153 protein-coding genes, 1 tRNA gene, 3 rRNA genes, 4 pseudogenes and 1 riboswitch (2 of these 162 only partly in view) are annotated in these 230,686 nt (G+C 60.1%); of the genes and pseudogenes, 48 read left to right on the top strand and 113 right to left on the bottom strand.

All coding sequences use genetic code 11. From position 1 onward, the window contains the following. The 5 genes and pseudogenes from BMOU_RS02630 to BMOU_RS02650 form a co-directional block, all read right to left on the bottom strand. Positions 1 to 1,755: pseudogene (locus tag BMOU_RS02630) on the bottom strand (KUP/HAK/KT family potassium transporter) (its annotated part extends 487 nt beyond the left edge of the window); the annotation flags it as partial. A gap of 163 nt (positions 1,756 to 1,918) precedes the next feature. Then, positions 1,919 to 2,875 carry a TatD family hydrolase gene (locus BMOU_RS02635; RefSeq protein WP_034874633.1) on the bottom strand — a complete coding sequence of 319 codons (957 nt, stop codon included), beginning with the start codon at positions 2,873 to 2,875 and terminating at the stop codon, positions 1,919 to 1,921. 10 nt (positions 2,876 to 2,885) lie between these two features. Continuing rightward, positions 2,886 to 4,436 carry an MFS transporter gene (locus BMOU_RS02640; protein WP_034874985.1) on the bottom strand — a complete coding sequence of 517 codons (1,551 nt, stop codon included), beginning with the start codon at positions 4,434 to 4,436 and terminating at the stop codon, positions 2,886 to 2,888. Between the two features lie 62 nt (positions 4,437 to 4,498). Next, on the bottom strand, positions 4,499 to 6,829 hold the full coding sequence (locus tag BMOU_RS02645; protein WP_034874635.1) for an alpha-L-arabinofuranosidase C-terminal domain-containing protein: 2,331 nt from the start codon (positions 6,827 to 6,829) through the stop codon (positions 4,499 to 4,501). 11 nt (positions 6,830 to 6,840) lie between these two features. Then, on the bottom strand, positions 6,841 to 8,205 hold the full coding sequence (locus tag BMOU_RS02650; protein WP_034874987.1) for a glycoside hydrolase family 27 protein: 1,365 nt from the start codon (positions 8,203 to 8,205) through the stop codon (positions 6,841 to 6,843). A 310-nt stretch (positions 8,206 to 8,515) separates the two neighbouring features. On the opposite strand from BMOU_RS02650, the gene BMOU_RS02655 reads away from it, so the two are divergent. Beyond that, positions 8,516 to 9,640: a LacI family DNA-binding transcriptional regulator gene (locus tag BMOU_RS02655; RefSeq protein WP_051428866.1), complete on the top strand. Its 1,125-nt coding sequence runs from the start codon at positions 8,516 to 8,518 to the stop codon at positions 9,638 to 9,640. Between the two features lie 32 nt (positions 9,641 to 9,672). Continuing rightward, on the top strand, positions 9,673 to 10,707 hold the full coding sequence (locus tag BMOU_RS02660) for an alpha-arabinofuranosidase (protein WP_034874637.1): 1,035 nt from the start codon (positions 9,673 to 9,675) through the stop codon (positions 10,705 to 10,707). Positions 10,708 to 10,961: 254 nt separating this feature from the next. Here the strand turns inward: BMOU_RS02660 and BMOU_RS02665 are convergent, their stop codons facing one another. The 8 genes from BMOU_RS02665 to BMOU_RS02700 form a co-directional block, all read right to left on the bottom strand. Continuing rightward, on the bottom strand, positions 10,962 to 13,415 hold the full coding sequence (locus BMOU_RS02665; RefSeq protein WP_034874638.1) for a glycoside hydrolase family 36 protein: 2,454 nt from the start codon (positions 13,413 to 13,415) through the stop codon (positions 10,962 to 10,964). Positions 13,416 to 13,665: 250 nt separating this feature from the next. Beyond that, positions 13,666 to 14,406 carry a hypothetical protein gene (locus BMOU_RS02670; protein ID WP_171002016.1) on the bottom strand — a complete coding sequence of 247 codons (741 nt, stop codon included), beginning with the start codon at positions 14,404 to 14,406 and terminating at the stop codon, positions 13,666 to 13,668. Positions 14,407 to 14,542: 136 nt separating this feature from the next. Next, the gene (locus tag BMOU_RS02675) at positions 14,543 to 16,699 is read right to left on the bottom strand and encodes a glycoside hydrolase family 127 protein (protein WP_034874642.1); all 2,157 of its coding nucleotides are present in this window, start codon (positions 16,697 to 16,699) and stop codon (positions 14,543 to 14,545) included. Further along, positions 16,696 to 17,388 carry a YesL family protein gene (locus BMOU_RS02680; protein WP_034874644.1) on the bottom strand — a complete coding sequence of 231 codons (693 nt, stop codon included), beginning with the start codon at positions 17,386 to 17,388 and terminating at the stop codon, positions 16,696 to 16,698. The genes BMOU_RS02675 and BMOU_RS02680 overlap by 4 nt, the downstream gene beginning before the upstream one ends. Before the next feature lie 166 nt (positions 17,389 to 17,554). Then, positions 17,555 to 18,469: a family 43 glycosylhydrolase gene (locus BMOU_RS02685; RefSeq protein ID WP_034874646.1), complete on the bottom strand. Its 915-nt coding sequence runs from the start codon at positions 18,467 to 18,469 to the stop codon at positions 17,555 to 17,557. A 42-nt stretch (positions 18,470 to 18,511) separates the two neighbouring features. Further along, positions 18,512 to 19,474 (bottom strand): carbohydrate ABC transporter permease, encoded by a 963-nt coding sequence (locus BMOU_RS02690; RefSeq protein ID WP_034874648.1) that lies wholly within the window; start codon positions 19,472 to 19,474, stop codon positions 18,512 to 18,514. 17 nt (positions 19,475 to 19,491) lie between these two features. Next, a complete protein-coding gene (locus tag BMOU_RS02695) occupies positions 19,492 to 20,448 on the bottom strand; it encodes an ABC transporter permease (RefSeq protein WP_081738463.1) in 957 nt (318 codons plus the stop codon). A 102-nt stretch (positions 20,449 to 20,550) separates the two neighbouring features. After that, positions 20,551 to 22,140, bottom strand: a complete 1,590-nt coding sequence (locus BMOU_RS02700; protein ID WP_034874991.1) for a type 2 periplasmic-binding domain-containing protein — start codon at positions 22,138 to 22,140, stop codon at positions 20,551 to 20,553. A 385-nt stretch (positions 22,141 to 22,525) separates the two neighbouring features. On the opposite strand from BMOU_RS02700, the gene BMOU_RS02705 reads away from it, so the two are divergent. Further along, complete coding sequence (locus BMOU_RS02705; protein WP_034874652.1) at positions 22,526 to 23,587, top strand: LacI family DNA-binding transcriptional regulator; 1,062 nt, start codon at positions 22,526 to 22,528, stop codon at positions 23,585 to 23,587. A 115-nt stretch (positions 23,588 to 23,702) separates the two neighbouring features. Beyond that, positions 23,703 to 25,682 (top strand): glycoside hydrolase family 2 TIM barrel-domain containing protein, encoded by a 1,980-nt coding sequence (locus tag BMOU_RS02710; protein WP_034874654.1) that lies wholly within the window; start codon positions 23,703 to 23,705, stop codon positions 25,680 to 25,682. A gap of 95 nt (positions 25,683 to 25,777) precedes the next feature. Here BMOU_RS02710 and BMOU_RS02715 read toward each other — a convergent pair whose 3' ends face one another. Both BMOU_RS02715 and BMOU_RS02720 read right to left on the bottom strand, forming a co-directional pair. Then, positions 25,778 to 27,565 carry an ABC transporter ATP-binding protein gene (locus tag BMOU_RS02715; RefSeq protein ID WP_034874656.1) on the bottom strand — a complete coding sequence of 596 codons (1,788 nt, stop codon included), beginning with the start codon at positions 27,563 to 27,565 and terminating at the stop codon, positions 25,778 to 25,780. A 17-nt stretch (positions 27,566 to 27,582) separates the two neighbouring features. Beyond that, positions 27,583 to 29,463: an ABC transporter ATP-binding protein gene (locus BMOU_RS02720; RefSeq protein ID WP_034874658.1), complete on the bottom strand. Its 1,881-nt coding sequence runs from the start codon at positions 29,461 to 29,463 to the stop codon at positions 27,583 to 27,585. A 380-nt stretch (positions 29,464 to 29,843) separates the two neighbouring features. Here BMOU_RS02720 and BMOU_RS02725 point away from each other — a divergent pair, with 380 nt between their 5' ends. Then, on the top strand, positions 29,844 to 30,926 hold the full coding sequence (locus tag BMOU_RS02725) for an alpha/beta hydrolase (RefSeq protein ID WP_034874659.1): 1,083 nt from the start codon (positions 29,844 to 29,846) through the stop codon (positions 30,924 to 30,926). 176 nt (positions 30,927 to 31,102) lie between these two features. Here BMOU_RS02725 and BMOU_RS02730 read toward each other — a convergent pair. Next, a pseudogene (locus BMOU_RS02730) lies at positions 31,103 to 32,592 on the bottom strand (sugar porter family MFS transporter). Positions 32,593 to 33,229: 637 nt separating this feature from the next. Between BMOU_RS02730 and BMOU_RS02735 the strand changes: the two are divergent. Beyond that, complete coding sequence (locus BMOU_RS02735) at positions 33,230 to 35,368, top strand: glycoside hydrolase family 2 protein (protein ID WP_034874661.1); 2,139 nt, start codon at positions 33,230 to 33,232, stop codon at positions 35,366 to 35,368. Between the two features lie 919 nt (positions 35,369 to 36,287). Here the strand turns inward: BMOU_RS02735 and metG are convergent. After that, complete coding sequence (gene metG / locus BMOU_RS02740; protein ID WP_034874663.1) at positions 36,288 to 38,150, bottom strand: methionine--tRNA ligase; 1,863 nt, start codon at positions 38,148 to 38,150, stop codon at positions 36,288 to 36,290. Positions 38,151 to 38,353: 203 nt separating this feature from the next. On the opposite strand from metG, the gene BMOU_RS02745 reads away from it, so the two are divergent. Together BMOU_RS02745 and BMOU_RS02750 are read left to right on the top strand one after the other, a co-directional pair. Further along, the gene (locus BMOU_RS02745; protein ID WP_235143671.1) at positions 38,354 to 38,923 is read left to right on the top strand and encodes a hypothetical protein; all 570 of its coding nucleotides are present in this window, start codon (positions 38,354 to 38,356) and stop codon (positions 38,921 to 38,923) included. Further along, positions 38,920 to 39,219 carry a variant leucine-rich repeat-containing protein gene (locus BMOU_RS02750; protein ID WP_235143672.1) on the top strand — a complete coding sequence of 100 codons (300 nt, stop codon included), beginning with the start codon at positions 38,920 to 38,922 and terminating at the stop codon, positions 39,217 to 39,219. Before BMOU_RS02745 ends, BMOU_RS02750 begins: the two co-directional genes overlap by 4 nt. A gap of 20 nt (positions 39,220 to 39,239) precedes the next feature. On the opposite strand, the gene rsmI is transcribed toward BMOU_RS02750, so the two are convergent. Beyond that, the gene (rsmI, locus tag BMOU_RS02755) at positions 39,240 to 40,238 is read right to left on the bottom strand and encodes a 16S rRNA (cytidine(1402)-2'-O)-methyltransferase (protein WP_034874665.1); all 999 of its coding nucleotides are present in this window, start codon (positions 40,236 to 40,238) and stop codon (positions 39,240 to 39,242) included. Positions 40,239 to 40,433: 195 nt separating this feature from the next. Between rsmI and BMOU_RS02760 the strand changes: the two are divergent. Further along, positions 40,434 to 42,010 (top strand): annotated as a pseudogene (locus BMOU_RS02760) (dolichyl-phosphate-mannose--protein mannosyltransferase). Between the two features lie 136 nt (positions 42,011 to 42,146). Here BMOU_RS02760 and BMOU_RS02765 read toward each other — a convergent pair. From BMOU_RS02765 to BMOU_RS02785, 5 genes are all read right to left on the bottom strand, one after another. Continuing rightward, a complete protein-coding gene (locus tag BMOU_RS02765; RefSeq protein ID WP_034874667.1) occupies positions 42,147 to 43,370 on the bottom strand; it encodes a glycoside hydrolase family 26 protein in 1,224 nt (407 codons plus the stop codon). A 374-nt stretch (positions 43,371 to 43,744) separates the two neighbouring features. After that, positions 43,745 to 46,693 carry a glycoside hydrolase family 3 C-terminal domain-containing protein gene (locus tag BMOU_RS02770; RefSeq protein WP_034874669.1) on the bottom strand — a complete coding sequence of 983 codons (2,949 nt, stop codon included), beginning with the start codon at positions 46,691 to 46,693 and terminating at the stop codon, positions 43,745 to 43,747. A gap of 204 nt (positions 46,694 to 46,897) precedes the next feature. Beyond that, positions 46,898 to 47,251 carry an ATP-binding protein gene (locus BMOU_RS02775; protein WP_034874671.1) on the bottom strand — a complete coding sequence of 118 codons (354 nt, stop codon included), beginning with the start codon at positions 47,249 to 47,251 and terminating at the stop codon, positions 46,898 to 46,900. Then, a complete protein-coding gene (locus BMOU_RS02780) occupies positions 47,244 to 48,245 on the bottom strand; it encodes a hypothetical protein (protein ID WP_034874673.1) in 1,002 nt (333 codons plus the stop codon). Before BMOU_RS02780 ends, BMOU_RS02775 begins: the two co-directional genes overlap by 8 nt. After that, the gene (locus BMOU_RS02785) at positions 48,242 to 48,949 is read right to left on the bottom strand and encodes a LytR/AlgR family response regulator transcription factor (RefSeq protein WP_034874675.1); all 708 of its coding nucleotides are present in this window, start codon (positions 48,947 to 48,949) and stop codon (positions 48,242 to 48,244) included. The genes BMOU_RS02780 and BMOU_RS02785 overlap by 4 nt, the downstream gene beginning before the upstream one ends. Positions 48,950 to 49,209: 260 nt before the next feature. Between BMOU_RS02785 and BMOU_RS02790 the strand changes: the two genes are divergently transcribed. From BMOU_RS02790 to BMOU_RS02800, 3 genes are all read left to right on the top strand, one after another. Continuing rightward, on the top strand, positions 49,210 to 51,714 hold the full coding sequence (locus BMOU_RS02790; RefSeq protein WP_034874678.1) for a GH36-type glycosyl hydrolase domain-containing protein: 2,505 nt from the start codon (positions 49,210 to 49,212) through the stop codon (positions 51,712 to 51,714). 151 nt (positions 51,715 to 51,865) lie between these two features. Continuing rightward, positions 51,866 to 52,687, top strand: coding sequence for an alpha/beta hydrolase (locus tag BMOU_RS02795; RefSeq protein WP_034874680.1), 822 nt, complete (start codon positions 51,866 to 51,868; stop codon positions 52,685 to 52,687). A gap of 212 nt (positions 52,688 to 52,899) precedes the next feature. Then, positions 52,900 to 53,706 carry a TetR/AcrR family transcriptional regulator gene (locus tag BMOU_RS02800; protein WP_034874682.1) on the top strand — a complete coding sequence of 269 codons (807 nt, stop codon included), beginning with the start codon at positions 52,900 to 52,902 and terminating at the stop codon, positions 53,704 to 53,706. 32 nt (positions 53,707 to 53,738) lie between these two features. Here the strand turns inward: BMOU_RS02800 and BMOU_RS02805 are convergent, their stop codons facing one another. From BMOU_RS02805 to BMOU_RS02825, 5 genes are all read right to left on the bottom strand, one after another. Further along, positions 53,739 to 55,091 (bottom strand): NAD-dependent succinate-semialdehyde dehydrogenase, encoded by a 1,353-nt coding sequence (locus BMOU_RS02805; protein WP_034874684.1) that lies wholly within the window; start codon positions 55,089 to 55,091, stop codon positions 53,739 to 53,741. Positions 55,092 to 55,109: 18 nt separating this feature from the next. Next, positions 55,110 to 55,901, bottom strand: a complete 792-nt coding sequence (locus tag BMOU_RS02810) for an ABC transporter permease (RefSeq protein ID WP_034874686.1) — start codon at positions 55,899 to 55,901, stop codon at positions 55,110 to 55,112. 15 nt (positions 55,902 to 55,916) lie between these two features. Then, a complete protein-coding gene (locus BMOU_RS02815) occupies positions 55,917 to 56,792 on the bottom strand; it encodes an ABC transporter permease (protein ID WP_034874688.1) in 876 nt (291 codons plus the stop codon). 5 nt (positions 56,793 to 56,797) lie between these two features. After that, positions 56,798 to 57,997 (bottom strand): ABC transporter substrate-binding protein, encoded by a 1,200-nt coding sequence (locus BMOU_RS02820; RefSeq protein ID WP_051428867.1) that lies wholly within the window; start codon positions 57,995 to 57,997, stop codon positions 56,798 to 56,800. A 67-nt stretch (positions 57,998 to 58,064) separates the two neighbouring features. Continuing rightward, positions 58,065 to 59,039, bottom strand: coding sequence for an ABC transporter ATP-binding protein (locus BMOU_RS02825; RefSeq protein ID WP_235143673.1), 975 nt, complete (start codon positions 59,037 to 59,039; stop codon positions 58,065 to 58,067). 142 nt (positions 59,040 to 59,181) lie between these two features. Here BMOU_RS02825 and BMOU_RS02830 point away from each other — a divergent pair, with 142 nt between their 5' ends. Next, complete coding sequence (locus tag BMOU_RS02830; protein WP_034874690.1) at positions 59,182 to 60,672, top strand: GntR family transcriptional regulator; 1,491 nt, start codon at positions 59,182 to 59,184, stop codon at positions 60,670 to 60,672. 223 nt (positions 60,673 to 60,895) lie between these two features. Here the strand turns inward: BMOU_RS02830 and BMOU_RS02835 are convergent, their stop codons facing one another. From BMOU_RS02835 to BMOU_RS02855, 5 genes are all read right to left on the bottom strand, one after another. Beyond that, complete coding sequence (locus BMOU_RS02835) at positions 60,896 to 61,597, bottom strand: TenA family protein (RefSeq protein ID WP_034874691.1); 702 nt, start codon at positions 61,595 to 61,597, stop codon at positions 60,896 to 60,898. 61 nt (positions 61,598 to 61,658) lie between these two features. Continuing rightward, a riboswitch (TPP riboswitch) is annotated at positions 61,659 to 61,761 on the bottom strand. A 217-nt stretch (positions 61,762 to 61,978) separates the two neighbouring features. Further along, a complete protein-coding gene (locus tag BMOU_RS02840) occupies positions 61,979 to 63,118 on the bottom strand; it encodes a 4-hydroxybutyrate dehydrogenase (protein ID WP_034874693.1) in 1,140 nt (379 codons plus the stop codon). A 119-nt stretch (positions 63,119 to 63,237) separates the two neighbouring features. Beyond that, positions 63,238 to 64,572, bottom strand: coding sequence for a 4-aminobutyrate--2-oxoglutarate transaminase (gene gabT / locus BMOU_RS02845; RefSeq protein ID WP_034874695.1), 1,335 nt, complete (start codon positions 64,570 to 64,572; stop codon positions 63,238 to 63,240). Between the two features lie 69 nt (positions 64,573 to 64,641). After that, entirely contained in the window at positions 64,642 to 66,036 is a 1,395-nt protein-coding gene (locus BMOU_RS02850; protein ID WP_200864817.1) for an APC family permease, read from the bottom strand. 66 nt (positions 66,037 to 66,102) lie between these two features. After that, positions 66,103 to 66,993 (bottom strand): carbon-nitrogen hydrolase family protein, encoded by an 891-nt coding sequence (locus BMOU_RS02855; protein WP_034874697.1) that lies wholly within the window; start codon positions 66,991 to 66,993, stop codon positions 66,103 to 66,105. Positions 66,994 to 67,140: 147 nt separating this feature from the next. Here BMOU_RS02855 and BMOU_RS02860 point away from each other — a divergent pair, with 147 nt between their 5' ends. Next, on the top strand, positions 67,141 to 68,775 hold the full coding sequence (locus BMOU_RS02860) for a PucR family transcriptional regulator (RefSeq protein WP_034874699.1): 1,635 nt from the start codon (positions 67,141 to 67,143) through the stop codon (positions 68,773 to 68,775). Positions 68,776 to 68,817: 42 nt separating this feature from the next. Here BMOU_RS02860 and BMOU_RS02865 read toward each other — a convergent pair whose 3' ends face one another. The 12 genes from BMOU_RS02865 to BMOU_RS11680 all read right to left on the bottom strand — a co-directional run bounded on the left by BMOU_RS02865 (position 68,818) and on the right by BMOU_RS11680 (position 85,249). Continuing rightward, positions 68,818 to 69,729 carry an ROK family protein gene (locus BMOU_RS02865; protein ID WP_034874701.1) on the bottom strand — a complete coding sequence of 304 codons (912 nt, stop codon included), beginning with the start codon at positions 69,727 to 69,729 and terminating at the stop codon, positions 68,818 to 68,820. Between the two features lie 79 nt (positions 69,730 to 69,808). Further along, complete coding sequence (locus BMOU_RS02870) at positions 69,809 to 71,836, bottom strand: beta-galactosidase (RefSeq protein WP_034874703.1); 2,028 nt, start codon at positions 71,834 to 71,836, stop codon at positions 69,809 to 69,811. Positions 71,837 to 71,892: 56 nt separating this feature from the next. Beyond that, complete coding sequence (locus BMOU_RS02875; protein WP_034874705.1) at positions 71,893 to 73,404, bottom strand: glycoside hydrolase family 43 protein; 1,512 nt, start codon at positions 73,402 to 73,404, stop codon at positions 71,893 to 71,895. 30 nt (positions 73,405 to 73,434) lie between these two features. Beyond that, on the bottom strand, positions 73,435 to 74,526 hold the full coding sequence (locus BMOU_RS02880) for a glycoside hydrolase family 5 protein (protein ID WP_034874707.1): 1,092 nt from the start codon (positions 74,524 to 74,526) through the stop codon (positions 73,435 to 73,437). Positions 74,527 to 74,672: 146 nt separating this feature from the next. Next, the gene (gene yicI / locus BMOU_RS02885) at positions 74,673 to 76,703 is read right to left on the bottom strand and encodes an alpha-xylosidase (RefSeq protein ID WP_034874709.1); all 2,031 of its coding nucleotides are present in this window, start codon (positions 76,701 to 76,703) and stop codon (positions 74,673 to 74,675) included. A gap of 113 nt (positions 76,704 to 76,816) precedes the next feature. Further along, positions 76,817 to 78,946, bottom strand: coding sequence for a beta-glucosidase family protein (locus tag BMOU_RS02890; RefSeq protein WP_034874711.1), 2,130 nt, complete (start codon positions 78,944 to 78,946; stop codon positions 76,817 to 76,819). A gap of 69 nt (positions 78,947 to 79,015) precedes the next feature. After that, positions 79,016 to 80,509: an alpha-L-fucosidase gene (locus BMOU_RS02895; RefSeq protein WP_034874713.1), complete on the bottom strand. Its 1,494-nt coding sequence runs from the start codon at positions 80,507 to 80,509 to the stop codon at positions 79,016 to 79,018. Continuing rightward, the gene (locus BMOU_RS02900) at positions 80,502 to 81,176 is read right to left on the bottom strand and encodes an SGNH/GDSL hydrolase family protein (protein ID WP_034874715.1); all 675 of its coding nucleotides are present in this window, start codon (positions 81,174 to 81,176) and stop codon (positions 80,502 to 80,504) included. The genes BMOU_RS02895 and BMOU_RS02900 overlap by 8 nt, the downstream gene beginning before the upstream one ends. A gap of 169 nt (positions 81,177 to 81,345) precedes the next feature. Then, positions 81,346 to 83,130: a type 2 periplasmic-binding domain-containing protein gene (locus tag BMOU_RS02905; RefSeq protein WP_034874717.1), complete on the bottom strand. Its 1,785-nt coding sequence runs from the start codon at positions 83,128 to 83,130 to the stop codon at positions 81,346 to 81,348. A gap of 123 nt (positions 83,131 to 83,253) precedes the next feature. Continuing rightward, positions 83,254 to 84,186, bottom strand: a complete 933-nt coding sequence (locus tag BMOU_RS02910; protein WP_034874719.1) for a carbohydrate ABC transporter permease — start codon at positions 84,184 to 84,186, stop codon at positions 83,254 to 83,256. 24 nt (positions 84,187 to 84,210) lie between these two features. Beyond that, positions 84,211 to 85,080, bottom strand: coding sequence for an ABC transporter permease (locus BMOU_RS02915; RefSeq protein WP_235143674.1), 870 nt, complete (start codon positions 85,078 to 85,080; stop codon positions 84,211 to 84,213). A gap of 43 nt (positions 85,081 to 85,123) precedes the next feature. Next, on the bottom strand, positions 85,124 to 85,249 hold the full coding sequence (locus tag BMOU_RS11680; protein ID WP_268744937.1) for a hypothetical protein: 126 nt from the start codon (positions 85,247 to 85,249) through the stop codon (positions 85,124 to 85,126). Between the two features lie 202 nt (positions 85,250 to 85,451). Between BMOU_RS11680 and BMOU_RS02920 the strand changes: the two genes are divergently transcribed. After that, entirely contained in the window at positions 85,452 to 86,114 is a 663-nt protein-coding gene (locus BMOU_RS02920; RefSeq protein ID WP_034874721.1) for a YesL family protein, read from the top strand. A gap of 448 nt (positions 86,115 to 86,562) precedes the next feature. Here the strand turns inward: BMOU_RS02920 and BMOU_RS02925 are convergent, their stop codons facing one another. From BMOU_RS02925 to BMOU_RS02945, 5 genes are all read right to left on the bottom strand, one after another. Continuing rightward, positions 86,563 to 87,708 carry a glycoside hydrolase family 172 protein gene (locus BMOU_RS02925; protein ID WP_034874723.1) on the bottom strand — a complete coding sequence of 382 codons (1,146 nt, stop codon included), beginning with the start codon at positions 87,706 to 87,708 and terminating at the stop codon, positions 86,563 to 86,565. Positions 87,709 to 87,809: 101 nt separating this feature from the next. Further along, complete coding sequence (locus BMOU_RS02930; protein WP_034874725.1) at positions 87,810 to 88,688, bottom strand: carbohydrate ABC transporter permease; 879 nt, start codon at positions 88,686 to 88,688, stop codon at positions 87,810 to 87,812. Between the two features lie 16 nt (positions 88,689 to 88,704). Further along, positions 88,705 to 89,643 carry a carbohydrate ABC transporter permease gene (locus tag BMOU_RS02935; RefSeq protein WP_034874726.1) on the bottom strand — a complete coding sequence of 313 codons (939 nt, stop codon included), beginning with the start codon at positions 89,641 to 89,643 and terminating at the stop codon, positions 88,705 to 88,707. Positions 89,644 to 89,748: 105 nt separating this feature from the next. Further along, on the bottom strand, positions 89,749 to 91,056 hold the full coding sequence (locus BMOU_RS02940; RefSeq protein WP_034874728.1) for an ABC transporter substrate-binding protein: 1,308 nt from the start codon (positions 91,054 to 91,056) through the stop codon (positions 89,749 to 89,751). Positions 91,057 to 91,252: 196 nt separating this feature from the next. Next, entirely contained in the window at positions 91,253 to 92,323 is a 1,071-nt protein-coding gene (locus tag BMOU_RS02945) for a LacI family DNA-binding transcriptional regulator (RefSeq protein WP_051428871.1), read from the bottom strand. A 436-nt stretch (positions 92,324 to 92,759) separates the two neighbouring features. On the opposite strand from BMOU_RS02945, the gene BMOU_RS02950 reads away from it, so the two are divergent. Both BMOU_RS02950 and BMOU_RS02955 read left to right on the top strand, forming a co-directional pair. Next, complete coding sequence (locus tag BMOU_RS02950; RefSeq protein WP_034874730.1) at positions 92,760 to 93,437, top strand: DedA family protein; 678 nt, start codon at positions 92,760 to 92,762, stop codon at positions 93,435 to 93,437. A gap of 163 nt (positions 93,438 to 93,600) precedes the next feature. Next, positions 93,601 to 93,673: transfer RNA gene (locus tag BMOU_RS02955), tRNA-Ala, on the top strand. 128 nt (positions 93,674 to 93,801) lie between these two features. Here BMOU_RS02955 and BMOU_RS02960 read toward each other — a convergent pair. The 11 genes from BMOU_RS02960 to BMOU_RS03010 form a co-directional block, all read right to left on the bottom strand. After that, entirely contained in the window at positions 93,802 to 94,509 is a 708-nt protein-coding gene (locus BMOU_RS02960) for an HAD family hydrolase (protein ID WP_034874732.1), read from the bottom strand. A 176-nt stretch (positions 94,510 to 94,685) separates the two neighbouring features. Then, positions 94,686 to 94,979 (bottom strand): hypothetical protein, encoded by a 294-nt coding sequence (locus BMOU_RS02965; protein WP_034874734.1) that lies wholly within the window; start codon positions 94,977 to 94,979, stop codon positions 94,686 to 94,688. A gap of 264 nt (positions 94,980 to 95,243) precedes the next feature. Then, positions 95,244 to 95,807, bottom strand: coding sequence for a heat shock protein transcriptional repressor HspR (locus tag BMOU_RS02970; protein WP_034874736.1), 564 nt, complete (start codon positions 95,805 to 95,807; stop codon positions 95,244 to 95,246). A 5-nt stretch (positions 95,808 to 95,812) separates the two neighbouring features. Beyond that, positions 95,813 to 96,841 carry a DnaJ C-terminal domain-containing protein gene (locus BMOU_RS02975; protein ID WP_034874738.1) on the bottom strand — a complete coding sequence of 343 codons (1,029 nt, stop codon included), beginning with the start codon at positions 96,839 to 96,841 and terminating at the stop codon, positions 95,813 to 95,815. Between the two features lie 30 nt (positions 96,842 to 96,871). Continuing rightward, positions 96,872 to 97,519, bottom strand: a complete 648-nt coding sequence (grpE, locus tag BMOU_RS02980; protein WP_034874740.1) for a nucleotide exchange factor GrpE — start codon at positions 97,517 to 97,519, stop codon at positions 96,872 to 96,874. 2 nt (positions 97,520 to 97,521) lie between these two features. Further along, the gene (gene dnaK, locus BMOU_RS02985; RefSeq protein WP_034874742.1) at positions 97,522 to 99,396 is read right to left on the bottom strand and encodes a molecular chaperone DnaK; all 1,875 of its coding nucleotides are present in this window, start codon (positions 99,394 to 99,396) and stop codon (positions 97,522 to 97,524) included. A 355-nt stretch (positions 99,397 to 99,751) separates the two neighbouring features. After that, a complete protein-coding gene (phoA, locus tag BMOU_RS02990) occupies positions 99,752 to 101,845 on the bottom strand; it encodes an alkaline phosphatase (protein ID WP_034875003.1) in 2,094 nt (697 codons plus the stop codon). Positions 101,846 to 102,122: 277 nt separating this feature from the next. Continuing rightward, positions 102,123 to 104,672 carry a glycoside hydrolase family 31 protein gene (locus BMOU_RS02995; RefSeq protein ID WP_034875004.1) on the bottom strand — a complete coding sequence of 850 codons (2,550 nt, stop codon included), beginning with the start codon at positions 104,670 to 104,672 and terminating at the stop codon, positions 102,123 to 102,125. 13 nt (positions 104,673 to 104,685) lie between these two features. Continuing rightward, positions 104,686 to 105,507, bottom strand: coding sequence for a carbohydrate ABC transporter permease (locus BMOU_RS03000; protein WP_034874744.1), 822 nt, complete (start codon positions 105,505 to 105,507; stop codon positions 104,686 to 104,688). Beyond that, positions 105,504 to 106,391: a carbohydrate ABC transporter permease gene (locus BMOU_RS03005; protein WP_034874746.1), complete on the bottom strand. Its 888-nt coding sequence runs from the start codon at positions 106,389 to 106,391 to the stop codon at positions 105,504 to 105,506. The genes BMOU_RS03000 and BMOU_RS03005 overlap by 4 nt, the downstream gene beginning before the upstream one ends. Positions 106,392 to 106,549: 158 nt before the next feature. Further along, complete coding sequence (locus BMOU_RS03010; RefSeq protein WP_371851406.1) at positions 106,550 to 107,899, bottom strand: extracellular solute-binding protein; 1,350 nt, start codon at positions 107,897 to 107,899, stop codon at positions 106,550 to 106,552. A 309-nt stretch (positions 107,900 to 108,208) separates the two neighbouring features. On the opposite strand from BMOU_RS03010, the gene BMOU_RS03015 reads away from it, so the two are divergent. Then, on the top strand, positions 108,209 to 109,225 hold the full coding sequence (locus tag BMOU_RS03015; protein ID WP_034874751.1) for a LacI family DNA-binding transcriptional regulator: 1,017 nt from the start codon (positions 108,209 to 108,211) through the stop codon (positions 109,223 to 109,225). A gap of 242 nt (positions 109,226 to 109,467) precedes the next feature. Here the strand turns inward: BMOU_RS03015 and BMOU_RS03020 are convergent, their stop codons facing one another. The 8 genes and pseudogenes from BMOU_RS03020 to BMOU_RS03055 all read right to left on the bottom strand — a co-directional run bounded on the left by BMOU_RS03020 (position 109,468) and on the right by BMOU_RS03055 (position 119,319). Beyond that, a complete protein-coding gene (locus BMOU_RS03020; RefSeq protein WP_161631968.1) occupies positions 109,468 to 110,223 on the bottom strand; it encodes a sulfite exporter TauE/SafE family protein in 756 nt (251 codons plus the stop codon). Between the two features lie 360 nt (positions 110,224 to 110,583). Then, entirely contained in the window at positions 110,584 to 111,612 is a 1,029-nt protein-coding gene (locus BMOU_RS03025; protein ID WP_034874755.1) for a LacI family DNA-binding transcriptional regulator, read from the bottom strand. A 183-nt stretch (positions 111,613 to 111,795) separates the two neighbouring features. Beyond that, positions 111,796 to 112,596, bottom strand: coding sequence for a TraX family protein (locus tag BMOU_RS03030; protein WP_034874757.1), 801 nt, complete (start codon positions 112,594 to 112,596; stop codon positions 111,796 to 111,798). A gap of 5 nt (positions 112,597 to 112,601) precedes the next feature. Then, positions 112,602 to 113,399 carry an HAD family hydrolase gene (locus BMOU_RS03035; protein WP_235143675.1) on the bottom strand — a complete coding sequence of 266 codons (798 nt, stop codon included), beginning with the start codon at positions 113,397 to 113,399 and terminating at the stop codon, positions 112,602 to 112,604. Positions 113,400 to 113,427: 28 nt separating this feature from the next. Then, positions 113,428 to 115,476, bottom strand: coding sequence for an alpha-amylase family glycosyl hydrolase (locus BMOU_RS03040; RefSeq protein WP_034874761.1), 2,049 nt, complete (start codon positions 115,474 to 115,476; stop codon positions 113,428 to 113,430). Positions 115,477 to 115,480: 4 nt separating this feature from the next. Beyond that, positions 115,481 to 116,380: a sugar ABC transporter permease gene (locus BMOU_RS03045; protein ID WP_034874763.1), complete on the bottom strand. Its 900-nt coding sequence runs from the start codon at positions 116,378 to 116,380 to the stop codon at positions 115,481 to 115,483. Then, positions 116,377 to 117,751: pseudogene (locus tag BMOU_RS03050) on the bottom strand (carbohydrate ABC transporter permease). The gene BMOU_RS03045 and the pseudogene BMOU_RS03050 overlap by 4 nt, the downstream one beginning before the upstream one ends. Before the next feature lie 329 nt (positions 117,752 to 118,080). After that, a complete protein-coding gene (locus BMOU_RS03055) occupies positions 118,081 to 119,319 on the bottom strand; it encodes an extracellular solute-binding protein (protein WP_034874765.1) in 1,239 nt (412 codons plus the stop codon). A gap of 239 nt (positions 119,320 to 119,558) precedes the next feature. Here BMOU_RS03055 and BMOU_RS03060 point away from each other — a divergent pair, with 239 nt between their 5' ends. Beyond that, positions 119,559 to 121,169, top strand: a complete 1,611-nt coding sequence (locus BMOU_RS03060; RefSeq protein ID WP_034874767.1) for an alpha-amylase family glycosyl hydrolase — start codon at positions 119,559 to 119,561, stop codon at positions 121,167 to 121,169. A 250-nt stretch (positions 121,170 to 121,419) separates the two neighbouring features. Beyond that, on the top strand, positions 121,420 to 123,585 hold the full coding sequence (gene malQ / locus BMOU_RS03065) for a 4-alpha-glucanotransferase (protein ID WP_034874769.1): 2,166 nt from the start codon (positions 121,420 to 121,422) through the stop codon (positions 123,583 to 123,585). Between the two features lie 93 nt (positions 123,586 to 123,678). On the opposite strand, the gene BMOU_RS03070 is transcribed toward malQ, so the two are convergent. Then, positions 123,679 to 125,439, bottom strand: coding sequence for a glycoside hydrolase family 13 protein (locus BMOU_RS03070; protein ID WP_034874771.1), 1,761 nt, complete (start codon positions 125,437 to 125,439; stop codon positions 123,679 to 123,681). 128 nt (positions 125,440 to 125,567) lie between these two features. Here BMOU_RS03070 and BMOU_RS03075 point away from each other — a divergent pair, with 128 nt between their 5' ends. Next, on the top strand, positions 125,568 to 126,167 hold the full coding sequence (locus BMOU_RS03075; RefSeq protein ID WP_034874773.1) for a DUF624 domain-containing protein: 600 nt from the start codon (positions 125,568 to 125,570) through the stop codon (positions 126,165 to 126,167). 51 nt (positions 126,168 to 126,218) lie between these two features. Here BMOU_RS03075 and BMOU_RS03080 read toward each other — a convergent pair whose 3' ends face one another. After that, positions 126,219 to 127,061, bottom strand: a complete 843-nt coding sequence (locus BMOU_RS03080) for a carbohydrate ABC transporter permease (protein WP_034874775.1) — start codon at positions 127,059 to 127,061, stop codon at positions 126,219 to 126,221. Continuing rightward, positions 127,058 to 127,912 carry a carbohydrate ABC transporter permease gene (locus BMOU_RS03085; RefSeq protein WP_034874777.1) on the bottom strand — a complete coding sequence of 285 codons (855 nt, stop codon included), beginning with the start codon at positions 127,910 to 127,912 and terminating at the stop codon, positions 127,058 to 127,060. The genes BMOU_RS03080 and BMOU_RS03085 overlap by 4 nt, the downstream gene beginning before the upstream one ends. Positions 127,913 to 128,246: 334 nt before the next feature. Between BMOU_RS03085 and BMOU_RS03090 the strand changes: the two genes are divergently transcribed. Continuing rightward, positions 128,247 to 129,257 carry a LacI family DNA-binding transcriptional regulator gene (locus tag BMOU_RS03090; protein ID WP_034874779.1) on the top strand — a complete coding sequence of 337 codons (1,011 nt, stop codon included), beginning with the start codon at positions 128,247 to 128,249 and terminating at the stop codon, positions 129,255 to 129,257. 226 nt (positions 129,258 to 129,483) lie between these two features. On the opposite strand, the gene BMOU_RS03095 is transcribed toward BMOU_RS03090, so the two are convergent. From BMOU_RS03095 to BMOU_RS03105, 3 genes are all read right to left on the bottom strand, one after another. Next, entirely contained in the window at positions 129,484 to 130,830 is a 1,347-nt protein-coding gene (locus BMOU_RS03095; RefSeq protein ID WP_034874781.1) for an ABC transporter substrate-binding protein, read from the bottom strand. 52 nt (positions 130,831 to 130,882) lie between these two features. Next, positions 130,883 to 131,131, bottom strand: a complete 249-nt coding sequence (locus BMOU_RS11180) for a hypothetical protein (RefSeq protein ID WP_152535078.1) — start codon at positions 131,129 to 131,131, stop codon at positions 130,883 to 130,885. A 224-nt stretch (positions 131,132 to 131,355) separates the two neighbouring features. Next, positions 131,356 to 132,060: a histidine phosphatase family protein gene (locus BMOU_RS03105; protein WP_034874784.1), complete on the bottom strand. Its 705-nt coding sequence runs from the start codon at positions 132,058 to 132,060 to the stop codon at positions 131,356 to 131,358. Positions 132,061 to 132,198: 138 nt separating this feature from the next. Here BMOU_RS03105 and BMOU_RS03110 point away from each other — a divergent pair, with 138 nt between their 5' ends. Beyond that, positions 132,199 to 132,567, top strand: coding sequence for a DUF4235 domain-containing protein (locus BMOU_RS03110; RefSeq protein ID WP_034874786.1), 369 nt, complete (start codon positions 132,199 to 132,201; stop codon positions 132,565 to 132,567). Between the two features lie 47 nt (positions 132,568 to 132,614). Continuing rightward, positions 132,615 to 133,394, top strand: a complete 780-nt coding sequence (locus BMOU_RS03115) for a nitroreductase family protein (RefSeq protein WP_034874788.1) — start codon at positions 132,615 to 132,617, stop codon at positions 133,392 to 133,394. 170 nt (positions 133,395 to 133,564) lie between these two features. On the opposite strand, the gene BMOU_RS03120 is transcribed toward BMOU_RS03115, so the two are convergent. From BMOU_RS03120 to BMOU_RS03140, 5 genes are all read right to left on the bottom strand, one after another. Further along, on the bottom strand, positions 133,565 to 133,816 hold the full coding sequence (locus tag BMOU_RS03120; RefSeq protein WP_034874790.1) for a hypothetical protein: 252 nt from the start codon (positions 133,814 to 133,816) through the stop codon (positions 133,565 to 133,567). 259 nt (positions 133,817 to 134,075) lie between these two features. Further along, a 5S ribosomal RNA gene (gene rrf, locus BMOU_RS03125) occupies positions 134,076 to 134,192 on the bottom strand. Between the two features lie 222 nt (positions 134,193 to 134,414). Further along, positions 134,415 to 137,493 (bottom strand): 23S ribosomal RNA (locus BMOU_RS03130). Positions 137,494 to 137,950: 457 nt separating this feature from the next. Next, a 16S ribosomal RNA gene (locus tag BMOU_RS03135) occupies positions 137,951 to 139,484 on the bottom strand. Together the 16S, 23S and 5S rRNA genes form the textbook arrangement of a ribosomal RNA operon. Before the next feature lie 497 nt (positions 139,485 to 139,981). Further along, complete coding sequence (locus BMOU_RS03140; RefSeq protein WP_034874792.1) at positions 139,982 to 141,574, bottom strand: DNA polymerase III subunit epsilon; 1,593 nt, start codon at positions 141,572 to 141,574, stop codon at positions 139,982 to 139,984. Positions 141,575 to 141,894: 320 nt separating this feature from the next. On the opposite strand from BMOU_RS03140, the gene BMOU_RS03145 reads away from it, so the two are divergent. Then, positions 141,895 to 143,325 (top strand): glutamate decarboxylase, encoded by a 1,431-nt coding sequence (locus BMOU_RS03145; RefSeq protein ID WP_034874794.1) that lies wholly within the window; start codon positions 141,895 to 141,897, stop codon positions 143,323 to 143,325. Positions 143,326 to 143,581: 256 nt separating this feature from the next. Then, the gene (locus BMOU_RS03150) at positions 143,582 to 145,177 is read left to right on the top strand and encodes an amino acid permease (protein ID WP_235143676.1); all 1,596 of its coding nucleotides are present in this window, start codon (positions 143,582 to 143,584) and stop codon (positions 145,175 to 145,177) included. A 93-nt stretch (positions 145,178 to 145,270) separates the two neighbouring features. Here BMOU_RS03150 and BMOU_RS03155 read toward each other — a convergent pair whose 3' ends face one another. From BMOU_RS03155 to BMOU_RS03185, 7 genes are all read right to left on the bottom strand, one after another. Then, entirely contained in the window at positions 145,271 to 145,927 is a 657-nt protein-coding gene (locus BMOU_RS03155; RefSeq protein ID WP_034874796.1) for a peptide deformylase, read from the bottom strand. Positions 145,928 to 146,016: 89 nt separating this feature from the next. Next, positions 146,017 to 147,399 (bottom strand): phosphoglucosamine mutase, encoded by a 1,383-nt coding sequence (gene glmM / locus BMOU_RS03160; RefSeq protein WP_034874798.1) that lies wholly within the window; start codon positions 147,397 to 147,399, stop codon positions 146,017 to 146,019. Positions 147,400 to 147,567: 168 nt separating this feature from the next. Then, on the bottom strand, positions 147,568 to 150,177 hold the full coding sequence (gene pepN / locus BMOU_RS03165) for an aminopeptidase N (protein WP_034874800.1): 2,610 nt from the start codon (positions 150,175 to 150,177) through the stop codon (positions 147,568 to 147,570). A 128-nt stretch (positions 150,178 to 150,305) separates the two neighbouring features. Then, complete coding sequence (locus BMOU_RS03170; protein ID WP_034874802.1) at positions 150,306 to 152,246, bottom strand: ribonuclease J; 1,941 nt, start codon at positions 152,244 to 152,246, stop codon at positions 150,306 to 150,308. A gap of 120 nt (positions 152,247 to 152,366) precedes the next feature. Continuing rightward, positions 152,367 to 153,272, bottom strand: coding sequence for a 4-hydroxy-tetrahydrodipicolinate synthase (dapA, locus tag BMOU_RS03175; protein WP_034875008.1), 906 nt, complete (start codon positions 153,270 to 153,272; stop codon positions 152,367 to 152,369). 207 nt (positions 153,273 to 153,479) lie between these two features. After that, positions 153,480 to 154,718 carry an MFS transporter gene (locus BMOU_RS03180; protein ID WP_235143677.1) on the bottom strand — a complete coding sequence of 413 codons (1,239 nt, stop codon included), beginning with the start codon at positions 154,716 to 154,718 and terminating at the stop codon, positions 153,480 to 153,482. A gap of 114 nt (positions 154,719 to 154,832) precedes the next feature. Then, positions 154,833 to 155,777, bottom strand: coding sequence for a MurR/RpiR family transcriptional regulator (locus BMOU_RS03185; RefSeq protein ID WP_081738465.1), 945 nt, complete (start codon positions 155,775 to 155,777; stop codon positions 154,833 to 154,835). A gap of 226 nt (positions 155,778 to 156,003) precedes the next feature. Between BMOU_RS03185 and BMOU_RS03195 the strand changes: the two genes are divergently transcribed. From BMOU_RS03195 to BMOU_RS03220, 6 genes are all read left to right on the top strand, one after another. Then, the gene (locus BMOU_RS03195) at positions 156,004 to 157,281 is read left to right on the top strand and encodes a pyridoxal-phosphate-dependent aminotransferase family protein (RefSeq protein WP_034874808.1); all 1,278 of its coding nucleotides are present in this window, start codon (positions 156,004 to 156,006) and stop codon (positions 157,279 to 157,281) included. Between the two features lie 65 nt (positions 157,282 to 157,346). Continuing rightward, entirely contained in the window at positions 157,347 to 158,636 is a 1,290-nt protein-coding gene (locus tag BMOU_RS03200) for a Zn-dependent hydrolase (RefSeq protein WP_034874810.1), read from the top strand. 1 nt (position 158,637) lies between these two features. Continuing rightward, positions 158,638 to 159,978, top strand: a complete 1,341-nt coding sequence (gene allB / locus BMOU_RS03205) for an allantoinase AllB (protein ID WP_081738466.1) — start codon at positions 158,638 to 158,640, stop codon at positions 159,976 to 159,978. 23 nt (positions 159,979 to 160,001) lie between these two features. Continuing rightward, the gene (locus tag BMOU_RS03210) at positions 160,002 to 161,645 is read left to right on the top strand and encodes an AtzH-like domain-containing protein (RefSeq protein ID WP_051428872.1); all 1,644 of its coding nucleotides are present in this window, start codon (positions 160,002 to 160,004) and stop codon (positions 161,643 to 161,645) included. A 388-nt stretch (positions 161,646 to 162,033) separates the two neighbouring features. After that, entirely contained in the window at positions 162,034 to 163,629 is a 1,596-nt protein-coding gene (locus BMOU_RS03215; protein WP_081738467.1) for an NCS1 family nucleobase:cation symporter-1, read from the top strand. Between the two features lie 133 nt (positions 163,630 to 163,762). Next, positions 163,763 to 164,494 (top strand): aspartate/glutamate racemase family protein, encoded by a 732-nt coding sequence (locus BMOU_RS03220; protein WP_034874812.1) that lies wholly within the window; start codon positions 163,763 to 163,765, stop codon positions 164,492 to 164,494. A 95-nt stretch (positions 164,495 to 164,589) separates the two neighbouring features. Here BMOU_RS03220 and BMOU_RS03225 read toward each other — a convergent pair whose 3' ends face one another. Continuing rightward, positions 164,590 to 167,475 carry a heavy metal translocating P-type ATPase gene (locus BMOU_RS03225; RefSeq protein ID WP_034874814.1) on the bottom strand — a complete coding sequence of 962 codons (2,886 nt, stop codon included), beginning with the start codon at positions 167,473 to 167,475 and terminating at the stop codon, positions 164,590 to 164,592. A gap of 141 nt (positions 167,476 to 167,616) precedes the next feature. On the opposite strand from BMOU_RS03225, the gene BMOU_RS03230 reads away from it, so the two are divergent. Further along, positions 167,617 to 167,910: a metal-sensitive transcriptional regulator gene (locus BMOU_RS03230; RefSeq protein WP_034874816.1), complete on the top strand. Its 294-nt coding sequence runs from the start codon at positions 167,617 to 167,619 to the stop codon at positions 167,908 to 167,910. A 120-nt stretch (positions 167,911 to 168,030) separates the two neighbouring features. Here the strand turns inward: BMOU_RS03230 and dapB are convergent, their stop codons facing one another. The 5 genes from dapB to BMOU_RS03255 all read right to left on the bottom strand — a co-directional run bounded on the left by dapB (position 168,031) and on the right by BMOU_RS03255 (position 179,481). Beyond that, positions 168,031 to 168,783: a 4-hydroxy-tetrahydrodipicolinate reductase gene (gene dapB, locus BMOU_RS03235; RefSeq protein WP_034874817.1), complete on the bottom strand. Its 753-nt coding sequence runs from the start codon at positions 168,781 to 168,783 to the stop codon at positions 168,031 to 168,033. 225 nt (positions 168,784 to 169,008) lie between these two features. After that, a complete protein-coding gene (locus tag BMOU_RS03240; RefSeq protein ID WP_171002105.1) occupies positions 169,009 to 170,346 on the bottom strand; it encodes an MFS transporter in 1,338 nt (445 codons plus the stop codon). Between the two features lie 8 nt (positions 170,347 to 170,354). Beyond that, positions 170,355 to 171,062: a GNAT family N-acetyltransferase gene (locus tag BMOU_RS03245; protein WP_034874822.1), complete on the bottom strand. Its 708-nt coding sequence runs from the start codon at positions 171,060 to 171,062 to the stop codon at positions 170,355 to 170,357. Between the two features lie 152 nt (positions 171,063 to 171,214). Beyond that, entirely contained in the window at positions 171,215 to 175,252 is a 4,038-nt protein-coding gene (locus tag BMOU_RS03250; RefSeq protein WP_034874824.1) for an ATP-dependent DNA helicase, read from the bottom strand. After that, on the bottom strand, positions 175,249 to 179,481 hold the full coding sequence (locus BMOU_RS03255) for a PD-(D/E)XK nuclease family protein (protein WP_034874826.1): 4,233 nt from the start codon (positions 179,479 to 179,481) through the stop codon (positions 175,249 to 175,251). Before BMOU_RS03255 ends, BMOU_RS03250 begins: the two co-directional genes overlap by 4 nt. Positions 179,482 to 179,948: 467 nt before the next feature. Here BMOU_RS03255 and BMOU_RS10920 point away from each other — a divergent pair, with 467 nt between their 5' ends. Together BMOU_RS10920 and BMOU_RS03265 are read left to right on the top strand one after the other, a co-directional pair. Continuing rightward, positions 179,949 to 180,608: a PD-(D/E)XK nuclease family protein gene (locus BMOU_RS10920; RefSeq protein ID WP_161631965.1), complete on the top strand. Its 660-nt coding sequence runs from the start codon at positions 179,949 to 179,951 to the stop codon at positions 180,606 to 180,608. Continuing rightward, positions 180,559 to 181,017 carry a hypothetical protein gene (locus BMOU_RS03265; protein WP_034874830.1) on the top strand — a complete coding sequence of 153 codons (459 nt, stop codon included), beginning with the start codon at positions 180,559 to 180,561 and terminating at the stop codon, positions 181,015 to 181,017. The genes BMOU_RS10920 and BMOU_RS03265 overlap by 50 nt, the downstream gene beginning before the upstream one ends. A 262-nt stretch (positions 181,018 to 181,279) precedes the next feature. On the opposite strand, the gene BMOU_RS03270 is transcribed toward BMOU_RS03265, so the two are convergent. Then, on the bottom strand, positions 181,280 to 182,620 hold the full coding sequence (locus BMOU_RS03270) for an MATE family efflux transporter (RefSeq protein WP_034874832.1): 1,341 nt from the start codon (positions 182,618 to 182,620) through the stop codon (positions 181,280 to 181,282). Positions 182,621 to 183,389: 769 nt separating this feature from the next. On the opposite strand from BMOU_RS03270, the gene BMOU_RS03275 reads away from it, so the two are divergent. Genes BMOU_RS03275 through BMOU_RS03305 form a run of 7 tightly spaced genes read left to right on the top strand, consistent with a single transcriptional unit; the run spans position 183,390 to position 197,388 of the window. Beyond that, on the top strand, positions 183,390 to 184,790 hold the full coding sequence (locus BMOU_RS03275; RefSeq protein ID WP_034874834.1) for a serine/threonine-protein kinase: 1,401 nt from the start codon (positions 183,390 to 183,392) through the stop codon (positions 184,788 to 184,790). A gap of 34 nt (positions 184,791 to 184,824) precedes the next feature. Continuing rightward, a complete protein-coding gene (locus tag BMOU_RS03280; RefSeq protein WP_051428874.1) occupies positions 184,825 to 190,902 on the top strand; it encodes an Ig-like domain-containing protein in 6,078 nt (2,025 codons plus the stop codon). A gap of 22 nt (positions 190,903 to 190,924) precedes the next feature. Beyond that, complete coding sequence (locus BMOU_RS03285; protein ID WP_034874836.1) at positions 190,925 to 192,214, top strand: AAA family ATPase; 1,290 nt, start codon at positions 190,925 to 190,927, stop codon at positions 192,212 to 192,214. Positions 192,215 to 192,228: 14 nt separating this feature from the next. Then, a complete protein-coding gene (locus tag BMOU_RS03290) occupies positions 192,229 to 193,449 on the top strand; it encodes a DUF58 domain-containing protein (RefSeq protein WP_034874838.1) in 1,221 nt (406 codons plus the stop codon). Beyond that, complete coding sequence (locus BMOU_RS03295; RefSeq protein WP_034874840.1) at positions 193,446 to 195,848, top strand: DUF3488 and transglutaminase-like domain-containing protein; 2,403 nt, start codon at positions 193,446 to 193,448, stop codon at positions 195,846 to 195,848. Before BMOU_RS03290 ends, BMOU_RS03295 begins: the two co-directional genes overlap by 4 nt. Next, positions 195,845 to 196,735, top strand: coding sequence for a PP2C family protein-serine/threonine phosphatase (locus BMOU_RS03300; RefSeq protein WP_034874842.1), 891 nt, complete (start codon positions 195,845 to 195,847; stop codon positions 196,733 to 196,735). The genes BMOU_RS03295 and BMOU_RS03300 overlap by 4 nt, the downstream gene beginning before the upstream one ends. Continuing rightward, positions 196,732 to 197,388, top strand: coding sequence for a variant leucine-rich repeat-containing protein (locus BMOU_RS03305; RefSeq protein ID WP_034874844.1), 657 nt, complete (start codon positions 196,732 to 196,734; stop codon positions 197,386 to 197,388). The genes BMOU_RS03300 and BMOU_RS03305 overlap by 4 nt, the downstream gene beginning before the upstream one ends. A gap of 107 nt (positions 197,389 to 197,495) precedes the next feature. Here BMOU_RS03305 and BMOU_RS03310 read toward each other — a convergent pair whose 3' ends face one another. Beyond that, positions 197,496 to 198,098, bottom strand: coding sequence for an FHA domain-containing protein (locus BMOU_RS03310; protein WP_034875020.1), 603 nt, complete (start codon positions 198,096 to 198,098; stop codon positions 197,496 to 197,498). A gap of 215 nt (positions 198,099 to 198,313) precedes the next feature. Between BMOU_RS03310 and BMOU_RS03315 the strand changes: the two genes are divergently transcribed. Continuing rightward, positions 198,314 to 199,381, top strand: coding sequence for a hypothetical protein (locus BMOU_RS03315; RefSeq protein ID WP_034874846.1), 1,068 nt, complete (start codon positions 198,314 to 198,316; stop codon positions 199,379 to 199,381). Positions 199,382 to 199,503: 122 nt separating this feature from the next. Here BMOU_RS03315 and BMOU_RS03320 read toward each other — a convergent pair whose 3' ends face one another. The 4 genes from BMOU_RS03320 to BMOU_RS03335 all read right to left on the bottom strand — a co-directional run bounded on the left by BMOU_RS03320 (position 199,504) and on the right by BMOU_RS03335 (position 209,140). After that, on the bottom strand, positions 199,504 to 203,517 hold the full coding sequence (locus BMOU_RS03320) for a DNA-directed RNA polymerase subunit beta' (protein WP_034874848.1): 4,014 nt from the start codon (positions 203,515 to 203,517) through the stop codon (positions 199,504 to 199,506). A 98-nt stretch (positions 203,518 to 203,615) separates the two neighbouring features. Next, positions 203,616 to 207,176 carry a DNA-directed RNA polymerase subunit beta gene (rpoB, locus tag BMOU_RS03325; RefSeq protein WP_034874850.1) on the bottom strand — a complete coding sequence of 1,187 codons (3,561 nt, stop codon included), beginning with the start codon at positions 207,174 to 207,176 and terminating at the stop codon, positions 203,616 to 203,618. Positions 207,177 to 207,406: 230 nt separating this feature from the next. Then, positions 207,407 to 208,060, bottom strand: coding sequence for a hypothetical protein (locus tag BMOU_RS03330; RefSeq protein WP_034874852.1), 654 nt, complete (start codon positions 208,058 to 208,060; stop codon positions 207,407 to 207,409). 69 nt (positions 208,061 to 208,129) lie between these two features. Further along, positions 208,130 to 209,140 (bottom strand): HhH-GPD family protein, encoded by a 1,011-nt coding sequence (locus BMOU_RS03335; protein WP_371851403.1) that lies wholly within the window; start codon positions 209,138 to 209,140, stop codon positions 208,130 to 208,132. 59 nt (positions 209,141 to 209,199) lie between these two features. Between BMOU_RS03335 and BMOU_RS03340 the strand changes: the two genes are divergently transcribed. After that, positions 209,200 to 209,874 (top strand): tRNA (cytidine(34)-2'-O)-methyltransferase, encoded by a 675-nt coding sequence (locus BMOU_RS03340; RefSeq protein WP_081738471.1) that lies wholly within the window; start codon positions 209,200 to 209,202, stop codon positions 209,872 to 209,874. A gap of 56 nt (positions 209,875 to 209,930) precedes the next feature. Here the strand turns inward: BMOU_RS03340 and BMOU_RS03345 are convergent, their stop codons facing one another. The 4 genes from BMOU_RS03345 to BMOU_RS03360 form a co-directional block, all read right to left on the bottom strand. Continuing rightward, positions 209,931 to 211,295 (bottom strand): PFL family protein, encoded by a 1,365-nt coding sequence (locus BMOU_RS03345; RefSeq protein ID WP_034874856.1) that lies wholly within the window; start codon positions 211,293 to 211,295, stop codon positions 209,931 to 209,933. A gap of 22 nt (positions 211,296 to 211,317) precedes the next feature. After that, positions 211,318 to 211,590, bottom strand: coding sequence for an ACT domain-containing protein (locus tag BMOU_RS03350; protein WP_034874858.1), 273 nt, complete (start codon positions 211,588 to 211,590; stop codon positions 211,318 to 211,320). A gap of 147 nt (positions 211,591 to 211,737) precedes the next feature. Beyond that, positions 211,738 to 213,201: an MFS transporter gene (locus BMOU_RS03355; RefSeq protein ID WP_034874860.1), complete on the bottom strand. Its 1,464-nt coding sequence runs from the start codon at positions 213,199 to 213,201 to the stop codon at positions 211,738 to 211,740. Positions 213,202 to 213,406: 205 nt separating this feature from the next. Next, positions 213,407 to 214,648, bottom strand: coding sequence for an ROK family protein (locus tag BMOU_RS03360; protein ID WP_034874861.1), 1,242 nt, complete (start codon positions 214,646 to 214,648; stop codon positions 213,407 to 213,409). Between the two features lie 198 nt (positions 214,649 to 214,846). On the opposite strand from BMOU_RS03360, the gene alsE reads away from it, so the two are divergent. The 3 genes from alsE (at position 214,847) to BMOU_RS03375 (ending at position 218,004) form a co-directional block, all read left to right on the top strand. Beyond that, positions 214,847 to 215,545 carry a D-allulose 6-phosphate 3-epimerase gene (gene alsE / locus BMOU_RS03365; RefSeq protein WP_034874863.1) on the top strand — a complete coding sequence of 233 codons (699 nt, stop codon included), beginning with the start codon at positions 214,847 to 214,849 and terminating at the stop codon, positions 215,543 to 215,545. A 156-nt stretch (positions 215,546 to 215,701) separates the two neighbouring features. Next, positions 215,702 to 216,691, top strand: a complete 990-nt coding sequence (alsK, locus tag BMOU_RS03370) for an allose kinase (protein WP_034874865.1) — start codon at positions 215,702 to 215,704, stop codon at positions 216,689 to 216,691. Between the two features lie 131 nt (positions 216,692 to 216,822). Continuing rightward, positions 216,823 to 218,004, top strand: a complete 1,182-nt coding sequence (locus tag BMOU_RS03375) for an MFS transporter (RefSeq protein ID WP_034874866.1) — start codon at positions 216,823 to 216,825, stop codon at positions 218,002 to 218,004. A 289-nt stretch (positions 218,005 to 218,293) separates the two neighbouring features. On the opposite strand, the gene galK is transcribed toward BMOU_RS03375, so the two are convergent. From galK to BMOU_RS03395, 4 genes are all read right to left on the bottom strand, one after another. Further along, on the bottom strand, positions 218,294 to 219,544 hold the full coding sequence (gene galK, locus BMOU_RS03380) for a galactokinase (RefSeq protein ID WP_034874869.1): 1,251 nt from the start codon (positions 219,542 to 219,544) through the stop codon (positions 218,294 to 218,296). 32 nt (positions 219,545 to 219,576) lie between these two features. Next, positions 219,577 to 220,827 (bottom strand): galactose-1-phosphate uridylyltransferase, encoded by a 1,251-nt coding sequence (galT, locus tag BMOU_RS03385; RefSeq protein WP_034874872.1) that lies wholly within the window; start codon positions 220,825 to 220,827, stop codon positions 219,577 to 219,579. A gap of 5 nt (positions 220,828 to 220,832) precedes the next feature. Further along, a complete protein-coding gene (locus BMOU_RS03390) occupies positions 220,833 to 221,636 on the bottom strand; it encodes a DeoR/GlpR family DNA-binding transcription regulator (RefSeq protein ID WP_034874874.1) in 804 nt (267 codons plus the stop codon). Positions 221,637 to 221,853: 217 nt separating this feature from the next. Next, positions 221,854 to 222,588: a polyprenol monophosphomannose synthase gene (locus tag BMOU_RS03395; RefSeq protein WP_034874875.1), complete on the bottom strand. Its 735-nt coding sequence runs from the start codon at positions 222,586 to 222,588 to the stop codon at positions 221,854 to 221,856. 252 nt (positions 222,589 to 222,840) lie between these two features. On the opposite strand from BMOU_RS03395, the gene BMOU_RS03400 reads away from it, so the two are divergent. Beyond that, entirely contained in the window at positions 222,841 to 223,989 is a 1,149-nt protein-coding gene (locus BMOU_RS03400) for a quinone-dependent dihydroorotate dehydrogenase (RefSeq protein WP_034874877.1), read from the top strand. A gap of 111 nt (positions 223,990 to 224,100) precedes the next feature. Here BMOU_RS03400 and BMOU_RS03405 read toward each other — a convergent pair whose 3' ends face one another. The 6 genes from BMOU_RS03405 to BMOU_RS03430 form a co-directional block, all read right to left on the bottom strand. Further along, positions 224,101 to 225,231, bottom strand: coding sequence for an NADH:flavin oxidoreductase/NADH oxidase (locus tag BMOU_RS03405; RefSeq protein WP_034874879.1), 1,131 nt, complete (start codon positions 225,229 to 225,231; stop codon positions 224,101 to 224,103). A 161-nt stretch (positions 225,232 to 225,392) separates the two neighbouring features. Then, positions 225,393 to 227,651, bottom strand: a complete 2,259-nt coding sequence (locus BMOU_RS03410; RefSeq protein ID WP_034874881.1) for a transglycosylase domain-containing protein — start codon at positions 227,649 to 227,651, stop codon at positions 225,393 to 225,395. 105 nt (positions 227,652 to 227,756) lie between these two features. After that, entirely contained in the window at positions 227,757 to 228,476 is a 720-nt protein-coding gene (locus BMOU_RS03415; RefSeq protein ID WP_034874883.1) for a Crp/Fnr family transcriptional regulator, read from the bottom strand. A 41-nt stretch (positions 228,477 to 228,517) separates the two neighbouring features. Continuing rightward, on the bottom strand, positions 228,518 to 229,594 hold the full coding sequence (locus BMOU_RS03420) for a lipoate--protein ligase family protein (RefSeq protein WP_034874885.1): 1,077 nt from the start codon (positions 229,592 to 229,594) through the stop codon (positions 228,518 to 228,520). Next, positions 229,594 to 230,313 carry a TM2 domain-containing protein gene (locus BMOU_RS03425; protein WP_034874888.1) on the bottom strand — a complete coding sequence of 240 codons (720 nt, stop codon included), beginning with the start codon at positions 230,311 to 230,313 and terminating at the stop codon, positions 229,594 to 229,596. The genes BMOU_RS03420 and BMOU_RS03425 overlap by 1 nt, the downstream gene beginning before the upstream one ends. Positions 230,314 to 230,450: 137 nt before the next feature. Continuing rightward, positions 230,451 to 230,686 carry the final stretch of a 3-isopropylmalate dehydrogenase gene (locus BMOU_RS03430; RefSeq protein WP_034874889.1) on the bottom strand. The gene runs 805 nt beyond the window's last position, so the window shows 236 of its 1,041 coding nt (coding positions 806–1,041); the start codon falls outside the window, past its right edge — the gene reads right to left on this strand; its stop codon occupies positions 230,451 to 230,453.

Raw genomic sequence — 230,686 nt, forward strand, 5'->3', positions numbered from 1 at the left:
GGAAACGGCCCACCATGCGCGGGCGCGTTTCGGATGATTGGCGAAAATCGAGAAGAAGATGTCGGTGTCGACACGTTTCGTTTCCGAATCGGATGTCAGATAGACGATGTTGTCGGCGAAATACGGCACGGTGTCGTCGTCATGCAGCTGCCGCAGCACCGGCAGGCAGTCGGCTGGCTGCATATGCCGACGTTGCGCACGCTCCAGCTTCGTACCTTCATTCCACGTATACATGATTATCAGAATCGCCAATGTGAGCAGCATGGTGAACCAGCCGCCACGCAGGAACTTCGCCATGGAAGCGAGGAAGAACATGAACTGGATGGCCAGGAACAGCACGGTGAACACGATGGCGCCGAATCGTTTGCCGGAATACCAGATGTAGACGGCCAGCAGAATCGTGGTGGTGATCATCGTGATGGTCAGCGCCAGACCGTAGGCGGCTGAAATATGCTCGGAATCACGGAAGATCGCCAAAACAATCAGCGTTGCCACGCACAGCACGCCATTGACGACGGGAATGTACAGCTGACCACGCGTACGGGCCGGATAACGCACCTGCAGGTGGGGCATCCAGTTGAGGCGGGTGGCTTCCGACACCATGGTGTATGCGCCTGTGATCAAGGCTTGCGAGGCGATCACGCCGGCGGCGACGGACAGCACCACGGCGACATACCGCACAGACGGGGTCATCATCTCGAAGAACGGATTGAGGCCATGCATGCGCCGATAGGCGGAATCGTCCCAATGGTTGAGCATCCACGCGCCTTGGCCGAAGTAGCACAACACGAGCGCGATCTTGATGAACGGCCACGTGCAGTAGATGTTGCCTCGGCCGACATGGCCCATATCGGAGTAGAGCGCCTCGGCACCGGTGGTCGACAGGAACACGGTACCCATTACGGCGATGCCGGCCACATTGTGATGGCTGAACAGGAAGCGAACGCCATACACCGGGTTAAGGGCCGCGAAGACGCTCCAATCGTTGCTCAGATTCACAAGCCCCACAACGGCCAGGAACGAGAACCACACCATCACCACGGAGCCGAAGGTGCGCCCGATGCGCTCGGTGCCGTGCGATTGCACGGAAAACAGCACCACGATGATCACGATGGTGATCATCAGCGTGAGTTCCTTGTTCTCCGTCATCACATGCTCCAGCGCAGGCAGCGTCTCCAACCCCTCCACGGCGGAGCTGATCGAGACCGCGGGAGTCAGCACGGAATCGGCAAGGAACGCGGCACCGCCAAGCATGGCGGGAATCGCAAGCCACGCACCATATTTGCGAATCAACGAATACAACGCGAAGATGCCGCCTTCGCCGTTGTTGTCGATGCGCATGGCGATCAGCACGTATTTGATGGTGGTGATGAGCGTAATCGACCAGAACACCAGTGACAGCACGCCGAGCACGGCCTCGCGATCGGCGTTGGCCAGACCGCCCTGACCGTTGAGGAAGGTCTGCATGGTGTACAGCGGCGAGGTGCCGATATCGCCATACACCACGCCAAGCGCGACCACGGCCATGGAAAAGGTGACCTTGTCGGGACCGGACTGCAGTCGGCTCCACCAACGGCCCAAACGCCCCCTGTTGGCCACCTCATCGAGCTTGGCGGCTTCCTGCTGCCTTTCCTCGTGCTGTTTGATGAGCTCCTGGCGCTCCTCCTTGGTCAGTACCTTGTGCGAGACCTTAGGCGCCTGCGTATATGCCGCTGCATGGAGCAGCGGCTTTTCTTCGTCTGGCTCGTTCGCCATAACGCTTCCTCCAAGTGGCGGGCCTTGCAACCCGCTCCCAAAATAAAACGCAAATTGGCACACTAGGAGCGCCGCAAACCGTTGTCAAATCTTCACACGTGATTCAGTCCCGGCCAGCCACATCCGACGTCTGTTCCATGGAACGACGACTCTTCCGAAACCCTTATATTCCATACACTTTGCGCGTGGTCTCACGGGTGGCGCGCGCGATTTCAGCCAATGGCTTATCAAGATAGTTGGCGAGCGCCTGCAGGGTGTACGGAATCATGTACGGCGCGTTGGTGCGGCCTCGATACGGCATGGGGCTCAGGTAGGGCGCGTCCGTTTCGACCATGATGTGATCAAGGCCGACGAGTGTGGCCGACTCGCGGATGCCGTCGTTGCCTTTGTAGCTTGAGGTGCCGGAAAGGCTCAGATACCAGCCGTTCTCGCGTGCGATTTCACCCATTTCGGCGTCGCCGGAGTAGCTGTGGAACACGGTGCGTTCCGGAGCGCCGTCGGCGAGCAGGGTTTCGATGACCTCCTTGTGGGAATCGCGGTCGTGGATCTGCAGGGGCAGGCCCAGTTCCTTGGCGAGCGCGATATGCGCGCGGAAGGCTTCGCGTTGGAGTTCCTTGGCGGCTTCACCGGTGCGGAACAGATCCATGCCGGTCTCGCCGATGGCGACCACCTGGCTGGGGTAGGTGACCGCAAGGCGATGCACTTCGGCCATGGCATCGTCGAAGCTGGTGTCGTGCCATGGCTTGTATTTGAGCGGCAGGCCGTCAGGCCCGGGTACGCCGCGATGGCCGTGGAGTACGGATTCGTTGGGGTGTATGGCGATGGCCGTATGGACGACGCCGGGGTGTTCGCGGGCCATGTCGATGGCGGTCATGAGGTTGGGCAGTTCGCAGCCGCAGTCGATCACGCCTTCCACACCGACCGCCTGGGCTTGGGCGAGCAGTTCGCCGACACTGTAGACGGGTACCTCGGGTTGGCCTTTTTCCATGGCTTCATGGCTCATGGCGCGGGAAAAGGGCACCACGGCGGCCACATGTGTGTGGTTGTCGATGACGTGCGCGTCGTCGGGAAGGGGTTGCGGAGCCGGTGCCCAGCTGCGGTCGCGATGATGTTTGCTCATGTTGTTCAGATTAGTCCCGCCAGCAGTCGTTGTAGCTGATGCCGGTGAGGCGTTCCACGGTATTGCGGATTTCGGGGCTGATCTCGGTTTTCGACCCGCCATGCTGCAGCCGACTGATCTCGTTGAGCAGGATGCCGTCGGTCTCCTTGCTCAGACCCATGCGTTGCGAGGCGAACCAGCCGACGACCATGGCGAAGGCGAACCAGCCGAGCAGCATCGCTCCAATGCCGATGCGTGCCGCCGGTGGCTGTGTGTCGAGTTGGGAGTCGAAGCCGGTTGCGGCGAGCACCATGCCCGCGCCGATGGACAGCAGGCCGCTGCACAGCTGGCGTACGAAGGTCTGCGCGCCGAGGAACGTGGCCGAACGATAACGCTTGGTGACGATCTGGTCGACGTCCGCCATGTAGGGGAACACCTGCCACGGCAGGTATCCGCACAGCGACTTGAACGAGAAGAACCAAACCGCGCCGACGATGGTGAATACCGTCCACATGCCACGCGTCAGCACGCCCGACAGCATCCAACTGGCGAACATCCATGCCACGCCGATCAGGCAGCCCGCGAAATTGATGCCGTACAGCCGACGCGGACCGATTGCGATGACCGCCCAGCCGAACACCGGCATCAACGGCAGCGAGATCACGGCGCAGGTGAGCAGCATCGAGGCGAACGCGGCCGTGGTGCCCCAATCGTAGATCGCGAAAAACAGGAACAGCTGGCCGAACATATCCATCGACACCATCACCATGACGTACACGACCATGTGCCGACGGAATTCCGCGATACGCAATGTGGAGGCATACTCGCGTGCCATCGCGACGGCGCGACGCAGCCAGATCCGCGCCATGCCGCGAACATCGCCATGATGGCGGCCGCGGGCACGGTCGACGCCGTCGGCCTGCGCGTACGCGCCGAAACCGGCCTGCTGCGGCGTCATCTCCCATGTCGACCGCCAGCAGATCATGATCGCCGCCGAAAACAGTATGGTGACGGCGAATGCGAATCCCATGTAGCCGCCGGGATGGTTCTCCCCTACCGCCGCGAGCACGATGCCTCCCAGTAGTGGAATCAGCGTGCCCGAAGCGGTGGAAAGGAACAGCCGCACGGTGGACAGCATGGTGCGTTCGCTGAAATCCGTGGTCATTTCGCCAGGCAGCGTGCTGTATGCCGTGCCGAACAGCTGCGCGAGCATGACCCACATCACATATACCAGGCAGTACAGCGGCACCGGAAGGCCTGGAATCCATAGCAACAGGCCGACCAACACCAACGGCGCGACGACGGCGAGCACCAGACGGCGCCGCCCGAAACGCCGGCCGACGCGGAAGCGGTACAGGTTGTCGCACAGCACGCCGAAACCAAGCGCTGCGAACGCGCTTAGAATGGCGCTCATGCCGATCACGCTCTGCGTCAGGCCGATGTCCATGCCGCAAAAGCGGTTCCAGAACAATGCCAGATACGTGGCGACCAGCGCGCCCTGCCCTCCGCCGTACAGGTCGGCCATGCCGTAGCCGACGGCGGATGCGAAGGTGACCTTGCGTGGTTGCTGCGATTGCCGCATGATGCGGTGCCTGCCGATTGTCATTCTGCCTGCCTGCGATTATCTGCGATTGGCTTCGACCGTTATGCGATGGTGATGACGCTGAACGACCAGGCGGGTGCGGTATAGCGGCCGTCGGTCAGGTCGACGGTGGCTTCAACCGGTTTGGTGGGCGATTCCCTGCCGATTTCGCCGGCATATGGATCGTCGCCTTGCAGCACGGTGGCCGTGGCGTTGGATGCGGCTTCGCCGGTGACATCCAGTTCGCGGAGGATCTGCGCGATATCGATCTGCGCCGGCTCGGCCATGGCATTGACGATACGCAGATAGGTCCTGCCTTCCGCGTCGTCGCGTGCCACGGTGACGGTGCGTCTCGGCTCGTCCCTGACCTCTTCGCCGCCTGCGATGAGCTCTCCGTCAATGTACAGCCTCATGGCTTGGCCACGGTCGGAGATCTCGGCATGCACCTGCCATGTTGTGCCGGGCCGCACCTCGTTCATGGAGACTTCGGTGCCGGCAAGCGCGTAGCCGGTACCGTCGCGCACCACCTGCACACTGTGGCCGCGGCCGAGGGAGACGACGTTGTGATTCCTGCCGTCGACGTCGCCGCTGATCAGTTGCATGCCCCAACGGCCTTCGTAGTAGACGACGGTGGCATCGATGGTGTAGCCGTCCGCACTGATGTCGAGACCGGTGTCGATGCGACGGGCGTCGTACCGCACGTCGCCGAGTTGGATCCGCTTACCGGCGGTCGTGGTGACGGTCAGATCCTTCAGATCGGCTTTGGCGTTGCCGTCGATGAGCAGTCTCACCGTATTCGGCAGATCGCGGCGCAGTGCGGTGGGTCCTTCGAGCGTGACCGGCCATGCGGTGTCGGCCGTGGTGGTGGCGTACATCCGCTGCACCCAATAGCTGTATGGCAGGTAGGTGCGTTCGTTGTCGAAGTAGATGAGGTCCGGATTCCAGCTGTGGTGGCCGTTTTTGGCGAACAGCGGAGCGTAGGAGGCCATGGCCACCGCGTCGCCGTTCAGTTCCATGCGTCCCATGAACGCCGCTTCGGACAGCCCGTTGATCAGCTGCGTGTTCCACGAGCCGTATTCGCCGAGGTAGATTTTCGGGCCTTTGCGGTCCGCGTCGTCGTAATGGTCGAGATTGTGGAACCACCAGCTGGAGGATTGGTAGGAGTGCTCGTCGACGATCGGCACGTTGGCCTCGCGCGCATACTTCCAGCCTTCCTCATAGTCCTGGCCGCTTGGGGCCGGGCCGACGGTGCCGACGACGACGATGTCAGGATATGCGGCTTTGACCGCATCGAAGATCTGCTGGAAGCGATTCCTGAACACCGGGTCGATGAGGTCTTCGTTGCCGATGCCGAGATATTCGAGGCCGAATGGTTCCGGATGGCCCATGGCGGCACGTTTCGCGCCCCATTCGGTGGCGGTGGCGTCTCCATTGCAGAATTCGATGAGATGCAGCACTTCATCGATGTAGGCCGGCATGTCCTTCTGTGCGATCGGTACCGGCCCCTGGCTGGTGTTCTGGCAGCTTACGCCGGCCGGCAGTACCGGCAGCGGCTTCGCGCCGATGGTCTCGCACAGGCGCAGATATTCGTAGTAGCCGATGCGGAACGATTGGTGGTAGCCCCATAGGTTGAAGTTGTGCGGACGATGCTCCACTTCGCCGATGGTGCGGTCCCAGTGGTACATGTTGTCCATGCCGAGACCGTGGGTGATGCAGCCGCCCGGGAAACGCATGAATCGTGGGTGCAGCTCGGCGAGTGCCTCGACCAGGTCCGGGCGGAAGTGCTTGAGGCCCTTGTAGGTGGTGTGCGGCTCGAGTGTGACGAAGTCGAGGTCGACGGTGCCCGGCTGGGCGAAGGTCAGCCGTAGCGCGCCCTGCGTCGCGGCTCCGGCGGCAACGTTCAGGGACGCTTCGATGCTGTTCCAAACGGTATTGCCGATGGTGACGGTGGTTTCGGCGAGAACGTCGCCATCGTCGCCAAGCAGGGCGATGGCGACGGGCATGGGGGAGCCGGACGTGATACGCATCCATGCGGAGAAATCATAGGTTTCGCCGGTACGGAAGACCATGCCGTCCCAGCCGACGTTTTCCAATGCGACAGGGGCCTGCCCGACTTCGATTGCGGCATAGTGCGGGTTTTCGCATGCCACCGGGTCGTCGGTCAGCACGTCGAAGGCGGCGAACGAGCCTTCCGGCACGATTTTGCGCCAGAAACTGTAGTTGCTCCAGTCGGCGGAATCGGCACGATTGTATTCGAACGCGCCGTTCTGCACGAGGTCGGCGTTCAGGCCGCCGTCGCCGGAGTAGCTGATGTCTTCGAAGAAAATGCCCCACAGGTCGGTGCTGATGTTACGTACGCCGGCCTTGTTCAGGGTTGCGGTGAGCTTGTCCATATTCTTCCTTTTCAGAAGGGGCGGATTACGAACCAGAGGGCGCCGTGGGCGGGGATGGTGCCGCGGATCACGCGATCCTCGCCCTCCCCTTCGAGGCGCATGTCGGATGCGGTGCCGGGGGCATCGGACCATAGGTCGATGAGCGTCCAGTCACGATTGCGGCCGTCGATGCCCACGAAACTTTGCAGTTGGATGTTGCCTTTGAGATCGTAGGGGTCGCCGCCCGTCCAGAAGATTGCGCCATAATGGCCGCCAGGATGTGCGGAAGGTGTGCCGTCGGCCCATTCGGCCGCATCGGCGGTCCATATGATGAGGTCGCCGATGTAGCTTTCCTCGACGTTCCATTCGGCGAACAGCCGTTCGCGCACGATCTCACGATTGTTGGCGGAGCCGGCCGTCACCTCGCGCAATGCGGGATTGGAGAGCAGCGCAATCGCATCATCATCGCTGGTCGGCAGGTCGCCGCCGACCATCAGCGGCGAACGGCCCATGCACCACAGCGTCAGCAGCGTCTTCTGCTCATCGATCGTCAGTCGCGACTGCCGATCGTCGCCTCGTTCGGCACGCAATCCGATATGGCCGAGCGGTAGCATATCGGCATCGGCCCAGTGGCCGGTCCGCTGCAGCGGCGCCCAACGCGCAAGGCGAGGGAATTGCTGGAAAACGTCTTCCCACCGATCCCACAGATCGTCGGAGATGCGCCACATCTGCGCTACGTTTCGCAGAAAATCGACATGCGTGCTGGCCACCCAGCCACCCGGCGACAACGAGAGCGTGATCCGGCGACCATACCTCCTCTCCGCTTTCGCGATGGCATTGTGGTAGGCCTCGATCTCTTCCGGAAAGAACGGCGTCTGCATGTCGTCGACCTTCAGGAAGTCCAAACCCCACGAGGCGAACAGGTCGACCTGCGCGTCATACCAGGCCTGGGCGCCGGCATCGCCACGCTTCAGACCGTAGTTGTCGTGGTTCCATACGCAGGTATGCGCGGTGTCGGCAACATCCTGCGCGGTGAGGCCGGTGCCCTTCACCGGCAGGTTCTCATGCACGGCCTGGCGTGGAATGCCGCGCATCACATGCACGCCGAGTTCCAGACCGAGCTCATGCACCGCATTGGCGAGCGGGCCGAATCCTTTGCCTCCGGCGGAGCTTGGGAAACGATGCTCGTCGGGTATTTGCCGGCCGTATTCGTCGATGCACAACGGCGTGCCGTCGGAATACCCGTGGGCGTGGGCGTGGGGATCGAACCAACCGGCGTCGATCACCAGTGTGCTCCAGCCGGCGACTTTCAGATGTTTCGCCATGAACCGTGCATTGGCGAGTACTTCGTCTTCGGTGATGGTGGTGCCGTAGGAGTCCCAGCTGTTCCAGCCCATGGGCGGCCGCCAGGCCTTCGGCAACGTATCGGGCAGTGTCGTCATCGAGCCGCTCCTTGTTCGTTCGATTCGCCTGATCGCTTGGTGTATGTGTTGCGTTTCGTGGTCGTGACTGCCGGACCATTCCGGCAATCATGATATGTACCGTTACACATTCTATTGGAGTTTTCTCATTGCACAACTTACACGGCGATTCGGTGAGTCTGCTGATTTTCCAATGTTTTCAACAGGAAAGACTTCGACTTTACAGAAACGTAAAACTATAATATCGTTACATATAATCAGCGATCCATTACCGAGGAGGCCATGCATGACAACCAGTAGGCCGACACTGCGCGATGTAGCGGCTGCGGCTGGCGTCTCCCCCATGACCGCATCGAATGCGCTGCGCGGCAAGACCGGCGTCAGGGAGTCGACGCGGGCCAAGGTGCTCGCCGCAGCGAAAAAATTGGATTACCGCATCAATCTGACCGCCAGCATGCTGAAATCCGGCCGCAGCAACATCATCCACGTCATCGTCAACGAATTCGATTCGCCGTTCTATTCGAAACTCACGCAGGCGCTGAGCAATGAAATCGTGGCACGCGGACTCATACCGTTCATCGAGCAGACGCGCTATTCCGCCGACGCCGCAACGCATGCGCTGACCACCAACCCGTTCTCCGGGCAGCTGTTCGACGGCGAGATCATCCACGCCTGGGGGCTGGACGCGCATGTGCCGGTCGCCGCGCTCAACGGTGGCAGGCCGTTCGTACTGGTCGACGCCTGCGAGGAGACGCCCACGCTCGACGCCGTGAATTTCCCCAACGAGGAAGGCGAGCGGGCGGCGGCACAGCTGCTCATCGATCACGGATGCCGCAACATCGCGATCGTGGGCCACGCTTTCGCCGAACGAGCCGATCTGGCGCACGCACAGAACGCGTTCGGACTGCGGCTGCGCGGTGCATGCGGTGCGATCCTTGACGCGGGGCTGCCGTATGACGCATCAGCCGTGTTCGAGGCGGGCAGCGCCGCCGACGGCATCACGGCCGGCCATGCGATCGCGCGTCAGATTCTCGACGCACGTTCCGGCAACACGGATGCCCTGCCGCCGTTCGACGGCGTCTGCTGCGCCAACGACTACGCGGCGTTCGGCGTAATCCGCGGTCTTGCCGACCACGGCATCCGCGTACCGCAGGATGTGAAGGTGATCGGATTCGACGGCGTAAGCTGCGGCTCGTATGCGACGCCGTCGCTCAGCACCGTCGAGGTGAATCTGGAACAACTCGCCAAATACGCACTCGACATGCTGACCGCACGAATCGAACATCAGGCCAACGGCGGAAACGAGGATGGCGAGACCCTGCCGCCGAGCAGGGCCATCATCGGCTATCGGATCGTCGAACGCGAATCCACCGCAACCCGCCCCTCCGAATGCTCCGCGCACGCTCTCTGACGGAGAAGAACCACCACCGACAAAGGAATCCCATGAACACCACCGAAGCCTACATTTTCGTGCACTTCATCGGCGACGAGAAGACACCGACCGACGAACAGCTGTATTTCGCATTAAGCCGGGACGGCGTGCACTGGCAAGACCTTCGTCCCGCCGGAAAACCGGCATTGCAGTGGCTGGGCGGCGAAAAAGGCGTGCGCGACCCGCATATCGCACGCGATCCGCACGGCGGATTCCATATCGTGGCCACCGATCTGAGCATCTATTATCGCGGCGGCTGGGGGCCGAACGACGGTGCGACCGCGAACGGTTCGACGGGTCTGGTGATCTGGGACTCCCCCGACCTCGTGCACTGGAGCGAGCCGCGCCTGGTGGACGTCGCGTCCAAGATCCCGGGCGCCGGCATGGCCTGGGCGCCGGAGGCCAATTGGGATCCGGTCCGTGAGCAGTGGATCGTGTTCTGGTCCACCCAGTGCAACATCGAGGAGCCGGGCAATCCGCTGGCCAATGAGCTGGGCGATCCGACGAACGTGTATTACGCGACCACACGCGATTTCGTCACGTTCTCCGATCCGGTCAAATGGATCGACCGCAAGAACGTCATCATCGACTCGACCATGCTGCTCGACGATGACGGCTGGTGGTACCGTGCGTCAAAGGATTCGGAAATCACCATCGAACGTACCCGGAACCCGTACGCGGTGACCTATGAGGTGCTGCGCACCGACGATCCGAACGAATGGTCGTACGTGGGCACGCTCACCGACATCCTCGGCAACGGGCGCTACTCCATGCATTATCTGGAAGGTCCGGAACTGTTCCGCTACAACGATGCGGACGCACATGAAGTGGATGGCAGGAAGATGCCGTTCGGCCTGATGTGCGACCAGTATGCGGAATCCAAGGGCTATCTGTCATTCCGCACCGCCTCGCTCGCCTCGCATGATCCGGACGATTGGCAGCGTGCCGACGACATCGATTTCGGCACCTTGAAGAAGCGCCACGGTGCGATTCTGCCGATTACGTCAGCCGAATATGACGCCGTGCAGGCCGCCTTCCGCCTGTGAGGATCGGATTTTAGGATTGTGACGCTCGTCCGGACATGGACCGGACGGCTGGGCCGTGCACGATTCGCCCTGAAAGGTCCTCAGGCGGATCGTGCGTGAATAGCCTGGGACAAAACCCTTGATATGCATCCTCTCAATGGAATATTCCTATTGGGGGGTTGCATATTCGAATGGTCTTGAGGGAAATCGAGTACACGATTTTCCAGAATACCGATTCTGGAAAATCGTGCGCTGCTCAATGATCCATCAATGCCCTACGAATGCCGAATGGCGAAGATGCGTGCGGACGGACCATTGGTGTCGGCCGCGGTCAGGCGAATGGTTTCCGGATCGAGACGTTCAATGGTCCACGGCTTGGTTTCGGGCGCATGATCGGGATTGTTCGGATCGGGGAAAATCTGTTCGATCTCATCACCTTGGGCCAAAGGCATGCAGAGGGATGGGGTGCCGCCTCGACGCCAGATGATGATGTAATCAGTCTGAAGGTCCGTATTCGATGAGCCGCCTTCCGTCTCGCTCCGCCAATGGGAGGCGGCTTCCGTATGACGCAGGCCGGAGGTGAGCCACTCCGCATTGAAATCGGGCAGGCCACCGGGCCAGAACGGTACAAGCGTGGCCTGTTCGGTGAGTATCCGCCGATGCAGGGCGATGGCATCACGCACCAGGCTCAATCGCGGTTCGGTCATGCGATCGATGAAACCGGATAGGTACAAACGGCCCATCACACCGGTCGCCAGCGTGAACACAGCCGTCTCATCGTCCATCTCCTGCTGGGCGTAGCCCCAATTGCCCTGCTGTTCCGGCAGAATCGTCAGCCCGGCCCCAGCCGCAATGGCCGCGTAGACGAGCGGATCGCACTGGTCGGAAGTCGACTGCAGATCCAACCGCGACAGCTGCGCATAATCGGCACGCATGGCACCGGAACCGCAATTCTCGATCATGATTTCCGGATGCCGACGGCGCAGATCATCGAGCCAATCCACATAGGCGCGGCAATGCCCAAGCAGGCCCTCGCCAACCGACCCGGCCTCGAAATCGGTGCCGACGCCGGGAACGGTGTTGTAGTCGAATTTGAAGAAGACCGCACCGAAATCGTCGATCAGCCGGTCGACGGTACGCGTGACGTGCGCACGGGCCTCAGGAGAGCGGAAGTCGAGCAGGTAACGACCGGAATCGCACACGCGCACACCGTGGCGCTGGAAGAAAGCACTGTCCGGAAGCGTTTTGGCGAGCGGCGACTTCACACCGATTACTTCGGGCTCGAGCCACAATCCCAAACCCATGCCGTGTTCGCGAATGGTGTCGGCAAGCCCTTTCAGCCCGACTTCGCCGAAACGGTTCGTGGAGGCCTGCCATTCGCCGACCATGTCCCACCAACCGCCGTCGGTGCTGTCGTACCAGCCCGCGTCGATGCAGAAGATGTCGGCGCCGACGCCCGCCGCGCCTTCGATCAACGGCAGCTCCTTGTCGATGCGCGGGTCTCCGAACAGCGTATTCATGTAATCGTTGTAGATCACCAGGCCTTGCATTCGTTCGAATTCCGCGGTACGGCCCAGCTCACGGGCCTTGGCCGCACGCAGGGCGCGGCGCTGCAGCGTCATTTCGGCGACGGCCTGCTGCCAATCACCGGCAACGATGGCGAACGATACCGGCACCGCTTCGAAATCATGGCCCTCCCCTAATGATGTGAACCACTGATGATCCTGATATTCCGGCCCGAATGCGGTGATATGCAGGCCCGGATCGTCTTCACCGACCTCCCATTCCCATGGACCGTTGTGTTCGATCTGCCACATCACGGAAAAGTCGCGGGCCTTGCGGGAACGGCGATGCTTTGATTCCTCGACCTGCACGATGCCCGCCGGCTCGTGCACGCCGGTGCTCCACGTGGAAGTGGAGCTCAGCGCGACACGAGAGCTGGATTGGCCCGGATTGATGCGCTGATTGCGATCACGCACCTGGGTTTCGCGAAGCGGTCGCATATGCCAGTCATTCTCCACGGCCCAAGCCGCGTCGCCCCAGAGCAGCTGGGAGCTTTCGACCGTGCCGCCATTGACGGTCAGGGGCACGGTGAGATTCAGGGATGAGACCGCCTCGACGAAGCATGGTTTCGGTGCGTGCAGTCTCGTATAGGTGCGCACGGCGGACAGGCCCGGGTAGGCTTCAAAGACGGTGGTGACGGTCAGGCCGGATTGCGGGGCGCCCGCAGCGGCGTCGGGCATCGCCTGCGACGCGTCGATTCGTTGCGTCTGTTCACAGTTCCGGGAAGAGGAAACGTCGTCAACCGAACGATCCCGCTCCGTGGCGACGGGCTCAAATTCACGCCCCATCGGCTGAAGCGCTTCATGGGATGCGAATTGGGTGATTTCCAGACGGTACGGCTCGCCGGAAGTCGCCGCGGGTTCGCTTGCACGGGCCGAGACGAACCGCAGCTTGCTGCCGGCGACGGTGGCGATCAACGACAGACGATTGTCTTGAGAGCCGGTATTGGCGACACGCACCTCGACGATTGGCCGTGCGTCACGTTCCACCGCCGCGGCAACCCCTTCGAAGCCATCTTCCGCCGCGGCCATGTCCCGTCCGGCGACATTGGCAAGCCGAACCGGGGAATCCTGCGCGATATCGAACAGCATGGAGACCACACCGTTGCCCCACGCAAGACGACCGTCCGATCGTGGAAGCAGTGGAATCATGTTGCCATCGGCCATAGTGCGGCTCCTTCGCTCTCCAACACACCCCGTTAGGCAATGTGCATCATTTTACGCAATATCACTAGCTTAAGCGGTACAGGCGAGGGATGACGCGCACGTGTGTCCACCCCGATCGGGAAGGCCGTACATCCCCGATGTTAGGGGCGTGCAGTTGAGCATCGCCCCGCCCCATCGGCATACGCCGACCGAACGGAACGACGAATCAGACCCGGATCCGCCGCGATGCGGACTCCAACACAGTCGGACGCTACTCGAATCGCAGATATTCGATGAACCTGATTGGCATGTCCTTGCTTTTGGTGACGTTGCTGAATCCGATGATCATCTGCTTCTGCGGCAACCCTTTGACGGACTTCCACACCTTCGATTTGGACAGGTCGAATCCCACGGCCTTCTTCACATCCGTGACCGGATTGCCTTTGGCGTCGACCAACGAATCCTTGACCCGTTCCAGTTGCGCCTCGTCCATTACCTCCGCCGGCTTGGTGATGTCGCCGCGATCGTTGACTTCCGCGAACGTATCGGCATCGGTGACGATCATATTGATCTGCCCGGAGGAGACCATGGTGAGCAGGCGTGCGGAACCGTCCTGCGCATTTTCGGAATCACCGATGGAGATGGACGTATCCATCTGCACCAGCCGGCTGTCGGAAATCTTCTCCGTCTTGACGAAATCGGAGCCGAGCCGGTCGAGCTGGTCGGCGTACCCGCCCATATTGATGCCTTCGACGCTCAGCTCGGGGCTCGGCCCCTTGGTGAGATAGGAAATGCCGAACGCGGCGATGATGACGACCACAATGGCGATGATGACGGTATAGGAAAGAAAATTTTCTTTGAAATACGGCCATTTTTCAGCCGTCGGCAGCTCATGTAGCGTCTTCCATTTCGACTGCTTCACATATACGTTGGATCGAGAGAGCTCGGCCACGGCCGCCTTCTGCTCGTCGGAAAGTGCATACTCGTCATCATCATGCCGTTCATCGGCCATAGTAATCCTCGTTTTCATCACTGCCATTCATGCATTCCGCGGGCAGTCTACACCTTCGATTTTCGATTTTGCTGGGGGTATAGAATGCCCCCGCGGAATCTCGCATGCCGACCATCGGGATGATGGCCGTCAAACGTCAGCCACGCAGGAATACCGTCATCTCGGTTTCGCCACGATTGGCCCATGCGAAATACGGGATAAGCGTGACTTCCGTCGGTTGGCGTTGTGCCGGCCGCCACAGTGCGTACAGCGGCTTGCCGTCGGCACCCTGCGAAGACTCCCGCCAAGCGGGAACGGTCAGCGTGACCATCGGCAGACCGACCGGCTCCACTTCGCCCAAGCCTCGTTCGTCCTGCGCGGCGGCCTGTGCATGGAAGGTGATTTCGTTGACTTTGACGACGTCCGGATCGGCGGCGATCGTCTCGACGTCGGCATGCAGCAGATGCAGATTGTCGCCGTTGTCGGTGCCTTCTGCGCAGTAGGCCAGCGGGCCGCGGACGAAGGCGACCTTGCCTGCGTCTTCGCGCACAAGAGGATTGGTGGCAATCATCCTGACCGGCATGGGGAAGTCGAAGTCGATGACGTCACCGTCACGCCAGGTACCGGTGAGGTAGAGATAGCCGTCACGGATGGTGCGTGTGATGAGGGAATCCTTCTCGCCCGTGGCATGGATGGAGTCGGCGGCCGACTCGCCACCGGCCCAGGCAGGCAGACGAAGGGCCAGGGTGAAGGGTCCCGGAGCCTTCCCTGCATCGGAGGGAGGAAGGGTCACGGTGATGGTACCGGCGCCATTCCACGGCATACCGGCCCGCGCTTCAAGGGAGACATCGGAACCGCCGAGCTTCGCGGACACCACGCCACCCATATACAGGTGCACATACAGCGTGGAGGCATCGTCGGCCACCGTGTAGGCGTACTGTTGCACGTTCTCCACGATGCGTGCGATGTTCGGCGGGCAGCAGGCGCAGCCGAACCATTTCTGACGCACCGGCTTGACATGGTACTTGCGTTCGTCACGATGGCAGGCTTCGGGCACGACCTCAAGCGGGTTCACGTAGAAGAAGCTCTTGCCGTCGAGCGCCATACCGGCCAGCGTGGTGTTGTACAGCGCGGATTCCATCACATCCGCATATTCGGATTTGGGCCGGATCTCCAGCATGCGGCGCGCGAAGAACGCGAGCGCGATGGCGGCGCAGCTTTCCGAATAGGCGGTGTCGTTCGGCAGATCGTAGTCGAAGGAGAAGGCCTCCCCCATATGCGTGGCGCCGATGCCGCCGGTGATGTACAGCTTCTTGTCGACGATGTTGCGCCACAACCGTTCGCAGGATTCCAGCAGTTTCGGGTCGTCGGTGATTCTCGCCACGTCGGCCACTCCGGAGTAGAAGTAGGCGGCGCGTACGGCGTGGCCGAGTGCCTCGGTCTGTTCGGTGACCGGTTTGTCGGCCTGATAGTAGGCGTAGTGCTGCTCGCGGGCCTCGTAGTTGCGGCCGTCCTCTTCGGCGCGGCGACGATCTTCGAGCTCGAAGTAGAGTGGCTTCCGGCCTCGCTGGCGTACGAAGTATTCGGCCAGGTCGGCGTAACGGGTTTCGCCGGTTGCCGCAGCCAGCTTCACCAGTGCCATTTCGGCGATCTCATGGCCCGGATAGCCGTGCAGCTTGCCTTCCTCGGTACCGAATCGGGAATCGATGTAATCGGCGAATCGGCAGGCCGCATCGAGCAGTTTGCGCTTGCCGGTGGCCTCGTAGTAGGCGACCGCGCCTTCGGCCAGATGCCCGAAGCAGTACAGCTCGTGATGGTCCTTCAGATTGGTGAAATGACGGTCCATGCCGTTCAGGATGTAATAGGTGTCGAGGTAGCCGTTCTCCAGTTGCGCCGCGCAGACGATGTCGATGGCCGCGTCGGCGGTCGCTTCGAGTTCGGCGTCGGGATGGTGGGTCAGCGAGTAGCCGACCGCTTCGATCCACTTGGAGAAGTCGGTGTCTTGGAATACGAATCCGTAGAACTTGTCCGGATCGGGATTGGCCGGGTCGTCGGGTAGCGCTTCGAAGCCGCGGAAGGTGTATTGTGGCGGCACGAAGGCCTTGCCCTGTTCGCGGTGTTCGGCGTTCTGCGCGGCCGCCGCCCTGAAGTTGTGCATGCAGTAGCTGGGTGCGGCACCGGGAACGTTGTCGTTCAGCGCATTCCACTGATAGGGGATTACCGCGGTGCGTACGAGCTCCTGCTCGGCAGCCCAGAACGGGTCGGTGACGGTCGCGTCTTTCAGTGCGATCGGATGGCTATGCTGATTGGTCACGAGAGGCTGCCTTTCTGTGCGATGCCGGAGTTGTTGTCTTGTTCCATGGGTTCGAGTACATGCACGTCCATGCCGGGTAGCCGTCCCCACGAGTAGACGGCCATCATGGTGGCGAAGATCGGCACGGCTACGCCGAATGCCATCATGAGGCCAGGCCATGTGTAGTAGGCCCAGATGGTGATGACGAAGAGGAGCAGCACCATGAGACTGCACAGCGGGCGGGCGATTACCATTGAGAGCGCGGTGCGCACCACCCACGGCAGCTTCTCATCGAAATTGACGTGCACGGCCCAACTGAGGAATACGAACAGGCCGTAGAGCAGATTGATGAGCAACAGCGCACCGGAAATCGCGAATCCTATGACGCCCAGGTCGTTATGTTGCACGAACCAGTATTCCCACACTAACAGCGCCCAAACGATGAATTGCGGCCAACCGAACAGGTTGGCGGATCCCAACTCCTCCAGCCATGCCTGATGGAAGGTACTCCAAGTGCGCCTGACCGTCCAGGAACGGTCATCGATGTCGAGCAGCCACGAGCGGAAAGTGGCATATGATGCGGCGATGGAGGGGAACAGGCCTCCGACGATCAGACCGAGTAACGTATGCGCCACGAAGGCGACGTTGACGATGACAATCATCATGATGATGCGACAGATGAATTCGTAGCCAACGGCGAATCGTTTCATGGCACTACCTCGTTGTATCGTGGTTTCGTTGAAATCCCAATATTTCTATCGTTATAACGATATACCACCTCCGTTGCACGACGTGCGTGAGGACGGAGAATTCACTCCGGCAACAGGAGAAGATGAGAGCGTTGCCGGAATGAATCCGCCGTGGGAGCAACGGCAGCTATAGGCCGTTGTCCCACGAATCATGCCAGCTTAGTTCCGCGTGGCGCCCATCGATGACGATCGGCAGGGTGACCAGCTCGGAATTACCCAGATCCTCCGGATGCCAACGGTCGCCGATATACAGAAAGCGGCTTGCGTGCCACTGGTCGGCACCATCGAGCGGCACGATGATGTCGCACTGGGACTGGTAGGTACGCGATCCCTCCGGCGTAAACGGCCTGAAATCGCTCCACGGACCGTGCAGGTCGGCGGCCGTGGCGAACATGTTGTCGTTGCAGTCCCAGCCGGTCAACTGTGAGCCGAACCAGAAGTAGACGCCGTCCTTTTTGATGAGGATCGGACTTTCGTAACCGGCCCAGTAATCAGTGCCGCGCAAGCAGACCACGTCTTCGCCGATCGACAGGTAATCGCCGGAAAGACGGTAGATGTGGGTGCCGTGCGGACGATCCTCGCTGATGATGTAGCCGGTGCCGTCCTCGTCCTGGAAGACGCCGATGTCACGCGACTCGTAACCGCGGAATTGCAGCGTGCTCAGGAATTCGAACGGGCCGGTCGGCGAATCGGCGACCGCCGTGCCGATATGCGCATACGTGTAGTCGTTTTCTCCGTCGACGTGCAGGTACATCACGTATTTGCCGGTTTCGGGGCAGCGCATGACCTTCGGCCGTTCGATAATACGGCCCGGGCCGGTAATCGACCCCTCCTCGCCGACTTCCAGCACCGTGCCCTCATTCCTCCACGCCACGAAATCCGTGGTGGAATAGCAGGCGACGCCCTGAAAAAGGTTGCCGTCGTTCTTGATCTCGCCATACGCGTACCAGCGGTCGCCGAACCGCTGCACGCCGATGCCATGCAGTTGCGCGATGCTGCCGTCGGTGTCCGTGAACAGCTGGACGCCTTGCATTGTTGCCATAGTGAATCCTTGTATTCGTAGTTGAAAATCGGTCTTAGTGCGTCAGCCCTTGACCGCGCCGATCATGACGCCCTTGTTGAAGTATTTCTGCAGGAACGGGTAGATGACCAGCAGAGGCAAGGTGGAGACGATGATCACGCCATACTTGATTTGGTTGGCGAAGTCGCGCTGCTGAATCAGGTCCATGCCGCCGGAGTTCTGGCCGGTCATGCCGGTCTGATTGGCCAGCAGTATGGAACGAAGCACGTTCTGCAATGGCAGTTTGTCGTTGTCGCGGATATACACGAGGCCGGTGAAGAAGTCGTTCCAGTGACCCACAAAATAGTACAGTGCCAGCACCGCGAGAATGGCGGAGCTCAATGGCAGTACGATTTTCAGGAAATAGCCGAAGTAGCCGAGGCCGTCGATCTGAGCCGCGTCATGGAGGTCTTCGGGGATGGAGCTTTCGAAGAACGAGCGGGCGATGATCAGGTTCCACACGCTCACGGCGCCCGGCAGAATGAACACCCACATGGAGTCCAGCAGGCCGAGCTGCTTGTACAGCAGGTAGCTCGGAATCAGGCCGCCGGAGAAGAACATGGTGAACGTCAATAGGAACAGGATCACGCGGCGCGGCTTGAATTCACGACGGGACAGCGCGAATGCGGCAGGAATGGTGACCAGCATGTTAAGCGCGGTGCCCAGCACGGAATACACTATGGTGTTGCGGTAGCCGACCCAGATTCGGGAGTCGGCGAACACCTTGGCGTAGCCGCCGAAGCTCATGCCTACCGGCAGGATGGAGACCTTGCCTTGGTTGACCATGGTCTGGTTGGATACGGAGGCGATGATGACGAACCAGATCGGGTAGATGATCGCCGCCACGGTCAGCGCCAGCACCGTCCAGATGACGATGTCCACGATCCAGTCGGACACGGTTTTCTTCTGATGGACCTTCGGATTGAAAGGGATGTCGGCGGAGCTCACTTTGGGAGCCGGGGACGGATTGGTTGCTGCGCTTGTCATGATGTATCCCTCCAGCCTTAGAAGATGCTGGTATCGGACGCCCTCTTCGAAATGAAGTTGGCGAGCACCAGGAAGAAGAAGTTGACCACGGTGTTGAACAGGCCTATGGCCGTCGAGTAACTGAATTGGTTGCCCAGAATACCGATGCGGTAGGTGTATGTGGAGATGACCTCTGATGCGGATAGGTTCATGGAGTTCTGCATCAGGAACACCTTCTCAAAGCCGACGTTGAGCACGGAGCCCATGTTCATGATCAGCATGATGCCCACGGTCGGCAGAATCGTAGGAATATCGACGTATCGGATGAGCTGCAGTCGGCCTGCGCCGTCAATCTTCGCCGCCTCATAGAGCGCCAGATCGACGGAGCTCAACGCGGCCAGATAGATGATGCAATTCCAGCCCATGTGCTGCCAGACTTCGGTGATCCAGTAGATCGGCGTGAACAAGTCGGCCTTCGCCAACAGGTTGGTGTTCGGGAATAGCCGTCCGATCATGCCGGTATTCGGGGCAAGGAAGATGTTGATCATGGAGACGATCACCACCGTCGAGATGAAGTGCGGCATGTAGGTGACGGTCTGTACGAAGCTCTTGATCTTTGTGGATGCGATCTGGTTGATCAGCAGAGCCAGGATGATCGGCGCGATGAAGCCCATGACCAGCGTCCACAGGCTGATGCGCAGCGTGTTGGTCAGGATGTTGACGAACATGCCCGATTTGAAGAACTGGTTGAAGTATTTCATGCCGGCGAAGGTGCCGCCCATCAGGCCCTTGGCCGGATCGAAGTTGTAGAAGGCCAGACGAAGGCCGTACATCGGCACGTATGCGAACAGGCCGACGAAGATGAGGGTAGGCAGCACCATCAGCCACAATGCGCCGTACCTACGGAAATGACGGCCCAGACGCACCAATAGTGGCGCGCTACGGGCGGCCTGGATGTTGTCCACCACTTGACTCTGCTGACTTACCGCAGACATAGTTGCTCTCCTGTGAATTCCTGTATCGAAAACGGATCGGCCGGCGCCAACGCGAGACGAGAACCGTCGGGGCCGGCCGATTGGTGCAATGTCAGCGGCGACCTACTTGGTGTAGGTGTCATACCACTTCTGCCAGATCTTGATGTTGTCCTGCAGACCAAGATTGTCGAGCTGCTTGCAGTAGGCGTCCCATTCGCCGTCCACACCGCCTTCGGACATCCAAGTGGCCGCTTTCTGCAGGGCCACGTTGAGGATCTGCGTATTGTTGTTGGCCAGCGTGGTGTTGTCGGTGGCGTCCGGGTTCACGTAGTCCGGAATGTAGTCCTTGACGTGGTCGTAGTGGCTGCGCTGTTCCTCGAAAGCCTTGTTGACCTCGAGGATGTCGTCGGCATTGGTGTCGCCCTCGATGGTGACGTCATCCGGGATCCAGCCCGCAAGACGGTCGGACAGGCCCGGGAACAGGTTGTCCTTGGTGAGCTTGCTGGTCTTGTCGGCATCGACGGTGTACTTGTGGTCGCCTTCGTCGGTGACGAGCTGGCCGAAAGAGCCGAGGAACTGCTGTACGGAGTACTTTTCGGAGTAAAGCAGATCGGCCACCTTCAGTGCGGCGTCCTTGTTGGCGGCGTTTGCGGAGACGGCGAGCTTGTTGCTTTCGAACTCGTTGGAGGAACCGTCCCATACGGTCTGATCCGCGGAGACACCCGGGGCGGACGGAACCGGCATGGCCACGTACTGGTCTTTCATGTCGCCGAAGTCGGAGAGCGACCATCCGAAGATCACGCCGGTCTTGGCGGTCTTGCCGTCGTTGGTCTGATCGGCGTAGTAGGCGTCGTCGGCCTTGGTGGCCCAGTCGGACGGAATGAGCCCTTCGGAGATGAGTTTGTTGTAGTACTTGATGACTTCTTTGTACTGGTCGGAGACAAGGAAGCTCTTGACCTTACCATTGTCCGCATAGTAGCCGGAGGTGGTGGCGCCCTTGTTGAAGCCGGTCGCGATGCCGGTGGAGTTGAGCAGCAGCATCGGGCTGTACCAGCCAAAGCCGCCGGTATCGAGCTTGCGGATATTCATCGGGATCTCATCCGCTTCGCCGTTGCCATTCGGGTCTTCGGTCTTGAAGGCCTTGAGCACGGTCTCAAGCTCATCCCAAGTGGTCGGGATCTCCAAGCCGAGCTTGTCGAGCCAGGACTTGTTGATCATCATGTTCTGGCCGGATCCGGAGTAGGACTTGCCTCGAGACGAGGCAAGCACATACATGTGGCCTTCGGCGTCGGTGGTGAGCTTCTGCGCGTCGGGCTTTTGCTTGAAGAACGCCTTGACGTTGTCCATCTTGTCGAGGTCTTGGCTCAGATCTTCGAACAGGCTTGGGAACTGCGCCGCATCGGTGGGGCTGAAGGCTCGGATGTTGACGTCCGAGATCTGGCCGGCGCTCATGGAGGTGTTCTTCTGCTGGCCCCAGGCGTCGTCGTTCACTTCCTGCCATTCGATCTTGCAATCGCAGTCGGCTTCGAGGTCCTTGGCCCACTGCATGTTGGCGATCTTGTCCTGATTGGTGTTCTTGACCACCAAGACGCTGACGATCGGTTTGCCGTCGGAAGTGGTGGTGGCCTTCTTCTCACCGCCACATGCCGAAAGCGAACTCAACATGGCGGCCGCACACAGTGTGGCACCAACCTTCACTGCATTACCCTTCATTGTCATTGATCCAGTCCTTTCCCTGGGTTGCATCCGATACGGAGCGCCATTTGCTCTTGGCAACAATACGATTCCCGCCAACGTCTCTGCTCGTTATGTGGGTTCCCTATGTCGCCGATATCGGGTTACGACTCCCTCCCTCGGTAAATCGTAACGATTCGATTATGCAGCAAAGAAAAACAGCTGTCAAATCCGACGTTCGCCACGACACTCCGTGCACTTTTGTGCGAAAATCGATACATTAAGCCCTTAAGTAGCTTGTGTCGGCAAGCAAAAATCATCAAAAAAATCGTAGATTGAATCGTATCGATACGATTTCTGGAACAATTTCTGCTACAATGAACCGTGCACAACGAACGTGCACATCTCACACGGGGAGCAACATATGGTAACGCTGAAGGAAGTCGCGCAGAAAGCCGGTGTATCGCCATCCACGGCATCAGCCGCGATCAGGGGCATGGACATCGTCAGGCCCGACACCGCCAAGCGCGTGCTCGACACCGCGGCGAAACTCAACTACCAGATCAACATGTCAGCCCGCGCCCTGCGCTCCGGCCGCACCAACATCTACACGATGCTCATCCCCGATCTGGAGAACCAGTTCTACGCGAAACTGGCCAACGCGCTATCCAATGAACTGGCGGCACATGGCAAACGCCTCATCGTGCAGACCAACAATTTCAAGAAAGACAAGGAGCTCGAACAACTCGCGCAGATCAGCGCCTCCATGTGCGACGGCGTGTTCATCGCGTCCACGCACAACACCGGCCGCGAAATCCACGAAGCGCTGAAAACCTTCCCCGCCTTGCTTTTCGACGACATGAGCCCCGACGAAGACGCCTACTACGACTCCATCGAAACCCCCAGCCAAGCCGGCATGCACGCGCTGATCCGGCATCTGGTGTCGCTTGGCCGCAAGCGTATCGGCATCGTCGGCACCTTTGCCGACAACGTGAAACCGGTCGGCAAAGGGTCACCCACGGAAATCGCATTCGCCATTCGCCAGAACCGCTACGACTTCGCCGCCCAGGCCATGCAAGCCTACGGATTGCCGGTCGACGATGCGTTCATCGTCTCCGACTGGAGCGTGAATGCCGGCATCGAAACGGCACATCAACTAGTGAAGCAAGGTCTACGCTTCGACGCGCTCTGCTGCGCCAACGACGATCTGGCACTCGGTATCATCCGTGGCCTGCTGGAATGCGGCGTGCGTGTGCCGGAAGATGTGGCGGTCACCGGTTTCGACGGTATCGCCCCCGGATCGTTCACCACGCCGACGCTCACCACCATCAGTTCCGACTATCAAGGCATGGCGCAAACCGCCATCGACATGATGGAGTCGCAGGTCGAGCAGCCCGACGAACACACCATGCCACGGCGCATCATCGTCGGCTTCCAACTGCTGCAACGCGAATCAACGCTCGGTTTCGGGGCGGGAAAAGACTGACCGCACAGCACGTTTAAGGTAGGCTCGACGCAGATCTCATCAAAACGTGCTTAGACGAACATATGAAGGGCAATGTCGATTGCCGATTCACACATGGTACGAAAGAAGGCATACGGTGCTGTATCCGCAATCCAATGATTCCCGAATCGTATTCTCGCTTGACGGCGTATGGGACTTCCGTACGGCCGGCGAGGACTCATATCCCGCTGCATGGGCGGGCGCTCCGCTGCCCGAACCGGTGCCGATGGCGGTGCCCGGCTCATACAACGACCAGAACGACGAGCTGAATCTACGCGCGCACTATGGCTGGGTGGTATACCAGCGTAGCTTCGCCGTGCCCTCGCGTCTGATGGCCGGCCAGCGCACGATGCTGCGTTTCGATGCGACCACGCACGCGGCCGACGTGTATGTGAACGGCCAACTGCTCGGTTCGCATTTCGGCGGATTCCTGCCGTTCGAATTCGATGTGACGGACGTGTTGCGTTCCGGGGAGAACCTGCTGACCGTCGCCGTCGACAATCGCATCGGCTCCTCGACGCTACCGGTCGGCAACGATGCGGGCACCGCCTTCATGGGCTCCGACAATGCGAACGTACCGGCGGTGGCCGAAGCGAAGAAGCACGCACGGCGGCAGAACCTGCCGAATTTCGATTTCTTCAATTTCGCCGGATTGAACCGTCATGTCGAACTGTATACGACGCCGGCTTCCGCATATATCGCGGATATCACGATGACGACCACGAGGCTCGTCGACGTCGCGGCCGACGCACGTACCGCGGCAAGCGCGGTGATTGCGTATGACGTGACACTTGATGGGACCGAATCCGATGACTCGGTTCCACCGTCCGAGCAAACCGTGATGTCCATGTCCGACTCCGCCGCATCGGACAATCAGGCCGTAACGGACAACGGACGACGGGTAAACATCGCCATACTCGACAGTGCCGGAACCGTCGTGGCCGGCATCACGGCCGGCTTCAGCCGCGAAGGCGACGGAAGCGTGAAAGCGAGCGGCGACATCGTCATCGAAAACGCGAGACTATGGAATCCCGGCGCGGCGTATCTGTATACCGCAGTCGTGACGGTGTCGGCGGACGGGCCGGATGACGAATCGCACATCATCGACGAATACCGCCAACCCTTCGGCATCCGGTCGGTCGAAGTAAGCGGCACCCAATTCCTCATCAACGGCAAACCGTTCTATTTCAAGGGGTTCGGCAAGCATGAGGACAGCTATTTCCATGGCCGCGGCACCGACGACGTGCTTAATGTCAAAGACGTATCGCTGATTCACTGGCTGCACGCGAACTCGTTCCGCACCAGCCATTACCCGTATGCGGAAAGCATGTATGATCTGTGCGACCGTGAGGGCATCGTAATCATCGATGAGGTGCCGGCGGTGGGCATGGGCTGGCCGCAGTACGCGAATCCGTTGGTGGCGGAACGGCATCGCGAGGCGATTCGGGATATGATCGCACGAGACAAGAACCATCCATGCGTGGTGATGTGGTCGATCGCGAACGAACCGGGATTGGACGGCGAGGGCGACAGGCCGCGGCTGGCATACGACTATTTCCGCCCATTGTACGAGCTGGCGCACGCCTGCGACCCGCAGAACAGGCCCGTTACGCTGGTATGCTGCCAGAACGACTACTTGTCCGACATCACCGAGCGAACCATGGACGTGGTGTGCATCAACCGCTACTACGGCTGGTACAACCTGAGCGGCGACCTTGACGCGGCCTGCTACGCGCTCAACATCGAACTGGACTTCTGGGAGTCGATCGGCAAACCGGTCATGTTCACCGAATATGGCGCCGATACCATCGAGGGTATTCATGGCACGCATGGCGAGATGTTCAGCGAGGAATTCCAACGCGACTATTATGCACGCATCAATGCCGAAATCGACAAACGGCCATGGTTCGTCGGCGAACAACTCTGGAATTTCGCCGATTTCGCGACGTTCCAAGGCATTATTCGCGTGGAGGGCAACCGCAAGGGCATCCTGACGCGCGACCGCCAGCCCAAGATGGCCGCACACTGGCTACGTGAACGCTGGAACGGCATTCCGGACTATGGCTATAAGGGCTGAACGGACGGGGTGGTTCCTCCAGCCATTGGAGGAACCACCCGCCTAGCGGCCCGCCAGCGCCCGAATACCTCCAGCGGCCGGCAAATTCGCTCCGCTCAGACCTTGATCATGGCGTACTGCGACTCGTAGAGGCGGTAGTACGCGCCCTTGCGCGCCAACAGTTCGGCATGATCACCCTGTTCAACGATCTGCCCATGGTCGATATAGCAGATCTCATCCGCATTCTCGATGGTGGACAGGCGGTGCGCGATGATGAAGCTCGTGCGCCCTTTGAGCAGGTGGTTCAGACCCGCCTGCAACGCCTCCTCGGTGCGGGTGTCGATATTCGACGTGGCCTCGTCAAGAATCAGGATCCGCGGGTCGGCCAGCAGCACGCGCGCGAATGCGATCAGCTGACGCTGGCCGGCCGACAGCGTGGAGCCGCGCTCCTCCACCACCGTGTCATATCCATCGGGCAGATCCATGATGAAATCATGCGCATGCACCGCACGGGCGGCCGCCTCGATCTCGGCATCGGTCGCATCGAGCCTGCCGTAGCGGATGTTCTCGCGCACATTGCCGGAGAAGATGAACGTATCCTGCAACATCACGCCCATCTGACGGCGCAACGACTCCAAGGTCACGGAACGCACGTCATGCCCGTCAATCATGACCGACCCTTCCGCGACGTCATAGAAACGCGACAGCAGGTTGATGACCGTCGTCTTGCCGGCACCGGTCGGGCCGACCAGCGCAATCGTACGCCCCGGCTCGACATGCAGATCGACCAGGTTCAGGATATTACGGCCGTCCGGTTCGTAGCGGAAGACCACGTCATTGAAATCGACGCGCCCCTCGATCCGCGGCAGATCGACGGCATCCGGGGCATTGCGAATCTCCGGCCGAACGTCAAGCGTTTCGAAGATGCGCTCGAGATACGCGGAACAGGTAATCAGCTGATTGTAGAAGTTGCCGATGCTGATCACCGGATTCCAGAAGTTATTCGCATAGCCGACGAACGCGATGAGCACGCCCGTGGTGACGTTCACCGCACCGAAGCCGGTGACGCCCACATAGTAGATGAACGCGATCGTCATGACGGAGATCGTCTGAATGCCCGGCCACATGAGGAACTGGATGTGCACGGCTTTCATCCACGAGGAACGCACATCGTCCTGCTGCTCCTGGAAAGTCCTGAACTGCGCGGCCTCCTGCGCGAAGGTCTGCGTGGTCTTCACACCGGCAATCGACTCGTGGATATACGCGTTGAGATTGCTCTGCTTGTTGGAGAGCACCTGATACGCACGACGCTGGAAACACTGCAACACCAGCACCCAGGCAATCAGGAACGGGAACAGCACAAGGCTGAACAGCGCAAGCCGCCAGTCGACCACGAACATGACCACAAGGGTGATCAGGAACGTGAAGACATCGGAGATCACATTGATCAGACCGGAACTCAAGGTATCCGAAAGCGTATTCACATAATTGACCACACGAATCAGGATCTTGCCATGCGGACGCGAATCGAAATAACTGAACGGCAAGGTCTGAATATGCGTGAAGATATCGCGACGCATATCCTTAAGCATAAGCTGGCCGACACGCGTAATCTCCACGGTACGATACCGCAAACCGAACTCATAGACGACGATCAGCACCGCCAACAACGCAACCAAGACACCAAGCAGCGTAAGATTCTTCGACGGAATCGCACTGTCAATCATGATCTTCGTCAGATACGGCACAACGACGGCGATACAGCTCATCATCACGACCACGGCGAGAATACGGACCACACGCGCCATATACGGTCTGAGATAGACACCAATACGGAGGATATCATGCAGATTGATCTGATCCTCCAACTCCTCATCCTCACGGAATGTATTGCGCTTCGCCACGATGCTCCCCCCTCTCTCTACTCTCCGAAGCCTTGCGAACGACCGGCCTGCAGGCCAAGCTGCCTATGATAGATCTCCCAATAACGCCCATGGGCGGCGACCAAATCCTCATGCGAACCGCGCTCCACCACACGACCATGCTCAAGCACAAGAATCAGATCGGAATCCTTGACCGACGAAATGCGATGCGCAATGGTGACGATGGTCTTGCGCTCGTCCATCTCACGCAGATGCTGCTGAATCTCCGCCTCCGTCTCCATATCGACGGCACTGGTGGTGTCATCCATAATCAGAATCGACGGATCGTCAGCCAACGCACGCGCAAGACTCAATCTCTGCTTCTGCCCGCCCGACAGACCGACACCGCGCTCGCCGACGACCGTATCGTAGCCTTCCGGCATGCTGCGGATGAAGTTGTCGGCACCTGCGATGGTGGCCATGCGGCGGATGTATTGTTCGTCGTATTCACGCTGCCCGCCCGCGCCGAAGCCGATGTTGCCGCCGATGGTGTCGGAAAACAAGAACGTATCCTGCGCGACGATGCACACCTGCGAGCGCAGGGTGGCAAGCGGCCAGTCACGTGCGTCGATGCCGTCGATGAGCACGCGGCCGGCGGTCGGATCGTAGAAACGGGAGATCAGGTTGACGAGCGTGGACTTGCCGGCTCCCGTCTCGCCGAGAATGCCGAGTTTCGCGCCTGCCGGAATGTGGAAGTCGATGTCTTTGAGAATCGGCGTGGCCGGATCGTCGGGGAAGGCGAAGCTGACATGCTGGAATTCGATGTCGCCGCCGATACGCTCCGGATTATCCGGAGCCGCCGATTGCGCGACGCCGGCTTCCGGCTCGCCGCCGACCCGATTGACGATCGCCACCGCCTGCTTGACGCTCTCCTGGGCGTCCGGTTTTTCCTGGATGCGTGATTGCGCGGCGAGCAGCTTGCGGATCTTGATGCAGGAGGCGTTGAAGCGCTGCCAGTCGTTGATCAGCCAGCCGGATTGGCGCACCGGACCGTCGATCATCCACAGGTATGAGTTGAATGCGACGAGGTCGCCGAGGGTCATATAGTCTGCGATCACCAGAAAACCGCCAAGGCCGAGCGTGATGAGTTGCAGCGAGAATCCCAGGCCGTCGAGCCACGGCATGTATCGGCGGCTGTTGTAGGCGAGGGCCATGTTGCGTTGCATGTAGTCGTCGTTACGTTCGTCGAATTTTGCGGTTTCGTACGGTTCGCGCACGAACGCCTTGACCACGCGGTTGCCTTCGATGCTCTCCTCGACCATCGAATTCATTTCGGCCAGTGAGTTGCGGATGGCGAAGAACAGCGGATGCGCATGTGACGAAAGGCCGCGTGTAAGCATGAAGATGAATGGCGTAACGCAGGCGAGCGCCAATGCCAGACGCCAATCGATGGTGAACATCATGGCGAGCGCGCCGACGAACATGACCACGCAGTCGAGCACCTGGTAGCTCACCCAGCTCAGCGCATGGCGGATGGCATCGGTGTCGGAGGTCATACGGCTCATGATGTCGCCGGTGCGTGTGTGGTTGAAATACGTGAAGTCAAGCTCGTGCAGCTTCTCGTATTCGTCGCTTACCAGTCGGAATACGGAATTCTGGCCGAAGCGTTCCATCCACATCTGGTAACCGTAGCGTGAGGCGACACGCACGACGGTGAAGACGATCATCATCACGCAGAGTCGGGTCAGCTCACTTACATGGCCTTGCGTGATGACCCGGTCGACGATGAGGCCTGACAGCAGCGGGATGATCAGGGCCATGGCATTGTTGACACAGAAGAGGACCACCGCTCCGGCCACGCGCGGAAGGTCGGGGCGGCAGTATGGCAGGATCCATTTGAGATTGCCTGCCTGTCGGTTGCGATTCGGATCGACGTACATACGTAGCGTTCCTTCGGACTGTTTGCTGGTACTTGGGTTGTGTTTGGGTTATGCGGCCATTCGTTGCCGCAACGATTCACGTCCGTCGTGTTTCGAGCGTCCCGTCACCGGCTCTCTGCACCGGCCGAAACCCCTGTTCGGATTCGCAAACGCAGTTCATTCTAGGCGAACCGTCGTTCAACGCAACATCTTTCATTTGGGCGTGTCGCAATCATAGTGATACCAATGCCTTTACCGTTACATTTTTGATGTTCGGAATCCGACGGAAACAGCACGGGGGAGCACTTCTCCCCGACTCGCGCAATAATAGGTGTCGAACCGGTGCGATGCGTCGGCGGCATCCATGCCGGCACCGACGCCACGTCAACGAAAGGACGGCAATGACGACGAACCTACGTGCAGAATATGCGGAAAAATATGGCTTGACCGATGACATAATCAAGAAAGCGGAAGCCTGGACGGAAACCGACGGCGACCTCGAGGGGCTGTCCGAGGAACGCGTCAGAGGCATTCTCGACATGCGTTTCGGTGCGATCGCGGTGGACACCCCACGCTCCGAACTGTGGCACACCCCGGAAAGCATCGACGTCGTGGCCGACATCCCGTATCTGCCGGATGGCGGCTATGACAAGGAGAACGGGCAGTGCCGGGGGCACCTGCTCGATTTGTATCTGCCGCATGACACGGTGTTGCGCGGCGGCAAGACACTGCCGGTATACATCGACATTCATGGCGGCGGTTTCACCTATGGGTACAAGGAGCTCAACCGCAACTTCAATGTGCATCTGGCCGATATGGGCTTCGCCGTGTTCTCATTGAACTACCGGCCCGCACCACAGACCGATCTGAAAGGCCAGCTCGCCGATGTCGAGGCGGGTCTGCGCTGGATCAAGGCGCATCTGGATGAGTATCCGGTCAATCCAGACGGCATATTCCTGACGGGCGATTCGGCAGGCGGCGCGCTGACGCTGCTCACGCTCGCCATCGAGAACAATGCCGAGGCGGCGGCCGCGTTCGGCATCGACGAACCTTCCGGCATCGAATTCGCGGGCGCCGCACCGGTTTGCGGCGCATACAGTTCGGCGTCGCTGGAGACGATGGGCTCCGAGCCGACCATCGGATATGATCCGAATCGTCGCATCGGTCTGGAGCAGATGCTGGGTGTCGGGTTCTTCGACGGACTCGAGGCGGCCGACCCGAAGTTCCTCACCGCGGAGGGCCTGGCGTTCAACGTGGACCTGCCGCCGTTGTTCATCGTGACCTGCGGCGACGATTTTCTCGAAGCCGACAATCTGGCATTGGCTACGGCACTGTCGCGCAAGGGCGCCGACTTCGAACTGTTCGATCCGAAGCCGCGCCGCCATGAGACCCTGGGCCATGTGTTCGCGATCGGCATGCCGTGGCTCAAGGAAAGCGTGGAATGCTTCGAACGCCTGCGCGCCTTCTCCTACTCCCGCTGCTAGTGCGCTCTGGCGGATTCCGCCTTATCCCGGGAACCACCCGGCTTACGTGGCTCCCGCCGGTTAGCAGATCATGAAGCCCGTGTGCGATCGACTGAGTCGCATCAATCGCACACGGGCTTTCCGCGAACGCCTGCCCGATATCGGCGACAATGGCTCCGGGGATGACGAATGATCTTTTAGCGGCGGACCATCTCCTCTTCGATCTGCTCAAGGGACTTGCCCTTGGTTTCGGGAACGAAATGCAGCACGAACGGGATGGACAATGCGGCGAACACGCCGAAGATCGCGAACGGACCGCCCACATTGTTGCCGAAGGCCGCGAGAAGCATGAGGAAGAACTGGGAGACCACGAAATTGCCGAGCCAGTTGGCGGCGGAGCCGAAGGAGCTGCCGATGCCGCGCACGCTGAGCGGGAAGATCTCACCGATGAGCACCCAGCGATCGGCCCCCAGGAGAGCGCGAAGCCAAGGATGTAGACGGCAATCAGAATCATGGTCGGCACCGCCAAAACGGCCACGTCGCCGGTGAAGTTGAGCACGGCAAGCACCGCAAGCGATACGGTCATGACCACGGAGCCGAAAACCAGCAGCCTCTTGCGCGGGAACCTGTCCATGATGAATGTGGCCACGATGGTAGCGGCGAAGTTCACCACACCGATGCCGACCGACACCCAGATGGCGTGATCTTCGGGGAATCCAAAGCCCTTGATGAACACCTGCGGCAGGAAGTAAATCACGGAATTGATGCCGACGAGTTGCTGGAAAAGCATGATGCCGACGGCGGCGATGAGCGCCGGACGTGCGATGCGGAACAGTTCGCGTACGCCACCTTTGGTGTCTTGCGCGGCAACTTCCTTGATTTCGTCAAGTTCGAGCTGTACTTGGGTCTGGTCGACATCCTTGCGGATCAGCGTCAGCACCTTGAAGGCGTTGCGTTCGTCTCCCTTGCTGACGAGGTAGCGCGGGGATTCCGGCAGCAGGATGCCGCCGATGAGCAGCAATGCGGCCGGGATGAGCGCGGAACCGAGCATCCACCGCCAGTCGCGGATGCCGGCGACGTTATGGCCGAGGAAACCGAGGTTGGAGGCGTAGGCCAGCAAAATGCCGAAGGTGATCATGAGCTGGAAGAGCGTAGAAAGCGATCCACGGTGTTCCTTCGGTGCGAGTTCGGCCAGATAGGCCGGGGTGAGCGCGGAGGCGGCGCCGACGGCGAGGCCGAGGATGATGCGTGCGGCGATCATCATGAGGAAGCCAGTGGCGGTGGCGCACATGCCGGAGCCGATGAGGAACAGGACGGCGGAGAGAATCAGCAGCCTTTTGCGACCGAACCTGTCGGAGAGCGCACCGATCGACAGGGCGCCCACGCAGGAGCCGATCAGCACCGACGAAGTGATGAAACCGGTTTGCGAGACCGACAGGCCGAAGTCGGATTCGATCAGCGGCGAGGCTCCGGAGATGATGCCCGTATCGAAGCCGAAAAGCATGCCTCCCAGTGCGCCGAACGTGAAAATGAATGCGCTGTTGAGCGGGAATCGCGTGGATACGCTGCGCCCTACGGCCTCTTCAACCGTTTCGATGGCCTCCCTGGCTTCCAGTGATTCGTGGGATTCGTGAGTTCCAGCGATCGATGCGGAACTTTGCATTGACGTCATGATTTCACCTTTCATCTTCCTTGACGTGAGATTCGCACAAAAAAGACCTGGAACAGTGCGATTCCCGTACTGTTCCAGGTCTTGCCTCGTGTGAGTAGCAACCCTGCCAATAACGTTTGTACTGACCAGTGTAAGCCTTACAGGGCCGCGACACTCCGAAAAACAGAAAACGTTTTCCAGCTATTTTTCGCGTCGATGAGGGGGTATTCCGAATTCCCATCCGATTCTTCCTCTCCTAGGACAACGAACGGCTGGCATACAGGCCGACCTCGTCACAGCCCGTCAGGGAGATTCGAGCGGCTCCCCCACGCAAGAAGAAAACAAGAACGTAAAAAGAAAGCCGGCGGAGAGAAGGCCGCCGGCTGAGAGAGAAGAGAGAAGAAGGGTTCAGTTATGGGGTTCGGTTGGGAACCTCGCCAACAGCCGTAACCGTTGACATGTTCTATATAACCGCCCGACCCTTGGAGGAACGATGTTTCTACCTGTCAATTTCCTGTGAATCGCGTAATGGGAATGTCATGGAGGCCTGTCACTACATGGGCACCTGGGGTCAGACCCTCATCTCAACGCAGCTTCCGAAATCAACGGAATCGAAAGACCCCTCACTACAATAGGGAACGTTGAGAGAGTGCAGTGCCGCAGGGAGGCTCCCATGTTGGATATCAAACGCGCATTGAAGGCTTCGCCCAAGAAAAAGCGTTCCTCAGAGCCGTTGAGACAACTGTGGACGCCTTGGGGCGAACGGATCCGCGATGAATGGCTGTGCGAAAACGCCGGCAACAAGGCATTCCGCCCAATCGAAGAGGGAGAACGCAAGCTGAAGGTCGGCCGAACGCCGATTCTTGGCGAGCATCCGCGCCCGACGATGATGCGGAACAACCATACGATGCTCAACGGCATGTGGGATTACGCAATCGTGCCGATTCCCAATGACGAATCCGGCTTGCGCCGGTCGTTCTCCCGCAACAGGGCCACACCGGCACTCACCCGGGACGAAGCCGTGGAGCTGGTCAAGGAGGCCGCGATCCCCGAAACGTTCGATGGGAAGATCCTCGTGCCGTTCTCGCCGGAATCCGCACTTTCCGGCGTGCATCAGACCATCTACCCCGACGACATGATCTGGTACCGTACCATCGTGCATCCGGTGGCGCTCGGCAGCGAGGAAACCGTGCGGCAGATCGGCGATGCGAACCGTCTGATCCTGCACTTCGAGGCGGTCGATTGGGTGTGCGCCTGCTATGTCAACGGCCAGTTTGCCGGCGTGCATGTTGGCGGCTACCTTCCGTTCGACGTCGATATTTCAGCGTTCATCGACCCTGACGATGCGTTTGAGATCGCATTGTGCGTCTACGATCCGAACGATTCGGGCACGCAACCGCGCGGTAAGCAGAAAATCGAACGTGACGGCATCTGGTATACCGCACAGAGCGGCATCTGGCAGAGCGTCTGGCTGGAAATCGTGCCGGACGCCTACCTGCGCACACTCACGCTGAAGGGCAACGTCGACGGCAAGCTGTTCATACGGGCGGAGATCGGCGGGGACCGACCGAACGCGAAACTGCGAATCGTCGTGACCGAGCCGTCGGACGGTTCGGTCGTTGCGGACACCATACTGCCGGCGGGCGCGCGCAAGGTACGCACCGAAATCGAGACAGGGGCCGAACATCTGTGGTCTCCTGCGGACCCGTATCTTTACGACGTGACGGCGACGCTGCTGTTCGGCGCGGCGGCGAAACCGGCAGGGGAAGCGGCGAAACCGCAATCCGCCGACGTAGTGAAATCGTATTGCGCGTTCCGCACGGTGGAAGTCAAACCCGACATGAGGGGCGTGGCGAGATTCCATCTCAACGGCAAGCCGATGTTCCTGAAGGGCGTGCTCGATCAAGGATATTGGCCGGACGGCCTGCTGACCGCGCCCTGCGACGACGCACTGATTCATGACATAACCGTTATGAAGGCATCCGGCTTCAACATGCTGCGCAAGCATATCAAAATCGAATCCGCACGCTGGTACTATCATTGCGACCGTCTCGGCATGCTCGTATGGCAGGATGCGGTCTCAGGCGGCGGCGAATACAACGCTTGGCAGACCAACAAAAAACCGACGCTGCTGCGCTCCAGCTGGAACAGATTCCGCGACGATACCGCACAGCATTTCGACGCGCTCGGCGCCGACGACTCGAATTACCGCCGCGACTGGTCGCGTACCTGCGATGCGATGGTGCACATGCTGTCCGGCCATCCGTCAATCGTGACGTGGGTGCTGTTCAACGAAGGCTGGGGCCAGTTCAATGCGTGCGACGCCGCCGAACGCATCCACGCGCTCGATCCGACTCGCCCGATCGACGCGACGAGCGGCTGGTACGACCAGCATTGCGGCGACTATCACAGCGTGCACAACTATTTCCGTCCGTTGGAGGTCTACCCCGACAAAGGGCCGCTGCGCGGATATGCGGCGGAGTACGAGAAGCGGCACAGGAGACGCCGCCGCGCCGCGCATTACGCTGTGCTGCCGGTAGCGCAGCATGGCGTGCGCGCGTTCATGTTGTCGGAATTCGGAGGATTGGCACAGCTGATTGCCGACCATTCCGCAGTGTCGCGCGCCTACGGGTACGGCGAATACGATTCGATTGAGGACTGGCGGTCCGCGGTACGTTCCGTTTTGGCGTCGGCTGCGACGTTGGAATCCAAAGGATTGGCCGGCTATGTATACACGCAGGTTTCCGACGTGGAAGAGGAGCTCAACGGACTGTTGACGTACGATCGGCGCGTGAACAAGCTCACGGAATAGGCGGGGTGACCTTTCGTCCATCTTGCTTGCATGGTCTGCGAGACGTGTGCGCAGGCAGTGGGATTCCCTGGTCGGAGGCCTCGCCTGTGCCCGCACGTGCCGGGTGGTGTGCGGGAGGCGATTGGATGATGTTCCGACCACTCTGCAACGGCGCCCTTTGCGCACGATGATTTCGGTGTCGTCGTCGATGGTTGCTGTTGTTGTTCATGTTGCTGTTGTCCGTGGTCCTTTCATGCATCCCCACCGTTAGATTTGCGTCTGGAATATTCCGGTCCGCCCATCTACATGAACAACATTCCCAACCACGTATCGTCCGCGATTGCAGGACGTAGAGGACGACGGCTTTCACATCGACCGGACCAGAATCGAAACCATCGAGCGGAAAGACCATGCCCCATCCCGAAGCAGGAACGGGCGCGGCCATCCATCCAGGCCGACCGATTGCCATACGACATGAAACACGCATACAGCCAAGACCATGCCCACACAGACGAAGAACAAAACCCCTATCTGTTTCCAAAGCAAAATCCGCTACAAGGCAGAGTCCCCGAAAAAACGACGGCTCCACCGCGTTTTAGGGGTCTCCGGGCGGGATGCGCACGCCCCCTATGAGGGCGTATGGATGAGGGCGCATATCGACGTCCGCCGTCGCATGCGCGCCGTGCAGAGTAGATGGGTCGGGCCATGCACGATTCGCGGAAAGCGTCGGTTGTGAGGAATCGTGCGCGGTCCCGCCCAGCCTCCAGGAACCACTACCCCAAGGAATGGCGGAATCCCAAGGACTCCATCCCCATAAAGATCCTCACCTCCCCGGGATGGATACCCACTGGGCACGCAAATAAAAACACGATTCCGGAAAAGCGATGTTCTCCGGAATCGTGTTCTTGTCAGAGGAGCGGATCAAGCTTCAACCCGACTATCAGCCCTCCAGCTTGGCCTTCTCGGCGGCCAGGCGGGCGGCCTCGGCCTCGCGACGGGCGGTCAGTTCGGCATCGAAGCGGGCGAGCTCCTCCTCGACGGCCTCCGGCGGGATCTTCGCGAAGATCGGATGCGGCTTCGGCACCGGGGTGCCGGCCACAATCGGTTCGGAAGCCCACGGATGCACGGTTTCACCCATCTTGTAGTCGCCGGTGATGATCGGATACATGAAGCCCGGCTTATCAAGGTCCTCGACCTCTTCCAAGCGCGGCAGCGGCGAGAAGGTGCCCGTACCGCCCAGCGCCTCCCACACCTTCTGCGCGGAATGCGGCAGGAATGGGGCCAACAGATGATTGGCATCGGACACGGCTTGGGCGGCGACGTGCAGCACGGTGCCCAGACGGGCCGGATTGTCCTTGATCTTCCATGGTTCGGTGGCGGAGATGTATTTGTTGATGTCGCCGACCACACGCATCGCCTCGGACAGCGCATTCTTCTGGCGGTGGTGTTCAATCAGCGATCCGATGGTATCGAAGGCGCCTGCGGTTTCGGCCAGCAGGGCACGGTCCTCATCGGTCATGGAAGCCTCGTCAAGCACTGGAATCTCACCGAAGTTCTTGTTCATGAGATTGGCCACACGGTTCACCAGATTGCCCCAGGAAGCGGCGAGTTCCTCATTGTTGTGGCGCACGAACTCGGCCCAGGTGAAGTCGGAGTCGGAGCTTTCCGGACCCGCCACGGAGATGTAGTAGCGCACGGCGTCAACCGGGTAGCGCGACAGGATGTCCTTCACGTAGATCACGATGCCACGGGAGGACGAGAACTTCTTGCCCTCCATGGTCATGAATTCGGAGGCCACGACCTGCTCCGGCATGTTCAGCGGGCCGAACTTGCCGACTTCGCCGCCCTTGGAACCCTGGCCATTATAGGCCAGCATTTCGGACGGCCAGATCTGGGAGTGGAACGTGATGTTGTCCTTGCCCATGAAGTAGTAGCCGGGAGTGGCCGGATCGTTCCACCAGGCACGCCAAGCCTCCGGATCTCCCTTACGGCGGGCCCATTCGATGGATGCGGACAGATAGCCGATCACGGCGTCGAACCACACATACAGCTTCTTGTTCGGGTTGTCGATCCAGCCGGCGACCGGAATCGGAATGCCCCAGTCGATGTCGCGCGTGATGGCGCGCGGCTTGACTTCCTTGAACAGGCCGATGGAGAAGTTGATGACGTTGGTGCGCCAGCCTTCGCGGGTCTTGAGCCATGCGAGGTTGGCCTCGGCGAGCGCCGGCAGGTCGAGGAAGAAGTGTTCGGTCTCCTCGAAGCGTGGGGTTTCGCCGTTGATCTTGGATACCGGATTGATCAGCTCGTCCGGGTCGAGCTCATTGCCGCAGGTATCGCACTGATCGCCTCGGGCACCGTCGGAGCCGCAGATCGGGCAGGTGCCTTCGATATAGCGGTCCGGCAGGGTACGGCCGGTGGACGGCGAGATGGCGACCTTTTGCGTGCCTTTGTAGATGTAGCCGTTGTTGAGGCACTGCGTGAACAGTTCCTGTACGACCTTTTCGTGATTGCCGGTGGTGGTGCGGGTGAACAGGTCGTAGCTCAGGCCCAGATCGCACAGATCCTTGGCGATCACACGGTTGTAGCGGTTGGCGAGTTCCTGCGCGCTCACGCCTTCCTTGTCGGCTTCCACCAGGATCGGGGTGCCGTGCTCGTCGGTGCCGGACACCATCAGCACGTCATTGCCCTTCATGCGCTCGTAGCGCGCGTACACGTCGGACGGCACGCCGAAGCCGGCTACATGGCCGATATGACGGGGGCCGTTTGCGTACGGCCAAGCAACATTCACCAAAATATGACTCATAAGGCACGATTATCGGCTCAGATAGCGACAGGAAGGCGCTGTCGAGCCCCATGCCCGCCGTCGGCCGTACGGTACGACAATCCCCCTGATTATGCACATTGTTGCATGACGAAACAATTGTTATCCACATATCCACGGATTCTCGCAAGTCACTGGCGGCGACGTCCGTCATCCGCTACGGTACCGTCATCATGGATATCGCAATGACGCTTACCTCAGGACCTCTCGCACCGCTGCTGCGCGACGGCGACCTGCCGGGACCGATGAATCTCAACAGGCTGGCCGGTTTCGGCACCCTGTGCAAACTCGACAGTGCCAATGCCTACACGTTGCAGGATTCGACCACGCTGTACGGCCGCGCCTCCATCGTCGCGACCGTGATGCCACGCAATGCCGTAGCCTGCGGCACCACGGCCGCATGGGTGTGGCTGGGTGGCCTGTTCCCGGCGACCATCGACATTCTGTCTTCCTCGCATTTCCGTGCGTTACGGCATGGACGAAAGGTTCGGGTGTTCAATCGCAAGACTCTTCCGGACCACGTCATCCAGGTGGGTCCGGTACGTACGACCACGCCGGTGCGCACCGCCTGCGATCTGGCATTGATTACCACCATCGAAACGGAGGACATGATGTATGAGGTGATCTGCATGCTCATGCAGGAATATCGTTTCCAGCCCGATGATTGTTTGGAGACGCTGCAGCAAAGCCGGCATATCAGGAACGCGTCGCAGGCGCGCGCCCTGTTCCATGTGATTGCGGGGCGCGGTCAATGAGCGTCCGACTGCGCGGCGGACGTCATCGGAATCCACCGGAATACCGTCCGGAGCCCAAACCGAAGGTTCTGGTGGAGCCGCCGCGCCCGCCGATCAAGCTGACGCCATTGATCGCCTGCAGTCCGGAAACCGATCCGGATGTGCTCTGGCACATCGCACGGGAGGCTCCGCAGCTGCGCAAGTGGCTGGTGGCGAATCCGGCGGCCAGCCCGGCGATGCTGGAATACATCGGGCAGGTCGGAGGCCCGGGCGTGGGCGAGGCGTTGTGCATACTGCTCGATTCGTTGGATGGTTAGGATGGTCGGATCCCCGGCCATCAGCCCTTGAGGGCAAGCACGGCGTTGTAGACCTGCTTGCGATTGGCGAGGGAACCGTCGGCCAACGGATACTCGGCGACGACCTGCGCAATGGCGTCCTTGATACGCAGATTGTCTTCCTGCGCACGGTCGATCGACAGCACGGCCATATCCTCGAGGGACAGCGAGGCCGGCGCGGCCGCATCGGCCTCCTCATCGGAAGCGCCCGCAATGACCAGCACCATCTCGCCGCGCGGCGGCTCGTCGATGACGCTCTGGCGGATTTCGGCGACGGTCCCACGGCGGATCTGCTCGTAATCCTTGGTCAGTTCGCGGCACAACGCCATACGCCGGTTCGGCCCGAACACTTCCAACAGGTCGGCCATGGAGTCGTCGATGCGATGCAGGGTCTCATAGAACACGATGGTGCGGCGCTCGGACTGCAACGCGCGCAGATGCTGCACGCGTTCGGCATGCTTGCGCGGCAGGAACCCCTCGTAGCAGAAACGGTCGGTCGGCAATCCCGACAGCGCGAGCGCATCCAGCACCGCCGAAGGACCGGGCGCGCAGGTGACCGGCAGGCCGCGTTCGATGGCGCGACGCACGATGGCCAGGCCCGGGTCGTTGATGGTCGGCATGCCCGCATCGGAGACGACCAATACGGTGGCACCGGTTTCGACCTGATCGAGCAGACCGTCGGCCTTGTCCCGCTCGTTATGGTCGTGATAGGCGACCACACGGCCGGACACACGGATGCCGAGACGGTTGGCGAGCGCATACAGGCGGCGCGTGTCTTCGGCCGCGACGATGTCGGCTCCTTCCATAAGCGCGATCAGCCGGGCGGAGGCATCGGCGGTATTGCCGATCGGTGTTGCGGCGAGAATCACCGTGCCGCGCGGAATGCCGACGCCGTCCACCAGCGTATCGAGCGCACCGGCGGCGCCGTTCTGATCGCCGTGATCCGCACCGTCCGTGAATTCGGTTGGCTCCTGTGTTGATTGCACTTGTATGCTCTCCATATCTTCCAGTATCCCCTACTGTGTATCCAAGAGCATGTCACGCGGGCGAAAGAGGCGACGATGAGTGTACGGACGGTCAGGGCGAATGCGCGATACGCCGCATCCCAGCAACGGCGGTGGAAACGGCATGGCGAATCCGATGCGACCCATGCCCCTGAACCCCGTTGGACCGCTTCCAAGCCCTTCGCCTGGCTCATGACGATTCTCGTGGCCGTTTTCGGCGGAATCCTGCGCTTTGTACGTCTCGGCTCCCCTCGTGCGGTGGTATTCGACGAAACGTATTACGTCAAAGACGCATGGACCATGCTGAACACCGGCGAGGCGCGCGATTGGCCGAAACTGGTGAATATCGACGGCGTGGAGGTTGAGATCGACCGGCTGTTCGCCGCGGGCGACACCGACCGTTGGCTCAGTACGGCCGAATATGTGGTGCATCCGCCGGTCGGCAAATGGATGATCGCAGCCGGATTGAAACTGTTCGGCGGCGCCGATAATCCCGTAGCCTGGCGTGCGAGCGTTGCCGTTGCCGGTGTCGTCGCCATCGTGCTGATCACCCGCGTGGCCCTGCGTTTGTTCCATAATCTGCCGATTGCGCTGATTGCGGGCCTGCTTATGTCACTGGATGGCCTTGGCATCGTGATGAGCCGCACCGGCCTGCTCGACAATTTCATCATGGTGTTCGCATTGGGCGCGTTTTCGCTGATGCTGATGCACCGCGACTGGGCCCGTGTACGGCTGCGACGGCAATATGCGATTGATGCGGCCGCCCGTACGGCACGTTTCAAACCGGGCAGGCATGGCCTGATATTGCAACGGCGCGGACCGATGATCGCCTGTTCATGGTACCGGGTGGGTGCGGCCTTCCTGCTCGGCATGGCGACGGGCGTGAAATGGTCGGGCACGTATCTGTTTGCCGTGTTCTGTGTGATTTCGGTGCTGTGGGATGCGTGTGAACGCCGGCAGGTCGGCTATCGCGCATGGTTCACGACCGGCCTGGTGAAGGACGGGCTCGTGGCGGCATGCTACATGGTGCCGATCTACGCGCTCACCTACTTGGGTGGCTGGCTCAACTGGTTCCTGCATGCCGACTCGTATATGCACGACTGGGCTGCGAACCATCCCGGCGAGGGCGTGACCTGGCTGCCGGAATCGTTGCGTTCCTTTGTGGCCTACCATGCGCAGATGTGGCAGTTCCACACCACGCTTGACGCGCCGCACGATTACAAGGCGAACCCGCTTACCTGGCCGCTGCAAGTGCGCCCGACCAGTTTTTATTGGGAGAAGCTGTCCGGGCATCCGGGACTGTGCTCGTTGGCGCCGGATTCGCAATGCGTGGCCGCGATCACGTCGCTTGGCAATCCGTTGATCTGGTGGACGGGCTCGCTATGCACGGTGGTGGCGATCATCATCGTCATCGTCAGCCTAGTGCGCGGGCGCATTCGTGGCGGCGCCGCCCGCGAGGACGGCGGCTATTGGCGGATCTGGGCGGTGTTGGCCGGCTTTTTGGGTGGTTGGCTGCCGTGGGCGCAGTACCTGAACCGCACGACGTTCACGTTCTATTCGATTGTGATTCTGCCGTGGATCGTGCTTGCGATCTGTTACGTGCTTGATTGGTTGCGCACGCATGCGGCAATTGGCACCTACCGTCTGATCGTCGGACTGGGCCTTACACTGATCATACTGGTTTCGGCCTTCTTCTACCCGATCTGGACGCGATGCCGGTACCTTATGAATTCTGGCTGTCCCATATGTGGTTCAGATCATGGATCTGACCACACATGGGACCTTACGCGGCAAGCCGCTCACTTCGCCTACCGGCAGTCCACCGGACTACCGGCTTAACGGCTCAGCATATGTGGTTCAGATCATGGATCCGACCCACACATGGGACCTTACGCGGCAAGCCGCTCACTTATACAGGGGCGGAAGGGCGTCGGCGAGACGTATGAAATCATGGCGGACGAATCGTCTGAAATCGTCGGCGTACCGCGAACCGGCAACGGGCGTGCCGTATGCACCGGTACCAGCGGCATTCGGATCATTGCGCCACGGCAGATACCACAGCGCACGGCGGGTGTATTCGTTGGCGAGCGCGGCGGTCAGCAGGTACTTCGTCCATGGCGAGTCCGGCGATGGCGAACCGACTTCGGCCGCAGTGGCATCGGACTGGCCGACAATGGTGAGATCGTGGGAATCACAGGCATACGAATCGGCGAATATTCCCGGAGAACCGACCTCCGTGGCCGCGGCCAGCTTGCCGCGCTCCTCGCCGAGACGACCGACCAACGTAAGCATCGCAATCAGATCGGCATGACGGGCCTGCGGATCCTCCGCGCTTGTCTCGGCGGGCGCGATGTCCCAGTAGTCGTCGAAGCCGAGCACGTCGACATATTCGTCACCGGGATAGGCATACAGGTAGCCGGTTTCCCGGGATTCCGGCGTGCTCATGTCGATGCGGCTACGGTCGGGCGAGTAGGCGTAGAGCACATTGTGCACGTGCTTGGTGTCACGCAGGTATTCGACGGTCATGCGCCACAAGGCGACGAATTGTTCGGGCGTGGTGTCTGTCGGGTGGTCGGGCGAGCCGGTGCACCACCAGAACCAGTCGCCGGTGTGCTCATGGAACGGGCGGAAGATGATGGGAATCGGCTCGCCGTTCGCGTCTGTGATGGTGGTGAGCGCGGCGGCGATGCGATCGAGCCAGCCGAGGAATTTCCCATGTGCCTCACCGCCGGGCAGCACCGCTTCGACGGTGCCTTCGGCCATGTTATGGCCATAGCCGCCGAGGGTGAGCGGGTTGGCGGAATGCCAGCTGAGCGTGTTGATGGCGCCCATGTTGAAGGCCCGGAGCATTTCGCTTCGGATGGCTTCGGCTCCGAATCCGTCGAGATTGCGGTTTTGGTCCAACTCGACGCCGCCTAGGTCGTTGCCCCACACGGCCGGGTAGGAGCCGGTCACCGCATGCACGTCGGAGTCGGTGTTCTCGCCGATGACGTTGCTGGTTTCGTTCTGATGGCCGAGCATGGCGAATTCGCCCGTTGCGCAGTGCAATGCGTCGAACAATGACCGTGTGGTGCGATTGAGATCGCCATCCACCGGCTTTGACTTCATGATGGTGCCTTCTTCGGCCATACCAGCGCTCCTTCGTGTCGTTCCATGCCTCTCACCCCTACTCTACCGGCGTCCGCCCATGCCTGCCTTCACCATGCCGGCGATTCGGATTTTCCTTTGCGTGGGATTCGGTTTTTCCCGGAACGTCACGGAACGAGAGCGCATCGGACCACGCCCATTCCCACAATCCGCCGTCTGGGCGAGCCGTATTGCCATGAAAAATGGCCGCCATCATGGAGAAACCCTTGATGACGACCGTTTGGAGATTACCGGAGGAGCCGGCGGGTCGCGGGTCGATTCGGGTAAAGGGGCAGCGAATCGACCCGCGGCATATTATGAAGTTGTGGGATGGCCGAACGACATGCGCGTTCACGCGTCCGACCGAGCCGGCCCGATCAGCCGATCTGCATGGCGGCCTTACGTCGTGCGGAGAAACGACGGAAAGTCAGCACCTCGAGCCCAACGATCAGCAGGGCCGCCACACCGACCGCCACGTAGTAGACGTACTTCCACGTCGGAGTCGCTATCTTCGGCTGACCGTCCTCATACAGCCAGCTGTTTACGGCGGTATACAGGATGTTGTGGGCCGCGGTACGCATCGCCTTGACGGAGGTGGCGGATTTGTCGGTGATCACATTCGCGCCTTCGATGGTGGCGAGCATCGCATCGTTGCCGTTGCGAATGGCCTGGTCACCGATCTGATAGCCGAAGCCACCGAAGTAGTCGGTTTCCACAAAGCCACGGAATCCCCATTCGCCGCGCAACACGGTATTAAGCATGTTGGAATTGGCGGAGGAGTAGCCGTTACCCACGTAGTTGAACGAAGCCATCACGGCGGTGGCGCCACCGTCTTTCACCGCCATTTCGAACGGCTTGAAGTAGATTTCACGCATGGACTGCTCGTCGGCCCAGGTGCACAGCATGGCCACGCGGTTGGTCTCCTGATCGTTCAGCGCGAAGTGCTTGATGAACGGATACACGCCTTTGGCCCGTGCGCCGGCCACCTGTTGGGCGGCCATGATGCCGGAGAGCGTGCCGTCTTCGGAGAAGTATTCGAAGTTACGGCCGGCATACGGCGTGCGGTGGATGTTCATGGCGGGCGCATACCAACCGGTCACGTTCATCTCGTGGGCCATGTCGCCGATGGTCTCGCCGAACTTGCGGGCCAAGTCCTTGCTGAAGGTGTTGGCCACGGATACGCCGGATGGCAGGCCGATGGAGCCGACGCCGGTGAAGTTGTTGTTCAGCGTGGACGGACCGTCAACATCGGATTGGCGGGGCTTGTCGATGGAAGCGACCGCAGCGTTGCCATAGCCTGCGAAGGCGATAAGCTGGTTCATTTCGTCGTAGGTGAGTTCGTCAAGCAGATCGTCCCACTTGGCATCGTCGTAATCCTTGCCATACATTTCGTAGAGCTTGATGCCGTTCTTGGCGCCGGTGGTCGGCATCGTGTCGGCGTCATCGTCCTCATTCTCATAATTGGAGGCATTGACGAAGGTCTTCTTGTATTCCTCCGGCATGGAGCGGCTGGCCGGAGCGGCGGTCACCTCGCTGAAGTTGGCGAAGTGGCCGGCACGTGACAGCGTTTCGAATGTCGGCTTGATGTTGTCGAACTGGTTCGTTGCGGCGGTTACGTCGCTGGAACGCGGGTTCGACTTGTCGTAGGTGACGGTTTCGGCCACATTGACGGTTTGGTGATCGATCATCTCATGCGCGCTGGCATTGATGGAGATGTCATAGTCGCCGGCTTCCAGCACATACGCCTTGGCCGTATCGGCATCGTAGGAGGCCATGTCCTCGTCGTTGAACGTAATGGTCATGGTCTGCGATTCACCAGGATTGAGTTCCTTGGTTTTTTCGACATCGATGAGATTGACGGAGGACTTTTCGATGCCACCGTCGGTGTACGGCGGATTGTAGTAGACTTCGACCGCATCCTTCCCCGCGACGTCTCCGGTGTTGGTGACGGTCACGTCGAAAGTGATTTTGCCGGATCGGGCATCATATGTCACCTCGCCCATCTTTTGCGTGAAGGTGGTATATGACAGGCCATATCCGAACGGATACTGCACGATGGAATCGTAGTCGATCGCACCCTCGTCGTCGGCGGTCTCATAATACTTGTAGCCCGTATAGATGCCTTCCACGTAGTTCACGAAGCTCGGCAGCACATGCAGGTCCTGGCCGGCGAAATTGGTGTCGACGGCGAACTCATCCATATTGTCGTATTGGAACTGGCCATAGTTGTTGAACCACGGCGCCTTGGAGAAATCCTTGATGAAGGTGTCGGTGTTGCGACCGGAAGGATTGACGGCACCGGTCAGCACCTCGCCGAGTGCGCTGAAGCCGGTCTGGCCCGCCGGCGGGGCCCACAGCACGGACTTGATGGCCGCATGATCATCCACGAAGTTCAGGTTGAGTGGATTGGCGCCGTTGTAGACCACCACCACGTTCTTGAAGTTCGAGGTGACCATGTCGATCATGTTGCGTTCGGTTCCGGAAAGGTCGAGATAGCCCTCGCCTTCCTCGAAATCGTTGTATTCCGTGGAATTGTTGTGGTACACGGAAACCGCGTCGCTCTGCTCGTCCTTTCCGACGACGGCGCTGCTGCCCGGACCGAACTGGCGGTAGTCGCCGGTCTTGGACATGTCGCTCGGCAGGTCGAAGCATTCGCCGCCGGTGCGAGCCAGCACGATGATTGCGGTATCGGAAAAATCCTTCGCATTGCTTAGCAAAGTGTCGGAATAGGAATCGACGGTCGGCTCGGGCAACGTCCAATCCTGTGTGGCCGCACCATTCTGCGGACGGTCCGCGCGATACCTGACGTAAAAATCGGAAAGCTCGCTGTTGGTCTCGATGCCCGCGTCGGCCATGCCCTGCAGGATCGACGTGGTCTCATACTGGTCGTTCATGGAGCCGGAGCCCGTGCCACCATAGATTGGATTGGTGGAGGCCCAGCCGAATACATTCACTTTCTTCGAGGCCAATGGCAGCGTATCGCCTTCGTTTTTCAGCAGCACAATGCCTTCGCGTTCGATGTCGGCAGCCAGTTGCTTGGTCTGCGCGATGGTCCGTTCGCTCAGCGTGCCGCTGCCGGACATCAGTGACAGCATGGTGTTCAACGGACCGAACAGCATGGTGCTGACGGCCACGACGATGGCGATCAATGTCACGATCCATGTCTGCGCATGCACCATCTTGCGTATGCCGACGCTTTTCACGGTGCGCTTGTTGGTCACGAACGTCACCATCAGCGCCACCGCCAGCACCGCCGCCATGACGATCAGCTGCGTTCTGACCGACTCGAGTGTGCTGATCACATCGGAAAAATTGATGTCAAGCATCTCGTTACTCCTTCTATTCTCATACCGGGCATCCGCTCCCTTGCGTTGGACGCTCGTGCAAGATCCCGTACGACCTTCCTTGTCGTACGCCGCCTTGTGATTCCGACGATAGAAGAGCCCTGCAGGCTTGCGAAGGAAAGGTACGGGAACGGTCGGTTCCGGTACGCGAACGGTAGGCGCCGCCGATGGGCCCGTAGCGAGGACCTACGACTTCGGCAACATGATGCTTACATCGAATATGCCGTTCTCCGTGGTCACGCTCATATCGCCGCCCAGCCGTGCGACAATCATGCGGATGCTTTTCAGACCGTAGCCGTGGCTGGTTTTGTCGGATTTCGTAGTGATGATCTCGCCCTGGCCGTTACGGTCGAGTTCGTCGAAATAGTTGACGATGTTGATGCTGGCCAGCCGCCCGCGCATCACACCGGTCAGTTTGATGACCCGTCGCTCCTCGTCGGCAAGCTTTTCGCACGCCTCGATGGCATTGTCGAGCGCATTGCCGAACAGCGAGTAGATGTCGTAGTCGCTGACATCGTCAAGACAGCCCGCATCAAACATGTAGGTGAAGCGGATGTTCTTGCGATCGCATTCCAGATTTTTTTTGCGTCAGCACCACGTCAAGCGCGGCATTGCCGGTTTTGGCGATGCTGCCGTAGGCGCTGACGGACTGCGATATTTCGTCGAGCATGGCATTGGAGGCCTGAGTTCCCCCGGCTTCGTTGACGGTGGTGCGCAACCGTGCCACCTGATGCTTCAGATCGTGGTAGTGCACGTTCGTGGTGTCGATGGTGTCTTTGAGCAGTTCGTAGTAGTTGGTGCGCATGTCGTTCATGCGTTTCATGAACGCGAGTTCGTCGGTCAGTCGCTGATTGCGAGACAATTCGCCGAACATGAGCAGAATCATCACGCACACCAAAATCGACACGGAACGGAACACGAACGACGTGGCCACCGCATGGGTGCCGACCGAGGCATACGAACTCAATCCCAAAGTCACGCCCAGCATGCTCAACGCCAGGAACAGCAATGATGCGTTGGAGCTCACACGCATCCTCATCACGTCGAAACGACGGATGAAGCACAGGTGGCAGGCAACGTACACGGCAACGAACATCATGATTCTCAGCAGCTCCCCGGCCAGCCACGTATGCAGCGGGGCAAAGGGCAATGCCTCACGTGCAAGGTGCCCGAGGCTGGTGCAGGCCGACGCTATGTGCTGCACCGCATAGCCGCAGATGGAAATCGACATGACGACATGCGCGCCGCAATCCAGCACTGCGGCGGCCGCAACGTTCGCCGCCAGATACAGCAACAGAAAGTTCGTGACGGAACGTAGCACGCCGATACGAATCAGCGCGTGCCCACCATAGAATGCGATCGCCAGCAAAGCCGTGAACAACAGCAGTGCCGGTATCGCAATCACAAGCCGACGTTTGAAACACGGTTTTTTCGGCACTTGCAGGGCGAACAGGGCCTGCGCCACCATCATCTCGACGATTACGGCCTCGTTGTTGAACAGCGTGAGTGGGGAGACCAATTGCGCGGCGCTCATCGCACCGCTCCCATCGACAACGTGACCGCACGCATGATCTCCTGTTTTTTCGAGCGGCTGACCTCCACCGTCCAATCACCGACAGTGACGCGATTGCCGTCAATGCCGGTCACGTTATCGATATTGATCAGATACCAGCGGTTGCAGCGCATGAAGTTGCCTTGCCTGAGCGCTTCTTCGGCCTGTGCGAGCGTGCCTTTGACGGTGATGTCGCCCTCAGTGGTGTGATAGGTGATGTAATGGTTGCGCACTTCCACGTAACCGATGCGGTCGAATGCGACAATCTGCGTGGTGCCGCGCGCCGTCAGGCTCAATGTCTGCCCGCGTCGGCGTTCCACGCGTTGCGACGCGCGGTGCATCACCATGGCGAAACTGCCGTAATCGATTGGTTTGACGATAAAATCCAGCGCCTCCACCTCGTAGCCTTTGATGGCGAGCTGCGCCATGTTCGTCACAAAGATCAGGATGGTGGTCGGGTCGGTTTCACGGATGATGTGGGCCGCCCTGATACCATCGACCTCGCTCATTTCAATGTCCAGGAAGATGATGTCGTACTGCGGTTTGTAGTGATGCAATAGGTCGACGGCACTTGAGTATTCCCGGATTTCCAATGGTTCCGCGTTTTCCTGCATATAGCGGCGGGCGAATCCGGCAAGTCGCGCGCGGGCGGACGCATCGTCATCGACAATCGCCAGCATCGTCATGAAACCGCCCTCGCTTTCTCTTCGTCGATTTGTGCCAAGCTTAGCAGTGCATCCCTTGTTCCGTCGTATACGTCGCAATCGCTCCGCACCGCACACGCAACACGGTCGGATCACTTATTTATAAAGTTATAAATAGCGTGGTATCCTTATGGGGAAACGCAATAACCAACAAACACTGGCCGCGGCCACGCGCAACGCCGCCCCGCGTACGCCCACGCCCGCAGCCAGAAGCCGCAACGAAGCAGTCTGAAAGGATTCCCATGAAGTACGGCCACTTCGATGACTCCGCCCGTGAGTATGTAATCGAGACCCCGGCGACTCCGCTGCCGTGGATCAACTACCTCGGCAACGAGGACTTCTTCTCCCTGGTCTCCAATACCGGTGGTGGCTACTCCTTCTACAAGGACGCCAAGCTGCGTCGCATCACCCGCTATCGCTACAACAATGTACCGGGCGACAACGGCTCGCGCAACTACTACCTGAGCCTTATGGACTCCAACGCCATCAACGCCAAGCCGATCGACACCTGGTCGCCAACCTTCCTGCCGTGCAAGACGCCGCTTGACTCCTACAAGTGCCGTCAGGGCATCGGCTATACCGTATTCGAGGCCGCCAGGCATGGCATCGAATCCAAGCTCACCGCATTCGTTCCGCTGAAGACCAATGCCGAGATCAACCGTCTCGACGTAACCAACACCACCGACGAACCGGTGGTGCTCGACGTGACCGGTTCCGTGGAATGGTGCCTGTGGAACGCCGTCGACGATTCCTCCAACTTCCAGCGCAACCTGTCCACCGGCGAGGTGGAGATCGAACAGCAGAGCGACGCCACCTTGATCTACCACAAGACCGAATTCAAGGAACGCCGCAACCACTACGCATTCTTCGCCGTCAACTCCCCCGTCGTCGGCTTCGACACGAGCCGCGACGAGTTCCTCGGCAAGTTCAACGGCTGGGACACCCCGCAGGTCATCGCCGAAGGCCAGGTCCACGATTCCGTGGCCCACGGCTGGTTCCCGATCGCCGCCGACCGCGTGCGCCTCGAACTCGAGCCGGGCGAGACCAAGTCGCTCATCTTCGTGCTGGGCTACATCGAAGTCGCCAAGGAAGACAAGTGGGAGGACCCGGACAACCCGGCCAAGGTCGGCATCATCAACAAGAAGCCGGCGCATGAGCTGTTCCGCCGCTTCGCCACCGTCGAGCAGGTCGAGGCCGCCCTTAAGGAGCTCAATACCTACTGGACCGAGCTGCTGACCACCTACAGCGTGGAATCCGGCGACGAGAAGCTCGACCGCATGGTCAACATCTGGCATCAGTACCAGTGCATGGTCACCTTCAACATGTCCCGTTCCGCCTCCTACTACGAGTCCGGCATGGGCCGCGGCATGGGCTTCCGCGACTCCAACCAGGATCTGCTCGGCTTCGTGCACCTGATTCCGGGCCGCGCACGCCAGCGCATCATCGACATCGCCTCCACCCAGATGGAGGACGGTTCCGCATGGCACCAGTACCAGCCGCTTACCAAGAAGGGCAACGCCGACATCGGCGGCGGCTTCAACGATGATCCGCTGTGGCTCGTGGCCGGCGTGAACGCGTACCTCGCCGAGACCGGCGACGCGTCGATCCTGACCGAACCGGTGCCGTTCAACAACGTCGAAGGCTCCGAAGTGCCGCTGCTCGAGCATCTGCGCCGCTCCGTGAACTTCACCATCACGCACAAGGGTCCGCACGGCATCCCGCTGATCGGCCGCGCCGACTGGAACGACTGCCTGAACCTCAACTGCTTCTCCGACACCCCCGGCGAAAGCTTCCAGACCGTGGAGAACAACGACACGGGTGTTGCCGAATCCGTGTTCATCGGCGGCATGTTCGTGCTGTACGGCGGTCAGTATGCCGACATCATCGAGCATTACGGCCAGCTCACCGGCATGACCGACGCCGAGATCGCCGCCGAAGCCGCCAATGTGCGCGCCGAGATCGGCCAGGTCTCCGAAGCGGTCGAAACCGCCGGCTGGGACGGCGAATGGTTCGTACGCGCCTACGACGCATACTCGCGCAAGGTCGGCACGCATGAAGACACCGAGGGTCAGATCTACATCGAACCGCAGGGCATGTGCGTGATGGCCGGCATCGGCCTCGATGACGGCAAGGCCCAGCAGGCCCTGAAGTCCGTGAAGGACAAGCTGACCTGCGATTGGGGCACCGCCATCCTCGCCCCGGCCTATTCCACCTACCGCATCGAGCTGGGCGAGATCTCGTCCTACCCGCGCGGGTACAAGGAGAACGGCGGCATCTTCTGCCATAACAACCCGTGGATCTCCATCGCCAATGCGCTGGCCGACAACAATGAGGAGGCCTTCGCGGTCTACCAGCGCAACTGCCCGGCCTACGTGGAAGACAAGTCCGACATCCGCAAGGTGGAACCATACGTCTACTGCCAGATGGTGGCCGGCCCGGAGGCACCGACCCCGGGCGAAGGCAAGAACTCCTGGCTGACCGGTACCGCCGCCTGGACGTTCGTGGACGTGTCCCAGTATCTGCTGGGCGTGCGCCCGACGCTTGACGGCCTGGCCATCGAGCCGCATCTGCCCGAGCAGTTCACCGACCTGATCGTGACCCGTGTGTTCCGTGGCGTGACCTATCGCATTGCCATGAAGCGCACCGGCGAGCGCACGGTGAGCGTCAACGGCGAACGGCTTGCAGGCAATGTCGTGCCGGTCCCGACCGACGACACCAAGCTGGTCGAGGTGGCCGTCACCTTCTGACATCAGCCATCCAGCATGTGAGGATGCCGCGTTCCACCGGCATCCTCACATGCTTTCTTTTCTGCCATGCGCAGACAATCAACCCATATTGCGAAAGGCACGGGCGAGTAGCGCCCGATGCCTATAACCCCCTTATGAATAAGATAACGCTATGCAGTATTTCGAACATGAGATTTCCGGCATCGACGGCACCTGCGCCAGGTTCGTCGGATATTGCCTTGACAACAGTGAAGAGATCGTTCCGGATCGCAGGCGACCGGCGGTGTTAGTGATTCCCGGCGGCGGCTATGAGATGACGTCCGACCGTGAGGCCGAGCCGATTGCGATGCAGTTCCTTGCAACCGGCTACAACGCTTTCGTCTTGCGATATTCCGTGAAGCCGTCCGTCTTTCCGGTCGCGCTGTTGGAAGCGGCCGAAGCGATGAGGCAGATTCGCGAACATGCCGCCCAATGGCATGTCGATGCGAACGCCATCGCAGTGATCGGCTTTTCCGCGGGCGGCCACCTTGCCGCGAATCTCGCCACTTCCGCCGGCGACGATGTGATTGCGGCGCACGGCTATGATCCTGACGCCGTACGCCCGAACGCCCTGATGCTCGCCTATCCGGTGATCACTTCGGGCCCGCTCGCCCACCGCGGCAGTTTCGACGCGCTGCTGGGGGAGCGCAAGGCCGACCCGGAAGCGCTGGAATCCGTGTCCATTGAGAAGCATATCGACGGCAAGACCCCGCCGGTGTTCGTCTGGCATACCGTTCCCGACGACTGCGTGCCATATGAGAACACGCTTATGCTCATCAACGCCTGCAAGCAGGCCGGCGTAAGCATCGAGGCGCACCTGTTCCCGAGCGGCGGCCACGGTCTATCGCTTGGCACCGCCGAAACGGCGTGGCAGGGTATCAACGGCATCGAGGAATGCGTGCAGGTGTGGCCGCAGCTGGCTGCCGCGTGGATGCGCAGGACGTTCGCCAAATAAGCGTGGCCGTCGGCCATGCCCATCCTCAGCACATTCTTGACACTTCCCTGCAATAGGACCCGAGATATGGCGGCTGACGGCTACATACCATCATGAAAACCACCGGGCTTCGGCGGTATCGGGTAATTAAACACCCTTTCAATAACGGGAAATTCAGGAGTACAGTAGGGACGGCACAGTCTGCGGAATAGGCGAAGGAGAAGGAGGCTGACATGAGCGTTGCTGCATGGGATCGATTTTTGCAGGAACAGGACAGTTGGCCCGCGGCGTCACGCGTCAACGACTCGACCTCCTACGGCACCCAGGCCCGCAACGCGCTGGCCGGCAAAACCTTCGAGAAGAAGAAGCGCATGAGCCAGGAGGAGCGCCATCTGCAGATTCTGCAGGCGGCCGTCAAGATCATCGCCATCAAGGGCTTCTGGGGCATGTCGCTACAGGACATCTCCGACGAGCTCGGCATCACCGAGGCGGCGCTGTATCACTACATCTCGTCGAAGGATGACCTGCTCAACATGGTGTTGTCGGAATGCTACGACACCCCTGATGCGGACGAGTACAACGCCGTGACCGCAGGGGTCAACGACGCCGACGGGCATCGTGTGTATTTCTACCCGCGCTATTGCCTGAACATCGCGCTGTACAACCTGCAGCGCCCGGAACTCGTACAGCTCTATTCCGTGCTCAACGGCGAGGCGCTCAGCCCGGAACACCCGGCGCACAGCTTCTTCATCGGCCGTCATATGCGTAATTGGGAGATGATCTGCTCCATGAACTGGGCGCTGCCGGAGCACGTCGACGAGGACCGCTTCTACGACCTGTATACGCTCGCGATGAGCGCGATGGACGGTCTGCAGTACCGCTGGCTCGGCGACGATTCGATGAACCTGCTCGAGGAGTGGATTTCGATTTCCGACATCATCTTCCCGCCGAGCGAATGGGCCGGATACACCGATCCGAGTGAGTACGAGAGCTCCGACGCGGGTTGCCTGCTGCCGTTGACGCTGGCGGCACGACAGTAGGCAACCTGTTTGGATGGGCTTCGGCGGCCTGGCTAGAACCTGCCCGGAGTGGAGGTGCTGATGAGTTTGAGATTAACGAATTCGTTGATTCCCAGCGCTCCCAGTTCACGTCCATAGCCCGAATTCTTCACACCGCCAAACGGCAACTCGCAGGAATCAGCACCAACTTCATTGATGTAGGTCATACCGGTTTCCAGGGCGTCGGCCACACGTTCGCCCTGTGCGGGATCGATGGTGAAAACATACGAACCAAGACCGTATACCGTATCGTTGGCGACTTTCACGGCTTCGGCCTCATCCTTCACACGGTAGAATTGCGCCACCGGTCCGAAGAATTCCTCATACCGCGCCGAAGATTCCTCCGGAATATCCGTAAGAATGGCCGGGCGGAAATAAGCCCCGTCATTCACACCGTCACCCAATGCCAATGTGGCGCCCGATTCAACGGCCTCGCGCACCTGTTCGGCGAGATGTTCGGCGGCGGCCTTGGAACACAACGGCGCCAACTCAAGATTTTCGGATGCTTCGGCAAACTTACTGAGAAACTCGTCATACAGCGAATCCACAACAATGAACCGCTTCGCGCCGTTGCAGATCTGCCCGCAGTTCTCATACCGTCCCCCGATGGCAGCTGCGACGGTGGCATCCATATCGTCGGTGCTCAGCAAAATGAATGGATCGGAGCCACCAAGTTCACATACCACCTTCTTCAGCGCCGCTCCCGCTTCAGAGGCGATGGCCACCCCGGCACGCTCGGAACCTGTCAGACTCACGCCACGAACACGATGATCCGCGATGACGGCCGCAGACTGTTCGTTGGTGATGTACAGATTGGTGAACGCACCATTCGGGAAGCCTGCATCCAAGAAGATCCGCTCCATAGCCGCCGAGGATTTCGGGCACAGGGAAGCATGCTTGAGCAGAATGGTGTTGCCAAGCATGAGATTCGGCGCCGCAAATCGAGCAACCTGATAGTACGGGTAGTTCCACGGCATGACACCGAATAACGGACCTATCGGCAACTTGCGGATTACGGCTGAGCCTTCGGCCTCGCGTTGAATCGGAGCATCCTCAAGGAAGAACTCACCGTTATCCGCGTAATAGCGGTAAATCGCACCGGAAAACTCCACTTCGGCCAAGCACTCTTCGGGAAGCTTGCCCATTTCGTGATGAATGATGTCCGCCAGTTCTTCCTTGCGTTCCTCATACAGATCGGCGACCCTGCGCAGCAAGGCGGAACGCTCCGCCTTGCTTGAGGTTCGCCCCCACTGCTCGAACGCAATCTGAGCTCCACTGAGCGCGGCTTCCACCTGTTCATCAGAATAAGTGGCAAAGGTCTCCTCCACCTCGCCGGTCGCGGGATTCGTTACCGCATAATGCGACATGACTTGCTCCTTCTGCTATTAATCGATATCCGATGTAACCCGTTGCGACAGCCACAACGGCACCAGGGAAATGACCACCATGATTACCGCGACCACGGAAACGACCGGAGCCTGATGAGGACGGAACATGTTGTTCATGATCCAGATCGGCAGTGTGGTGATGTCTTGCCCGGCAGTGAACGTCGTCACCACTATTTCGTCGAAACTTAACGCGAACGCCAACAGAGCGCCCGCAAACAGTGAGGATTTGATACGCGGGAAAGTGACCAGCCTGAATGTTGTCCAGACACCGGCACCTAGGTCAGCGGAAGCCTCTTCCGTGTGTTGCCCAAGCTGCCCAAGACGGGCAAACACATTGTTGTAGACCGTGACGATGGTGAACGTCACATGCGCGACAATCAACGTGAACATCGATAACTTGATACCAACCATGGTGGTGAAGGCATTGTTCAATGCGATACCGGTGACGATGCCCGGTAAGGCGATCGGCAGAATGACCAGCATATTGATCGCACTTTTACCGAAGAAGTCGTATCGCTGCAATGCAAGCGCGCACAGCGTACCAAGAATCAGCGAGACGATGGTGGCGACGATGGCCACGCCGAAACTGGTCAGCGCCGCACTCAGCAATCCTGCCGAATGAAATGCCCTTCCCCACCATTCGAACGTGACGGAACGCACAGGCCATGCCAAAGTGGCATCGCCATTCACCGAATTGATCAGCACCACAGCCAACGGCGCGTAGATGAACAGCAGCACAATGCCTGCGGCGATGCCGAACAACACTTTTGTGGATTTCTTCAATTCCATTGCCACACCTCCTGACTACAGACGTTTCAGAGCACCGGTACGGCTGACCAACATGAGATACACGCCGATGATGATGATCGGAATGAGCGCACAGGCCGCAGCCATCGGGGAATTGTTGGCGACGCCGACATCGGTGTAGATGATATTGCCTAGAACCTGTGTTTTTCCACCTACGATGCCGGCCACAATGTAGTCACCCAACGACAGCGAGAAGCTGAAGATGGAACCGGCGACCACACCCGGCACAATCATTGGCAGCAGTACTTTGCGAATGGTCACGCCACTACGGGCGCCTAAGTCGCTCGATGCTTCCAGCAAGGATTCGGGAACCTGCTCGAACGCCGTGTAGATTGGGGTGATCACGTAGGGAAGCCACAGATAGACTTCCACAAGAATCACCGCGAACAAACCATATCCGGGCGAGTGGCCACCGAATGGCCGCAATATCATGTCAAGCACACCGGAACCGGACAGCACCGACCTCCAAGCATATGCCTTGACAAGATATCCAGCCCATAACGGCGTCGAGACAAGTATCACCAACAACTTGCGCGCACGTGGCGATGCCATCCGTGCCATATAGAAGGCAATCGGGAACGCCAGAATGATGTCGATGACCGTCGCCAACACCGCGATGAACAACGTACGTTCGGTCACCGTAAGGTACAAGCTGTCGGTAAACGCCTGGATGAGGTTATCGAAGGTCCAAGTCATCTCCACCGCGCCGGTGTACTCGTTGACTGACCACAGTGCCGTGATGAGCAAAGCGATCAAGGCGACGATGTACACCAGTGCCATCCAACCGACCGGCAGAACGAGTAATGCCCAACGGTGCAGTGTCGGATGATTGTAGAGGAACGAGGAAACAGGCTTTTTCGCTCGCTGTTTCATGATGGTCAGCCCTTGATTTCCTGCCAGGCCTTGGTCCACTCGGTATAATCGGTGCACTTGACGTCCGTACGACCGTCGATGCACTGCTTGATCGGAGTGTTCCAGTACCAGATCTTCTTCTCGAACTCCTCATCTCCGGCATGGTACACATCGCAGAACTTACCGTCGGAAGCATACTGGCAGGCGTTCTTGTTGGCCGGAGCCTCGCCGAAGTACTCGGTGGCCTGGGCGTTGGCCTTCGGACTATCGATATAATCCAACCACTTATAGGCGCAGGTGGTGTGTTTGGTCTTGGAAGAAATCATCCACGTATCGCTCCATCCGGTAACGCCTTCGGATGGAGTGGTGATACCGAACTTTGAAGAGTCAAGCTGGTTGTATACCACCTGCCAACCGGTGCCGACCACGGTGTCGCCGCTCTGGAAAGCCTGAGCGAGCTTAAGGGAATCGGACCAGTACTCGCCAACGTTCTTGTTCTGTTCCTTGAGCAGATCCACTGCGGCCTGAAGCTGGTCCTCGTCCAAGGCATACGGATTCTTGATCTTCAATTCAGGCTTATGTGCCATCAGGTAGATCGCCGCATCGGCGATGTAGATCGGGGAATCATACGCAGTAACCTTGCCGCTGAATTGGCTGGCCTTGGACTGGTTGAACACCACGTCCCAGGAAGTCGGCTCCTTGGAGAAATCAGACTTGTTGTACATCAGCAGATTCGCGCCGTAACCATGGGGCACACCATAACTCTTGCCGTCCACCGTGTTGAAATCACGGTTCTTCAAGAAACTGTACACATCCTTGTAATTAGGGATGAGATCGGTATTAACGGGCTGTACCAGCCCACTGTTGATCAGTCGTAGCGTAAGGTCGCCTGATGCCGCAATCACATCATACTTATCCGATGTCTTGATGAGGTTGTACGCCTCGTCACTGGTGCCGTAGGTCTTCGACGTCACCTGACAACCAGTATCCTGCTCGAACTCGGAGACCCAATCCACATCCGGATCGTCGGAGCCGTCTTCCACGTAGCCCGGCCATGCCAGAATCGAAACTTCACCTTCCGCTTTACCGAGCTTTTGCACGGCCGTACCGCCGCTCGTGCTGCTTCCTGCGCTTGTCGCGCCACAACCTGTCATCGCGATGACGCCCGCGGCGGCGAATACCAGGGCCGTGGCCCGCTTGATAATATGCTTGTTGCTCTTGCTCATGATGCTTCCTCTCTTTCGCATCGATCCACTGCGGAATCAGTGCTCCTCCAGTAGAATCTGATCGTTCCTACGCCATGCGAGTCTGATGTTCTCCCCCCCTCTCCGGTACCGTCTCGCCTACAGGACGTACGACCGTGAATGTTTCACGAGTCGTGAGCTTGATAAGAATTCGATATTCCGTACCCAAGTAGATGCAATCAGTCACCTGTCCCTCGGCCGTGACCATATCGGGATTGTCGTCAGCATCGACGAAGACGATACGTTCCGGGCGTATGGTATAGCTGCCGGCAGGGAACCCGTTCGCCGTAACGATTGTTTCCGGAATGAAGTTCATTGTTCCCACAAAGCTCGCGACGAAACTGTTCGCCGGATGATTGTAGATCTCCGCTGGAGTGCCCATCTGCTGCACACGCCCCTTGTTGAAGACCGCGATTCGATCGCTCATCACCATGGCCTCCTGTTGATCATGGGTGACGAATACGAAGGTGATATGCAAGTCTCGTTGCAACTGCTTGAGCTCCACCTGCATCTGCTGGCGCAGTTTCATATCCAATGCCGACAGCGGCTCGTCAAGCAACAGCACCTTTGGCTCGAGCACCAACGCTCGGGCCAAGGCCACGCGCTGCTGCTGTCCTCCGGAAAGCTCCCTTGGCTTGTTATTGGCCTTGGAATCGAGCTGTACCAGATCGAGCATTTTGTGGGCACGGTCGTAACGTTCCGCATGATCGACCCCGTGTACCTTCAGACCGTATGCCACGTTGTCAACGACGCTCATATGCGGGAACAGTGCGTAATCCTGGAACACGGTATTCACGTCGCGCTCGAACGGAGCCTTGTCGGTCACATTCTCCCCTGCGAGTTCAATGGTTCCGCTGGTCGTCCTCTCGAATCCCGCGATGAGACGAAGCGTTGTGGTCTTTCCTGAACCGGAAGGGCCGAGCATGGAGAAAAACTCGCCTTCCCGAATGGACATATTAAGGTTGTCAATGGCAAGGAAAGAGCCGAATCTTTTGGTGACGTCAGTAATTGTAATCGCGTCCATTATAAACCTTCCTTTTTATCGTTTGAATCATATAGTTCTATATGTTTAAAAAAATGTGGCTCGCATATTACATGGAAGAAAACACCATAAACTTCCCGAAATCATTGCTACACTGCTAGATATGAATACACCCCTTGGCCGCATGAGCATCTTTCAACCGCTAGACGAGACCACCAAGGCGGAACTTATCACGGAACGCCTGACTCAGGCCATCGAATCGGGAATGCTGAAAAACGGGGAGAAACTCCCAGGGGAAAGCGAGATGGCCCACATGTTCGCAGTCTCCCCCATCACCACACGCGAAGCATTGGAGCAGCTACGTTCCGAGGATCTGGTGGAGACCAGAAGAGGGCGCGACGGCGGAAGTTTCATCACATCAAGTCCGTCACGTAACATCCAACGTCTGGAATCCAATCTGTTGACCATGCCTACCATGGAGATCAAGGATCATCGCGCACTGTATATCGCATTGGTGTCAAGCTCGGCACGTCTAGCTACCGAAGAAGCTTCCGCACGCGAAAGAAATGCCATTCTGGAAGCCATTCAATCCCTGGTTAATGATCTGGAAACCGCAGGAACGGAGAATGACGACTATCTCACGCATGGCCATCATGAAATGCAACTACACATCGAAATTGCAGTGGCGACCACGTCACCGCACTTGGTGAACTCCCTGATAGATCTGCAAGACAAACTCAAGCATCTGCTCTGGCTCCGTTTTGCGGACAAAGAGCAGATCGACTTTCTGGCAAAGCAATACAAGTACGCGGCACACCTGCTTTCCACCAATCAGGATCAGCTATTCGAACGGCGCATCACCGACATCATCAAGGTCGGTTTTTCATGGCTGGTCGAACGCAAGCTCGCCCTGCAGCAACAGCACGTCGAAAACACACTATCGCCGACCACTCCCATTGAGGTATCCCACCAGATTCATGACCTGTTCAACGTCTACGCAAAGATGCTGCATGATTGGGAGATGGAGATCACCAGGCAGACCGCACACTCCATTATCAACAAGCAAGAGTTCGATTCACTCTCCGAACGCCTCACGCATCCCGCCTTGGAACAGGATCGCAGAATCATCGGCGCGGGCCTGATTCCCTCCCCGGATTTCCTGCCAGACGCCCCATGGCACTCCTGTTGGTGGACCTCACGTTGGAATCAAACCAATCAGGCGACAATCCGTCCGCTGCGCATTTCCGACAATCCCCAGTCGGCATCGTTCTACAATTTCACCGTCCAGGATTGGTGGACCGGTCCGAAGAACACCGACGGACTGCACATCACCGGCCCATATATCGACTACATCTGCTCCAACGAATTCACTCTGACTCTCAGCCGCCCCTTCTATGTGGACCGTCACTTCGCAGGCGTGGCCGGTTTGGACCTCAGCGCCGCCACATTAGAACATGAAGTGTGCGAACAGCTGCTTCGACTCGACCGCCCCGCCGCGCTTATCAGCCATGAACAACGTGTACTAGCTTCCACCAACACATCATTGCTATGCGGTGATCTAGTAGCGGATCTCAACAACACACATGCCAAAGCCACCATCGATTGTGGCGCACTGGCTCCCTCAAACGCAACTACAAGCAAGAAGCAGGAATCCTTGATCATGCTCATGTTCTGAGTAATGTAGCGGAAGGCTAGTTCCATCGATACCACGAAGCTGGCCTTCCAGTTACTCATGAATCTCGCAGTAGCCCAAGAGAATCAGTGCATATGGTCGCTATGAGGCCATCGGCCCGATGGCCTCATAGCGTATCCGGACGGATGTCGCCCGCATATCAGGAAACCCACTGCATCTCGTATCCCCTGCCTGCTGAAGTTGATACGAGATGTCCTGCATGGAATCAGTCCTGCGGGTAGGAATCGTCGAAGAAGCGGCGTTCCAGGTGCACGATGGTGCGGAATACCTCGGCTTCCTGACCGTCGATGGAGCAGTATTCGTTGACCAGCGCGATGAGATAGCCGACCCATTTGCGGAAATGCGCGCCCTCGTGCAGGTCGACCCATCCCTTGTGCGCCGGGACCTGCTGTACGACTCCGGCGTCGACCGTGCGCTTGGCCCATGCGAGATACAGCCATTCCATGCAGCAGATCGCGGTGATCAGTTCCGGCCAGCTCCTGTCGGACAGCGTATCGAGGTACGCACCGTAATCCCTGTTCGCCTGGGTCTGTTCAGTGTCGTCATATTCCTGTTGGCTGACGTGGTAGGCCTCGAGGAAATGCTGGAAATACGTGGCCTCGTTGTCCGCGAACCATTGCGACTGGGCGGCGAGCATGTCCTTGGTTTCCTGACGCGGAGCCAACTTGATGAGACGGGCCATCATGCCGTTGTTGTAGAACTTGAAATCCTGAATCAGATATGATTTCAATATCTCTTCCGGCAGGGTGTCATCCAACAGCTCGTTGACGAAACGTGAGTTGATGGCTTCCCGCCAATCCTCGGTATTAAGCATGTACATCCGGTCGGCGACGGAGTCCGATTCCGCGCCCAACCAAGCGTAGTCGCCGCGTGCCGGTTCCGGCGCTTCGGGTACGTGAATGGTCATGATTTTCCTTTCCTTAGTGATGCCGCCGACGGATGCACCGCCTACGACATGCATAAAGGCACGGGAAATAAGAGAGACGTCCGTGCGCCGGCATTACCCGGTATACGTTCAAACGGTCGAAGCGGATGCTTCCTCTCAGCCTTGCGGCCCCCGTGTCTGCGCCTGATAATACACGGGCATATGTGCCCTCATGCCGGAATTTCACATACCGGCCATCAGGATCCATTGTGATCATGCGAACGGGGATGATCAGCCTTGCGTTGAAAACCGAAGTGGTGCCGTCCCCGGTACCCCCAGTAGGGGGGCGAGAAAACGGCACCACCTCGAAATCAATCCGCTTCCGCACACGCTACGGATGCATCGCGCCGCAACCCAAGAGAATCAGTACAGCTCCTTGAAGATCTTGAGCACGCGATCGTAATCGAGCGGCACGAAGCAGTTCTTCATGAGTCGCTCCTGCGTCTTGATGACGCGGTCGGCGAATTCCGGCAGATCCTGTTCGGTCACGCCGTACTCGTGCAGCGCCTTCTTCGGCAGCAGCTTGTTGATGAGCGTCTCCAGCTCGTCGTACACGTCGGCCACGTCGCAGCCGAGAATGTCGGCGATGAACTGGTTCATCTTGAGGATCTCGCCTTCCGGCTTGATCTCCATGTAGTTGCGCAGCACGCCGGTGAACATCGCATAGTTGGATTCGCCGTGCGGCACATGGTATTTGCCGCCCAGCTGGTAGCTCAGCGCATGCACGGCGGCGCACCCGCCGGTATCGAAGCTGATGCCCGCGTAATCGGAGGCGATCAGGAAGTCGCGCATCAGTTCGTTGCGCTTGGCGCGGCGCTCCGGCGAGCCGGCAGGGCCGGCTTCGGCGACGGCCTTGTAGCCGGAGATGATCATCTTCATAGCCTCATAGCCGAACATGCGCGTGTATGGCGTGGAGTTCGGCGAGAGCGTGGATTCCACGGAGTGCACGAGTGCATCGAGCGAGCTGGTGGCGAACACGTGGTCAGGCAGTCCGTAGAGCAGTTCAGGCACGAGCACGGCGTCGTCGGCGAACATCTCAGGGCTTGCGATTCCGGCCTTGCAACCCAGGCGCGTGCGATTGATGGCCGCGATTTCGGTGACTTCCGAGCCGGTGCCGCAGGTGGTCGGTACGAGCACGAGGCGTACGGCACGCTTGAAATCGGGCAGATGGTCGATCACGTCGTCGATGGAGGCGCCACCGGCCACCGCCACGACCTTCGACATGTCCATGACGGCGCCGCCGCCAACCGCCACGATGCGGTCATAGTCGAATTTGCCGGCATCCGCGATGAATTCGTCGATCATCACGTCGGTCGGCTCCTGCGCGCCGTACTTGTCGACAAGAATCACGTTCGCGCCGTTCGCGTACGGCTCCAGGAACTGCTTGTAGATCACCTCGATGCTGACCAGCAGGTCCTTCGGTCCGAGTTCGAACGATGCGAAGAACTCCTTGACCGTATCGTAGGTATAGATGTTGTCGGGTCCGACCGTCAACAGTTTCATGATGCGTCCTTTCAAAAGGTTGGCTGCAACCGCGCCTGTTCCGGCGATTGCAGCCAACTCTATGCCTGTTTGCTTGAGGATTCGTTACCAACGATTTCGCCGTCGGCAACAATGCTGCGCTACTTGGCGCTTTCCTCGACGATGATCTCCTTGAGCACCGCCAGTGCCTCGTTCAGCTCGTCATCGGTGATGACCAGCGGCGGCAGCAGACGGATCACGTTGCCGTTGATGCCGCAGGTCAGCATGATCAGGCCTTCCTGGATGGTGCGCTTGGTGATGCGACCGACCAGCTCCTTGTTCGGCTCCATGGTGCCCGGCTTGACGAATTCAACGCCGATCATGGCACCGCGGCCACGCACTTCGGCCACCGTCGGCACCTCGCCGACCAGCGGACCGAGTACGGATTCGACGACTTCACCGATATGTGCGGCCTTTGCCGGCAGATCCTGCTCTTCCATAATGCCGATTGCCGCAAGAGAAGCGGCGCAGGAAACCGGGTTACCGCCGTAGGTGCCGCCGATGCCGCCGGGCTGCACGGCGTCCATGATTTCGGCGCGACCGGTCACGGCTGCGAGCGGCATGCCGCCACCGAGAGCCTTGGCGGTGGTGATCAGGTCGGGAACGACGCCGTCGTACTCGCAGGCGAACCACTTGCCGGAGCGGCAGAAGCCGGCCTGAATTTCGTCGGAGATATACAGCACGTCATGCACGTGGGCCCATTCGGCCAGGCCGGACAGGAAGCCTTCGGCCGGCACGATGAAGCCGCCTTCGCCCTGAATCGGTTCGGCGATCACGGCGGCCACGTTGGCGGAGCCGACCAGCAGCTCGATCTTGGCGGCGGCGGCCTTCGCTGCGGCCGCACCGTCCGCACCGAAATCGTCGCGCAGCGGATAGGAGAACGGTACGCGGAAGACGTCCGGAGCGAATGCGCCGAAGCCCTGCTTGTACGGCATGGACTTGGTGGTCATGGCCATGGTCAGGTTGGTGCGGCCGTGGAACGCGTTCTCCATCACCACGATGGCGGAACGGCCGGTGTACTTGCGGGCGATCTTGATGGCGTTCTCAACGGCTTCGGCGCCGGAGTTGACCAGCACGCTCTTCTTGGCGAAGTCGCCCGGCGTATGTTCGGCAAGCTTCTTGCACACTTCGACGTAGTTGGCGTACGGAGTGGTGGCGAAGTTGGTGTGGGTGAGCTTGGCCACTTCCTCCTGCACGGCCGCGACGACTTCCGGCGCGCAGTTGCCGACGCCGGTCACGGCGATGCCGGAAGCGAGATCGATGAAACGGTTGCCGTCCACGTCGGTGATGGTGGAGCCGCTTGCGGTTTCGGCGAACACCGGCATGCCCTGGCCGACGCCGGCACTGACATAGCGGTGATGCTCCTCCTCCAACGCCTGCGACTTCGGGCCCGGAATGGCGGTGACGATGTTACGTGCGACCTGTGGGACTGACATGATCTTTTTCCTTTCCTTATGGATAAAGTTCTTTATGATTGTTTAACTATTGGTTGCCGCATCTCACTGTCAGGCATTGCCATATTCCGGAGGATTACGCCGAAAGCCCTTGGTCAGCACAGCAAGGATGATGATTCCGATGGTCAGCCAGGAAATTCCCAACACCACCGCGTGCATATCTAGATGGACCAACAGATAGATGCAGCATGCTGCACCGATCAGCGGAGCGACGATATTGAGCAGTGCACCGCCGCGGAACCGTTCGCGACGTTCGTCTTCACCGGCACGGACATATGAGCACACCACGCAGACGTTGACCATGGTGAATGCGATGAACGCGCCGAAATTCACGAAGGATGTGGATGTGGCCACATCAAGGAAGGTTGCGATCAAACCCACCACGGCTACAAGCAGAATGCTGAATACCGGAGTGTCGAAGCGCTTTCCGAGCTTGCCGAAGATACGCTTCGGAAGCACTCCGTCGCGACCCATCACATACAGCAGTCGCGATGCGGAAGCCTGGGTGGCGATGCCGGACGTGAACTGTCCAAAGCACAGGCCTGCAATGAACACCGCGGTGAAGAGGTTGCCGCCAACCTGTGCGGCGATCTCATACGCGGCGGAAGACTCATCGGCGAATACGAATCCAGGGTGGACCAACTGCGTGGTGTATGCGATTGCGATGAAGATAAGGCCTCCGATCAGGGCGACCAGCATGATTGCACGCGGAATCGTATGCTCCGGATCGCGGGTTTCCTCACTTAACGTCGTAACGGCATCGAAACCAAGGAACGAGTAAGCGGCAATGGCGGCACCGGCGACGACGGCCGACAGCGAGGAGCCCTCACCCACGAAAGGCGTGATCGAAAACAGCGTGCCTTCGCCAGTTCCGCCGAGAACGGAACGAATGGACAGCACCATGAACACAACGATGACCAAAGCCTGGAAGAACATCAACGCATAGTTGATTTTATCGGCGACATTCAAACCGATGATGTTGATGGCAGTGGTAAGAACGATGAACCCCAGAACCCACACCCAGATCGGCACTGCGGGGAACTGTGCGTTGAGGTACGAGGCCCCGATCAGCCACACCACCATGGGCAGGAACATGTAATCCAACAGCATGGCCCAACCCACAAGGAATCCGAGCTTACGGCTGATGGACTTGCCGACATATGTGTAGGCGCTGCCTGCCTGCGGATGAAGCACAGCCATACGACCATAGCTGCCAGCCGTGAACATCATGGCAATGGTGGCTACAAGATACGCCGTCGGCGCCGCACCATGCGAGGCAGCGGCAATGACGCCGAATGTTCCCAAGGCAATAATCGGGGTCATGTAGGCCAAACCGAAGAGCACCACGGAGCGCAAGCCCATGGTCCGTTTGAGTTCAGGTTCGGCAACGGTTTCCGACATCTGCGTCGGGCGGGTTGCGTTGCCTTCGAGTGTCTGTGCTGTCATATCTTTCCTTTCAAAGCGCTGCCTGCATTGGCGCCCATTCACTGCAATGCCTGTTCGGGATTGGGACTACCCCTGTATGTGCCATCGGTCTGAATCTATTGATCCCTGGTAAAGAGGCAGGGGAACCGGAGCATCGCCCGGACGGAATTGCTCCCACATTTTGTTGCTGCCAGCGGTTCCGTCGCCGCGCACCGCCGAGACTCTCTGCAAGTCGACTGTGACGACCATCACACGCTCTTCGGCGTTATCGGTCCGGGCGATGACCTCGCCCTCTGGATCCACCAACAGCGATTGCCCTGCACCTTGCGGCGCCGGAGCATTCAGGCTGGCCACGAAAATCTGATTGACGATTGCGTTGGCCTGTGCCAGCACCAGTTCCTGCTTTCTGTCAGGAGTGGTTGTGAAAACAGGATTGACGATGAGGTCCGCTCCGAGCCAGGAGATCTGACGACTGATCTCCGGGAACCAGGCGTCATAGCAAATCATGATGCCCACACGTCCTTTCCCGGGAATGTCGAAAACCGTAAAGGAATTGCCGGGGGTATACCGCTCGAATGGACGCCAGGGGCAGATCTTTCGGTATGAGGCAATCAATTCGCCTTCGGGAGAGAACACCGGAGCCGTGTTGAAGATGCCACCCTCGGCATTTCGTTCCGGAATGGTTCCGGGAATCAGCCAAATTCCAAGCTCCTTGGCGAGATGGCCGAAATTGTCCATGAGTTCGTCATGCATATCGCTGGCTGCGTCGCATTGGGCGAGGTAAGCATGTTCCTCGTCTAGATCCCCGGTGCCGAAAAGATGCATTTCAGGGAAAACGATCAACTCGGGTTTATTGTCGTTTTCATCGCGAAGGGAGGCGATATGACGAACATCGTCCGCGAAAACACTGAACGGCTCGCCGATGGCGAGCTGGCTCTTCTGTGCCATGGCGATGGTGAGCGCGCTTTGTCTGGTCATTCATGCTCCTTCCGTTTCGCTTGAGGTGTCGTTGACTATCAAGATAGAAATCCGGAAAAGCAAAAGTTATGGACGAGTTGTCGAAAATAATGTCGATATGTGGCCGATCTTTCTATAAACGCATGCGCAAACACCTACCATGTACGTATGGCAATCACAGTCAACATTTTGCTGGAGCAACGTTCCTTAAATCTTTCCCTGGCCGTGGAAGGGGACAAGGAGACACTGGATATGCCTATCTCGTGGGTCCATTTTTCGGAATCTCCAGACCCCACTCCATATCTCGAAGGCGGAGAGGTGCTTCTTACCACCGGTCTGGTAATGCCCAAAGACCAGCCAGACGAGATACACCGCTCATTCGCTTCACGACTCATCGATGCCGGGGTACGTGGCATCGGATTTGGCATTGGCGTGCAACACGATTCCATTCCCCAATGGTTGGTGTATCAATGCGAGGCGACCGGCCTGGCATTGTTCAGCGTTCCGCTCAAAACCCCGTTCATTGCCATTTCCAAGACAATTGCCCGCGGCATTTCCGACGACACCCACCAGAACTTCGCCCGTATGTACAGCAACCAGCAAAGGCTCATGCGCAGCGTCAAGTCACTTGATCCGGTCAGCACCATAGTTTCCCGGTTAGCCGAACTCATCGGCGGATGGGTCGCCCTGCTCAACCCGGTGGGAAGCATCATTTCATCCTCCCACCATGTTCTACCGGTCGAGGTAGGCGCTCTGGGAGATGCGCTGGCCTTCAGCGTGCTGGGCGAAGCGAAGTTCACCGTGGCAAAAGGGTACGATATCGCAATTTTCCATGTCGCCTCACCAACAAAACAAACACTCGGGTACCTCGTTGCCGGACGAAAGGGCGAAAAAGGCACAATAGACCACCCACTCGTCGCCGAAGCCGCGTCGCTGCTTTCCTTAGCCGTCAATGGCACCGCTGATTCCAACCGATCCCTCAATCATCTTCGTTCCACGATGACCCGGCTGTGTCTGGAAGGCGAATCGCAATCGGTGCGCCGTTTTGCGGATGACGTGTGGAGCGGACTGCCGGTGCAGCCGTTGGTCGCGCTGCGCATTATCGGCCAGCAGGACGCGCTGGAGGATGCCGGCCGACTGTTCGAACCGTTCCGACGTACGGTGGCGAAGAACGACAATCGTGTGGTGTTTGGCATTGTGGACGGCGATATGTGGGCGATCGTATCGCAATCGAATGCGGCGATGTGGACACAGCAGCTGACCCGTACGGGCAGGCTGACCGTGGGCCAATCCTCAGGTGTGACCTGGATCGATATGCCCCGTGCGCGGCATGAGGCATATCAGGCAGGTGCGGAGGCACTGACCAGCGGCAAGGCGCTGGTACAGTACGGCAGCGGTGAAGGCGGTGCGACATTGGAGGGCGTGGTGGAGCCGTCACTGATGCGCGCATTCGCGGATCTGAAGCTCGCGCCGATCGCAAATCTCATATTCGACCTGTCAACCGGACCGCATACCAAGGCGGGGAAACCAAGGCAGGCGGGAACCGCGAAAACATCGGAATCGCAGATCGCCAAAGTGGATTCCGGCACCCAGGTACGTGCCATCGACGTGCTGTGGGCATGGCTGCAAAGCCGTGGCAGAGCCGAGGAAGCCGCGCGGATGGCCGGCATGCACCGGCATACGCTGACCAAATATCTGGGTGTCATCGGCAAAGAGCTGGGCGTCGATCTGAACGATCCGGGCACCACCGCGGAACTGTGGTATGCATGCCGGTTCTCCCGATTCGGCAGCACACTGAAATAGCCGGGCAGTCGGTGGGTACCAGCAGTCAGCCAGCACCAACAGTCAGCGGATCGGCACTTCCTCCAGGCCGTCGACTTCAGTTTCGAAGGCGTAGTAGGCGCCGATCAGGCCGGCATTGTTGGTGTGGCGGCAACGCTTTACGGACGTGCGGAAGGAGTCCCATGCCGGAATCCTGTCGAGCGCCGCGTTGACCAGCGGCAAAAGCTGCTGCTCACGACAGATGCCGCCGCCGAGCAGCACACATTCGGGATCGGCGACCGCAGTAATGTTGAACACAGCGATGGCAAGATAGTCAACCCACTTATCCACGATTTTGCACACATGCGGGTCATCCAGCTTGTGGAACAACGTCGTCGGCACGATGGATCCAGAAGGCACATCCAATTCCTCCGCATAGTTTTCGGCCAGCACAATAGTCGACAGATAGTTCTGTAGGGTCTGAAATCCTCCGTTTTCGTAATTCGGAATCATCATGCCAAGTTCGCCGGCGCGCCAATCCTTGCCACGACGGATTTTGCCATCAAGGAACAAGGCACCACCGACGCCGGTATCAATGGTAATCAGCGCGAAATCATCCAGCTTGACGGCATTGCCATTGAGTTTCTCCGCCATCGCAGCACAATTCGCATCGTTCTCCATCCATGTCGGTACCGGATCATCCAGATACTTCTGCAGCTCTTTACCAATCTCGTGCTTGTACAGCATGCCAAGCGCACCAGCGGTGACGGCCAGCTGCCTGTCAATATCGATGAATCCGGGCACGCTCATGGCGATGCCGTCAAGCGGGAAGCGTTGGTTGTTGGCGATGTGCGCGAGCGCCTGATAGAAGGATTCCACACTGTCCACCGGCGTCGCGATGGTGCCGGGGATGCCCATTCGTCCGTCTTCGAAAACAACATATCGCGTGAAGAACGTGCCGATTTCGAATGCCAGGATACGCTTCTTCGCCGTCATATCGTCATCTAACCCGTCTTGATTCGCCCGATGATGCTTCTTCATTGTAGAACTATCCCCGACACTCGTGCACACCCATCTATAGTTTGATGACGTTGACGCCGTATGGCCCGAGCTCGATCAGATCGTCGATGCGGGCACCCGACAGCAGCTCCTCTCCGCCATTAAGCTCGCCGACGCACAGTCGCCTGTCGGCGTTGCCGTTGTTGATGAGGAACGCGTAACGCGTACCGTCATCGGCATAGCGCACCGACAGGCTCACGTCTTCCGGGGTATCGATCGGCCCCAGACCCAGCTCGCTCACAATCGGCGCCATGAAGGCGTTCATGCCGGTCTCGTCAAGCGGGGTGCCGACGAAATATGCCTTACCGGAACCGAAGTCGTTGACCGTAAGCGCGGAATGGCCCGCATAGAATTCGCTGCCGCCATAGGTCGCGAGACGCCTGGCACCCTCACGGTGGATGATGCTTGCCACGATCTCGCCTTTGGCGTCGACCATATCGCCATGCACCTCGATGGTCTCGCTGGGAGCAAGTGCGTCGATCTCCTCGATCCATACGCCCATGAGCTTGCGCAGCTTGCCCGGATAGCCTCCCGGCACCACCAGATCATGCTCGTCATGGATGCCAGCCATATAGCCGGTGACGAAGTTGCCGCCATCGGAGACATAGGCTTCCAACGTTTCGGCAACGCCCGGCAGCACGGTGATCAGCGCGGGGGCGATGACCAGATCGTACTTCTTGAGCTCATTGAGCGGCATGGTGCTTTCGATCATGTCGACCGGCACGTTGCGGCGCCACAGTGCGCGGTAGAAACGGTGCACTTCGTTCGGATATGAGAAACCGGTGGTCGGGCCGACGCAGCCTTCGAGCGACCAGTAGCTCTGCCAATCGAACATGATGGCGACTTTCGCGTGGATCTCGGAGCCCATGATGCGCTTGCCGATGCGGGCCAGCTCGTCGCCGAGTGCCGCGGTCTCCTTGAACACGCGGGAATCCTCGGTACCGTCATGCGCGATGACCGCGCCATGGAAACGTTCGCAACCGCCGATGGACTGCTTCATCTGGAAGAACTGCACGGTGTCGGCACCGTGGGCCACGGCCTGCCAGCTGAGCTTACGCACCTCGCCGGGGCGCTTGACCTTGCAGAACGGGAACCAGTTCTGCTGGTTCGGGGTCTGTTCCATCAGCATGAACGGCTTGTTGCCGCCGATGCCGCGCATCAGGTCATGACACATGGCGGTGAAGCTCGGCAGGGTGTCCATGCCCGGGTAGTTGTCCCAGCTGACCACGTCCATCTCCTTGGCCCACTCGAAGTAATCGAGGTCCTTGAACGTGCCCATGAGATTGGTGGTGATCGGCGTGGCCGCATCGTATTCACGAATCGCATCACGTTCGTTCACATAGCATGCGAGCTGCGCCTGGCTTTGGAAGCGGCGGTAGTCCATCTGCAGGCCGGAGACCACGCACTTAGCGTCGCTGATGCCGTCGCCGTAGTTGACCGGCGGCACCACGTCGGCCCAATCGGTGATGGTGTGGCTCCAGAAGTTCGCGCACCACGCCTGGTTGAGCGCTTCGACGGTACCGTACTTGGCCTTGAGCCATTCGCGGAAGGCGGCCGCACACTGATCGCAGTAGCACAGGCCGCCGCCTCCGCCGTATTCGTTGCACACATGCCAGTTCACGAGGCCCGGAGTGCCGGTGTAGCGTTCGGCCACATGTGCGGCGAGCGCGCGGGACACTTCGCGGAAGTACGGCGAGGTCGGGCAGAAGTTGTGCCGGCCTCCGAACACGTGGCGGGTGCCGCTCTGTTCGGTACGAATCACTTCAGGGTGCAGACGCACCATCCAGCCAGGCAAGGCCGCGGTGCCGGTGGCCATCACGATGTTGAAATCGTGCTTGACGAGCAGCGCGACGATGTTGTCGAGCATGGTGAAGTCGTAGCGATCCTCGGCCGGCTGCAGCAGCGCCCACGAGAACACGTTGATGGTGACTTCGTTGATATAGGCGTCTTCGAGCATTTCGATGTCATGCTCCCAGGTCTCCTCCGGCCACTGTTCCGGGTTCCAATCGCCGCCGAACAGGAAGTGGTCATAGATCGGTTTCATCAGGGTCTCCTTCTTCAGACTGAATCTCGTACGTTTTCACTTGGCAACAATTGCCGTTACTCATCGGCAACGCCGGTACCTGCCTGATAGTGCACTTCGGTGAAATCGACGACGCCGACACCGTGCGCATAGATACCAAGCAAGATTCCGGTGAATCCTCCAGCGTTGGTGAAGCTCAGTACTTTGCCGGGAGCCTTGCCGAGCGTAGTTTCGTCGGAAGAAGTACCGACGGCGAAGGCGTAGCCGTAATCGTCACCCCGAACGATAAGCCGTACCGGTCCGCCCGCTGGTACATGCACATCGCCGACCCGTGATATCAGACCAGCATTGTGCACGATCGCATCGATTGCGACGGTATCGGCTTCGACGGAATGCACTGAGATGGTCATATAGTGGTCGGCGTTCGCATAAATCGCGATGCCGGCAGTTCCGGAGACGAGTTGCGTCGGATCGGCGATGGTCGCCGTAAACGCACAACGGAAATCGGTCTGCCGAGTGCCGATCATCGGCGCTCCCGCCTTCAAACCGAAATCCTGTTGCGCGGCCGTGACGGTGATATGCGAGCCCGCATCATTCATCGTAAAGCGATGTGCCTTGTCGATGCTCGGTGTGATCCATGCGATCTCACGCTCCAAAGCCTCGCCACAACCGTTGAGAGGGCAATCGTAGGACTGGTCGGCAAGGTCGGGCCAACCATCCTTCCACGTGAACCACACCCCATACGGTTCACGGCCAAGCCAGCCTTGGGCAGGATACTCGTCGTTGTTGCGCGTGCCATGGAACACCATCAGGGTTCGCTCGGTGTCGAAATGGGCGCAATCGCAGTGTCCGATGGCCTGTAAGGTCAAATGTGTGCTGCGGTTGGTGATCAGTGGATTGCCCGGATACATCTCGTACGGCCCGGTCGGACTGGACGAGCGGGCGATGTTCTCCATGTGTCCGGATTCCGTACCACCTTCGGCCCACATGAGATAGTATGTGTCGCCTCGCTTGTACATGTGCGGGCCTTCCGGATTCGATCCGGTGATGCCTCCGCAGATACGCTGACGTTTGGTCAGCACGGTTCCTGTGGTGACATCGATGCGTGACAGGTAGATTCCCGCGGGTTCACATTCACCATTGTCGTCCGGCTCGGAACCTTCGTTGCCGCAGATGTAGACCGAACCGTCGTCATCAAAGAACAGGCTGGGGTCAATGCCCGGCCATCCCTCCACCCAGATCGGATCGGACCATCCGTTATGCGGATCGTCGGTGGTGAGGATCATGTTGCCTTTGTTGACGTTGGTGACAATCAGATAGTATCGGCCGCCATGGTAGCGCAACGTCGGTGCGTAGATGCCTTGGCTGTTACCCATGAATTCATAGGGGAACTGGGACTCCCTGTCCATTGCGTTGCCGATGTGCCGCCAATGCTCGCCGTCGGTGCTTTCGAACACAGGCAGGCCCGGAAAGAATTCGAAGGAGCTGTTGACCATGTAATACGTACCCTGAGGGGTTTCGCAGATAGTCGGATCCGGATGAAAGCCTGACGCGATACGCTTGGCTTCGATAACGTTGAAAAGGGTCATTGCAGGGAACTTTCTTCGTTGGAGGTTGTGTTATCGCGCTGCCGACATGGCGTGCGCCTCTTGGTAGATGGCTTCGATCTCGGGATCGAAGAAACGGCCGGTTTCGCGATCGAGAAAGCGCATTTCCTTGGTGGAGGTGTCCCATAGGATCGGGCAGGAGCCGTTGGCTAGCGCGCAGCGGATGACGGTACGCAGCCATCTGATGTTGCTGTCGTGATCCTTGTGGTCGATGGGTTCGGTCAGAAGGCCGTACTCGCCGACGATCACAGGAATGCCATTGTCGATGAAACGCGCCTTCTGTTTGGCGAAGTCCGCTTCGACTGCGGCCACCTCCTCGTCGCTACCCCATTCGTCGATCGGCGTGCACCAGTCGCTGTCATGTTCGGCGAGCACGAATTCGGCAGGCGAGTAGTAGTGGATCGACACAATCAGATGATCGTCGATGACGTCTTTCGGCAGCCGGAAGCGCTCGTTGCAGGTCAGTGCGGTGTCGGTGTTGTAACCGGGGATCAGAAGGAACCGGTCGGCATTGTTGCCGCCGGAGGTACGCACGATATCGACAAACAGTTGGTTCAGCCGATTGAGCAGTTCGTAGGCAGTGTCTTGGTGGGCGGCGTGCGGAAAGCAGATCTCATTGCCGCCTTCGAAGATCAGATGATGGTCGTAGTCGTGGAATCGTTCCGCGATCTGATGCCACAGTGCGGAAAAACGAGAGCAGACGCCCGGATAGTCCTCGCTGGCGGTGCGGATCCAACCGAACGGGCCATTGCCGCCATCGTGGTGTACGTCGACGATTACGTTCAGTCCGGCATCATAGCTCCAGTCGACGGCACGCTGCACGGCGTCCATCCATACCGTGTCGACGTCGCCGGTGTTCGGATTCTGCCAGTCTTTCCATGTAACGGGAATACGAATGGTGCCGAAACCTGCCTTCTTGACGAAGAAGGCGCATTCGCGGGTGAACGGTTTGTTGAACCACAGCCGCTGCTGGTCTTCGGGCGTCCACACTCCCCCGGTGGTGATCCTTATGTTGCGCTCATCGTTCAGCGGAACCGGGTCGAAGGTGTTGCCCAGATTCCAGCCGAGACCGAGATCGCGCACAAATTCAAGTGCTGTGGTCATTCGTCGCCTCTTCTCGCCATACAAAACTCCCACTGGCGGGAGCGGCCGCGCGTTCGCGCGGCTGAAGGTGGCCTCTACGATGCAAAGCCACCCTCAGCTAGGCCCTTCGACCTGTCAGTCTCACCAGCGGGAGACAGGTTTTCACATCACACGTGCAGCGGATCGGTGCCCGGGCGTGCCAGCACCGGCAGGGTGTGGTAGTCGTACTGCTCGGTGTACCACTTGCCCGGTTCGTAGGCGGTGCCGGTGATGATGTTGGTCCAGGCCTGGCCGGTGCCGTCGTCCGGCACATAGAAGCGGGCCACGCCATCCTCGCGGAATACCGGGGCGACCAGCAGGTCATCGCCCAGCATGTACTGGGTGTCGATGTCTTCGCAGGTCGGGTCGTCCGGGAATTCGAGCACCATGGCACGCATCATCGGAACGCCTGTCTCGTGCGTCTCCTGAGCCATCTTGAGCAGGTACGGCTTGAGCTGCAGCTTGAGCTCGGTGAACTCGCGGGCCACGTCGACGGCCTCGTCGCCATACAGCCACGGCACCTTGTAGGCAGTGGAGCCGTGGTAGCGGGAGTGGGAGCTCAACAGGCCGAACTGCGTCCAACGCTTGTACAGGTCCGGGCTCGCCTGATCCTCGAAGCCGGCGATGTCGTGGCTCCAGTAGCCGAAGCCGGACATGCCGAAGCTCAGGCCGGCACGCAGGGATTCCGCCATGGACGGGTAGTTGGAGGAGCAGTCGCCGCCCCAATGCACCGGGAACTGCTGGCCGCCCACGGTTGCGGAACGGGCGAACAGAATGGCCTGATCGGCGCCCTTGGTTTCGACGAGTACGTCATAGACGGCCTTGTTGTACAGGTAGGTGTAGTAGTTGTGCATCAGTTCCGGATCGGAACCGTCATAATACTTGACGCCCTCGGTCGGGATGCGTTCGCCGAAGTCGGTCTTGAAGCAGTCGACGCCCATGGCCACGAGCTTCTTCAGGTAGCCCTGGTACCACTCGGTGGCCTCCGGGTTGGTGAAGTCGACGACGGCCATGCCGGCCTGCCACTTGTCCCACTGCCACACGGAGCCGTCTTCGTTCTTGATGAAGTAGCCGTTCCTGGCGCCTTCCTCGAACAGCGGGGACTTCTGGCCGATGTAGGAGTTGATCCACACGCAGATCTTCAGGCCGCGGTCATGCAGCTTCTTGAGCAAACCTTCCGGATCCGGGAACTTGGACTTGTCCCACTCGAAGTTGCACCATTCGAGTTCCTTCATCCAACGGCAGTCGAAGTGGAATACGGACAGTGGAATGTTGCGCTCGGCCATGCCGTCGACGAACTCGAGCACGGTCTTCTCGTCGTAGTCGGTGGTGAAGGAGGTGGACAGCCACAGGCCATAGCTCCAATCCGGAACCAGCGGGGCCTTGCCGGTCAGGTCGGTGTAGGTGTTGAGGATCACCTTGAGATCCTCGCCGCCGATCACGGAGTAGCTCATCTCTTCGCCCGGCACGGAGAACTGCACGCGGGAGACCTTCTCGGAGCCGACCTCGAAGCTGACCTTGCCCGGATTGTCGACGAACAGGCCGTACTTCCTGTTGGACAGGTAGAACGGGATGTTCTTGTAGGCCTGCTCGGTGCCGGTGCCGCCGTCCTCGTTCCAGATGTCGACGGTCTGGCCGTTCTTGATGAAGTTGGTGAAGCGTTCGCCCAAGCCGTAGATCTTCTCGCCCACGCCGAGGTCGAGCTGTTCGCTCACGTGCAGACGGCCTTCCGGATCGGTGACGAGGCCCTTGGCACGCCAGCCGGAGTGCGCGATGACCTTGCCGTCGTACAAGTACTTGAAGTCGATGGTCTCACCCTTGGCGATTTCGAGGGTCAGGCGGCCGGAGGTGAAGGTCCACTTGTCGTCGGTCTCGCTGATTTCAACGTCCGGATCGGTTTCGTTCAAGCCGAACTTCGGGCAGTTGCTGCGATCCTTCCTGAAGTTGATCAGCTTGGTGGTGATCACGTCTTCGCGCGGCGAGGTGACCTCGATGGTCAGGATGCCGCCGTCGAGCGTCATGCCGGCGTTGTAGATCGGAGAGCCGAACGGGCAGAACAGGGTAAGCTTCTTCGGCTCGATGTTGGCAGTATAGATGTTCGCTGCGTACTTGACGCTGAAACCATCCTTGACGAGCCAGCCGCCGTTGAGGAACTTCATACATTGCTCCTTTGCATTGATCGGATTCCGTCTTTGGAAGGCCGGTCGTGGTCGGCCCTCCAAAGACGGTTTGTTATTTCATTTTACCTTATTGATAAGTTTATAGATAAGCGCTATGCGACACGTCCGGAAAGACGGATATCTTCAACCGAATCACCCACGAACACGTTTGCCGCCGGCGCAAGGGCGTAGGCTTCGGATTCGTTGGACCAGTAGCGCAGTGCCTTGGCGACGGGCATCGTCACGGTGACTTCACGGGACTCGCCGGCAGCCAGTTCGACTTTGGCGAAGCCCTTGAGCTCCTTGGCCGGGCGATCCTCGCCGGTGCCCTCAAGGCCGAGATACACCTGGGCGACCGCCTTGCCGGCGCGGCCCCCGGTGTTCTCGACGGTGAAGGTGGCACGGATCTCATCGCCCACATGGCGCACGTCAATGCCGTGATAGGCGAAGCTCGTATAGCTCAGTCCATGGCCGAACGGGAAGAGCACCGGAATCCGCCTGGTATCGAAATAGCGGTACCCCACGTAGATGTCTTCCGTGTAGTCGACGTGGCCTTCGAGACCGAAGGTGCCGATCTTATGCGCGGGTTCGTCGGCGAGCGCTATCGGGAAGGTTTCCGGCAGATGGCCGCTCGGATTCACGCGCCCCAGCAGTACCTCGGCCAGCGCGGTGCCGGATTCGCAGCCCGCATACCAGTTCCACACGATGGTCTTGGCCTTGCCGGCCCACGGCATCTCGACCGGAGAGCCGGCCACAAAGACAAGAATTGTGTTCGAATCGGCCTCAAGCAGCGCTTCGATCAACTCGTCCTGGCCGTACGGCAAGCGCATGTCGGTGCGATCGCGACCTTCCAGGTCATGTTCATGGTCAAGGCCGCCGACGAAGATCACCGGATTCCCGGCGTCGGCGTACTCGCGGGCCTTGGCCACGGCCTCCTCACGCAGCACCTTGGCCCGCCCTTCGTCCTTGGCATCGGAGCCCTTGGAGTTTTCAAGGCTCTCCTCCTGCCAGGACTCGTCCTGGTTGACCTGTTTGGCGTCGTATCCGAGTACATATTCGATGTCGACATTGCCGCCAAGCTCGCCGTTGAGGCCCAGCAGAGGCGAAACCTCATGCAACGCCTTGATCACGGCCGAGCCGCCACCGTTCGAGTGGATGCGGTCGGCGTTCGCGCCGATGACCAGCAGTCGGGTCATCTTCGTCTCGTCAAGCGGCAGCAGACCCTCATCGTTCTTGAGCAGAATGATGGATTCGCGCGCGACATCCAGTGCCTTTGCGGCATGGCCAAGGCTTGCGTAACGCCCCGGCTTGCGGTTCGCGCGGGCATCGCCCAGCATGTGCAACGCATCCATGACGGCGATCACGCGCTCGACCTTCACGTCGATGTCGCCTTCCCTGACCTCACCGGCCTCCACGGCCTTCTTCAGCGGTTCCGCAAAGTAGTATTCGTCGAAATTCGGCGTCACCGACATCTCGACGTCCATACCGACTTCGGCGCTGGCCTTGGTGTCGCGCACGGCGCTCCAATCGGAAACGACGAAACCATCGAAGCCGTATTCACCGCGCAGAATGTCGTCAAGCAGCTGCCTGTGTTCGCAGCACTTGGTGCCGTTGACGAGATTGTAAGCGCCCATGACGGAGAGCACGCCGCCATCCTGCACCGCCGCCTCGAAAGCCGGCAGGTAGATTTCGCGCAATGCCCGCTCGCTTACGCTCTCGTCAACGTCAAGTCGGTCGGTCTCCTGGCTGTTGACCGCATAGTGCTTCGCGCAGGCGGCCACGTCGGATTCCTGCACGCCCTGGATGTAGGCTACGCCCTGTACGGAGGTCAGTACCGGATCCTCGCTCATGTATTCGAAGTTGCGTCCGCATAGCGGGCTGCGTTTGATGTTGATGGAGGGGCCGAGAATCACGTCTTTGCCGCGGCCACGCGCCTCCTCGCCAAGCACCTCGCCGGTCGCGCGGGCCAGATCAGGGTTCCAGGTGGAGGCGACGGCCGAGCCGGAAGGCAGGTAGGTCACGTAGTCGCGGGTGTTGTACAGCGGCGCCCAGTTGTCGTTATGCAGTTCGGCGCGAGGACCCATCGGACCGTCGTCCATCTTGAGGGACGGAATGCCCAGCCGTTCGGCACCGCCGTTACGGAACAGGCCCGCGGCGTGCACGATGGCGATCTTCTCGCCCAACGTGAGTTTGGCGGTCAGGTCCTTGGCCAGAGCCTTGTTGGCTTCGGTGATTACGGTCATGTTCTCTTCCTTCTTCGTTTCCTTCAGTCGCTGGTCTGACTGTGGGTGGTCGTTATGCTGTTCTTCCCATCAGCCGACGGTTATCTTGAACCCGATCGGCAGCCCCTTCTGGTCGGGTTCCCTCGGCAACGGAGAAATCTCCAAGGCTTCGTCGCCGCGGCGGAACCGCACAGATCCCGCCCCAAGCTGCTCCACTGATGCGACGATGCCGTTGAACGGCGGTTTGATGCCGTCGTGATACGCGGCGAATGTCGACATCGTAAGTGTTTCACAAGATGTTTCATGATTATCCGCGATATCGTCGGGATTCAGGCAGAAGGCGTAGATCGCACCGTTTTTCGTAGTAAATCGCCAATCGGCGGCCGTCCATGCAGTCGGTTGCTGATCGGCGAACATGCCCTCGGCCTGCTTCGTCGGGCCTTCCTGCGTAAGTCTCCATGGACGGGTGCCGTAGATGCCCTCGCCGTTCGCACGCAGCCAATCACCGATGCCGAGCAACAGCTCACGATCGTGGTCGGCGATCGAACCGTCCGCACGCGGGCCGACATTCAGCAGCAGATTGCCGTTCTTCGACACCGCATCGATCAACGAGACGATCAGCTCGGCGAGCGTCTTGTAATCCAACGAATTCGTATAGCACCACGAATTGCGGGCGATTGCGGTATCCGTCTGCCAGGCGAACGGCGTCGCATCGGCGAAGCCGCCGCGCTCCACATCGACGATGCCCGCGCCCCAGGCGAGACCGTCATACTTGTAGCAGATCGAAACGTTCCGGCCCCACTGTACGCCGCGGTTGTAGTAGAAGGCGACCAGCTTCCTCATGTACGGCTTGAACGACTCGTGCTGCACCCACCAATCGAAATACAGCAGTTCCGGCCGGTAGTTGTCGATGATCTCGCAGACGCGCAGCAGCCAATCCTCCAGATATTCGGCACTCGGCGCGGGAGTGCTGTGAATGTCGAATTCGTTCGGTTCGGGCATGGCCGGCCAATAGAAATCGCCCTTCTGCAACGGCTCCTTGATATCGGAGTCGAAGTCCTTGCCATGGCCCATGAACCACCAATGTTCGGCGCGATGGTTCGAGGTGGCGAAATGCAGTCCGTGGGCGCACGTGGCGTCGCGCAGCTCCCCCAGCACGTCGCGGTGCGGACCGGTTTCGAAGGTGTTCCAATGCGACAGTTCGCTACGGTACATCTGGTAGCCGTCATGGTGTTCGGAAACCGGGAAGTAGTAGCGCGCGCCGGCGGCGGCGAACAGATCGAGCCACTCGTCCGCGTCGAACCGTTCGGCGGTGAACATCGGGATGAAATCCTTGTACCCGAACCTGTTCTGCGGGCCATAGGCGCTCACGTGGTGCTCGAACTCCGGGTATCCCTCGATGTACATGTTGCGCGAATACCATTCATTGCGGTATTCGGGAACGGTGTAGAGCCCCCAATGCGTGAAGATGCCGAATTTGGCGTCGTTGAACCATGCCGGGGTCGGAGCCTGGCTCAACGACTCCCAGGTGTCGGCATAGGGACCGGAGGCGATGACCGCCTCGACGGTGTTCATATCAATCATCAAACGTAGTCCTGTTCCAATCGAAGCCCACGGCCTGACACCATGCACGGGCAATGATCATCGCGCCGCGCTCGTACGGATGCACACGATCTTGGCTGGCCAAGCATCCGTGCAGCTGGGTGAGCCAATGATCCGCGGCCGCCTGCGTATCGACGAAAATCGCGCCATGGCGTTCGGCCACGCGCTTGGACGCAGCCGCGAATTCCTCAACCTTGGCGCGCATGGCATCCTGTGGGTTCGGCTCGAACATGAACGGACGCATGACGATGACCCCCTTAAGATTCGGCGCACCCTGTTTCACGCGTTCAATAAGCTCGTCATAGATACGCTCGTAAGTTTCCACGGTGTTGAGGCGAGCCTGCCACAGCGGACCGTCGAAATAACGCCAGGCGTCATTCACTCCGATCATGATGGACACATAGTCCGGATTCATGTCGATGACGTCACTCTGCCAGCGTTCAGACATGTCGACGATATCGTTGCCGTTGATGCCTTCATTGATGGTGCACAATGCCTTATCCGGATATACGGCCGTAAGAAGATTATGCAATGTGTTGACATACCCATGCCCATAACCCCAGCCTCCGGGGATAGCAGTACGGTCGCGGTCGGCGTCCGTGATGGAATCACCTACGAAAACAATGCGTGAGTACTTTTGGAAAATCAACTTTGATTCCTTTGTGTCATACGGCGTTGTAGTAGCGCTCGGTTCATATAAACGGTCGGATTGACGGGCTGGCAGGTAAAGAAAGGCGGGGCGCCAGATACCGGTTCAGCACATCTGGCGCCCCGCCTCTTTTTGTTATTTGGATTGCGTGATGGGGACTAACGCCTCATCACTCGGAGGAATCGGAGCCGGAGGACTTCTCCTTGTTCTGATACTCCTTCAGAATGTTCTTACGGGCCTTGTCCTGATCCTTGGCGTTCTTCATGTCGACCTTCAGCACGGAGTCGATGTCCAGGCCATTGACGGTCTTGACCATCTCGTTGAAGATCTTTTCGCATTCGGACTCGGAGCTGGCGAAGGACGCCTTCCAAGAAGAGTTGACGATCTCGGTCTTGATGGAACCACGTAGCGTTGAGATCTGGGAATTCTCCTCCGGCTGGACATAACTGGAACCCGCACCGACGAGCAACATGTCATTGTTCTCCAAGTATTCCATGGTGGTGGAGGCACCCATATGCTCCTGCCAGTCCTTGTTCAACGGGTTCTGGTTGGCCTTCTCGATCTCACTTGGCCACATGACCGGGTTATAGGTGTAGCCAGTATCTGGATCGATGTCGTTCACGGTCACAGTGGTGAAGTTCAGAGCGGAGATACCGTCGGAGTAGGAGCCACCGCCCCACTCTTCCGGCACATTCTTGGATTCGCCGGAGAGTACCGAGGAACCGAATTCGGTCAGAACCGGCTTGCCGTCCTTGATCTCCCAATTCAGACCCTTCGGACCAGCGGCGCCGCCGGTCTGGTTGGAGGAATCATAGACACCTTCCGGAGAGTACAGCCAATTGATGAACTTGACCAGACGTTGCTTGTTCTTAGCTTTGGAGCCCAGAGCAATCATAGTCTTGTCGCCACGAGGAGCGGCGCCGTATGAGAAGATCTTCATATCCTTGAGCGGAGCCAGCATGAAGCCCTTACCCTCGGCCTTATTGGCATTGGTGTTGTAGGCCGCCTGTCCAAGCCACGGCCAGAAGGAGAAGAGCACCTTGCCGTTCTTGTACTTGGAGTTCATGGTGTCGTAGTTCTGGGTGGTGGATTCCGGATCGACGATACCGGCACGGTTGGCGGCATTGAAGAACTTGATCACGCGCTCGTAGATGCCGTTCTTCTTGGTGATGGATTCGAAGTCGGAACCGTCACCCTTGGCCAGTACGAAGCCGACTTCATCATAGCCATAGAAGCAGGTCGGCTGCTTGGCGTTATTCATCATGTTGCCATCCCAGTCCTTGAACAGGGACATGGCATAGATGTCATCGGAGCCGGACTCTTCGCGAGCCTTGTCCTGCATCTGCTTGAGCACCGGGATGAGATCCTCGAGAGTGTCGATTTCCGGGTAGCCGATTTCCTTGTACAAATCCCAACGTAGGTACGGACCGAAGGTCGGCTCGAGGCCTTCGGACGGCTGATCGGGGGTCAGGGTGTCGACTACGGACGCCGGAATGCCCCACACACCGGACTTCTGACCGATCTGCTCGTTGACGTAATCAGTGGCATCCTTGTACTTGTTGATGTACTTCATGCCCTTGAGATACGGGGTCATATCCTCAATTAGACCGGACTTGACAAGCTTGGCGCCTTTACCGGTATCGTAGCCGTAAATCACGATGTCGCCCAGATTGCCCGCGGCCGCACGGGTATCGAACAGCGTGCTGCCACCGCCGGCAACGTTCGGGGCCACGATGTTGAGCTTAATATTGAACTTATCCTTGATGATCTTGGCGAACCAGCCTTTTTGCTCACCCTGATAGTTCGCCAGACCATCGAAGACCTCAACGGTCATCAGAGAGTTGTCATCCTTTTCGGCGGCGGTGGTGCTGCCGGATCCTCCGCAGGCGGAGAGCGACATCATTGCCGCAAGCGTCACTGCCGCGGCAATGGTTACCTTCTTTTTGAGGGACATTGCGTCCTTCCTTTCTCTATTTCCTTTGATTTGCAGGGATAGGGATTGAGATTGCGGGGACGGTTCGACTGACAGGTCTATCCGGCCCCACGATGGTTATGAGGAGTATTGGTCCGTTACGAATCAGCCCTTGACAGCTCCGAGCATCATGCCCTTGACGAAGAAGCGCTGGAAGAACGGATATACGAATAGGATCGGGAGCACTACAATCACGGAGACTGTCATACGAATCGAGGTAGGCGTCTGCTGTGTTGCGAGGGCCGCCACGTTCATGGCGCTGCCTGCGCTTGCTCTCACCGAGGCGGCCAGTGCATTCGCTTGGTTGATGTAGGTATAGAGCACGTACTGCAACGAGTAGAGCTTGGAATCCGTCATGTAGATCAAGGTGTCCTGGAAGGAGTTCCACTGGCCGACGGCGGAGAAAATGCCGACGGTCGCCAGAATCGGGGCCATCATTGGCAAAACGATCTTCCAGAAGATCGTCAGGGTGCCAGCACCGTCCATTTCGGCTGCTTCCTGCAGGGAGGAGGGGATGGACTCGACGAATGTCTTGACCAGGATGATATTGAACGGCTGAACAATGGCCGGCAAGATATAGACCCAGAAGTTGTTGGTCAGATGCAGGTTCTTCATGGTGATGAACATCGGGATCAGGCCTGCGTTGAAGTACATGGTGATCACGATGAAGCGGTACCAGAACTTACGGTGCCACATCTTCTCCTGGGTGAACATGAAGCCGAGGAACGCACTGGCAATCACGGTGAGCACAGTGCCGATGACGGTACGGGCCACGGAGATAAAGGCCGAGGTGGTCAGGCCACTCAGCGCGAAGACCTGCTTATAGTTTTCCCAATGGATGCCTTGCGGCCACCAGTTGACTTGACCCGCTGCGGAGGCGTTGTTGCTGGAAATCGAGTTGATGATCAGGTAGTAGAACGGGTAAACGCAGACGAACGCGAACGCAAGGAAGAAGATAATGTTGAAGACATTGTAGACTTCTTCACCCTTGGTGCGCCTCATAGCCGGCGCAATGCCCTGCTTGATTTTCTTTGCCATGATTGCTTCCTTACTCTTTCCTCATCAGACGATTGACACGCCGCGGGTACGCTTGGACAGCCAGTTCACAACAATCAACAGGCCGACGCTGACTAGCGACTTCAGCATGGAAATTGCGGTTGCATACGATAGGGAGTTGTTGCCCATACCGACGTTGTACACATACAGGTCAAGAACTTGGATGTGCTTGGTATTGAAGGCGTTCTGGAACACGAAGTACTGGTCCATGCCGTTGTTCAGGAAGTTGGAGATCGACAGCATCAGCAACACGAAGTAGGTCGGCAGCAGTTGCGGGATGGTGACGTGGATGATCTGCTGGAAGCGGTTCGCACCGTCCACCTGAGCGGCCTCATACAGCTCCGGATCGATGCCCGCGATGCCCGCGAGGTACATGATGGAGCCCCAGCCGAGCCCCTTCCACAGGCCCCACAGCAGCATCTTCAGCCAAGTATGCGAGTCGGAATCAAGAAACTTGATCGGCTCACTGATGATGTGCAGGTTCTGCAGCAGCTCGTTGAACATACCAGTAGTGGAGAACATGGCGAAGGCCACTGCGTAGACCAGAACCCAGGAGATGAAGTTCGGCAGCGTGGTCAGCGTCTGAATGAGGTTCCTGAACCACTTGGCGCGGATCTCATTCAACGCGATGGCGAAGAATAGCGGGAAGAACGAGGTGAGGATGTTCAGGCCGGACATGGCGAAAGTGTTGATGAGCACCTGACCAATGGTTTGAAGCTGTGCCGGGTTCTGCACCATCATCTTGAACCACTGCAAACCGACGAATTCGCTCTGCGACAGCGGAATCGGCGGTTGGTAGTCATAGAATGCATAAATCCAGCCGAACAGCGGGAGGTAGCTGAACAGCACGGACAGAATCAAAAACGGCGAAATCAATAGGAACAACTTGAACCCATGGCGCCTCCTGTCGCTTTGTTGCTTACTCAGCTTTTCGGCCTTGCGTGCCGCTCTCCGCATTTTTTTTATCGGAAAGCGTCACAGCGCCTGCACTACTGCCATCAGCAGATGTCACCACGCTCTCCATTCCCTCTTGCGACTGCATCATTCCTCCTTTGGTTCGGCGATGCATCCGATGGACCCCCTTCAGGAACGCAACACTTCCTCGATGTCATTCCATCTGGTAACCTTCTTATTTATTGTTTAATAAATAAGCTGTTAGGAGCTATAGTATATTCGTCTTACTAACTTGTCAATTCAGCGTGCCTAACGGCGGGTATGCTTGAAATATCAACGAAAACGGAGGTCTAATGCACTACAACCCCAATAGCCCCGTATGGCAGTTTATCTCGCTCTGCCTACGGTATTTCATCCTGAATCTGTTCTTCCTAATCTCTATCATCCCAATCGTAACCATCGGGCCGGCCAGAGCCGCCCTATATAGCACGGTGTTTGCCTTCAGCGACAACAACGACATTAACCTCGGTCGTGAATACATCAAACGTTTCAAAGGTGAATTCAAGCGAGGCGTCGGTTCCTCCGTCATCTTCGTGACGCTGATCGCCGCAATTGTATTCGCCACCGTATTCTGGAACGCGCTTGACACCAACGCCGCTTACGTAGCACTACCGATTCTCATCATTTTTGGGGTGCTCACATTCCTGACTTTCGAGTACTACTATCCGCTTCAGGCACGCTACGAGAACACCTTCCGGCGGACGCTACGCAACTCCTTCATGATGCCTTGGGCCTGTTTCGGATACACGCTCGGCATCCTTGCCATCGACGTAGCTGCAGGCGCGATCTTTGCGTTCACGCCATACCTGCGATTCCTGTTCGTCCTGCTCGGCTTCGCATGGCTAGCCTACGCCAAATCGCTACTCTACCTGCGGGCGTTCCAGCGCGCCAGCGGCGACCCGAATACGCCACGGGAAAAGCCAGACTATTCAATGCCCAGTGCTTCCATCCAATAACCATGCTCGAAAAACCGGTCAGGGCTCCCATCCGTTGGATGATTCTAGTCACAGACCTTGTCGACGGCTTCGCCATCCCCCTACAACCACTCACTCAACGTAGTTCCGGACGGATGAACTGGATTTGTTAAGCCGAAACGACGTTCAGCCTCGCTTAGCGGCTTTCTAGTAAGAACATTAGCGCATAACCAAACATAGGAAGCCGCGCCAAAGTCACTTGGCGCGGCTTCAATCCAAGAATTCCGCTATGACAACACCGCCCAGCCCTCTGGAACGATCACAATCTCCCGAATCCAAGTCACACAGCGAATGTACGTCCGTCGGAGCTGAAGAACCTTATACCACCCGTCTTGCGGGCGGAGAAGACAACGGAGGAACCGTCCGTTTCGGTCACAATGGTTTCAGTGGCATTTACACCGCTCAGGAACACGGAGACTCCCGCCACCAATCACCGCGGCTGGCGGAAGTGCCGATCGCCAATCGGCGCGAACGGCGCATGGGGCTCAAGCTGATACCAGTAGGCCACCGAGGCGACATCGTCCTGGCGTTCGAAATTGCCGGCCTCTTCGGTGCCGATCTGCTGCCATTCAACACGCAGGTCGGAATCGAAATAAATCGGATCGGGAATGTGCCAACGGTACAGACCGCGCGTCACCGGCGTATTGATGTCCCAATAGGCGCTCTCACGATTCGCGGCGAGTTGCTGCGAATAGAACGGGAACCCTAGATATGGGCCGGTGAACGTCCGTTCGCTCATATGGCCGTTCCCATCGAAGTCGGCGAAGCTCCATGCGCCGCCGAAATAGTCCTCCGCACCGGTGCTGCACCAGGTCGGGTACCGGTCGTCGCCATCGATATACATCTTGAACTCGCCCTCGCCCCACCAACGGCTTTCGAGCGCGGTCAGCGCCAGATAGGTGCCGACGTAGGCGCCGCGGCCGTGCACGCCGTCGAGCACCACATAGTCGCGCGCAAGTTCCGTGACCCGCTCGCGCCGCCACTGCGCATGGAAGCGCATCGCATCAGCCGGCAGCCCGTCGTATTCGGTGTAGTCGATCTGGTAGAAGAAGGCCGGTACATCCTCGTTATGATCGTTGCGCAACACGATGCGCGCATGTTCGAACGGCATGGCGAAGTAGCAGTTGAAACCACGATTGGGCACCACCATGATCGGAATGGAGTTGATGCGGCAGGCCTGCGCGTGGCCGCAACAGAAGAAGTCGCCGATCGGGCATTGCACGGAGGGCGATTCCTCACCGTCCCAATAGCATTCGAGAATGAGATTACGCAGCACGTTCGGGCCGGTAGGCGACGTTCGGTCGGTTACCGTCATCCAGATATGGCGGATCACACCGGGGCCGTCGACGTCCATCAGCGTTACGGATTCGCCGGCCTTGACGGTCTGGATGCAGGGGCTGCCCTTGCGTGAGGGGCCGAGTTTGCTGGCTGCAGTCGCGGCCGTACCTTTGCCGCCGGTCGGATTCTCCGCGTTCACGCAGCGGGTGCGGCCATGGTTCGTGGCGAGCGCCAACGCATCCAATGCGTTGTGTCCGAAGCCTGCGGCACCGAAGCCGATAGTGGTCGGATCTATCATGATTGCTCCTTTGGAGGGGTTGGCGCATCACATGCCGTTATCAACTGCATTGAGACCCTTCTGCATATGGTGCGCCAGTTATGTTTCCTGCGGCTATCGCCTTACTTGACCGCACCAGCGGTGATGCCCTGCGACAGCTTACGTTGGAAGATGATGAAGAAGATGATGGTCGGGATGATGCTCAGCAACGATGCCGAAGCCAATGTGGTCGCCTCCATTGTACGCTGCCCCTGCAGGGTGGCAAGTGCCAGTGGAATGGTCTGCACGTCATCGCCCATGAGGAAGGCCATCGGAATCATGTATTCATTCCAAGTCCACACGAAGAAGAACACGAACAGCACGCTGATGGTCGACCAAGAGATGGGCAATACCACCTTGCGCAGAATCTGCCATCTGGAGGCGCCGTCAATCGCCGCCGCTTCCAGAATGGCCTGCGGGAACGTGCCGTACACAGAGGAAAGCAGATACGTTCCGTAAGCGCTTTGGATGATGGTGAAGATGATGATGATCGCCAGTTTGGTGTTATATAGGCCAACCTGCTTGAACATGGTGTACAGCGGGTAGAGCAGCGCTTCCTGCGGCATCATGTTGGCGAGCATGATGGCCAGTACGATCCACGTGTTGCCTTTGACTTTGCCAATGCCCAGCGCGAAGGAGTTGAGCACGGACAACACCACGGCAGCGACGGCAACAACCAGCGAGATGACGAGGCTGTTCCAGAATTTGAGTGGGAACTTCGTGGTGGTCCAGAAGGAAACGATGCCTTCCATGGTGAAGTGTTTCGGTAGGGAGAGCGGGCCGGCGGCATTGTAGTCGGCGGAGGTCTTGAATGCGTTGACGGTCAAGACCAGCAGTGGGAACAGTACCAGCAGAGCGGCCACGATCAGCAGGATCAGTGTGATCCAGTCTCCGGTTGAGCGAACATGTTGCGTTTTCTTTGAGGCCTTGCGTGCGGCGGCCGCGGACATTGTTTGGGTCATGGTTCCACCTTTGCTTTCAGACGAGTTCCTTTTCGACGCGCTTCTGCACGATCGTGAACACGATGGAGAACACGATGATGACCGCAGTCAGCGCAGTGGAGATCGCAGCACCGTAGCCGACTTGCTGCACCTGGAAGAATTGGTTGTAGGAGTAGTACGACGGCACTGTGGTTGCGGTGCCGGGGCCGCCTTTGGTCAGCAGGTAGACCGGGGCGAAGGTCTTCAGAGCACCAATGGTGGCTGTGAGGATGACCACCAGCAATTCGGGGATGATGGACGGCAGGGTGACCACGCGGAATTTTTGCCACCAGTTGGCACCGTCGAGCCCTGCCGCTTCGTACAGTTCGGGATCGACTCGCTGCAGGCCGGACATGAAGATGACGATCGGATAGCCGAGCTGAATCCACACGAGGATGAACATAAGCACCGGCAGTGCGCTATCGGGACTGCCGAGCCAGTTATGCTGCAGGAATCCCAACCCAAGTTTGGAAAGCAGGGCGTTGACCGCACCGTCTTCCGGGCGGAAAATCCAACCCATGATGATCGCCGCGACTGCGACCGGCAGTAATTGCGGAAGGTAGAACAGCGCGCGCAGGAAAGAAGCCATCTTGCCGCCGAACTTCTTCTGAATCACATCCGTGAGCAAAGAGGAGATGAACAGGCCGAGAATGGTCGGAATGACCACTATGGCGACGATAATCCAGAACGAGTTGGCAAAGGAAATCCAGAATGTGGAGTCGGAGAACAGTCGCTGCCAGTTCTTCAGGCCCACCCACTTGACCGGGCCCACTCCGCGCCAGCGAGTGAAGCTCAGATAGATGTTCCATACGAACGGAATCACAACGATGATAAGCAGGCCGAGTAGGCCCGGAATGAGATACGGCACGAATTTTGCGGAGCGGCTGCCGGGAAGCCTTGACATCGAGATGCCTCCGCGCTTGGTCTTGTGCGACATTACAGGATCCTTTTGATGAAGATTGATGTATTGCAGGTGTGGCCCGCCCGCAAACGGGCCACACCGATGGTTGGTTACCGAACGATGCGCCGGCCTGATTGCGCCTTAGTTGTTCTTGACACCCATGTCCTCGACACCGGTGTCATACTTCTCGTGGATGTTCTTCAACACGTCGGCTGGCTTCTTGGTGCCGTTGACCAGTTCCTGGAAGGCTGCAGGCACTGCGTCGGTAAGGTTGGAGGCCGCATAATCCGGATAGTAGCTAAGCTTGCCCTCGTCAGCGTAGGATGCGTACTCCTCAATCATGGCCTTGCTCTTTTCGTCCGTGATCTTGTCGGTATCGGCGGCGACTGGAATGCCTCCCGCATTGCCGAGGAAGTTCTGCACGTCTTCGGAGAGCACATAGTCGATGAACTTGGCGGACAGATCCTTATGATGCGACTTTTCGGGAATCACTAACAGGTTGCCGGCACAGCCGATGGCGAAGTTGGATTCCGGCATGACGGCGGCGTCCCAGTCGAAGGAGGTGATTTGCTTGACGAAGCGACCTTGGTTCCAGGTGCCGGTCTGGTAGATCGGATACTCGCCCTTGATGAAGGCCTGCGTAGTGTCTTCAGCCTTCATACCGGTCGCATTGCGGGAAATGAAGCCCTTGTCGAGCCATTCGTTGATGGTGTTGACGGAGGAGGTCAGAGTCTTGGAATTCCAGTCGACATCGCTTTTATACAACTGCCAGTTGTCGATGAACTTGGAGTCGGCGTTCTTGGAGACAAGCTGCCACCACAGCCACATCACGCCGTATTCCTGCGCGTCGGCAGCGATTGGAGTTACGCCGGCATCGACGAATTTCTGGCATACGTCCACGAATTCATCGTAAGTGGTTGGGATTTCAAGACCGTACTTGGCAAAGAGGTCCTTATTGTAGTAGACACGTTGGAATTCGGCGTAGCTGGTCATGCCGTACCAAGTATCGCCATCCATGATGCCGCTCTCATCGTACTTGGCAACAGCCGCGTTCGCACCGGTCACCTTCTTGTCCCAGCCATACTGGGAGACATAATCGCCGAGATCGGTGAGCAGGCCCATGGTGGAGAGCACACCAGCGGAACCATTGCCACGATTGGATTCCATAAGATCCGGCGCTTCGTCGGAGTTCAGGAACTGGCTACCGTTCTGGGCAATCTGTGTGAAGGATTTGCGTTCGAACTTGATCTTGACTCCGGTTTCCTTTTCAAAGGCTTCCGCGGCACGCTTCCACGCTTGGGTCTGGCCGGCATCATCCTCTTCGTAATACCAGAATGACAGGCTGTCCGGCTTCTCCTCGTCCTGCGCATTATCACTGCCGCATGCAGCGAGAGAGGTCAGCGACAGTGCTGCGATGGCCATAGTGGCCAGTCCTCTTTTGATATTCATTTCTTTTCTCCTTATTTTCCTTCCGGGGCGCCTTCCTTGCAACGCTCCAAAAATATGATTGTTGAAACGTTTCGACACTGTGTATGGGGACTCTCTTCAGACGGGCCGTTACAGCTGTCAGTCGACGTCGGTCATTATTGAAACGTTTCGATTGTGCCTATGAAGTTATGCTGTTCACACCGAAGACTTCGCCGTTTTACCGTGAAGCCACCTTCAGTGCCCTTTCGCCGGGACTTATCTCGGCAACGGAACCGCGGAGTTTCACTGCGGGAGCCTCAAGCTCGACGTCACCCTTGATCTTGGCACCTTCCTCAATTGCCGAAACTAAGAGTCCCATGGCCTGTGAGCACAGCTTCTCCGGCATGACTGGCATCTCGGTAATCGGCCGCGACATCAATTCGCCGTCGAAATACGTACCGCACGACAGCACCGAAATATCTTCCGGCACCGACAGTCCAGCGCCCGATAACTCCTGCAGTACCCGATTGAGCACATTGGCGTTGGCCTGATTGATTATCGCCGTCGGACGATTCTCATCAGCAAAGGTCTCTCGCACAAAACGGGTCGCGTCGAAACGGTCATCCTCATATCGCGAGGATTCAACAACTGTCATGCCACGTTCCTTTGCACGCGCCAGCATGCTCTCGCGAAAGATCACAACATACCCGGAGCTCCGCTCGTAATCGGACTCATTGTTGCGCAGGAACACAACCTTACGATGACCTTTGTCGAATAGAAGATCAACCGCCTTGCGACCGGCTTCGGCGAAATCGATATCGATGCAGGCGCAGCCCTCATGCACTGACGGATAGCCAATGGCCACACAAGGTTTGGAGAAGTTGCCGGATGCAGCCGCACGCTCATCATCCTGTTCGACGTCAAGTAGTACCACGCCATCAACCAAGTTGCTTTGCGTCACGCGACGGATGTCATTCACTGCATCCGGGCCGGTCAGCAACAGCACATCATAGCCGGCATTCCTTGCAGCCCACGCGGTGTGCAAAAAGTAGGCGTTATATTTAGCCTGATTGATATCGCCACGAATCGGTGCGCTCAATGCGATGACCTGCGACCGTATACCACGCATCTTGCGAGCGCTGGCGTCCGGGGTGTACCCAAGCTTCTCCACCGCCGCCATGACCTTGTCGGCCGTCTTGGTGGAAATCGAACGCTTACCGGAAAGCGCATATGAGACGGTGCTGACGGACACCCCCGCCTCACGGGCCACATCTTTGATGCCTGCCACCATCATCGCCTCCCTCGGCATCGGCGCTCTTGACACCGTTCTTCAAATCCCTCAGCACAGCAACGTGCCGAATCCATATCAATATCCCGACAAACCCTCGATTCCCGTAATCGAATCGTTTCGTCGAAACGTTTCACTAATCATAACTCTAAACAGAGGGTATGTCAAACGTTTCGATACGCTACATGTCGCAATGAAATCAAGTCCCAAAATACTGTGGCGGCTTCGGGTTCGATGCACACCAGAAAAGATTGAACAGACACAGAGACAAACCCCTAACATGGTTCTGGCCGATCAGGGTTCCGTCCTCGAGACCCTCCGAACCGAAGCGAAGATTGACGGATTGTGCAGATTTGCCACCCTTCGCACCGCCCACAGTGTTGTATTAGAGCCGCGCTGGTAGGCTTTGGCCTTGGTCCATACACCCGTATGTCCAAGAACTCACAGAGAGAACTCCATGGGAATCATTAACTTCTTCGTCAACCTGCTCAAGGACCCGCGCACCGCGATTGCCAGCTGGATCGCCATGGGCGTCGCCCCGACGCTTGGATTCATCTTCCTCATCGTCTTCGTCGAGACGGGCGTGGTGTTCTTCCCCTTCCTTCCAGGCGACTCGCTGCTGTTCGCAGCCGGCTTTTTCGCCGCACCCGACGCCAAGACCGGCGTCTCCGCCCTGCCGCTGTTCGCACTGCTGCCGGTTGTCTGGTGCGCACCGATCATCGGCGATCAGTGCAACTACTGGATCGGCCATTTCTTCGGCCGCCGCATCATCGAATCCGGCAAGGTCAAGGCCATGACGCCGGAGCGCATCGCCAAGACGGAAGCCATGATCGACAAGTGGGGTCCGCTGGCCGTGTTCCTCGGCCGCTTCTTCCCGTTCATCCGCACGTTCATGCCGTTCATTTCCGGTATTTCCGGCATGCGCTGGAGCCGGTTCACGCCGTTCTCCGTGCTCGGCGGCCTGTGCTGGTCCACCCTGTTCACGCTGCTTGGCTACTTCTTCGGCGGCATTCCGGCCGTGCAGAAGCACTTCGAACTGGTGATCATCGCGATTCTCGTGCTGTCGCTGATTCCGACGATCGTAGGCCTGCTCAAGGCCAAGTTCGGCAAGAAGGCTCCGGCTACCGAAGCCTGACAGGCATAATCATCCCCAGCCATCGTTTCGGGTGGGCAGCGAATCGGGAGATTTTTGCCGCTCGCCCGAAAGGTATCGCAACACGCGAACGTGCAGAATTGCGTTCGTACACACTTCGTACTAGAGTTCTGAGAGTTGCCCTGCGAAGCAAGGTAACATCCAAGGGGCTGTAGCTCAGTTGGTAGAGCGCTTCGTTCGCATCGAAGAGGTCGCGGTTTCGACTACCGTCAGCTCCACGAAAGCCCGCTGCATTCATTCCACCGCAGCGGGCTTTTTGATTTCCATATTGTGAGGCGTCTTCTCAGGGCTTGTTTCCAGTCACCGATGCCTCAGTGCGATGACTCTTCTTGGGGGCCGGCCGGATTCACGCACCGACGCGCTGGCGTACATAGGCGTCGAGCGTAGCGGCGGTGATGCCGTCATATCCCTTGATCGATGCGAATTGCGGACCGTTCGAATTGTCGAGCTGCATGAAACCGGTCTGACCGAGCGTGGTGGCACCGGAGGCGACGGCGGAACGCAGGCCGCTCATCGAGTCCTCAATCGCAATGCAGTACCGCATATTCTCCGGCGCGATGCCAAGGCGACGGCCTGCTTCCAGGTACGGTTCCGGCGACGGCTTCTTCGCAACGTCATCATCACCGCACACAAATCCGGCGAACGCTCCGGCCGGTGCCTGATCGACCAGATTCTGCGCAAGATGGCGGGGCGACGTCGTCACCAACATCGACGGCACACCGGCGGCAATCAGCGAGCGCAGCACATCCCCCACACCGTCGATCCAGGGAATCCTTTCGAATTCCTTCTGCGCGACATAATCGATCATGCCTTTGCCGATCTCCTCGATCGACAGCTGGCAACCATGCTCCACCATGCGGCGTGCGACTTCCGGCACCGGCGTACCGGAACACTGCCAAGCCAGATCCTCATCCCAATACCCGCCATGCGCGGCCGCGATCTTCAGCTCGCTCTCGTGCCAGTACGGCTCGGAATCGATCAGCGTGCCGTCCATGTCCCAGAATACGGCCTTGAGCAGCAGGCCGTCATTGCCCGCACCATTCGAAACAGTCATGATATTCCTTCCCTTGGTACCACGACTATTTCAGCAGACCAGCGAGACCATGCGCTGTATGCATAATCACGATCAAAAGCACCGGCGCCTCGTCGGATCCATGCTTGAAAACGGGCATACTGAAACGTTCCGCAGGGCGATCACCCTGCGGAACGTTCGCGCCCGATACTCTCCGACTACTCTTCCGTGTCGCCGTTCTCTTCCGCGCCGCCTTGCTCCTGCTCGGCCTTCGCGGCATCCTCCGCCTTCCAGCGGGCGATGCAACGTTCCACGCGCTTGTATCCGATGATCTTCGGATCAAGCCCGGCCTCGCGGAAAATCGCCGCGGGCGAGCCGCCTTCGGCATATCGCCTCATGCAGTCGTCACGGAATTCCTTCGAATAGCAAATGCGATACTGGGTGACCGATTCCACGGCATCCAGAGTCCCGAGATATTTCCGGGTCTTGGCGGTGAACGCAACTCTTGGCACTGTTCGCTCCTAACTCCTCGTTCCACACACCGTAAGGTCGCCCATCCCCCGAATCTGTTTCGGGAAAATCGAACTATATTCTACGAATCAAATGATTCATCGTAAGAAAAACAGTCGAAATACGGATAATCACTATTATTTCTCACAATAACGACATCATGTCGAATAGTAAAGTCTGCTTTGACACACTATATGACAAAACTGGGCATTCCCCCTATCGGGTATGCCCAGTTTTGAATGTTTTTCGAGAGTTTTATGTCAACCTCAATGAACTCCCCAAATCACCACGGATTTGGATTCCGCATTGTCATCCGGCTCCCGTCGCCCGGCCGGCAGTTCGCGTGTGTCGACATGAATCTGACGCCGCCACATGCGGGCCCTGCGGGAACGCTTGATCTCCACGATTCCACCGTCCGCATCCGCCGCGAACACACTGGAACCTGCCGGTTTGCGCAACCGCTCCACCTGCCGGCGCAGCTCACGGTTCTCCTCTTCAAGTTCGAGGATCCGCGTGACTCCAGCCAGGTTGATGCCCTCTTCCTGACTGAGCTGCTGCGCCTGTGCGAGGCGGAAGATGTCCCGCAGCGAATACCGACGGGCGCCACCCTCCGTGCGCTGCGGTATGACCAGTCCAAGACGATCATATTGACGCAGCGTCTGCGGATGCACGTTCGCCAGCTCGGCGGCACGACCGACCGTGAACACAGGCAGTTCGATGTCGAAACCGACCTCGTCGGCACCGTCCAGATCAGCCCTGCCGGCCACGATCGCGACGGCGCACATTGCGTACAGCCGGCGAGTCTGCTGCGCTACGCGTGACCGCACCATCGTACTCAGCGCTCCTTGGCGAGCCCGTCGGCGAAATCACCACATGCCTTGTCAAACTCCTTCGCGGCACGTTTGACCGCAAGACCCGGCTTGTCGGGGATGCGTATCTCCACGCGACCGATCAGATCGCCGTTACTGCGCGGATTGGCAACGCCCTTGCCGGAGATGCGCACTTCGGTACCGCTCGAGGAGCCTGCCGGCACCTTAAAGGTGACTTCGTTGCCGTCGATGTCCCTGGCACTCACCTTCGCACCGGCGACGGCCTGTCCGACCGTAATCGGCAGGTCCATGACGATGTCGCGCTTGCGCATGGTGAACTTCGGGTCTTCGACGACGGAAATCTGCAGGTACAGATCGCCGTTCTTGCCGCCGTTGCGCCCCGGCTTGCCCTTGCCGGCAAGACGGATCTTCTGACCGTCCTTCACACCGGCGGGGATGTGCGTCTTGAACTTCTTGCCACCGGCGCTCAGGGACACCGTCGCGCCCTTGATCGCCTGGCGGAAGGTCAGGTTGATCTTGGAATTGCGATCCTCGCCATCCTCAGGCTGCGGTGCGGCCTGCTCGTAGGCGCCATAGGGGCCACCCGCGCCAGCACCATATGCGCCCGCACCTTGGCCTGCGGCACCACCGAACATCGAGAAGATGTCATTGAGATTCGGATTGCCTCCGCTGGTCTGAAAACGGATGCGCGATCCGTTGCCGCCCATGCCGGAGCCACCGAACATCGATCCGAAGATGTCGGAGAAACCGCTCGCGTCGAAGCCGTCTGCGCCGGAACCGCCGGCGAAGCGCGCGCCACCCATGCCGAACTGGCGGATGGCATCGTACTTTTGACGGTTCTCCTTGTTGCTCAGCACGTCGTACGCCTCGGAGATGTCCTTGAACTTCTCCTCGGCCTCCTTGGTCTTGTTCAGATCAGGATGGTACTTGCGCGCCAGCTTGCGGTACGCCTTGGTGATTTCGTCGTCGGTGGCCTCCTTGGAGACACCGAGGACCTTGTAGAAGTCTTTGCTCAGCCATTCATTCTCAGCCATGATGTGCCTCCTTTCGTGAGGTAGCTGACTTTAGTCCTGCGGGGAAGCCACGACCACGCGGGCCGCGCGAATCACACGGTCGCCGATGCGGTAGCCCGCCTCGACCACGGTATCGACGGTTTCCTTTTCGGCGGTCGGATCCGGCTTGTGCAGGATCGCATCGTGCCTGGTCGGGTCGAAGTCCTCGCCTTTTTCGCCGAACTTCTCGACGCCGAACTTCTCGAAGGCCTTGTCGATTTTCGTGGCGACGGCCTTGAAGGAATCATCCATTTCGCTGTGCTCACGGATGCGGTCGATGTCGTCAAGGGCCGGCAGCAGCGCGGTGAGCACGTCGATGATGCCGTGCTGGCGGAAGCGATCCTGCTCCTTCTTCGCGCGATTGCGGAAGTTGATGAATTCCGCACGCTCACGCTGGAGGGCCTCAAGATATTCCGCGGCCTCCTTCTTGGCCTGGCCCAGCGGGGTCAGGGTTTCGGCGTCGGCGTCCGTGGCGTTTTCAGCGGCGGCGGAAGCCTCGGCCTGCGCCGAGGCGGCCGCCGTATCGGCAGCGGCCGCCTCGGGGGCACCGGCGGCAGCGTCATCAGCCGCCGGGCCGGTGCCGGAGGGAGCGGTCTGCCCGGACAGGTCGTCCATGTCGGGCAGATCGTTCAGATACTCGTCCTTGTTGAAGTCGGACATGATTACTTGTTGTCCTTGTCATCATCGTCCACGACTTCGGCGTCAACCACGTCGTCGTCAGCGGAACCGGTACCCGCGGCGCCGGCGGCACCCGCTCCGGCAGCGCCTGCCGCGTCGGCACCCTGCTGGGCGTAGAGGGCCTGGCCGATCTTCTGGGCGGAGGTCATCAGCTCGCTCTGGGCGGTCTTGATCTTCTCGATGTCCTCGCCCTTCAGGGCCTCCTTGAGCTCGTTGACCTTGTCGGTGACCTCCTTGGCCACGTCGTCGGAGAGCTTGTCCTTGTTGTCGTTGACGAGCTTCTCGGTCTGATAGGCGAAGGCTTCGGCCTGGTTGCGGGTCTCGGCGTCCTCCTTGCGCTTCTTGTCCTCGGCTTCGTGGGCTTCGGCCTCCTTGACCATGCGGTCGATCTCGTCCTTCGGCAGGCCGGAACCGCCGGTGATGGTCATGGACTGCTCCTTGCCGGTGCCCTTGTCCTTGGCGGACACGTGCACGATGCCGTTGGCGTCGATGTCGAAGGTGACCTCGATCTGCGGAACGCCACGCGGCGCCGGAGCGATGCCGGTCAGTTCGAAGGTGCCCAGCGGCTTGTTGTCGCGGGCGAATTCACGTTCGCCCTGATAGACCTGGATGAGCACGGACGGCTGGTTGTCTTCCGCGGTGGAGAAGACTTCCGAACGCTTGGTCGGGATGGCGGTGTTGCGATCGATGAGCTTGGTCATGATGCCACCCTTGGTTTCGATGCCGAGGGATAGCGGGGTCACGTCGATGAGCAGCACGTCCTTACGGTCGCCCTTGATGACGCCGGACTGCACGGCAGCACCGACGGCCACGACCTCATCCGGGTTCACGGACTGGTTGGCTTCCTTACCGCCGGTGAGCTCCTTGACCAGATCCTTGACGGCCGGCATACGAGTGGAGCCGCCGACGAGGACCACGTGGTCGATGTCGCTCACACCGATGCCGGCGTCGGCCAGCACGTTGTTGAACGGGGTGCGGCAACGGCCCAGCAGATCGGAGGTCATTTCCTCGAAGTGGGCGCGGGTCAGGGTCTCGTCCAGATGCACCGGGGTACCGTCAGGGGTCATGGCTAGGTACTGCATGGAGATGCTGGTGCTGGTCGAGGAGCTCAGCTCCTTCTTGGCCTGCTCCGCGGCTTCCTTCAGGCGCTGCAGGGCGATCTTGTCCTTGCTCAGATCAACGCCATACTTGTTCTTGACCTCGCCGACGAGCCAGTCGATGATCTTCTGGTCCCAGTCGTCGCCGCCCAGATGATTGTCGCCGTTGGTGGCCTGCACCTGGATGGTGGAGAAGCCGTCATCGTCCTTGCCGATCTCCAGCAGGGACACATCGAAGGTGCCGCCGCCCAGATCGAAGACCAGGATGCGCTCGTCCTCCTTGCCCTTCTCGAGGCCATAGGCCAGTGCGGCCGCGGTCGGCTCGTTGATGATACGCAGCACGTTCAGGCCCGCGATGGTGCCGGCGTCCTTGGTCGCCTGGCGCTGGGCGTCGTTGAAGTATGCCGGGCAGGTGATCACGGCGTCGGTGACCGGCTCACCCAGGTAGGCTTCGGCGTCGCGCTTGAGCTTCATCAGCACCTGGGCGGAGATCTCCTGCGGAGTCCACTTCTTGCCGTCGATTTCGACGGTCCAGTCGGTGCCCATGTGGCGCTTGACGGAGCTGATGGTGCGATCGACGTTGGTCACGGCCTGACGCTTGGCGACCTCGCCGACCAGAATCTCGCCGGACTTGCTGAATGCCACGACCGATGGCGTGGTGCGAGCGCCCTCGGCGTTCACGATAACGGTGGGCTGGCCACCTTCAAGAGTTGCGATGCAGGAATTGGTAGTACCCAAATCGATGCCAACTGCGCGTCCCATAACTTATCTCCTTTGCAAACTAGGTTCGCTGTTCGTTTTTTTCGTTCTTCGCTCGAGTTCCGGATTGCCGTCTCTCGTGCTTTCCAAAACTTGAGCCTACACCACTCAACTTTTAATCGCAAGTTATTATTCCCGGAATCACAAAAAAATCTTGAGTACATCTCACTCAACTTTGCCTATCCCACTCAATCTGCCGACGCTCCCACCCATCTCACCGTCGGCGGATTGGGAATGCTCCAAACCACCGACGCTCAGCAGGCCCCAGCGTCGGCAGATACAGAAAATACCCCAAGCCGCCGATGCTCAGAGGGCCCTAAGCGTCGGCGGTTTGGGGGGAATGGATGAACGACCCGGATCAGCGAGTGATCTTCGCAGTCTTGACGATCATCGCGATGGCAACCAGCACGGCCACGGCCAGCGCCACCGCGGCGACAGCGGTGCCAGTTTTGCCCAGCGGCGAAACATTCGATTCGGCGCCGGTGGCGGCGGTCGCATCGACCTTGCCGGAGGTGATGGTGCCGTCGCCCTTGTTGCCGGCATCCGTGTTCTTGCCGGCAGAGGCGGAGGATGCGGCCGGAGCCTGGAATTCGCCGGAATCATACGTCACACCGGACTGGCGGCCGTTCACACTCAGCGTATAGGTTTCGCCTTCCTTCATGCCGTCGAGCGCAATGTCGGTGATCTGCGCGGTCTTGACGCGCACACCCGAGACCGGAGTGGAGGAATCGGAGGCGGCCACGACATTGCCGGAGGCATCCTTCAGCTCGTAGGAAAGCACCGCATCGCCGTTGAATCCCGTAGCTTCAGCCACGTACTTGCCGTCCTTGAGCTTGACCGAGACGGTGGCGTCCTTCGACAGCGCATTCTGCTGGTCGGTGGTGGTGGCCAGACCAAGCGCACCGGCGATGGTGTAGAAGTTATCGGTCTGGTCGCTCAGGCCGACCACACGCTGCGCACCGGGTCCGGAGGCTGCGATGCGCAGCTGGGTGCCGGTGTGGGACATGTCGCCGCCGTTGTAGCCGCCATCCTCGTCGCGGGAGTCGTTTTCGGCGGTGCCGTAGGAGACGACCATATTGTTGCCATCGGCGGTCTTGAGCACGGTGGAGAGCGCGTAGGCCGGCTGGGAGTTGAGAATCTGCGAAGTGTGCGCGTGATCGGCGGTAACGATCACCAGAGTGTTGGAGAGGTCGACGTTCTGCAGCACATAGGAGATGGCCTGATCGAAGTCATCGGTCTCGCCGATCTGACCGCAGGCGTTGCCGGCATGGTCCTGCTTGTCGATCGAAGCGCCCTCGATCTGCAGGAAGAAGCCGTTGGACTGGCTGGCCGGGTTCGCATTAAGCAGTTCGAGAGCCTTCTTGGACATGTCCTTGAGCGAGGAGCCCTGGTTGCCGAGCCACTGGTCATTCACCGTGCATACGGTCGGATTGGCATCCTTGGCCGGATCCTTGGCGGTGGCCTTCGACGCGTTGAACTTGGTCGGCATGTTGCCGTCGCTCATCAGGGCGAGCACCGGCTGGCCTTCCTTGTATTCGAGCGCGTTCATGGCCGCCGGATCGTTTTCGACGGTCTGGTAGCCCATTTCCTTGGCCTGCTCCCACACGGTCTTACCCGCATATTCACCGCCCTGCACGGTCTGGCGGAAGTACTTGGAACCACCACCGATGGTCACATCGGCACGGGTGTCGAGCAGCTGCTCGGAGATGGAACCGATGCCGCCGTTCTCCTTGAGCTGGCTGGCCAGGCAACGCTTCAGCGCGTCATTGGAGGAGCCGTCGGTCTTGCCTTGCGGGCCATAGCAGCCGCGTTCGGTGGAATGCGATTCCAGCACCGCCGGGGTGGCGTCCTGGATTTCCGCGGTGGTCACGTTGCCGGTCGCCTTGCCGGCGGCCTTCGCGAGTTCGAAAAGATTGAGCTGCGGATTGCCGTACACGTCGACATCCACGGCGTTGTTGTAGGTCTTGGTACCGGTGGCCCAGGCGGAGCCGGATGCGGAGGAGTCGGTAACGTCGGTGAGCTTGCCGGGATTCGAATTGGCCTTCAGATTACCCTTGCCGTCCTTGCCGACGGCACTGTCGGAGCTGTTGGAGCCGAGCGAGAAGGTCGTGTACTGGCCGGTGCCGACCTCCACGTCGTCGAGGGCACCGGGCTGCCCGACTGCGTCAAGCCCGTCGAAATGGCCGTTGGCGCCCTTGAGATAGTCGCGCGCCACGGTGATTTCGGAATCGCCCATACCATCGCCGATGAACAGGACGACGTTCTTGGCGGTCTTGTTGCCGATTGCGGCGATGCGCTGCGCACCGCCGTGCTGGGCCAGTTCGGCCACGGACTTGCCGTTCGGGCTGTAGGTGGATGCGCTATCGGCGAGCGCCGGTACGGCGAGCGCGCCGAGCGTGGCGACGGAGGCGAACGCCGCGACGGCGCCCTTGAGAGCCTTGTGCTTGCTCATATGTTCTTCTTTCTTCTGCACGCGGAACCTTTCCGCGCCATATGTTGCGGAACCTTGCGTTTCCATCGCCCACGCTAAACGCCAAAAACCAACGCAGTTCAATTCGCACCTCAACGGCAGATGAATTCTGGGCACGTCAAGGTGAACTCTCCCCTAACGACGCAAATGGGTCTGCGATCCCCTTGTTACGAGGATGGTCGCGGACCCATTGTCTTCTTGTCTGTGTGGATTGGGCGCCAGTTCGCCATACATGGTGGCCAGCCCGCAGCATGCATAATTAGCCGCGCAACAGAATCTCCTCCAAGACGCCGTTTACCGCGTCGGGCATGCCGTATGCGACGAACGGTTCCTTGCTGAAGCGTGGTTTGCTGTCGAGCGTACGCAAGGCGCCAACCGCTCGGACGCCTTGTTCTCGGATTGCCTGTAACGCATGCTCTTTGGTGATATACGGCATCTGTGCATGTAGCAGCGCATCAAGTACATCCTTGTCAATCGGATTATCCGCGACGGACAAACCTTTTGGAACGGCGACACTCAGCCGAGCAGTTGAAGGCACGTCATGTACGGCGACGGACAGGCTCAGCGTCTGTTCATCGTACGCAATCTCAGCCGTCTCGCAGGCGATGCCGTTGATGGTAACCTGCAGTTCGCCGGTCCCAACCGGCGAGACGCCACGGAACACAATCGTCCAATCGCGTCGTTCCGGCACGGATTCGACGGCTCCGTCAACCGGTGAAATCTCGAACCGACTGCCGCCTGATCCGGTAGCGTCACCATCCTTGGCACTATCAGCAATGTCGGCACGCCAATCGAACGTCATCATCGTATCCGCGATATGCGCACGTCTCGCGCAGGATACGATTCCGTCATCCTCACGCAACGTGAAAGTTCCGTCCGCACCGGGGAAAACCAGCACGTGCAGGACCGAGGGATTGCGAAGGTCGTTGACATCGTCACCGGTTGCAAGTTCCTGCAACGGAATGATGCCACCCGCTTTAGCGAACACAGGTGTGCGGTCAAGCGCGCGCCACACTTCAAGTCGCCGCCCGGACGCGTTATCGGAGACATAGCGCCGTCCATCGAAGAAGTCGTACCATTCGCCTTGCGGCAACCATGCTTCAGTCCTGCCACGCTGTGCCGTCGGATCGTCATCGGTCACGATGGGTGCCACCAGCAGTTCGGTACCGAATCGGAATTCGTCTGGCACTTCGTAGGCTTGCGGATTGTTCGGTTCGCTCCAATACATCGGTTCGACCAGCGGCCGTCCGTCAAGCGCCGCACGATAGTTCATCGTGTACAAGTACGGCAGCAGCATATGGCGCAGTCTCAGTGAGGCGACCATGGCCGCATGCACATCGCCGGAAAAGTTCCATGGCTCCTTGCCGGTGAACGGCGAGCTGCTTGAATGCAGGCGGTTAATCGGGCTGAAGGTGCCCAACTGGTACCAACGGACCTCTAGATGTTCATTACGGTAGCCACACATATGCCCACCGATGTCATGACTCCACCAGCCATAGCCGATGTTCGATGCGGTCGCGGTGAAATATGGCTGGAATTGCAATGACTCCCATGTGACGATGGTGTCGCCGGAGAAGCCTACCGGATAGCGATGCGAACCGGGACCGGCGTAACGGGAGAAGGTCAATGGCCAGCGGCCGTCGCGCCCGGAGTCTAGGTAGTGCATGTGATTGAGCACCCACAGCGGGTCAAGTCCCGGTTGCCGGGTCACACCGCCCTGTTGCCAGTCGAGCCACCAGAAGTCGACGCCCTCATCTTCCATACGGTGATGCATGCCGAGATATGCATCGACGAAGTCCGGATTGGTCAGGTCGAATTCCGCAGCCTCCCCGGTCGTGGGGTCAATGCCGACACGTTTGGCGACCGTTTCGTAATCGTCCTCGTACGCACGTATGCCGTCGCGAGGATGCACGTTCAATGTGGCCTTCAGCCCGCGTTCGTGCAGACTGCGCAGAAATGCACAATGATCCGGGAATAGCTGACTGTTCCACGAATAGCCGGTCCAGCCGGAACCATATTTCGGATTCACGTCATCGACACGATGCCAATCCATATCGATGACCGACGTGGTGAACGGGATACCCTCATTCTTGAAACGATCCATCAGTTCCAGGTATTCCGTCTGCGTGTAACGGTAGTAGCGACTCCACCAGTTGCCAAGCGCATAGCGCGGCAGCAACGGGGTCGGTCCAGCCAGCGTATAGAAGTCCTGCACAGCTTCGATGTAACGACGCCCGTATCCGAAGAAATAGATGTCGGTTTCCGCATGATCTCTTGGCCTAACCCAAGTGCCGAGCGGATTCGTCTTGCCGTCGACCTCATCGGCCTCGACGATGACGTTCGATCCGGAATCATCGATTACAGCCCAACCGTCACGTGAGAGTACACCGTCATCCAACGCGATTTCGCCATCAGCCTCGTCGAGTGTACGCGCGGTACCTTTGAGATTATGCAGAGACGCATCGCCGTAATGCCAAGTATTGAACTGAGTATCGGAGACGCCTTTGACGACGATGCTCAGCCCTTCCTTGCTGAACGGTTTGCCGTCGTAGGTCAGGTAGAGTGCAGGGGTATCGACGATGAGCAGCCCGTTACGATGCGTTACGGTGAATTCCGGATCGGCTCCAAAGTCGCGATTGACGGCCATCTGCGTCAACCGATCCTCAAACTCGCCTGAATCGGACCATTCGAGCCGAATGAGGGATTCAGTGAGGATGCCGATCCTCCAATGCTCGCCCTGTAGGACTGTCGCGTCGCGCATGCACGGTTGTGCATTACGTACATAGTCGATGAATACGTTGCTTGTCATGGTGTTTCCCACTTTACTTGCCACTGCCAGTCGCGATGCCGGCGATGAACTGCTTCTGGAAGATCATGTAGACGATGATTACCGGCACGATGGCCAGTGAGGTGGCCGCGAACAGTCCGCCGTAATCAGTGCCGTACTGGCCGTTAAAAGCCTTCAATCCAACGGCGAGCAGCTGCTTTTTCTCATCAGTGATCATAAGGAACGGCCACAGGTAGTCTTCCCAGTTCCACAGGAACGTGAATATCGCCAATGCTGCGATGGTATTGTGGCTCATCGGCAGGATGATGCTGTGGAAGATTCTGGTTTCGGAAGCACCGTCGAGTTTAGCGGCTTCAATCAGCTCATCGGAGATGCCGGAGATGGATTGGCGGAACAGGAAGATGCCGAACGCGCTTATCATGCCAGGCAATACGAGGGACGTGTAGGTGTCTTGCAAACCCCAGTTGGTGAACATCTCGTACTGCGGAATGATGGTTACGGCCCATGGGATCATCATGGTGCTCATGACGACGCCGAAAAGCAGGTTACGGCCACGGAAGCGCATTTTGGAAAACACGTAGCCGAGCACGGCACTGGTATAAATCGCGATACCGGTTTTCAGACCCGCTACGACCAGAGAGTTGATGAACAAGCGCAGGAAATTGAATTTTTCCTGGATACTCACATAGTTGGCAAGTGTGGATGGCTTGGGGAACAGCCCTCCGGTCACCTTGACGATCTCGCTGTTCGGTGCAAATGACGAGATAAACATCCAGATGAAAGGAACGATGGTGATAAGGGCGACGACGAACAATAACGCAGTGAGGATGATGCCGCCGATTCTGCGATTTTTCATGCCAGGTCCTCCGAATCTCCCGAAATCTTGAACATGATGAGGGTCAGCACGCCGGTAAAGAGGAAGAGGATGACCGCCTGCGCCGACGCGACTCCGAAGTTATATTTCTGGAATGCCTGATCGAAGATGAGATAGCTGATGGTGTAGGTCGATGTTCCCGGCCCGCCTTCGGTCATAACGAGAATCTGCACATATGCCTGCAGATAGCTGATAAGCGACGTGATGACGATGAATAAGGTGGTTGATTTAAGTAGTGGCAGAGTGATTTTAAAGAAAATCTGCACTGAATTAGCCCCATCGATGGCGGCTGCCTCATAGACATCGCGCGGCAGATTCATCAGACCAGCCAAATACAGAACAGTAGCGTAGCCGAAATCCTTCCAGATGGTCATAATGATGATTGCGGGCATGGCCCACTTGGTGTCATGCAGCCAGTTGATATCAAGTCCAGTGACTTTGTCCACCATGCCAAACTGCGGATCGAACATCCACATCCACACGAAAGAAACCGCAACGAGCGGGGTGATGGTCGGCATATAGAATAAGCCACGCAACGTGTCCTTGCATTTGACGAGTTTGGCGCTCAGCAGCAACGCCAGCCCCAGGCCCAACACAATGCGAAAGACAGTGGATACTCCCGCGAACACCGCCGTGTTCCACATGGAACTCCAGAAAAGCTTATCGGTCAGAATTTGTTTGAAGTTGTCGAAACCGACCCAGTCATAGGTACCGACCAAAGGATTCCAGTCATGCAAGCTGCCGGCAAACGCCTTGATGATCGGATAGGCTAGGAATACGGCGAAGTAGACCACCAAGAAGGTGACCGCCATGTTACGTAGGGTGAAAATCCTTGACAGTAGAGATTCACCGTTCTTGTTCTTCATTGAATCTCGCCTCTTTATTGAGTTGAATCAGGCCGGTGTGCCAGTGCACTGTGCCGACATATGCTGTTTCTGAGAAAAACAGCCGCGACGCGGAAGGAATGGGGCCGTGCCGCGGCTGTAAATTGGGTGGGAATGGAAGGGAAGAGAACCGTCGATGGTTACTTATGTTCGTCGAAGTAGGCGTACTTGCTTTCCATCGAGGTGAAGTCTGAGCTCTTCATATCAGCATCCATCTGAGCCTGCGCTTCCTTGAGCGCTTTATCGATGGACATGCCATTCTGGAAGACGTTCTGGAAGGCGGTGGTGCCGCTGGATTCGACAGTGGACGGTGCCGGCCCCGGCCAGATCAGACGATCGACGCGCGGTTGGATGGCGGCCATGACCGGCTTGGAGAGGATGTCTTCGTCATCCTGAAGGGAAACCTTGGCAGGGAAGGAGTTGAGTTCGGCGACCGCTTCGCGAATGTAATCGTCGTTGGCGAGCAGGTACTTGATGAAGTCCTGAGCGACGGCCTGCTGCTCCTTGGTCTGGTTCTTATTGATACCCGGAGTGGATTCACCGTTGTAGCGATCGTAGGCAAACGGGGTGTCCGCAGAGAAGGTCGGAGTGGCGAAGACACCGTAGTCGATATCCGGATACTTCTCTTTGAGGGTTCCTTCCATATGGCCCCATGCGTAAATCATGGCGGACTGTCCATTGCCGAAGCTTTGGGTGTAGTCATTACCGAAATCGACGGATCCAACCTTGTACTTGTCATACAGGTCCTTGAGGAACTGCATGTTCTCTTTGGTCACGTCGTTGTTGTAGTTGGCTTTCTCGCCATCGGAGCTGAACAGCAACTCGCCCTTTTGATAGTTCAGGCCCTGATAGATGGCACTGTAGGCGTCGCCGTTGAAATTGAAGCCGGCTTGGGTCATTTTGCCGCCGTCGGTCTTGGTGAGCTTCTGGGCGACTTGGATGAACTCGTCCCACGTCGTGGGGATGTCGGCATCGGTCAGTCCGGCCTCCTTCCATAGGGTCTTGTTGTAGTAGATGTTGCCGGTGTTGATGACGGAGTCGACGTATTTGACCTTACCGTTTTCATCCTCATGCACGGAGGCGGTGGAGTAGTCGGTTTCCAACGCCTCGGTATCAATGTCGTAATCGGCCGCATACGGGCGAATCAAAGCGTCGTAGGAGTTGTGAATGTTGAAGACCGCCGGACCGTTCTTGCCCTTCAAGGCCAGCGGCAACTTGGTCCAGTAATCATCCCAGGAAACGTTCACCGTCTTGATGGTGACGTTCGGATAGATTTTCATGTAGGATTCGATCATCTTGTAGACCGGATCGGTCCCCTTGGACCCCCAGCTCCAGTATTCGATCTGAATCGGCTTGCCGTCGTTGACCAGATGGTTGGGGTCATAGGTGATGGTCTTGCCCATGACGTCAAGCCCTTTGTCGGCTTTGGTATCGGTGGTGCCGGAACCGGTGGTGCCACCGCCGCATGCCGCCAGCCCAACGATGCTCATAGCCGCCACTGCCGCCGCAATGCTCTTTTTGAACCTCATGTCTCTCCTTACGTCTTCGTAAGCCTTCATTTGCCCTAGCGGACAGGCAACAGCATACGACAAGGGTTTCATATTGACAATTCAGTCTTTTTATAAATGTAACCGGTTTCATTTGAAACCCTTTTCATTGTAACAATGTGAGCGTACACATCATGCAATGATACGGCGTGTCGAACTAAAACCCTTTTCATTCTTTTTCATTTATGCAATAATAGAGAGATAAACGCGATGCTAGGCTAAAACAAGCATCACGAATCATTCGGAGGCACCATGAAGGCGAGTATCGGCGACGTAGCGCTCAAAGCCGGCGTATCCAACGCGACGGTCTCACGCACCTTCGCACACCCTGAGCAGGTATCCGAAGCAACTCGAATCAAAGTGCAGGCCGCAGCCGATGCGTTGAATTTCAGCATCTCCCGATCGGCAGGAATTCTCAAATCAGGACGCACCTACCGTGTTGCACTGTTAATCGGCAGCCATGCCATCGAATGGTTCACCGCGGAGATCATCGCCGGTCTTAACGACGTATTACGCGACGCCGGCTACGATCTCGTCATCTACCCCATCGAAGGGACCGAGGCACGCGATGCATTCTTCGAGGAACTTCCCGTACGCAACAATGCAGACGCCGTGTTTGTATCCTCTTTCGGTATCAGTCCAGACGAGGTGAAACGTCTCGGCACCGCCAAAATACCGATTGTCGGAGTCAACACCACCAGCGAGGGCTTCGATGCGACTGTCGGCATCGATGACAAGGAAGGCATTAAACTCATCGTGCGGCACCTTGCCAAACTAGGGCATCGCAATCTTCTGTACCTCTACGAGAGCTTCTCTTCCACGCTCGGCTTCAGTTCATACAACCGCATCACTGGATTCCAAGAAGCCTGCAACACCATAGATGGCATGAATGCACGCACATTGGCCGTGCAGAAGAACGACAACATTATCGATGCCGCGATCTCCGAAATGATGGCGCAGGATAATCCGCCAACGGCTTTATGTTTCCATCAGGATTCACAAGCCATCCCGCTGTTTTTCCGTCTTCAACGAAGCGGGCTATCCATCCCATTGGATATTTCCGTGACCGGTTTCGACGACAGTACATTCGCCGAAGAGGCTGAACTGACCACCGTCCGGCAAAAGCCATATGACATGGCCGTCGCCGCAGCAAAAAAGGCACTGGACCTGATTGAGGGACGGCCCGTTTCTGAACCGTTCGAAATCTTCCCAGTTCAACTGCAGGTACGCAGTTCGACTGCGAATCCACGGACTACACCCCTATTGTAGGCTTGGTCGTCTTCACAGACGACCATCCGCCCCGTCTCAGGCATTACGTGACCAGTTGCCGGAGTCAATACAGATGTCAAAGCCATTTATGCCAGCGACAATGAGCTCGATGGCGTTTCACACACCGTTTCACAGATCCCTGCATGGAAGTGGATGTTGCAGCGCCAATGATCTCGTGTGCCACTCCGCACCGATCCTAGCAAAACCCACGCATGACCGTTCCCGCATAGCACGCATAGCCTTCACGATGCACGAGTGGCCCTGATCGCCACGAAGAGGCTGCGCACAAGCAGCATGCCCAGATAGCAGGCGAACATGATGGAACCGACACGCGGTGAGACCGCGCCGGCGATCCATGTGCCGAAGGGCGTGGTCAGTGCGGCTATGATGCCGATGATCAGCCCGGCCTTGATGTGCACCAGCTTACGTTTCATATTCGCCACGCTGGTGGTGATCGAGTTCGGGAACATGGCGAGCAGCGAAGTGCCACGCGCGATCAGATCGGATGCCCCGAACAGCATCGACAACGCCGGCACGGCCAACGCGCCGCCACCGATACCCAGAAGTCCGGCCAAAATGCCGATGACCACACCCAGCAGCACCAGCCCGATACCCGTCGCCACACTCATGGAGATCCGCTGGTCCCGCGACGGCGTGAAGATCACCTGATTAACCGTCACGAATATCAAAAACACCACGAATACCCATCGCAGCACAAGCTCCGGCAGCCGCGACAGCAGCCAGCTGCCCAACTGTCCGCCGGCGAACATGCCGGCGAACAGCAGCACGGCTGCGATCCAGTCGACATTGCCGTTATGTGCGTAAGAGATCACGCCGGAAATCGACGTTGGCACGATTGCCAGCATGGAGGTCGCAGCCGCATGGCGTTGCGACAGTCCGAGCCATACCAGCGCGGGCACGATCACCGTACCGCCGCCGATGCCGAACATGCCTGACAACAGCCCGACGATCATGCCGACGATCACCAGCACCACCATGCCGCGCGGCGATTCATCCAGCCCACTCGGGTCCGGTCCGAACAGCCGATCCGCCTTCGTCGGCAATGCCGGCCCATTCACTTCATCGCCCACCTTGCAGCCTCCCTCCGGGACTACGCCCGATACTACAAGAATCGGCCACCGTTCACCCGCCATCGGCCATTCCTTCAAATCGGAACCACGATGCCAAGCCAGCCTTATGCGAGAAACCGGTAATGACACACGTATCTTTTCTTGGATTGATTCATGGTTTTCCCGATCCGCCGACGCCGAGGCCTCGCTCGGCGTCGGCGGATCGGGAAAACCAGAGTCCAATTCAAAGCACGCAGGCACACGAGATGGAACGGATAAGGAGGAAGACTACTGATCGCCGCCATATACGGAATCGGTGCCGCGCAGCACCAACTGGGCGCGGATCACCTCATGCGGGGCCTCCAGAGAATCCCCTGCGATCAGCTTCATGGCCTTGTGCGCGGCAAGACGCCCCATGGCGAATGGATCCTGACGCATGGTGGTCAGATTCACCGTGTCGGCGTACGGCGAATCGTCGAATCCGATAATCGAGAAGTCGCGTGGCGTACGGTGCCCGTAGCGATCAAGCTTCAGCACCAATGGGATGGCCATCATATCGGTCTGGCAGCAGATCGCGTCGGGAAACTCGTCCAGCGCCAGCAATGCCGTCAGCGCCGAATCCGCAAATGTCTTGCCACGCGGAACGGCGAGCACCTGCCATGTGAACTGATGCGTGGCCTCGGCCATCTTGCAGGCGCGAATGAAACCCTGCCCCCGGGCATCAATGGAGGAATTGATCGAGTCGATCGCCTCGGAGCATACGTATACGAGATTCTTGTGCCCCAAACTGATCAGATGCTGCGCGGCGGTGAACATGCCGGCTTCGTCATCAATGCTGATGGTAGCGTCGAAACCCGCCGCGGAGGGCGTGTTGATGCCGATGATCGGCACATGGATTCGCTTGAGCTGCTCGACCTCCTGCGGCTCGATGGCGAACGACGCCACGAACACGGCGTCGACGTTACGGCGTACCGGCAGGTTGGTGAAGAAGTCACGGCGGTTCTCGGCCGTGTCGATGTGCTGGAACAGGGAGATATCGTAGCCCGCCTCATGCATCACGGCATTGATGCCCGCGAATACTTCGGTGTTGAACCAGCTGGTGATCTCCTCGTTCATGAGCAGTGCCACACGGTACGTCTGCCCGGATTTCAGCGAGGTTGCGGAGCGGGAAATGTTGAAGTCCAATCTATCGGCCGTTTCCAACACCTTGCGCCTGGTGCGCTCGGAAACGAGCTCGGGGCGTGTGAATGCGCGCGAGACCGTCGAGATCGACACTCCAGCGGCTTTGGCCACCTCACGAATGCCAGCCTTGTCCATATCAGCCCCTTTGCAACTTACGGCATCACCATCGCGTCCACCATGGACGCATGATGGCGACAACACCCCTTTTGACACTGATTCCATCATACTGCGAACGTTGTCAAAATTGAACCAGTATTTCAGGAATCCCTATGGATTGAAAGTCCCCTGTGACCTTTGCGAATCGCCGTCACATACGGATCACGCCGCCACCGCGCACACCAGCAGCAGGACCGGATACAGCGCATAGAACACCCACTTGTCCCACGCATGCCTGTACCCAAGCCTGCCATTATGGAAATGCGTGAACAGCACACCGAAACCCGGCGCGATCATCATCACCGCACCGAACAGACCGGCGGTAAGCATCATCGTGTTCTCATGCTTGCGCATCAGGGCGAAGATCAGCACGAAACCAAGCGTCACCGCCCCCAGGCTCATCAGATGCTGGCGCAATCCGACGCGCAGCAGCAGATCCCATAGAAGACCGATCAGCGCCACCGCGACGGAAAACACCCAACGTACGGCGCCCTGATAGCGTTCGGCGATCCAATCGAGCAATGCCAGCACCACAAATGCCACGAACAGGCCGAACACGGGATTCTGCGAACCCAAGTCGAACACACGCCCCGAAGTGGCCATGTCGTACGGCACTTCGCAGACCAACGCCAGCACGAACAGCTCCGTGCCGTATATCACCCGGCTATGCGTGCGCCCATACCCTCGCACCAGCAGCCAGGCGTAAATCGGCACCGCGCACCACGACACCACTTCGCACAGCACCATCGCGGTCAATGAACCCATATCGTTTGTGTCCGAGCCGAATAGCAACGGCACGAGCGTGGTACTCGCCGCGGAAAGAAGCAGGAAGAAACCGCCGATCATTTTCAGCCCGAACGTGGTCAGGCCACGCCCGCGCCGCCTCCTGCGTGCGCCGGCGAAACCGATCTGCTCGGTGCTGTCGTTTCCTTCGCCGTGCTCGGCGTATCCTTTCATGGCCATCCTCCTCAGGCGTTCAGCACGTAGTCAAGCAATCCTTCATAGTCCGCTCCCTTGAACGAACATACCGCATGGCGCGAAACGGCCGGATCATGCGTCGGTGATATTTCCGTACGGAAATACGCGCCGTCGATGCCGGCCGCGGCGGCGCCGACAATGTCGTTGGTCTCGTCGTTGCCGACCATAAGCGACTGTTCGGCGGTGACGAGCTCGCGGTCGAGCGCCAACATGTACAGGTCGCGCGCAGGCTTGCGAATGCCCTCCTCGCTGGAGATGATCACATCGTCGAGCGCTTCGGCGAGCCCCGTCATCTCCAGCTCGGGCCGGGTATAGCAGGATTGCGCGTTGCTCAGCAGCACCACGCGCACGCCGGCCTTCCGCATTCGCCCGATCATATCGAGCGCCCCCTGGTAGAGGCGGATCATGCCGGTGCTGCCCTGGCGGAACGCCCAAGCCGCCTGCGCCGCCGCCTGCGGGAGCGGCAGAATCCGTTCGACTTCATCGGCTTGGTCGATCAGCAACGAACGATAGACCGGAAGGATATCGAACTCCCTCCAGTCGTCCCGCACGGCGCTGCGATTGGCCTGACGCAGCATCTCACTCGCCTCGAGCCGGGCAAAGCGGTCACGCAACGCCTCCACCGATTCGTATTCGACGCCAAGATCCCGCAGCTTTTCATACAGCGCCCGCCAGGCGGCCGTGGACCGCTCATCGGTCCGTATGTCGATCAACGTGCCATACAGATCGAAGAACACCACTTCATAACGAGGCTTCCCCGTTACCGACGTGCGTACCGCATCTTTCATGATCCGTCCTTTCGTCATGGCGCCCACTTCAGCGGAGCCGCCAGATTGCAAACGTATGCGGCGGCACCACGATATAGTCGCCGTCGCCCGCATCGATCGTGATGCCCATCTGGTCGGAACTCAACACGGCGCACCACCGTTTGCCGCCCCAACCATCCCCCGCAACCGCGATATCCGCGATGTTGATGGCGATCGGCGTATTCTCGGGATTGGCGAAAACCGCATACCCGTTGATGCGGAACACCAGCTCGTCCCCCGGTGTGGTGACGATCATGCGTTGTGCATCGAACCAGTCGGGATTCTCCTTGCGCAATGCGATCAGACGGGCGTAGTAGTCGACCATGCCGCGCATCTGATAGGCATGGTTCCAATCAAGCCAGTTGAGTTCGCGGGAGGAATCATAGGAATCCTCGTTGCCGTATTTGGTGCGCGCGAATTCCTCTCCGGAGAGCATGAACGGTATGCCTGCGGAGGTCAGCACGATGCCGGCCGCCATACGGTTCGCCGCCATGATGCGCTTTATCGCGGCGCGCTCCTCGTCATTCGAGGGCCGGGCGTCGTAGATGCCGGCAGTGACGGCGGCTCTGGCGACGGCCGACGATTCGACCCTGTCGGAGCCATTTGCGGCCGCCACGGAGGCCGCGGCCTCACCTCGTATGCTCGCACACAGCTTATCCCACAGCGTCAGGTCATCGTGCGCCGAAACGTACTGTACGATCTGGCCAGCCTCGCCTTCCGGCCGCGGCGAGGTGCGCCACGCGTTCACGGCCTGGCGGATCCTACGCGCGGTGGCATGCTCGCCGCCGTTCACAAAGCCCGGACGGTTCGAATAGAACACATGGCCCTTGATGGTGTCGCGCGTGGCGTCGCAGAAGTGGCCGATGCGATCGTCCAGCAGATGTAGGCCCTTCTTGTCGGCCAGCACGGTACCCGGCAACGGTGCGGAGGCCCCGGCCGCCCATGGTTCGCCATACATGATGATGTCCCTGCCACGCTCCGGAATCTCGTCCAGGGCGGCGCGCACGGCGTTCATGGTGTCGACGTCGATCAGGCCCATCAGGTCGAACCGGAAACCGTCGATGTGGTATTCGCGCGCCCAGTACGTCACGGATTCCACTACGAAACGGCGAAACATCGCGCGTTCGGTGGCCATGTCGCAGCCGCAGCCGGAACCGTTGGCGAGCGCCCCGTTGGGCTTGCGCCGCAGGAAGTATTCCGGCACGGAACGCTCGAACCAGTTGTCAGGCGAGAACATGTGGTTATAGACCACGTCCATGATCACTTTGAGCCCGGCGTCGTGCAACGCCTGCACCATCTGCTTGCATTCGCGGATGCGCACGGCCCCGTCATACGGATCGGTCGCGTACGAGCCTTCCGGAACGTTGAAGTTAACCGGATCGTAGCCCCAGTTGTAGCGATTGCAGGTGGTTTCGTCCACGGAGCCATAGTCGTACAGCGGCATCAGCTGCACCGCCGTGACGCCGAGTCGTTTCAGATAGGCGACGCCCGTCGGAAAATCGGGATGGCCGTCCAGCGAAGTGTCGGAATCGGTAAAGGCAAGGTACCTGCCGCGATGGGACCGCGGGAATCCGCCCGCCGGATCATTGCTGAAGTCGCCGACGTGCGTCTCCCACACGATCGTCTGCGAAAGAGGCGTCTCAGGCGTACGGTCATGATCCCACCCCTCGGGATCGGTGCGAGGCAGGTCGACCACCATGCTGCGTCGGCCGTTTACGCCAGCCGCACGCGCCCAGGGATCCGCGACGCGATCGACCGATCCGCATTCGCGATGAATCAGAAAATCGTAGTAGACGCCATGCTTGTTGTCCGCAAAATCATAGACCCATGAACCATCCGTCTCCGGGCACATCGGGTATTGCCCGATCAACGCGTCACCGCGTTCATCCATGGAACCGTGTGTGAACAGTCTCAGCGTCACCTTATCGGCCGTAGGAGCCCAGAGTGCAAACTGGGTGCCGGCAGACGTGACCACGGCACCCAGTTGCCGTTCCAGACACAGCGGGAACGGTTCGGCAACGCTCGTATTCGGCTGTTCGTAGCTGGTTACGAGCGTCATTGCGTTATCCCTTCACGGAACCCGCCATGGATTCCTGGTAGAAGCGTTGCATCAGGATGAACAGGATGGCGATCGGAATGGAGATCACGACCGCCGCCGCCGCGAAGCGGGCATACCAGTTCTGGATGTATTCCTTCTGCAGCATGAGCCACAGACCCAATGCCACGGTGTAGTTGGACTGCGTACGGCAGATCACCTTGGCCATGACGAAGTCGAGCCACGGACCCAGGAAGCCGATGATGGCCTGGTAGACGATCATGGGCTTGCAGATCGGGATGATGATCTTGTAGAACACCTGGAACCGGGTGCAGCCGTCGAGCAGCGCGGCCTCGTCAAGCGAGGTCGGAATGGTGTCCATGTAGCCCTTCATCACATAGAAGCCCGCACCGGTGCCGGCCGAGTAGACCAGAATCAGGGCGACGATGGTCATGTTGCCATCGGCCAGACCCATGGCCTTAAGGATGAAGTAGATGGCGGTGACCGCCATGATGCTCGGGAACATGCCCAGAATCAGCACGACGTTCATGAAGGTCTTGCGTACGCGGAAGCGCATGCGGCTCATGCAGTACGCCACGGACAGCACGAAGATCACCGAGATGACGCAGGTGAAGCACGCGATGATGAAGGTGGTCGTGAACATCTTCGGGAAGTTCAGCACGTTACGGTCGGTGAACAGCACCTTGTAGTTCTCGAGCGTCCATTCCTTCGGGAAGAAGCTGCTGGTGTACGGCGCGGTGTTCTTGTTGAACGATTCCGCGAACACCCACACGATCGGAACGAGCCAGATGACGGCCAAGACGGCCAGGAACAGATGGGCCGCGATGTCACCGACGATGCGGCGCTTCTTCTGGTCGTGCAGAAAGCCGTGGCTCTCGACCGCGGCTGCGGAGTTATTGTTGCTCATCGGAATGCCTCCTCATTCTTGTAGGAGCCGGAATTGCGGTAGGTGATCAGCGAGACCACGGCCAGCACGATGAAGGTCATGATGCCGATGACGGCACCGAGGTTGTAATCCTGCTTGTCGACGGTCAGCTTGTACAGCCAGGTGATCAACAGGTCGGTCTTGCCCGCGGAGTCGCCCAATGGCGTCGGATCGCCGGCGGACAACAGGTAGATCACGTTGAAGTTGTTCACGTTGCCGGTGAAGGTGGTGATCAGGTACGGGGTCAGCACGAAGATGATATACGGCATGGTGATCTTCGTGAAGATCTGCCACCAGTTGGCGCCGTCGATCTTCGCCGCCTCATACTGGTCGGCCGGGATGTTCTGCAGAATGCCGGTGATCTGCATGATGGTGTACGGGATGCCGACCCACAGATTGATCACGATGACGGTGACGCGGGCCCACGTGGCGTTCGTGAAGAACGGCAGCGGGTCGGTGATCCAACCCCATGTCTGCAACATGCGGTTGACCGCGCCCTGCGGCTGGAGCATGGTGTGCATGACCAGCAGGGACACGAATTGCGGCACCGCGATCGACATGGAGAAGCACGCACGCCAGAAGCCCTTGCCGCGAGTGGTCTTGCGGTTGATGATCATGGCTACGAACATGCCGAGGAAGAAGTTCAGGAATGTGGCGAAGAACGCCCACACCAGGGTCCAGATCAGCACCCGGACGAACAGTCCGGCGTTGACGGTGCCGCCGCTGTTGGAGAATACGGTGGCGAAGTTCTTCAGGCCGACCCAGTCGAAAAGGATCAGATTCTTATGGTCGTAGCTGGTGAACGCCATGGAAATCATGAAGATCAACGGCAGCACGGTGAAGACCGCGATGCCCAGCGTAGGCAGGAACATCAGCAGCAGATGCGCCTTGGCATCGAGCAGCTCGTGCACGTCGTCCATGAAGCTCGGCGCCTTGCCGTTCTCCTGCATCTGGACCTGGGACTTGTAGGCCGCGCGCACGGATAGGACCCACAGGCCCACGAAGGCGACGCAGATCACGATGGAGCACACGCCGTATAGCAGGATGACCACGGAGCGATCAGGCTCGACATACTGCCAGAAGCCATCAACGAGCTCCTTGCCGCCCTTGTTCTCTCCAAGGCTCGGGATCTTGGACAGGTACCCTATGCCGTTGGTGAACATGTATACGAAGAATGCGACCTCCAAGGCCAGCATGGCAATGCCCTTGACATACTGCTTGCGGACGATGTTGCCCAGACCGAACACGATTGCGGAAAGCTTGGTGAACACGTCACCTTTGGTCAGTGCCGCCTTTACCGTATACGGCGATGGGGGGGACGTAATCAGCGCCTTGCTTCCGGCGGCGCTTCATCTCCCTGGGGGAAAGAGTTATTGCTGTCATTTCGACCGCCTCTCTGATTGAAAACGAACCATCTCATACATGGGAGCGGACCTACTTCGTCGCGCTTCATTGTGCGAAAGATCCGCGCTTACATGAAAAGACCTTGCTCCCCGGGCAAGGGGAAGGAGAGTTGAAAAACCTTGTCCGGGAATGCAAAGTACGCAGAAGGAGCGAGCCATTGTGCCGAAATCACGGGAGGCATCATGGCTCGCAATGCCTCCGGTACGGCCGGTGGTCGGCGAACGAGTCCGCCGGCCACCGCGGTATTCAGTTATCGCTTACAGTCCGCCGTCACCGAATCACTTGGCGATGGTGCCCTTGGCCTGGTCGACCCAGTCCTGGTACTTGGAGGCGGCGTTGTCCTTGGTGATTTCCTTGTTGACCAGGGCCTTGCCGAAGGTTTCGGCCGGAGTCCACCAGTCGTTCATGCCGGCCAGGCCGGACTGCAGGATTGCGGTGTTGGCCATGGTGTCGGCCTGGGCCTGTGCCGCAATGTCATCCTTGGTGAGATCGGCCAGGGACTTGTCGGTCGGCGGGATGGAGCGCATCTCATAGTGCAGCTTCTGGGATTCGGTGGAGCCGAGGTATGCTGCGAACTGGGCTGCGGCCTTGGTGTTCTTGGCGTTCGGGTTGTAGGCGGCGGCCTTGGTGGCGGCGAAGGACTTCATCTGCTTCTTCTGACCGTTCACGGTGAAGGTCGGCAGCTGGGTGGCGGCGTAGTTGTCTCCCAGAGCTTCCTGGACGTCCTTGGCGGACCAGGTGCCGGAGAAGAGCACGTCGGCGGAGCCGTCCTTGATGGCGGCCAGACCGGAGGCGCCGTCATCGTCGCTGAAGTTCGGGTTGGCGACCACGTCGACCAGATAGGATGTGATGTCGGCGCCATCCTTCGGGAAGACCATGCCGGCCTTCTCGTCGGTGCCGTTCTTGCCGAACAGGGTCAGTCCGTCGAAGAAGCCTCCGATGTACCAGGAGTTGGACATCGGGAAGGTGACCTTGGCCTTGGCGAGCATGGCGTCGAAGTCCTTGGCCTCATCCGCGCTGATCTTGGACTTGTTGTAGTACATGAACCAGGTGTTGTCGGTGTACGGCACGCCGTACAGCTTGCCGTCGGTGCCGGTGACGGAGTTGATTTCCAGATCGCCGTTCTGCTCCTTGACCTGCTTCTCGGCGTCGGTGCCCAGCTGGCCGATGCCACCCTGCTCGATGAGGGTGCCCAACTGATCGGAAGCGAACATGTAGACGTCGGCGGCGGAGGCCGGATCGGTGGCGACGTTCTTGGAGGCGTCGCCTTCGGAGACGACATCGTTCTTCCAGGTGATCTTGTACTCCGGATGCGCCTTGGTGAAGTTCTCTTCGACCTTGCCCAGCCAATTGGAGTCCTTGGCCTGATCTTCCTGCGGGGCCCACACGCTCAGCGTGACGTCCTCGGTACCCGAAGAGCCCGAAGAGCTGTTGCTGCCGGAGCCGCATGCCGCAAGCGGCACCAGCATGGAGACAGCGGCCGTCAGTCCGATAGCCTTCTTCCAATCGATCTTCATTGATCTTCCTTTCCTCACATAACCTATGTTCCTTCAACACGGCCGGTATCAAGCGTTCGCTCAAGCTCTGCATACGTTCACATCATCGTTTCGCGGATAATTGCTGTCCGTCTTTGGAGCCACCGGGAGTGTGTCAGTGATTGACACTATAGCATAGTTCTGCCAACGTTTGCAATTTTGGGATAAGATATTTTCAGCAACATCAGTCAGACCGCATCCCTTCAAGGAGGCGCAGCACCATGGCTTCCCGCCCGACGTACCCCCGACCGGCATGGCTCGACGCCGCCGTGTTCTATGAAATCTACCCCCAATCCTTCGCCGATGCGAACGGTGACGGCATCGGAGACATCGCCGGGATCATCTCCCGGCTGGATTACATCCAGGACCTTGGGTGCAATGCGATTTGGCTGAATCCATGTTTCGACTCCCCCTTCAAGGATGCCGGCTATGACGTACGCGACTACAAACTCGTAGCCCCCCGATACGGTACGAACGACGATCTGATCGAATTGTTCCACGAGGCTCACGGGCGCGGCATGCACATCCTGCTCGACCTGGTCCCCGGGCACACCAGCGAAGAGCACGAATGGTTCCGCCGCAGCGCCGAAGCCGGGCGCAACGAGTATTCCGATCGGTACATCTGGACGGATTCGTGGATCGCAGGCGGCGACGGACTGCCGTTCATCGGCGGCGAATCGCCACGCAACGGCACCTACATCCTGAATTTCTTCAAATGCCAGCCGGCGCTCAACTATGGATTCGCCCACCCGAAACATGCCTGGCAGCAACCCGCCCTGGGACCGGACGCACTCGCCACCGCCGACGCGATGGTCGATGTCATGCGCTTCTGGCTGTCCTGCGGCGCCGACGGCTTCCGCGTGGACATGGCCGACAGCCTCGTCAAGCACGACGATGACGGCAAGCCCTACACGATCCGCACCTGGCAGTATATGTTCTCGAAAATCCGCCCGGAGTTTCCCGAGGCCGCGTTCGTATCGGAATGGGGGCGTCCATACGAAAGCCTTGAAGCCGGTTTCGATATGGATTTCTACCTGGATTGGCGCTGGGACGGCATTGCGAACGGCTACAACATGCTGTTGCGCAACGTTGACGATCCGTTAAGCCGCGATGGCGACCTGAGCTATTTCAACGCGGATTCCGGCACGCCGATCGCCTCGTTCCTGGAGCAATACGAACCGCAGCTGCGCGACGCCGAACGGCTGGGAGGCATGTTCGACCTCATCACCTGCAATCATGACACCGCGCGCATCGCACCGCGGCTGAGCGAACGCGAGATCGCGTTGGCCTACTGCACGCTATTCACCCTGCCGGGAGCACCGTTCCTGTATTACGGCGACGAGATCGGCATGCGATACCTGCCCCTACCCACCCTTGAAGGGGGCTATGTGCGTACCGGCTCACGCACGCCGATGCAGTGGGGTGAGGCAGGTTTGGCTGGGTTAGGAGCCGACGCCTGCGCAAACCCGGGCAATGGGACCTCCGCCTACCTGCCGGTCGACCCGTCCGGCGATGCGCCGACCGTCGTCGATTCGCGGGCACGCGACGATTCGCTATGGCACATCGTACGCAGTCTGCTCCATCTCAGAAACGAAACCGAGGCGCTTCATGCAAGGGGTGCATTCACGGCACTGAGCCGCGGAAGACTGTTCGCATTCGTACGATCATCGGAATCGCAAAGGGTGATTATCGCCGTCAATCCGAGCCGGAACAGCGAACGTTTGCAACTGCCGGAAGGCGATTTCGCCGAGATCTTTCACATCGGCGACATCGAGGTATCCGATGATTCCCTGAACATGGGACTGCAAAGCTTCGCAATCTTATGCGGCTGAGTATTCCTCACATTGCAAACGTTCTGCATAGCAACCGCACCAAGTCAGTATGTCGAACATGACACAATCATCATAAATCCATGTATTGCAACTATTTTCAGTACTGCAAAACTATTTGAAAACGATAGCATAATATGGTACGGTAAATCACTGTAACGTCCGCCAGTGGCATCGTAGCCTGCCGGCACCCGACCAGACGGCATCGCCGCACCGTAGCAGATAGCACGCACGAAAGGGAGATCGAATCAGCATGACAGCACCAACGCAGCACACCGAAAGCGCCGAGCGTATCGCGCGCCCGCTTATCCAGCTGGCCAAGATCAACGGCATCTCCACCTCGTATATCGATCAGCTCGGCACCTATGTGGAAATCCGCGACGAAGTACTCGTTTCCGTACTGGCCGCACTGGGCGTGGACGCCTCCACCGAACAAGCCATCGCCGATTCATATACCAGGGCCAGGCAGCGCATCGCCGACACGCTCATACCGTCGACCGTGGTGAAATTCATCGGCAGGCCGACCGCCGTCCCGATCCACGCCAAAGGCAATGATGTGACACTGCGCCTGCTGCTGGAAGATGGCACGCAATACCCCGGGAACCTGTGCATGCACCTGATTCCGCAGGATGACGGATCCCTGGACCTGGATCTGCCTGACGATATTCCCGTCGGCTACCATACCCTGCGCGTCAACGCGGGTGAGCTGCATGGCGAGGCGACGCTGATCTGCGCGCCGGCCCGCATCGAACTGCCGAAGGCCGTTGCCGAGAAACAGCGTTGGGGCTGGATGACGCAGCTGTATTCCGTGCGTTCCGCCGAATCATGGGGCGTAGGCGATTACGGCGATCTGCGAGACCTTCTGAAAGACGCCGCCGAGCAGTCACGCGCCGATTTCATGCTGATCAACCCGATACACGCGACCGCGCCGATCGAACCGCTCGAGCCTTCGCCGTACCTGCCGGAATCCCGTCGATTCCTCAACGTCACCTATATTCGGCCGCAGGATATCGAGGAGTACGCCGATCTCGGCGAAGCCGATTCGGCGGAGGTCGAGCGTCTGCATGCCGAGGTGTCGCCGGCCAACGACGATCCGAATCCGATGGACATCAATTCCGCATGGTGGCATAAGCGCAAGGCCCTGCAGCTCGTATACGCGGTGCCGCGTTCCGCCGACCGCCAGTCGGCATTCGAAGCGTTCAAGGAGGCATCGGGCCCGGATCTGCGCGCATTCGCCGCATGGTCGGTGGCGTTCGAAGTATGGGGCGCCCCGTGGGATGGCACCTGGTTCGGCGAAACGAACCGCGATTCGCCCGAGGTGGCCGAACTGATGCGCGAACATGCCGATCTGATGGATTTCGAATGCTGGCTGCAGTGGATCGCCGCCGAGCAGGTGACCGCCGCGCAGCGCACCGCACGCGAATCCGGCATGGCGCTAGGGCTGGTGCAGGATATGGCTGTGGGCGTGCATGCATTGGGCGCCGACGTGTGGTGGAATCCGGAACGTTTTGCCGTCGGCAGCGTGACCGTAGGCTGCCCGCCCGACTTCTACAACCAACAGGGCCAGGATTGGGGCCAGCCACCATTCAATCCGAATTATCTGAAGAAAACCGGTTACGGCGTATACCGCGATATGGTGCACAACATGTTCTCGCGTGCGGGCGCGGTGCGCATCGACCATGTGCTGGGCCTGTTCCGCCTATGGTGGATTCCGCAGGGCGAGGGCGCAAAGGGCGGCGCGTATGTGACGTACGACTACGAGGCGATGATAGCGATTCTCACCATCGAAGCCACACGCGCGAACGGTTTGGTGATCGGCGAGGATCTGGGCACCGTACCGGACTATGTACGTGCCGTGCTTGCCGATCACGGACTGCTTGGCTGCACGGTGGAATGGTTCGCGCGCGTGGACGACTCCCCCAATGCGGGGGATCCCTATGCCGATCCCGCCACATACCGCAAATACGCACTGGCATCCGTCACTACGCATGACCTGCCGCCAACCGCCGGCTACCTCGAATTCGAACATGTGAAGCTGCGCGAGAGATTGCATCTGCTATCCGGTTCGGTCGAGGAGTTCCGGGCTTCCGCGATTGCGGAACGCCAGGCCATGCTCGATCGACTGGTGGAAAGCGGACTGATCACGCCGAACGTCGCCACCGATGTGGATGGGCATATCCAGGAAATCGTCGAGGCGATGCACAGAATGCTGCTCGGATCGCCGTCCGTGTTGCTGCAGGCCGCACTGGTCGACGGCGTGGGCGAGACCCGTGCGCAGAACCAACCGGGCACTTCCAGCGAATACTCCAATTGGCGCGTACCGCTGGCCGGCCCCGACGGCAAGGTCGTCCACACCAATGAGGTGTTCGGCCTGCCGCGCGTCCAATCCCTCGCCGCCATCATGAACGGCGAAAAATAAGTCCCATTTCACCGTGGTGTCGGTTCCATGAACTCCGCCCGTGGATACGGGGAGTTCATGGAACCGGCACCATAGATCAGGTCGCCAGACCACTCAGCCGAGCAGCATCCAGACCGACGTGTCCTGCGGAAGCCTGCCGTCATCGGCCAGCGGGCCGGATGCGGCCACGGCCACACCGCCTTCCGGCAGTTCGACCGGTTCCGCCCCGAAATTCGTGACGGATACGAATCGTCGGCCCTTGGTGGCGGGGCGGGAATACGCGACCACCGCATCACCCATATCAAGCAGCTCGGCCGACGTATCGCCGGTGGCCGTCAGCACGGTCTGGCGCAATTTCAGCAGCTTGCGGTACAACGCCAGCATCGAACCGCCGTCGGCGGCCTGAACGTCAGCGGCACAATCCTTGAACCAAGCTGGCTGCGGCAGATGCGCGTCGGCAATGGCGGAACCATCCGCATGCGAGACCGGTCCGAAACCGAACGTCGCGCCGGTGATGAAATCGCCGTTCCACGGGGCCGGCTCGCCGCAATCGTCGGCGTTCCATGGCAACGGCACACGGCATCCGTCGCGGCCTTTATCGGTGAAATTGCGGCGCGTGTTGAACGGCGTGGGGTCCTCAAGACGATCCCACGGAATGTTCGCCACTTCGAACAAGCCCAGTTCCTCGCCCTGATACACATACACGGATCCCGGCAGGCCGATCTCCATAAGCGCGGCGGCACGGGCGCGACGGGTGCCCAGACCACGGTCCTCGGGGTAGGTGCCGCCGTCGCGGAGCAGCCAATCATGTGCGATCTGGTGGAAGGGCGCGCCTTTGACCTGCGGCAAGCCGTAACGGGATGGGCTGCGTGGCACATCGTGGTTGTTCATGACCCAGGTGGTGGTGGACCCATTGGTCTCGGCGGCCGCTTTCAGGCCGTCCGCGATGGCGCCGCGGAATTCGTCCGCGAACCAACCCGCTTCGGCGAATTCGAAGTTGAACACCTGTCCAAGCTCGTCGGTGGAGGCATACATATGCTGCGACTCGGCGCGCACCCAGGCCTCGCCTACGGCGAAACGCGGCGGATCGTACTCGTTGAACACCCCGCGCCATTCGCGGTAGATCTCATGCACCTCCGGACGATCCCACAGCGGGCTCAGGCCATGCTCCGGCGGCAGCTGCATCTGTACCGCCATCGGGTCCATGTCGGCAAGCGGCACGGAATCGAGATCCTTCGCCAAACCGTGCGCCACGTCGATGCGGAAGCCGTCCGTACCATGGTCGGACCAGAATCGCAGGGTCTTTTTGAACTCCTCGTGCACGTCCGGATTCCTCCAGTTGAGGTCCGGCTGTTCCTTCGCGAACAGGTGCAGGTACCACTGGCCGTCATCCACCTGCTGCCAGGCCGGGCCGCCGAACAGCGACTGCCATTCGTTCGGCGGCAGTGCACCGTTCTCGCCACGGCCCTCGCGGAAAATGTAGCGGTCACGCGCGGACGATCCCCGGCCTGCGGCGAGCGCCTCGAGGAACATTTCATGCCTGTCCGCCGTATGATTCGGCACGATGTCGACGATCACCTTGATACCGGCCTGATGTGCGGCCGCAGCCATCGCATCGAAGTCATCCATGGTGCCAAGGCGCGGATCCACATCGCGATAGTCGATTACGTCGTAGCCGCCGTCGGCCAGATCGGAAGGGTAGAACGGCGACAGCCAGATCGCGTCGATGCCCAGTTCCTGCAGATAATCCATCTTTTCGGTGACGCCGGCGATGTCGCCCAATCCGTCGCCATTCACATCTTTGAAACTGCGCGGATAGATCTGATAGACCACCGCCTGCTTCCACCAATCGTCGTGCAGATTATTTGCAGTCATACATGACCCCTTTCCAACTGCGATGCATCTATGAAAACGATACCATCAATCGTTTGCCGTACAGGTGCAAAATTACCGTATCATGAAGGTGACAACGATTGCCAGACTGTTCGGGTAGACTTGCGTCCATGAGGTTTCTTTCACCCGATTCCGGCTTTATGCGGGGCCTGAGCGACGCCGTCGACGCGATCTGGATCAACATTCTGATGCTGGTCACCAGCATCCCGATCATCACGATAGGCGCGGCGCTGGCGGCCGGCCACGACGCGGCCCGTAAGTCATTGGCCGGCGAGGGTACGGTGACGCGCAATTATTTCGCCGCGTTCCGTTCGAATTTCATCAAGGCGACCGGCTACTGGCTGATCTTCGGCATCACCGGCGCGGTCAGCGTCTACTCGTGGATCGTGCTGCAGATCACACCGCTGCTGATTCCGAAATTCGCGCTGAGCATCGTATGGATCATCGGATTCGAGTGGATCTGGGCGTTGCAGGCGCGTTTTGAGAATTCGTTCCGTCGTACGCTGGGCAACGCGTTCGTTTTCGGCGTGAGCAACATCGGGCACACCTTGGCGCTGGCCGCCATCGATGCGGTGTTCGTGGCGCTGCTGATGGGCAGCTGGTTCTATATGCCGCAGGGCCTGTTTCTGTTGCTGATCCTCGGCTACGGCACCATGATCATGCTGCATGTCCCGATTCTCGAGCATGTGTTCAGGCGGTACATCCATTGACGGAGGCTCCTGCCGGCAGGATCTGTCGGCAGGAGCACGAATCGGCTGGGATCAGCCCTTCACCGCACCCGCCATCACGCCTTTGACGATGTGCTTCTGGCAGACGAGGTAGAACACGATGATCGGAATGATCGCCATGACCAGGCAGGCCATCATCGCGCCCATATCCACCGAACCGTAACCGCCCTTCAGGTACTGGATGGCCACGGAGATGGTCTTGTACTTGCCTAGGTCAAGGGTCAGGTACGGCAGCAGGTAGTCGTTCCAGATCCACATGGCCTGCAGAATCGCGACCGATACGATCGAGGGCTTCATGATGGGCACGACGATCTGGAAGAAGATACGCGGCACGGAGGCGCCGTCGATCATCGCCGATTCCTCCAAGGACTGCGGAATGCCTTTGACCACGCCCGTGAAGATGAACACGGCCAGGCCGGCGCCGAAGCCCAGGTACACGAAGCACAGGCCCCATGGGGTGTTGAGCTTCAACATGTCGGCAAGCTTGGACAGCGTGAACATGACCATCTGGAACGGCACGATCATGTTGAACAGGAACAGCGTGTACAGAAGCTTGGCGGCCCAGTTATTCACACGCACGATCCACCACGCGCACATCGACGTGCACACCAGGATCAATACGACGGAACCGACCGTGATCAGCAGGGTCCATCCAAAGCTCGCGAAGAAATTCGTGGTTTCGACGCCGCGCGTGTAGTTCTCAAGCCCGACGAACGCCTTACCCGTCGGAATGGAGAACGCATTGCGCGAGATATATGCCTTCTGTTTGAAGGAGTTGATGAGCACCAGCACGATCGGGAAGACCCATGCCAGCGAAACGACCGTGAACAGCACGGTCCACAGTCCACCGTGCCTGACCTTGTCTCCGGAGATCATGCCTCCACCTCCCTGGAAGTCGTAAGTTTGTTCTGAATGATCGCGACCACGGCCACCAGGATGAAGAACAGCACGGCCTTGGCCTGGCCGACGCCCTCCCAGCCCATGCGCCCGTAGAACGTGCGCGTGATGTTCATGGCCAGACCCTCCGACATGTTCGACGGAGCGCCGTTGGTCAGCGCAAGATTCTGGTCATACAGCTTGAATCCGTTGGTCACGCACAGGAACGAGCAGACGGTGATCGACGGCATCATCAACGGGATGATGATTTTGAACATGGTCTGCGATCCGGTCGCTCCGTCGACGGCCGCGGCCTCAAGCACATCGGTCGGCAAGGACTGCATACCCGCGATATAGATGATCATCATGTAGCCGATCTGCTGCCAGCACACCAGAATGACCAGGCCCCAGAAACCGTACGTGGCGCTGTATGTCAGTGCACGGCCCCAATGGGCGAGGATGCCGTTGAGCAGCAGCATCCAGATATAGCCCAGAATGATGCCGCCGATCAGGTTCGGCATGAAGAACACGGAACGGAAGATCGTCGAGCCCTTAATGGCCTTGGTAAGCATATATGCGATGGCGAAGGCGGCCACGTTGATCACGATGGTCGTCACGATGGTCAACGCCACGGAGAAGCCGAGCGCATGCAGGAATTCCTTATCCGCAAACGCCTTCTGGTAGTTTTTGAGTCCCACGAACTCCGCGTCGGTAACGGTGGTGAACTTGCAGAAGCTCAAATAGATGCCCATGATGAACGGGATTACGAACCCGATGATGAACGCGGCGAACGTAGGCAATGCGAATAGCGCCCACCATTTCCGTATCGCCTTGCCAGCCATGCTGATCATGCGTGCCTGCTTTCTTCCTCCTTGATCCCGCACCCACGTCAACGTGCCGCGGAATCCCTTTGCAATCATTGGCCCAAGTCGGAACGTCACTGCTCTGTTCGGTCTCGTATCAGGCGCTCACTCGTCATGATAGATGGCATGACACAAAATGTCAAACGTTGTCATTTTTACCTGTCTCCATTGATGGATTCAGCAACGTTGTCATATTGAAAATATCTCCTAATCTATTGCAATTCCAAGGAATATGGGTTACCAGAATTTCTTGCAAACGTTTGTAAAACAACTTTTGCAGAATTTTGCAATACAGTATGCTGAACACTAAAGAGGTCAGTATATGAAAAGCAGTATTCAAGATGTGGCGCAACTCGCGCATGTGTCCATTTCGACGGTTTCGCGTTCGTTCACGCGCCCCGATCTGGTATCGGCAGCCACCCGCGAGAAGGTGATGAAGGCGGCCGACGAGCTGAACTTCTCCATCTCCCGTTCCGCGGCGGCGCTGAAAACCGGCCGTGCATTGCGCATCGCAGTACTGGTCTCCGGCAGACTCAACCTATGGTTCAGCTCATCCGTCGTGGAAGGCCTGAACCAGATCTTCCACGATGAAGGCTACGACATCTCCATCTATCAGATGTCCAGCATCGAGGAACGCCGTGAGTTCTTCGACATGCTGCCGGTCCGCCGTAACGTCGATGCCGTGATCGTCATCTCCTTCGACATCGACAGCAGCGAGATCAAGCAGCTCAAATCCGTGAACGTACCGATCATCGGCATCAACTCGGTCCAGCCGGAAGAACGCGGATTCGACGCGGCCGTACGCATCGACGACAAGCAGGGCTCCGAGCTCGCCGCACGCCATCTGATGACGCTCGGGCACAAGGACATCGCCTACATCCGCACCGACCGCGACGTGACGCTGCACTTCAGCGTGCAAGGCCGCTTCGAATCGTTCATGGCGTGCTGCGAGGCCAACGGCGTCACGCCGCGCGTACTCGTCACCGACGAGGGCAAGAACAACATCAGCAAGGTCGTCACACAGCTGCTGAGCCTCGACCACATGCCGACGGCCATCGCCTGCCAGGAGGACGGCATCGCGGTGCCACTGCTGTTCCAGCTGGAGCGCAACGGCTTCACCGTACCGAACGACATCTCCATCATCGGCTACGACGACAGCATCTACGCACGCGATCTCGGCCTGACCACCGTCCGCCAGACGCCGGTCGAGATGGCGCAGGAAGCCGCGCAGATGACGCTGGACCTCATCGAGAAGCGGCCGCTCGCCGAGCCGTTCAAAACGTTCCCCGCACAGTTGATCGTGCGCTCCACCACCGCACGCCTGCACCGATGAACGATCATCCGCGTGTCCGCTGACATCGCCGCGAAAACGCCAGCGGACACGCACGAAAGCGAAAAGGCCGCCACCACACGTCTGCACGATGTGGTGGCGGCCTTTCATCTTCGCAACCGGCCACGGCCCAGGAGGAAAGGAAGTGCCTGCCGCGGCACGATTGTCAGTCATGCTCGGCTATGATGAACCTGACCGTTCGGTTTCGGCCGGATTCCAATGGCCGGGCTCAGTGGGCCGCATCGTATTCGGTCTTCCAACCATCCACGAATGCGGTCTTGACGGCATTCCAGTCACCGGTACCCTGAGCGTATTCAAGGAGAGCGGAGCCGACCTTGTTCTTCCACTCCTCGGACGGCATCATGGTGAAGTTCCAGGAGACGGCGGTCCTGCCGGAGTTCTGGTCTTCAACCGCGGCCTGGGTCAGGGGGTTGTCGCTCTTAACGTCGCTGAAGGTCTTGAACGGCGTGGTCAGGCCCATGTCGGAGGAAATGGACTCGATGCCGTCATTGTCGGTGATGACCCACTTCAGGAAGTCCTTGGTGGCCTTCTTGTCGGCGTCGGAAGCCTTGTCGTTGATGCACCAGTAGTTTTCGGAACCAGTGGCCAGACCCTGTTTCTCCTCGCCCTTGACGCCGATATAGATCGGAAGCATGCCGAGGGAATCGGCCTTCATGCCGTTCTTGCTCAGGTCGGACCATGCCCAGGTGCCGTTCTGGTAGAAGGCGGCCTCGCCCAGGGAGAATTCGGAGGTGGCGTCATCGCCGGTCTTGGAGCTCAGCTGAGTCGGCTCGGTGGTGGAGTCCTTGAGATACAGGTCGAAGATCTGCTTGTATTGCGGCAGATAGGTGCCCTTGATGGTCTCCGGCTGCTCGGTGACCTTGTCTTCCTTGAACTCGTAATACAGCGGCAGATTGGCCAGATGGGTCTTGAAACGCCAATCGGAGCTGGAATCGAAACCGGCGGAGGTGAAGGCGCCCTTGATGCCAAGCTCGTCCTTCTTGGCCTGCATATCATCGGCGACGGCCTTCAGGGTGTCGAAGTTGTCGATGTCGTCGACGCTCTTGATCTTGGCACCGTCGGTGGCGATGTACTTGTTGAGGATGTCCTTGTTGTAGATGATGCCGTAGGTTTCCATGGCATACGGAACGCCGACGACCTTGTCTCCGTCCTTGAGTGCGACGGACTGGTCGATCAGTTCCTTGTACGGTTCGGTGTCGGACATGTCGGCGGTGTAGGACTTCCAATTCTGGTAGCCGACCGGGCCGTTGACCTGGAACAGGGTCGGGGCTTCGCTCTTGGCGATTTCGGACTTCAGGGTCTGCTCGTAGGTGCCGGATGCGGCGGTCTGAACCTTGACCTCGACGCCGGTCTTCTTGGTGTACTTCTTGGCCAGGGCCTGCCAGGCGTCATTGGCCTCCGGCTTGAAGTTCAAGTAGTAGACCTTGCCTTTGCCGTCACTGGAGCTGGAACCCGAGCCGCACGCGGCAAGCGTGCCGACGGACATTGCTGCAATGGCAATCATGCCTACTGCCGCCTTGATAGTGCGATTCATCATCGAACCTTTCTCTTCCATTCCTGTCTTCCAGACATCCCGCTGGAAACATATCTTTCTCGAAGTTGCGTCTTCACGACTTCGGCATCCACCATTGTGCCGCATTTCTCAGCTTTTTGCAAACGTAAGCAAAATGAGCTTCAGAAATGACGATCTTGCAGTATTGCGGATTTTTTGAAATCTCTTTATTTGCAATACTTTCCCAACGTTGATTACAATGAAAGCGTTTGCGACACACCGTTATCAAAGACCGCTTCATTCTCGTCGGATCCTGCAAAATCAGCTCAACTGAAGGCTTTTTTTCGGCATCGGTGTTCAGCAAAAAGCAAACGAATGCATAATCATGGAAGGCAAATCATCGGGCACCGGGCATGCATCGCGACGTTGGCGACACCCATCGTCCGATAGGTGGCACAACCCGTACGGCATCGTCGATTATGCCGTACGGGTGTACTTACGACGGTCCTCCTCCGCTCCCGACCGCATCGAAGGCGCCCCTCGGGAACGGCACCTGCCGAAGGCGGAAGGAGCGCGCTACCTCAATACCTAGCAGTTCCAGCGCTCTATGACGTTGTCGCCCTTATACTGGCTGAGGATGCAGTAATGCGCAGTGTCGAGCCGTAGCAGACGCGCGAAATGCGGATCGACGCCCAGCCACTGCGAGGTAAGGATGCGCAGAATGTGCGCATGGGCCACCAGCAGCACGTCATGACCGGCGTTCAGCAACGGCAGCACTTGTTCGATGGCATCCCGCGTCCGCGCAGCGACCTCCTCCACCGTCTCGCCCGGACCGTTATGCACCGGGACCTGCTCACCGGACGGCATCGTCTCAATCCAATCGCCTTCCAATCCAGGATTCAACGAGCGAGGCCCATCACGCCACACATCCCACGCAAAACCGCTGGCCTCGCTGACCTGCTGACGCGTGCGGCCTTCGGCGCGACCGTAGTCCCATTCGGCGATTTCGGGCAGGATCTTGTGGTCGCCGTAGCCGGCAAGCGTTGCCGTCTGACGGGCGCGGCGAAGCGGACTCGCGAACATGCAGCCTGCGTCGAAACCATTCGGGAAGGCCGCGCGCAGGCGTTCCCCCGCCTCCTCGGCCTGTAGACGACCGGTCTCGGTCAGCGGAATATCGGTGCGGCCGGTGTGCTGGCCGGATTCGCTCCACACCGTCTGTCCATGGCGTAGCAGCACAAGACGTCCAGGCGCGGCAACGGAAGCATCCTTGCCTCCAAAATGATTTTCAGTCATATCCCTACTCTAGCCGACCTCACCCGCCAACCTTGGCACCCGTCCCACGTGTCTTTGGATCGCAGGTCCATTCCGCCGCCTGCTTCACCCGTCCAAATCGGGCGGAAAACAATCCGATCACGCACTACTATGGAGACCATGAATGAAACACCAGACCTGGAATCCGGCGCAGACCGTGCGGTAGCGGCCCTGCATAAAATCGACGAAAAGGTGAATGCCATGCGCAATCAGAGACTGAACGATCCCGATTCCTTCGGCGACAAGATCTTCAAATTCGTCGTGCCTTCGCTGGCCGGACTGGTATTCGGCAAGATGTTCGAGATGGTGTGGAGGAAAAGCGTCGGCCGCAAGGCGACCCTTCCCGACGGCACCACCGACGCACGCAAGGACACCACGCTCGGCATCGCCTTCGCCGTCATCTCCGCGGCCTTGGGCGCATTGGTCTCGCAACTGTCCGACCGCGGCTCCAAGGCCATCGTCAACCATCGTCACGCCAAGCGCAGGTAACAAATTTTTCCTTGCGCAATCCTACGAAGCGGACGAGAATGGATAGCATGAGCAATCTTCTTCATAATGCCACTGTTGACACTCTGCTGGAGCGTCGTTCCATCCGCAAATTCAAGTCGAAGCCGCTGGGCGACGACGTGATCGAAACCCTCGAAACCGTTGCACAGCATGCGGCAAGCAGCCAGTTCCTCAACGACTGGTCCGCAATCCGCGTAACCGACCCTGCCGCCAAGAAGCGTCTCTCCGAAATCGGCGGCCAGCCGTATATTGCGACCGCACCGCTGCTGTACGTGTTCGTGCTTGATGAGCACCGCAATGCCGCCATCGCCTCCACGAAGGGCGTGGATACCGCTTCCGACGCGTTTACGCTTAACGGTAGCTATCGGTACTCGCAGGCCCAGAACGACGCCGTACTGGCCCTGCATGCGATGGAGACCGCCGCATATTCGCTCGGTCTCGGTTGCGTGATTCTCGGCTCACTGCTGAACGATGTTCCGGCGCTGATCGATCTGCTGAATCTGCCGGAATACACCTATCCCGTATTGGGCCTTGCGATTGGCAAGCCGGATCAGGAACCCGCGGTCAAGCCGCGTATGCCGCGGTCGATGCAATTCTTTGAGAACGAGTATCCGGATAGCGACGAGACCGTGCTGTCCGGCTTGGCCGGGTTCGATGAGGCGGTGCATCAGTATTACGATTTGCGCAACGCCGACCGTCCGGTCGATGCCTTCAGTGATCAGATCGCATCCAATGCGGTCGATGAAGGTGTGAACGGCAAGACCGTGGCTCCGAACGCCAAACGTCAGGGTTTCCGCTTGGATCGCTAGTCTCGCTGCTCAAGCCTTCGGGACTGCATCCCTATCTTCATACCACGATCATGATTGCCCCGTCCGGTTGATCCGTCGGACGGGGCAAATGTTTTTACGACTGATCGGCTATGCGCTCTTCATGCCAGGGATTCATGGGCGGGGATTGCGCTGAGATTGGATTCGAGCGGCTATTTTCTGCGGGGCTTATAGCCTTTCTTGCGGGAATGGGGCTTGAGCTGTTGATTGAACGGCACATATGCGTAGCTGGATTGTGGATTGCGATGCGTCAGATGCCATGTTCCACAGAATTCGCAACGGTACACCCACAACTCAGTGCCGCGTTCACGCCAGCTTTGGTCGGCGGCTTGCTGAGCCGTTGCCTTGTCGTGATACATGATCTTATTCGACTCAGTGCAACGTTTGGGTACGAAATAGTGCATAAGCATTCAGTGTATCTATGTGTTCGGATGTGCCGGCCCACAGGCCGGGGTGTTCCCCCATCGGTGGGCAGCGGGTGGGGTCGTGCGGGACACCGGAAAGGAAGGAGGGCAAAAGGCCACGCAAACACGCACAAGACCCCCTCCCCGGGAGCCCGCCGAAGGCCCCGGGGCCGGAGGGCAAGGGGCCGCCGACAACGAAAAGGGACCCCTTCCCCGGGAGCCCGACAGGCTCGACCGGGGAAGGGGTCCCAACGGTTGGATGCGGCGGCGCGTTACTCTCCCACACCCTCCCGGGTGCAGTACCATCACCGTGCCAGGCCTTAGCTTCCGGGTTCGGAAAGGGACCGGGCGTCACACCTGGGCCATGGCCACCGCAAGACCAAAAACAACGGAACAGGAAACCATCACGGAAACCGTTCCGGCATACGCTCCAACCCCGCACGGGACTGGAACCCGTGGCGGTTTGGGAACCGGCTAGTAGACGCGAGGCAAAGCCCATCGTTTTATCGTATTCGTGACCAATTCCGGCGCTATTGTCGCCTGGAACGATCCCGCAGCAGGAAAGACGCGGACCCGACCCAACCACAGGGGTCGGGACGTTATGTCGCCATCGCCCGTTAGTACCGGTCGGCTCCACCCCTCGCGGGGCTTCCACCTCCGGCCTATCAAACACGTGTTCCACATGCGGGCTACAACAGTTCAGGACTGTAAGGAATCCTAATCTCGGAGCAGGCTTCCCGCTTAGATGCTTTCAGCGGTTATCCCTCCCGAACGTGGCCAACCGGCCGTGCCGCTGGCGCGACAACCGGCAAACCAGAGGTTCGTCCACCCAGGTCCTCTCGTACTATGGGCAGGCCTCCCCAGGATTCCAACGAGCGCAGAGGATAGAGACCAAACTGTCTCACGACGTTCTGAACCCAGCTCGCGTGCCGCTTTAATCGGCGAACAGCCGAACCCTTGGGACCTGCTCCAGCCCCAGGATGCGACGAGCCGACATCGAGGTGCCAAACCATCCCGTCGATATGGACTCTTGGGAATGATCAGCCTGTTATCCCCGGGGTACCTTTTATCCGTTGAGCGATGCCGCGCCCGTGCGCCGGCACCGGATCACTATCTCCGACTTTCGTCCCTGCCCGGACCGTCGTCCTCGCAGTCAAGCCCGCTTGTGCGATTGCACTCGACACCCGATTGCCAACCGGGCTGAGCGGACCTTTGAGCGCCTCCGTTACTCTTTGGGAGGCAACCGCCCCAGTTAAACTACCCGCCAGGCACTGTCCCTGAACGGGATGACCGTTCGAGGTGAGACGTCAAACGAGAACAGAGCGGTATTTCACCTTGCGGCTCCACACGGGCTGGCGCCCGCGCTTCGAAGCCTCCCGCCTATGCTACACAATCCGCGACTGACGCCAATACCAAGGTATAGTAAAGGTCCCGGGGTCTTTTCGTCCTTCTGCGCTTAACGAGCATCTTTACTCGTACTGCAATTTCGCCGAGCTCCTGGTCGAGACAGCGGGGAAGTCGTTACGCCATTCGTGCAGGTCGGAACTTACCCGACAAGGAATTTCGCTACCTTAGGATGGTTATAGTTACCACCGCCGTTTACCGGGGCTTGAATTCACCGCTTCACCCCCAAGGGGGCTGACGGATCCTCTTAACCTTCCGGCACCGGGCAGGCGTCAGTGCATATACAGCGGCTTACGCCTTCGCATGCACCTGTGTTTTTGGTAAACAGTCGCTACCCCCTGGTCTGTGCCACCCCCACACGCTCCCGGAGCATGTCCGTTCACCCGCGGGGGTCTCCCTTATGCCGAAGGCACGGGAGCGGTTTGCCGAGTTCCTTGACCAGGATTCGCTCGATCGCCTTGGTATTCTCTACCTGACCACCAGTGTCGGTTTGGGGTACGGGCGGCAACGCGCCTGACGCCGAGGCTTTTCTCGACGGCCTGGACCACCGGATATCGGCCCGCAACGGGCCCCATCATCGCACCTCGCGCCCATGCACCACGGATTTGCCTATGATGCGCGCTGCGTGCTTGACCACGGAAAACCACCTCCGCGGCCGGCTCCCATTCCGTGTCACCCCTGCGCTCACCTACTGCGGCTGCGCCCCCAACGGGAACCCCGGCACGCGCCCCCGAAGGAACGCACGCCCGGAAACCCGGAGGTCGGCACCCACCGTCTCGGTCCTGTCGGTTCGCTGCCGGTACGGGAATATCCACCCGTTCATCCATTCGACTACGCCTGTCGGCCTCGCCTTAGGACCCGACTCACCCGGGGACGACGAACGTGGCCCCGGAACCCTTGGTCATCCGGCGGACGGGATCCTCACCCGTCTTCCGCTACTCATGTCTGCATTCTCACTCCCCTGAAGTCCACGGCACGGTCACCCGGCCGCTTCGCCCCTCAGGGGACGCTCTCCTACCCGGCACGCGCAAACGCGTGCCGCCGCGTCTTCGGTGGTGTGCTTGAGCCCCGCTACATTGTCGGCGCGGGACCACTAGACCAGTGAGCTGTTACGCACTCTTTCAAGGATGGCTGCTTCTGAGCCAACCTCCTGGCTGTCTATGCGGCCCCACATCCTTTCCCACTTAGCACACGCTTCGGGACCTTGGACGACGGTCTGGGCTGTCTCCCTCTCGACGACGGAGCTTATCCCCCGCCGACTCACTGCCGGCATACACATCGACGGTATTCGGAGTTCGGCTGCTGTTGGTACCCCACAAGGGCCCGCAAGCATCCGGTAGCTCTACCCCCGCGATGCAATAAGCCGACGCTGCACCCAAATGCATTTCGGAGAGAACCAGCTATCACGGAATTTGATTGGCCTTTCACCCCTAGCCCCAGGTCATCCCCCCGGTTTTCAACCCAGGTGGGTTCGGTCCTCCACGCGGTCTTACCCGCGCTTCAACCTGCCCAGGGCTAGATCATCCCGCTTCGGGTCCAGGACACGCGACTGAAAAACGCCCTATTCGGACTCGCCTTCGCTACGGCTGCCCCACCACGGGTTAGCCTCGCCACGCACCACTGACTCGCAGACTCATTTTTCGATAGGCACGCCGTCACCCCACAAAAGGGCTCCGACGGATTGTAGGCGCACGGTTTCAGGAACTCTTTCACTCCCCTCCCGGGGTGCTTTTCACCTTTCCCTCACGGTACTGGTACGCTATCGGTCAGACAGGTATGCTTAGACTTACGCCACGGTCGGCGCCGATTCACGCGGGATTCCACGAGGCCCGCGCTACTTGGGACACGCGATCGGGAGACGGCAAGCGTCCAGGTACGGGGCTGGCACCCTCTACGGCCAGGCCTTCAAGCCTGTTCCCCTGGCTAGCCGCTTTATGACTCCCGCCCGGCCCGTCGGGGCCGGGACACACGCTCCCGCAACCCCGGCCACGCAACCCCCGACGGGTATCGCGCGCGGCCGGTTTGGTCTGATCCGCTTTCGCTCGCCACTACTCACGGAGTATCCCTTCCTGCAGGTACTGAGATGTTTCACTTCCCTGCGTACCCCCCGCAACAAATGCGGTGCCGGCCCATGACGGCCGGCGGGTTGCCCCATTCGGAAATCCTCGGATCGAAGCCATGCTGGAGGCTCCCCGAGGCTTATCGCATCCTCAAACGTCCTTCGTCGGTACTGTCTGCCAAGGCATCCACCATACGCCCTTGCAAGCGACACAACGGCACCACGGCCATCGCCCCGCCCGCGGGTCTCCTGATAGCAGGATCGCCAGACGACAAATCATCACACTCAAAATGATCACAAAACGATCGATCTCGAAACCAAACTCGAAAAAAGAAGAGTTTGGCGAAATCGCGATAAGCAAAGAGAAACACCAGGTTTCCCTTGCTCGCGTCCACTATCCAGTTCTCAAACCACCACGCGCCACCACTGTCACCCGACGTCCGAACGACGTCCAGGCCACCCATGATGGGCATCGAACCGCACCACAATCCAAGACTGTGGGGTGGCGGTCCGGGAACCCAAAAGCACACCCATACCACCCCCGCCACCCCGCAGGGGGACGGCAGGCCAGACGATCTCTTCCACACCAGCATCCCCACACGAAACCGTGGAACCATTCCACGCGCATGGGGCACACACCGGACACGAACCGTGCCCTGAATTCTCCGTAGAAAGGAGGTGATCCAGCCGCACCTTCCGGTACGGCTACCTTGTTACGACTTAGTCCCAATCACGAGCCTCACCTTAGACGGCTCCACCCCCAAAAGGGGTTAGGCCACCGGCTTCGGGTGCTGCCCACTTTCATGACTTGACGGGCGGTGTGTACAAGGCCCGGGAACGCATTCACCGCGGCGTTGCTGATCCGCGATTACTAGCGACTCCGCCTTCATGGAGTCGGGTTGCAGACTCCAATCCGAACTGAGACCGGTTTTCAGGGATCCGCTCCATGTCGCCATGTCGCATCCCGCTGTACCGGCCATTGTAGCATGCGTGAAGCCCTGGACGTAAGGGGCATGATGATCTGACGTCATCCCCACCTTCCTCCGAGTTGACCCCGGCGGTCCCCCGTGAGTTCCCACCACGACGTGCTGGCAACACAGGGCGAGGGTTGCGCTCGTTGCGGGACTTAACCCAACATCTCACGACACGAGCTGACGACGACCATGCACCACCTGTGAACCCGCCCCGAAGGGAAGACCCGTCTCCGGATCGGTCGGGAACATGTCAAGCCCAGGTAAGGTTCTTCGCGTTGCATCGAATTAATCCGCATGCTCCGCCGCTTGTGCGGGCCCCCGTCAATTTCTTTGAGTTTTAGCCTTGCGGCCGTACTCCCCAGGCGGGATGCTTAACGCGTTAGCTCCGACACGGAACCCGTGGAACGGGCCCCACATCCAGCATCCACCGTTTACGGCGTGGACTACCAGGGTATCTAATCCTGTTCGCTCCCCACGCTTTCGCTCCTCAGCGTCAGTGACGGCCCAGAGACCTGCCTTCGCCATTGGTGTTCTTCCCGATATCTACACATTCCACCGTTACACCGGGAATTCCAGTCTCCCCTACCGCACTCCAGCCCGCCCGTACCCGGCGCAGACCCACCGTTAAGCGATGGGCTTTCACACCGGACGCGACGAACCGCCTACGAGCCCTTTACGCCCAATAATTCCGGATAACGCTTGCACCCTACGTATTACCGCGGCTGCTGGCACGTAGTTAGCCGGTGCTTATTCGAAGGGTACACTCACCGGACAAGCCGGCTTGCTCCCGATCAAAAGCGGTTTACAACCCGAAGGCCTCCATCCCGCACGCGGCGTCGCTGCATCAGGCTTGCGCCCATTGTGCAATATTCCCCACTGCTGCCTCCCGTAGGAGTCTGGGCCGTATCTCAGTCCCAATGTGGCCGGTCGCCCTCTCAGGCCGGCTACCCGTCGTAGGCTCGGTGGGCCGTCACCCCGCCGACTACCTGATAGGACGCGACCCCATCCCATACCGATGAAATCTTTCCCGGCCCACCATGCGATGGGCCGGAGCATCCGGCATTACCACCCGTTTCCAGGAGCTATTCCGGTGTATGGGGCAGGTCGGTCACGCATTACTCACCCGTTCGCCACTCTCACCCGGGAGCGAACCCCCGGGATCCCGTTCGACTTGCATGTGTTAAGCACGCCGCCAGCGTTCATCCTGAGCCAGAATCGAACCCTCCACAAAAAACCTTCATGAAGAGAACCAAACAATGACCCTCAAAAACAAAGAAAATCGACATCGCCTTATCAGGAAAGGCGCATCGCACGAAAACCCCGTCCCGTTCGACCGGTCTCCCGGCACCCGCGCAACGCGCGGGCCGTAGGACGGACTGGCAATCATTTGACCATAAAGAAGTAGTACAGATACGCTCTTGAGTTCTCAAACCACCACCGCACCAGCAGACCGCCCCGAACCATGGGAGCCGGGCCGCCGTGCTGAGCAGCAAGAGACAAACATACACGGGAACCCGCACCCACGCAACCCAGCAGGCGCGAAAAGGCCCAAAACCGTTGCGAACACACGACTTTACCGGCGTGTCGCAAACCACCCTGCACGGCCGACATCACCGCCGGAATCCCATGAAACAGCAATCGCACTGCACGAAACCGAATCCCCAACGGCGTGTCGTCACCGCAATCGGGCGCTACCTGCGAGGAACGTCACGCAGGTGGGCGTCCGCTCTACCAGCGACGTCCGCAATGCTTGCCGCCGAGGCCTGATCTGCCGTCCGCTCCCCAAGGACCGCGCCCTTCGGCGCGGAGCATCGCGAGATGATGCTTCATCGCAACCAGCATGATATGGGCGTCTTCCAAGCCAAGGTGACGTTCCGAGTTCGAGGAATCCAAGGCACCCTGACGTTTAGCGTAGGATTCCAACGTATTGTCGCCATACGGATGCTTGTCGTCGGGAATCGAACCATCATCCCACCGGCGGCTCATCGGCAACGTATCGATGATCGTAATATTGCCGGCACGGTAGCTTTCCGCATATCCGGCGACATTCAACATGAAGAAGCCATGCTCGAAACGGGCGTTGTGCGCCACATACGGCTGCTGTTCCAGGCGTTGCAGCAATCCGATCTGAGCCGCCGGCCACTCGTCGAACAGACGGAATCCCTCGGCACGGGTACGAACATCGATGCCGGTGAGTCCAAGAATCAGGTCGTTGCCGATAGCGGCGTTCTCAGACGTGACGCCAAAAGACAGACGGGCCTGGCCGTAGGCGTTTCCGGCCGCGTATGAACTCTGCTCGTACCGGTATTCGGCCGGGGCATCGGCAGGACGCGACGAAATCATGTTCATGAACTCGAACCCGACATCGATGATGTACGTACGAGCCGGATCGGTGCCCGTGGTCTCGATATCGATGCCCATCACGTCGTCGACATCCCGGCCGGGAAGGTAGGCGTCCCGCCAATCCGGCTTTCCGTAATCGTCGAGACGACGCGCCTTCTCCGACCGATTCACACGACCGGCCGAGGAGCCCGAATCATCGTCGAACAATGTGGAACCGCCGGGACTGGTCACGCCGCTCAGGTTTGCGCGCGACATGGCGTAGCGGCCGGAGCGCTCCTGCTCACGTGTGGCCTTGCGTCGGGCCGCACGACCGTTGACTATCTCGGCGGTACGATCCTGAATGTCGTCCAGTTGAATGACGGACTCCGAAGTCTCGACGGATGCCGATCGGTCACCGTTCGCGGCATCGGCAACGGGCGCGGCATCCACTGCGTCCGTGGCTCGTATATACGGATGCAGCACCGGCACGGTAACGCGTTCACGACGTTCTTCCGTGACCGTCCACAGATGCATCAGCACACCGATCTCACGCAGGACGGCGATCTCGTCACACAGACGACGATTCGCATACGCAAACGCGCGCGGTAAACGATAGGAGGCGATCAGACGGTCGAAATCCGTCATGAACGTCGTATTGCATTGCGCAAGAATCGACTCAAGCCGATCGCGAATCGCAAGATCGCGTTGCAGCAGATCGTGCAGTTGACGTGCCGAAGGCGACGGAATGGACCGTTCAGCCACGCAAGCCTCGGCCACGGAGGATTCGGCCGCAGAGGAACGCAGGTATTGCAGCATCGCCAGCAAATCAATATGCTGCGTCGCCGCGGCACCGATGCCGTGCTCCATATCGAGTGAGGCGACCCATCGCCAGTCAATCGACTGATTGTCGGCGTTCTTCGGCATCATCGCCGACCACTGATCGATGTCGTTCCTGGCCTCGGACAGCCAGGAACGGCCCGTCTGCACTGCTTCGTTCATATCTCGAATCGTAGCCGAACGACGGACGATTTCACCCAGCCGACACCGTACGGCCGAAGCACGAATGGATTCTCCCACCGCTCTCTGCTCACGGCGGACACGCCTCATGCCAGCGAAGAGGCAACGGAACAGAATGGCGCAACTACGCGGCTTGCCTCATATATCGCATATATCGCACATGCGTATGAGCACGGCTCGAGAGCGTGATCTGGATTCCCCGGTAGTGAATATTGGTGGTTTTCACAGGAAAATTGAAGATTCGCCGCTCTACGTTGGCATCGGAGCGCAGAGAGCGTTCCGGATGATGAAAGGAAGTCGCAATGTCAATAGCACATTCCAGCATCAATACCATCGCAGCAGGTTACGGCTATTCCGGCGGAGCCGATTCCGACAGCGTGGAGGTCAATCCGCTGTTCGCCCGCCCGAAGGAAGCCAAGGCCTTCTCGAAGTTCAAGATTCCGCAGGAAGGCAGCCTTCCGGAGACCGCCTACCAAGTGGTGCACGACGATGCGATGCTCGACGGCAACGCACGTCTGAACCTTGCGACCTTCGTGAGCACTTGGATGGACGATTATGCGAACCGCCTGTATATGGAGGCGGCCGACAAGAACATGATCGACAAGGATGAGTACCCGAAGACCGCCGAAGTCGAATCCCGTTGCTGGCATATGCTCGCCGATCTATGGCATGCACCTGATCCGATGAACACCATCGGCACCTCTACCATCGGTTCCTCCGAGGCTTGCATGCTGGGTGGCCTGGCCCTGAAGCGCCGTTGGAAGGAAGCGCGCGAAAAGGCCGGCCTGCCGACCGATCGGCCGAATCTGGTGATGAGCAGCGCCGTGCAGGTGTGCTGGGAAAAGTTCTGCAACTACTTCGATGTGGAACCGCGCTACGTGCCGATCTCCGAAGAGCACAAGGTGCTCGACGGCTATGACCTCGACAAGTACGTCGATGAGAACACCATCGGCGTGGTGGCCATCATGGGCGTGACCTACACGGGCATGTACGAGCCGGTCAAGAAGATCTCCGACGCGCTGGACCGCATCGAGGAACGCACCGGACTCGACGTGCGCATCCACGTGGATGCCGCTTCGGGCGGTATGATCGCGCCGTTCATCCAGCCTGATCTTCAGTGGGACTTCCGTGTCAAGCGTGTGTACTCCATCAGTACCTCCGGCCATAAGTACGGTCTGGTCTACCCGGGCCTGGGCTGGGTCGTATGGCGTGAGACCGCCGACCTGCCGGAAAGCCTGATCTTCAAGGTGAGCTATCTGGGCGGCGAAATGCCGACCTTCGCGCTGAACTTCTCTCGTCCGGGCGCTCAGGTGCTGCTGCAGTACTACATGTTCCTGCGTTTGGGCTTCGAAGGCTACCGCCGCGTACAGCAGGCCGCGCACGATGTGGCGAAGTATCTGTCGGGCGAAATCGCCAAGATGGATGACTTCACTCTGTGGAACGACGGTTCCGACATTCCGGTATTCGCTTGGATGCTCAAGGACAAGCCGGATCGCAAGTGGAACCTCTATGATCTGCAGGATCGTCTGCGCATGAAGGGCTGGCTGGTGCCGGCCTACCCGATGCCGGTGGACCTGACGCAGGTGACCGTACAGCGCATCGTGGTGCGCAACGGCTTCAGCCGCGACATGGCCGAGGCATTCATGAAGGATCTGAAGGCCTGCGTGAAGTATCTGGATGGTCTGAAGGCCCCGATGCCGAGTGAGGCACGGGTCTCCGGATTCCATCACTGAGTTACCGACGATTACCATCCTCCGTCGCTCCTATGCGTGGCACCTCACGCCAGCGGGAGGTAAGGGGAAATTCCGTCTGCCTTAGCGTATCGCTCCATCAGCGGGAAAAGAGGCTTCGCCCGCCCCAACGGCGTCTCCCGTCAGGGAGAACAAGGGCGAAGCCTCGCCTGCCTTGGTGGATACCGTCTGCTGGCGGAGGGTGGGGAGGAAATCATGTTTGTTCCTACAACGATTATGTTTATGAAAGCTGGCTGCAATGACAGTTCATGCAAAGAAACCGCTTGCCGTGATAGCGCACAATGCGAGTGCGGCGGCGCATCCAGGATTCGCACGTTCCGGAGCGGGCGCGGTCACGAGACCGTCCAAGTCGCCTGCCGGTGCAGGCAACCACGCGCATACGGGCGCACATGCACATGCCGGGGCGAGTAGCAAAGCCCTGATGTCGGTCGGCCAGCTGGCCATGCTGACCGTGGTGGCGGTGGCTTCACTGCGTTCCCTGCCGGCCATGGCCGATTATGGTCTGGCCTCCATACTGCTGTACCTGATTCCGGCCGTGTTCTTCCTGGTGCCGGCTGCATTGGTCGCGGCCGAACTGGCCACGGGCTGGAAGGGCGGCGTGTATGTGTGGGTGCGTGAGGCATTCGGCAATCGTTTCGGATTCCTTGCCATCTGGCTGCAGTGGGTTCAGAACGTGGTGTGGTATCCGATTCAGATCGCCTTCATCGCGGTAAGCCTCTCGTATGTGTTCGGTGCCGGAAATCTGGGCAATAACGGCGTGTACGTTGCCGCAGTGATCATCGTGCTGTATTGGATCAGTACGATGGTGGCTTTGCGTGGCGGCAATCTATTCGCCAAGGTCGGCTCGGTCTCCGGACTGATCGGCACCCTGTTCCCGGCCCTGCTGCTGATTGTGTTCGGTGCGGTCTGGCTGGGCATCGGCGAGCCGGTGCATACTTCCATGCATGCTTCCGCACTGCTGCCGCCGTGGACCGGCATCGCGTCGATCGTGCTCATCGTCTCCAATGTGCTGGCCTATGCAGGCATGGAGGTCAACGCCGTGCACGCCAACGACATGAAGAACCCGGGTCATCAGTTCCCGCGCGCCATCGCACTGGCCACCGCGCTGATCCTGCTCGTGTTCATCCTGCCGACCCTGGCCATCGCCTTCGCCGTGCCGCATGATGAGCTCGGTCTGATCGATGGCATCAATCTGGCGTTCAAGGAGTTCTTCGATCACTTCGGCATGAGCTGGGGCACTCCGATCATTTCGCTGCTGATCGCGCTTGGTGCGTTCGCTTCCGTCGTGACCTGGATTGCAGGACCTTCACGTGGTCTGCTGGCGGCCGCACGTACCGGTCTGATGCCGCCGATGCTGCAGAAGCGCAACGCCCGCGGCGTTCAGGAGGGCATCCTGATTCCGCAGGGTGTGATCGTGACCGTGCTGGCACTGCTGTTCGTGCTGATCCCGAACGGCAACACCGCCTTCGCGACGCTGGTCGATATGGCCACCGCACTGTACCTGGGGATGTACATGCTGATGTTCGCCTCCGCGATCCGGCTGCGCAAGACCCATCCTGAGGTCAAGCGCACGTACCGTGTGCCGGCGATTCGACTGATCGCAGGCGTCGGCTTCATCGCCTCCGCCGCGGCCTTCGTGCTGACGTTCGTGCGTCCTGCCGGATTCACCGGCCTGAGCACCACGGCCTACGCGGTGCTGGTAGCCGTGGTCGTAGTGGTGCTTGGCGTGCCGCCGCTGATCCTGTATGCGATGCGCAAGTCGAACTGGGATATGCGTTCGACCGAGGAAAAGAACGCCGATGCAAAGGCGATACTGGTGAATCCGGAGGGATAGTCTCCGTGACACCTTCTTCGTCGGAAGAATGATCTGATATACGAACAAGCGGCTGTTCCCTTCACAGGGAGCAGCCGCTTGTTCGTATATCGTTTACAGATCGAAGCCGAGTTCGGCGGCGGCTTCGGTCGGTACCGGGTCCTCACACCAGAAATCCTCAAGATTCTCATTGGTGGTCAGGCTCCGGATCTCCGCCTTATCGATATACAGCTCGCCGCTGAGATGGTCGGTTTCATGTTGGAAGATGCGAGCCGGCCAGCCGTGCAGATGCTCCTCATGCTTGTTGCCATCCTCATCCTGCCATCGGGCGGTGATGTCAAGCCAACGCTTGCGCACCGCCTGATAGCCGTCGAAGCTCAGGCAACCCTCGTAGAAGCTGCGCGTTTCCGTGCCGATCGGCTCATAGCTGGGATTGATGATCACATGGAACGGGAATTCCGCCGCTTCACGCGGATCGCCGTCGTCATCCTCACGCACATGGTCTTCCAATACGGCCAAGGCAAGGCCCAGACCGATCTGCGTGGCCGCAAGGCCCACGCCAGGCGCCTCCAGCATGGTGACGCGCATGGTATCGATGAGCTTGTCGAGCGTCTTACGGCTCAGCTGTCCCTCGTAGGCTGCGGTCTGCTGGCGCAGCACCGGTTCGCCGGCCTGCACGATCGGCAGCAGCTTTTCCTTGCCGCCGGATTTAATGAGCTTTTCGACCTCACGGTTGAGTTCGAGATTCACTTTTGCATTACGTCCAAACATGTTTTCTCCGTTTTCCTTCACGGCACACTTCTCCCCACGTCATGCCCGCGGCATGACACCTCCCTCATCTGAGGGAGGGAAAAGGGAGGCTACAGGGCGAGCTCGTCGGCGACGACCTTGGCGAGACGTTCGCACACTTCGTCGGCCTGCTGCTGGGTTTCGGCCTCGGCCATGACACGCACGAGCGGCTCGGTGCCGGACGGGCGCAACAGCACACGGCCGGTATCCCCCAGCATCTTCTCCTCGCGTGCGACGGCGGCCTGCACCTTGGCATTGGTCTTGGCGGCCAACTTGTCGACATTCGGCACATTGATGAGCTGCTGCGGCAACTGCGGGAAGTCGGCGGCGAGCTCCTTGAGGCTCTTGCCGGACTGCACCACCTCGTTGCACAGGGTCAGTGCGGTCAGGGTGCCGTCGCCGGTGGTGGCGAATTCACGGTTGATGACGTGGCCGGATTGTTCGCCGCCGAGCGAATAGTCGCCACGCAGCATCTCTTCAAGTACGTAACGGTCGCCAACGTTGGTCTGCACGGTTTTGATGCCCATGGAGCGCAGGGCGAGCTTAAGCCCCAGATTGCTCATCACGGTCACCACAAGGGTATCGTGGCTGAGCTTGCCGGCATTCTTCTTGGCACGGGCCAGAATGCCCATGATCTGATCGCCGTTGACCATGTTGCCGTCCTCATCCACGGCCAGGCAGCGATCGGCGTCACCGTCGAAGGCCACGCCCATGGCGGCGTCGGAGGCCTTGACCATGGCCTGCAGTTGCTCCGGGTGGGTGGAACCGGCATTCTTGTTGATGTTGTAGCCGTCCGGCGAGGCGTTGATCACAATCACATCGGCACCTGCGCGACGCAAGGCCTCGGGAGCGACCACGGACGTGGCGCCATTGGCGCAGTCGGCCACGATCTTCAGGCCCTTAAGCGGTTTCGGCTGGGACTTGTCAGGACCGACCGGTGCGATGGTGGAGACCAGATGGTCGATATACAGGTTGGTCGCGGTGGCGGTGTCGTGGCTTACACGGCCCACACCGGCACCGGTCGGGCGTTCCCAATCCTGACCGAGTACGGCTTCGATTTCGTCTTCCTTGGTGTCGGGCAGTTTGAAACCGCCGCGAGCGAAGAATTTGATGCCGTTGTCGGGCATCGGATTGTGGGAGGCGGAAATCACGGCGCCCATTTCGACATTCAGCACGGAAGTCAGATAGGCGACGCCAGGGGTCGGAATGATGCCGGCATCAATCACGTCGAAACCGCCAGCGGACATGCCCGCCGACAGCGCTGCGGCAAGGAAATCACCGGAAACTCGCGTATCACGGCCAACCAGCGCACGGCGACGGCCTTCGAACTCGCCCCTGTCGCCGTTATCTCCCAGCACGCGCACCGCGGCATCGCCCAAGTCGAGCGCCAGCTGTGCGGTCAGGTCCCTGTTTGCCAATCCTCGAACGCCGTCGGTTCCGAACATACGTGGCATGAGTCTCAAGTCCTCGCTATCTGAAGTTGCCTTTTCCTTGCACTATCGTACTCACCTCGCACCACCACGGCGCCGATCGTGACGAAACGTTACGGAGCACCTACGAAAGAAGGCGGATTCCCGGGGGAAATCCGCCTTCCGCTTGACTCCTGCCTGCAGGGCCGCCGTTTACAGGGCCGCGTTGAAGTCGCGCACCTTCAGGGTGCGGTGGGAGGCCTCCACGTTGCCGCGCACAATGCGCTTGAGGGCATTGTCGGCGTGCTCATGGGCTTCAAGCCATGCATCGCCGAGTTCGACCAGCTTGGCGGGATCGGCATAGCCCGGGTACAGGCCTTCGAGCAGGGCCTCCGCCATGTGGAAGGTCTTGTTCTGCCAGATCCAGTCAGCCACCTCGAAGTACTTCTCGGCATATGGTTCGGCCAGATCGGCGCGCGGGGTGGAGGCGAAACCGCCTGCCACGGCCTCAAGCTGCATATTGGTCAGCTCATTGTTGTTCAGCGCTTCGTTCCAAGCCCATGCCTTGGCGTCGGCGGTACCAGCCACCGCGCGTGCGCCGAGGGCGAATTCGCGGTTCTCGGTGGTTTCGCGCTTGGCGAGTTCCGCATCGATTTCGGCCTGGTCGATCTCGTTCACGGTGCTCAGCGCATTGATGATGGTCCAACGGAAGTTGTTGTCGATTTCAAGGCCCTTGAGCGTGACGGAACCGTCAAGCAGACCCTTCGCATTGGCCGCGAAGTCCTCATCCCCGGGCTCGCCATAGCCAAGATAGGCGGTGATGAGCTGGAACTGTTCGTCGGAACCGGCCTCGGCGGCGTTGGCCAGCTTGAATAGTTCGGCCGCCACATGTTCCACGACCGCGGCACGGTCGGCCGGAGCGGTGTAGTGCCAGACGGTGGTGCTGATCTGGGCCAATGCATAGCGGAAGGTGGTGGATTCGTGCTCGGTGGCGAGGGCGGCCAGCGACGTGTCGATGAACTGCCTGGCCGGCAGTTCGCCATCGCGGGTCATATCCCAGAAGGCCAGCCAGATTACGGAACGGGCCAGCGCATCGTCGAAACGATACAGGTTCTCGGCGGCGAACTTCAGGGACCGCTCGTCGAAACGCAGCTTGGTGTAGGTCAGGTCATCGTCATTCACCAGGATCAGATCCGGGCGGACCTTGCCCGCGGCCGCGTCGACCACGGTGGTCTCGCCGTTGACGTCAAGCTCGAACTGTTCGGTGCGCACGATCCTGCCGGTTGCCGGATCCTCATTGTAGAAGCCGACGGCCAGGCGGTGGGCGCGCAGCACCGGATGTTCGGCGGGAGCGGACTGCCTGAGTACGAGCTGCCTGATGGTGCCGTCCTCGTTCTCCTCCACTTCGGTGGCGATGGTGTTGATGCCTGACCGCTCAAGCCATTGGGCGCTCCATGCCTTCAGGTCGCGGCCGGAGGTGAGCTCGAGTTCGGCGAGCAGATCGGCCAGGGTGGCGTTGGAGTAGGCATGCTTGTTCAGATAGTTGTTGATGCCCTGGAAGAATTTGTCACGGCCCACATAGAACACGAGCTGCTTCAGGACGGAAGCGCCCTTGGCGTAGGTGATGCCGTCGAAGTTCACATAGGTGTCATTGAGGTCGTTGATCGGAGCGACGATCGGATGCGTGGTGCTCAGCTGATCCTGACGCAGCGCCCAGCTCTTCTCGCCGGAACTGAAGGTGGCCCAGGCGTCCTTCCATTCGGTGGCTTCGGCGGTGGCGAGCGTGGAGGTGAACTCGGCGAAGGATTCGTTGAGCCACAGGTCATTCCACCATTTCATGGTCACGTAGTCGCCGAACCACATGTGTGCGAGCTCGTGCAATACGGTCACCACGCGGCGTTCGGCATAGGCGTCGGTCACCTTGGATTCGAACACATACTGGTCGCGGATGGTGACCATGCCGATGTTTTCCATGGCGCCTGCGTTGTATTCCGGCACGTAGATCTGGTCGTACTTGGCGTATGGGTACGGTACGCCCCAGGTCTTGGCATAGAACGCGAAGCCTCTCTTGGTGATGTCGAACAGGTAGTCGACGTCTTTGGCGAAGGCGTCGGCGAGGGCCTGGCGGCAGTACATGGCCATCGGTACGGTACGGCCGTCCTCGTTGGCGTATTCGGTGTGCCATTCGGCATATGGACCGGCGCAGATGGCGGTCAGGTAGGAGCTCATGATCGGGGTCGGCTCGAATACCCACCGGCGGGTGGTTTCGGCCTCATGATCGCCGAGCGTGCCCTCTTGCGTTACGGCTTCGGCATCGGTCACGGAGGCGGCCGGCATGTTGGAGGTGACGATCCAGGACTTGGCCGCAAGCACGGAGAAGTCGAACACGGCCTTGAGGTCGGGCTGGTCGAATACGGCGTAGACACGGCGGGCATCCGGCACCTCGAACTGGGAGTAAAGGTAGATGTTGCCGTCGGAGGGATCGACGCTGCGATGCAGGCCTTCGCCGGTATTGGAGTACTGGCACAGGGCCTTGACGGTGACCTCGTTATGCGCTTCAAGATTCTTGAGTTCGATGCGGCTGTCGGCGAAAACGGCCGCCGGATCGAGGGTTTCGCCGTTCAGCACGACTTCGCTCACTTCGTTGGCGATCAGGTCGAGGAAGCTGCTCGAGCCCGGCTTCGCGTCGAAGGTGACGGTGGTTTCGGAGCCGAAATCCTTGGCTCCGCGGGTCAGATCAAGGCTGACCGTGTAGTGGATCGGCGCCGAAATGATGCTTTTGCGCTCTTCGGCTTCGATACGGGTGAGGTTTGCTCCTGGCATGCCACTCCTTGTTATTGGTTGTCCGTACAACGCAGGCGGCGTAACCAGTTATTCCGGTTACGCCGCCTTGATTGTTCCGATGATTATTCAGGCTGGTTTCAGCTTACGTAAACCTTGCGTCCTAGGCGTTACTTGGTTGCGTTTAAGCCCATAGCGTCATCGACGTCCTGCGCGATGTCGGCCACGACCGGCACGATCATCGGCTTGCGATGCAGCTGACGGGCCACCCAGCCACCAAGCGTACGGCGCATGATCTGCTGCAGCTTGTACGTATCGTTGGTACCGGTCATCATGGCATCCCGCAGCTGCTCGACGATCTGGTGGCGCACCTTGTCGAATTCGCTTTCGTCCTCGGCAACGGCGTTGAGATAGATCTTCGGTCCTGCAATCACATCGGCGGTTTCGGTGTCGACGACCACGAAACTGGACACGAATCCTTCGGTGCCGAGAATACGACGCTTCTCAAGCTCCTCATCCGTGAGTTCACCGACGGAATCGCCATCCACATACACGTAGCCGCACGGTACGGAACCGACGACGGCGGCCTGACCATGGTACAGATCGACGACGTCGCCGTCCTCAGCCAGCACGACGTTCTGCGGATCGACGCCGGTCTTGACGGCGATCATGCCGTTGGCCACCAGATGACGGTTCTCACCGTGGATCGGCATGGCGCACTTCGGCTTGACGATGTTGTACATGTACAGCAGCTCGCCCTCGTTGCAATGGCCGGAGACGTGCACGGCCGCATTATCGCGGTTGACCACGCGCGCGCCCAACTGCACGAGCTTGTTGATGACCTTGTAGACTTCGTGCTCGTTGCCCGGAATCAGGGAGCTGGCCAGAATCACCGTATCGAATTCGTTGATGGTGATGTCGCGGTGGTTGCCATCGGCGATGCGCCCGAGGGCGGCCATCGGCTCGCCCTGGGAGCCGGTGCACATGTAGACGAGCTTGTCATCCTGCACGTCATGGGACTGCTTCAGGTCGATGACGGTGTCTTCCGGCAGACGCAGGTAGCCCAGATCGGCCGCGATGGACATGTTGCGCACCATGGAGCGGCCGACGAATACGACCTTGCGGCCGTACTTGTGGGCGGCGTCGACGACCTGTTGCACGCGGTGCACATGGCTGGAGAAGCTGGCTACGATGATCTTGCGGGTGGCCTGCGCGAACGCCTGGTCGAGGGCCGGGCCGATGGAGGTCTCCGGCTTGACGAAGCCCGGCACCTCGGCATTGGTGGAGTCCATCATCAACAGGTCCACGCCCTTTTCGCCAAGCTTGCCGAATTCCACCAGATCGGTGATGCGGTGGTCAAGCGGCAGCTGGTCGAGTTTGATGTCGCCGGTGTCGATCAGGGAGCCGGCCGGGGTCTGCACGAACACGGCCAAAGCATCCGGGATGGAGTGGGTCACGTTCACGAACTCGAGGTTGTACGGGCCCACCTTGAGCTTGTCGCGGCCCGTGACCTCGACGAGCGTCGGATTGATGTGGTGCTCCTTGCACTTGGCCTCCGCAAAGGCGAGCGTGAGCTTGGAGCCGATCAGCGGAATGTCCGGACGCAGCTTGAGCAGGTACGGTACGCCGCCGATGTGGTCTTCATGGCCATGGGTGAGCACCAGGGCCTCGACCTTGTCAAGACGATCCTTGATGTAGTGGAAATCGGGCAGGATCAGATCCACGCCCGGCTGCTCCTCTTCCGGGAACAGCACGCCGCAGTCAATGAGCAGCAGGTGACCGTTGTATTCGATCACGTTCATGTTGCGGCCGATCTCGCCCAGGCCGCCCAGCGGTACGATGCGCATGGAGCCCTTGCGATACTTCGGCGGGGCGATCAGCACGGAATCCTGCTGAGGCGCGGTGGTCTGCGGTGCCGGACGGGTGGAGCGGCGATTGCCCGCAGAACGGGTGCCGGTGCCTTTGCCACGGCCGGTACCGTTGGCGTTGCGAGTGCGGCTAGAGGATTTGCGCGTGGTCGCGCCCTCCTTCTTCGCCGCGGAATCAGTGTGCTTGGCAGCCTTGCTGCCACGCTTGTGCGTTGTCTTTTTCTTGGTTTCTTCTGTAGCCATTTCCTAGTTGGATTTCTGTTACTAATTGTTCCCGCCTATGCGGGAACGAGGAATGATGGGGCCCGCGCCTACTGCGACTGGCGCAGCTTCTGCAGGCCATTGCTCGCAATCATCTTCGTTCTACAGCAGGCCGGAGGCGCGCATGCCTGCCTCGGCACGTTCGATTTCGGCCTCGCCCGGCCCGACGTTCGGCAGACGCATGGTGGTGTCGTCAAGAACACCGCGCACCTTCAATGAGGCCTTGGCCATGACGGCCTGGAAGCCATTGCCGTTCATGGATTCGACAAGCGGAGCGAGCTGCACGGCAAGACGCTGTGCCTCGTGGATGTCGCCACGGTCGAAGGCGTTGGCAAGATCACGCATCGGGCCGGCGGCCGCGTGCGCGATCACGGAGATGATGCCGACCGCACCGACGGAAAGGAACGGCAGGAACAGGCCGTCATCGCCGGAATACCAGGTCAGACCGGTTTCCATGCGCTTACGGACGGCTCCTGCGATGTCGCCGGTGGCGTCCTTCACCGCCTTGACATGATCGAGTTCGGCAAGGCGACGATAGGTTTCCAGCTGGATGTGCAGACCGGTACGGCCCGGCACATCGTAGACGATGATCGGCTTGTCGGCCGAATCGTTGACCGCCTTGTAATGGCGGTACACACCCTCCTGGGAGGGACGGGAGTAGTACGGGGCGACCACGAGCACCGCGTCGGCGCCCGCCTCCTGCGTCTGCTCCACCATACGCACGGTGTGTGCGGTGTCGTTGGAACCCGCACCGGAGATGACCGGCACGTCCACGACCTCCTTGACGGCCTGGACCAGCTCGACCTTCTCCTCCATGTGGGTGGTCGGCGATTCGCCGGTGGTGCCGTTGACCACGAGACCGTCGGCGCCGTCGGCCACGAGCTGCTTCGCAAGCTTGCGCGCGGCTTCGAAATCAACGGAGCCATCGGCCTTCATGGGAGTGACCATGGCCGGGAGAATTCGTCCGAAAGGAGCGGGATCAAGAAGATGCATCGTACCGTCAGTCATATGTTCCACGGTACTTCGCGCCACGGACTCGAGGGGCGCCGATACGCAACAAGCGTCACATTCCGGGAAGACGCATTCGGGTTCATCGTCAACGATGGCAACGTTGGCGCCCATGACACTCCCTCTTGGTACCACGCATGCCGACATCCCTGATAGCTTGTCCGGATTGAGACCTTTGCAACTTGCGTTTCAGACCTTATGCGCGTTTTATGACCTGATCGAACGCGAAGCGCTATCTTCGGAAGGCCTACCGGCGAGAACGGCGACAACGCATTGCAGGAACGCTATGAAAGTGAACAGGGCAAGCGACGCCTGGCATCCGCCCGTAAGCTGTACGATCACGCCGAACGTCAGCGGGCCCATTGCCGCGATCAGATAGCCGAGCGATTGCGCAATGCCGGAAAGCACAACGGTTTCGGCGCCGTTTCGGCCACGCATGGCGATCAACGCGAGCGCCACGACCAGCGCCGATCCCTGCGCGCAGCCGCCGATGATCGACCATACGATCATGGCCTTCGGGAACAGCAGCATGCCGAGGCCCGCGATGAGCATGGGAATGCTGGACGCAAGCGCGGCGCAGACCTGGCTGCCGTGTACGTTCATCAGTTTGGGAATGAGCAGGCCTGCGAATATGCCGATGCCTTGGAATATGAACAGGTGCACGCCGGCCACGGATGTGTCGAATCCTGCGGACGTGGAGACCCGGGGCATCCAGTTCGACATGGTGTAGAAGGCGGATGACTGCAATCCCATGAACAGGGTTACGTACCATGTCATGGGGCGGCTCAGCACGCGCAGGAACATGCCATTGGATGAGGTGCGCGGGTCCGCGGGTTCGGAGACATCACCGATTCGTTCCGGCTTCCGGACGGCCTGCGTGGATCGCATGACATTACGATTATGCACAATGCGCAAGAGCCACAATGCCGCAACCATCAGAGACGGAATCGACCAGAAGAACAGCGATTCCCGCCAATCGCCCAACATCTGTGCAAGAGGCACGGCAACCAATCCGGCGGTGGCCGAGCCGGCGGTGATGCAGCCGGAGTAGACTCCGGTGGCCATCGCAACATGGCTGGCATAATCGCGTTTGGCGATCACCGGTACGAGCACGTTGCCGACGGCGATCGAGGAGGCGAAAATCACCGTACCCAGCCAAATGCCGACGTTGCCGCAGTAGGAGCGTACGAAATCGCCGAAAGCGATGCACAGAAGCGCCAGCAGCACCGACCAGTCGATGCCGATCCTGCGTTCGATGAACGTTACCAGCGGGCTCACCGCGGCGAAGGCGATCAGCGGTATCGACGTGAGAACGCCTTGCACGCTTTCGCCCCAGGAAAGGTCGGTGCCGATCTGTTCGAGAAGCGGTCCGACCGCGGTGATGGACGGTCGCAGGTTCAACGCCACTAGGAACACCAGCGCCGCCCACAGGCCGGTGGAAGGCATGTCGCATCGCCACGGGACTCCACCGCGAACCATATTCGGCCTAACGTCGTTCCTTGCGTTCATAAGTTCTCTCTCCCTTTTGCAACAATATGTTTCCGATTCGGCATTGACCGCTCAGCAGCCTTCGAGCTCGCCGATGTCGCTGAAATATCCGTTGATCCTTTCGATGCGCCCTGATACTTCGCCCGCTTCGGCCAGGCGCTCCCCCACCTCGTCGGCAAGTAACGCCACGAATGCGAACGCAGCGGTGAAGCTCGACAGCAGGTGGGAATTCAGGTCCACTTCGAAGAGGGTCACGTTACGTCCGACCAGCGCGGATTTTACCGAAACATCGCCGATCACCACCACGTTAACGCCGCGTTCCAGCAGAACATCAACCAAACGTGGGAAGAAGACCGGACGCCTACGCACGCCGACAACCACCACAACGTCCTGCGAGGTGAGATCGGCTATTTCCTCCGCGACGCTTTGCCCCGGATGCGGCAGAATGTCGACGTTCCCACGCAGCTGCAGCAGCTGTTCACGCAGGTGCAGCGCCACCGGATAGCTGTTGCGGAACCCAATCACCGCGATGCGGGAAGCCTTTGCCATGGCTTGGCACACGCATTCCAGCCGACCACGGTCGATTCCCTCGAACGTATGGCGCAGGCTTTCCTCATCCCTGCGAAGATGGTCGTCAAGAAGGTCGTCGCACTGTTCGGTTCTCGCGATTTCCGGAGCGCCGGGCTGGTGCATGCGGCGTACGTCACGCCTGAATTCCCCTGCATTCGCGTAGCCAAGCTTGCGGTACAGACGGCTGAGCGTGGGCTGGGAGACGCCGCTTAGCTGCGAAAGCTCCACGGAATTGCACACCAGAACATCGGTGAGATGCCCAAGAATGTATTGTGCGGCCTCCCGTTCCGTCGCGGTCAACGTTTCATAGGATTCGCGGATGCGCGACACGAGACCTCGCCCTGCGCCGCCCCCGTTCTCCCCGATGCCGGAGATCAGCGCGCTCCCGATGCCCCCGGTGTTTTCGTCACCGCCGGCATTTTGTGAAACAAAAATTTCAGCTGTCATACCGTCTATCTTCCTTTAATTTATTTTTCCCGTCAACAGCATATCGTCTTTCGGCCAGAACAGCTGTAATTCCAAGTGTTGCCGACGCTTCCGTAAACAATCGTTAACGTGAATGAAAAATTTCAGACACTTCCGAATGCTGAAATCTGCCATCAACACGACGGTGAGAAAAGCAACAAACACGACGCCGCCATTCACCACGTCCGCCAACAGGAGATGACCAATCATGGCAGAAAAAGCATACGCCGATCAACCAACATCCGACATCGAGCCTCTCAACCCGCCGCATCGCCTGCTTATGGCCCCCGGCCCCACCAACGTGGACCCTCGCGTGCTGACGGCAATGAGCAAGCCGACGGTCGGCCAATTCGACCCGTACATGTTCAAGGCGATGGGCGAAGTACAGAAGATGTTGCGTACGATTTTCAAGACGGGCAACGAACGGACCATGGTCGTGGACGGCACCTCGCGCTCCGCCATCGAAGCGGCGTTCGTATCGGTGATCGCGCCGGGAGAACCGGTGCTGGTCTGCTGCGCGGGGCGCTTCGGCATGCTGCTCAAGGAAATCGCGGAGCGCTGCGACGCTGACGTGCATGTGATCGAACGGCCTTGGGGTGAGGTGTTCCCGATCGAGCAGATCGAACAGGCCATCGTCGAGGTGAAACCGAAGCTGGTGGCCACCGTGCAGGGAGATACCTCCACCACCATGTGCCAACCACTTGAGGGCCTCGGAGACATCTGCCACAAGCATGGAGCGCTGCTGTACACCGACGCGACCGCCTCGATGGTGGGCAACGACCTGCGTGTGGACGAATGGGGCATTGACATCGCGACGACCGGCCTGCAGAAGTGCTTCGGAGGACCCTCCGGCATGGCGCCGATCACCGTTTCCGACAGGGCGGCGGCCGTCATGGAGGAGCGTAAAAGCATCGAGGCCGGGGTGGCCGATTCCGCACAGGAAATCGCGGTGAAGCGCATTCGCAGCAACTACTTCGATCTGCCACAGGTCTTCGATTACTGGGGACCACGACACCTCAACCATCACACCGAGGCCACGCACATGCTGTACGCAGCGCACGAGGCCGCGCGCATCATCGTGAGCGAGGGAATCGACAATGTCATCGAACGGCACCGCATCAATGGTGCCGCCATGAGTGCCGCCATTGAGGGTATGGGACTGAAGCTGTATGGCAATCAGAGCCATCGCATGAATGACGTGATAGGCGTGGTGATTCCCGAAGGAGTAGATGACGCAGCCGTGCGCGCCCAATTGCTCAACGATTTCTCCGTGGAGATCGCCTCCTCGTTCGGCCCTCTCAAGGGCACCATCTGGCGCATCGGCGTCATGGGCTGCAACGCCCGCAAAGACGCCGTACTCACATGCGCGGCGGCCCTCGGCAATGTGCTGGAGCGCAATGGCGTAGCCGTGGATACCGGCAGGGGCATCGATGCGGCGCTGGCGATATACGAGTCGGCGGAACGCAAGGACAATCAAGAGAACTGAGAACTCCCGAAGGCACGATCCCAAAACCATCGAAGAATCCAAGATAAAGACGAGGAGAAACAACAATGAGCGCGGATGAATGGGCCGTGGCCGCGGCCGAAGAGATTCTTGACCGCTGCGATCAGTTGGCCGAACTGACCTGCATGGAAAACGGCATCGAACGTGATTACCTGTCACCTCAGATGGCCCAAGCATACGAATTAACGGCACGTTGGCTGGAAGAGGGCGGGCTTGCCACACATATCGACCAGGCCGGCAATTTGGTGGGGCGCCTTGAGGGACGCGAACCGGGACTGCCCGCCTTGGTGCTCGGTTCGCACCTCGACTCCGTGCCGGATGCAGGCAAATACGATGGCATTCTCGGCGTGGTCACCGCGGTTTCCGTAGCAACCCATCTGGCAAGGACCGGCAAGAACAAGGAATTGCCATTCGCCATCGAGGTGCTTGGATTCGGCGATGAGGAAGGCGCACGATTCGGAGCCACATTGCTCGGCTCATACGCGTTCGGCGGCGGTTGGAACGACGAATGGCTGGAACGCACCGACAGCAAGGGCGTGAGCATGCGCCAGGCGTTCCGCGATTTCGGTCTCGATCCGGACCGGGTCAATGAGGCCGCTCGCAAACGAGAGCATTACATCGGCTACCTTGAATTCCACATCGAACAAGGACCGATCCTCGAACAGCGAGACCGTGCGCTCTCCTCGGTCACCTCCATCGCCGCGGCAAGCCGATACATGGTCACCATAGAAGGCATGTCCTGCCATATCGCGACACCCTACGATCTGCGCCACGACGCGCTGACCGCCGCCGCGGAACTCATCAGCGCCATCGACGCCATCAGCCAGCAGGCTGGAACACGCGCGAACGTAGGCGAAATCTCCGCGCAGCCCGGCGGAGTGAATGTAATCGCGGGAAAGACGACGTTCAGTCTTGATGTGCGCGCCGGCAACGATCGGCTACGCGACGACGTGTTCGATCGGATCTGGGCGCGCGCTGATGAGATCTCCACCTCACGAAAGGTGAAAATCTCTCATACGATGATCCACACCGCGAATTCGGTGCAATGCGACCCCTTTCTGCGCTCCTGCATCGAAAAGGGAATCGAGCGGGCCGAAAACAAGGAAGCGTTCGGTTTGGTGAGCTACCCGGGCCATGACGGCATGGCCATTGCGAAACTGCTACCGATAGCGATGCTGTACGTGCGCTGCAAGGGAGGTGTCAGCCACAGCCCATACGAGTCCGTGACCGCGGCCGACGTGGCATACGGCACGCAGGCGTTCGAACAGGCGGTGCTCAACGTGGCGGCGCACAATCTCGCTTACGAGAAGACCAGTGACGACGCAAGGGAGGCGTGACATGAGCGAAATCGATATGCCCGGCGTGAACAGGGCGGATCTTGCCATCCACGGCGGAATCCTCTCCCATGGCGTCGAGACGCAAGGTACCGTCGCGGTACGGGACGGCCGTATCATCATGGTGAACGCTGACCCGGATATGGTTGTCGACGCGGACGAGGACATTCGGCTGGACGGCGGCGAAGTGCTGATCCCAGGCATAGTCGACACGCATGTGCACATCAACGAGCCGGGCCGCACCGAATGGGAGGGCTTCGCATGCGCCACATCCGCGGCTGCGGCGGGAGGCGTGACCACGGTGCTTGACATGCCGCTCAACTCCAATCCTCCGACACTCACCGTGGAGGCATTGGAAACCAAACGCCTATGTGCGCTGAATAAGGCCCACGTGCAGCTCGGATTCTGGGGAGGCGTAGACGAAACGAACCTCGGGCGCCTCAAAGCACTATGGGACGCAGGGGTGTTCGGCTTCAAATGCTTCCTCTCCCCCAGCGGCGTCGACGAATATGGATCATTGCCGTACAGCAAGCTCGAACAGGCGATGTGCGAAATAGCCTCGTTCGGCGGCCAACTCATCTGCCATGCGGAAGATCCGCACGAATTGGCGGAGCATGCCGGCAAGGTAGGGGCCACCTACCGCAGCTTCGCGCAGTCCCGCCCCGCCGAGTGCGAGGCGAACGCGGTGCGCAATGTCGCACGATTAGTGGAACGTACCGGCTGCCGCACCCACATTCTGCACGTTTCCAGCGGTCTGACCGTGGATGCGCTGCGCGATGCGAAGGCCAAGGGTCTGCCGATCACCGCCGAGACCTGCCCACATTACCTTACGTTGGACTGCGACCATATTCCGGACAACGCCACCGCATTCAAATGCTGCCCGCCGATCCGCGACCTACGCGAGCAGGATGCGCTATGGCGAGGCCTGGTGGACGGTACGCTGGATTTCATAGCCACCGATCACTCCCCCGCGGATGCCAGCATGAAGTCAGGCACACTTGCCACGGCCTGGGGAGGTGTCTCCAGCCTGCAGGTCGGATTCCGGGCAGTACTCACCGAAGCCATGAAACGTGGACTCGGCATAGCGGACGCAATCCGTTGGATGTCATGCAACACCGCGAAATTCGCAGGATTCCACGACCGCGGAGAAATCGCGCCAGGCAAACGCGCCGATCTGGTGATCATCCGCCCTGGAGAACGGTTTACGGTCGACGCGGCCGCGCTGAAAAGCCGCAACCCGATCAGCGCGTTCGACGGCATGGTGCTCAACGGCGTGATCACACGCACATTCATATCCGGCAAGGGCACCGAAGCCAGGAAGAACAATCTTATCGCGCGCCCGTAGCAGCGGAGGGAAGGCGATTGAACATGAAGGATAGTTTCAGCGATTTCAATGCACACGGCACCGGTGGGCAACACCCGACAGCCGACAATGCCGCAGAGTCATTGGCTCCGGATCTGCTCGCCGCAATACGCCGATACGAACAGGCCTTGATGGGCAACAACACCGCAGTACTGTCGGATCTGTTCGCGAACGATCCGGACGGCATCCCTTCCGTACGCTCCGACGACAAGGGAGTGCTTGCCGGCCATACCGCGATCTCGACGTTTCGGTCGAGGCGCAGGAATGCGCCGACCCGCACGCTACGGCGACGCATCGCACGCCAGATGGACGAATCGACCGCATGCGTCGTTTCGCAATTCGACAAGGCGACGGGCGGAAGCGTCATCCAAACGCAGGTTTGGCAGCGCATCGGGGAATCGGGCACATGGAAGATCGTCATGGCGCACCTGACCTACCCCACCCCGGCGATAGACCGCAGCATATGGAGAGTCGTCGGATCTCCGCTGGTCGAAGCCACGAAGCCGGGGCCGCTTTCAGGCATGACTGTGGCGGTGAAGGACCTGTACGCCGTTCAAGGGCAACGTATCGGCGCCGGAAACCCAGCGTTTCTGCGGACTTCCCCCGTTTGCGCGGAATCCGCGCCAGCCGTTCGGCTGTTGCTCAACGCGGGCGCGCAAATCACGGGCATTGCGCAGACCGATGAATTCGCCTACTCGCTTGCCGGCACGAATGTGCATTACGGCACTCCCCCGAACCCGAAGGCCCCAGGACACGTCAGCGGAGGATCATCCTCCGGCCCAGCGTCGGCCGTGGCCTGCGGGCAGGTGGATATAGGACTGGGCACCGACACCGCGGGCTCGATTCGCATTCCAGCCTCATATCAAGGATTATGGGGGGTTCGCACCACACACGGACGCATCAGCTGCGAGGCGGTGCATCCGCTTTCACAGTCGTTCGACACCGTCGGGTGGATGACCAGGGACGCGCAGACGCTCGAATTCGCGGGCAAGGCGCTGATGCCGGACAAAGACACCGTGAAAAGCGTGGCAAAGCTACTTGTCAGCCCGAAGCTCGACGAGTGCGTGACCGCCGATGTACGCGAAGCATTCTCCCGGTTCCGTGCCGTTTCACGTTCGGCCGTACGCTCCGGACGGATCGGCATGTTGGGGGATTGCGATGAAGTGCAGTTCGATTCGCAGATGCTGGATAACCTCCTTTCGATTTTCCAGGCAGTCCGCGGATATGAGGCATGGCGGAACAATGGCGACTGGGTCGGCGGCCATTATGCCGATCTTGCGCCGGAGATCGCGGCCCGGTTCGAATGCGATTCGCACATTCCGCAGTCGCGGTACGAGCAGGGACTTGAGCATCTGCGGCAGGCACGCTCCATGGTGCGCAATCTTCTCGGAAGCAATGTTCTGCTCATTCCATCCGCATCGTCGACGGCCCCGGCCGTGGCTCATACCGGAGACACGGAAGGCATCGAGAACGCACGTGCGCATACGTTGCGGCTCACATCGATAGCGGGGGTCGCCGGACTGCCCGCCGTCAACATTCCGCTGGAGACCGCCGACGGGCTGCCGTGCGGAGCATGTCTGCTCGGACCGGCCGGGTCCGACAAGCTGCTTATTCGCATCGCCAAGGAGCTCTACCGAAATTCCATGTGATGCGGCGGGTCTCCTTGGCCCAGTCCCCGGATACACAGAGGACGCCTCTTTCGCAAAACGGCCTCCCCTTTCTTGGAAGCGAGAAATGGGAGGCCGTTCATTCCAAAGAGGCGCCCTCTTTTTTTTGAAAGAATATTTTCAATAAGGTATCTGCCCTATGAAAACGGAAGATATTACATCAACATTAACAAAATCGCGTCATTTTGCGGAAAATCGATTAAAAAATCGTAGCGATGTAACGAAACGGTTTCCAAAACCCCTCTCCCGCAATCGACAGGAAATCTAAATCTCTCGCAACAAGAAATAAAAAATTTCCATTAATTGTCTTATCCGCAATTTCAACTTCGAAAACAGCGCAAACATCAAGACAGACATCAAGGAGACCACGATGACAGCAACGATCATCGATCAGGGTTTCACCCAGCCCGCTCCCGCGGCGCAGAAACCGAACGGACATACGCAAAGCGATCCGGAAACCCTCATCAAGGAAGGATATGACCCGCGCCTGGCCAACAAAGACCTTGCGCCTCTCAAGAAGCAGACCTGGTCGTGGTACAACATCTTCGCGTTCTGGATGTCCGACGTGCATTCCGTCGGCGGCTACGTGACCGCGGGAAGTCTGTTCGCGCTGGGCATCGCCAGCTGGCAGGTGTTCATCGCACTCATCGTCGGCATCGTCATCGTGCAGGCGCTCGTCAACCTTATCGCCAAGCCCAGTCAGCGCGCGGGTGTGCCGTTTCCGGTCACCATGCGGTTCGTATTCGGCGTCAGGGGCGCGAATATTCCGGCGATCATCCGAGGCATCATTGCCGTGGCATGGTACGGCGTGCAGACCTTCCTCGCTTCGGAATCGCTCAACATCATCTTCCTGAAGTTCATCCCCGCCTCCCAGACGCTTGCCAACGACTACTCGTTCCTCGGGCTTTCGGCACTCGGCTGGATTTCATACGGCATTCTGTGGGTGGCACAGGCATGCGTGTTCTGGACCGGCATGGACACCATCCGCAAGTTCACCGATTGGGCCGGACCGCTGGTCTACGCAGTGATGTTCATCCTCGCCATCTATCTGGTGGTACGTGCAGGCGGACTGGGAGCCATCGACCTGAACCTCTCCAACTCCGCACCACTCGGATTCATGGAATCGATTCCGGTGATGATCACCGCAATCGCGCTCGTCGTATCGTATTTCTCCGGCCCAATGCTGAATTTCGGTGATTTCTCCCGCTATTGCGGATCGTATAAGAGTGTGAAAAAAGGCAATTTCTGGGGACTGCCGGTGAATTTCGTGGTGTTCTCGTTGCTTACCGTGGTATGCGCTTCCGCGACCGTGCCCGTATTCGGAGAACTGATCACCGATCCGATCAAGACCGTGGAACGCATCGACACCCCGTTTGCGATTCTGCTGGGCGGTCTCACCTTCGTCACCGCGACCGTGGGCATCAACATCGTGGCGAACTTCGTTTCCCCGGCATTCGATTTCTCGCACGTCAACCCTCAGAAGATCAGCTGGCGCACCGGCGGCATGATTGCGGCGGTCGGTTCGGTAATCATCACCCCCTGGAACTGGTATTCAAACGACCAAGCCATCCACTACACGCTCGATCTGCTGGGAGCGTTGATCGGACCGCTCTTCGGCATTCTCGTGGCGGGCTATTTCATCGTGGCCAAGCAACGCATCGCCGTGGACGACCTGTTCACCATGGATCCGAAAGGACGGTATTGGTACCGCAATGGATTCAACCCGAATGCGGTGCTGACCGTTCTACTCGCCGGCATCCCATCGATCTGCTGCGCCGTGCTTCCCAGCCCGCTGAACGAAATGGGCATCATTGATCTGACCGCGCTCTCGAACTTCAGCTGGTTCATCGGCGCCGGACTCGGTCTGGCCATCTTCGCCCTGCTGGAACGAAAGCGTCCGCAGATCGTACGACTGGCGGATTCCGAAAGCGATCCGAACGTGAGCGACGGCGCCGCGAAAGAGTAGCCAGAAACAGCGAAAAGCAGCCCAAACAGGAGGATGCCAGTGATTCCTACACAAGGGGGACCGCAGGCATCCTCCTACTCGAATATCCGAAAACCAATACCGGCCGCCACAATTCCATGAATCGGGAAGTCCCATGAAAATCAAGGTAATCAATCCAAATACCACATGGTCCATGACTCGCACCATCGAGCAGGCCGCGCACGCCGCGGCCAGCGCCGACGTTGAGATAGAGGCGGTAAGCCCGAACATGGGACCGGTTTCCATAGAGTCGCACAGCGACGAGGCGCTGGCCGCGGTGGGGGTGATGGATGAGGTGCGCAAGGGCGAGCTTGACGGATGCGACGGATATGTGCTGGCTTGCTTCGGCGACCCCGGATTGCATGCGGCGCAGGAGCTCGCCCAAGGCCCTGTGGTGGGCATTGCGCAGGCCGCCTTTCATGCGGCGACGCTTGTCGGCCGGTCGTTCGCCATCGTCACCACATTGGGACGAACGTTGGGGCGCGCGCACGATTTGGTCGAAGAATACGGTTTCACAAGCCAATGCGTGGCCTATCGCGCCTGCGAAGTACCCGTTCTGGGGCTTGACGAGCATCCGGACGCCGCTTATGAGGCGCTGTTGGCGGAATGCCGTGCGACGTTGGATTGTTGCGCCGCCGATTCAATCGTGCTTGGATGCGCGGGAATGGCCGGCATGTGCAAACGATTGGAAAATGAGTTGCACGTACCGGTCATCGATGGAGTGGCCGCCGCGACCGCGCTGGTCGAGGGTTTGGTGCGAATCGGCATGCGCACATCGAAGCGACGGGAATTCGCCAATCCACCGGCCAAGGAAGTGGTCGGCCTGCTCGCGGATTTCACCCGCTGATTTTTTGAGGTTGTCTGTCTGGGACGTTGTGTTGCAGCGCCCCAGACAGACAACCTCAAAACGCAGGATGGACTGCCCTCGGCCTCACCGGCGCCTCAGATGGCGTAGCGGGCGGTGTCCTGGTCGAACTTGTCGGCGCAGCTCGGATTGCAGAAGTAGTAGGTGGTGCCCTCATGCTCGCGGGTTGCGGCGGCAGTGGCCGGGTCGATGGTCATGCCGCACACCGGATCCTTCACGGTGGTCGCGGTATCGCCGGAACCAGCGGTGCCGTGGCCGCAGTGGCAGGAGTGGCCGCCGCAGGAGCCTTCGGTCTTGGCCTTATGATCACTGAACAGTCCCATGATGTTTCCTTTCTGATGGTGATTGTTGTCACTCAGATTCGGCTTGCGAACCTGATAGGTCTTGGGTTTGCCCGGATCGAACAAGCGCAGGCAGCTGGCGTTCGACACCACGCACAGCGAGGAGAACGCCATGGCCGCGCCCGCGATCATCGGGCTGAGCATTCGGCCTGTAAACGGATACAGTACCCCCGCGGCCATGGCGATGCCAACGCTGTTATAACCAAGGGCGAACCCGAGATTCTGCGCGATGTTGCGCATGGTGGCGTGCGTCAGGTCGATGGCATGCACAAGACCCATAAGCGAGCCGTTCATCAACGTCACGTCGGCGGATTGAATGGCCACATCGGTGCCGGTGCCGATGGCGAAGCCCACGTTGGCGCGGGCCAGCGCCGGGGCGTCGTTGATGCCATCCCCCACCATCGCGACCGTATAGCCCTGCCCTTGCAGACGGGCCACTTCGTCGGCCTTGTTCTCCGGGTGCACACCGGCGATCACGCGGGTGACACCGACCTGGCCCGCCACGGCCTGTGCGGTGGTTTCGTTGTCGCCGGTCAGCATGACGACTTCGATGCCATGCGACTTCAGCCGTGCGATCGCCTCGGCGGAATCCGGCTTGACGGTGTCGGCGACGGCCACGATTCCCGCCAGCTCACCGTCGATGGCCGTCAACACCGGCGTTTTGCCTTGACTCGACAGACGTTGCATGTCGGCGATGATGTCGTCAAGATTCTCGTTGCCGATACTCGGCAGACCGATCTCAAGTCGGTCGATCAGATCGGTGTTGCCCACCGCCACGGCATGCGTCTCGCGCATATCCGCGTCTGGTAGGTCCGTGGAATCGTCATGTTTCGCCGAAACTGCAAGCCAGCGTGAACCCAGCGTGATGTCGGCGGTGACGCCCTGACCGGCAATCGCATGGAATGCCGTGACTTCACCGATCGGAATGCCGCGGTTCCGCGCACCCGTGACGATGGCCTCGGCGAGCGGATGCTCGGAATCATGCTCGGCCGCGGCGGTCAACGACAGCAGTCCTTCCGGATTGTCACGCCATCTGCCAAGCGGCAGCACGTCGGTGAGCGACGGCTTGCCGGCAGTGATGGTGCCGGTCTTGTCAAGCACCACGGCATTGATCTTGCCTGTCGTCTCCAACGCTTCGGCGGAGCGGATGAGCACACCCATCTGTGCGGCCCGACCGGTGGAGACCGTTACGGAAAGCGGGGTCGCCAGTCCCAATGCGCACGGGCATGCGACGAGCAACACGGAAACGGCGGCGACCAGCGCATGCGTGATACGCGGCTCCGGGCCGAACGCGAACCACAGGGCGCACGACCAGATGGCGATCAGCACGACGATCGGCACGAAGACGCCCGCGATCCTGTCGGCCATGCGCTGTACCGGGGCCTTTGAGCTCTGCGCGGACCTGACGAGCGCCATGATCTGCGAGAGCACCGTATCCTTACCGATCTTCGTGGCGCGATAACGCAACGCGCCGGAACCATTGATGGTGGCTCCGGTCACATTGTCGCCGATCTTCTTGGTGACCGGCATGGATTCGCCAGTGATCATGGATTCGTCGATGCTCGAGGTGCCGGCGGTGACGATGCCGTCCACAGGCAGCTTCTCACCGGGGCGAATGGCGATGATGTCGCCGACCTGTACGCTGTCGATGCCGACCTGCTCCTCCTTGCCGTCACGCACCACGCGGGCGGTTTTCGGCTGCAGTCCGGCCAAGGCGCGCATCGCCTCGCCGGTGCCGACACGTGCCCTTGCCTCGAGCAGTTGGCCTACGAGCATCAGGGTGACCACCACACCGACCGCTTCGAAATACGGCTCACGTGCGTTTTCAGGCAGAATCTGCGGCGCGAACGTGACCACGCAGGAATACAGGAATGCGAATGCCGTGCCGAGACTGACGAGTGCGTTCATTTCCGGCGAACGATGTGCGATCGCCGCGAAACCGCTACGGAAGATCGGCAGGGCCGCATAGCCCACGATTGGCAGCATGAAAATCAGCTGCAGCCATGCCGGCATGTGGTACAGCATGAGCATGGTGGAGCAGAACACCGGAATCGTGCAGACGGCCGCCACGACGAGACGGGCGATCAGCGTTCTGATCTCATGCGACTGCGCGGAATCATGTTCTTCGGATTCCCTCGCGACGTCGGATGGCGACGGTTCGTTCCGCGTAGCCGCCGGAGGGACGGACCTTGCGGAATCAGGGCGCACGGGCCGATCCGCCTGACCGGAGCCGGCATGCGCGCGATGATGGTTGCCGGGCAGCACCTTCAGCGTGCCGTGCAGCATGTTCATGCCGCACGCGAAGGGATACTCCCCCGGCGTATCGGGCTGCAACGTCAGCGTGGTGGTGCGGAAGGCCGGCAGCGCCAGATCCACTCCGAAGTCGGAGAACACGACGTGTGACGAGCACTCGCCATCCTCCTTGCGGTCGAACACCAGTCTCAGCGGCATTCCGGCCTCGGCCTCGATGATGGCGGGATCGTACCCGCCTTTGACTTCGATTACCGCCTCCTGCACATCGCCGTCGATCGCCGCGCGATACGCTTTGCGCGGCGCGAAGAAGAACCACAGCACGACTGCGCTCACGAGCAATGCCACAATGATGGCGATTACAGCTTGCATAGTTTCTCACCGATTCCCTGTTTTCGACTTTTCGATTCAACGAATACCACCACCATATACCCCTACAGGGTATATCTGCAAGAGTGTAGACTTGGGATTTAGCTTTGAGGTCAAGATTTCAGCGTCAAGAGGAGCACGGCAATGAACGTTACGCAACATGGCTATGCGGACGACCAGAAGAAAATCATCGCCCGACTTAATCGCATCGAAGGCCAAGTGCGCGGCATCAGACAGATGACGGAGGACGGCGAGTACTGCATTGACATCCTCACCCAGATCTCCGCCGCCAACAGCGCGCTGAAATCAGTGGCGCTGCTGCTGCTCGACGACCATCTCAACCATTGCGTCAGGCAGGCGACGCAGGAAGGCGGCACCGTTTCCGACGAGAAGCTCGCCGAGGTCAGCGCCGCCATTGCCAGGCTGGTCAAGTCGTAAAGCCCCTCCCCAAGCCCTCGTCAAGTGGTTTGCGGACCGAACAAGTGGCGACACGGGTACGTGGAACTGCAAGTTTCCATGGGGCTACAGATTCCCGTGAAGCCACATATCTCCGTGGGACTACAGATCGAGGAAGTGGTCCAGGCCTACGGTGAGACCGGAGTGGTCGCCGGTGGCGATCTTGCGGACGGCGAGCAGCACGCCCGGCATGAAGGAAATACGGTCGAAGCTGTCGGCACGGATGGTCAGCTGTTCGCCGGCATTGCCGAAAAGCACCTCCTCATGGGCGTTGAGGCCGCGCAGTCTCACGGCATGCACGTGGATGCCGTCGATGACCTGGCCGCGGGAGCCACCATCGGTTTCGGTGTTGTCCGGAACCTCGCCAAGACCGGCCGCCTTACGTGCGTCGGCGATGGCATGGGCCGTGTGGATGGCGGTGCCCGAAGGAGCATCCACCTTGTTCGGATGATGCAGTTCGAGGACTTCCGCGGATTCGAAGTACGGCGCGGCCACCTTGGCGAAATGGTCGGCCAGCACTGCGGAAATGGCGAAATTCGGGGCGATGAACACGCTCTGGTTCTTGCGCGGGGCTTCGGCGAGCGCGGCACGCACCTGATCGAGCTTTTCGTCGGTCCAGCCGGTGGTGCCGACCACCACGTCGACGCCTTGGCCGATAAGCGCGAGCACATTGTTCAGGGACACGCTCGGTACGGTGAACTCAACCACCACATCGGTGTTCTCCGGGGTGATCCGGCCCAGATCGTCGCCGGCGTCGAGCGTGAGGGCGAGTTCGGTGTCGGCGGCGCCGTTCACGGCGTCGACCACGTGAGAGCCCATGCGGCCTTTGGCCCCGACCACGGAAACCTTGATCATGTTTGCTCCTTACTGCTGCAAAGCTGTTGCGGATTCCAAGTATGGATTCTACGTATGAATCTAAAGAAACGCTTCGACTCGGACCACGATATCCGGTTCGGACGGGTGGATGAGCGGAGGGATCATCGCGGAATCCAAGAACCCTGGAATCCAAGAACAGAGAGGGGCGGACCGGAACCGGTCCGCCCCCCCGTGAAAAGGACAGTCTGTCTCAGGAACCTGCAGTCATCCGCGCTTGCGGACGATGAGCCAGCCGAGCAGGGCGAACGGAATCGAGCACAGCACAAAAATCCACGGCATCATCAGACTGGTGTTCGGCGTGGCATGGTCGAGCACGATACCGGTGATCATCGAGCCGAACGACGCGCCCACGGTACCGGCGGTGCTCACCCAGGACAATCCTTCGGTCAGCGACTCCTCCGGCACGGTCTCCTTCATCACCAGATTGCCGGAAGCGAACACCGGTGAAATCGTCAGACCGGTCAGGACCTCAACGAAGCCCATCAGCACCAAGTTGCCGAGGCAGGCGTGAATCACCACGAATCCGACCGTCATCAGGCCGAGGAACACGATCATATGGCGCCAACGTGAGCCCTTAAGCTCACGCGAGCCGAAGACCAGCGCACCGATGCAGGAGCCGAGCGCCAACATGGCGAGCTGCACGCCGAGCAACGAATCAAGGTGCAGGGCCTTCATCACGGCGGTCATGGACGTATCGAACGCGGTGAAGCTCATGTTGAACACCACGAACGCCGCCAGCAGCGGGATCACGCCCGCATAGGTGAGCACATTGCGCTTCCTGCGCCTGCCGGAGGTCTTGAGCTGCCTCATGCTCAGCCTGTCGGAGACGACCTTGGCGGCAGTCGCATCGCCGCCGGCCGCATTGGCGGAACGTACGTCGGCATCGTCGGAGTCGGCGGCGATCACATTCACCGCACGGATGACCGGCGGCTGCGTGTCACGCAGCGCAAAGAATATCGTGCCGCCGATCGCGCTGGCGGCGGTCGGCACGAACAGCTGCGAGACCGGATTCACGGAGGCCGCCAGGAATGCGGCGAGAATCGGCCCAAAGATGAACACGATCTCATCGATGGCGGATTCCAGCGCATATGCGGTGTTGAGCATCTCGCTGTTGTCGGTGCGTTCCAGCACATACGCCCAGCGGGTACGTACGAGCGCACCGAAGGCGAATTGCGTCAGGCCCATCACTACGGCCAGCACGAACAGCAGCGGGATCGGCATGCGCAACAAGGCGGCGAATGCGAAGGACAGCATGGCCACGATCTGCACGGCGAGCACGATCTTGCCGACCCTGCGCTGGCCGAAGCGGTCGAACAGGCGCGCATAGAACGGCGTTACGGCCGCGGTGGCGAATACGTAGGCCGCACTCATCACGCCGGCTATGGTCCAATTGTCGTACAGATGATTGAGTGCCAGGATGATGCCCAGACCCATCATCGACATCGGCAGTCGGGCCAACGCGCCGGAAGCGCAAAACGCCTTCGTTCCGGGAATGGAGAACAGCACCGAGTACGGCGATTTCGTGGGTTTCGTGGTTCCCATGGTTTCGCTCACAGGCCCGCCACCTCCCCACGGTAGATGAACATGTCGTCGAACAACGGCGCCCCGCCTTCGGTGGTTGGGGTTCCGGCGTCACGTTCCGCAATGCGTTCCAGGCCTTTATGATCATAGAAGCTCACATCGCAGTCGGAATCGGTGTGCAGGTAGAACGCGTCCACGTTCCACGCGGCGAAATGCTCCTGCATGCGGCGCCACAGGCCATCGCCCACGCCCTGGCCACGCACGTCGGGATTGACGACGAACAGTTCCAGTTCGCCCAGTGTGGTCTCATTGGCGCGACTTTCCTTCTCCAAGGTCAGTTCCAGCGAAAACGCGTCTTTCAGCATTCCAAGACGCTTCGCGACCTCGCTGCCGGCGACGAGGCCGCGCTCGATGCCGGCCATCTCATCGGCGACGTCGATCTCGTCAAGCTGCGGCCGTTCGCCGGCGACGCGGATGAAGGTGACGCCGGCCAGCGTGCCGTCGGTGGTGAAGGCGGCGTTCGCGAACGTGGTCGGCTGCAGATAGTGCAGTACGAAATACCGTGAGATCAGCAGGGATGATTCGGTGCCGGCGAGCTCGCCGTCCTGCGGCCATGTTCGGTCGAACAGCTCGACCACGGCATCCAGGTCATTCCAGCCGATCGGGCGATAGATCATCGAATTCGGGTTGTTGCCGGCCGTCATGCCGGTGGTGTTGGTTGCGTCGATCGCAGCCATGGTGCAAATGCTCCTTAACTTTCGTTGCGTCCGGCACGTGTGCCCGCCCACACATGCTGCACGAGGGTAGCGGCGTTCCTCCACAACGCTGCCTGCAGTGCGTTACCCTACAGGCAGGCCGTCGCGCGTCTTCGACGTTCGGCGCATCGGCATCAGTCGTTGTCGGATTGCTGCGGAATTCCGTAGCTCAACTCGGCAAGGATCTCTTGTTCTGTTTTGTCGAGAGCCCTGAGCTCCCGATCGCCCTCTTTGGGCTCACTCAGATAGTAGAGGCAGGCGTCGATAGAATCCAGCGGCACGCCCTCCATCGCCGACAGCAGCATGCGATACATGTCGAGTTGTGCGAGCTTTTCGTCGATTTCGTTGCGTGTGCGTGGCCTATGTCCGGTTTTCCAGTCGACGATGGTGTAGGTCTTCGATCGGTCGTTCGGATCGATGCCTCCGAAAAACACCGCATCGAGCTTGCCGTTGACGATAGTGCCGAGTTGCGGCACGTTGACGACGAGCTGCCGTTCCGCCCACGCGGGGTTGCGTCTGGCCCACACCGATTGCACGAGACGGTGCCGCCAGTCGAGCAGCTTGCGTTCCTGCGCCGCATTGCCGGGTTCGCCGGATCGTTCGAGACCCGTGATGGTCGCCTCATCCTGCGCGAGACCGTCGATAAGATCCGCACGGGAGACGGCATTGCCGCCGTTCGCACCGGATTCAGCATCGGCCATGATGAACCGTTCCGCCCATGCGTGCAAGCGTGTGCCGAGTTGTGCGGACGGCGAGGCGACGCGCGGGATCGGACGGACCAGGCCACGCCAGTATTCGCGGCGGGAGCGGTCGTCCATCACACCGGCACGGGCCTGCAGGGAGGTGACGTTCTGGCGGCCGCCTGCGAGAATCCTTTCGCCGCGGGCACGGACGGCCGCATCGAAATCGGTTGCGGCATCGCCGGTGTCGGGCATGAGGTATTCGTCACGGACCAGCAGGCGTGCGCGCAACAGCAGCGACTCGTCGGCCGGCACCGTCATGCCATCGTTCGATTGACGGCCGTCATGCGTACCGGATAGGGCCTGCATGGCCGAGCGTACCTGATGGGTCGATTCGGCAAACGTCTCGGACAGCCGATCGCTCAGACCGCACGGCCACGGCAGGCCCCGCCGCTCGTCGACCGGCTCAAGCGGCGCATTCCAAGCGTCGCCGACCACCGCGTCCTCATAGTCCTGGGCATGTTCGCCCACGAAATAGCCGTCCGGCAGGGGTGCGCCGATTGAGGCGAGCGTCTCCACGCCATCGGCTGCGTCCGCCGTACCGGTGGAATCGGAGACGGCAAGGTTGCCGGGCTCCCGCACCGCCGAAACGATGCCGTTCATCGAATCGCGTACTTCACTCCAGAAATTCGAAGGTTTCTTGGCCCCCTGCTTCTTGCCTTCGACCAAACGGGAGTCGCGGCTCTCTTCGTTATGCACGCTGAAGGTGAGCAACGCCTCGTGCCGGGCGCGGGTCAACGCCACATAGGCGAGCCGGCGTTCGTCGGCGTGCAGTCGGCGGCCGTATTCCTCGCTTTGCGTCAGATACAGGCCGGCCGGGTCCACGCCCTCCATATCGTCGATCGGCAGGGAACGCAGGGTTCCGAACACCTCATCGTCGATGGTCTCCGCATCGTCCAGGCCGGCGAGCGCCTCGATCGGATCGCCGCCGACGAGCGCATCGTGCGGGAATCGCGGCAGGATACCGGCATCCACGCGCACGGGAACAGGCACCGCCGCGGGGTCCTGCAGCCAGGTCCTGGCGGTTTCGAGGTATTCCGGCGGCGTCCATTCGCCGTTGTTCAGGCCGTTGAGGTGGTCTTCGTCGGCTGTGATGTTCAGGAAGTCGCCTTGGCTGGACGGGAATGTGCCGCTGGACATGCCGACCACGGCCACCGCATCCCATTCGAGGCCTTTCGACTGATGCACGGTCATGAGCATCACGTCAACGGGCGTATCGGGTGCGATGACATTGTCATCGGATGCGTCGCGCAGCGAATCCACCCATGACACGAATGCGCGCAGGCTGGGCGCGCCCTGGGCCGCGATCTCCTGCATGTATGTGTCGACAAGACCCATCACGGCGCCGAGCGGCGACTTGGCGAGCGCCGCATTGGAGGTGTCATTCGGATGGTGCATGTGCTCGGCAAGCAGCATGTCGATGTCGAGATTCAGCGCACTGATGGCGGCATTCACCACTTCCGGCAACGGATGGCCGTACGCGTGCTGCACCTGGCGCAGCATGTCGGCGGCGCGGACGACGGCCGCCGCTCCCCCGGCGCTGAGTTTGCCGTCGATGAGTTTCGGCAGATCGTCGCGCAGCATGAGGTCGATCAGAAAGACGGCGTTGGGCACCTGATCGCGGTACTCGCGCACGATGGCGCGGATTTCGGCTTCGGACGGCAGCTTGGGCGCTCCCGCATCGGCGATGCCCGAATCGTCCGAAGCATCCGGTCTGCCGGGAATGATGCCGGCCGCGACAAGTGCACGATACCGATGCGCCGCATTCACGCTTTCCGCGACGGCGGCAAGCGCCTGCAGGTCGGCCGCTCCGACGCCGAATCGCGGGGTGGCGAGCAGCCGCATCAGCGATCCGCTGTCGGTGTGGTCGCAGATTACGTGCAGCAGGGCGAAGATATCCTGCACTTCCGGGAGTTCCAGCAGCGCCGCATGACCGACCACCAGCGTGGTCAGTCCGGCATGTTCCAGCGCCTCCTTGTATTTCGGCATCGGCGCTTTGGAGCGGAACAGCACGGCCACATGCGGACGATTGTCCTTCACACCGCCGGCCAGTACGGCGTCGGATGGCGTGTGCAGCGCGATCGCATGCTTGGCGAAGCGTACGACGGCGTCGATCTCCTGGCCGCTCGTGGAGAAGCCGAGCACGCCAAGTGTGCCTTCGGGCGCGGTATCGATGTTGGATAGTGCCGGCACGTCCACTTCGCGCATGAGCGAACTGCTCAGGCGCCGGGCGGGCAATCGCAGCGGTTTGGTGAGATTATTGGCCGCTTCGAGCACCATGCGGGAGTTGCGTCGGGTCACGCTCAAGGCAAACGGCTTGTCGGTCTCGCTCATGCCGAAATCGCGCTGCAGCATGCGGAATGCGCCCGGACTGGCGCCGCGCCATGCGTAGATCGACTGGAATGGGTCGCCGACGGCGTTGACCGCGGATCGGCGTACCGAATCGACGTGGAACAGGGCCGCCAATAGCGCGGCCTGCGTGGTGGAGGTGTCCTGGTATTCGTCGAGCAACACGTGCGAATACCGCTTGCGATAGGTGGCGCCGATTGACGGGAAGCGGGTGACCAACTGAAATGCGGCGATGGTGAAATCGCTGAATTCCGCCATGTTGCGAGCCCTTTTCTCGGCATTGTAATCGGCTACGAGGTTCAGCAGCAGGTCACGTTGACGAGCCACGTCGGACAATTGGCTGGCCTTGTAGACGCATAGGGCGTGGCATTGTTCGCGGTACTGGCGTTTGCGCGCTTCGAAATCCTCGTCGGGTTCCTTTTTCTTTCTCTTCGGAGGTCTGGGGACCCTAATATCGGCGGGAATCTCTTCGTCCTCAAGTGCCTTGGCCACTTGTGCGACGAATGCTTCGTCCCAGGCGCGCACACGTTCCACGGCCTCGTCGAAGCCGGTGCAGTCGCCGCCGATCATGGCGCCGGAGATGGCGTTGGACAGTGCGAACACCCTGCCGGCGATGGTGCCGAACGATGCGAGGTCGCCGTCGAATCGCATGATCTCGTCCATGTGCTTGTCGAGCACGGCATAAATCAGCTGCATGGCCCCTGCTTCGCTCAGCGGCTGTGTATTCTGGTCGAAGCCGACGAGCAGACCGTATTGGCGCACGATGGTCTGGAAGAACGCGTCGTATGTGGAGATTTCCGGCTTGAGGAACGCGGCGCCGGCCGACCCAGCCCGGCCGTTCTGATTGTTCGCCACTGCCGCGGACACGCGGGACAGCAGTTCGGAGGCGGCCTTGCGCGTGAAGGTGAGGCCCAGGATCTTTTCCGGCGAAACGCCCTGTCCGATCAGGTTGATGATGCGCCTGGTCATAGTGTAGGTCTTGCCGGATCCCGCGCCCGCGACCACCACCACATCGGCGTACGAGGGGGCCTGAATGACGGCCGCCTGCTCGGGGCTGTCGGTGAATTTCGGCGTGCCGCTCATGCCACTCTCCTTTCGAAAACGGTGTTCTGTTCGCCGGCGCAGGCCGGGCAGACGGCTTTGTTTCTGCATGAATCCCTATGTTTCACTGTTGGACGTGCGGTGATTCGTCCGGCTCGGCTGGCGGCCGCCGCATAGAAGACGCGAGCGATCATGGTCAACGACCACACCGCCATGGTGGGGCGCAGTTCCAGGAACTGCCGCCAATGCTCGTCACCGACCGTTTCGGGGCGTTCGGCACCGTCGAGATCGTCGACGAACAGTTTGTCGAGCGTGGGGAGGCAGAGCCTGGACACATACCTGCCCGCATTCAGGCTTCCGTTGGCGAACAGCGCCTGCTGGTGATATGCCTCCTCACCCTGCGCGGTGCCGCGCGGTGCCGGCGCGGTGGAATGCATGACGTGGAACAGGGCGCTCTGCCCGATATTCGGCATGTGCGCAATGGCCTGTGCGCCGCGTGGCCCTTCTTCCGGGAACGCCAGTCCCAATTGGTAGCACACGAGTTGCAGATCGCTGAACATGTCTTGGCCGCTGGGCGGCTTACCGGTCTTGTAGTCGATCAGACGCACCTGTTCGCCGCCGCCGTTCAGCACACGTCGTTCCAGCCGGTCGATCCTGCCCGTCAGACGCACGGTCAGCCGTTCGGTCATGCCGTCCTCGGGCCAGCCGCCGACGAGCAGTCCCATCAGGGATATGAGCTCGCCGCGTCCGATCGGGTCGACGCCTTCGATCGCGTTGTATGCCTCGAGAACGTCATCGAATCCGAAGCGTGCGGTGAACTGCAGTTCCGGCTCCGCCTCCGTAAGCTTGCCGACTTCGAATCTATCGGCGTTTTTGGCGGGGTATCCGCTGCGGTTCGAGTTGACGAAATACGTGGCGATGTTGTGTAGCGCCTCCGCCGCCTGCTCGTCCTTGCGCAGCGCCCTGTAGCGTTGTTCCGGATCGGCGATGGCGTTCAAATCGCCGCGCAGTTTCCCGTATTCGTCGAACATCCAGTCGAAAATCATATCGATGTTGTCGGCGTCGCTGAGCTGCGTATGCCGTTGCGGCAGATCGAGATGCGCTTCGGTGGCCCGTTGCGCCACTTCGTGGATGATCGAGCCGAAGTTGGTGTCGACGTTGCCTGGCCGGGGGCCGGCGAAACGGTTCTCGAGCATCCAGCACACCGGGCAGGCCCACAGGCGGTCCACCGCGGATGGTGACAGCGTCACCACGTCGCCATCGCGATGCCGGTCATGCCCGCCGGAGGCATCGCGCCGGGGCTGCGCAGCCGCGGCGAATGGATTCCCGCCTCCCGCACTGAATCCCGCGGAATCCGCGAATGCTCCCGACTGATGTGCGGGATCCGTTGTCGATACCGACACCGTGGAACCTGCCGCAACCGTGGAAGGCTCCGTGTCGATCGTGGAGGATTCCGCATCATCGGCGTTCCATGCGAATGGCCAATATGCGGGATCGGCGGCCGCAATGCCGTGCTGTGCCAGCAACGCCAACGCGGCGGCCGCATCCTTCGCCTTGGCCGAGCCGGCCGGTTCGGTCGCCAGCATGCTGCGCGCAGCCGCGACCAGGCCACGCGGATCGGCGTCGAGACCGTTGAACTCGCCGGCACCGCCGACCATCGCATAGTCGCGATGTTCCGGATCGGCGTCGCGGTCGCGGTCGAATCGTTCCGGCAGATAGCCGTACAGAAAATCGGACGGCACATTGTCGTCATTCAATACGGCGCTCAGCACCGCGCATTCGTCGGCGCGGGTCAGTGCCACGAGGAAGCTCTTCTGCTCGGAGGCGAGTACCGCGGCCATCTGCGCGTCCTGACGGCCCGCGGAGGTGACGATGTCGTCGCGCAGTTCGCCATGCAGCATCACATCCGCCAGGCTCTCCCCGCCGAACAGGGTGTTGCGGGGAGCCAGATTCGGCCACTGGCCTTGCTGCAGGGCCGGGAGGAACACAAGATTCCAGTGTCTTCCGGCCGCACCGGTCGGCGTGGTGAGCGTTACGGCCTGGTCGATCGGTGCGGTGTGAGCCAGCGAATCGGCTTCGATGGTCAGGGCGCGCACCTGTTCGATGAACGCGCCGATGGTATGTGCGGCCATCACACCGTTCGATTCGTCGCCCGATGCGTAGCTGAACAGGCGCATCGCCGCGTCCAAACGGTCGTTCGCCGCGCGGCCTGCCGCGGAGTTCTCCAACGACACGCGCTGCCAGACCTGCGCCTTGTTGCAGGCCGTCCATGCACAGTCAAGCACGTATTGCGGTTCATGGGAGATGAGCTTGCGTTCCGCTTCGATGGTCTTGTCAAGCACCTTCCACAGGCTTGCGAATGCCTTGGATTGCGGGTCGGCGCCCAGTACGGAGGCGATTGCGTCGAGCACGCGGACCGTATTGCCTTCCAATAGCAGCACATACAACGCTTCCATGCCAAACGGCAGGTCGGCCGGGTCCCTTGAATCGTCCGAATCCGCGGAACCAGGCAGCTCTCCCGATATCAGACTGTCGTCGACCGCAATCGTCGGCGTATCCGAATCCGCCGGAACCGACTCGCGTACGGCACGGAAATCGGCGGCATAATCCCTCCAATCGGCGATCAGTCGCGGCAGCAGCGCCTGTTTCGCCACGTCGGCCCTGCCGGAATCGTCCAATGCGTCGGAATCGTCCGATTCCAATACCGCGGCAAGCGAGCCGAGCGCATTCATCGCCGATTCGATGGTCGCCAATCGTGCGGGACGTCCCTCATGCCGTGCGTCGCCGCCCACCGTGATCAGCGGCGAGCCCATGATCAGCGCCACGCGCGAACGAACATACGCACCGGCCGCACGAAGGCCCATTGTCGATGCCGCAATCGTCCGCCTCTTCAGTTCGGCCAATTCGATCAGCGCGAACAGGCCCTGCACGAACGGCTCGTCCTTCAGCGGACGGGTCACGCTCGAATAGCGCACGGGCACGCCGTCGGCCCGCAGGCGTTCGCCGAACGTACGCACGGTGTCGTTGTCGTGCGCGATCACGGCCATGTCGTTCCAGTCGCGGGAATGTTGCAGATGTTCGGTCTTGATCTTCCAGACCACGTCATCCAACTCTTCGACGGCGGAACGGTACATGGCGGTTCCGATGCTGCCGTCATCCGGCGAAACGCCGTCCGCGAGGCCGCCCGTCGGCACTGTTTCGATAGGCAGTGCGCCTGGCAGCGCCGGCATTTTGCCCGGACGATTCGGCAGCGCCTCATCCGTCGGTTCGGTGCTGGCGATCGACAAACTCACGCGGCTTGCGGCCAACGTGCGATACACGGGCTTGCGTCGTTCCGTTTCCGTGACGTCGATTCGTTCCAGCCGGGCCCCCAGTCGCGATTGCGCCGCGTTGAACAGGTATTCCGGATACGATCCGCGGAACGTCTGTACGGATTCATCCGGATTGCCGACGAGCAGCAGCCGCACGCCGCGCTCGTGCAGGGCTGCGAGCATGTCGAATCCGGCAAGCGTGGCGTCTTGGAAATCGTCGACGATCAGCAGCCTCGGCAGGTCTTCGCTCCCGGCCTGCGCCACAGTAGCGGCCGCGTCGACCATGAGCTGCGATGCGTCGAGACGGTATTCGCCCGGATAGGCCGCACGAATCGCCTCATCGTATTCGGCACGCAGCGCGAAGGCGAGACGCCATTGGGTGCGCATGCGTTCGTGCCGTTCATTGAGCGTACCGTCCTTGCTGGCAGCACGTGCAATCAGTTCATCCTCGAGTTCGGGTTTTGCGCCGATCTCGTTCATGCGGGCGAGCATGTCACGCAACTGGTTGGCGAAGGCGTCGGTGGAATCGTCGGCCACCATGCCCGACCAGTCGGCCACCGCGAAATACGTGCGCAGCAGGTCGCAGACGGCGCATGCGTCACCGCGATTCGTATGATCCACATGCGAGGCGAGCACGCGGCGGATGATCACATCCTGTTCGGCGCCGTTGAGCAATTTCGGTAGGGGCAGACCCGCATGCGAGCGCACGGCCGTCACGATGCGGAAGGCCACGGCCGCCAGTGTGGTAACCGGTCGGGCCTGCGAAATCGCGGACAACTCACGAATTACCCGGTCGCCCAGATCATCGGCGATCTGCCGGCCCGACACCGTCATCACGGCCTGCGTATCGCCATACCGCCTCATCGCGGCGATCAGCGTGCGTAACGCAAACTCGGTTTTGCCGCTGCGGGGTGCCCCCGCAACCAACGTCACATCCGAAAGATCATCCAAAGCCATCATGCCTCCCAAGACTACTCGACCGATTGCGTCCTCACCGTGCGCTCACCGGACAAATCGCCAGTGCCGCAGCGCACGATTCGCGATTACGGCCTTTCGATCGCATCGTGCGCCGATAAGCACCGCCATGACGCCCCTTAAGGCTCATCCGGATTCAGATTTTATGGAGTTTATTAAGTTAGGGGGGTGTTGTCTCGAATAGGCATCGTGCACGACCTGAAAATAACCGCACGATTCGAAAATCGTGCGTCATATCAGTCCCTAATAAGCCACAGCACACTTCAAATAACCATAATCGTCAATACGTAAATCGTGCGCATTGCATTACTGCCACCAGACCAAACCAAGTACATCACGAATACTTTTCATTCCAAAAAGCAATAATGATATAATTTCGAGCACCTTCATTCCCATCATGCATGATGACGGATAAGGCAAGTATTGTTGCTCAATCAAAGTGGAGTCGAGCCATGGACAAAGAAGTTAATCTTCCTACATTAGAAAATAGCCCCAATCAAAACACAGAGAAACCTTTTTCTAGAAATCTATTCGATTACGCTACCTCAGAACTCTCTCAAGATGCATTTATCTGCTGGATCTGCGCACAATTCGACAGTAACGACGCAACCGTACGCACAGCCTCCCAAAACTTATTGCATGCTTTTCTTGGAGGCAATGACAATGACCCCGTCGGAGTCAAGGAAATTTATCGACAAAAAGAAAACATTGATGTACTCCTGCTTCTGCAGTACAAGGGGCAAGAATTCCCTATCGTTGTGGAAGATAAGACTAGTTCGCGATATCATAACGATCAACTTGACAGGTACAGAACCAGCGCCGCGAGTATATATGACCGAGGAAAAAATGATATTAGAGTTGTCTATTTTAAGACTGAGACTGTCTATGAAGAACAAGACATTCGCAATAAATGCGATATCGTTTTAAATCGTAAGGACATTCTCGAATGTCTTAATACGACATCCAAAAATCCGATCCTTATGGATTACGTTGATCGTCTCAAGCGTATATGTGCAAGATATGACCAATATCGCTCCTTACCTGTGAAGGATTGGTCATACGATGGGTGGTGTGGGTTTTTCGAATATCTGCAAAAAAAGGCTCATCACTAGGGGTTATTGGACAGGATACGGATATAACAGCAATCTACAGGGCGGCCATTGGACGCTATGGCTCGGTAATTCAAAGAAAATAGGTGCAGGTGCGTGGCAGTTTATGGTCAATGTGGAAACCCCAAATTCACATATTTTCAATCAAGACGAATGCCTGCTCAAAGTCACTGTAAGGCTTTGTAATAAGAAAGGAAAACACTCAAGGAAAGAATTCGGCCTGCCTGAAATTAACAGACGAAAATATCGTCACGTCTGTGGTGTGAACACAATCATGGGAGAGTTGATGCGGATAGACCGTTTTAGCGAGGAGAGCTCTTGGAAATACGAGGAAGTCGAGAAAGCAATATTTGACGCTATCGACCAATACGAAAAATGGTGCGACGAGAACCTATATGCAGGGACGGACTGACACGTTGAATAAGTTGTCTTACCGTCTAGCGTTCTGCTGTTCCCAAGTGAGTTGCAGTCAGTTTTTCCGCATATTATTTGTTGGCAATAGATAGCGAATAAGAAAAACCATCCGATGGTGACCGGAATCATCACGATGAAACTTGTCTCTCATGAAGACTCCGACTACCACCACCCTAATTGAGGATGCAAGGTAAAAGTCGTCATTGGATGGAAGCCCTTTTTTTTCTCGTGACCGGAACGATATTCGAAGAGTCAAGGATTCATCGATTCAGCCAGGCGTCGCCGCAGATGCGCAGAGCGTTGAAGATGGCCCGGATTCCGATGAACAGGAGTGTGACGGCGGCCCAGAGCGCGGTCATGCGGACGGTATCCGGCACGGCGGAGCCGTTGCACAGCACGCCGATGCCGGCAAGACTCGGCAGGTAGATGCATGCGGTGATGATGCAGGTGGCGGCAAGGTAACGGTAATCGCCCGCACCGATCAGAATGCCGTCAACCGCCCACATCCAACCGGAAAGCGGCAACGTGACGCCGACGACGACCATGCCGACCGCAATCAGATGCCGCACCGGCACCGATGCGGAAAACAGCGGAGGCGCAATCAATCCCAAGGCAATCAGACCTATGCCGATCACGATTCCCGCAGCGAGTCCGGCCCGACCGGCCGCCCTGGTCATGCGCAAGGCCCGCTGCGGCCGTTCCGCACCGATCTCCGCCGCCACAAGACTCTGCCCAGCGATGCCGATGGCGTCCAGCATGTTCAATACGAAATTCCATGTCGAATTCACGGCCTGATAGGCGGCAAGCACCCGCACACCCATACGCGCGGCCAGCATCACCGTGGCCATCAGGCACGCGCGCAGGGCAAGCGTGCGGATGAACAATACCAGGCCGTCGCCCATACTCGCCTTGATGCCCTGCATGCGAGGCCGCAATGAGGCACCCTCCTGACGGGCCCACAGCAGCGCCGGTACGATCAGTACGACCGCCATGAACCATTGCGCAATCAACGTGCCCACGCCGGAGCCGAACACGCCCCAGCCGCATCCGAGGATGAGCGTCACATCCAGCACCGTATTCAATATGGCACCGGTGACGGCCGCCACCAAGGTGATCGCAACCTTCGCCAAGCCGCGGAAGATGCCGTTCGCCGCATACACCAGCAGCATGCCCGGCAAGCCGAACACCACCGCACGCAGATAGGCGACCGCATCATCCAACGCGACGCCGCCAGCGCCCATCCAAAGGCATATCGGGCGCGCGAACACGAACAGCGCCACGGAGACGACGATGCCGATGGCCAGCGCCAGCCACAATCCGCTGATGCCGGCCTCCAATCCCTCGCGCCGTCTGCCCGCCCCCATCAGTCGTGCGACGCGGGATGTGGTGCCATAGGCCAGAAAGACGCATAGGCCGACCACGGTGAGCACTATCGTCGAGCCGACCGACAGTCCAGCCAACGCGCTGTCGCCGACATGCCCGACGATGGCGGTGTCGATGAGCACGAACGCCGGTTCGGCGATCAGCTGCCCGAACGTCGGGATCGCCAGTGCGAGAATCCGTCGGTTGACCGACCGTTCCGCCCGTTCATCATCGGCCATCTCAAACTCCCTGATCATTGGCGCAACACCGTCATGATCCCCAAGACTACTCAACCGATCGGCCGCTCAACCGATCACGCCCGCGACGCGTGCCCATCGGGCGAAATGCCGGAATCACATCGCACGATCGGCGATTCACGGTCTTCTTGCCGATCGTGCGATGCCAATCCTCATCACAACACCCCCTAAGTCGTATGTGATCCTCTTAAGGTTGGGCTAGGAGGCGTGCGTTCGGGCATGTCCGTCGCACGATGCGAAAAAAAGCATCCCAATATGGAATCGTGCATTACGTCAGTGCCTGGAATCATCGCAACGCGGTCCAGACGATGGTGGAGGTTTCGCGGACCTCTCCCTCCGCTCCTTCCTAGCATCCCGTTCGGCGCCCTGCACATGCAGGAGCCACGCGATTCCGCCGATGATCAATGAACCACCGCAATCTTCCCCTTATCACCCTTTTTTCGCGGGTGGTCGAAGGGATTCCGGAGCCGGCGCCACCGAATCGGCAACGGTCGCGTCAGGCATTGCCGAAGTCAGTGGATGGCCGCAATTCATGCGGAATCCGGAATCATCATCGTTCTTCGCGCCGCAGCCGGCGTGCAACGTGTGTCCTGCCTCTGATTCGCCGCATCGCGCATGCAACCCCATGATTCCCCTTTGAGGGGATACGTAGGGACAAACCGGTATCGGCGGGGTTCCATTAGGGAGACGCACAACCTAAAATATCGAAAAGAGTATGGCCGAGTGACGGCTTAGAGCAGAAGGAAGAGGCATGGAGGCTCCACAACCGGTTCCGCCACAGATAACCGGCTATGATTTCGTGCAACGGCTGGGCGCAGGCTCCGAAGCAACGGTATACCTGTACCAGCAGCGTTCCCCTGCCCGGCCGGTCGCCATCAAGGTGAGCAACAAGTCCCTGGATCCACGTGCGGCCGCACGGTTCCGCGCCGAGGCCGATTTCATGGCGCAGATTTCCTCGCACCCCTATATTCTTTCGATTTTCGAATCCGGCGTGACCAGCACCGGACTCGGCTACACCGTATTCGAATTCGCGCCGGGCGGCAGCTACAGGGACGCCCTGCGCAGCGCCACGCTCAACGCCGACCAGATGCTCGATCTCGGCATCGATCTGGCGAGCGCCCTGTTCGCCGCGCACCGCAAGGGCATCATCCACCGGGACATCAAAACCAGCAACGTGCTCATCAACGCGCAAGGCATGCCGGTGCTGTCGGATTTCGGCATCTCCGCCACCATCTACGATCACCGCACGACCGGCTACTCGCTGCCTTGGGCCCCGCCGGAAGTGATTTCGGGTACCGGTGGCGGCAATGAGGCCTCCGACATCTATTCGCTGGGGGCCACGCTGTTCGCGACGATCACCGGTCGCTCGCCTTATGAGTATGCCTATCGCGTGTCCAACAAGCAGGAACTGGCCACGGCGATCGTCAACAGGCCGCTGCCGAAGCTCAACCGCCCCGATGTACCGCCGCAGGTGGAGCAGGTGCTGCGCAAGGCGCTCGACAAGAATCCTGACCAGCGGTATTATTCCGCGCTTGATTTCGCCCGGGCCATGCAGCGGGTGCAATATGCGCTGTACGGGCATGCCACGCCGACCACGGTGGAGGGCGTGCCGCAGTATCCGAAGGATCTTTCCTCCCATCCGGACGCGCATGCCGCGGACGACCTGCCCGACTCCGGCCAATCCAAGGCATGGGCGAAGCCCGTCGTCATCGGCACGCTCGTCGTGGCCGCCATCGCCGTGGTCGCCATGGTGTTCGCCTTCATCGTGATTCCACACATGGATTCCATCTCCGATGGCGGCAATGTGCATGTCACGGATCCCACGACGAAGGCGAAGGATGACGATACCGATGACAACGACGACATCGACACGGCGATCGTGCCCTCCGTGGAGAACCTTACCGGCCAGTACAACGGCGACAAGGTGAGGTTCGCCTGGGTGAATCCCGATCCGAAGAAGGGCGATTCCTACGCGTGGTCCATCGTCGGCGATTCCGGGGTGGATATGAGCACGCAGGCGACCGCCACGGACGACACACAGGTCGAGGTCCCGGCCGGCGACGGCCCGCAGACCTGCATTCAGGTGAGCCTGATCCGAGCCGACCGGCGGATGTCGCAGAATCCGACGATCGCCTGTGCGGCCAAGCCATAACGCACCGCCGCCACAAGAGAACCGGAGAAGATCCATGGGCAAGTCAGCGCAGCCGAGACGGACCGCGACCTCACGGTCGTACGAGAGGTCCCGCAAGATCGGCGCGATGTTCCGCAGACTGATGCCGTCCGGCAAGGGGCAATGGATGACGCCGATCATCATGCTGCTGCTCTTGCTGGGCATCGTGGCCGGCGCGCTGATCATCAGTTCGGTGACCCAGCAGCATGTGCGGCTTGACGACGGCACCGTGTGGATCACCTCGCTGAAGGACCGCAAGGCCGCGCGGTTCAATGTGAAGGTCAAGGACACCGACGCGGGCGTCTCCTCGTCCGCCGCACGGTTCGACGTGGCCCAGCATGACGGCGACACCGTGCTTCTGGAAGGTACGAAGGCCAGTCATATCGCGGCCTCCACCGTCAGCGAGGACGGCGATACCGCCATCAAGGCGGACATGCAGACGTTGGTCGGCGGAAACACCATCGCCTTCATCAACGTGAAGACCGGCAACGTATGGGCGGGTGCCTCGTCCGATGTGAAATCCGTGAACCCGACCACCGCGTCACCGAAGATGAAGCTCGGGGCGGGCGGTAGAATCGCCGTGACCCATGACGGCGCGGTCTACGGCTATCGGCAGTCCGACGGCGCGATCCTGAAAATGGACGGACCGCAGGCAACGCCCGCCAAGGTGGCGGAAATCGGTGCAGGCCAACGATTGCAGGCGGATTCCTTCACCGTGGTGGCGGATACCCCTGTGCTCGCTTCCGGCAATGCGATCCATTGGCCGGACGGCAATGCGGAGGTCTCGATGCGTGGCACGCTCACCCTGCAGGCACCGCCCACGGACGGCAGGCAGAGCGGTTGGGTGGCCGCCGCGGGCCAACGTGGGCTGGTTACGGTCGATCTGAAGGCCACGAATCCGACACCCGTGGAAACCTCCAACTCCGGCAAGGGCAACGCCGCACAGCCCGTATCCACCAACGGCTGCGTATCCGCCGCCTGGAGCCAGAAGGCGAACAACTACCTGCGCGTATGCTCGGCGCATGACGGGAAGCCGCAATTCAAATCCCTACAGAACGTGAACGCCACCTCCGAACTCGTGTTCCGAGCCAACCATCGTCTGACGGTGCTCAACGACGTGGTCAACGGCAACGTGTGGAATCCGCAGGAATCCACGAAGGTCATCAAGATCCAGTGGAACAAGGTGCAGACGCAGCAGACGAAGCAGCAGGAGCAGAACACCGACAGTGCCAACAACCGGCATAACTTCAGCAAGACCTGCTCGTCACAGTCCGGTCAGATCAAGGCGGAGGACGATATGTTCGGCGTCCGGGCCGGCTCGTCGCAGATCCTCGACGTGCTGCGTAACGACGAACAGACCGATTGCTCGGTACTGCGCATCACCTCGGCGAGTGCGCCGGACGGCGGCGACGTCACCGTCTCGCCCATATATGACGGCCGATATCTGCAGCTGAACGCCACGTCCGCAAGTGCGGGAACGGTGACGTTCAGCTACGAGATCAGCGACGGCCGCGGCCAGACGTCGAGCGCCATCGTGACCTTGAACATCACCGACGGGGCCGATCTTGCGCCGGTCCAGACCGATACGCCGCCGGAGACCGACGTGGAGCAGGGCGCCACGTACACGACGAACGCGCTGGGCAGCTTCGCCGACCCGGACGGCGATCCGCTGACGCTGGTTTCCGCGGTGCCGACCAACACCGACCAGGTGACGGTCTCCACCCGAGCGGACGGACAGCTGGTATTCAACGCCGGTTCGATGATGTCCGGCAGGGCAAGCATCGAAGTGAGCGTGTCCGATGGCGAGCAGACCGGCACCGGCACACTGTATTTCTCGGTGAAGCCGGCCAACACGCTGGGGGCCGTGATCGATCCGGTGGTCAGGCAGACCACGCCCGATACGCGCACCACGGTGTCGCTCAAACAGTATGTGCACGGCACTTCCGCCGAACCGGCGCAGCTGACCGCGGTGGAGACGCCGAACGGAGCCTCGACCACCATGAACGCGACGGATATGTCGTTCACGTTCACCGCCGCGAATCCGGGCACCTACTATGTGCCGTACACCATTACGCAGGGATCGATTCCCACGACTGGCCTGGCGCGTGTGGAAGTGCAGGCCGTGACCGGCGATTCCGCCAAGCCGGTGGCCGCCAATGACGTCGCGCTGCTCGGGGCGGACAACACCGCCATCGTGGAGCCGCTTTCCAATGACGTCGATCCGATGGGCGGCGTACTGTCGGTCACCTCCGTGAAGGCCGACGCGGCCAGCGGCATCAAAACCGGCGTGGTCAGCAACAAGCGCGTGTACATCACCGCCCGCCAGATGCCGACCAGGCCGGTGCAGCTCACCTACAGCGTGGCGAATGCGGCCGGATCGTCGACCGGCACCATCGTGCTGCAGCCGCCGGCATTGACCACCGCGAATTCCGTGCCGAAGGCCGACAACATCGACGCACAGGTACGTACCGACGGCATCGTGTCCGTCGACGTGCTCGACCACGTCACCTATTCGGACGGCACCACGGTAAGCCTGCAGAACAACCTGCAGTATGACAGGGGCACGTTCAAGGGTCTGGTGTTCGTTTCCGGCGACACCGTGCGGTATCAGGCCTCCGACCAGACCGGCACGTTCCCCGTGACGTACACCGTCAAAGACAATCTCGACAATGCCGCCTCCGGAACGATCACCTTCACCGTGCATCAGAAAGACGCCTCCAACAAGACCGCACCGACGCCGTCCGATGCGGAGGCGCAGGTGGCCGCCGGGCAGAAGGTGCGGATTCCGATCACGCTGACCGGCATCGACTCCGATGGCGACGACGATCAGCTGCTGGGACTGGGCAACAAGGCGCCGCAGCTGGGCCGCATCACCGAAGTCGGCGCGACCTATCTGGTGTATGAGGCGTATGCGGACTCCTCCGGCACCGACACCTTCTCGTATGCCGTCGAGGATTGGACCGGACAGCGCGCGCAGGCGCAGATCCGCGTCGGCGTGTTCAGATCGGGCACCGATTCCGGCGTGTACGCGCGTGACGACGAGATCACACTGCGACCGAACACCGCGGCCACCGTGCCGGTCTCGCAGAACGACATCTCCGGAGACAACACGGACCTCACCGTCGACCGTAACGTGGAATCACAGGGCATCGATGGCGTGAAGGTGAAGGACAACACGCTCTCGTTCACCACCCCGAAGCAGTCGGGAACGTATTACGTCATCTATACGGTGAAGGACAAGGCTGGCCTTTCCGACACGGCCACGCTGACGGTGAACGTCGATGAGCACGCGACCATCGAACCGCCGACGGCCTACGATTACCGTGTGCCGTCCTCCGCGACGATCGATAGGAAGTCGGTCGACGTCGACGTGTCGCGCTGGATCGCGAACCCGTCCGGCACCGCCGACGAACTGCGGGTCGGCGTGGACGCCTCCGCCGCCGACCATGCGCGGGTGAAGGGCGACAGGAAGTCCACCGTGATCACGGTGGATCTGACCGACGAGGCGCGTGCGGTGCCGTATACGGTGACGAACACCACGGAAAACATCACCTCCACCGCATTCATCCAGGTGCCGGCATACGGCGTCTTCCCGCCGACGCTACGCCCGAAGGCGCCGGCGTTGAAGGTGAACGCGCGTGAGACGATCACCATCAACATCGCCGATTACGTACGCGTCGGCGCCGGCAAGACCGCCTACGTGGACGGTGCAGGTTCGGTGAGCGCCACCAAAGCCGGCAACGACGACCTATATGTGAACGACCAGACGCTCAAGTTCACCGCGCCAAAGGATTACGCGGGTCCCGCCTCGATCACGTTCACCGCCGTCGACGGCAAGCACGGCAAGAACGACAAGGTGAAGATTGTCAATTCGGCGGTGCTGACCCTGCCGATCACCGTGGTCGGCCGTGACGTGCCCGCGCCGACCTTCTCCTCCACCACGGTGGATGTGGTGGCCGGCGAAGACCCCACCACCATCGACCTGACCGCCCTGACGCATTCGCCGTCCGGAGCGTACGACGATGAAAGGGAATACACGTATTCCGGTGGGGTCTCCTCCGATCAGGTGGCCACAAACGTGAGCCCCGATGGCAAACTGGCGGTGAGCGCCGACAGGGCGGCGGCGCCGGGAACCACGGTGAGCGTGCCGATCACCATCTCCTATGCGAAGGGTAGCGTACAAGCCGGCGTGACCGTGCGTGTGGTGGCCTCCACCAGGCCGATAGCGCGTATCGGCGCGAAGAGCCTGAAGGTCAAGGCCGGGTCGAGCGAACAGGTGAACGTGCTGGCCGATGCCTATAATCCGTTCCCTGACACCGCGCTCACCGTGACGGGATGCCAGAGCGATGGATCCGCCAGACTGATGGTGGATTGCCCCGCCAACGGAGTGATATCGATCACGGCGGCCTCCGATATCGGCGCAAGCACGAACCATGTGATCGTGACCGTGCGTGACGCCACCAGGACCAAGGAACGCGAAGTGACCGGGACCATCAGCGTTTCGGTGACGGACAGGCCGGAAGCCCCACTGCTCTCCCCCATCGCCGGCGACCCCCAGGATGGCGCGGTGAACCTGAGCTGGACGGCCGGCTCCTCGAACGGCAGCCCGATCACCGAATACAGGGTGTCGTGGACGGGCGACGCCTCCGGCGAGAAATCATGCGGCACGGTGACCGCCTGCCAGGTGACGGGGCTCACCAACGGCAGGAAGTACACGTTCACCGTCACGGCGCAGAACGAGGTCGGCTGGTCCAATCCATCGAACGCCGTTGACGGGCAACCCGACAAGATACCTTCCGCGCCGGAAGACGTGAGGGCCGAAGCCAACGGTAACATCGTGGCCGTGACATGGTCGGCGCCGCAGGGCAACTTCTCGGAAGTCACCGAATACGAGGTGACCCTGACGGGCGACGGCATATCCAAGAGGGAGAGCACCTCCGCGACCGCCGTCAACTTCAACTTCGAGAACAACGCCATCAAGGACGGCATGTCCATAAGCGCGACCGTGCGGGCCAGGAACAGGGTGAACTGGAGCCAGCCCTCCCAGGCCTCGAACGCCATCACGCCACGGGGAGTCCCGGACAAGCCGACCGTCACCGCCGTGCAGCAGGGCGAGCGGATCGTCGTCTCCGGCAAGCTCGGCGACATGCGCAACGCAGGCTGTGAAGCCGTCACCGTGAGTTTCGCCGGCATCGACACCGGTGTGGCATGCGGATCGTCGGATGTCTCCGCAACCTTCGACATCGTCGACTCCTGGTATTACCAAAGCTTCACGCCGACGATCACGTTGACCACCAAATACGCCGGAACCGTCACCGCGCAGGGCGACGCCATCACGCCCGACGTCAAGCCCGACAAGCCGACCGGTGTCAGGGTCGCTCCCGAAGGCGACCATTGCGTGGCTTCATGGAACGCCGCCGGCAGGCATCATGACGGCTTCATCGTGAACGTGCCGAAGCAGGGCAACACCCCGACCACGAGCCTCGGCACCACCTATCCGCTTGAACGATGGGGCAGCTGCGGCACCGTGACCGTGTGGCAGACCTTCAAGGGTCATACCAGCGATCCGGAACAGGCCAGCAACGGCGAAATCGGCAACAAGGTCCAGGCGTCTATCACCCTGCCGTCGCTGTATTGGGACAATGGCGACGCCAATGTCATCCATGTCTCCGGCGGCGCCGTGAACGCCTATAACCAGGCCGTGACCGTGACCATAGTCCTATCGGACGAATCCAAGAAACCGTACTCGTTCGAATGGCATCCGGGCCTCACGACCACGTTGGACGCCTCGACGCTGCCGCAAGGTTCCTCATACTCCTGGCTCGTCAAGGTGGAGGGCACCACCGACAAGGCGATCGACAACACGCAGCAAAGCCATACCGAGCTCAAGGACGGCGACAGATACAAGGCCCCTTCGCCCAGCCCGTCCACGCCGGATTCCTCAGGCGGATCGCAAGGCGGGGCCGGTACGCCTTCGGCATCGACGGCCTCGCTGTTCTCGGCGGAACGCGGCCATCCCTGGGTCAGGGAGATCCGCCTGCTGCGGCAATCGCCGAACAGCCAACCCGCCGAACAGCCCATCATTCGCCAGTAACCCAAGCAACGGAGGAGATTCCATGAGCAATGCATTCGACGATGCCACCCATCTGAGCGAGCGCAGCAACGAATCGTACCAGAAGCAGAGCTTCACCGTACCGGACCTGCCGGAACGTCGGGAGGCCGAATCCCATGAATCCGCCGACGCGGACGGCACGGTATTGAGCACGCACGATGCAGCGACCTCGGTGACGTCGAATGCCCCGACCTCCACCGCCACTCCGACCTCCACCGCCACTCCGGTCGAACAGACGACCTCGCAGCAGACGGCGACCGAACGGCTGCCGGCCAGTCCCGATCCGGTCCGTCAACGGTCGGCGCCGGAAATCATGGATACCGGCATGATGCCGACCGCCAGCGCCGATATCGCGGAATTCCATGACAAGTTCGCCACCTTGGCGGAGAACGTCTCCAAGGTGGTGGTCGGCAAGGTCAACCCGATCCGTCAATGCATCACCGCCATGGTGGTGGGCGGCCACGTGCTGCTCGAAGACAATCCGGGCACCGGCAAGACCCAATTGGCGCGAGGCCTGGCCAACTCCATCGATATGTCGTTCAAACGCATCCAGTTCACGCCGGACCTGCTGCCGTCCGACGTGGTCGGCGTAACCTATTACGACCAGAAACGAAGCGAATTCGAGTATCGCGAAGGCCCGGTCTTCGCCTCCGTCGTGCTCGCCGACGAGATCAACCGCGCCTCGCCGAAGACGCAGTCCGCACTGCTCGAGGTCATGGAGGAGCAGAAGGTCACCGTCGACGGCGTGACCCATGCCGTACCGCAACCGTTCATGGTGATCGCAACGCAGAATCCGATCGAGCAGCTCGGCACCTACAAGCTGCCGGAGGCGCAGATGGACCGCTTCCTCATCAAAACCGCCATCGGCTATCCGAGCCATGATGTGAGCGTCGACATTCTGCGCCAGGTCAACGTCACCGATCGCGCGGCCACCGTGCATCACGTACTTTCCGGCGGCGACGTGCTGCGCATGCGTGCCATCAGCGAGACCGTGCGTCTCGACGATGCGATCATCGAATACATCGTTCGACTGGTCGAAGCGACCCGTCATAACGAAAAGATCCAAGTGGGCTCCTCCATGCGCGGCGCGCTGGCGCTCACCCGCTGCGCCCGCGTGTGGGCCGCCGCCGACGGCCGCGGCTATGTGGTGCCGGACGATGTGAAGGACCTGGCGGTCTCCGTGCTTGCGCACCGCATCACACTCACCGCGGAAGCCACGTTCGCCGGCTCCACACCGGAGCAGATGATCGCGCAGATCCTCGAGGAAGTGCCGACCCCGACCCTGGGAGCCTGAGAAGGATGGTTGCGATGCAGGATTCCCGAATAGTGCGGCGCAGACGAACCATGACACGGTTCCTGCGCCGCGTCGGACACCGGCTGAGACGCCTGTTCACCGCATACGTCTCACCGTTGGGCTGGGCGGTGGCGGTACTGGCCGTGACCGCACTGGCCACGTTCGCGATCCTCGGCTGGCATGAGCTGCTTGCCATGGCGACGGCGTACCTGCTGATGCTGTTTGCCGCGATACTGATGTCGTTGGGCAACACGTCGTTCTCCGCCTCCATCGACGTATCCGACAGGCGCGTGACCGTGGGCGACACGGTACAGGTGAGGGTGGCCATCGACAATCCCGGCAATACGCCGACCGCTTCGGCACGTGGCGACCTGCCGATAGGAGATAACCACGAACGGTTCACCATTCCGATGCTCGCGGCGGGCCAGTCGCGTCAGACCGACGTGGAGTTCACCGCCATGGCGCGTGCGGTGCTGCCGGTCGGCCCCCTGTCGATCCGCAAAGGCGACCCATTCGGCCTGGTACGCCACGAAAAACGACTCGTCGACCGGATCCAGGTGTTCATTCACCCACCGACCGTGACGCTCAATACGTTGAACGCCGGCATCCAACGCGACCTCGAAGGGCAGCCGAGCGGCGAGATCGTGGATGACGATCTTGACTTCTACGGCCTACGCGAATACGAGCCGGGCGATGACGTGCGCAATGTGCACTGGCTGAGCTCCGCGAAAATCGGTTCGCTGATGATCCGCCAATATGAGGCCACACGACGCACCGACACCGCCATGGGCATCAGCGTGAACCCCGACGACTATACCGACGCCCAGGAATTCGAGCTGGCCGTGTCGATCCACGCCTCCATCGGCGTGCAATGCCTGCTGCAGAACCGCCCGCTGACCGCACACGCCGGCGACGAGCACACCACACCACGCAACGCCACGGCGTTCCTGGATTCCTGCAGCGCCATCGAACCGAACCTCGACGATAATCCGAACCTGGCGCAGGGCACGCTCGAATACGCCGCCGACGCCTCGTTCTACTACTTCACCGTCGGCCGGCTCAAGGACGTGGACGAGATCAAGCACATGGCGCTCGCATTGCCCCGTTCCGCAACCTGCGTGGTGTTGCAGGCCGCCGTCGGGCAGCAACGCGCCATACGAAGATTCCCGAACTTCACCCTAGCCACGGTCGGCGATCTGAACGATCTGCCGATGATCATGGGGGTGCTGTCATGACCTTCCCGCCGCTTGCCGACCAAAGCCACACCTCCACCTTCACCGGATCATGGGCCGATTCCACCCATTCGGTGGTCTGGATGACCCGCAGCGGCAAACCACGGTCGCTGATCAGCACACGCCGCCCGGCAGGACGGCAGTTCGCCGGCCTTCTGGTGACTGCACTGCTCACGCTCGCCGTCGCCGGCAACCTCATCGACGTGTACGGCTCACCCGCCGCATGGGCCACCGCCGCCATACCGGCCACCGTCATCGGCTGCCTGGTGGCGTTCGCCGGCACCGTCGCTGCATTGCGACTATGGTGGCAGGCACTGTTCATGGCGCTGGCGCAACTCGTCGTGGGACCCGTCCTCCTGTTGAACGAGACCACCATCGCGCACGTCATACCCACGTTGCGCACGCTGACGCAAGGATGGACGTCCACGCTCGGATCGTTCAAATACGTGCTGTCGATCGATCCGCCGACCGGCACCGCCAACGGCAGCCTGCTCGCCGTATGGACGATCTGCCTATGGTTCGCGCTGCTGACCGGCATCTTTGCCGTCGCGCAGGACGGCCGGCTCACCATGATCGCCATCATTCCGGTAATGGCGAATACGGCGATCTGCGCGCTGCTCGGCACCGCCGACGGCTATCATCGTTCCATCGTCGGCACCGCCGTCGCCATCGTGCTGGTGATCTGGGTGAGCGCCCGCTGGAAATTACTGGAATTGGGCCGTTGGGTCAGTTCCGCGATCATCGTGGTGCTGTCGGCCGCACTGGCGATCGGCGCATGCCTGACGGTCGCACAGGATCGGACCATCCTACGCGACCATTACGATCCGCCGTTGAGCCCATACGACTATACGAGCCCGCTAAGCGGCATGCGATCCTATATCAAGGACCATAAGGATGACACATTGCTGACCGTCACCGACCTGCCTGCGGGCTCCACCGTTCGACTGGCCGTGATGGACCGTTTCGACGGCAATGTGTGGAATCTTTCGGATTCCACGATGGCCGCCGACTCATCGAACTACCATCGCGTCGGCACCGCCATCGCCAACAACACCAAAGGCAGGAAGTTCACGGCCACCTTCACGGTGAACGAAGGACTGAGCGACTACTGGCTGCCGATGGCCGGCACCGCCTCCGGCGTGCGGTTCGAGCATGCGGGCGATGCCGACGCGTTCTACTACAACACCGGTACGCATTCGGCCATCTACTCATCCGGGACGGCCGCCGGCCTGACCTACACGGAAACCGGCATCATGCCCGTGGTGCCCACCGACGATCAGATCGGCAAGGCCAAGGCCTCCTCGGCGAGCCAGCCGCAGGCGCAGGATGTGCCCGACAGCGTGGAAAAGTTCGCCACCGCAGTGGCCGGCGGCCAGTCCAAAGGCGGCGAGGCGGCTCTCGCCCTGGCGAACAAGCTCAAGGAGTCCGGCTGGTTCTCGCATGGTCTGACCGGGGACTATCCCTCCTCCCCCGGCCATGGCAACTACCGTCTCGACCAGCTGCTCGCCGGCACCGCCATGGTGGGAGACAGCGAGCAGTACGCCTCCGCGATGGCGCTGATGGCCCGTAGCCTGGGCCTGCCCAGCCGTGTGGTGCTCGGCTTCCTGCCGAAGAACGAGGAGGGCGACATCAGCAGGGAGCGCACCAAGGCGCACGGCAAGTCCACCACCACCGAATTCACCGGCAATGATGTGACCGCATGGGTGGAGATCAAACTCGACGGCTATGGGTGGGTGCCTTTCTACCCCACGCCGAAGGAGACGAAGGTACCCGACGAAAACCAGAATCTCACCCCGCCGAACCCGCAGACGTTGGTGCGCCAGCCTCCGGTGCCGCTTGACGATCCGCTTCGCGACGACAATCAGGCCAAGGGCAAGACGTCAATCGGCGGCAGCACGGCCGACGAGACCTCCACCAGTCTGTTCTGGCAGCGTTTCGGGCGTATCGCCAAAAAGGTGGCCATCTACGGAAGTCCGCTCTGGGCGCTGCTCACCGTCTGCGCACTGCTGCTCGGCATCAAGGCGATCGCCTTGGCACGGGCCCGCAGGCATGGTGACGCACGTCGACGCGTGGCCGCGGGATGGCAATCCGTCGCCGCCCTGGCACGGCAAAGCGGCCTCGACGTCGACGGTACGCGCCGCGATCAGGCGCAGGCCATCGGACGCCAGCTGCACGTCGATTCCGACGTGCTGCTCGCCTTGGGGAAGGAGGCCGACTATGCGGCCTTCTCGGGCGATGCGGTGCAGGAGGAGCATGTGCGGCGGTATTGGCGCAACATCGATGCGGTGCGTGGGTCCATACTCGGATCCCTGCCTTTTGCGCGCAGGTGGAGGACCAGGTTGTCGCTTGCGGATGTATTCCATATCCATATCCGACGGCGTGGGAGGGGGTGGAACCCATGAGCGTAAGCCATATCCTGGCCGGTCTGAACAGTGATGTCGGACTCCGCCGCGCCAGCAATCAGGACAACGCTCTGGCCGAGCATGGCATATTCATCGTATGCGACGGCATGGGCGGCGGCATGGGCGGAGAACAGGCAAGCGAAGCGACGGTCCGTCATTTCGCGCGGCTGGGTGCCAAGATCGCGCGCAACCGGCATGACATCGAGGAAACGTTGGACGCCGCGCAACGTGAGGTGCTGACGTTGGGCGAATCGCTCGGAGGCATCGCCGGCACCACGGTTTCCGGCGTGATCATGCCCGTTGATGCCGGCGACGGAACGGCGCGAGCCGCCGATGCCGCCAACGGCAACGATTCCTGCTATGTCATCAACATCGGCGATTCACGCACCTACCATATGTGCGCCGCCGGGGACGGCGGCTGGGACGAGCGCACGTTCACCCGCATCACCCGCGATCATTCGGAGCGTCAGAGCGTCATCGACTCCGGGGAGATGCTGCCTGAAGAGGCGTTCCGGAACATTCCGCGCAACATCATCACGCAGTGTATCGGAGCGCCGACCGGCATTGCGCCCGACTACTATGCGGCGGACGCCTTCGGGCGCTTCATCGTCTGTTCGGACGGTCTGCATGCCGAAGTGGACAAGGAGCGTTTCGCCTCCATCGCGGCAGCCAACGGCGACCCTCAGGCCGCCGCCGACGCATTGGTCGCGGCGGCGCTACGGGCCGGCGGCAACGACAACGTGACCGTGGTGGTGGTCGACATGATCACGGTCGCACCCGCCGTGCGGGACTGGACAGTCGGCAGGCTCGCCGAGCATGACGACATCGGCGATTTACAGGACGACACATTACAAACACTACGAACCATTGATATAAGGAGATCATGATGGTTGATTACGATACCGCGGCCGCGGCCGTGCAGGACCCGAACACCGATCCTGCGTTCCTGGCGAAGATCGCCTATGAGAACCCGGAATTCGGGGCGAATGTCGCGGCGCATCCGCGCGCGTACCCCGGGCTGATCCGCTGGCTGGCCCAGTTCGGCGATGACCGCGCACGCCAGATAGTGATCCAGCGCGGCTATGCCGTGCCCGAGGCCGCAGTGGCGCCCCGCGAACAGCAGGTGCAGGATTCGCCGATGCAGGAACGGCAGCCCGTGCGGCCCATGCCGGAGCAGCCGGTGGCGCAGGACCATTATGCCCAGCCGATCCATCATGTCCAGCCGATCACCGACACCTCGACCGAATATCTTGACCCCTATACCAATCCCGCCGATCTGTCCGAGGTGGCGGATTATGCCGAACCGGTGCAGGAGCCGCAGCCACAACAGCAGCAGCCGATCGAGCGGAATCCGTACGGCTTCACCGCGGAAATGGCGCTGACCACCACCGACCAGATGCAGATCGCACAGATCGCACAGTACGCCCCGGAACTGCGTGCCTGCATCGCCCGTAATCCCAACACCTATCCGGCATTGCTGGAATGGCTGGCGCAGTTGAACGATCCGGCCATCAACGCCGCTCTGCGCATCAGGCAGTGAGTCGGCAATCACCGCATCCATACACGGTTTTGGGCGGCGTTGGTCGAAAGACCGGCAAACCACACGGTGGTTCGCGCCCATGCCGCACGTTGTATGAATGGTGAAGGCTAGCGTTCCTCGAAGGAGAAGAACTGGTCGCCGATGCGCAGCATGACCGGCGCCTCAAGCTGCATGGGCCTGCCCTCCACCTTGATCTCCTCATCACCGTGGATGATATACGTGCCGTTGAGCGAACCGTAATCCTCGAGCCACATGCTTCCATCCCGATCGAAGCTGATGGCCGCATGGTTACGGGAAATGGTACGCGTCGGGTCCTCCAGTCTGACCGACTTGGCCCCTTCCGGCACATCGGCGGACGGTTTGCGCCCCAGCAGCGTGCTGATGTCCACGATCACGTCCTGACCGGTCATGTCATTGTGCAGCATGTACATATGCTTCGGCTGTTTCATGGTGAAGGATGACGACAGTACCGTGCTGTCCCAGTCCTCGACGCTCCGGTCCTCCGAATCGTCCCGTAACGGTTCGGCCTGAACCGCCGCCTGCGTGCCCATTGCGGGTCGCATGCCCTGTATCGGCCCGTTCTGCATCGGTCGTCCCTGCTCGAAAGATTCGGATCGGACTACGCCGGACAGTGCGGTGCCGGACAGTGCGGTGACATCATCGTCATACCAGCCGGATTCCGGCGGCGGTGGGTATGGTAGAAAACTCATGTGCTCCATTGTAGGTGCATGAGGCCTGCAAAGATAGCGCCATTCATTTCTCCATCCGCGCTTCGGAACGACTTCATTCGCTACATCACCTGACTTTGCGGCGGTAAAGGGTTATGCTAGAACAATGCTAGTCATTTCGGAAATATTTCTGATAATCTGAAAATATGTGACTCTGCATACGAAGAAGTAGGGAATACACAGTAAGGATTTCTCTTATGGACGATCAGCTTCCCATCGATGACGAGCAGCGGAACAACGCCCGCACGCCATCCCATGCACAGCCCCGACCGCAATCTGCGCAGCCGCAGACCAACCAGCAACCGATGCCTCCATATCAGCAGATGCCGCCACAGCGTCCGCAGACGTCACCGCAGTATCAGCAGCCGATGCAGGGGCAACCAGGGGCACCGGGGCAACCGGGCACCCCGCCGATGCAAGGGCAGCCATATGGCCAGCCCATGCCGCAGAAGGTCGCGAAGAAGCCTTCGACCGGATTGATCGTGGGCATCGTGGCGGTGGTCGCCGTCATCGTCGTCCTTGCGATAGTGGTGGCGGTAGTCATGTCGAGGCGCATCTCCGCCGCCGACTACACGGCCGGCACGAATCAGGTGGCCACCATGCAGAGGCATTACACGAACGTGAACACGAAGCTGCGTGAGGCCTACCTGTCCGCATACGGCAGCAACTCCTTCCAGGCCAAGGACAAGAAGCGTCTGCAGGAGCGTCTCAAGATCTTCCAGGAAGACAACGCGAAGTTCGAATCCCTGAAGGTCATGAATGACGAAAACGTCAACACGGAATACCAGGCGTACAAGAAGAAGGCCGCGACGTACGTGAAGTTCGCCAACGAGATGATCGAATCGGGCGAGGCGCTTTCCACGGCCGCGCAGGCCTGCAACAGCAGACCGAGCGTCAGTTCCTACGACAGCAGCTTCTACACCAAGTACAGCGAATACGTGTCCGGATGCAAGGCCGCGCTTGACAATGTCTCCAAGTCGCCGAACAAGGACATCGCGCAGTACGGCAAGGACCTCGGCGATTATGTCGATAAGGTCGGCAACCTCATCTCCCAGATGCAGGCCCTCGGCGATATCAGTTCGCTGAGGTACGGCACCACGGAGTACCAGCGCTTCCGCGAGCTGCTCAACGAGTTCAGCAATCTGAAGGCGCCGTACAACAGCGTGACCACACTGAGCCAGGCGCTGCAGGATTCCGCGGAGGAGGCCGATCTGAGCGACTCCCTGCGTTCCCTGAGCGACTCCCTGACGGACGCCGCAGGCTAAGCCCCGAGCATTGATTGACGGACGCCGCAGGACGTCGCACTCCCCTGATTAAGGCTGGGCCCCGACCACTTGAGTGGTCGGGGCCCAGCCTTAATCGGTTATCGCCGACGGTGTCGCGGAAATCAGAGGGTGTCCCCCAGATCCATCTGGCCGCCGTTGTCGTCGAGGAAGTCATCCGGGTTGAAGTCGTCGCCGAGCTTCAGATCGCCGAAGTCGATGTTGGAGAAGTCCACATCGGACAGATCGGCATCGCCGAAGTCGGCGCCCGTTTCATCCCCACCCAGGCCGAAGTTCGGGTAGATGGTGTCGCGGATGGCCTTGTCGGGCTCGACCACGGCGTTGCGGTAACGGGCGAGACCCGTACCGGCCGGGATGAGTTTACCGATGATGACGTTCTCCTTGAGGCCCTTGAGGTCATCGACCTTCTGGCTCAGGGCGGCCTCGGTGAGCACGCGGGTGGTCTCCTGGAAGGAGGCGGCGGACAGCCAGGAATCGGTGGCCAGCGAAGCCTTGGTGATGCCCATCAGCTCCGGACGGCCGGCAGCCGGCTTGCCACCCTTCTTCACGGCCTCCATGTTGGCGGCCTTGAAACGTGCCTGGTCCACGAGCTCGCCCGGCAGCAGATCAGTGTCGCCGGAGTCGATCACGGTGATACGACGCAGCATCTGGTGCACGATGACCTCGATGTGCTTGTCGTGGATGTCCACGCCCTGGGAGCGGTACACGGTGTGCACCTCCTCCACGATGTTGACCTGTGCGGCGCGTGGGCCGAGGATGCGCAGGATCTTCTTCGGATCCACGGAACCCTCGATGAGCTGGGTGCCGGCTTCGACATGGTCGCCGTCCTTGACCAGCATCGGGGCGCGACGGGTCACCGGGTAGACGATCGGCTCGACGGAGTCGTCGTCCGGCTTCAGGGTGACCTGACGGCCGCGGTCGGTGTCTTCGACCTTCACCACGCCCGGGAACTCGGCGATCGGAGCCTCGCCCTTCGGGGTACGCGCTTCGAAAAGCTCGGTGACACGCGGAAGACCCTGGGTGATATCGGAAGCGGAGGCGACGCCGCCGGAGTGGAAGGAACGCAGCGTCAGCTGGGTACCAGGCTCACCGATGGACTGTGCTGCCACGATGCCGACGGCCTCGCCGACATCCACCAGCTTGTTGGTGGCCAGGGACCAGCCGTAGCACTTGGCGCACACGCCACGCTTGGATTCGCAGGTCAGCACGGAACGGGCCTTGACCTCTTCCACACCGTGGGCGACAAGGTCGTTGAGCACATCCATGGACAGCGCGTCGCCGGCCTTGTACAGCACGGTCTCGCCGTCGGCCGGATCGATCACGTCGGAAGCGAGCAGACGGGAGTACGGACCGCCGTCCGCGGCCTTGACGAGCACGAGGTCGCCGTTCTCGTTGCGTTCGCCGACCTTCATGGACAGGCCACGCTTGGTGCCGCAGTCCTCTTCGCGCACGATCACGTCCTGGGAGACGTCCACCAGACGACGGGTCAGGTAACCCGACTCCGCGGTACGCAGTGCGGTATCGGCCAGACCCTTACGCGCACCGTGCTGGGAGATGAAGTACTCCAGCACGGACAGGCCGTCACGGTAGTTGGACTTCACCGGTCGGGGGATGATCTCGCCCTTCGGGTTCGCCACAAGGCCACGCATACCCGCAATCTGGTTGATCTGCATCATGTTTCCTCGTGCACCGGACTGCACGATGATGGCCAGGTTGTTCTTGGAGTCGAAGTGTTCCTCGACCGCCTCGGACACCTCGCTGGTGCACTTGGTCCACAGGTCGATGAGCTCCTGACGGCGCTCCTCTTCGGTGAGCATACCGATTTCGTAGTTCTCGTTGACCTTGTCGGCCTCGGCCTCGTATTTCGCGATGTACTCGTCGCGTTCGGCCGGCTGGATGACGTCGGAGAACGCGAAGGACACACCGGACCACGGTGCGCGGGTGAAGCCCATATCCTTCAGGGCGTCCAGCGTCGCGGCGACCTGAGCGGTCGGGTAACGGGTCGCGATGTCGTCGACGATCTTGCTCAGACGCTTCTTCGGAGCCTGTTCGTTGACGAACGGGTAGTCCAGCGGCAGCGTGCTGTTGAACAGGATGCGGCCGTAGGAGGTGGCGAACAGCACGGAGCCGTCGTGGAAGCGCTCTTCCTTTACCACGTCCGGGCTGCCCGGTTCCGGATCGACGACCTTGAGCTCGCCCGGTTCCCAATCCTTCGGCAGCACGAAGTCCTGCGGCAGGCGGATGAGCACCTTGGCCTGCATGTCGATCTCATGCTTGTCGAGGGCCATTTCGGCCTCTTCCAGCGAGGAGAACACGCGGCCCTGGCCCTTGGCGCCGTCGATGACGGTGGTCAGGTAGTACAGGCCGAGGATCATATCCTGGCTCGGCATGGTCACGGTGTGGCCGTCCGCCGGCTTCAGGATGTTGTCGGAAGCCATCATCAGCGAGCGGGCCTCGGCCTGGGCTTCGGCGGACAGCGGCAGATGCACTGCCATCTGATCGCCATCGAAGTCGGCGTTGAATGCGGCGCAGGCAAGCGGCGGCAGATGGATGGCCTTGCCTTCGACCAGGATCGGTTCGAAGGCCTGAATGCCCAGACGGTGCAGCGTAGGTGCGCGGTTCAGCAGCACCGGATGCTCGGCGATGACCTCTTCGAGCACGCCCCACACCTCGGAGTCGCCACGGTCCACCAGACGCTTGGCGCTCTTCATGTTCTGCGCGTAGTTGAGATCCACCAGGCGCTTGATGACGAACGGCTTGAACAGCTCGAGCGCCATGGGCTTCGGCAGACCGCACTGGTGCATCCGCAGGGACGGGCCGACCACGATCACGGAACGGCCGGAGTAGTCCACTCGCTTACCCAGCAGGTTCTGGCGGAAGCGGCCCTGCTTGCCCTTGAGCATATCGCTCAGGGACTTGAGCGGGCGGTTCGAGGCGCCGGTGACCGGGCGGCCACGGCGACCGTTGTCGAACAGGGAGTCGACGGCCTCCTGAAGCATGCGCTTTTCGTTGTTGAGCATGATCTCCGGGGCGCCGAGCTCGATGAGTCGCTTCAGTCGGTTGTTACGGTTGATCACACGGCGGTAGAGGTCGTTGAGATCGGAGGTGGCGAAGCGGCCACCGTCGAGCTGCACCATCGGGCGCAGATCCGGCGGAATGACCGGAATCACGTCGAGCACCATGGCCTCCGGCTTGTTGCCGGTGGTCAGGAAGGCGTTGACGACCTTGAGTCGCTTCAGGGCGCGGGCCTTGCGCTGGCCGGTGCCGGTGTCGATCTCCTCACGCAGCTGCTTGGCCGCGGCATCGAGGTCGAAGTCCTGCAGGCGCTTCTTGATGGCTTCGGCGCCCATGCAGCCTTCGAAGTAGTCGCCGTAGCGATCCTCCATCTCGCGCCACAGATCCACGTCGCCCTCCATGTCGCCCGGCTTCAGGCTCTTGAAGCGGTCGAACACGGCGTTCAGACGCTGGATCTGCTCGTCGAAGCGGGTGCGGATGGCCGCCATCTCGCGCTCGGCGCTGTTGCGCAGCTTGGCGCGTGCGGAACCCCTGGCCTCGCCTTCGGCCTCGAGCTGGGCCAGATCGGCTTCCACCTTCTTGGCACGATCCTCGATTTCGGCGTTGCGGCGCTTCTCCAGATTGGCGATCTCGTTGTCGAACTCGTCCTGCAGATCCGGCAGATCCTGATGACGCTGTTCCTCATCCACACCGGTGACCATGTAGGCGGCGAAGTAGATGACCTTCTCGAGGTCCTTCGGCGCGATGTCGAGCAGGTAGCCCAGTCGGGACGGCACACCCTTGAAGAACCAGATGTGGGTCACCGGGGCGGCGAGCTCGATGTGTCCCATACGCTCACGGCGCACACGGCTCTTGGTCACTTCCACACCGCAGCGTTCGCACACGATGCCCTTGAAGCGCACACGCTTGTACTTGCCGCAGGCGCACTCCCAGTCGCGGGTGGGTCCGAAGATCTGCTCGCCGAACAGGCCGTCCTTCTCCGGCTTCAGGGTACGGTAGTTGATGGTCTCGGGCTTCTTGACCTCGCCATAGCTCCAGTTACGGATGTCGTCGGCGGTGGCCAGGCCGATCCTCAGTTTGTCAAATGCGTTGACGTCCAGCACTCTATTGTCCTGTCTATCGTTTCTTTTGATTATTCACGTTTCGTAGGGACCGCCACGTTTCGGCGGCGTCTGCCTCCGGGGCGTGGCGGTCCGAGGAATCACTGGAATTCAGGGGTCTCCACCGCCTGCTCTTCCTTGGCGGATGCGTCAGGGCGAGCACCGATGTTGAAGCCCAGGTCGTCGGAGGCGGAAGACGGATCGTCGTCCTCGTCCTTCATGTCGATGGCCACACCTTCGGCGTTGAGCACCTCGACGTTCAGCGACAGGGACTGCATTTCCTTGAGCAGCACCTTGAAGGACTCCGGAATGCCTGCCGGCGGCAGGTTGTCGCCCTTCACGATGGCGCCGTAGACGCGCACGCGGCCGTCGACGTCATCGGACTTGGTGGTCATCATCTCGTGCAGCGTGTAGGCGGCGCCGTAGGCCTCGAGGGCCCACACCTCCATCTCGCCGAAGCGCTGGCCGCCGAACTGGGCCTTGCCGCCCAGCGGCTGCTGCGTGATCATGGAGTACGGTCCGGTGGAACGGGCGTGGATCTTGTCGTCGACCAGGTGGTGCAGCTTCAGCATGTACATGTAGCCCACGGAGATCGGCTTCGGGAACGGTTCGCCGGTACGGCCGTCGAACAGGGTCGCCTTGCCGTCGGGACCGACCAGCTTGTTGCCGTCACGGTCCGGAAGGGTGCAGGAAAGCAGGCCCTTGAGGGTATCCTGACGCACACCGTCGAACACCGGGGTCGCCACCGGAGTGCCCGGAGCGCCCTTTTCGGCACCCTGCGGCACGAACTTCTTCCATGCGGCCTCGGCATCCGGGTCAAGGGAGATGTCCCAGCCGGCGTGGGCAATCCAACCGAGGTGCAGTTCAAGCACCTGTCCCAGGTTCATTCGAGAAGGCACGCCCAACGGGTTGAGCATGATGTCGACCGGGGTGCCGTCGGCCAGGAACGGCATGTCCTCTTCCGGCAGGATACGGGAGATGACGCCCTTGTTGCCGTGACGGCCGGAGAGCTTGTCGCCCTGGGTGATCTTGCGGTGCTGCGCGATGTAGACGCGAATCATCTGGTTCACGCCGTTCGGCAGCTCGTCGCCGTCCTCTTCGGCATCCTCGCGGGTGATCTCCTTGACGGCGATCACGGTGCCGGTCTCGCCGTGGGGCACACGCAGCGAGGTGTCGCGCACCTCGCGGCTCTTCTCGCCGAAGATGGCGCGCAGCAGGCGCTCTTCCGGGGTCAGTTCGGTCTCGCCCTTCGGGGTGACCTTGCCGACCAGGATGTCGCCGGCCTCGACTTCGGCGCCGATGCGGATGATGCCGCGCTCGTCGAGGTTGGCCACCGCGTCCTCGCCGACGTTCGGCAGGTCGCGGGTGATCTCCTCGGCGCCCAGCTTGGTTTCGCGGGCGTCGATCTCGTACTCCTCGATGTGGATGGAGCTCAGGGTGTCATCCTGCACAAGACGCTGGGAGATGATCACGGCGTCCTCGTAGTTGTAACCGTTCCACGGCATGAAGGCGATGAGCAGGTTCTTGCCCAGAGCCATTTCGCCCTTCTGGGTCGCCGGGCCGTCAGCCAGCACGGTACCGACCTCCACACGCTCGCCGTCGTGGATCAGCGGCACCTGGTTGTAGCAGGTGGTCTGGTTGGAACGCTGGAACTTGGCCAGCTTGTAGGAGCTGGTGGTGCCGTCGTCGTTCATGGTGCGGATGATGTCGGCGGACACGTAGGTCACGACGCCCGGCTTCTCGGCCAGGATCACGTCGCCGGAATCCACCGCGGCGCGCCATTCGGCGCCGGTGCCCACGAGCGGACGCTCGGATTGGATCAGCGGCACGGCCTGACGCTGCATGTTGGTACCCATCAGCGCTCGGTGGCCCTCGTCGTGCTCCAGGAACGGAATCAGGGAGGCGCCGACGGATACCATCTGGCGCGGGGACACGTCCATGTAGTCGACGGAGCTGACCGGCACATCGACCGCCTCTTCCTCGCCGACTCGGGCAAGGGCCTGGCCCTTGACGAAGTTGCCGTTCTCGTCGAGCTCCTGATTGGCCTGGGCGATCACGTGCTCGGCATCGCGGTCCGCGGTCATGTACTCGACCTCGTCGGTCACGTGACCGTTGACGACCTTACGGTACGGGGTCTCGATGAAGCCGAACGGGTTGATGCGGCCGAAGGTCGCCAAGGAGCCGATAAGACCGATGTTCGGGCCTTCAGGGGACTCGATCGGGCACATACGGCCGAAGTGGGACGGGTGCACGTCTCGCACCTCCATGGAGGCGCGGTCGCGGGACAGGCCGCCGGGGCCCAATGCGGACAGGCGGCGCTTGTTGGTCACGCCCGCCAGCGGGTTGTTCTGATCCATGAACTGCGACAGCTGGGAGGTGCCGAAGAATTCCTTGATGGTGGCGTTCACCGGGCGGATGTTGATCAGGGACTGCGGGGTGATGGCCTCCGGATCCTGGGTGGTCATACGCTCGCGCACCACACGCTCCATACGGCTCAGGCCGGTACGCAGCTGGTTCTGGATCAGCTCGCCGACCTGGCGGATGCGGCGGTTGCCGAAGTGGTCGATATCATCGACGTCCACGCGCAGGTCCACATCCTGGCCGTCGCGCTTGCCCGGGAACTTGGCCTCGCCCGCATGCAGGGTGACCAGGTACTTGATGGTGGCGATGATGTCCTCGCGGGACAGGCTGCGGTCGTTGATGTCCTTCTCAAGACCGAGCTTGCGGTTGATCTTGTAGCGGCCGACGCGGGCCAGATCGTAGCGCTTGGTGTTGAAATAGAAGGAATCCAGCAGGTTGCGGCCGGCTTCCGGAGTGGCGGTGTCGGCCGGGCGGATCTTGCGGTACAGGTCGGTGAGGGCCGCTTCCTGGGTCTCCACGGTCTCCTTGGCAAGGGCGTCCATGACCAGCGGATAGTCCTTGAACGCGTCCGCGATCTCCTGCTTGGTCATGCCGATGGCCATGAGGAACACGATGGCGGACTGCTTGCGCTTGCGGTCCACACGCACGCCGAGCACGTCGCGCTTGTCGATCTCGAACTCGAGCCATGCACCACGGCTCGGGATGATCTTCGCGCCGAAGATCTCCTTATCGGAGGTGCGATCCTGGCTGCGATCGAAGTACACGCCCGGGGAACGCACGAGCTGGGACACGATCACTCGCTCGGTACCGCCGATGATGAAGGTGCCGTGCGGGGTCTGCAGCGGGAAATCACCCATGAACACGGTCTGGGACTTGATTTCGCCGGTATCGCCGTTCTCGAACTCGGCGTTCACGTACAGCGGTGCGGAGTAGGTGTAGTCCTTCTCCTTGCACTCCTGCACGGTGTGGCGCGGCTCCTCGAAATACGGATCGGAGAAGGTCAGGCTCATGGTCTGGGCGAAGTTCTCGATCGGGGAGATCTCCTGGAAGACCTCGTCGAGGCCGGAGGTATGCGACACGGTGTTGGTGCCGTTCTCCAGATCCTCCTCGACGCGCCGCTTCCAGCGTTCGTTGCCGATGAGCCAATCAAAGCTGTCGGTCTGTACACCCAGCAGGTAGGGTACATCAATGGGCTCGCGGATGGAGCCGAAGTTCACACGGTCCGACGCCTTATGCAGATCGATGTCATGCTGGTCGGCGCGTGCGATGATGGTGGTGGTGTTCGTCGTAGCCTCAGCCAATGGACGTTCCTTATCGCTCGCTTAATCGTATCGATATGTTTCCCCGGAAGCGCCCTCATTGGCCACCATATGCCTGATACGCGGGCGCTTCTTCCTTGTCAGCATGCCCGCTATATGACATGCATCTTACGCAAAGTCAATAGCGTACCATATCCTAAGGATTTTCCGAACTCTCCACGACACCGCCTTCCTCCCCGGCACGAAGGCGGCACGAAGCATCGAAGGCGAACCTACTCCACGGTAACCGTGACGGGGTCGGATTTGGCCTTGGCATGGCCGGCGATCGAAAGCTGCGCCACATAGGTGCCACGGTCGACACGCGGCAGCGTGGCATCGTCCGCGCATTCGGACCCGGTGCGGTCGCCAGGCCACGTAATCGTGCCTTGGACCTTGTCTCCCTTGGCGATCAGCCGCAGATCCTGATCCGCAGGGCACACGTCGGATTTCCAGATCACATCGTCGCCGGATCTGATCGTCAGCACCACGCCGGAAGCCGACACGTCGACCAGACAGCCGACCTTGCTGGAACCGTCATACTTGACCGTCGTCGTGAAATCAAGGGTACCGCCGACGGCGAGGCTCTGAGACGCCGGCGTCAACGACAACGACACATTGGAGGCGCCGCAATCCGGCACCCCGCTCTTCTGCTCCTCCTCGGAAGGCGACGGCACCTTCTTCCTGGAGATCGCATAGACGTCGGCATGGTGAACCTCACGGTTGACCGCGACGATGCCCTGTGAAATCGAATAGATGCAGAACACGACAAAGGTTATGGCGATGAGCGCCGCGATGCCGACGACGATGCGGCGGCGACGGAACATCGCCTGCTGCCTTTTGCTGCGCTTGCGCTTGACGGCCGGCCTTGCGGAGTTCTTCTGTGCCATGATTCCTCAGTCTACCTTGCCCATGTTCGGGTACGCGGGCCCGCGTCTCACCCCAGCCGTCCGTAGCGGTCAGCCGGGCAGTCGTACGCTGCCGTCCGGCAGCATGTCGATCAGACCATCGTCGTCAAGCGATGCGATGCATCTGTCAAGCTGGATATGGTCGTTCCACAGTCGTTCGAGATCCTCACGACCGACTGCGCTCCGCCCTTCCGGCAGCCCCCGCAGCGCGTTCAGCACCAGACCGCGTACCTGACGGTCGGTGCCTTGGAACCGTTGGCGGGGGCGCGTGCGCCGCTCCCCCAGCCCCGGACGTCCGTTGGCGAGAAACGCACATTCGGCGGAAACCGGGCACTGTTCGCACAGTGGGCTTTTCGCCGTGCAGATCACCGCACCCAATTCCATGACGCTCTGATTCCACATCACGGACGGCCGGTCGAATCCGCGGCATCCCGCAACAGGATCCTCGGGCAGCACCTTGTTCGCCAGCGCGCGTTCGGCGGGACTCGCCGCCCCTCCTCTCGACTCGGTTCCGAGGAACACGCGCGAGAGCACACGCCGGATGTTGGTGTCGATCACGGCGATCCGTTCACCGTAGGCAAAGCTCATCACCGCGCTGGCCGTGTAATCGCCGATTCCGGGCAGGGCGGTCAGTTCATCGTAGGTATGCGGCAGATCGTCATGGTAATCGTTCGCCACCACCCGTGCGCACTCCTGCAGCCGCAAGGCCCTGCGTGGATAGCCGAGACGGCCCCAGGCGGTGATCACATCGGCCTTGGGCGCGTCCGCAAGCGCGGCCGCATCCGGCCACCGTTCCATCCATGCCTGCCAATACGGCACGACGCGGCTCATCTGGGTCTGCTGGCTCATCACTTCGGAGACGAGCACGCCCCATGGCGTGGTCCGTCCGAATCGCCACGGCAGATCACGGGCGGATTCCCTCCACCATTCGGCAAGCGAGCCGGCCACCACGCCGGCGTCATCGGAATGCTCGGCATCCGCCCCGTACTCACGCCCGGGGGTGCGCTCCGAGGAATCCCGCAGTATGGTCCGGCCCTTCGGGCCACACCCGCCTCCCGACATGGAGGGCACGGCTTCAGCTGAGGTATTGGTGTCGTTCATCGTTTCTATTCTTAGCATTTATGACGAATGAAGAGCATGCCCTTGGGGCTCAGGGCACAGAAGCCGCACAGAACGCGGAAGCCAAAGTCGAGAAGATGTTCGAATACGGCTATCGTAAGTCGAATTACGGTCCGGATGAGCTGGTGACCGACGCGCACGGCAATCCGATTTCCGTGGTCGACGCGATGCTGTCGGCCGAGGATGCGGCCAAGGCCGAAACCGCCACGCCGCACCTGTGCTACTACTCCCCCCGCATTCCGGGCAATACCGGTTCCGCGATCCGCCTGTGTGCGGTGACCGGTACGATTCTGCACCTGGTGGAACCACTTGGCTTCAACCTTCGTGATACGAAACTGCGCCGTGCCGGCCTTGACTACCATGACATGGCGCATGTGGTGCTGCATCCGGATTTCGACGATCTGGCGCGGTCCATGCCGAATTCACGCATCATCGCATTCACCGCGCACGCCACCAAGCTGTATACGGAGATCGAATACAAGCCGACTGACATTCTGCTGTTCGGTCCGGAACCAGGCGACATTCCCGATCCGATGGACATCATGGCAGGTCCGCACGTGGCCGAACAGGTTCGCCTGCCGATGCGTCCGAGCCTGAGATCCCTCAATCTGACGAACTGCGCCTCCATCGCCATCTATGAGGCCTGGCGTCAGCTCAATTTCGCCGGCGGGGCGTGACGCGAAGAGCCCGGCCTTTTCCGAAAAGGAAAGGCCGGGCTCTTCGTAACGGGAGCCTAGTTCTTGAAGGAGTGGATCGGCGCGGGAATCCGGCCGCCACGGGTCACGAACGCCTCGCAGCTGGTCTGGTTCACCGGAATGATCGGCGCATAGCCCATCAGACCGCCGAAGTTGGCCATCTCGCCGACTCCCTTGCCTTCGACCGGAATCACGCGCACGGCGGTGGTCTTCTGATTGACCATGCCGATGGCGGCTTCGTCGGCGATGATGCCGGAAATCGTCGAAGCGGTGGTGTCGCCCGGAATGGCGATCATGTCGAGGCCGACCGAGCACACGCAGGTCATGGCTTCAAGCTTTTCGATCTTCAGGCAGCCGTTGGACGCCGCGTCGATCATGTTCCTGTCTTCCGAAACCGGAATGAACGCGCCGGACAGGCCGCCGACATAGGAGGACGCCATGATGCCGCCCTTCTTCACCTGGTCGTTGAGCATGGCAAGCGCCGCGGTGGTGCCCGGTGCGCCGACCTGCTCCAGACCGATCTTCTCGAGCACCTCACCGACGGAATCGCCCACGGCCGGAGTCGGTGCGAGCGACAGGTCGATGATGCCGAACGGCACGCCGAGTCGACGGGACGCCTCCTGCGCCACCAGCTGGCCGACGCGTGTGATCTTGAACGCGGTGCGCTTGATGGTTTCGCACAGGAATTCGAAATCCCTGCCCTTGGCTTCGTCGAGCGCACGGGAGACCACGCCCGGACCGGAAACGCCGACGTTGATGACGGCGTCGCCTTCGGTCACGCCGTGGAAGCCGCCCGCCATGAACGGGTTGTCGTCGGGCGCGTTGCAGAACGCCACGAATTTCACGCAGCCGTAGGAGTCGTTGTCGGCGGTGGCGTGCGCGATGTCCTTGATGATGTGGCCGAGCAGTTCGACGGAATTCATGTCGATGCCGGTCTTGGTGGAGCCCACGTTCACGGAGGAGCACACGATGTCGGTTTCGGAGAGTGCCTGCGGCAGCGAACGGATGAGCAGTTCCTCGGCCGGGGTCATCGACTTGGATACGAGCGCGGAGTAGCCGCCGATCAGGTCGACGCCGACCTTCTTGGCCGCGCGGTCCAGCGCGTGCGCGATCTTGACGAAGTCTTCGGAGCTCTTGCAGGAGCTGGCGCCGACCAGGGAGATCGGGGTGACGGTGATGCGCTTGTTGACGATCGGGATGCCGTAGTCGCGTTCGATGGCCTGGCCGGTCGGCACGAGGTCCTTGGCATACGTGGTGATCTTGGTGTAGACGTTCTCGCAGACCTCATCGACGCTGTCGGCGGCGCAGTCGAGCAGGCTGATGCCCATGGTGATGGTGCGCACGTCGAGCTTCTCCTGCTCGATCATCTGGTTGGTCTCGTGGACCTCCATGATATTCAGCATTGGTGTATCCTTTTCTCCCCTATCAGACGCGGTGCATCTTGGTGAAGATCTCTTCGCGCTGGCAGCGGATGCGCACGCCGATCTCGTCGCCGAGCTTTTCGAGGTCGTCCACAACTTCGCCGAATTCCTTGTCGGCGTTGGAATAGTCGACAATCATCATCATGTTGAAGAAACCGTCGATGATGGTCTGAGAGATGTCGAGCACGTTGACCTGGTGCGCGGACAGGTAGGTGCAGACGCGTGCGATGATGCCGACAGTGTCCTGGCCGACGACGGTGATGATTGCCTTGTTCATGGAACTCCCTAAACGTTAGGTGCGAATATCCAGCTGCCGTCTCGGCGAATGCCGGACGTGACCCCAAGTATAGGAAGGGCACGTGCCAAAACACGTGCCTTCCGTGCGATTCGCATTACATATTGAGACGGTTCGTTCCGCCGCCCGCTACGCCGATCGCGCCGGATCCCGGCGTGCGCGATCCCTGCCGTCCCTCAGGAAGAAGGCGAACACGAGCACGACGACGATCAGCGCCAGGCCGAACACGTAGCCGTAGCGGGAACCGGCCACGAAGCCCTCCGCCTCGCTTGCACCGGAGCCCATGCCGAGCAGGCAGGTGGCGATGGATGTGCCGATCGCGCCGAACACCTGCTGCATGGTGTTCAAAATCGTGGAACCGTCGGCGGCAAGCTCGCGCGGCAGGCCCTTCAGTGCGGCGGACTGCGCGGACTGCTGCATGAGCGGAATGCCGATCATGAACACCACATGCGCCAGGATGAAGAACGCCGGTGCCGTGGTGACGCCGATCGTAAGGAACAGCAGGGAACCGACGATGCCGATGATCGCACCGGCAAGCACCAGCGGGCGTGCGCCGACGCGGTCATACCAACGGCCGGTCAGGAACGAGCACACCGCATTGACCACACCGCCGGCGAGCATCAGCATGCCGGCCACGGAAGTGCTCAAGCCCAGGCCACGCTGCAGCTCCTGCGGCGCAAGATACATGATCGCCAGCGTGCAGGCGAACGAGCAGGTGACCATCAGGGCCGGCGTGCGGAACGAGGCGATGCCGAGCGCGCGCAGATCCAGCACCGGGTTGGGGATGTGCAGCTGCCGGTATGCGTAGCACGCGACGACCAGCACGCCGATCGCCAGCAGCGCCACGACCAGCGGTGAGAATCCCATGTCGGCGACGAGGCTCACACCGGCCACGAGGCAGCCGAATCCGATCACTGACGCAAGCACCGACAAGGCGTCGACCTTCGGACGGGTGGTTTCGATCGGCGTGACGAACGTGGCCGCGGTGCAGGCGATGGCGACCATGGAGACTATGGCGAACAGCATGAAGATCGCACGCCAGGAGAATGCGCCGATGATCAGACCCGCCAAGGTCGGGCCGATCACCGGGGCGAACATGATCACGAGACCGGCCACACCATTGGCGGCACCGATCTTCCGCGGAGGGAACACGCGCATGATGGCCGCATACATGGTCGGCAGCACGATGCCGGTGCCGATGCCCTGGATGATTCGGCCGGCAAGCACCAGCGCGAACACCGGCGCCACGGCGGAAAGCACGGAACCGACGAGGAAGCAGGCGAGCGCGACCAGCACGAGGGTCTTCGCCCTGACCCACTTGAGCAGGAATCCCACGCATGGCAGCACGATGCCGATGGCGAGCATGTAGCCGACGACCATCCACTGTGCGCTGCCGGTGGTGATGCCGAACGTGTCGCACAGGTCCGGCAGTGCGATGTTCATGGACGTTTCGGACAGCATGCCCAGAAATGCGCCGACATATAGGCCGAGCATCACCTTATGCGGGTGTGCGAAACGTTCGTTTTCCTGCGGTTGCGCATGCAGTGCGATTCCCTGCGGTTGCATGACGACCTGCGATTGCTGCGTTGCCATTGCTTCGGACAACGTCTTTCCTCTCTCGACGGCAATAGGTTGCTTGGGGTTTCCTGATTTCAGGCCCCCTGCCCGTTTTCGGGCACAAAAAAAACGCATGGCCAGACCATATTCATTCGGCCAGGCCATGCGGTTATGCAAACAGCCGTCAAGCTAGCATGAATCATCATCCTTCGTAAGTTCGCCCGGCGTGTCGGCTACGCGTTCACTCGTTGTACAGCCGTTCCGGCGAGAGGGTCTCCTGTGTGGCGAGCACGACGCCGCCGGCCAGGCCGGCAAGGCGTCCGAGCGGGCTGCGTCCGATGCTCAGATTGCGTGTGGTCAGTGGGCGGGCGGTCTTATATACGGTGGTACGGATGGCGGTGAGCAGCTCGTCGCTTGCCTCTGCGATGAGTCCACTGACGATGATGTGCCTCGGATTGAGGATATTGCACAGCGTCGCCACCATGACGCCGATCGATTCGCCTGCCTCGCGCACCGCCTGTTCGGCACCGAGATTACCGTCACGAAGCCGTTCGATGAGCTGCTCCACGCCGGCCGGCTCGTCGGCGGTGGGCGAAAGCTCCTGCATGCGGCGCAGCATGGCCGGCACGGACGCCTGCGCTTCCAGACATCCCACCTGCCCGCAGGCGCAACGCTTGCGGTTACGCGGATCATATGACGTATGTCCGATTTCGCCGGCCGATCCGTCGAAGCCATGGAAGATACGCCCGTCCTTGATGATGATGCCTCCACCGATGCCGGTGCCGATCTTCACCTCGATGATAGGCCTTTCGTCTTCGGGCAGTATGGCTGCGTCGCCCAGCGCGCGGATGTTGGTGTCGTTCTCCACGCTGACCGGGCATCCGAGCGCGTCCTGCATGTGCCGGACCGCGTCGAATGCATCCCAGCCGGGCATGATTGGCGGACGGATCGGCGCATCCTCGCGAATGTCGATGCGCGCGGGCAACGACAATGCGGCATGCCGCAACGGTAGGTCGGCATGCACCGCCGACGCCATGCGCCACAACTGCTCGCTCACCCAGGCCAGAAAGTCCTCCGGAGCGTAGTCGGCTATCGAAATCACATGCCACTCGTGTGCGAGCAGCTGCATGTTCATGTCGGCGATGCCGAGCATGGTGTGCCGCGCACCCACGTCGGCCACGGCGATCAGGCCGAGCCGGTCGTCGATCATCAGCCGTTCCGCGGGGCGTCCACGGTCCACGGCGATCACGCCGGAAATCGTCAGCACTCCCCTGCGCAGCATTCCATCCACGCATGACGACACCGTCGATCGCGCCAGACCGGTCTCACGCACCAGCTCGGCCTTGCTGTTCGCCTTGCCGGAGGCGACCAGCAACGCGACTTCGCTCGGCAGCTCGCTGCCGGTGACCGCCAACGTCCACGGCCGGTCCGGCAAGGTGAAACGCCACTGGTTTTTCGCGGACGGTATCGCAGACTGCTTCATCGCAATCCTTTCAAGAATCGTTGGAATTTCAATGTTTTTATATATGACAGATTAATGTCGGATTACGACATAAATCTGTCGTTGAGCCGCATTAATCGAAACCGTATCTTGGGAATCACCTTAAGGAAAACGGCGAAAGCGCAGCAGCTTCCCCGTGTTGGTACCGACGAAGACAGCCATCATAAGAAAGGACCCGATATGGAAACCCCAAAGTTTGCGGTCTCGCTGATGTGCATGGACTTCTCCATCGCCGGCGAGCAGGTAAGCACGCTGAGCCAGCATGCCGATTCCCTTCACCTTGACATCATGGACGGCCACTTCGCGCCGAACCTCTCCCTGAGCCCGGAATGGCTCAAGTGGGTGCTGCCGCACAGCTCCGTACGCAACGAGGCGCATCTGATGACCACCGACCCCGACTATTGGCTGGAACCGCTCGCCCAGGTCGGCGTGAACGTGATCTCGCCGCATGTCGAAACACTGAACACGCACGCCTTCCGCACCATGAACTCGATTCGCGCACTCGGCTGCGGCACCGGCCTCGTGGTGAACCCGCTGACCACCTTCGATTCGATTCTGCCGCTGATCGAACGCGTCGACCTGCTTACGCTGATGACCATCGACGTCGGATTCGCCGGCCAGCCGTTCATCGACGAGATGCTCGCCAAGATCGAGCGGGCCGCCAAATACAAGTCCGACCATGGTCTCGACTACGAGATCCAGATCGACGGCTCCTGCAGCGAAAAGACGTTTGCCAAGCTGCGCAACGCCGGTGCGGAAACGTTCATCCTGGGCAATTCCGGCCTGTTCTCGCTCGACCGCGACCTCGACAAGGCCTGGGCCAAGATGCGCGCCAATTACGAACGCACCACCGGCGAGACGCTGCCGGCCGAAGACTGATCCAGCCCGCGGCAACCGCCTTCATCATCACTTGGCGCGGGATCGCTCCCTCTCCTTCATACCTTTCATCCAAACCAGGAACGGTTCCGCGTCACCCTCGACCACAGCAATACCACAGCACAATCACAGCAATCCTTCTCTTGCAATGGAGCAATCATGAACAACAATGCAACCCCCGCAACCGCAATCGCCAACAACGAACCGATCGTCGCCACCGCCGACAGTCCGGTCAATTCCGCCACGCTGAAGACCCCGGTCGTGCTTGGCATCGACATCGGCGGCACCAATCTGCGCGTCGGTCTGGTCGACGCCCTCGGCGCACTCGTCGACTCCCGTCGCGTCAGTTCGCAGGAGGCCCTGAGCGGCGAGGACCCGATGACCAAACTCGCCGACTATCTCGAAGGCTATCTTGCCGAGATGCTCGACGGCAAATACGAGCTGAAGGCGATTTCCGTCGGCTTCCCGTCCGTCGTCGACGCCACCCGCACCGTGGTGCTGCAGACCACGTTCATTCCGGGACTGAACAACGTGAACGTGCCGGAACGCCTGAGCCGCTTCGGTGTGCCGGTGTTCATCGACCGCGACGTGAACATGATCATCCGCTACGACGCGAAACGCCTGAACCTGCAGAATCTTGAAGGCGTGACCTTCGGCTGCTACGTCGGCACCGGCATCGGCTGCGCGCTGGCGGTGGACGGCAAGATCCTGGTCGGACTGCACGGCGTGGCCGGCGAACTCGGCCATATCTACGAGGCGACCGGCAGAACCTGCGGATGCGGGTTGGAGGGCTGCTCCGAAACGGCCGCCTCCGGCAACGCCCTGGTACGCGAGCTCGAAGCGCACCATCCGGGAGCCTCCATCGACGATGCGTTCAGCGAGTACGGCGACGAGCCGTTCATCGACGACTGGCTGGAACATCTCGCCTGGACCTTCTCGACCGTCATCAACCTGCTCGACCCGGCGAAAATCATCATCGGCGGCGGCGTGACGCAGATGAAGGGCTTCCCCAAGCAGCGTCTCGAGGAGAAGATCAAGCGCATGTCCCGCAAGCCGTATCCGGCCGAGGATCTGCCGATCGTCTACACCATCCCCGGCAAGTACGACGGCGTGATCGGCGCGGCCCTGTGTGCGCTCGAACAGATCTGACGCCCCTCCATTCTTCCGGACGGAACCCGTTTCAACCTTTCTTACGGGTTTCGTCCGGGCATAATAATCACAGACGATCACCAAACCGACCAAACCAAACAGAACAGAACACCCTGTTGTAAGGACGCAACATGACCAACGCACCCTCCCCCACCCGCAGTGGCTACGGTCCACTGATGAAATTCTCCCTGCTTTCCATCTCGCTGCTGCTCACCTCGGCGAACGCGATCTCCGGCGTGATGCCGGCACTCATCAAGCAGTTCCCCGACCAGCCGCGCGCCAACGTCGAACTGTTGAGCACCGTACCCTCATTCTCGATGATCATCATGATCATCGTCTCAGGATTCATCGCCCGTAAAATCGGCGATAAGGCCACCGTGACCGCAGGTCTTGTCATCGCGGCCGTCTTCGGCGTCATCCCCTTCTTCTTCACCGGTAATTTCTGGGTGATCATGGGTTCGCGCATCGGTCTCGGCGTGGGATTCGGCCTGATCAACTCGTTGGCCGTCTCCATGATCGCCAAATTCTTTTCCGGCGATGAGAAGGCCACGCTGATGGGTTTCCGCTCCGCGTTCGAATCGCTCGGCCAGTCACTGATGACGCTCGCCGCGGGATATCTGGTATTGCTCAGCTGGAACAGCTCGTTCCTCGTCTACTTCCTCGCCGTGCCGATTCTGATCCTGTTCGTACTCTTCGTTCCGAAGGAGCCGAACACGCCGGCAGCCGACGATTCCGCGAACGCCGAGGCAGGCAACGCCAAGCAGTCGGTGAACGGCCCGATCCTGCTAATCACCGTCTTCCTGATTGCAGCCGTGACCATGTATATCGGCCTGACCACGCGCCTGTCCTCCGTTGTGACCGACTCCGGCTTCGGCACGATGCAGCAGGCCTCCACACTGCTAAGCGTCATGACCATCGGCGGCATGCTCATGGGCGTCGCCTTCGGCTTCATCAATAAGGTTCTGAAGGCCCAGACCCTGACCGTCGGCCTCGCGGCGCTTGCCGCCGGCTCGCTGGTGATCTACTTCGCGCCGAATTTCGTGGTGCTGTGCGTGGGCGCGATGATCGCGGGCGTCTCCTACCCGACCATGATTTCGTACACCTTCAACCAGATTTCCGAAGTCTGCCCGAAGGGTTCGGATACGCTGTGCACATCGGTGGTGCTGGTCGGCTGCAATCTCGGCGCCTTCACCGCCCCATACACGCTGAGGCTGGTCGGCGGCTCCGCCTTGAGCCAACCGTATCTGGTGTACGGCATCGTACTGCTGGTCATCGCCGCCGCCTACGCCGCCTATCATCTGATCCGCAAATAACCGCGGCTGACCGTTCATGCACGATTCCCGAAAACCTGGCTTTTCGGGAATCGTGCATTTTGCCATCCCCACCAGAAGCACACCCATGGCTTCAAGTAAGGATGAATCCACCTCTAGGGGGTATTTAATTAGGATTCTCATTACAAATCAATGAGATCCCACCTAAGAAATCGCGCACGATTCTCCAAAAAATACATCTTGGAGAATCGTGCGCGACTGTATCTCACCTTTTCACCTAGGGTTGCCCTGATGATGGCACCCATCGAAGCACCCCCATGCGATCATGGCTTCAGATTTCGCGGCTCGCGGCGGCTGCGGCGAATGCCGGCAGGGCACGTGGGGCGTTGAAGCCCTTGGACTCGAATTCATCGGCGATCTTCTGGGCGATCTCATGGCCCTGGCCCTTGTCGACCAACGCGATGATGGAGCCGCCGAAGCCGCCGCCGGTCATGCGGGCGCCGTACGCGCCATTGGCACGGGCCACATCCACGGCGGTATCGAGTTCCGGCACGGTGACCTCGTAATCGTCGCGCAATGAGTCATGCGAGGCGTTGAACAGATCGCCGGCGGTCTTGATGTCGCCCGCGGCGAAGGCATCCACGAACCGGTCCACACGTCCGATTTCGGTGACGACGTGGCGCACGCGCTTCTTCATGGTCTCGTCTTCCAGCCTGTCAAGCACGTCCGCAAGCGCGGCGGCCGGATCGGCGGAGGCCGCAACGGCTTCGGCGGTGACGCGCAGGTTGGCGACGCCGAGTATCCCAGCGGCCTTCTCGCAGGTGGAGCGGCGCTGCGCGTACTGGCCGTCGTTGAGCTGATGCGGGGCGCGGGTGTCGAGCACCAGCAGTTCCAGGCCATACTTGTCGAGATCGAATTCCTTCGGCTCGACGCTTTCCACAGCGGACAGGCCCGGCTTGCAATCGAGTCGGATCGCGTGGCCGAGCGAGCAACGCATGGAGGCGTTCTGGTCAAGGCCGCCGGTGGAGGCACCCGCCATGTCGTTCTCGGACTTGATGGCGGCGTTGATCAGGGTCACGCGGCCGGCGTCGCTGGAACCATAGCCCAACCCGTACACGTCGTCAAGCGCGAGCGCGGTGGAGCAGGTCATGGCGGCCGAGGAGCTCAGTCCCGAGCCCAGCGGCACGCAGGATGAGAAGGCTGCGTCGAAGCCTTTCACGGCGTCGAAGCCGGATTCGCGCAATGCCCAGGCCACGCCCACCGGATAGGCGGCCCATCCTTCCACGCCACCGGCGGTCAGGCCGTCGAGGTCCGCTTCGGTCACGGCATCCGGCGCCACATCGGAGACCACGTGTACTTTCGTGTCTTCGCGCGGTTTCAACGCGATGAACGTACGATGCGGCAGCGCGATCGGCAGGCATAGGCCCGCGTTGTAGTCGGTGTGCTCGCCGATCAGGTTCACACGCCCCGGAGCGGCCCATACGCCGGCCGGTTCCTCTCCATAGGTGGCCTTAAACAGATCGACGGCGATCTTCACGCCCTCGTCATGCGAGAGCGGCTCAATGAATTCAACATCAGTCATTGGTGTTTCCTTTATGTTCGTATTGACCCCGGTCAGCCTTCGATGTCGATCGGTCCGAGCTCGTGGAATCGCTTGGCGATGAGTTCCGGAGTGGTGTCGGAGACCCATGCGGCCATGCCGGATTCGGATCCCGCCAGATACTTGATCTTGTTCGCGGCGCGGCGGAAGGAGAAGAATTGTAGGTTAAGGCGGTAGTTTTCACGGCGTGCGTCGTGGATCGGAGCCTGATGCCATGCGGCGATGTACGGCAGATCCATGCCCTTGCCGTCACCTTTGTCGAAGAACGCGTTGCCGCGCTTCAGCAGGGTGGAGTACATCACGGCGAGGTCCCAGCGTTCCTGATCGTTGAGCTCGTCGAGGGTGAGCACGTCGCGTACCGGGGCCACATGCACCTCGAGCGGCCAGCGGGCGGCGGCCGGCACGTAGGCGACCCAGCTGTGGTTGCGCATCACGATGCGCTCCCCGGCTTCGATTTCGGCGTTCATGAGATCCTTGAGCAGATTGCCGCCGGTGTTCTCGTGATAGGCTTCGGTATGCTGCAGTTCGGTTTCCATCTTCGGTGCGATGAATGGGTAGCAGTAGACTTGGCCGTGCGGATGGGCCAGGGAGACGCCGATTTCCTGTCCGTGGTTCTCGAACGGGAAGATCTGCTCGATGCCGTCGATCTTGGAGATTTCGGCGGTGCGGAAGGCCCATGCCTCCACAACCGTGCGCAGGCGGGAGACCGGCAGATCGGCCGGCAGGCCATTCTCGTCCGGATCGAAGCAGATCACTTCGCAGCGGCCTGCGGCGAGCTTCTTCTCCCACAGCGGGTTGCCGTCGACGTATTCCACGGCTTCGGAACGGCCCGGAACACGTACCATCGACGGGAAACGGTTTTCGAACACGACCACGTTGTAGTCGGTGTCGGGCACTTCGCCGTCCTGATACGGATCGCCCGGCTTGCGTGCGGCCAGCGGGTTGCCCTTGGCGGTGGCGCCGGGTCCGGCGGTGATCGGGCGGTTCATGCGCGCGGTCGCCATCGGAATCCAGTCGCCGGTCAGCGGGTCGCGACGCATTTCCGGAGCGGCGTACGGCACTTCCTCGCCGGCCGCATTGAGCTGGTTGGAGAAGCGGTAGGCCAGTTGACGCGGATCGTTCAGCTCGCGGGTCTTGGCTCCGGAGACGTATTCCGGATCGTCGTCGAGATAGAAGAAGTCACGGCCATCGGCAAGCGTGGTCGGGGTGATACGGATGTGTTCCTTCGCATATTCTCCAGGAGCATAGTTTGCGAATTCACTCATGGTGATTACTCACTTTCCTGCATCTGCTCGGTCTGGTGCGCCAGCACGAGCTCTTTAACCAAATCCCTTGTTTTCCCAACCGAATCGGGATCGAGTCCATCATCGGTAATGACCGTGTCAACCTGATCGAAGCGTGCGAACAGCGACAACGACGTGCAGCTCCACTTGGTGTGATCGGTCAAAATTATCGTCCGATCGGCAATGTCCATCAATGCCATATCGGTCGCGGCCTCAAGCGAGTTCGGCATGAGGAAGCCGCGTGGAATGGACACGGAATGCGTGCCCAGGAATACGGTGTTGACGCGCAGGGAGGCGACCACCTTGTCGGCGATCGGCCCTACCAGCGAGTTGGAACGGGTGGTCACGCCGCCGGTCACGATGACTTCCACGTCTTTCGATTCCAGCGCCTGCACCAGTTCCGCCACGGGAATGGAATTGGTCAGGATGGTGATTCCGGAGGATTGCTGCGATTCGAGCAGATGCTGCGCGAACACGTAGGCGGTGGTGCCGCCGCCGATGGCGATCACGTCACCGGGAGCCACGTATTTGATGGCTTCCTGCGCGATGGCGTCCTTAAGTCCGATGTCCATCTGCGACTTTACGGAGAACAGCGGCTCGCTCAGCAATGTGCTGGTGGTGACCGCGCCGCCGTGCACACGCTTGAGCAGGCCCTTGTCGGCCAAATCGGCGATATCACGGCGAATGGTCATGGCGGAGACGCCCAATTCCTTGGATAGCGCGGTAATACGAACCGCACCACGGGTGCGCAATCGGCTCAGTATCAGATGCTGACGTTGTGACGATATCATTCGAACATTATCGCACACGTTCACTCAAAATAAAAACTGGAATGAGCGTTTCGGGCGTTTTTCGCAGTAAAAACGTTAACCGATTACGGTCGAACCGCACAAAACCGCACGTGTCATCGCACGTATCACTTCCACCCTAACGCGTTGAACGCGGCGCAATTTCGCCATGCGGTCTTCACCGCGCATGTGGATCGGTGACCTGCCGATATCCCACGAATCACTTGCGGAGCAGTCTTCGCAGCCCCCAGACGGTGACGCGACGCATCGCTTCGACCACGATGGCATTGCTCATCTTCGACTTGCCCCGCACCCGATCCGGGAACACGATCGGCACTTCCACGATTCTTCCGCCGGCGGCCGCCACACGACGGGTCATGTCGATCTGGAACACATAGCCGTTCGCCTCGATCGCATCCAGGTCTAGGGCCCGCAACATCGACGCACGATAGGCGCGAAATCCAGCGGTCATATCACGGACGTCAATCCCCAGCATCGTTCGCGCATACCACGATCCGCCGCGCGAGATGAGATCACGGAACGCCGACCAGCCTTCCGTACGCCCGCCGTCCACGCGGCGCGAACCGATCACCAGGTCCGGTACGGCACCGGAGGTCCCGCCTGCGAGCGCGTCCAGCAATTTCGGCAGATCCTGCGGTCGATGCGAGCCATCCATGTCCATTTCGCAGATCACATCGAAACCTTGGTTCAGCGCCCATGCGAAGCCAGCCAGATAGGCCGGTCCGAGACCGTTCTTCCCGGCGCGGTGCAGCACATGGATGCGCGGATCCTCAATCGCCATTCGGTCGGCCAGCTCGCCGGTGCCATCGGGGGAACCGTCGTCGACGATCAGGATCTCAACCGACGGGCGGCATGCGAAGATCCCGCCGATGGTCGGACGCAGGTTCTCCAACTCGTTGTAGGTGGGCATCACCACGCAGGTTCGTTCCGTCATCGCCGCACCTCCTCACGCAACAATCCAACTCACCATATCATTCAAACCGTCGGTTCGGTACCGTTTCAACCCGAGAAGCGGCTTGGAATCAACCCAGAGCAACGTCCGGCCGTCCCCGGCCGTCGCCACGCCTCGGAAAGCAGTTGAAGACCAATCCGGAACGGCGCGAAAGCCACCATTCCATCACTCCGATCCGGCATTTATCCATCGCCGGTTGAAGATTCCTCCCCAACGGTGCGAAAATAGTGAACCATGGCATATGTTTCTGAAAATTTCTGGCACGACGCGGTGAACAAGGCCACCACGGACCTTTTCACCTTCGGATACAAGCACGTCATCAAGCCGTACTTCGTCTTCAACCACCAGCCCGATGTGGCGCACGATCAGATGATCGAATTCTGCAAGGTCACCAAGAACATTCCGCCGCTGATGTGGCTATGCCGCGAAATGCTCAACTATACCGACCCGGTGCTCGAAACGAACGTGATGGGCATCGACTTCGCCAATCCATTCGGTCTTTCCGCAGGTCTCGACAAGAACTGCGAGATGCCGGTGCTCATGGATAATGTCGGTTTCGGTTTCGAAACGGTCGGCTCCACCACCTCACGTCCTTGCCCTGGCAATGAAAAGCCGTGGTTCCACCGCCTGCCCGAATACGATTCGATGATGGTGCATGTCGGTCTTGCCAACGACGGTTCGGAGCAGGTGATCCCACGCGCCGAACATGCCTGGCATGATGCGAAGAGCATGCAGGTCTCGATTTCCATCGCCCGCACGAACGATGATAAGACCGGCGACCTTGACGAGGGCATCGAGGACTACTGCATTTCGATGCGCCGTGCGGCAGGCCGTTCCGCCATGGTGGAGGTGAACATCTCCTGCCCGAACACGATGGCCGGCGAACCGTTCAACGAAAGTCCCGAGGCACTCGACAGACTGTTCACCGAGCTCGACAGGATCGACCGTCCCCAGCCGACGCTCGTGAAGATGCCGTTGAACAAGAGCTGGGCCGAGTTCAGGGATCTGCTTGAGGTGCTTTCCGAACATAATGTGCAGGGACTGTCGATTGCGAACCTGCAGAAGGACCGCACCGGCATGGAGATTCCGCGCGACTGGGAGGGCGGCCTGTCCGGCTCCCCCTGCTATGCGGCCAGCAATGCGATGATCAGGCAGACCTATCGTGAGTACGGCGACCGTTTCGCCATCGCAGGCATCGGAGGCGTCTTCACGCCGAAGCAGGCTTACGAGAAGATTCGTTCCGGATCAAGCCTGGTCATGTTCATCAGCGCCCTGATGTATCGCGGGCCACAGCAGATCACCGTGTTGAAGCGCGGCCTTGCCGAGCTGCTCAAGCGTGACGGTTTCGATCACGTCAGCCAGGCCGTCGGCATCGATGCGTAGGTGAGTGCGTGAACCGTGGGAGGGCGGCGCCGCCCTCCCGCTCGTTCATCCGCACGCAATCTTCCTGACGACCGTCACCTTTGCAGGCGCGGGTCGTCTCCGAGGAGATGATCAGCGGAAGGCACCCCGTACATACTGCGCCGGATACGGCGCCTCCTCGATCGATATGCCCAGCTTGTTCGCCGCACGCAACGGCCAGTACGGATCGCGCAATGCCGCACGTCCGATTTCGATGACATCCGCCTGCCCGGCCTTCAGCACCTTCTCCGCCTGCTTCGGCTTGGTGATGAGTCCCACCGCCGTCACCGGAATGTCGGCGCGTGAACGGATCTGTTCGGAGAACGGCACCTGATAGCCCGGTTTGACCGGGATGGTCACGCCTGGAATGAGACCTCCCGTGGATACATCCACCAAGTCGACCCCATGTTCCTTCAGCACCTTGGCCAGATCGACGCTCTGATCGAGATCCCATCCGCCCGCGGCCCAATCGGTGGCGGAGATGCGCACCAGCACCGGCATATCGTCGGGGATGACGGTGCGCACCGCCTCCACCACGTCGACTAGTATGCGAATGCGGTTCTCGAAGGATCCGCCGTATTCATCCTCGCGTTCGTTGATCAGCGGATCGAGGAATTGCGACAGCAGATAGCCGTGGGCCGCATGGATCTGCACGGCATCGAAGCCGATATCGTAGGCGCGCCATGCGGCATCGCGGAACTGCGCCACAATCGTATGGATCTCATCCACGCCCAACGCACGCGGGGCACGTAACGAACCGTATGCGTTCGCACTCGGGCATACGGTCCGCCATCCGCCGAACTCCTCCGGTACGCTCTCGCCGTCGAACCCCACGGCGAAACAGCCTGTGGAGGCCTTGCGGCCGGCATGGTTGAGCTGCACGGCCATGGTAGCGCCGGCGGCTTTGGCATCCGCTACGATCCATCGCCACGCGTCCATCTGGTCGTCGCTCCACAGGCCCAGATCGCAGGGCGAGATGCGCCCCTCGGGTGCCACTGCGGTGGATTCCATGATGATCATGCCGAAACCGCCCATGGCACGCGACACATAGTGCTGGTAGTGGAATGGCGTGGGGCGGCCGTCCTGCGCGAACGCCGAATACGTATCCATCGGCGGCAGCCAGATGCGGTTGCGCACGGTCACGCCACGCAGGGTCATCGGCTCGAACAGACGCGCCGGCCCCTTCTTCTTGTCCTTCTTCTTGGATTTCTCGACGTCACCCATGACTCCACCTCTCTATAGTTCACACAGCGTTACCGTTCGGATCATGCCGATCGCCGGCATCCACCCGGCCTTACCTGCATTCTAGGCAGAACGCCCGCCGGTTGGGGCGGGCGTTCATGGACTGTTCACTTTCGCAAAGTGACATCAGCATACGATCGGATCTACTGATCCTCTTGCTGCTGATTGGTATCCTGTTGGGTCTGCTGCTCCTGTTCCTGCGTTTGCGTCTGTGTCTGCTCCTTTTGCTGTCCGGAGGATTTCTTCGTCGTGGTGTACTGTGCCGCAGGTTGTCCGTAGTCGTTGTCTATCGGAGCATTGATCGCCGCCAGATAGGTGTTCATGAACTCCTTCCAGGCAGGGGTGGCGATGTACATGCCGTACCAGTTCGAATGGTATACACCGTTGATGGTCTTGTAGTCGAAGGTGTTGTGGATCGGATCCTGCGCATCGGCCACGGCCACGAATGCGGCCACCTGATTCGGCACAAAGCCTGCCGTGGTCATCACCGTATTCTCATTCGTACCGGTTTTCGCGAAGGTCTTGCGGCCATTGTCGAGCTGTGTGGTGGCGGCCTCGCCGCCGGAGACCACGACGCCTTGGTTCAGGGCGTATGCGGTGGTCTGCGCGATTTCCGAGCTGATCGCCTGATGGCAGTTCGCGGACGGCACCTTCACATCGGAGCCGCTGCGATCGGTCACCTTGGTGATGGCGATGGGCGTGCACTCCACACCGTTGGCGCCGAGCGTGGCGTATACGTTCGCCATGGTGAGCGGCGATGCCTGCACGGTACCGATGGTCATTGGCGGCTGGAACGAATTCGCCGAGTAGATGTCGGTGGCGTTTGCGGTCGCGTTATGGTAGCCCATCTCCTTGGCGGCGTCCGCAATGGCGCACAGGCCGATCGTCGAAGCCATTGAGGCCTGCGTGGTGTTATGGGATCTGATCAGGCCCTGCAGCGGGGTTTCCGGTGAGGTGGTGCCTCCACCGGAATTCTGCACGCTCCATGCCCGACCGGTGAAGTAGTAGTCGTTGCAGCTGAATTTCGACATCGCATAGCTTGTGGAGGTGGTCAACGACTCGTTGATGGAATGGCCTTGCTGCATCCAGGCCACCAGATTGATCGGCTTCCATGTGGAACCGACGTTGAAGCCCATGCCACCGCCGTCTTCCTCGTCGACCATGTAGTTCATCGACGTCTTGGTCTCGTCGTTCTTCGCATCATCGGTCGCATCGTAGGTTCGGTTGATGCCGAAGGCCAGTATCTCGCCCGTGCCGGGTTTTATGGCCGCTATCATCACTTCGAAGCCTGTCGGATCGTCAGCCGGTATGGTGTCGTTCGCCGCCTTCATGGCCGCATCGTTGGCGTTCTGGTCGAGCGTGGTCACGATTTTCAGGCCGCCTTCCTTCAGCAGCTTTTCACGTGCCTCGCTGTCCTTGCCGAAGGCCTTGTTCTTCAGGATCTGATTGACCACATACGAGCAGAAGAAGCCGGTGTTGTTGGCGGCCGCCTGGCATCCGGAACTGACGTCCTGAATGTTCAGCGTGTCTTTCAGAGGCGTATTGACGGCCTCCTTGTATTCCTTCTCGCTGGAAATGAACCCCTGATCGTACATCAGCTTGAGCACGATGTTGCGCTGATGCTCGGCCTCCTCCTGATTGGCCTCCACGGAGGGGTCGAAGTTCTGGGGATTCTTGGTGATTGCCGCGATGGTCGCCGCCTGCACCACGTTCAGGTCGGCGGCGGATACGTTGAAGTAGCGTTTTGCCGCCATCTCGACGCCGCATAGGCTGTTACGGCCGAACTGCGCGATGTTGAGATAGCCCTGCAGGATCTCCGCCTTGGAGTATTTCTTCTCGATCTGCACCGCGATGAGCATCTCCCGCAGCTTTCGTGCGATGGTGTCTTCGGATGCATGGTATTCGGAGATCGGATCGTCGTCCTCTCGGGCCTGGGTGGCCAGTACGTTCTTCACATACTGCTGGGTCAGGGTCGAACCGCCCTGCTGGTCACCGCCCTTGAGATATGTCTGGACGAATGCGCGGAGCACGCCCTGCACGTCCACGCCGGAGTGGTCGAAGAATCGCTTGTCCTCTCGGGCCACGACCGCCTGCTGCATGGCCTTGGAGATCTTCTTCAACGGCACCACTTCACGATTCTGCGTATAGAAATCAGCGAATTCGGTCTTACCGTCGTTGTAGTAGAAGGTGGAGCGCTGCGGCAGGCTGGTCACATCGAAATCAATGCCCTCCACCGTCAGCGATGGAATCACCGCCTTGGCCACGCTGTTCGCTCCGAGCACGGCAGGCAGGAGGAACACACTGGTCGCGACGCCGCCACCCACACAGAGCGTGATGTAGGCAAGCACCAGTGTAAGCACACGTCGAGCAGTCAAAGTCTTCTTCTTGGGCATGTTGCCCATTCTAAAGTGGCGGGTATACTAATCAACTTCACGCCCACAGCCGTCACGGGTTCATCACATACCGGCGCGAATCTCAAAAAATGCTGAAAACAAGCCGAAAAATCACTACCTGCGCGACCTGCGAATCAGCATGCCCGGCTGATAGATGACGATCGAGCGGCCTTCGCGCGCGATCCACCCGCGATTGGCGAAATCCATCAGCGCCTTGTTCACCGTTTCGCGTGAGGAACCGACCAGCTGGGCCATCTCCTCCTGCGTCAGATCATGCGGCACCTTCAGGCCGGCCTCCACCGGTTCGCCGAACCGCGATGCCAGATTCAGCAAGGTCTTCGCCAGCCGACCGGGCACATCCATGAACACCAAGTCGGAGATGCGCTCATTATTGGCGCGCATGCGGTGCGCCAGCACCTGCAGCATGTCCACGGCCACGCGCGGATGCTCGTCAAGCCAGGCGAACAGCGCGTCATGCTCCAACCAGACCACCCGCGTACCGTTCGTCATCGCCACCGCGGAGGCCGTACGCGGTCCGCCGTGAGGATCGAACACCGGAATCTCGCCCAGCAGCTCGCCGTATGCGTGAATGCTCAACAGCTGCACACGCCTGTCGGAGGATTGCCGGATCAGTTTGACGCGCCCCTCCTCCAGCACGTACATGCGGTGGTCGGTGTCACCCTCGCGAAAGATGAAATCGCCCTTGCCGTATTCCGCATGCTGCAGATGCGGCAACAGCTCCTCGGCCTCATCCTTGGACACCTGCTTGAACAGTGCGGTGTGCAGCAGCGTCGTGCTTTCGTCGTGGATTCCGTTCGGCGTGGCCACACCCATCGCACCTCCATCTTCAGTCGGATCGCCCTCGACCATTCGCGCTATATTGTAACGCGCCTGGCCGCGGCAGTCAGATGATCCACCACCGCCTCACGGCTCATGCCGGTCTGCGAGCGCATCGGATCGACGCGCTTTACCGCCGATTTCACGGCCTTATCCGACATTTTCTCGCGTGACACATTCAACACGCGCATCATTTTCTCGCCGTCGATGTCGTAGGCGAGCGTCACGTGATGCAGTATCGCGCCGGGGCCTGCGCCTGCCGGTGGGAATCTGCGTTGCGCGGCCCCGCCGATCTTGCCGTGCTGCGATGCGATGTCGTTCAATCCGGTGAATCGCACGTCCAGGCCAAGTTCGCGCAGTGCCACGACAAGCCAATAGTCACACAGCCTATAGGAGCCTTCGACGCTCACGCCCTTGGCGAAATCCGTCGGCGCGTACAGCGAGTAGGTGATGGTGTTGCCCGGTTCGATGAACATCGCACCACCGCCGGTGCAGCGCCGTACCACCTGAATGCCTTCGGCCCGCGCAGCCTGTTCGTTGACCTCGTCCGGCAACGACTGGAATTTGCCGATCACCACGGCCGGAGCGGCCCATTCCCAGATGCGCAGGGTCGCCTCACGTCTGCCGGCCGCCACGTCGCGGGCCCACTGTTGGTCCGTCTCCATCTGCTCCTGCGGGCCGCGCGGCACGTCATGCAGGATGACCGGCTTGAGATTGCGCCATCTGTCGGCGCATTCCTCCGCCGACAGTTCGCCGAATTCGCCGTCCGTCGGAATGTGGTGCGATGCCTGCGATGGTACGGTCCGCGTCTGATGCGGCGCCTGCGGTTCCCGTTGCCGCGGAACCTGACCGTCCTGCGCGACGGCCCTGTGAAAGGCCGTTTCGATTCCCTGCATGCTCATGCCGACCAGTGTGACATCCGGATATCGTTGCGGAATATCGACGATCGGCCGCCCTTCGAGCAATGCCCGCCCGATCTCCAGCAGCATCTCGCGGGAACGGGCCTCATTGCCGTCCATGAAGAAATCGCCGTCGATATGGCAGTACCCATCGCAAAGCCGGGCGGTAACCCCTACGAGTTTACCGCCCGGCTGCTTGTATATGCCTCTGCCCATCAATCGCGCAGCTCTACGCCGCGGCCATCGCGATGCCACGGGGAGCCGATGTCGGAGCATAGAATCAGGATGCCTTCGACAAGGCCCCAGATGCTGGACACTATCGGTCCGATGAGGACGATCCATCCGACCACCGTCAGCAACAGCTGAACAACGGCCTTGGTGGTGTTGCCGAGATAGAAGTTATGAACGCCGAGGCTGCCGAGGAAGATGCCGAGCAGACCGGCCACGAGCTTCTGGCGAGGCACGTATCCCGGAGGCAGCGGCTGGCCGTTCGGCTGATAGTACTGCTGGGCGTACGGGTTCGGCTGACCATAGTTGTACTGGCCGTAGTTCGGCTGGCCATAGCCCTGCTGCCCCTGCTGCGTGTAGGCGTTCTGCTGGGCGTACGGATCGTAGGCGGGCTGGTCGGCCTGTCCGGGCTGCGCATAGTAGGAGCCATTCTGCCCATAGGCCTGGCCGGCCTGCTGATCATAGGCGCCGTACGCATTGTACGTTCCGTCCGCGGTCTGGCCGTAGTTCGGCTGTGCGGGAGCCTGCTGGCCGTAGGAGCCGTAGTCGGCGGCCGGCTGGGTGTTCGCGGTCTGGCTTTGGTCGGCGGCCGGCTGTTCAGCTCCGTACTGGCTGTAGTTCGTCGGTGAACCGTTTGCCTGAGTCGAACCGTCGGCCGAAGCGGGGTTGTTGATCTGGTCGTTGGTGAAATCGTTATTGTCGCTCATAACTCAACAGTATCGCATAAGTCGTACGATTACCTCAATGATTTCCCCGAGATATCCCTGAATCTCCCCCCTGAAAAATGTTCCCTCCGACGGACTGGGCCGCCAGGGGGAACATTCGCTATCGGCGGACCTGCGGACTACATGCGTGCCAGGATGTCACGTCCGACCTCATCGGTGGAACGCGCGGTGGAGCCCAGCTCCTCGATATCCGCCTCGACGGCGGCATCGATGCTCGCGGCGGTATCGTCGAAGCCAAGGTGGTGCAGCAGCATGGCGGCCGATAGAATCGCAGCGGTCGGATTGGCTTTGTTCTGGCCGGCGATGTCCGGAGCGGAACCGTGGATCGGCTCGAACATCGACGGGTACTCGTCGG

The sequence above is a fragment of the Bifidobacterium moukalabense DSM 27321 genome, assembly GCF_000522505.1.
In the GTDB taxonomy this organism is placed as follows: domain Bacteria; phylum Actinomycetota; class Actinomycetes; order Actinomycetales; family Bifidobacteriaceae; genus Bifidobacterium; species Bifidobacterium moukalabense.

What these genes read in the sequence shown, in the direction of transcription:
- BMOU_RS02805 (WP_034874684.1), bottom strand. Translation starts at nt 55,091, where the DNA reads ATGTCGCATTATGCGGTAACGAATCCCGCGACCGGCGAGGTGGAGGAG.
- BMOU_RS02825 (WP_235143673.1), bottom strand. Translation starts at nt 59,039, where the DNA reads ATGGACGCGATTACAATTACTGACGTCACCAAAAGATTCGGCTCTTTC.
- BMOU_RS02700 (WP_034874991.1), bottom strand. Translation starts at nt 22,140, where the DNA reads ATGAAGGGTAATGCAGTGAAGGTTGGTGCCACACTGTGTGCGGCCGCC.
- BMOU_RS03375 (WP_034874866.1), top strand. Translation starts at nt 216,823, where the DNA reads ATGACCAACGCACCCTCCCCCACCCGCAGTGGCTACGGTCCACTGATG.
- BMOU_RS03245 (WP_034874822.1), bottom strand. Translation starts at nt 171,062, where the DNA reads ATGGCTGCGATCGACGCAACCAACACCACCGGCATGACGGCCGGCAAC.
- BMOU_RS03250 (WP_034874824.1), bottom strand. Translation starts at nt 175,252, where the DNA reads ATGAGCGGCACGCCGAAATTCACCGACAGCCCCGAGCAGGCGGCCGTC.
- BMOU_RS03030 (WP_034874757.1), bottom strand. Translation starts at nt 112,596, where the DNA reads ATGGCCATGAAAGGATACGCCGAGCACGGCGAAGGAAACGACAGCACC.
- BMOU_RS02660 (WP_034874637.1), top strand. Translation starts at nt 9,673, where the DNA reads ATGAACACCACCGAAGCCTACATTTTCGTGCACTTCATCGGCGACGAG.
- BMOU_RS02995 (WP_034875004.1), bottom strand. Translation starts at nt 104,672, where the DNA reads ATGACAAGCAACGTATTCATCGACTATGTACGTAATGCACAACCGTGC.
- BMOU_RS03405 (WP_034874879.1), bottom strand. Translation starts at nt 225,231, where the DNA reads ATGGGTGACGTCGAGAAATCCAAGAAGAAGGACAAGAAGAAGGGGCCG.
- BMOU_RS02835 (WP_034874691.1), bottom strand. Translation starts at nt 61,597, where the DNA reads ATGACCATTCACGTACCCGAAGCGCCGGAACCGGCACGCGGCGACTAC.
- BMOU_RS03350 (WP_034874858.1), bottom strand. Translation starts at nt 211,590, where the DNA reads ATGAACAAGGCAATCATCACCGTCGTCGGCCAGGACACTGTCGGCATC.
- BMOU_RS02975 (WP_034874738.1), bottom strand. Translation starts at nt 96,841, where the DNA reads ATGGCTGAGAATGAATGGCTGAGCAAAGACTTCTACAAGGTCCTCGGT.
- BMOU_RS03280 (WP_051428874.1), top strand. Translation starts at nt 184,825, where the DNA reads ATGGGCAAGTCAGCGCAGCCGAGACGGACCGCGACCTCACGGTCGTAC.
- galT (WP_034874872.1), bottom strand. Translation starts at nt 220,827, where the DNA reads ATGAGTGAATTCGCAAACTATGCTCCTGGAGAATATGCGAAGGAACAC.
- BMOU_RS10920 (WP_161631965.1), top strand. Translation starts at nt 179,949, where the DNA reads ATGGACAAAGAAGTTAATCTTCCTACATTAGAAAATAGCCCCAATCAA.
- BMOU_RS03010 (WP_371851406.1), bottom strand. Translation starts at nt 107,899, where the DNA reads ATGAGCATCGTTGGGCTGGCGGCATGCGGCGGTGGCACCACCGGTTCC.
- BMOU_RS03070 (WP_034874771.1), bottom strand. Translation starts at nt 125,439, where the DNA reads ATGACTGCAAATAATCTGCACGACGATTGGTGGAAGCAGGCGGTGGTC.
- BMOU_RS03225 (WP_034874814.1), bottom strand. Translation starts at nt 167,475, where the DNA reads ATGCAAGCTGTAATCGCCATCATTGTGGCATTGCTCGTGAGCGCAGTC.
- BMOU_RS02680 (WP_034874644.1), bottom strand. Translation starts at nt 17,388, where the DNA reads ATGAAACGATTCGCCGTTGGCTACGAATTCATCTGTCGCATCATCATG.
- BMOU_RS02705 (WP_034874652.1), top strand. Translation starts at nt 22,526, where the DNA reads ATGGTAACGCTGAAGGAAGTCGCGCAGAAAGCCGGTGTATCGCCATCC.
- BMOU_RS03220 (WP_034874812.1), top strand. Translation starts at nt 163,763, where the DNA reads ATGAAAATCAAGGTAATCAATCCAAATACCACATGGTCCATGACTCGC.
- BMOU_RS02785 (WP_034874675.1), bottom strand. Translation starts at nt 48,949, where the DNA reads ATGACGATGCTGGCGATTGTCGATGACGATGCGTCCGCCCGCGCGCGA.
- BMOU_RS02850 (WP_200864817.1), bottom strand. Translation starts at nt 66,036, where the DNA reads ATGACAGCACAGACACTCGAAGGCAACGCAACCCGCCCGACGCAGATG.
- BMOU_RS03110 (WP_034874786.1), top strand. Translation starts at nt 132,199, where the DNA reads ATGAATGAAACACCAGACCTGGAATCCGGCGCAGACCGTGCGGTAGCG.
- BMOU_RS03085 (WP_034874777.1), bottom strand. Translation starts at nt 127,912, where the DNA reads ATGATCAGCATGGCTGGCAAGGCGATACGGAAATGGTGGGCGCTATTC.
- BMOU_RS02650 (WP_034874987.1), bottom strand. Translation starts at nt 8,205, where the DNA reads ATGGGCTGGAACAGCTGGGACTCCTACGGCACCACCATCACCGAAGAC.
- BMOU_RS03170 (WP_034874802.1), bottom strand. Translation starts at nt 152,246, where the DNA reads ATGGCTACAGAAGAAACCAAGAAAAAGACAACGCACAAGCGTGGCAGC.
- phoA (WP_034875003.1), bottom strand. Translation starts at nt 101,845, where the DNA reads ATGAGCAAGCACAAGGCTCTCAAGGGCGCCGTCGCGGCGTTCGCCTCC.
- BMOU_RS02830 (WP_034874690.1), top strand. Translation starts at nt 59,182, where the DNA reads ATGAGCATCTTTCAACCGCTAGACGAGACCACCAAGGCGGAACTTATC.
- BMOU_RS03335 (WP_371851403.1), bottom strand. Translation starts at nt 209,140, where the DNA reads ATGTCGGGAGGCGGGTGTGGCCCGAAGGGCCGGACCATACTGCGGGAT.
- BMOU_RS03075 (WP_034874773.1), top strand. Translation starts at nt 125,568, where the DNA reads ATGAGGTTTCTTTCACCCGATTCCGGCTTTATGCGGGGCCTGAGCGAC.
- BMOU_RS02635 (WP_034874633.1), bottom strand. Translation starts at nt 2,875, where the DNA reads ATGAGCAAACATCATCGCGACCGCAGCTGGGCACCGGCTCCGCAACCC.
- BMOU_RS03410 (WP_034874881.1), bottom strand. Translation starts at nt 227,651, where the DNA reads ATGGGCAACATGCCCAAGAAGAAGACTTTGACTGCTCGACGTGTGCTT.
- BMOU_RS03080 (WP_034874775.1), bottom strand. Translation starts at nt 127,061, where the DNA reads ATGATCTCCGGAGACAAGGTCAGGCACGGTGGACTGTGGACCGTGCTG.
- BMOU_RS03295 (WP_034874840.1), top strand. Translation starts at nt 193,446, where the DNA reads ATGACCTTCCCGCCGCTTGCCGACCAAAGCCACACCTCCACCTTCACC.
- BMOU_RS03230 (WP_034874816.1), top strand. Translation starts at nt 167,617, where the DNA reads ATGAACGTTACGCAACATGGCTATGCGGACGACCAGAAGAAAATCATC.
- BMOU_RS02765 (WP_034874667.1), bottom strand. Translation starts at nt 43,370, where the DNA reads ATGGCCGAAGAAGGCACCATCATGAAGTCAAAGCCGGTGGATGGCGAT.
- BMOU_RS03240 (WP_171002105.1), bottom strand. Translation starts at nt 170,346, where the DNA reads ATGGGAACCACGAAACCCACGAAATCGCCGTACTCGGTGCTGTTCTCC.
- BMOU_RS02725 (WP_034874659.1), top strand. Translation starts at nt 29,844, where the DNA reads ATGACGACGAACCTACGTGCAGAATATGCGGAAAAATATGGCTTGACC.
- BMOU_RS03420 (WP_034874885.1), bottom strand. Translation starts at nt 229,594, where the DNA reads ATGGGCAGAGGCATATACAAGCAGCCGGGCGGTAAACTCGTAGGGGTT.
- BMOU_RS03395 (WP_034874875.1), bottom strand. Translation starts at nt 222,588, where the DNA reads ATGACGGAACGAACCTGCGTGGTGATGCCCACCTACAACGAGTTGGAG.
- BMOU_RS03090 (WP_034874779.1), top strand. Translation starts at nt 128,247, where the DNA reads ATGAAAAGCAGTATTCAAGATGTGGCGCAACTCGCGCATGTGTCCATT.
- BMOU_RS02940 (WP_034874728.1), bottom strand. Translation starts at nt 91,056, where the DNA reads ATGAATATCAAAAGAGGACTGGCCACTATGGCCATCGCAGCACTGTCG.
- BMOU_RS03060 (WP_034874767.1), top strand. Translation starts at nt 119,559, where the DNA reads ATGGCTTCCCGCCCGACGTACCCCCGACCGGCATGGCTCGACGCCGCC.
- rsmI (WP_034874665.1), bottom strand. Translation starts at nt 40,238, where the DNA reads ATGGAGAGCATACAAGTGCAATCAACACAGGAGCCAACCGAATTCACG.
- allB (WP_081738466.1), top strand. Translation starts at nt 158,638, where the DNA reads ATGAGCGAAATCGATATGCCCGGCGTGAACAGGGCGGATCTTGCCATC.
- yicI (WP_034874709.1), bottom strand. Translation starts at nt 76,703, where the DNA reads ATGAAGTTCCTCAACGGCGGCTGGCTCGTCAAGGATGGTTTCAGCGTC.
- BMOU_RS03340 (WP_081738471.1), top strand. Translation starts at nt 209,200, where the DNA reads ATGACGAATGAAGAGCATGCCCTTGGGGCTCAGGGCACAGAAGCCGCA.
- BMOU_RS02750 (WP_235143672.1), top strand. Translation starts at nt 38,920, where the DNA reads ATGAGCGTCCGACTGCGCGGCGGACGTCATCGGAATCCACCGGAATAC.
- BMOU_RS03270 (WP_034874832.1), bottom strand. Translation starts at nt 182,620, where the DNA reads ATGGCCGATGATGAACGGGCGGAACGGTCGGTCAACCGACGGATTCTC.
- BMOU_RS03025 (WP_034874755.1), bottom strand. Translation starts at nt 111,612, where the DNA reads ATGGACAAGGCTGGCATTCGTGAGGTGGCCAAAGCCGCTGGAGTGTCG.
- BMOU_RS03120 (WP_034874790.1), bottom strand. Translation starts at nt 133,816, where the DNA reads ATGCACTATTTCGTACCCAAACGTTGCACTGAGTCGAATAAGATCATG.
- BMOU_RS02695 (WP_081738463.1), bottom strand. Translation starts at nt 20,448, where the DNA reads ATGTCTGCGGTAAGTCAGCAGAGTCAAGTGGTGGACAACATCCAGGCC.
- BMOU_RS02910 (WP_034874719.1), bottom strand. Translation starts at nt 84,186, where the DNA reads ATGGCAAAGAAAATCAAGCAGGGCATTGCGCCGGCTATGAGGCGCACC.
- BMOU_RS03315 (WP_034874846.1), top strand. Translation starts at nt 198,314, where the DNA reads ATGGACGATCAGCTTCCCATCGATGACGAGCAGCGGAACAACGCCCGC.
- BMOU_RS03140 (WP_034874792.1), bottom strand. Translation starts at nt 141,574, where the DNA reads ATGAACGAAGCAGTGCAGACGGGCCGTTCCTGGCTGTCCGAGGCCAGG.
- BMOU_RS02960 (WP_034874732.1), bottom strand. Translation starts at nt 94,509, where the DNA reads ATGACTGTTTCGAATGGTGCGGGCAATGACGGCCTGCTGCTCAAGGCC.
- BMOU_RS02645 (WP_034874635.1), bottom strand. Translation starts at nt 6,829, where the DNA reads ATGGACAAGCTCACCGCAACCCTGAACAAGGCCGGCGTACGTAACATC.
- BMOU_RS03200 (WP_034874810.1), top strand. Translation starts at nt 157,347, where the DNA reads ATGAGCGCGGATGAATGGGCCGTGGCCGCGGCCGAAGAGATTCTTGAC.
- BMOU_RS02860 (WP_034874699.1), top strand. Translation starts at nt 67,141, where the DNA reads ATGGCAATCACAGTCAACATTTTGCTGGAGCAACGTTCCTTAAATCTT.
- BMOU_RS03115 (WP_034874788.1), top strand. Translation starts at nt 132,615, where the DNA reads ATGAGCAATCTTCTTCATAATGCCACTGTTGACACTCTGCTGGAGCGT.
- BMOU_RS03360 (WP_034874861.1), bottom strand. Translation starts at nt 214,648, where the DNA reads ATGAAGCAGTCTGCGATACCGTCCGCGAAAAACCAGTGGCGTTTCACC.
- pepN (WP_034874800.1), bottom strand. Translation starts at nt 150,177, where the DNA reads ATGCCAGGAGCAAACCTCACCCGTATCGAAGCCGAAGAGCGCAAAAGC.
- BMOU_RS02870 (WP_034874703.1), bottom strand. Translation starts at nt 71,836, where the DNA reads ATGAAACCGATCTATGACCACTTCCTGTTCGGCGGCGATTGGAACCCG.
- BMOU_RS03345 (WP_034874856.1), bottom strand. Translation starts at nt 211,295, where the DNA reads ATGCTGAATATCATGGAGGTCCACGAGACCAACCAGATGATCGAGCAG.
- BMOU_RS03415 (WP_034874883.1), bottom strand. Translation starts at nt 228,476, where the DNA reads ATGGGTGTGGCCACGCCGAACGGAATCCACGACGAAAGCACGACGCTG.
- BMOU_RS03185 (WP_081738465.1), bottom strand. Translation starts at nt 155,777, where the DNA reads ATGACAGCTGAAATTTTTGTTTCACAAAATGCCGGCGGTGACGAAAAC.
- BMOU_RS03290 (WP_034874838.1), top strand. Translation starts at nt 192,229, where the DNA reads ATGCAGGATTCCCGAATAGTGCGGCGCAGACGAACCATGACACGGTTC.
- BMOU_RS03105 (WP_034874784.1), bottom strand. Translation starts at nt 132,060, where the DNA reads ATGACTGAAAATCATTTTGGAGGCAAGGATGCTTCCGTTGCCGCGCCT.
- BMOU_RS03180 (WP_235143677.1), bottom strand. Translation starts at nt 154,718, where the DNA reads ATGCCTTCCACCGGCCTGTGGGCGGCGCTGGTGTTCCTAGTGGCGTTG.
- BMOU_RS02770 (WP_034874669.1), bottom strand. Translation starts at nt 46,693, where the DNA reads ATGCTTGACATCAATTTTTCCGATGTGATCAGCACACTCGAGTCGGTC.
- BMOU_RS03305 (WP_034874844.1), top strand. Translation starts at nt 196,732, where the DNA reads ATGATGGTTGATTACGATACCGCGGCCGCGGCCGTGCAGGACCCGAAC.
- malQ (WP_034874769.1), top strand. Translation starts at nt 121,420, where the DNA reads ATGACAGCACCAACGCAGCACACCGAAAGCGCCGAGCGTATCGCGCGC.
- BMOU_RS03055 (WP_034874765.1), bottom strand. Translation starts at nt 119,319, where the DNA reads ATGAAGATCGATTGGAAGAAGGCTATCGGACTGACGGCCGCTGTCTCC.
- BMOU_RS03215 (WP_081738467.1), top strand. Translation starts at nt 162,034, where the DNA reads ATGACAGCAACGATCATCGATCAGGGTTTCACCCAGCCCGCTCCCGCG.
- BMOU_RS02640 (WP_034874985.1), bottom strand. Translation starts at nt 4,436, where the DNA reads ATGCGGCAATCGCAGCAACCACGCAAGGTCACCTTCGCATCCGCCGTC.
- dnaK (WP_034874742.1), bottom strand. Translation starts at nt 99,396, where the DNA reads ATGGGACGCGCAGTTGGCATCGATTTGGGTACTACCAATTCCTGCATC.
- BMOU_RS03005 (WP_034874746.1), bottom strand. Translation starts at nt 106,391, where the DNA reads ATGAAGAACAAGAACGGTGAATCTCTACTGTCAAGGATTTTCACCCTA.
- BMOU_RS02735 (WP_034874661.1), top strand. Translation starts at nt 33,230, where the DNA reads ATGTTGGATATCAAACGCGCATTGAAGGCTTCGCCCAAGAAAAAGCGT.
- BMOU_RS02670 (WP_171002016.1), bottom strand. Translation starts at nt 14,406, where the DNA reads ATGGCCGATGAACGGCATGATGATGACGAGTATGCACTTTCCGACGAG.
- BMOU_RS03425 (WP_034874888.1), bottom strand. Translation starts at nt 230,313, where the DNA reads ATGAGCGACAATAACGATTTCACCAACGACCAGATCAACAACCCCGCT.
- BMOU_RS03330 (WP_034874852.1), bottom strand. Translation starts at nt 208,060, where the DNA reads ATGGCACAGAAGAACTCCGCAAGGCCGGCCGTCAAGCGCAAGCGCAGC.
- BMOU_RS02690 (WP_034874648.1), bottom strand. Translation starts at nt 19,474, where the DNA reads ATGACAAGCGCAGCAACCAATCCGTCCCCGGCTCCCAAAGTGAGCTCC.
- BMOU_RS02925 (WP_034874723.1), bottom strand. Translation starts at nt 87,708, where the DNA reads ATGATAGATCCGACCACTATCGGCTTCGGTGCCGCAGGCTTCGGACAC.
- BMOU_RS02685 (WP_034874646.1), bottom strand. Translation starts at nt 18,469, where the DNA reads ATGGCAACAATGCAAGGCGTCCAGCTGTTCACGGACACCGACGGCAGC.
- BMOU_RS02745 (WP_235143671.1), top strand. Translation starts at nt 38,354, where the DNA reads ATGACGCTTACCTCAGGACCTCTCGCACCGCTGCTGCGCGACGGCGAC.
- BMOU_RS02935 (WP_034874726.1), bottom strand. Translation starts at nt 89,643, where the DNA reads ATGTCGCACAAGACCAAGCGCGGAGGCATCTCGATGTCAAGGCTTCCC.
- BMOU_RS03155 (WP_034874796.1), bottom strand. Translation starts at nt 145,927, where the DNA reads ATGTTTGGACGTAATGCAAAAGTGAATCTCGAACTCAACCGTGAGGTC.
- BMOU_RS03355 (WP_034874860.1), bottom strand. Translation starts at nt 213,201, where the DNA reads ATGGCAACGCAGCAATCGCAGGTCGTCATGCAACCGCAGGGAATCGCA.
- BMOU_RS03000 (WP_034874744.1), bottom strand. Translation starts at nt 105,507, where the DNA reads ATGAAAAATCGCAGAATCGGCGGCATCATCCTCACTGCGTTATTGTTC.
- BMOU_RS02790 (WP_034874678.1), top strand. Translation starts at nt 49,210, where the DNA reads ATGAAGTACGGCCACTTCGATGACTCCGCCCGTGAGTATGTAATCGAG.
- BMOU_RS03275 (WP_034874834.1), top strand. Translation starts at nt 183,390, where the DNA reads ATGGAGGCTCCACAACCGGTTCCGCCACAGATAACCGGCTATGATTTC.
- BMOU_RS03020 (WP_161631968.1), bottom strand. Translation starts at nt 110,223, where the DNA reads ATGGTGGTGCTGGTGATCGTCGGCATGATCGTCGGGCTGTTGTCAGGC.
- BMOU_RS03300 (WP_034874842.1), top strand. Translation starts at nt 195,845, where the DNA reads ATGAGCGTAAGCCATATCCTGGCCGGTCTGAACAGTGATGTCGGACTC.
- glmM (WP_034874798.1), bottom strand. Translation starts at nt 147,399, where the DNA reads ATGCCACGTATGTTCGGAACCGACGGCGTTCGAGGATTGGCAAACAGG.
- BMOU_RS03400 (WP_034874877.1), top strand. Translation starts at nt 222,841, where the DNA reads ATGGCATATGTTTCTGAAAATTTCTGGCACGACGCGGTGAACAAGGCC.
- BMOU_RS02875 (WP_034874705.1), bottom strand. Translation starts at nt 73,404, where the DNA reads ATGACCCTTTTCAACGTTATCGAAGCCAAGCGTATCGCGTCAGGCTTT.
- BMOU_RS03285 (WP_034874836.1), top strand. Translation starts at nt 190,925, where the DNA reads ATGAGCAATGCATTCGACGATGCCACCCATCTGAGCGAGCGCAGCAAC.
- BMOU_RS02775 (WP_034874671.1), bottom strand. Translation starts at nt 47,251, where the DNA reads ATGTTTGATGCGGGCTGTCTTGACGATGTCAGCGACTACGACATCTAC.
- BMOU_RS02950 (WP_034874730.1), top strand. Translation starts at nt 92,760, where the DNA reads ATGGGAATCATTAACTTCTTCGTCAACCTGCTCAAGGACCCGCGCACC.
- BMOU_RS03095 (WP_034874781.1), bottom strand. Translation starts at nt 130,830, where the DNA reads ATGGAAGAGAAAGGTTCGATGATGAATCGCACTATCAAGGCGGCAGTA.
- gabT (WP_034874695.1), bottom strand. Translation starts at nt 64,572, where the DNA reads ATGTCAGTCCCACAGGTCGCACGTAACATCGTCACCGCCATTCCGGGC.
- dapB (WP_034874817.1), bottom strand. Translation starts at nt 168,783, where the DNA reads ATGATCAAGGTTTCCGTGGTCGGGGCCAAAGGCCGCATGGGCTCTCAC.
- BMOU_RS02930 (WP_034874725.1), bottom strand. Translation starts at nt 88,688, where the DNA reads ATGACCCAAACAATGTCCGCGGCCGCCGCACGCAAGGCCTCAAAGAAA.
- BMOU_RS03045 (WP_034874763.1), bottom strand. Translation starts at nt 116,380, where the DNA reads ATGAGCAACAATAACTCCGCAGCCGCGGTCGAGAGCCACGGCTTTCTG.
- BMOU_RS03265 (WP_034874830.1), top strand. Translation starts at nt 180,559, where the DNA reads ATGGGTGGTGTGGGTTTTTCGAATATCTGCAAAAAAAGGCTCATCACT.
- BMOU_RS02905 (WP_034874717.1), bottom strand. Translation starts at nt 83,130, where the DNA reads ATGTCCCTCAAAAAGAAGGTAACCATTGCCGCGGCAGTGACGCTTGCG.
- dapA (WP_034875008.1), bottom strand. Translation starts at nt 153,272, where the DNA reads ATGACTGACGGTACGATGCATCTTCTTGATCCCGCTCCTTTCGGACGA.
- BMOU_RS02820 (WP_051428867.1), bottom strand. Translation starts at nt 57,997, where the DNA reads ATGAGCAAGAGCAACAAGCATATTATCAAGCGGGCCACGGCCCTGGTA.
- BMOU_RS02795 (WP_034874680.1), top strand. Translation starts at nt 51,866, where the DNA reads ATGCAGTATTTCGAACATGAGATTTCCGGCATCGACGGCACCTGCGCC.
- BMOU_RS03310 (WP_034875020.1), bottom strand. Translation starts at nt 198,098, where the DNA reads ATGAGTTTTCTACCATACCCACCGCCGCCGGAATCCGGCTGGTATGAC.
- BMOU_RS03210 (WP_051428872.1), top strand. Translation starts at nt 160,002, where the DNA reads ATGAAGGATAGTTTCAGCGATTTCAATGCACACGGCACCGGTGGGCAA.
- BMOU_RS02810 (WP_034874686.1), bottom strand. Translation starts at nt 55,901, where the DNA reads ATGGAATTGAAGAAATCCACAAAAGTGTTGTTCGGCATCGCCGCAGGC.
- BMOU_RS03015 (WP_034874751.1), top strand. Translation starts at nt 108,209, where the DNA reads ATGAAGGCGAGTATCGGCGACGTAGCGCTCAAAGCCGGCGTATCCAAC.
- BMOU_RS11680 (WP_268744937.1), bottom strand. Translation starts at nt 85,249, where the DNA reads ATGATGCAGTCGCAAGAGGGAATGGAGAGCGTGGTGACATCTGCTGAT.
- BMOU_RS03390 (WP_034874874.1), bottom strand. Translation starts at nt 221,636, where the DNA reads ATGATATCGTCACAACGTCAGCATCTGATACTGAGCCGATTGCGCACC.
- BMOU_RS02815 (WP_034874688.1), bottom strand. Translation starts at nt 56,792, where the DNA reads ATGAAACAGCGAGCGAAAAAGCCTGTTTCCTCGTTCCTCTACAATCAT.
- BMOU_RS02970 (WP_034874736.1), bottom strand. Translation starts at nt 95,807, where the DNA reads ATGGTGCGGTCACGCGTAGCGCAGCAGACTCGCCGGCTGTACGCAATG.
- BMOU_RS02780 (WP_034874673.1), bottom strand. Translation starts at nt 48,245, where the DNA reads ATGAGCGCCGCGCAATTGGTCTCCCCACTCACGCTGTTCAACAACGAG.
- BMOU_RS02720 (WP_034874658.1), bottom strand. Translation starts at nt 29,463, where the DNA reads ATGTACGTCGATCCGAATCGCAACCGACAGGCAGGCAATCTCAAATGG.
- BMOU_RS03255 (WP_034874826.1), bottom strand. Translation starts at nt 179,481, where the DNA reads ATGATGGCTTTGGATGATCTTTCGGATGTGACGTTGGTTGCGGGGGCA.
- BMOU_RS02920 (WP_034874721.1), top strand. Translation starts at nt 85,452, where the DNA reads ATGCACTACAACCCCAATAGCCCCGTATGGCAGTTTATCTCGCTCTGC.
- BMOU_RS02865 (WP_034874701.1), bottom strand. Translation starts at nt 69,729, where the DNA reads ATGACGGCGAAGAAGCGTATCCTGGCATTCGAAATCGGCACGTTCTTC.
- BMOU_RS02840 (WP_034874693.1), bottom strand. Translation starts at nt 63,118, where the DNA reads ATGAAACTGTTGACGGTCGGACCCGACAACATCTATACCTACGATACG.
- BMOU_RS03195 (WP_034874808.1), top strand. Translation starts at nt 156,004, where the DNA reads ATGGCAGAAAAAGCATACGCCGATCAACCAACATCCGACATCGAGCCT.
- galK (WP_034874869.1), bottom strand. Translation starts at nt 219,544, where the DNA reads ATGACTGATGTTGAATTCATTGAGCCGCTCTCGCATGACGAGGGCGTG.
- BMOU_RS02855 (WP_034874697.1), bottom strand. Translation starts at nt 66,993, where the DNA reads ATGACCAGACAAAGCGCGCTCACCATCGCCATGGCACAGAAGAGCCAG.
- BMOU_RS03145 (WP_034874794.1), top strand. Translation starts at nt 141,895, where the DNA reads ATGTCAATAGCACATTCCAGCATCAATACCATCGCAGCAGGTTACGGC.
- BMOU_RS02800 (WP_034874682.1), top strand. Translation starts at nt 52,900, where the DNA reads ATGAGCGTTGCTGCATGGGATCGATTTTTGCAGGAACAGGACAGTTGG.
- BMOU_RS02945 (WP_051428871.1), bottom strand. Translation starts at nt 92,323, where the DNA reads ATGCCGAGGGAGGCGATGATGGTGGCAGGCATCAAAGATGTGGCCCGT.
- metG (WP_034874663.1), bottom strand. Translation starts at nt 38,150, where the DNA reads ATGAGTCATATTTTGGTGAATGTTGCTTGGCCGTACGCAAACGGCCCC.
- alsE (WP_034874863.1), top strand. Translation starts at nt 214,847, where the DNA reads ATGGAAACCCCAAAGTTTGCGGTCTCGCTGATGTGCATGGACTTCTCC.
- BMOU_RS03035 (WP_235143675.1), bottom strand. Translation starts at nt 113,399, where the DNA reads ATGAAAGATGCGGTACGCACGTCGGTAACGGGGAAGCCTCGTTATGAA.
- alsK (WP_034874865.1), top strand. Translation starts at nt 215,702, where the DNA reads ATGAACAACAATGCAACCCCCGCAACCGCAATCGCCAACAACGAACCG.
- BMOU_RS02890 (WP_034874711.1), bottom strand. Translation starts at nt 78,946, where the DNA reads ATGACCGTAATCACCGAAGCCAACAAGGCTCTGGCCAAGGACCTGACC.
- BMOU_RS02880 (WP_034874707.1), bottom strand. Translation starts at nt 74,526, where the DNA reads ATGACCACAGCACTTGAATTTGTGCGCGATCTCGGTCTCGGCTGGAAT.
- BMOU_RS02655 (WP_051428866.1), top strand. Translation starts at nt 8,516, where the DNA reads ATGACAACCAGTAGGCCGACACTGCGCGATGTAGCGGCTGCGGCTGGC.
- BMOU_RS03040 (WP_034874761.1), bottom strand. Translation starts at nt 115,476, where the DNA reads ATGACGCTCGTAACCAGCTACGAACAGCCGAATACGAGCGTTGCCGAA.
- BMOU_RS02665 (WP_034874638.1), bottom strand. Translation starts at nt 13,415, where the DNA reads ATGGCCGATGGCAACATGATTCCACTGCTTCCACGATCGGACGGTCGT.
- BMOU_RS03150 (WP_235143676.1), top strand. Translation starts at nt 143,582, where the DNA reads ATGACAGTTCATGCAAAGAAACCGCTTGCCGTGATAGCGCACAATGCG.
- grpE (WP_034874740.1), bottom strand. Translation starts at nt 97,519, where the DNA reads ATGTCCGACTTCAACAAGGACGAGTATCTGAACGATCTGCCCGACATG.
- BMOU_RS02895 (WP_034874713.1), bottom strand. Translation starts at nt 80,509, where the DNA reads ATGATTGATATGAACACCGTCGAGGCGGTCATCGCCTCCGGTCCCTAT.